The organism is Paeniglutamicibacter psychrophenolicus, assembly GCF_017876575.1.
Lineage (GTDB): Bacteria > Actinomycetota > Actinomycetes > Actinomycetales > Micrococcaceae > Paeniglutamicibacter > Paeniglutamicibacter psychrophenolicus.
The window spans coordinates 519,044-746,023 of record NZ_JAGIOE010000001.1; the positions used below are offsets into that span (position 1 = coordinate 519,044).

The window sequence follows — 226,980 nt, forward strand, 5'->3', positions numbered from 1 at the left end:
GGCGCGGAAAACGTGGAATGTCCCCCACACCTAGTGCCCAACGTTTACGGCATGGACTACCAGGGTATCTAATCCTGTTCGCTCCCCATGCTTTCGCTCCTCAGCGTCAGTTAATGCCCAGAGACCTGCCTTCGCCATCGGTGTTCCTCCTGATATCTGCGCATTTCACCGCTACACCAGGAATTCCAGTCTCCCCTACATCACTCTAGTCTGCCCGTACCCACCGCAGATCCGAGGTTGAGCCTCGGACTTTCACGATAGACGCGACAAACCGCCTACGAGCTCTTTACGCCCAATAATTCCGGATAACGCTTGCGCCCTACGTATTACCGCGGCTGCTGGCACGTAGTTAGCCGGCGCTTCTTCTGCAGGTACCGTCACTTTCGCTTCTTCCCTACTGAAAGAGGTTTACAACCCGAAGGCCGTCATCCCTCACGCGGCGTCGCTGCATCAGGCTTTCGCCCATTGTGCAATATTCCCCACTGCTGCCTCCCGTAGGAGTCTGGGCCGTGTCTCAGTCCCAGTGTGGCCGGTCACCCTCTCAGGCCGGCTACCCGTCGTCGCCTTGGTGAGCCATTACCTCACCAACAAGCTGATAGGCCGCGAGTCCATCCCTGACCAACAAGTCTTTCCACCAAGGACCATGCGGTCCACGGTGCATATCCGGTATTAGACCCAGTTTCCCAGGCTTATCCCGAAGTCAGGGGCAGGTTACTCACGTGTTACTCACCCGTTCGCCACTAATCCCCCCAGCAAGCTGGGGGTCATCGTTCGACTTGCATGTGTTAAGCACGCCGCCAGCGTTCATCCTGAGCCAGGATCAAACTCTCCGTAAAAAAATACAGACACAACCAACACGACCCTGGAAAAAGGGTTGCGGGTTGCACCAAGTAAAAAAATCCCGGCAAATTGCCCCAGGCATCCACACGGGGGTGCGGACCCTGAAACCATTCACCAATAAAATAAATAAATTGGTATCAACAAATTTGGCACACTATTGAGTTCTCAAACAACAGACGCTTCCAACTTCCACGACCCGGACTGACGTTTCCTGCCGGCGCTTCGCTCTGGAGCAACTTTTCAAGCTTAGTCCCATTCAAACCCGGAGTCAAATCGACTTCCGGAATTCATTTGGAATTCTTCGCATCCGCCTTCCGCGGCTCTCCCTTTCGGGCTAAGCTGCGGGGCTCGGTGCGAGAAACAACTCTACGCGCAACCCGCCCGAATGTCCAAACGGGCCCCTCCTGCACCGTCCAGGCACCTGGATCCGCGGAAACACGGGGGCGATTCCGGGTTTTGACTCGAGAATCCCCGCAATCCGCCAATATCGGCCTATGAGCGCTGCATCACAACAACCACGCTGCATCAGTCCTAGACTGAAAAACATGCCTGAACTTCCAGAGAACACAGCCGTCAGCATTCACCCCGCCAAGAAATTGCAGCAGGTTCTTGGTTATGCCGAACCCATCTTCAATGCCTCCATGGCCGGGGCTGCCGGCGGCGCACTGGCCGCAGCAGTGTCGGCAGCGGGTGGTTTTGGCATGTTGGGCATTGGCGGAAACACCACCAAGGAGTGGATCGACGGCGAGGCAGCAATTGCGGCTTCTTCCGGTCGCCCCTGGGGAGCCGGTCTGATGGCCTGGGTCTTGGACAAGAACCTCGATCCCTTGGAACAGGTCCTGGAACACGGTCCATCCTTCGTCTGCATCAGCTTCGGCGAACCGGGCCCTGCTGCTGCATTGGTCCATGAATCCGGAGCATTGACCGGGATGCAGGTAGGCAATGCAGCCGAACTCTCCCGCGCACTCGAAGACGACATCGATGTAGTGATCTGCCGCGGGAACGAGGGCGGGGGCCACGGCCGGAACGAAGTCTCCACGCTCCCCCTGCTGCAACTGGCCCTGGAAAAGACCAACAAGCCGGTGATCGCAGCGGGGGGACTGGCAACGTCCGCCGGGGTGGCGGCCGTCCTGGGCGCAGGGGCTTCGGCGGCCTGGATCGGCACGCGCTTTGCCGCGGCCACGGAATCGATGAGCCACCGGAACATCAAGGATGCAATCGGGGCCGCCGGCATCGATGACACCATCTATACGCGGGCCTTTGACATCGCCCAGAGAATCGACTGGCCGGTGGAATACGGCGGCAGGGCCCTGCGCAACGACTTCAGCGACAACTGGGCCGAAGACCTCGAGGCGCTCGGCGCCACGGTCGACGCAAGCGACGCGCTGACCGACTCGATCAACGAAGCCCGGGCGAAGGCAGACCCTTCTTTGGCTCCGGTCTATGCCGGTCAATCCGCAGGACTCTCCGCCGCCGGCCAAAGCGCCGCGGAGATCGTCGCGGACCTGGCCCGCTTCCGCTCGGTACTGCAGCAGGCTGCCCAACGCTGGGAATTCGCCTAGCCCGCACGTTTCCTGGTGCTCAGTAGCCCAGTGACATGTTGTCGATCAGCCGTACCTTGCCGACCTTCGCCGCAACCAGCAGCAGGCCCTCGCCGGTGAACGGGGTGTCCTGGCAGTTGAAGGCCAGCTCCTGCAAGGTGCGCGGGTCAACAAGTTCGAAGTAGTCCAGCTCCACCAGCGGTTCCATCTCGAAGAGCCCCGCGGCGTCCTCCAGGTACAGCGGTTCATGGCGGTCGGCCCGCCCCTTGACCAGGTTCAGTGCCCGGTGGATCACCAGTGCGGCCTTCGCTTGCTCCTTGGTGAGGAACTGGTTCCTGCTGGACAGCGCCAGTCCCTCTGCGCTGCGGATGATCGGCACCGAGCGGATCTCGACCGGATAGTTCAGGTCCGCCACCATGCGGTTGATCAGCACCAGCTGCTGGGCGTCCTTCTGTCCGAAGTAGGCACGGTAGGCAACGGGGACCCCCAACGAAGCCGGCGGCATACAGAAGTGAAGCAGCTTGGCAACCACCGCAAGCATCCCGTCAAAGTGCCCGGGACGCGAGGCGCCCTCGAACTTCTCGCCCAGGGCCCCGGAATCGAGCTTGACCAGCGGACGGCCGTCGGGATAGACCGTCGACACCTCGGGGGCAAAGACGATGTCGGCCCCGGCACGCGCCAGGATCTCGATGTCGGCGTCCAGGGTGCGCGGGTAGCGCTCGAAGTCGGCCCGGTCATTGAACTGCAATTCGTTGACGAAGATGCTGACCACCAGCACGTCGTTTTGCTCCCGGGCGGTGGACACCAGCGATTCGTGCCCCGAATGCAGGGCCCCCATGGTGGGCACCAGCCCGAGGGCCGCCGGGCTGTTTCCCGGCGCCAGCCCCTCGAGCGCCTGGACAATGGCCGTCGAGAGCTCGGCGGCGGTACGAACGATGCGGAGGGCGCGGCTGGCGGAATTTGCTGGTGTGCTCACCATCCCAGCTTAGCTTTGGGACGTCGCGGGAGGTGGCCGTCGGTCCTATTTTCCCAGCGCGGCCAGGATCCCTTCGAGGGTTTGGCTGCTGATCAGGCCGCGGGCGTGTGCGCGCAGCGCGGTTGCCCGGCTCATCGCCAGATAGCCCTCCCGGGTGTCCTCGGTGATCGAGGGGTCCGAGAGCGCGGCGCGGTGCGCGGCAATGGTGTGCACATCCCCGCGGGCCACCGGCCCGGTCAGGGCGCCTTCCCCGGAGGCCAACGCATTCTCCAGCGAGGCGCGCATGAGCGCAGAAAGCATCCGCTCGGGTTGCTCGACGCCGATGCCGGCCAGGATTCCAGCCGATTGCCCGGCCACGGTCACCAGGTGGTTCGAGGCGTGGGACAGGGCGGCATGGTATTTCACCCGGTCTTCCTCGGCGATCACCACCGGCTCTCCGCCCATTTCCACCACGAGCGCCTGGGCGATGGGCAGGACCATGTTCGATGCGCTGACCCCGAAGACGCAGTCGGCCAGCCGATCCAGGTCCATGCTCATCCCGGTGAAGGTCATGGCCGGGTGCACGGCAAGCCCGATGGCGCCGACCGCCGTGGCCGGGGCCAGGACCTCGGTTCCGTAGCGCCCGGCGGTGTGCAGCACCAGCTGTCCGGCCTGCCAGTGCCCGGCCGCGGCCAGCCCGGAGACCAAATCCGCCAGCGCGTCGTCGGGAACCGCCAGGATGACCAGTTCGGCACGGCGCAGGATCTCCGGGATCTGCAGCACCGGAACGCCGGGCAGCAGCATTTCGGCGCGCTCGAGCGAGGCGTCGGAGACCGCATGGACGCCAACGATCTGGTGCTCCGCTGCACGCAGCGCGGCACCGAGCACGGCGCCGACCTTCCCCGCGCCGATGACCCCAACCCCCAGCCGTCCCGGCTTGCCCGTGCTTCTCATGCGTCCCCCAACCAGTGGTTTGAATCGGTTTGCCTGCGTGCCGCCGCGGCGCGGTCGGCCTGTTCCAGGAACAATTCCCGGCCCGAGGCGACATCGAGCTGGTGCACCAGCGGCACCACGGGCCCGGCGATCGTGGCCAGGGACAGGTCCACCACCCCGAAGCGCCTGGCCAACGGGCCCTGGCTCAGCGTCAGGCCCTGGGTGCGGGCGTGCGGCACGATGGCGATGGTCCGGTGCAGCGCCCCGTTGCGCGCCACCAGCGCCGTGTCGGTCAGCGCGTAGCCCTGCCGCTTGTGCGCCAACGGCGAGAGCGGGCGGACCCGGGGCGGTGAAACGACGAATCCGCCCTCGGTGCCGGAGCCGTTGATGGCGGCGGCAAAGAAGTCGCGCGGAGCGGCAACGCCCGGGGCCGGAAGCACCACCGAGAGCACCGCCAGCACGTCCTCGTAGCTGCCCACGGGCAGCAGCACGCTGCGTTGCTCGGCGTCGTTGGCCGCTCCGCCGCCGATGCCCGCGACGTTCACCGCAACCCGGTACCAGCCCAGGGGGCGCCAGAAGAAGGGTGCGGTGACCTTGATGGCCTGGACCCGGCCCGGCGGCACCGTCTGGTGGCGGGTGTCCAGCAGCCCGTAGCTCAGCCGCAACCCGTCCGCGCTGGTGGCGGCCCTGAAGTTGTAGCCGGTGTTCAGGTTGTTCCACAGCGCGCCGGCCATGCCCAGGAAGGCCGGCAGCAGGTAGAAGGGCGCGAACCCCTCGATGGTGGACATGGCGATGCCCAGCCCGATGATGCCCAGCACCATCAAGATGGTCGAGGGACGCAAAAGGATGGAGCCGATGAGCCGGCCCGTGGGCACCACGGCGACCACGCGCTCGCTGGCGGCCAGCGAGGCGGAAGCCGAGGCGTATCCCGGTGCCGGGGCCTCGAGGGCCGCTTCCTGCGGTGCCGCGGGATCGGGGGTCTGCCCGGTAACCGGGACCGCATCCGGTTGCGCGGGAAGCGGGGGTGCCTGCGGCGCGGGCGCCTTCAGCCCGGCGGCGCGGGCCAGGATCTCGTTGCGCAGCTGGTGCGCCTCGGAGAGCTTCACGAAGGCCAGGTTCATCGCAGCGGAACCCGAGTCGGCGACATCGAAGCGCAGCTCGGCAAGCCCGAAGATCCGTGCCACCAACGGCTGGGCGATGTCGATCGACTGCACCCTGTCGATGCGGGCCTGGCGCTGCTGGCGGAAGACCATGCCGGTGTTCACGTTTACGTGGCGCTCGGTGATCTGGTACTTGGTGAACCACCAGGTGCCGAAGAAGCCCAGCAGGATCAGCAGCAGGATGCCGGCGCCGACCAGCAGCGAAACCATCAGCGGGGTCCTGGAAATGAAGTCGGGCCCGGGGTTCGGTTCCTCCTCGCCGAAGAAGGAGGACAAGGTGTTTTGGCCGTAGACGAAGGCGATGGCCACCACCGCGATCCAGCCGCGCACCAACGGGGAGACCGGGTGCACGCGGTGCCACGGCGCCTCCGGGGTGTCCTGCCCGTCGGTTTCCCCGGGACCGGGGACCGGCAAGGCGCGTCCGGGAGTCACAGCCCGGCCAATCGCGATTCCCCGCGGGCGGCAAGCTGCTCGCGCAGGCGCGTGCCCTCGGCCACCGGCAAACCGGGGATCTCCGCGGTGGCATCGGCCGCCGCGGTGTGCAGCTTGACCTTGCACAGCCCCAGCATCCGGTCGATCGGGCCCACTGCCACGTCGACGAACTGCATCCGGCCGTAGGGGACCACCAGCACCTTCTGGAACATCAACCCGTGGCGCACCAGCAGGTCGTCCTCGCGTTCGGCGTAGCCGATCGCGGCGACCTGGCGGGGGATCAGCACCAGGCGGATGACCTCGACGGCCACCACCACCGCGGGGGCGGCGATCGCCAGCCACAGCGGGAAGCCCTCCCACACCCCGGTCAGCACCAGGACCAGCGGGACACTGAGCACCAGCAGCGTGATCAACGCGCCAATGGCCCAACCCACCATGCGGACCTTCGCGTAGCTCGGGGACACGCGCGTCCATTGGATCCCGGCCGGGTCAATTGGTTCCTGCCGCATAGCCTTCCTCGTCCTTGCCCTTGGTCTTGGCCGCCGGGTCCGATGGATCTTCCGGTGGCAGCTTGCAGAACTGTTCCACAACCCATCCCACGATAACCATCACCAGCGCGCCACCGATCATCACCAAGGATGATTTCACCGCCTCCGACCCCAGTCCGGCGGCCGTGAGCAGGCCCAACAGGATCCCGGCGTGCCATCCGGCGATCGTGGACCCGGCATAGACGCTGGCCTGCGCCAACACCAGGGTCCGGGCCGCGGCAATCGGGTTCACGCGCTTCTTGCTGCGTCCGGAGGTGAACAGCTTGATGCGGATGCCCATGACCAGGGTGAGCAGGCAGGCTGCCCCCATGGTCACCAGCGAGGTCCAGTGCAACACCGGCACCGGGTAGCCCCGGGTCGTGGCAATGATCTGCAGGGCGTAGCCGGCAACCACGCCGATGACCAGCACCGTGAAGACCCACAGCGGCCGCAAGGAATTCATGGCCCTAGGCCCCCGCTTCGGCGCGAACGATGCCGGGTGTGTCGGTCGCGGCGGCGGCCAGCGATGCGACCGGGATCCCGGACAGCATTGCGTCCGGTTCCATCCAGGACCACGGCAGCAGCACGAAGCCGCGTTCCGCTGCCCGCGGGTGCGGAAGCGTCAGCACCGGATCCGAGCTGGTTTCTTCCCCGTAGGTGATCACGTCGATGTCAAGGGTGCGCGGACCCCAGCGGACCTCGCGGGTGCGGTGGTGGGCCGCCTCGATCTGCTGGCAGGCGGCCAGCAGCTGGCGCGGCGCCAGGGTGGTTTCGATGCGCAGCACCAGGTTCAGGAAGTCCGGTTGCCCCTCGGGCCCTCCCACGGGCTTGGTCACCGCGGTGTCCGAGAGGCGCACCAGCTCGATGCCCTCGGTGGCGGCCAGGGAGGTGACCGCGGCCTGCAGCGTTCCGGCACGTTCGCCCAGGTTGGAGCCCAGGGCAAGGATGCAGGAAACCATCGAGCTCACTCCCGTTCGCGGTGGATGTGGATGGTGACGTCGGAAAAGGTCACCGTGATCGGGGCCTTGGGCTTGTGCACGATGACCTCGACTCCCGAGACCGTGCCGAAGGCGGCCAGGATCGCCGCGGCGGTCTTTTCCGCCAGCGTCTCGATCAGGTCCCAGGGCCCGGCCTGGATCTGGGCGACCACCAGCTCGCCGAGCTCCCCGTAGTGGGCGGTGTCGGCGACGTTGTCGCTGGCCGCCGCCTTGCGGATGTCGGTGTGCAGGACCACGTCGAGGGTGAACGGCTGTCCGTCGCGCTTCTCGTGCTCGAAGACGCCGTGGTGCCCGATGGCGGTGATGCCCGACAGGGTGATGGTGTCAGTGCGCATGCTGCTGCCCCGCCCGTTGCCTAGAGTGCCGGGACGCGGGCCGCGGACCACGCGGTCGCGACCTTGACGGCGTCCAGGTTGCCCGGCACGTCGTGCACGCGCACTCCCCAGGCTCCGTTGGCCGCGGCCAGGGCGCTGGTTGCCGCGGTGGCGGCATCGCGGGCAGTGGGCACCGCGGGCTTGGAATCGACGGTCAGCAGTGCACCGAGGAAGCGCTTGCGGCTGGTGCCCACCAGGACGCGGTGGCCCAGGGCGGTGAAGCTGTCCAGGGCGCGCAGCAGCTCCCAGTTGTGTTCGTGGTCCTTGGCGAAGCCGAGCCCCGGATCCAGGATCAGCTGCTCGGGGGCGACCCCGGCGGCAAGGAACGTCTCGCGCAGCGCGAGCAGTTCCTCGATGACCTCGGCCACGACGTCGGTGTAGTTCGCCTCGGTGGTCATCGAGGCGGCGTCCCCGCGGCGGTGCATCAGCACGTAGGGGGCACCGGTTTCGGCGATCAGCGCGGGCATGTCGGCCTCGTGGGTCAGCCCCGAGACGTCGTTGACGATGTGCGCGCCGGCCGCCATGGCCGCGCGGGCGGTGGAGGTGTGCATGGTGTCGACCGAGATGATCGCCCCGGCCTTGGCCAGCGCCGTGATGACCGGAAGGATCCGGCCCTGTTCCACGGCCGGATCAACCGGCTCGGCGCCGGGGCGGGTGGATTCCCCGCCGACGTCGATGATGTCGGCCCCGCCGTAGTACATGCGCAGCCCGTGGCTGATGGCCTCGTCCGCGGTGGCGTACTTGCCTCCGTCGGAAAAGGAATCCTCGGTGATGTTCAGGATGCCCATGACCAGGGTGCGGTCGGTGGGCAGTTCGGCCATGGTGCGGGCCGTTGATTTCTTGATGACCGGCAGCGGGCTGGTGGCCGGACCGGTTCCGGGGATCGCTCCAAGCGACATGGGGGGTTTCCTACTTTCCGAGAATGAGGCTCATGGCCTCGGCGCGGGTGGCGGGCTCGCGAAGCTGGCCACGCACCGCGCTGGTGACGGTCTTGGCGCCCGGCTTGCGGACGCCCCGCATGGACATGCACATGTGTTCGCACTCGATGACGACCATCGCCCCGCGCGGGTTCAGGTGCTCCATGAGCGCCTCGACGATCTGGGTGGTCAACCGCTCCTGGACCTGCGGGCGCTTGGCGAAGACCTCCACCAGGCGGGCCAGCTTGCTCAGCCCCGTGACCTTGCCCTCGGGGCCGGGGATGTAGCCGACGTGGGCGGTGCCATGGAACGGCACCAGATGGTGTTCGCAGGTCGAGTAGAAGGGGATGTCCTTCACCAGCACCAATTCGTCATGCTCGATGTCGAAGGTGGTGCCCAGGTGGTCGGCCGGGTCCTGGTGCAGGCCGGCGAAAAACTCGCCGTAGGCCTTGGCCACGCGCTTGGGGGTTTCCAGCAGGCCGTCGCGGTCCGGGTCCTCGCCAATGGCGTAGAGGATTTCCCGGACTGCCTTTTCGATGCGGACCAGGTCCACGCCGCCGGCGCCCTGGGCGTTGTCGTCTTCAAGTTGATCGATCTCGTTCACGCTTCCGATCCTAGCTGGTGTGTGCGTTGGGTTACGCGCCGGCCGAAGCGCCCGAGGTGCCGTCCGCTGCTTCCGCGGCGTTGGCCACGGCCGCCTCGGAGGCGATTTCCTTGGCCGAAAGCACCGGTCCTGCAGCGTGCACCGGACGGGAGTCCTTGCTCAGCCAGACCTCGCGCTCGGGGCGCTTGACCAGGTCGTGGAAGAGCTCCTCGATTTCCTTCTGGTTCAGCGTTTCGTGCTCCAGCAGGGCCAGCGCCAGGCGGTCCAGCACGTGGCGGTTCTCGGTCAGCGCGGCGTAGGCCTCGTCGTGCGCGGTGTCGATCAGCGAACGCACTTCCTCGTCGACCACGTTGGCCATGGCGTCGGAGTAGTTGCGGCTGGCGGGCTGGCCGTACATGGCGTCCCCGGAGGAGGAACCCAGCTTCACGGCGCCGATGCGCTCGGACATGCCGTAGTCGGTGACCATGGCGCGGGCCGTCGCGGTGGCCTTTTCGATGTCGTTGGAGGCGCCGGTGGAGGGGTCGTGGAAGACGATCTCCTCGGCCACGCGCCCGCCCATGGCGTAGGCCATCTGGTCGAGCAGCTCGTTGCGGGTCACCGAGTACTTGTCGTCGTCCGGGACCACCATGGTGTAACCCAGGGCGCGGCCGCGCGGCAGGATGGTGACCTTGGTGACCGGTGCGGTCTGGCGCATGGCCGCCGCAACCAGGGCGTGGCCGCCCTCGTGGTACGCGGTGATCTTGCGCTCGTGTTCCTTCATCAACCGACTGCGCTTCTGCGGGCCGGCCATGACGCGGTCGATGGCCTCGTCCAGGGCGCGGTCGTCGATCAGCTGGGCGTTGGAGCGGGCGGTGAGCAGCGCGGCCTCGTTGAGCACGTTGGCCAAATCGGCGCCGGTGTAACCTGGCGTCTTTTTCGCCACGGCCTTGAGGTCCACGTTGGTGGCCATCGGCTTGCCCTGGGCGTGGACCCTGAGGATCTGCTCGCGGCCGATCATGTCCGGTGCCTCCACCGGGATCTGCCGGTCGAAGCGGCCCGGGCGCAGCAGCGCCGGGTCAAGCACGTCGGCGCGGTTGGTCGCGGCAATCAGGATGACATTGGTGGTGGCGTCGAAGCCGTCCATCTCGACCAGGAGCTGGTTGAGGGTCTGTTCGCGCTCGTCGTTGCCGCCGCCGATGCCGGCGCCGCGGTGGCGGCCCACCGCATCGATCTCGTCAACGAAGATGATGGCAGGGGAGTTGTTCTTGGCCTGCTCGAAGAGGTCGCGGACTCGCGAGGCGCCCACGCCGACGAACATCTCGACGAAGTCGGAACCGGAAATGGAATAGAACGGCACGCCGGCCTCGCCGGCGACGGCCTTGGCCAGCAGGGTCTTGCCGGTGCCCGGAGGGCCGTAGAGCAGCACGCCCTTGGGGATCTTGGCACCGACGGCCTGGAACTTGCCCGGTTCGCGCAGGAATTCCTTGATTTCGTGGAGTTCCTCCACGGCCTCCTCGGCGCCCGCCACGTCGACGAAGGTCACCTGGGGCATGTCCTTGGTGATCAGCTTCGCCTTGGACTTGCCGAACTGCATGACCTTGGATCCGCCGCCCTGGGAACGGGACAGGATGAACCAGAACAGGCCGACGATCAGGATCATCGGGATCATGAAGCCAAGCATCGAGGTGAACCAGTTGTTCTGCACGGGCTGGTCGGTGTAGCCGGTCAGGTTGGCTTCGTTGACCGCGTCAACGACCTGGGTTCCGCGCGGGATGGAGTAGAAGAACGAGACGTTCTTGCCCTTGTCCGCGCCGTCGATGTTCAGCGGCTGCTTCAGCGTGAGATCCACGCGCTGCTCGCCGTCGAAGATCTTCGCCTCGGAGACCTTGTCGTCCTTGAGCAATTGCATGCCCAGGGAGGTGTCGATGCGCCCGGAGTTTCCGCCCAAGAGCGTCGGCAGGAAAATCAGCAGCACCGCGGCACCCAGCAGCACCCAGACGATCCAGCTGTTAAAGATCTTTTTCGCGTTCATTGATTGGGGGTCCCTCCCCATCCCTCCTGCTTTCGGGCCCATGCCGGCCCGGGCGCCTTGGGCGACGCCGGTACTTGCTACACGTTAATAAGTAAACGCCCTCTTCGGTACCCACGGATGGGCAAGGCGATAAGTTCCCCTTTGGGCGTAAGAACGCCAATGGCCGTCCCCGGGGAACCGGAAACGGCCATGGCGCACCGCATTTTGGTGCGTGATGCGGTGGAAGGCTGGGGTGCCGTCCGCTACTGGTAGACGTGCGGGGCCAGGGTGCCAATGAAGTCCAGGTTGCGGTAGCGCTCATCGAAGTCCAGGCCGTAGCCAACGACGAATTCGTTGGGGATCTCCATGCCGACGTATTTCACGTCGATCTCCACCTTGGCGGCCTCCGGCTTGCGCAGCAGGGTGCAGATTTCCACCGAGGCCGGGCCGCGGGACTGCAGGTTGGCCAGCAGCCAGGACAGGGTCAGGCCGGAGTCGATGATGTCCTCGACGATCAGCACGTGCTTGCCCAAAAGGTCGGTGTCGAGGTCCTTGAGGATCCGCACGACGCCGGAGGACTGCGTGCCCGAACCGTAGGAGGAAACCGCCATCCAGTCCATGGTGACGTGGCTGTGCAGGGCACGGACCAGGTCGGCCATGACCATCACTGCGCCCTTGAGGACGCCTACAACCAGGATGTCCCGGCCTTCGTAGTCGGCGTCGATCCGGGCGGCAAGCTCATCGATCTTGGCCTGGATTTCTTCCTTGGTGTAGAGGACATGCGCCAAATCGGCGCTGACATCTTTCGAATCCACGAGGGCTCCTGGTTCTGGGGTCGGCAATAGACCGGTCGAGGGGGGCGTTTCTACCCACGGTCTAGAGTGCCACAGTCTGGAGCGCGGTGGGGAGTGCGGCAGCTGGGCGTTGCCGCGTCCTGGCGGCAGGCGAACCCGCGAATGTGAGGCAATTCTCACGATCCGGGGTGCGGCAGGGCCGTGGCATCCAGCCGCAGGTGCGCCCGGGCGCCGGCGGGCAGCCGGGCCCCGGCGACGCGGGTGGCGTACACCGGGCCCTCGAGCTGGACGGGGCCGGCGGAGACCGACCCGCACACCAGGGCATCAAGGGCGTTGAGGCGTTCGAAGTCGGGCACAGGTGCGCCAAGGCGTGCCACGGCCAGGCGCAGCACGCGCGAGCGCAGGGGGCCGGGCATCGCGCGCAGTCGCTCGAGGCCGAGCGTGAGCGCCATTGCGGGCCGGTCCGCGGCGACCGGCAGCACGGCATCCTCCAGCGCGGTTTCCGCCAGCCCGTCGAGGTACTGCGCATCGGCGCGCGCCAGCGCCGCGGTCCGCGCCAACGCGGCGGGAACGGAGTCGCCCAGCACGGCCCGCAGCACCGGCATCAGCTCGTGCCGCACCCGGTTGCGCAGGTAGCGGGGATCGGTGTTGGTCGGGTCTTCCCAGTAGGCGAGCGACTCGTGACGGCAGATCTCCTCGATTTCCGTCCGGGACAGGGACAGCAGCGGGCGCAGGTAGGGTCCGCGGGCCGCCGGCATCCCGGCCAGCGAGAGCGTGCCGGATCCCCTCCCCAACCCGAGCAGCACCTGTTCGGCCTGGTCGTCGAGGGTATGGCCGAGCAGCACATGGTCGGATCCGGTCTGCCGCAGGCCTTGTTCAAAGGCCTCGTAGCGGGCGGAACGGGCCGCTTGCTCGCTGCCGCCGGCCACCTGGACCTCGAGCACCAGCACCGGGTCCAGGCCCAGGGTGCGGCACTGCTCCGCGGCCCGCTGCGCCACCCGGTTGCTGCCTTCCTGCATGCCGTGGTCCACGATGAGGGCCCCGGCGCGGATCTCGCCCTTGCGGTGCAGGAACGCGGCCGCCGCGGCCAGCGCCAGCGAATCGGCACCGCCGCTGCAGGCCACCAGCACGCTTGCGCCCCGGGGCACCATGGCACGGATCGCGTTGCGGGCCTCGGCCAGCACGCGCGGCAGCTTCCCGCCCATCGACCTGCCTCTCCCCCGGTGGGGTTGTTCCTAGTTGTTGTGGGGTGTTTCGGTTCCGGCGGCTGTGCCGGCGCCTTCCATGCGCGCCACCCACTGCTCCGGGTGGTGCACCTCGTGCTCGGTGGGAAGGTTTTCCGGTCCTTCCCAGACCTTGTTGAAGCCCTCCATGCCCATGAGCTTCACGGCCCGGGTGACGAAGCGCTGCCCGTCGGCGTACTGGCGCATCTTCGCATCGAGCCCCAGCAGCTTGCGCAGCCATTTCTCCAGCGCCGAACGGTCCTTGCCGCGCGATCCGAAGCGCTGGCGGATGGTGCGCACGCTGGGCACGATGGAGGAATCCACCGCGTCCATCACGACGTTGGCGTGGCCCTCGAGCAGCGACATCACCGCGGTGATGTGCGAGAGGATCGCCTTCTGCTCCCCGGTGCGCAGGCCGGCCAGCAACCCGCCCCCGGAGGCGAAGTCGTCGGCCGTTTCTTCCTGGTCGGCCGTCTTTTCCAGCGCCTTCTTCCCGCGGATGACCTCGGACGCGGCGGCGCGCAGCCGCTCGCCCAGCGCCTCGGGCTCGGCCAGCAGCGAGGCCAGCAGCTCGGCGATCTTGGACTGCAGGTGCGCCCGCAGCCACGGGGCGGCGGCGAACTGCACGCGGTGGGTCTGCTCGTGCAGGGTGACCCAGAGCCGGAAGTCGTCGACATCGACCTTCAGTTCCCGTTCGATCGCCACGATGTTCGGCGCCACCAGCATCAGCCGCCCGCCGGCCGGCAGGTCATCGCGCAGCAGCCCCGCGAAGGGGTCGTACTGGCCCAGGACCTTGGAGGACATGAACGCCAGGATCGCGCCCATTTCCACGCCGGTCGCGGTGGCGGACAGCACCTGGGTGGCCTCGGAAATCTTTTCCCCGCGGGTCTTGGCCAGGTGCTCCATGGCCGGGGCCAGCATCGCCTCGAAGCTTTGGGTGTTCGCCTTGGCCCAGCCGGGCCGATCGACGATGAGCACCTGCGAATTGCGCAGGTCCGCGGCGGCCGCCAGGCCGGTGATCCGGTGCACGTGCCCGACCGATTCGTCGGCCTTGGCGCGCAGGTCCGCGACAACCTCGGCAATCTGTGCGGGGGTGAGGACCGGGCCGGCGCCAACCAGCTTGGCCGCGGTGGTGGCGGCGAGGTCCCAATTGATCAGCCGGAAATCGGTGGTGTCCATGCCTTCCATCCCATCACGCTTTTGGCCCGTGCGGGGGGATTGCGCGCTGGGCAAAAATCCCTGGCGCGGCGGCGGGCCGGGTTGGAGGGCTCAGCGGCAGCCGCAGCCGGTCAGCGCCGCCGCGGCCGCATCGAGCAGGCCCTTGTGCGGCGCGATGGTCCGGTCGTTGGTGTGCACGAAGAAGGAGAAGGCCAGCACCCGCCCGTCCCGGGTCACGGTGAGCCCGCTGAGGCTGGAGACCTCCATGAGCGATCCGGTCTTGGCGCGCAGCACCCCGCGGGTGCCAGGTGCACCCAGCCGCGAGGCCAGGGTGCCGGTGGCCCCGGCGACAGGCAGCCGGTAGCTGAGGTTGCGCAGCGCGGCGTGCTCGGAGGTGGCAGCGTATTCCAGGGCGCGGGCCAGGGTCAGCGGGGTGACGCGGGTGACCCCGGCCAGCCCGGAGGTGTCCACCAGGTGCATGCCGGTGGTGTCGATGCCCAGCCCGGCGATGGTTTGCTCCACGGCAGCGGCCGCGTGGGAATGGTCCCCGGGCTGTTCCTGGGCGACGGCCACCAGCCGCCCCAGCACCTCGGCGACGTAGTTGTCGGAAACCTCCAGCATGAACCGCACCTGCTCGCCGACGGTCGCCGAGGCCACGGAAGCCAGTTCGGTGCCGGGGGTTCCGGGCTCGGCGCGCACCACCTCGGCGGCAACCTGCATCCCGCCCCCGGCCGCGGCCACGGCGGCCCGAAGCTCCTTGGCAAACACCGTTGCGGCATGCATGCCCGGATCGGCCACGCGTGCCGACTTCGCATCCCGGGTGGCGCGGGCCCCGTACATGGCGATCGGGGAGATCGGGGAGATGTTGTGCGTGGTCACCAGCGAGGCGTCCCAGTCGGGGTTCAGCGCCGCACCGGCAAAGAGCGACTCGTCCAGCTCGACGCGCACCGCCTCCCCCACCTGGCCCGCGGCACGGGCCTTGCGCAGCGCGGTGGCCGTGCGTTGTGCCAGCGTTCCCAGCCCGGCCCGGCCGCTGACGGACGCCGAACCGCCCCCGGCCCCCAGCAACACATCTCCCCCGCCGACCAGCACCACGGTGTTCGGGTCCTTGAGCATCGTCTTGGTGGTGAAGCGGTGGCTCTCGCCGATGTCCTGGGTGGCCGCGATGGCCGTGAGCACCTTCAGGCTCGAGGCCGGGATGCCCGGCTGCCCGCCGGAGCGCGAATACAGTTCCTCGCCGCTGGCCACGTCGATGACGCTCGCGGTGACAGTGGTGCCGTCCCCGCCGGAGGACAGCGCGGCATCCAAGACCGATTTCAGGGCCGCCGGTTCCGGGGCCGGGGCCGCGGGGTCAAGGTGCGGCAGTGCCGTGGGGTCGGCGGCGGCCAGCAGGGCGGGTTCCTGTGGTGCCGGGGCCGGCTCCGCAGCGGTGCCGGGGAAGGCCACCGGGACCAGAAAGAATGCCACCAGGCCCAGCACCAGGCCGGCAACCAACACTGCAATACCCAGGCGCAGGAATTGGAGCGCTTGTTTCATCCGGCATCCTTAGAAATCGTCGTAGTCCCCGTGCGCCATATACCCTTAAGCGCAGTTACCTAAGACTAGACGGCAATCGGATGCGCCCGCTTCCGGACGTGCCACTGGTCACGAAAGCGAGGAGACCTTTCATGAGCCATGACGTCACCATCGAGATCCCAGCCGGATCGCGCGTGAAGTACGAGATCGACCACGAGACCCACCGCCTGCGCCTGGATCGTGTTCTCTTCACCTCCATGCAGTACCCGACCCACTACGGTTTCTTCGATGACACCCTGGGCGAAGACGGCGATCCGCTGGACGCACTGGTCTTCATTCCGGGCGTTGACCTGTTCCCGGGCGTCGTGGTGGAGTCCCGCCCGATCGCCGTGTTCAACATGACCGACGACGGCGGCGGAGATGCCAAGCTCGTGTGCGTCCCGGCCGACAAGCGCTTCGACCACATCCAGGAATTCGAGGACCTCGACGGCTGGCTCATCAAGGAAATCGAGCACTTCTTCCTGCGCTACAAGGACCTTGAGCCGGGCAAGTGGGTCAAGGCAGAGGGCTGGGAGGGCCGCGCAGCGGCCGAGGCCGAGCTCGAGCGTTCGATCGAGCGCTTCAAGGCCCAGGCCTAACCGCTCCGGGGCAATCGCCCAAAGGTTGGGTCCGAAAGTTGCGCCACCGGCGCGATTTTCGGATCCAACCTTTTTGCTTTCCCGCACATGCTGCCGGGCCCGGCATCCACAGGTCCCCGGCATTTATCCGCGCCCCGCCGGCCCCGCGGCGCACACTGGTGCCATGGAAACATGCCAGCTCATCGACGCCCTCACCACCACCGGTGGCGAGCCGGGACACCCAGTGTCGCCGGTCGATAAGCTGCGCCTGCTTGCAGCCCTGGAATGGCGGGCCGCGGCACTGGCCGCCGAACTGGCCGCAGAGACCACCTCCCCCACCCAGGCCGCGCTGCTCGCCCACACCGTCGAACGCGCCCACCAGCGAGGCGAAATCACCCAGCTTCGCGCCGCCCGCGCCGCCCAACGCACCCTCGTCCAGGACCTGGGGCCCGAGTCCCTGGACGAGGTGCGCTCCATCGCCGCCGACCCGACCGCGTTCATCGCCGGGAACCGGGAACTGCCCGCGGACCCCGCCACCGTCCCGAGGGGCATCATGCCATTCAAGGACACCGCCGGCTTCCTGGAACACGACCTGCGCATCCCCCGCACCCTCGCCCTCCACCGCCTGCACGCCGCCAACTCCCTGCTGCCGGGCACCGATGTCCACGGCAACCCCGCCGGACCCCGCTACCCCAGGCTCGCCGAGGCGCTGGAGTCCGGGGCCGCACGCCTGGGACCGGTTTCGGCCGCGGCCCGCCGGCTCGACAAGCTTGCCCACGCCATCGCACGCCAGCCTTCCCCCGGGGATCTCGCCGCCCGGATCGAGGAGAAGGTCGCCGGTTCCGTGGCCGCCGGCATCCCGAGGGACACCGGCCGGCTGCTGGCGGGCATAGGCGACGAACTGGACCAGTCCCCCGACGCCGGGCAGCCCCCGTCACCCGCCGAGATCCGCGAGCGGACCGGCATCGTCGTCACCAAGCGCACCCGGCACTACACCCACTTTTCCGCCTGCATGCTCAACGCCGATGCCGAGGTCTTCCTCTCCCACTTCGCCGCCGCCGACAACCCCCGGACCCTGGCCGGAAACCGCCAGGGGCTCGCCGCCTCGGCCACCGGCATGAACCCCACCGCCGGGAACGGGGCCGGGAACTCCGACACCAAGACCACGGAAGCAACCGGAAACGGCACGGGGAACACCGGCACCACCACGGATAGCACCAGCCAGGCACCCGGGCCCGAACCGGGCACCGCCATGGCTCCCCCGGACGGCCCGGATTGGTTCACCCGCCCCGAAAACGCCGAATCCTTCCCGGACCCGGACCCCGGCTCCCCTCCGGAGCCCGGACCGGACGGACTCACCGCGGCCCAGCGACACCTCCAGCTGCTGCTGAACCTCATGCGGGCACCGCAGGGCGCCCCGCCCCGGGGCACCACCGGGCTGCCCACCGCCCAACTGGTCATCCACTGCCGCCTCGAAACCCTGCTGGGCCTGGCCAAGGGCAACGGCTGGAGCGCCAACGGACTGCAAATCCCCATTGGGGAGATCCGCCGGCGACTGGCCACCGACGGCGCCATCCCGATCGTGCTGGGCGGGCAAAGCGAGGTCCTCGACGTCGGGCGGGAAATGCGCCTGGCCAACGACACCATCCGGCGCGCCGTCCTGGCCCGCGACGGCGGCTGCTTCTACCCCGGCTGCAGCGTCCCGCCCGAACACCTGGAGATATGCCACATCGACGGCTGGGCGGCCGGCGGGGGCACCGGCGTCGCCGGGCTGACCCCCGGATGCACCTGCCACCACCACATGGCCGACAACGGCCTGCTGCAACTGCTGATCCACAACGGGCTCCCCCATGTCCTGCTGCCCAGGCACCTGGACCCCGAGCAGATCCCCCGCCGCAACCCCTACTGGCCGCAAAACCAAACCACCCTCTTCTAGGAAAACGCGGCCCCGAAAGGCCGCCCAAGGCCCTCGATTCGGTGCCGCAGGCCACATCATGACGGGAAATTTTCCCACTCGCAGGTTGTGCGACATGCTGGATGCATGACCAAGCCAGCCCAACGTGAACTTGCCCAGCTGACCCCGCTCGCGCAGTTGAGGGCCGGACGGCTTCCGCTGCGCCTCATCCAGCTCTTTGTGGGTCTCACGTTGTTTGGCGTGGCGATGGCCGGATTCGTCCGTTCGGGTCTCGGGCTGGCCCCGTGGGACGTGCTCCACTACGGCGTCACCCTGCACACCGGGCTCAGCCTGGGCACCGTGGTGATCGTCTTCGGGTTCATCGTGCTGCTGCTCTGGATCCCGTTGCGGCAAATGCCCGGCCTGGGCACCATCGCCAACGTCATCTGGCTTGGCATTGCTGCCGACATCGGGTTGGCGATCATTCCCGAGGCCCACGGCCTGCCCGCACAGCTGGCCATGTTCATCGGCGCCCTGCTGGTGAACGGACTCGGCGGCGGGCTGTACATCGGCAGCCAGCTCGGCCCGGGCCCGCGCGACGGGTTGATGACGGGACTGCATGCGCGCACCGGTATCAGCCTGCGCGTGGCGCGCACCGGCGTCGAGGTCATCGTGCTGGCCATTGGCTGGCTTCTGGGCGGCATCGTCGGTTTCGGAACCGTCCTGTACGCCGTGGCCATCGGACCGGTCACCCAGCTCTTCCTGCGCTTCTGCATCATCAAGCTCCGCACGGATGCTCCCGCCGAGGAAGTCCCCACGGCCGCCCCGTAGCAACGGAACCGCCGGCGGCCACCTCGCGGCCGCATGGAAACCCGCGTACATCCAGACGAAAGCCGGGTTTCGCTGCATAATTGGGAATGTGTATGTCGTAACCCTGAAACAACGCGATCGACGCGCCGACGGCGACCTCGGCGATGAAATGCTGCGCACCCTCTCGCACGTCCCGACGCTTGCGCCGTTCCAGCGCTCCGGCCCTGCCGTGCTGGTGGGGGTCCCCGAGCGTGCCGAGGACGCGGTTGACGCGGTGCTGAGGGCGCTGCGCAGCCACCACTGGGTGGTCGGCCTCGGCGTGGGCAGCCTGTACGAACCGGTGCCCCGCGAGGCGCAATACCTCCAGGGCACCGCGCTGGGCTATGCGCACACGGCCGTGGAGCGCTCCGAGCACACCGGGGAGCGGATACCGCTGAGCGTCGTCGGCCCCGAGGCGGCCATCGCCGGCGAGGCCGAGGCGGTGCTGCGCCTGCTCGGGCAGATTGTCAGCACCCGCAGCGTGGCCGAATGGGCGGTGCTCGACCTGCTCACCCCGGGGGTGCGCGGACAGCAGAAGCATGTCGCCGCCGAACTGGGCATCAGCGCCCAGGCCGTTTCCAAGGCAGTGGTTCGCTCGGCATGGGTCGAGGAATGGGCGGCGCGGCCCGCAGCCGCCCGGTTGCTGCGCGGCAGCGAATTCCCCGACGCCCCGGCCGGGGCCCAAGTCCGCCAGGAATCCCCGATCCCCTAGTCAACCAGTGGTTATGGCCGTAGTATCGGCGATATTGATGACCCGTACACCGGGGACCGGTGACACGGCCCCGCACGATGGCACGAGGAGCAAACGATGGTTCCGGAAATTAATTGGATCGCAGTCATTGTGGCCACGATTTCGACCATGGTGGTCGGCAGCATCTGGTACACCCCGAAGGTGTTCGGCAACTATTGGATGCGGGTGGCCAAGGTGGCTCCCGGCAGCGGCAAGAGCGCCGTCGTCCCGATCCTGGTGACCCTCGTCGTCAGCTTCATCAGCGCCTGGGTCCTGGCCGGCGCGACGTACCTGTCCTTCGACTTCTACGGCGGTTCCTACCTCACCAACGCGTTGCTGACCGCCCTGATCCTGTGGGGCGGCTTCACCGCGGCACGCTTCATCACCCACGACGCCTTCGAGGGCCGGCCCGTGGGGCTCACCGCGTTGAACTGCCTCCACGAGCTGGTGACATTCCTCGTAATGGGCGTGGTCATCGGGCTCTTCGCCATCTGAGGTCGGCGGCGCCGGAAGGCGGCGCTACTTCGTCGCGGACGGGGAAGGCAGCGGGTCCTGCTTGAACTCGAGCCACCCGATCGTGTACTTCCCGCCGCGCTCGAACACGTCGAAGCGTTCCCCCTCCGGGTGGCTGGGCGTGCTCAGGGTCAGTTCGGACCAATTCCCCATGGTCGAATCCGGCACGGGCTTGACCGTGAAATCGGTCGCGACCCCCAGGTCCTTCAGCTGCGCCGCCAGGCGATCGAATTGCTCCCCGACGGTGTCGGTCCCCCCCGTGGTGGTCACCCGGCAGACCTCGACCTGGTCCCCGGCCAGCGTCGAGGCCACCAGGTGGTCCATGGCTTCCTCGATGCTCGGTTCCCCGGTGTTGCAGATGACGTCCGGGGAGGTGCACCCGGCCAGCAGCGCCGCGGCGCCGAGCAGGGACAGGGCGAGGATTCCGGCGCGTTTCATGGGTTTAAGCATAGCCAGTCAAATCGCCCGGGTCGGTCGGCGGCGCTGGGTTCCGGGTGACGGGCGGGCATCCCAAGCGCACGCACTGCGCGCCGGGCATCCCGGCGAACCACGTAGGATTGTCCGGTAACCGCATCAATTGGAGAAAATATCGATGTCTTCCGGCACCGCAGTTTCCGCCCGCACCAGCGTCCCCTGGCGCTTCCCCACCGGGAACTGGGCATTCCTGGCCGGCGACCGGCGCGCCTTCTGCGCCGCGGCCATTGACGCGCTCATCGTCCTGGCAGCGGGTGCGGTGCAGTACGCCATCGTCGTGAATTCGGTTTTTGGCACCCCGGCCCAGGCTGTCGCAAGCGCCATCCTGGTCGCCGTAGCAACCGCTTGGGTCTACGGCTTCATCTGCTTTTCGGGACACACCATCGGGACCCTGTTGTGCGGCACCCGCATCGTGAAGCTGCGCGACGGATCGGCACCGGGGATGCTGCGCGGGGGCTGGGTCATGTTCGTGCGCACCGTCGTCTGGGTGGCGTGCCCGATCGGCCCGCCGCTGGCGGCCCCGAACACCAACGGCAAGAACATCCCGCAGTGCCGCCGCTTCCACATCAGCATCCTCAGGAAGCACCGGCACGAGGCGCTGCTCGATGACCGGACCGGCCTGGAGGCCACCCATGGGCGCACGAACGATGCCCACAAATACGTAGCGCCGCAATCCACCCTCCCAAAGGTGTCCATGGATTCGCGCTTCGAGCTGGTCCCGTCGCAATTCCGGGACGGCAGCTGGGGCGTGCAGCCACAGGTGTGGCGGATCGTGTTGGCCTGGGCAGTGGACCTGCTGCTGGTGTTCGGCCTTGCCCTGGCCAGCGCCCCGCCCGGCGGGGCCTCCGCGGCGATCATCTTCGTGCCGGCGTTCACGCTGCTCTACGGCATGTTCTGCTTCACCGGGAACACGATCGGCACCCTGCTGGCGGGAACCCGGATCGTGCGCCTGAAAAGCGGCGCGGCCCCGGGTGTTTGGCGAGGCATCTGGGTCATGTTCTACCGGATCATGCTCGCTTGGACCGCGCCCTTGCTGTTTCTCGCCGGGCTCCTTGACGGCACCACGGGCGAACGCGACATGGGCCGGGCGTTCCATGTGAGCATCGACGTGCGCCGGACCCGGGAACTGCGGGGCCGTTAACGCGGCGGATCGCCGCTCGCGGGCGGGGAAGACCCCCGTGCGCGCGACGATCCGTCGGTGCAGCCGTTGTTGGGCCTTGTTCAGGCGCGGACGGCCTCGCCCAGGATGTCCTGCAGCACCGCGGCCAGCCCGTCGTCGTCGACACCCGCGGCAATCTCGTCGGCCACGGCCTTGACCTCGTCCGGGGCCTGGCCCATGGCCACGCCGCGGCCGGCCCAGGCGAGCATCTCGATGTCGTTGCGGCCATCGCCCACGGCAATGGTTGCCTCGATGTCGAACCCGTGCTTCTCGCGCAGCACCTCAAGGCCGCTGGCCTTGGTGACACCCTCGGCGGCGATGTCCAGCCAGGCGGTCCAGCCCACCGAGTAGGTGACACCGGACAGGCCCATGGTGCCGACGGCCTCGCCGAATTCCTCGGCCGTTGCGTCGGTGGAGAAGACCACCAGGCGCACCGCGGTGGCCGCGAGCATCACATCGAGTGTCACCGGGGTGGCGACAACGCCGAAGCTGGCATCCTGGAAGCGCTCGGTGGACAGGAATCGCCCCGCATCGTCTTCCAGCGCGTACTTGGCGGTGGGCAGTGCCTTGACCAGTGCTCGCAGTGCGGGGGCCGGGTCGAAGGTCTTGCGTTCGATCACCTCGTAGCCGTCCTCCAGGGACAAATCGATGCGGGCGGTGACGCCGCCGTTGCAGCACACCGCGTAGCCGCTCTCGATGCCGAGCATCTGGATGACCGGCAGGGTCGCCCCGAGCGAACGGCCGGTGGAGATAACGACCTCGTGGCCGGCCGCGACGATGGCGCGCGCCGCATCCTTGACCGCCTGGCTCATTTCCCCGTCGTGGTTGACCAGGGTGCCGTCGACGTCAAGGCAGATCATGTAGGTTTCGGTTGCTTCTGACCGGTCTTCGATGCCGGTTCTTGTCATAACTGTCATTCATCCAGTGAAGCATCAAATTCCGGTTCCCGACATGAGCCAACCCACAATGTGTCCTGAACGGTGGATGAACCTCCCCCGAACCCGCGGTGTCGCCGGGGCCCGAATGCGCGCCATACGCCGAAGGGGGATGCGGCATCGGCCGCATCCCCCTTCGGGTTCTTCTGGCGCACACGGCGCGGTGCCCTACAGGAGCGGAAGCACTTCCATGCCGCCCAGGTACGGGCGCAGCGCGACAGGCACGTTGACCGAGCCGTCGGCGTTCTGGTGGTGCTCCAGGATCGCGACGATCCAGCGCGTGGTGGCCAGGGTCCCGTTGAGCGTTGACACCGAACGGGTCTTGCCCGGCTTGCCGTCGACGCCGGTTTCGCGTTCGCGGATGTTCAGGCGGCGGGCCTGGAACGTGGTGCAGTTGGAGGTGGAGGTCAGCTCGCGGTACGCGTCCTGGGTCGGGACCCAGGCCTCGCAGTCGAACTTGCGCGCCGCGCTCATGCCCAGGTCCCCGGCAGCGGTGTCGATGACGCGGTAGGGCAGCTCGACCTTGGCGAGCATTTCCTCTTCCAGGGCCAGGAGCTTGGCGTGCTCGGCCTCGGATTCCTCCGCGGAGCAGTAGACGAACATCTCGAGCTTGTTGAACTGGTGCACGCGGATGATGCCGCGGGTGTCCTTGCCCGCGGAACCGGCCTCGCGGCGGTAGCAGGAGGACCAGCCGGCGTAGCGGGTCGGACCGGCCGACAGGTCAAGGATTTCGTTGGCGTGGTAGCCGGCCAGGGCCACCTCGGAGGTTCCCACCAGGTACAGGTCGTCGCGCTCGAGCTTGTAGATCTCGTCGTCGTGCTCGACGTCGAAGCCGGTGCCCTGCATGGTCTCGGGGCGGACCAGGGTCGGGGTGATCATCGGGATGAAGTCTTTTTGCAGGGCCAGGTCCAACGCCATGTTCATGAGCGCAATTTCCAGACGGGCGCCGACGCCCTTGAGGAAGTAGAAGCGGGAACCCGAAACCTTCGCGCCGCGTTCCATGTCGATGGCGCCGAGCAATTCGCCCAGCTCGAGGTGGTCGCGCGGTTCGAAGCCCTCGGCGGCGAAATCGCGCGGCGTCCCCACGTGCTTGACGACGCTGAAGTCGTCCTCGCCGCCGGAGGGCACCCCGTCCAGGATCAGGTTGGGGATGGAGCGCTGCAGCGCGCTGTAGGCCGCGGCTGCCTCGTCGGAGGCCGCCTGGGCGGCCTTCACGTTCTGCGAGAGCTCCTTGACCTCGGCGAGCAGGGCCTGCTTTTCCTCGCCCTTGGCCGCTCCGACCTTCTTGCTGAAGGCATTCTGTTGGGCACGCAGCGCCTCAAAGGATGCAATCGACTCGCGGCGCGCCGAATCGGCGGCCAAAATCGCATCAATCAGGGACTCATCCGCCCCGCGGGCGCGCTGCGAAGCGCGGAAGGTATCTGGATTTTCACTGAGTAGTTTTACGTCGATCACGCCCTAAGCCTAGCAATGCCCGTTAGTCTGGGGAGACTATGCAACGCAATCGACTCTTTGCCCTGATCAGCGCCGGTGCCGCGGGCACGGCCGCAACGATTAGCTGGCTCTCCGTGCGCAGGCTCGTTGACCGCAACCGGCCCGCATCCCTGTCGCCCGTCGTCGGCGTCGCCACCTCGGCGCGCAAGGTCGCGCTGGTGGTGAATCCGTCCAAGTCAGGCACCGATGAAGCAATTTCCGCGGTTCAGCACGTGTGCGCCGAGGCCGGCCTGGCGGCGCCGTTGGTGCTGGAGTCCACGGTGGAGGATCCGGGCCAGGGTGCCGCACGCCGGGCGCTGGAGGCCGGATGCGACGTGGTCATCGCCGCGGGCGGGGACGGAACGGTCCGCGCCGTGGCAGAGGTCCTGCGCGACACCGAGGCAACCCTCGGGCTGATCCCGCTGGGCACCGGGAACCTTCTGGCCCGCAATGTCGAGGTGCCCCTCGAGGACATCGGCACCGCGGCCTTCGGGGCCGTCCGCGGCCCGGTGCGCACCATCGACACCGGCTCTGTCACCCTGAACCACGTTGACGGGAGCAGCAGCGAACACGCGTTCCTGGTGATCGCCGGGATCGGCACGGATGCCGACGTCATGGACGACACCAACGAGGAGCTCAAGGCCAAGGTCGGCTGGCTGGCCTACTCGGAGGCCGGCTTCCGGCATCTGCCGGGCAAGCGCAAGAAGATCTCGATCGCGCTGGACGGCGGAAGCGAACAGACCCGTAGCGTGCGCTCGGTGCTCTTCGCCAACTGCGGGAAGCTACAGGGCCTGGACCTGGTTCCGGAGGCCAAGATCGACGACGGCGTGTTGGACGTGGTGGTGCTCAGCCCGCGCAGCGCGGCCGGTTGGGGCTGGATCTTCCTCAAGACGGCCTTCAGGGCCCGCGGCGCCATCCCGGTGATGGGCTTCTACCCGAGTGCCTCTTTGAAGTTGCGGTGCCACGAACCCATGAACACGCAGATCGACGGGGACGGCACGGGGCTCGTGAACGGTTTGAGCGTTTCGGTGAGGCCCGCGTCGCTGAAGATCCGACTGGCCTGACACCGCCGGCGAGTCGGTCTCGCGGCGGTGCCCGGCCACGCTCCTGCCGGCGTTAGTTGGCCAGGCGCGACTTGAGCCCGGAAACCCACTGCTGCGCCTTGGAGAACGCGTCGTCGGAGTTGTGCGCATCCACGGAAGATGACAGGCCCTGGGCCGCCGGGTAGGAACCCAGGAAGCGCAGGTCGGGGCAGACCCGGTGCAGGCCGGTCAGTGCGTCCGCCACACGTTGCTGGGCCAGATGCCCGTCGACATCCACGGAGAAGAAGTACTTGCCCATTCCTTCGCCGGTGGGACGCGACTCGATGCGGCTGAGGTTAACCCCGCGCACCACGAACTGTTCCAGGATGTCCATCAGGGCGCCCGGGCGGTCCTCTGCAAGCGGCAGGATGACGGTGCTCTTGTCCACGCCGGTCGGTGCCGGGATCGGGCCCGGGCGGGTGACCAGCACGAACCGGGTGACGGCTCCGGCGTTGTCCTCGATGCCGGTGCGCAGGATCTTCAGCCCCCGTTCCTCGGCGACCAGCGGCGAGCAGATCGCCGCGTCGTGGGTGGTCTCGTCGTCCAGCAACCCCAGTGCTCCGGCGGCGGTCGAGGACGCCGGGATGAATTCCGCTTGCGGAATGTTTGATTCGGCCCAATTGCGGCATTGCGCCCAGGCGTGCCCGTGGGTGGACACGGAGCGGATCTGCTCGATGGAATCGATGTTCTGGCGCACGGCCAGCACGAAGGTGATGGTCACCAGGGCCTCGCGCATGATTTGCAGGGCCTCGCCGGTGGCGATGGCGTCAAGCGTGGTGGTGACACCGCCCTCGACCGAATTCTCGATCGGGACCATGGCCGCGTCGGCCTCCCCGGCGCGGACCATCTCCAGTGCGGCGTTCACGTTCGCTGCCGGGATGCGCTTGGAATCCCTCGCGTCGGGAACCTGCAGCAGGGCGGCCTCGGTGAAGGTCCCCGCGGGACCCAGGTAGGTATAGATCATCGGACGTTGGGCTCCTGGCCGTTTTCGCTCTTGAGTGCCAGCCCGGCTTCCAGCCAGGCCCCGGACCCGCCCGCGATGTTGAACGCGGTGTAGCCCTGCGAGACCAGCCACGCGGCGGCCTGCGCCGAGCGTCCGCCGGTGCGGCAAATGATGTAGGTGTCTTCGTCCGGGTCAAGTTCCTCGTAGCGGACCGGAAGGTCGCCCAACGGAATGTGAATGGCCCCGGCGACATGCCCCTCGGACCATTCGTACTCTTCGCGAACATCCAGGATCAGTGCGCCGGCGGGCACCTGGTCGACTGAAACCGTTTCAAAATCACTCATGGCTCTCCTTTGGCTCGCCGGATTCCCTGTTGGCATCCAGCCTAGCGCCCGGGGGTGTTCGGCCACCGCCTCGGTGAAGCGGATGTTGCGCCCCCCGAGCGGGACGTTTCACCGGGGCAAACGGGGGCGGCCGGGCACAACGGGGCCGCAACGCCCAACCCGTACTAGTCTCAAGTCAGGCCCATGCCCGCTTCCTCCCAGGGCAATGCCCCATGGCGGGCGCCACCGGTGGCCACATCTTTGCAAAGGAGTCCATGATGACCGAGATATCCGAGCTGACAGCGCTGGAACTTCGCAATGCGCTGCGCCACGGGGAAGTGGGTGCCCGCGATGCCGCCGCACACTTCCTGGAACGCATCGAGGCACTCAACCCCGCCCTGGGATCCTTCGTCACCGTCACCGCCGAGCGGGCCATGGACGCCGCCGCGCAGGCGGACTCCGACCTTGCCGCGGGGCACGCCCCGGGCATGCTCCACGGCATGCCGCTGGCCTACAAGGACCTGCTCGATGTGGCCGGGGTGCCCACCGGCTACGGGACCGCGGCATTTGAGCCGACCCTCGCGCAGAAGGATTCCCCGCTGGTGGCGACCTTGTCGCGGGCCGGCGCAATTTCACTGGGCAAGACCCAGGTCCCGGAATTCGGGCTGAGCTGCCACTCGGAAAACGACGTGGCTCCGCCGGCCCGCAACCCGTTGGACCCGACCCGCTCCGCCGGGGGTTCCAGCGGCGGGGAGGCCGCGGCCGTGGCCGCCGGCATGCTGCCCTTCGGCCCCGGCAACGACGGCGGCGGCTCGGTGCGCATCCCGGCCTCGGCCTGCGGGCTGATCGGGCTCAAGCCCGGACTCGGCACCATCCCCAGCGACATCCTCGATGGCATCGTCGACACCTTCGGGGCTCCGCGGCTCACGGTTTCCGGGCCGCTGGCGCGCACCGCGCTGGATGCGGCCCTGCTCATGGACGCGATGGTCGACCCCGAGAAGGAAACCTACCTGGAGTCGCTGGGCGAAGGGGCAGTGGATGCCCTGCGCGGGCTGCGCATCGGGGTCAGCACCGCCAGCCCCTTCGCCTCGGCGTATGCGATCAAGCTCTCATCCGACGCCCATGCGGCACTGGATGCGGGATTCAAGTCCCTGCGCGCCCGGGGCCACCACCTCGAGGAGGCGGAAATCTTCTACGACCGCGCCTACCCCGAAACCTTTGCCACGGTGTGGACCAGCGGGCTGGCTGCGGCGCCGATCCCGCCGGGCAGCGAGGCGAAGCTGGGGACCCTGGCCCGGTCCTTCCGCGAACGCGCCACGGCGCGCGAGCACAAGACCAGCGTGGAGGCCGCCGCCCGGTTGACGGAAATCGCCGCGGACTTCCGCACCCAATGGGGCCGCTACGACGTGGTGCTCACTCCGGCGATGGCGTTCGCACCCCCGGAAATCGGCTTCTACACCTCGCAGGACGCCGACACCGACTACATGCGCCAATGCCAATACACGCCCTACACCTCGATGGTGAATGTCTCGGGGCTTCCGGCCATCACCGTTCCGACGTTCACCACCGCCGCGGGGCTGTCGATGGGCGTGCAAATGATCGGCAGGGCGGGCTCCGAGGCCATGCTGCTGGCACTGGCAGCCCAACTGACCACAATGTGAGATTGGTCTACAAAGTAGGCATGGCGCACGTCACGGGCGAAAAATTGAATGCATGTCTATATCCACCCCGCTGAAGGACCGGTCCTCGACCGGATTCTTCGGCCACCCCAAAACGCTCTCGAACCTGTTCAGCATCGAGATGTGGGAACGCTTCTCCTTCTACGGGATGCAAGCGATCCTGGCGTACTACATGTACTTCTCCGTTTCCGAGGGCGGACTCGGACTGTCCAAGGAGCTGGCGCTCTCCCTGGTCGGCGCCTACGGCGGAGCCGTCTACCTGAGCACCATCCTCGGCGCCTGGCTCGCTGACCGCCTGCTCGGTTCCGAAAAGGTCCTGCTCTCCTCGGCGTTCATCATCATGGCCGGCCACATCGCCCTGGCCGCGCTGCCCGGCGCCCTGGGACTGGCCATCGGCCTGGTCCTGGTTGCCGTGGGCTCCGGCGGGCTCAAGGCCAACGCCACGGCCCTGGTCGGCTCCCTGTACTCCAAGGAAGACACCCGCCGCGATGCCGGATTCTCGATCTTCTACATGGGCGTGAACATCGGCGGCCTGCTCGGCCCGCTGCTCACCGGCTTCCTGCACCAGCGCTGGGGCTTCCACATCGGCTTCGCCGCCGCCGCGGTCGGCATGGCCGTGGGCGTGGGCGTCTACATGATGGGCCGCAAGGACCTGCCGGCATCCGTCCACGTGGTGGCCAACCCGCTGCCGGCCGGCGCACGCAAGAAGTACGCGCTGTACCTGGTGGCCTTCATCGTCGTGGTCGTGGCGCTGTTCTCGCTGAAGATCGTCACCCCGGCAACGCTGGCCAACGCCATCGCGCTGGCCGTCATCGCGGCCTCCATCATCTACTTCGCCCTGATGCTGCGCTCCAAGCGCGTCACAACCGTGGAGCGCAAGCACGTGCTGGCCTTCATCCCGCTGTACGTCGCCTCGGCCGCGTTCTGGGCACTGTTCCAGCAGCAGTTCACGTTCATCGCCGTGTACTCGGAGGAACGCCTGGACCGCACGCTGTTCGGCTGGGAAATTCCCGCCTCCTGGGTCCAGTCGATCAACCCGGTGTTCATCATCGTGCTGGCCGGCGTCTTCGCGACCCTGTGGACCAAGCTGGGCACCCGCCAGCCGGGCACCGTGGCGAAGTTCTCCGCCGCGCTGATGATCGTCGGCACCGCGTTCCTGGTTTTCATCCCGCTTGAATCGCTGGAGAAGACCCCGCTGCTGGCGCTGGTCGGGATCCTGCTGCTGTGCACCCTGGCCGAGCTGCTGCTGAGCCCCATCGGCCAGTCGGTGACCACCAAGCTGGCCCCGGCGGCCTTCGGCACGCAGATGATCGCGCTGTTCTTCCTCTCGGTGTCCCTGGGCACCACGCTGGCCGGCATCCTGGCCGGCTTCTACACCGAGGGCAACGAGATCACCTACTTCCTGGCCCTGGGCGGCACCGCGATCGTGCTGGGCATCGCCCTGCTGGTTTCCGCGCCGGCCCTGAAGAAGCTCATGGGCGAGGTCCGCTAGGACCATCCCGCGCACCGAGCGCATGAAAACAGCGGCCGCACCCGGCATCCAAGCCCGGGTGCGGCCGCTGTTTATTAGTTCCAGGCCGTCGGTGCGGCGTCAGTACAGCCCACCCAGGGCCACCATCACGAAGAGCACCATCAATCCCAGGAACGCCAGCGAAAGATAGCCAAGGACCAGGCCGGCGATGGCCATGCCGCGGGCATGCGGCTCGCGTTTCAAGGCCATGTGCCCGCAGATGACCGCCACGATCTGCGGAACCAGGATCATGCCGGCACTGAAAAAGCCCACGAGTCCGGTCACCAGCGACACGATCGACAGGACGCTGCTCGGGGCCGCTGCCGGCATCGGGTATCCGGGCTGGGGGTAGCCCGGTGCCGGGTACTGCTGCGGATAGCCGGGCTGGCCACCCGCCTGTTGCCCGGCGTGCTGCCCGGCGAATCCGTACCCGCGGCCGTTCGGGGCCCCGGCAACCGGCGGCGCATCCAACGGCATATCCAGGTACGGGTTGCGCGGTGGTGCCGCGTGCGGGTTGCGCGACCAGCGCGGGTCGTTCGGATCGTCAAACGACGGTTCCGCCGCGGGCTCGTGCGCTCCGTCTTCGTCCTTGGCCATGGTTTCCTTCCCCCTCCAGCGACCCGGCCCACACCGCACGGAGGTTCGTGAAGTGGGGCGCGGCTTCTGGTTCCCCAGCTTAGCGACGATCCGGCACGCCGCCCATCCCCGGTTCAAGGCCAGTGCGAAGCCCGATGGAGCCAAATGGGCGTGGCGGCGGGCACCGCGGCCGCAACAACCGGGCCGGCAACGGGCAAAACGCTCAGGCGCCGGGGACGCGTCCGATGATCATGTAGCCGAAGATGATCACGATCACCCGCATACCCAGCATCATGTAGCCGATGACCAGCCCGAACACCGCAATGGGGCGGGCATGCGGCTCGCGCCGCAAGGACAGGTGCCCGCAGGCGATCGCCACGACCTGGGGAATGAGGAACATGCCAAAGGTGAAGAATCCGATGATGGCCGCCACCAGGGAAACCACGGCAAGCTTCCGGCTCCGGCTGGCCTCCTGCACGGGGTAACCGGGCTGCTGCCATCCCTGCGGCGGCTGGCCCCGGCTCCACGCCTCGTTCTGTCCCGGCCGGTTTCCCTGGCCGGCGAAACCGTACCCGCGGCCGTCCGGGCCCCCGGCAATCGGTGGTGCATCCAACGGCATCTGCTGGTAGGGGTTGCGGGGAGGCGCCGCGTGCGGGTTCTGCGACCAGCGCGGGTCCCTCGGATCGTCAAACGACGGTCCCGCATCGGGCTCGTTCGGGCCCTGCTCGTGCGTGGCCAAGGGGTTTCCCTTCCATGCCCGGGCTCGTGCGGCGGGAGGCTGTCCCGCCCGCCGCGCCCTTCGACGCGGCACCGGCCCGCCCCAAGCTTACGTTCGATCCCGGCCACAGCGTGCTCACATCGGTCGCTCAGGATCCGGTGGGAGAGTTGGCACCATGGACAAGGAAACCCAACCTCCAGCCGCAGACCCCCACCCCCGGCACCATGCGGTGCCACCGTACCTGCTGGTGTCGATGGCCGCCTGCGACGGGGCGTGGGAAGCCCCGGCGGCGATGCGCGACTTCATCGCGCAACCGCCGGCGGAAGGCGACCGGGGACTTCCGGGCGAACCTGCGGGCGCGGGCAGCGAAACCCGTCGCCGCATCGCCACCCGCGCACGCCGGACGCTGCTGCTGGACCAGGCACTGCTGCACGAGCGGGCCACCACGCACACCGACATCGCCCGGCTGCTGGACCCCGCCGGACACCTGGTGCGGGTCATTTCCGACGCCCGGGGCGCGGAGACCACCCCCGGAACCACCGTGCGCACCGAGGGCCAGGACCCGGGGCAGGACGAGAACTCAAACCGTGCCTACGACGGGCTGGGCGAGGTCTATGAGTTCCTCGCCGACATGTTCAAGCGCTCCAGCCTCGACGGCGCCGGGCTGGTGCTGCGCGGCACCGTGCACTACGGGCAGCACTACGACAACGCGTTCTGGGACGGCACCCAAATGGTCATGGGCGACGGGGACGGGGAGGTCTTCAATTCCTTCACCTCCTCGCTGTCGGTGATCGCGCACGAGCTGGGGCACGGGCTGCTGCAATACACCACCAACCTGGACTACCGGGGCCAATCCGGCGCGCTGAACGAGTCGATCGCCGATGTCTTCGGCGCCCTGGTGGAGCAGTTCGTTGCCGGCGACGACGCGGCGTCCGCCAGCTGGCTGATCGGCAAGGGGCTGTTCACCAACGCCGTCCAGGGCGTGGCGCTGCGTTCGATGGCAGCCCCGGGCACCGCCTACGACGACCCGATCCTGGGCAAGGACCCGCAACCGGCAACCATGGCCGGCTACGTGGACACGGCCGCGGACAACGGCGGAGTGCACCTGAACTCCGGCATCCCCAACCACGCCTTCTACCTCTTCGCCACCGCGCTGGGCGGCAACGCCTGGGAAACCGCCGGGTCCCTGTGGTTCAACGTGATCGCCACCCGCTCCCTGCCGCAGGACGCGGACTTCGGCACCTTCGCCGAACAGACCCTGCTCCAGGCCCGCCGCGACCACGGCGCCGGATCCGCCGTCGAGCGGGCCCTGGCCGAAGCATGGGACGCCGTCGGGGTCGAACCCGTCATCCAGGAGGCGGTCCATGGCTGAGAACCGCAACGAAGTTCTGGTCATCCGCGTGGCGCGCTCCGGCGGGGTCGCCGGGATTTCCCGCACCGGGATCCTGGAACTCCACGCGCAGCACCCCGTGCACGAACAGGAGGCCTCCTGGCTCCGCATTGCCCGCGACGCCCTGGATGAGCTGCGGTCGCTGGAGGAAGCCAAGGCTCCGTCCCTGGTGCGCGATGCGTTCACCTGGTCGCTGAGCATCGACGGGGAAGACCATTGCGTGCCCGACACGCTGCTGACCGGCCCGGCCCGGACCCTGGCCGAACACGTCATTGCGCTCCCGCGCCGCCCCTGAACACCCGGTGTCCAACGACGTGGGCGGGGCACCGCCGGAGAATCAATGAGAAACTGGTGCCATGGCCCATCCTCGCGCCGGGACCCCGGCACTGCCCCAAGACCTGATCGACCTTTCAGCGGTGCGCGACGCGTACTTCGACATCCACCCGGATCCGTCCGACCCCGCCCAGCGCGTGGCCTTCGGCACCTCCGGGCACCGCGGCACCTCCACCAACGGCTCCTTCAACGAGGACCACATCGCCGCCATCACCCAGGCAATCGTCGAATACCGGCGCGGCGCGGGCATCACCGGCCCGCTGTTTGTCGGCAAGGACACCCACGCGCTCTCGGACCCCGCGCAGGACACGGTGCTGGAGGTGCTGGCCGGCAACGACGTGGCGATCCTGGCGGACGCGCGCACCGGCTGGACCCCCACCCCCGCGCTGAGCCACGCGATCCTGAGGCACAACGCCGATCCCTCGGCCCCGCGCGCCGACGGCATCATCATCACCCCCTCGCACAACCCGCCGGCCGACGGCGGGCTGAAGTACAACCCGCCGCACGGCGGACCGGCAGACACCGATGCCACCTCCTGGATCGCCAACCGCGCCAACGGGCTGCTGGAGGCCAAGCTGGACGGGGTCAAGCGCACCTCGCTGGGCGCCGCCCGCCTGGGTGGCAAGATCGGTTCCTTCGATTTCCTCGCCTCCTACGTCGATGACCTGCCCTCGGTGCTGGACCTGGACGCGATCCGCGCCTCGGGCCTGCGCATCGGCGCGGACCCGATGGGCGGTGCCGCGGTGGACTACTGGGGCGCGATCGCCGAGCGGCACAAGCTGGATTTGACCGTGGTGAACCCCGGGGTGGACCCGCGCTTTGCGTTCATGACGCTGGACACCGACGGGAAGATCCGCATGGATTGCTCCTCGGCCCACGCGATGGCCTCGCTGGTCGCCGCGCGCAATGCCTATGACATCTCCACGGGCAACGACGCGGACGCCGACCGCCACGGCATCGTCACCCCGGATGCCGGGCTGATGAACCCCAACCACTTCCTGGCCGTGGCCATCGACTACCTCTACACCCACCGCACCGGCTGGTCCAAGGACGCCGGGATCGGCAAGACCCTGGTCTCCTCCTCGATGATCGACCGGGTGGCCGCGAAGCTTGGCCGCACCCTGGTGGAGGTCCCGGTGGGCTTCAAGTGGTTCGTGCCGGGCCTGCTGGATGGCACCGGCGCCTTCGGCGGCGAGGAATCGGCCGGCGCATCGTTCCTGCGCCGCGACGGGCGCACCTGGACCACCGACAAGGACGGGATCCTGCTGGCACTGCTGGCCAGCGAAATCACCGCGGTCACCGGCTCCACGCCGTCGAAGCACTACGCCGCACTTGCCGCCGAGCACGGGGCCCCCAGCTACGCGCGCCTGGACGCCGTCGCGGACCGGGACCAAAAGGCCCGCTTGGCCAACCTGTCCGCCACCGACGTCACCGCCGATTCGCTGGCCGGCGAGAAGATCACCGCACGGCTGACCGAGGCTCCGGGCAACGGGGCGAAGATCGGCGGACTGAAGGTCACCACCCAAAACGCCTGGTTTGCCGCGCGGCCCTCGGGCACCGAGGACAAGTACAAGATCTACGCCGAGTCGTTCCTGGGCGCGGAGCACCTGGCCCGGGTGCAGGACGAGGCCAGGACCATCGTCGACACCGTCCTGGGCTAGGTCGGGTACCGCGGGGCGGGCACGGCCATGCCGCGCCTGCCCCGCAATACCGGCAACCACCTACAGGTATGCGACCATAGGCATATCTACATCATGCGCTTGATGATCTTTGATTTCGCCCAGGTGTACGGCGGGTAGACGGCTTTGAGCGTGTCAACCACCGTGGTCTTGCCCATCACCGCGCGCATCTGCGAGAGCCGCTCGAACCCATGCCGCCCGTGGTATGCACCCATGCCGGAGGCTCCCACGCCCCCGAACGGGAGCGAGGGGACGGCCAGGTGCAGGCTCGGCGCGTTGTGCACGATGGCCCCGGCACGCACCTGGTCCCCGAAGGACGACTGCAGCCGCGGGTTCTCGGAAAACAGGTAGGCGACCAGCGGGGTGGGACGGGCGTTGATGAAGCGCACGGCGGCATCGAAGCTGTCCACCGCGATGACCGGCAGGATCGGGCCGAAGATCTCCTCGCGCAGCAGGGCCGAGTCCGGGTGCACATTGGTGATCACCGTCGGTTCGATCTGCAGCGTGTCCTCGTCGTACCCGCCGCCGACGACCACGTCCCCGTCACCCAGCATGGCCACCAGGCGCTGGAAGTGCGCGGTGTTCACGATCCGCCCGTAGTCGCGGCTGGCCAGCGGGTTCTTCCCGTAGAACCCGGTGATGGCCTTGGACAGCTGCTTTTCCAGGTGCCGGGCCGCATCCCCGACGGCCAGCACGTAGTCCGGCGCCACGCAGGTCTGCCCGGCGTTCATGAACTTCCCGAACGCCAGCCGGCGGGCCACCGCCACCGAGGACCCGTCCATGACCACGGCCGGGGACTTGCCGCCGAGTTCCAGGGTCACCGGGGTCAGGTGCTCGGCCGCCGCGCGGGCCACGATCTTCCCCACGCGTTCCCCGCCGGTGTAGAAGATGTGGTCAAAGTGTTGTTCCAGGAGGACCTTGGAGGTCGACGCGCCGCCCTGGACCACGGCGCACGCCCGCCGGTCCATGAATTGCGGGACGAGCCGGCCCAGCAGCGCGCTGGTGGCCGGGGCCAGTTCCGAGGGCTTGAGCACCGTGACGTTTCCGGCGGCAATGGAGGCGACCAGCGGGGCGAGAATCAGTTGCAGCGGATAGTTCCAGGCGCCGATGACCAGCACCACGCCCAGGGGCTGCGGCTCGATCTTGGCCGCTGCCGGGTGCAGCGCGAGCGGGATCTTGACCGCCTTGGACTCCATCCACTCGGAGAGGTGCAGCTGCGCGTGGTCGATCTCGGCGCGCACCATGTCGATCTCGGTCATCTTCGCCTCGACCCCGCTCTTGCCCAGGTCATCGGCCAACGCGTCGACGAAGTCCTGTTCGTGCGCCTCCAGCATCCGCTCCAGGGCCTTGAGCTGGGAGGCGCGGAAGCGCCGCGGGTGCGCCAGCCGGGTGGCGACCACGTCGTGCATCGAGGCGACGATCTCCACGATGTTTTCCGCTGACTCGGGCACCACCGGCGGAAGCTCGAGTTCGCTCAGTGCGCGCGACTCGCGCGGCGCGGTGGATGGATGCGGATTCTCGGTGATGCCCATGATCTAGAGCTTACGGCGTGCGACTTTGCCGCGACAGGCCGCGACGCGCGGTTGACGCCGTGCCCGTGGGGTGGGATAGGCTCGCGCCTAGTGACACGGGGTGTCGGCGCGCCAGCGATCCGACTGAGATAAGACCCGTAGAACCTGATCTAGTTCGTACTAGCGGAGGGATGTTGCTCATGGGATCCATGGCGCCTTCAGTTGTTTTTTCACCCGGCGAGCTCGCCGATGCCCTGGGCGCGCTGCGCGCCTCCACCCCCCTGGTGCAGGTGTTGACCAACACCGTGGTCACCAACTTCACCGCCAACGTGCTGCTGGCCGCCGGGGCCTCCCCCGCGATGGCCGACGTGCCCGGGGAGGCCGGTGGATTCGCGTCCGTGGCCTCCGCGGTGCTGGTGAACCTGGGCACCCCCAATTCCGAGCAGCGCGCCGCGATGGCCGAGGCGGTGGCCGCAGCCAACGCCGCCGGCACCGGCTGGGTGCTGGACCCGGTGGCCGTCGGGTCGCTGCGCGTGCGCACCGACTTCGCCCTGGGACTGCGCGACCTGACCCCCACGGTGATCCGCGGCAACGCCTCGGAGATCATGGTGCTTGCCGAGGCCGGGTCCGGCGGGCGCGGGGTGGAGGCCACCGACACCGTCGATTCCGCCGCCGCCGCGGCCCGGGCCCTGGCGCTGCGCAGCGGCGCCGTCGTGGCGGTCTCCGGGGAGGCTGACCTGGTGACCGACGGGACGCGCACCGTTTACGTTCATGGCGGCAGCAAGATGCTCACCCTGGTCACCGGCGGCGGGTGCGCGCTGGGCGCGATCTGCGCGGCATTCCTGCCCGTGGTGAAGGACCCGCTGCTGGCCGCCGTCGCGGCCCACGCGTTCTACTCCGCCGCCGCCGAACGCGCCGCGGCGGCAAGCTCGGGGCCCGGAAGCTTCGCGGTGCATTTCCTCGACGCCCTGCATGCCCTGTCCCCGGCGGACCTCGCGGCCACGGCGGTGCTGTCCTGATGGCCTCCGGCATCTACCTGGTCCTCGACTCGAATTCCACCGCCGGACGCCCGCTCGAAGACATCGCCGCCGCCGCGGTGGCCGGCGGGATCACCACGATCCAGCTGCGCTGCAAGGACATGCCCGCCGGGGAATTCACCGCCCAGGTTCTGGCCTGCGCGAGGCACACCTCCGGGAGGGCCACCCTCCTGGTCAACGACCGCATCGACGTGTACCTGGCCGCACGGGCCCGCGGCGCCGACGTGCAGGGCGTGCACATCGGCCAATCCGACATCCCCGCGGACCTGGCCCGCACACTCATCGGGCCGCACGCCGTGCTGGGGCTCTCCGCCTCCACCGCCGACGAGATCGACGCGGCCAACGAGCTCAACGCGATTGCCCCGGGCACCATCGACTACCTGGGCGTCGGCGCCGTGCATGCGACCCCGACGAAGAAGGACCACCCGGAGCCGCTGGGCTACGAGGGCCTGGCGGCCGCCGTGGCCCGCAGCAGCGCACCCGTGGTGGCCATCGGCGGGCTCGACGCCACCGATGTGCCGGCCGTTGTGGCCTCCGCGGCCGCATCGATGGCGGTGGTGCGGGCCATCTGCGCCGCCGAGGACCCGCGCACCGCAACCGCCCACCTGATCAGCCTCTGGGAAGGGGAAACGCCATGAACACCATGAATTCCACCAAGAACATCCTGTCCATTGCCGGATCCGACCCCTCCGGGGGCGCCGGGATCCAGGCCGACCTGAAGTCCATCGCCGCCGCCGGCGGCTACGGGATGGCGGCGATCAGCGCGCTGACCGCCCAAAACACCCGCGGCGTGCGTGCCGTGCACGTGCCCCCGGCAGGCTTCCTCACCGAGCAGCTGCTTGCGATCTCCGAGGACATTTCCATCGACGCGATCAAGATCGGGATGCTGGCCAACGCACAGGTCATCGACGAGCTGGGAACCTGGCTGGCGCAGATCCGCGGTGCCGCCGGCACGGCCGTGCCGGCCGTGGTCCTTGATCCGGTCATGGTGGCCACCAGCGGGGATTCGCTGCTGGATGCGGCCGCCGATGCGGCGCTGCGCCGGCTCTTTGTTCATGCCGACGTGATCACTCCCAACATCCCCGAGCTGGCGGTGCTGGCCCGCAGTCCCGAGGCCGCCGACTGGGATTCCGCGGTGTCCCAGGCACGCATGCTTGCGGCGGAATACGACGTGCTGGTGCTGGCCAAGGGCGGGCACCTGGACTCGGAGCGTTGCCGCGACGCGCTCATCGACGCCGACGGGGTGCTGCTGGAGGTCGAATCCCGGCGCCATGCCACGGGCAACACGCACGGCACCGGCTGCTCGCTCTCGGCCGCACTGGCCACGCATTACGCGCGCACCGGGAACTGGGGCACGGCGCTGCGCCACGCCAAGGACTGGCTCTCCGATGCCATTTCCCGCGCGGACGAGCTTTCCGTCGGCTCCGGGCACGGCCCGATCAACCACTTCGCCGGGCTCTGGGACGGAATCCGCCCGGCGCAGGCCCACGACCCGCTGGCACAGTGGTGGGAGCGGATCTCCCCGATCCGCGCGGGCATCGACGAGCTGGGCTTCATCCGCGCGCTGAAGGACGGCTCGCTGGCCCGGGAGGACTTCGAGGACTACCTGGGGCAGGACGCCCTGTACCTGCGCACCTATGCCCGGTGCATGTCGAGGGCCGCGGAACTGGCCCCGGACACCGAATCGCAGCGCTTCTGGGCGGCCAGCGCCAGCGGCTGCCTCGAGGAGGAGCTGAAGCTGCACCGCGGGCGGCTCGACGAGCGGGTCCCGGAGCCCTCGGCGACCACCACCGCGTACCTGAACCACCTGCTGGCCGCGTCGCACGACTATGCGGTGCTCGCCGCCGCGTTGCTGCCCTGCTTCTGGATCTACCAGGACACCGGCACCAGGTTGGCCGCGGCCAACCACGAAGCGCATCCGTACACGGACTGGCTGGCCACCTATTCCTCCCCGGAGTTCGACGCCGCCACCGCGGCGGCCATCGACCTGGTGGCCGGCGTGCACGCGGGCGCCGATGCCCGCGCCCGGGCGGCGATGTGGCGGGCGTTCGAGGCCTCAAGCGCCCACGAGCTGGCGTTCTTCGCGCAGACCGCCGCCGACGCCCCCGGGGCTGCGGCAGGACCCAAGCGCGCGGCGGGGCTCGGCCTCGCCGGGGCCGCCGGGCACGGCGAACCGGTTCCTGTCCGGTAGCCGCGCGGGGGGGCGGGAGTTGCCGGGGGCACTTGCCCGGCGCGGGGTGCGGGTAAAATGCACGAGGGGGTTTTGCACTGTGCACCGCGCGCCCCCGACGCCCGACTCCCGCCCCTTCCCGGAAGGCCCCACCCCATGAGCAACCGATTCGGCATCGGCTGGCGCCTGCACGGCGACGGCAAGTCCATTTCCCCCGGCACGGTGGTGGCCCCCGACGAGCGCCTCGCCTGGCCGCAGACCATCGGCGTTGGCGTCCAGCACGTCATGGCGATGTTCGGCGCCACGGTGCTGGTGCCGACCATCACCGGCTTCCCTGTCACCACCACGCTGCTGTTCACCGGCGTCGGCACCCTGCTGTTCCTGCTGCTCACCGCGGGCCGCGTGCCGTCCTATCTGGGCTCCTCCTTCGCGTTCATCGCACCGGTCACCGGGGCCATGGCCACGCACGGGATGGGCGGTGCACTGGGCGGCATCGTGATGGCCGGCGCCTGCCTGTTCATCGTGGGATTGGTCGTGCAGAAGGCCGGGACCGGCTGGATCCACGCACTGATGCCGCCGGTGGTCATGGGCACCATCGTCGCGCTGATCGGGCTGAACCTGGCCACCACCACCACGGACAAGATCACGGAAGTCCCGCTGACCACCTTCGCCACGGTGCTGGCCATCGTCATCACCACGGTGCTCTTCCGCGGCATGCTCGGGCGCCTGTCGATCCTGCTGGGCATCATCGTCGGCTACCTCGCCGCCTGGGCGCAGGGCCAGGTCGATTTCTCGGCCATCGGCCAGGCCGCCTGGTTCGGCCTGCCCGACTTCGCGGCCCCGGCCTTCCACCTCGAAACCCTGACCCTGTTCCTGCCGGTGGTGTTCGTGCTGATCGCCGAGAACGTGGGACACGTGAAGACCGTGGCGCTGATGACCGGGCGCGAGCTTGACGACGTGAACGGCCGGGCGCTGATGGCCGACGGCGCCGCCACCGTGATCGCCGGGTTCGGCGGCGGCTCGGGCACCACCACCTACGCGGAGAACATCGGGGTCATGGCCTCCTCGCGCGTCTACTCGACGGCCGCCTACTGGATCGCCGGCTCCGTGGCCATCGCGCTGGCGTTCTTCCCGAAGTTCGGCGTGCTGATCAACACCATCCCGGCCGGCGTCGCGGGAGGCGCGGGCATCGTGCTCTACGGCATGATCGCCATCGTCGGCGCCCGGCTCTGGGTGCAGAACAAGGTCGACTTCTCCAACCCGATCAACCTGATGACCGCAGGCACCGGGCTGATCATCGCCATCGCGCTCTTCGGGGACAACGTGCTGTCGATCGGCAACATGGACTTCGGCGGCATCGCGCTGGGCACCGCCGCCACGCTGGTGGTCTTCCACCTGATGCGCATCATCGCCAAGGTGCGCGGCACCGAGCCGACGGACATCGAGGCCATCGGCGGGGCCACGCACTCCAAGCTCGGCTAGCGGCCGGCAACCCCCACCGACACGGACCGGGCGGGCCCCCTGGGGGTCCCGCCCGGTTTTTCGTGCCCCCGGCTTTCGTGCCGCGGTATTCGTGCCGCAGCCGCGCCGGCAAGCTACCCGATGATGGTGATGGGCGGCTCGTTGGCCAGTTTCTCCTCGTGGGTCCGTTGGTGCAACCACCACTGTGCCAAACCCAAGCTGTGCATGGCCATCCACCTCACCCAGCTGTTCAAATGGGCAAGGACCCCCTGCGGAAATTCCTCGCTGGTCCAGGCGCGTGCGGATAGGCTGGCGACAAACGAGCTGCACTGGAGGACCCATGATTTTGCGCTTGCCGAGGCAAGGCCCACCAGCGTGGGCACTCGAGTGGGCAGCTGTCATCGCTGCGTTGGCACCCATCATTACCTTGCTCGTCGTTCTGGTTGCCTACCTGGCCTACTTGCAGAGAGCGAAGGCCGACAAGCGTGATCAATGGTGGAAACGCGCCCAATGGGGGATTGAAAGCGCGCTGTCCGACGACCCCGCCCGGCAGGAAGTCGGAGTGATCGTCCTGGACAACCTGGACCGCAGCGGCTTGGCCACGCGCGAGGACGCTGCACTCTTCAATGAGGTGGCCCTTTCCGTCATGGTTGACAACCTGGACGAAGAATATGATCTGGCCACTGCCGGCGATCCGGGAGATAATGAAGCAGAGGGAGGCGAAAGTGATGCCCAAAGTCAAGGCCAGGACGGCCAAGCAAGCTAGGTCGGAGCGCAACAAGGTTCTCGAGGAGCCCAGCGACGAACGCAACATCAAGGTGACGCTGGCCTCGGATGGCGGACGGGTGGTCTACGTTTCCGATCCAACGCGTGCACGGGTTCTCGAACGTGCCGACAAGTTCTTGATGCGTGAGCGGACGTACAAGAAATAGTCCATATTCCCTATCGGGAGCAGGGTTTTCCCGCAGTCTTCTGAATGTTGACCTGCTTTTCCTCCAGCCTGTCCTGTTCCGGGATATGAGCGCCCCGCCTCGTCGATGTTGCATTCGCCCAGCGGGAACACCGAGTGAATCCTACGCGTGGGGTGTCGCTCCAAGGACGATAAACGGCCACTGCCCCTCCGCGATGGAAAGACTCAAGACCTTCAGTTGTCCGCAGCCCGCCCCTACACGCACCGGGCGGGACCCCCTTGAGGGAGTCCCGCCCGGTTTTTCGTGCCCCCGGGTTTTCGTGCCGCAGCTGCGCCGGCAAGCTACCCGATGATGGTGATGGGCGGCTCGTTGGCCAGCTCCTCCTCGTGGGTCAGCTTCTTGATGCTGGAGGTCAGCGGGGAGCCGTCGTCGCGCTGCAGCGCAAAGACCGCCTCGATGGACGGTTCACCCTGAAGCACCGGGCCCTGGCCGTGCAGCTCGATGGACACCACCGAGTGTTGCGGGGACACCGCATGGGCGGCTCCGCGCACCGAGAAGTGCACCTCGTCGTCCCCGGCCCGCAGCGAGGCGGTGAGGGTGTGCGGCGTGAGCTGGAAGTGCACCGAGGAGTCGTTGCGGCGCAAATTGAATTCCAGGCCCTCCCAGTCCTCGGGCAGCCGCGGGTCAAAGAGCCAGGCCCCGGTGTCGTCGCGCAGCCCGGCAAAGCCGTAGACCAGCGCCGCCCACACCCCGCCGGTGGAGGCCACGTGCACCCCGTCGGCCGCATTGCCGTGCAGGTTCAGCAGGTCCACGTTCAGTGCGTGCTCGAAGTAGTCGTAGGCCAGATCCCGGTAGCCGACCTCCGCGGCGAGGATCGCCTGCACCGTGGCCGAGAGCGTGGAATCCCCGGTGGTCAGCGGGTCGTAGTAGTCGAAGTCGGCGCGTTTCTGCTCCGCGGTGAAGTCCGAGGAGCGCAGCCACAGCGCCAGCACCGTGTCCGCCTGCTTGAGCACCTGGAAACGGTAGATCACCAGCGGGTGGAAGTGCAGCAGCAGCGGCCGGTGCTCCGGGCCGGTGCCCGGCATGTCCCAGACCTCGCGGTTCAGGAACCCGGCGTCCTGCGGGTGGATGCCCACCGACTCGGAGAACGGGATGAACATCGCCGCGGCCGCATCGGACCAGTCCCGCATCTCGGATTCCCCGATGCCCAGTTCCTCGACGATGCGCGCGTGGTCCTCGGGGAATTCGCGCCCCAGGTAGCCCATCAGCTCGACCGCGTAGGTCAGGTTGAAGCGCGCCATCACGTTGGTGAAGGTGTTGTCGTTGACCACCGCGGTGTACTCGTCCGGGCCGGTGACCCCGTGGATGTGGAAGCTGCGTCCCTTGCTGGTCTCGCGCCAGAACCCCAGCGAGTTCCACAGCCGGGCGGTTTCCACCACGATTTCCGCGCCTCCCCCCAGCAGCAGACCGGTGTCCCCGCTGGCCCCCACGTAGCGGGCCAGCGAATACACCACGTCCGCGTTGATGTGGTACTGCGCGGTGCCGGCAGGGTAGTAGGCGCTGGCCTCCTCGCCGTTGATGGTGCGCCACGGGAAGAGGATGCCGTGCTCGTTGAGCGTCGCGGCCCGGCGCCGGGCCGCAGGGATCATCGAGACCCGCGCGCGCAGCGCGTTGCGCGCCCACTGCGGGTTGGTGTAGGTGAGGAACGGCAGCACGTAGATCTCGGTGTCCCAGAAGTAGTGCCCGGAATACCCGTTGCCCGAGACCCCCTTGGCGGAGATGCCCAGCCCGTCCGAGCGGGCCGAGGCCTGCGCCAGCGAGAACAGGTTCCAGCGGACGGCGCGCTGCAGCAGCGGATCCGCCGCGTGCACCACCACGTCGGAGTTCTCCCAGAACACCGTGAGGAACTCGCGCTGGGCCCAGAACAGCTCGTCGGCACCGCGCGGGACCAGGTGGCTCAGCGCGCGCACGCAGCGGCTGGTCATCTCCGCCGCATCGTACCGCCGCGAGGAGTGGAAGGAGGCGAACTTGTCGATGTGCAGCGCCTCGTCCTTCTCCAGGTAGGCGGAGACCGTGTGCTCGACGCGCTCGGGGGTGACGGTGGAGGTCTCGACGAAATCCGTGGTCTCCCCGGCGATGCGGGTCACGTGTGAGACCGCTGCGGCCACCGACATGTTCGAGCCGCGCACGTAGTAGCTCAGCGCGCAGATCCCGTCCTTGTCCCGGGTGCCGCCGGAAACCAGCGACTCCTCGCCGCTGCGCTCGGACTTGCGCGGGTCGAAGGGCACCTCCCCGGCATCGGACTCGGCCGGGGTGGGGATGGGCCGGGCGTTGGACTGGCCGATCAGCGCCGATTGCACGAAGACGTGGGCGGGGGCATCGAGCAGCCGCACGGTGATGCGGAACAGCGCCAGGTGGCGTTCGGAGAAGGAGACCATGGACCGGGTGCGCACCATCACCCGGTGTCCCTCGGCGGTGCGCCAGAGGGTGTCGGAGATCAGCGTGCCGTCCTTGAAATCCAGCCGCAGCTCGTCCTTGAGGATCTCGGTGCGCCCGATCTCCAGGGCCTCGTCGTTGATGTAGACCCGCACGGTGCGCGCATCGGGCGCCGCGACCATGGTCTGCCCGGCCTCGGCGAGCCCGAACGCTGATTCGGCGTGGCGGATCTTCCAGGTCTCGTGCAGCCCGTTGATGAACATCCCCTCGGTGCATTCCCCGATGCCCAGCGAGTCCCCGCGCATCCCCAAAAACCCGTTGCCCAGCGAGAAGATCGTCTGCTCCACGGCCGGGTCGATGGGACGGGGATGCTCCCGGGTGTAGGACCAGGTGTCCAGCTCCCAGTCGTCGCGGGCCCGCTGGTTGACCAGTTCGTCCAGGTCGTCGAGCACCAGGTCGGCCCCGGCGTCGCGCAGGTCCTGGTGCGGCTGGTCCCTGCCCACGCCGATCACCAGCCCGAAGCCGCCCGCAGCGGCAGCCTGGACCCCGGAGATCGCGTCCTCGATGACCACGCACTCGTTGGGCGACCATCCCAAGTCGCTGGCCGCGGCCAGGAAGGTCTCCGGGGACGGTTTGCCGGCCAGGTTGCGCGCGGCGGCCTGCAGTCCCCCGATGACCACGGAGAAATCGTCGCGCAGACCCGCGGCCTCCAGCACCTCCTCGGCGTTGCGCGAGGAGGAAACCACCGCGACCTCGAGCCCCGCGGCCTGGATCTGTCGCAGGTAGTCCAGCGACCCGGGGTACGGGTCGATGCCCGTCGAATGCAGGATCGCCCGGAACACCGTGTTCTTGCGGTTTCCCAGCGCACAGATGCTCGTGCTGCCCGGCGCGTCGGTGTCGTGGCCCCAGGGAAGCTCGATCCCGCGGTCCGCCAGCACCGCGGCGACCCCCTCGTAACGCGGGCGCCCGTCGACCAGCGCGAAGTAGTCGTCCTCGGTGTAGGGGCGGGTGACGCCGGCCTCGGCGAAGAAGCCGTTGAAAAGCTGCGCCCAGGCATCGCGGTGGACCTCGGCGGTGGGGGTCAGAACCCCGTCCAGGTCGAAGAGCACGGCCTTGAAATCACGGCGGCGGTAGGGGGCGCCGGTGGCAAGGGCTTCACGCATGGTGTTGGATTCCCATCTCTCTGGCGGCGGTCCATGTGCCGCGTAGGATGCCGGCGCAGGCATGCGCCGCCTTGCTTCCGTTCCGGCAGGCCCGGCTTGCTCCAGCCTAGCCACCGGTTCCCCCGCACGTGAAGCGCGGCGCGGGATCCCGGCCGTGTCGCCCGCGGCCACCACCGGGTGCCCGGCCGCCCCACGGTGCTGTGCGGGACCCAAAAGTTCAAGTCAATTCCCGATTGCTGGAACCGTCATGTTGGCCCAAACCCTTGAAAAACGTGTGCCGGCTCTACATGATGGGCATTAGGAGAGCTTCGGTCCCTTGCGGGCGGAGGCCCTTCGCCTTCATGGGGGAACACCACGGTGATCCAGCCAGGGAGGCTGCGTTCCCGGTGGGCCACGCCCCGTCGGGGGCCTGGCCGCCCGCGGCGCTCGCGGCCAACGGGCCACCATTTCCCCTTCCTATTACGTACCGGGTGGCCGCGGCCACCCGGTTAGACCAGGAGGAATGATGAGAACATCACGACGGGGAAAGGCATACGCCTCGCTGGCGGGCCTGGGGGTTGCTGCCATGGTGCTCACCGCTTGCGGCGGGGGACCGGGGGCACCGGAAACCAGCGCCGCCGGCACCGAATCCGGTGCGGCGACAGGCAAGGCGGAGGTCACCTTGTACGGCACCATCGCCGACGCCGAGGCCAAGCTGCTCGAGCAGTCCTGGGCCGACTGGTCCAAGGAAAACAACATCAAGATCAAGTACGAGTCCTCCAAGGAATTCGAGACGCAGATCGCCGTGCGTGCCCAGGGCGGCAACGCCCCGGACCTGGCGATCTTCCCGCAGCCCGGGCTGCTCGGGGACCTGGCCACCCGCGGGTTCCTCAAACCGGCGCCCGAGGGCGTCAAGGCCAATGTCGCCTCCGGCTGGTCCGAGGACTGGGCGAAGTACGGCACCGTCGACGGCACCCTGTACGGTGCCCCGCTGATGGCCAGCGTCAAGGGCTGGATCTGGTACTCGCCGGCCGAATTCAAGGACAAGGGCTACGAGGTCCCCACCACCTGGCAGGGGCTGCTGGATTTGACCGCGCAGATCGAGAAGGACAAGGGCAAGGCCCCCTGGTGCGCCGGCTTCGGCTCCGGGGACGCCACCGGCTGGCCGGGCACCGACTGGGTCGAGGACCTGGTGCTGCGCCAGTCCGGGAAGGACGTCTACGACCAGTGGGTCGCCAACGAGGTGAAGTTCACCGACCCGAAGATCAAGTCCGCGCTCGATGAGGTCGGCAAGATCCTGAAGAACCCGAAGTACGTCAACGCCGGCTACGGAGATGTGTCCTCCATCAACGCCACCGAGTTCGGTGCGGTGGCCGACGTCCTGGTCAAGGGCGATTGCTCGCTGCACCACCAGGCATCGTTCTTCAGCGGGTTCATCACCGAGGCCGGCGGCACCGTCGGCCCGGATGCGGACGTGTGGGGCTTCGTCACCCCGTCGATCGACGGCGCGGGCAACTCCGTGACCGGCGGCGGCGAGATCGTCGGCGCCTTCAGCGACGACCCGTCGGTCATCAAGGTGCAGGAGTACCTCTCCAGCGCCGAGTGGGCCAACTCCCGGGTGAAGCTCGGCGGGGTGCTCTCGGCCAACAAGGGCCTGGACCCGGCCAACGCGTCCGATCCGCTGCTGCAGGAAGCCGTAAAGATCCTGCAGGACCCGGCGACGACGTTCCGCTTCGACGCATCCGACCTGATGCCCGGCTCCGTCGGGGCAGGCACCTTCTGGAAGGGCATGGTCGACTGGATCAACGGCTCGGATTCCGAGACGGTGCTCAAGGCGATCGAGGCCGGCTGGCCCTCGTCCTAGCGCCTAGCGGCACCCGCGCCCGGCGGGCCCGGACCGGTCACACCGACCGCCCGGACCCGCCGGCGCACCACCCCACCTGGTTTTCCGGCCCGCGCATCGATGCCCGGGCCGCGCTCCATTTCCAGCATTGCCTCCGGATAGCGCGCAGCTGACCCCGCCACCGCGGGGCGCTGCGGGCAGCCACCTCGAAAGGCCGGCACCGACGCATCATGACAACCTTCCTGCAATGGCTCAGCACGCTGCCCACCCTGGCGCAGATCCCGATCATCATCGGGGTGTTCGGCGCCGTGGTGCTCCTGCTGCTCTTCCTCATCGAGCTGGCCCCGCGGCGCGGGCGCAAGTACACGATCATCCGCGCCGTGGCCTGCGTCCTGTTCCCGCTGTTGATGGTCGCGATCCTGGATTCCTACACCTGGGCCATCGTCGCCGCCGGCTTCCTGGGGTTGCTGCTCTTCTGGCTCGACTACCGCTCGCGGCACGGTGCGGGGTACATCTTCGCGCTGGTGGGTTTCCTGTCCCCGGCGTTGCTGCTGTTGGCTGCCGGCCTGGTCATTCCCACGATCCAGACCACGGTGCAGTCCTTCATGAATTCCCGCGGCACCGAATTCGTGGGGCTGGAGAACTTCATCTGGATCTTCACCCAGCCCGCCGGCATCCGCACGGTGCTGAACACGGTGCTCTGGGTGCTCATCGCCCCGGCGGTGTCCACGATTGCCGGGATGGCCTACGCGGTGTTCATCGACAAGTCCCGCGGGGAGAAGTTCTTCAAGATCCTGGTGTTCATGCCGATGGCGATCTCCTTCGTGGGCGCCTCGATCATCTGGCGCTTCGTCTACACCGCGCGGCCGGCGGACTCGGACCAGATCGGCCTGCTGAACCAGGTGATCGTCTGGGCCGGCGGGGAACCGGTGCAGTTCCTGCAGGAATCCCCGTGGAACACCGTGGCGTTGATCGCGGTGCTGATCTGGGTGCAGACCGGGTTCGCGATGGTGATCCTCTCCGCGGCCATCAAGGGCGTGCCGATCGAGCAGCTGGAAGCGGCCGAGCTGGACGGCGCAAGCGCCTGGCAGCGCTTCGCCAACGTCACGCTGCCGGGCATCCGCTCCTCGCTGGTCGTCGTGCTGACCACCATCTCGATCGCCTCGCTGAAGGTCTTCGACATCGTGCGCACCATGACCGCCGGCGCCAATGACACCTCGGTGATCGCCAACGAGATGTACACCCAGTTCCGCAACTTCGAGGCCGGGCGCTCCGCGGCGTTCGCCCTGATCCTCTTCCTCATGGTGATGCCCATCGTCATCTACAACGCCCGGCAGATCAAGATGCAAAGGGAGCTGCGCTGATGTCCACGCTCGCCAGAACCGAAGAAGCCACCGCGGCCCCCGAGCCCGGGACGCGGCGCGGCCGCCCGGCCGCCTCGCTGGCCAAGACCCGGCTGACCAACCGCTGGGCCACCCTTGCAGCATTGGTCATTGCCGCGCTGTGGACCGTCCCGACCATCGGGCTGCTGGTCTCCTCGTTCCGCCCGGCGCAGCAGGTGCGCACCACCGGCTGGTGGACCCTTTTCCAAAACTGGGGTTTCACCACCGACAACTACACCGCGGTGCTGCAGGCCGGAAACTCGCAGCTGACCATGGCCGGATCGTTCATCAACTCCATCGCGATCACCCTGCCGGCCACCGTGATCCCGCTGGTGCTGGCCACCCTGGCCGCCTACGCCTTCGCCTGGATGCGATTCCCGGGCAGGGACCTGATCTTCGTGCTGGTCTTCGCGCTGCAGATCGTGCCCATCCAGATGGCGCTGGTGCCGCTGCTGCGGCTCTTTGCCGCCGGGGAGCTCTTCGGGGTCCCGGTCATCGGGGCATTCGGGTCCGCCGGGTACGCGCAGGTGTGGATCGCGCACACCATCTTTGCGCTTCCGCTGGCGATCTTCCTGCTGCACAACTTCATTGCCGAGATCCCCAACGAGATCATCGAGGCCGCCCGGGTCGACGGGGCCAGCCACGGGCAGATCTTCTTCCGGATCGTGCTGCCGCTCACGGCCCCGGCGATCGCCGCGTTCTCCATTTTCCAGTTCCTCTGGGTGTGGAACGACCTGTTGGTCGCGTTGATCTTCGCCGACGGCGCGGTCGCCCCGATCACCAAGCTCCTGGCGGAGATCACCGGAAGCCGCGGGCAGGACTGGCACCTGCTCACCGCCGGGGCGTTCGTGGCCATGATCGTGCCGCTGGCCGTGTTCTTCGCGCTGCAGCGCTACTTCGTGCGCGGGCTGATGGCCGGTTCCGCCAAGGGGTAGGCGGGCCCCGCGCGACATGCGCTTCGGGTCCGCTCACAGCAAAGCCGACGATTCACTGGCTACCATGGAACACGTGGCTCAGTGGATTAAGACTTGGACGGAAGACGGCTGGCGCGCCGAGGTGCTCTCTTGGGTGGACATGGCCTGCGAGGCATATTCCATCAAGCGCATAGGCGCACCTCAAAGCGCATCTTCATCGATCCGCGCGACGCACCTGCGGGTGCCAACCGACGCCGGGCTGCTGTTCTTCAAGGCGGTGGCGCCCGGGCAGCTGTTTGAGCCCCCGGTGACCGCCGCCGCCGCGTCCCTGGTCCCGGAGAGGCTGGTCATGCCGCTGGCCATCGACCCGGACCGAGGCTGGATGCTCTCACCCGACTACGGGGCAACCCTCGACGAGCTGGCCACGACCCCGGCGCTGTGGGTCCGTGCGCTCGGTGCCCTGGGCCAGCTGCAGCGCGAGCTCGTGCCGTGCGAGGAGGCACTGTTCGACGCCGGCCTGCAGATCCTGGATCCCGCCTGGATCCCCGAGGAGTTCAACAACGCGCTCACGCTGCATGCCTCGCTGCCCGCGGAGCATCCGCTGGGCATCCCTGCCCGCGACGCAGACCACGCCTTCGCAGCGCTGAAGGACATCGAGGAGGCCTGCGCGCAGCTCATCGCCGGGCCGATCCCGCTGAGCCTGGAGCACGGGTCCTTCGACCGCCGCCGGGTTTTCGCCCCCACCGACGAGAGCACCGCGCCGCGGATCCTGAACCTCGGCGATGCGCACTGGGCACACCCCTTCGCCTCGCTGGCCCGTCCCATCGAGCGGATGCGGATCGATTTCCGGGCACAGGCCGACGACCCGCGGATCATCGCCGCCATCGGCGCGTACCTTGCGGCGTGGGGCGACTACGGGTCCCCCGACGAGCTCTATGCCCTGGTGGCCCCGGCCCTGCGGATCTCCCCGCTGCACACCCACGAAACCTGGCTGCAATTGCTGGCTGAGGCCGACGAACCGGCCCTGCTGCGCTGGGCGCCGAAGGTGCTCGAGCCGCTCGCCGAACTGGCCGCCACCACGGCCTGAGCCGCGGGTCCAACGCGGCCCTGTTTCAGCCGGCCGGGCGGTCCTGCGGCCAGATCCCGCGGACGGCCATGACCCGGGCCAGGACGTCGGCGTTGTCGCTCATGATCCCGTCCACGCCCAAATCCAGCAGCCGGTGCATGTCCGCTTCCTCGTTGACCACCCACACGTGGACCTGCAGACCGGCGGCGTGGGCATGGCGGATGAGGTTCGGGCCCACCACGCGGATGGCCCCGTGCCGCTCGGGGACCTGCAGGGCCGCGACGTTGCGGAACCAGGAACGCGGCAGCGGGGCGAGGGAACCGAGCAGCGCCGCCGCACCAACGCCCAGCACCCCGGGGCTGGCCGCCACCGGGGCCCCGGCAGCGGCCAGCATCCGCTGCACCGCCGCGCGCCGCCGCCCGTTGAACGAGGCCACCAACACCCGGTCCGCGGCCCCGTGGCGGTCGATCGCGCGGGCCAGCAATGCCGCGGAGGCCGGATCCTTCACATCGACGTTGAAGTGCGCGTGCCCGAAGGCCTCCAGCAGCTGGTCGAAGGTGGGGATCGGTTCCCCCGCCACGCGCAGCCGTGCCAGTTCGGCCGCGGTGCAGTCGGAGACCTTGCGCGTCTCCCCGGTCAGCCGGCGCAGGTCCTCGTCGTGGAACACCATCAGCACCCCGTCCCTGCTGGCGTGCACGTCGGTCTCCAGGTAGCCGAAGCCCAGCTCCACGGCGGCGTTGAATGCCTTGAGGGTGTTTTCCCCGCCGTTCGGCGCGAACCCGCGGTGGGAGAACGCCAGCGGGGATCCGGCCAGCGGGGAGCCGGCGGTGTTGCGCAGGTACGGTGCGGTCCCGACCCGTGGTGCCTCGATCATGATGCTGCTTCCCCCGTCGGTTCCGCCCGCGGGAGCGGGCCTGGTCGGTGTGTGCCTAGCGTGTTTCCGGTGTGCGGCCGGCCAGGATGTCCTCCAGGATGCGGGCCACCCCGTCGTCCTCGACGCCCGGGGCCAGGTGGGCGGCGGCCAAGAGCGCGCTCGGGTGCCCGGAGGCCATGGCATACCCGTGCCCGGCCCAGGAGAGCATCTGCAAGTCGTTGGGCATGTCCCCGAACGCGACGACCTGGCCGGCGCCGATCCCCAGCCCGGCCGCATAGGCTTCCAGCGCGACGGACTTGTTCACGTCCACGTGCGCCATTTCCAGCAGCGAGACATCGAAGGCGGAGTGCGTCACCGAGACCAGCTCCGCCAGGGAGCCTGCGACCGCTGCCATGAAGGCGTCGGAGTCCCGGGTGCGGGACTTGGCCAGGAACTTCACCACGCCCGCCTCGTGCAGGTCGGCCGCGCCCAGGTCAAGTGCGCGGATTTCCCCGAGGCGCCCGGTGTCGCCGGGTTCGGCGAATCCGGCCCCCAGGTGCAGTCCGCGGGTGGTTTCGGCCGCGAAGGTGGCCGTGGGCTCTACGCGCAGGATGATGTCCCGGACCTGGAGCAGTGCCGCGGGTTCGATGGTCGCCGCGGAGATCAGCGACTCGGATTCCAGGTCGTAGAGCACCGCGCCGTTGGAGCAGATCACGGTGCCCAGGTGGCCGAAGGCCCGGCGCACCGGATCAAGCCAGCGCATCGGGCGGCCGGTGACGAAGACGACGTGCAGCCCGGACTCGCGGGCGTGGCGGAATGCCTCGATGGTGCGCGCGGAAATGGTCCCGTCCGCGCGGATGATGGTTCCGTCCAGGTCGCTGGCGACCAGCCGCACATCCATGTCCGTTTGCCCCCCAAATGCCTCTGTGCTCAGGAAATTTCTTGCCGGGTCGGCGGGTTGGCGCCGGGCCGCGAGACGGTGATCGCCGCCGCGCGGGCGGCATAGTCCAGGATCTCGGTGAGCGTTCCGGTGTCCAGTGCGTGCAGGTGCCCGCGCCGTTCGCTGCCCAGCAGCCCGCGGGATTCCAGCGCGGAGATCATCGCGGAGATGAACGAGTCCCCGGCACCCACGGTGTCCGCGACGTCCACCACCGGTGCGGCGGTGCGCGCCGTGCCGGCCTTCACCAGTCCCCAGGGGCCGCCGGAGCCGTAGGTCGCCACGACCATCGCCGGGCCCAGGGCCAGCCAGGCGGCGGCGGTGTCCTCGACGCTGCGGTGCGGGTAGAGCCATTCGAGGTCGGAGTCCGAGGCCCGGACCACGTCGGCCAGCGCGACGAAGCGTTCGACGTTGGCCACCGCGGCGGCGTGGTCGGTGATCAGCGAGGGGCGGATGTTGGGGTCGTAGGAGATCGTGGCGTGCGGGCGGGCGGCCTCGATGAGCTTGCGCACCTTGGAGGCGCCCGGTTCCACGAGCGTGGCCAGCGAGCCGGTGTGCACGGCCCGTGCCTCGGCCAGCGCCGGGGTGTCGGCGGGCAGCTCGGGCAGGTCCCAGTGCATGTCGAAGGTGTAGCTGGCCGCACCCACGGGGTCCAGGATGCCTCGGGCGGTGGAGGTCGGGGCGTCGTCGGGGCCGCAGATGTAGCGCACGTCGTTGGCGGCCAGCGACTGCTGGATCATCACCCCGTACTCGTCCTTGCCCCAGCGTCCGATGAACGTGGTGGGGTGCCCGAGCTTGGCCAGGCCGACGGCGACGTTCAGCGGGCTGCCGCCGACGAAGGACCGTGGCGCGCTGATCCCGCCGGAAAGCACGTCGACGAGGGCCTCGCCTATGACCGTCAGCACATCGGGCTCCTCATCCTTGGTTCTGGGGGTGTCGACTTCAATATACCGGTCGGTAGCCAAGGTCGGCGCAGTGTGTGCCGCTGCTCTCCGTCCCGCCGGGCACCTCAGCCCTCTTGCGCGGGGGCGGCGCCGAGTTCCAGCAGGGCCGCCACGCTCGCTTCCCAGGCCCGGTCCCCGGGGGTGATCAGCCCGTAGTGGTCCCCGGCCAGCTCCCGGTAGGCCACCGGGGCACCTGCGGTGCGCGCGCGGGCGGCGAAGGACCGGGCCAGGGCCACCGGCACGTCCGCATCATTGCTCCCGTGCAGCATCACCAGCGGAACCACGGGCAGGGCCCGGGCCGCGGGATCCGCGTTTTTCCAGGATTCCGGGGCGGATTCCGGGGTGCCGCCCATCAATTCGGCGGCGGCGCCGTTGCTCAGGTGGAGTTCGTGGGCCAGGTGCAGGTCCAGCACCCCGGCCTGCGAGACGACGCCCTCCAGGGTCCTGTCCTCCGGCGGGCACGCCCCGGGGGCGTCCGGGGGCAGCAGGTTTCGTCCCGCGGCCCAGTACGCCAGGTGGCCTCCCGCCGAGTGCCCGATCCCGATCCGCGGCCCGTCCGGGATCCCGGCAGCGGCCAGTGCCTCATCCAGGGCCTCGAGTCCCGCCGCGACATCGTCGAAGGTCTCCGGGTAGCCGCCCTGGCCCCCGGCGGTGCGCCGGTATTCCAGGTTCCAGGACACGATGCCGCGCGCGGCCAGGTCGGCGGCCAGCGGGCGGCCCAGTTCCGCACCGTAGGCCTGCCGCCAGAACCCGCCGTGGATGATCACGGCAATGACCCGGTGCAGGCGTGTTTCGGGGAGCCGCAATTCGGCGTACTGGCTGGGGTGCGGGCCGTAGGCGTGGTGCACAGGCGGTGCCGTAAACGGCACTAGCGGCCCGGGAACTCGGGGGCGGACTTGGCCACGAAGGCCGCGCGCCCCACCACGGAATCCTCGGTCGTAAAGGCCTTCATGAAGGAACGGGCCTCGGCCTCCAGTCCGTCGACGACGTTCAGCCCGGCAATCTCGTTGATCGCGTGCTTCACGTTGGCCACCGCGGTGGGCGCCTTGGAGGCGATCTCGGCGATCGTGGCCAGGGCGGCGTCGAGCAGCGCCGCGTTGTCCTCCAGGACCCGGTTGACCAGTCCGATGCGCAGGGCCTCGGCCGATTTGATGCGCCGGCCGGTGTAGATCAGTTCGCGGGCCATGCCGATGCCCACGCGCTGCTGCAGGCGCACCGAACCGCCGAAGCCGGGCACCAGGCCGAGGTTGACCTCGGGCTGGCCGAAGCTGGCGTTTGCGGAGGCGTAGAGGAAGTCGCAGGCCATGGCCAGTTCGCAGCCGCCGCCGAGGGCGAATCCGTTGACCGCGGCGATCACGGGAACCGGGAGTGCCTCGAGTCGCAGCGTGACATCGTGCATGCGCCGGCCGTAGGCCAGGGCCGCTGCGGGGTCCATGGTGTTCATTTCCACGATGTTGGCCCCGGCGACGAAGGCCTTCTCCCCGGCCCCGGTGATGATGATCCCGCGCACCGGCCAGTTGGCGTCGGTGCCGAGGTCCGCCAACACGCCGGTGAGCGCGTGGAGGTCCTCGACCACGGCGGCGGCCAGCGCGTTCATCGACGCGGGCTGATTGATGGTCACCAGCAGCGCCTCGTCACGCTGCTCAACGAGCAATGTCTGGTAGGTCCCGAAATCCATGTGCACTCCCTTGTGATTGGCTTTGCGACCAGCGTCTCATGTTTGCCGCATCACAGGCATGTTGGCGCGCGGTGGTGAAAGCGGGCGGACGGTGCCGCCGAACGCGAAGACCCGTCCTGCTCCCCGCACGGAACGGGGGCAGGACGGGTCTTCGCGATGCGGAAAGACAAGGATCAGCGCTTGCGGCCTCGGGAAGCGGGCTTTGCGCCGCGCTTGGCCCCGGGCCGGGACCCGGCGGCGGCGGCCTTCCTCTTGGTCTTGGCCTTCTTCGCGTCCTTGGCCGCCTCGGATTGGCTGGTCTGGCGTTTCTTGCGGGCCTCGACCGCCTGCTCCTGCTGGCGTTGGGCCACCGAGGCCTGCCGGGAGGAGTGCTCCCCGCGGCCGCGCACCACCCCGATGAATTCCTCGATGACCGGGTCGGCGGGTTCGTCGCCCACCGGCGCCAGCCAGGCGATGCCGACGCTGGTGCCCGGGACGCCTTCAAGCACCTTGTGCACCACGTCCTTGCGGTGGTGCAGGCGGGCAACGCCCATCGGCAGCACCAGCAGGCCCGCACCCGAGGAGGCGACCTCCATGGCCATCGCGGTCCCGCCCACCGATTCGGGGTAGTCGGCCAGGTCCAGGAAGTTCTCGCCGGAGAGATCCGCGTACGGGATCGTCTCCTCGTAGAGCTCGATGTCGTGGTCCTTGGCCGCGCAAACGACCTGGGTCTCCTCATAGAGGGGAATCACGTGGATCGCGGGGGTCTTGGGCGAGGTTCCGGTGGCAAAGCGGACAAAAACGACGTCCGATTCCCCGGTGTCCAGGCGCGCCAGGATCGCCTCCCCGTCGTAGCGCAGGGCCTGCAGCGGGTTCTGTGGATAACGTTCGTTCCACCTGGTCAGCCATTTGCCGGGCGTGACGCCCGGTACATAGGCGATTTTTAGTCCTGTCACTACCCCAGCGTACCGGTACGCTAGTGCACATGAGCGAGAAAACCCCACAGAACATGAAGCCGGCGACTGCCGCAAAGAAATTGGGCATCTACCTGCCCGCAGCTCCGGCCGAGTTCCAGGAGGGTCCGGTCACCCGGGCCGGGCTCGACGAAATGCTGGCCAACCCGCCGGCATGGCTCGAGGAATTGCGTGCCAACGGCCCGCATCCGCGCCCGGTGGTGGCCCACAAGCTGAACGTTTCGATCGCGGGCCTGGCCCGCGCCGAAATCACCGAGGCGTTGAGCACCGAACAGATCGAGGCCTTGCTGGCCGACCGCCCGGTGTGGCTGCAGGAAGAGCGCGCCTCGCTGGCCGCCGTCCGTGCCGAGGAAAAGCGTGTGCGTGACGCTGCGGCCGCCAAGGGCGACCGCAGCTAACCACGAATCAACTGTGGTGCGGTGACTACTTGACCGTCTTGACGATGTAGACATCGCACGGGGCTGCGTGTGCCACGGAGGTGGCCACGGAGCCGAGCACGCGGCCCAGGCCCTTCATGCCGACGTTGCCGACCACGATCAGGGTGGCGTTGAGGCGCTCGGCCTCGGCAACCAGGACTTCCTGCGGCTTGCCGTGGGCTGCCGTTGCGGTGATCTTGGCGGTCGGCTCGGTGATGCGCAGGCCTGCGGCGCACTGCTCTGCAACCTTTCCGGCCTGCTCGGCGTCGTCCAGGATCCAGGTGTCGGTGCCGATCTTCACGACTTCGGTGTTGTCCGAGGTGTGGGCGGTCACGACGACCAGTTCTGCATCCATGTTGGAGGCGATGCGTGCCGCGCGTTCGGCGGCGCGCTGTGCTGTCTCGCTGCCGTCAACACCGACGATGATGGTTTCTGCCATGTTCTGACGCTCCTTTTGCTGTGGCCACCCGTTTGGCGGCCATTATTTGGGTGTAAAAAAACTGGTTAGGAAATATTCTGCCGCAGGAAGTCCACTGCCCGGCCCCACGCCACAGCCGCGGCCTCGGGGCGATAGTTGCCCGCCGGGTTCCCGTCGTTGTGGAATGCATGCGGGGCGTCGTAGTAGAAGAACGTCACCTCGGTGCCTGACTCGGCGCGGATCTGCTCTTCCTGGGCGCGTGCCTTTGCCACCGGGTAGGACGAGTCCTCGTTGGCGTAGTGTCCCTGGATCTTGGCGCGCACCCCGGCATAGCTTTGGGGCACTCCCTGGCCGACGCCGTAGAAGGGAACGGCCGCGGAAATTTTCTGTCCCTGCTGCGCCGCCAGGGCCAGCACGAACCCGCCGCCCATGCAGAACCCGATGGTTCCCACGGTTGCGCTCGTAACCGCTTCCAGGCCCAGGAGGTAGTCGACGGCGCCGGCCAGCAGCTTCGCACCGACATCCTCGGGCAGCTTGGACATCATCTTGGCCGCCTCTGCCCGGTCGTGGGCCACCGTGCCGCCAAAGAGATCCGGTGCCAGGGCGACAAAGCCTTCGGCCGCCAGCCGGTCGGCCACGTCGCGGATGTGGTCGGTCAGTCCCCACCATTCCTGGATGACAATGACGCCAGGACCATGCCCGCCCTCGGGCAACGCCAAGTAGCCGTGTGCCGCTTGCCCTTCGGAGGGAAATGAAACGTTCTGGTGCGGTGTCTGGGACGCCATGTTGCTGACTGCTCCTGTCCTACATGCTTCTTTGCCTACGGAAAAGATCGAACGACTCCCAGTCTATGCATGGGCATGTGGCCTCTTGCCCCAAATCGCCGGTGTTTGCATCACATCCGGGGCACCGGGCGCCCGGCAAAGAGGCCCGCGACACCTTTTAATGGGTTCGTGCCCATTCACCGGGGTCAAATGCACCACAAACGTATTATCGTGGGTCACTCCAAAACAGTGCAACGCTAGTGATCATGGAGCCACCCAGCATGTCCCAACCACAGAGCATGACATCGCGTCTGGCAGCCGAGTTCCTCGGCACCGGAGTCCTTGTATTCGGCGGCTGCGGAGCCGCGATCTTCTCCGCCAAGGTCATTTCCTCAAACACCGTCAACATGGGGATCGGGTTCCTCGGCGTTGCCCTGGCATTCGGCGTGACCGTCCTGGTCATGGTGTACGCCGTTGGCCACATCTCCGGCGCCCATTTCAACCCCGCCGTCACCCTTGGTGCAGCACTGGCCGGGCGCATCGAATGGAAGGCCGTTCCCGCCTACTGGATCACCCAGATCATCGGCGCCTCGGTCGCGGGCCTTGCACTCTTTGCCATTGCCACCGGCAAGCACGGCTTTGATCCCGTTGCCTCGGGCTTTGCCTCCAACGGCTATGCCGACCGCTCCCCCGACGGCTACTCGATGCTCTCGGCGCTGCTCGCGGAGATCATCCTCACGGCGATCTTCCTGTATGTCATCCTTGGCTCCACCGACGGCCGTGCACCGAGGGGCTTCGCAGGGATTTCCATCGGGCTGTCCCTGACGCTGATCCACCTGGTTGCCATCCCGATCACCAACACCTCGGTGAACCCCGCCCGCTCGTTGGGCGTGGCATGGTTTGCAGGTCCGGCGGCGCTGGGCCAGGTGTGGTTGTTTATCGTGGCGCCCTTGGTGGGAGCCGCGATCGCGGGGCTCACCTATCCCCTGTTCTTCCCGAACCCCGCGGTTTCCATGGCCGTGGAGATGGACCGAGGGCCGGGAACAGCCAGTGCCGCTTAAGCATGTGCCCACCGGTTCCTGCTGAGGCGCGGTTCGCGGGAAGCGGTGCCGGCCATCCACTGCCCGTCGTGATCGGACGAGCCCGGATAGACCCTCGATCGCATTAACGAAACAACCCCCGGTCCGAAGACCGGGGGTTGTTTCTCATATGTGCGCGAGGGGGGACTTGAACCCCCACGCCCTTGCGAGCACTGGCACCTGAAGCCAGCGCGTCTACCAATTCCGCCACTCGCGCATATTCACCGCTGTTTTCGTCATTGACTTCAACAGCGAGATCAATAATATACACAGATCGCCCCGAACAACTAATCGAGGGGTTCTTTGTGATCAGAGCCACTCTTCTGCAACCTTTGGAGACGGCCATTCGTTCCTGATCAGAGGGCCGGTTTCACCACATTCACCCCCACGGAAAATGCAAGGCAAGTAGTATCGAACAATGCGCAGGGCAACCATGCCCTGCGACGCAATGCCATTAACCGTGGAACCACACGCGTTAGAACCAGGAAGGGAGCGAAGCGATGGGTCTCATTGACAATGTTGAACGCGGACTTGAAAAGCTTGTCACCAGCGTCTTCCGCGGCTCCGGCAGTTCCGAAGTCAAGCCCGTCGAGATCGCTTCGCGCCTGCGCAACCAAATGGACGCGAAGTCGTTGACAATTTCCCAGGCCCGCACCCTCGCCCCGAACCACTTCATCATCCGCCTCGCGGACGAGGATTTCGCCCGGGCCCGGGAATGGGGCGCCCCCCTGGCCCGGGAGCTGTGCACCACGGCCCTGGAACACGCCAAGAGCCAGGGCTACACCCTGCAGGGCGCGGTCGAGGTCAATTTCCGCAAGGACCCCGAACTCAAGCCGGGAGGCTTCGAGATCGATGCCACCACTTCGGATGCCTCCACGCCCGAGGTCCACAACACCCCCGCCGCACCGCCGGCCCCGTCCGCTCCGCCTCGCGCCGCGGCCAGGATGCAGCCAGTGCTGGACATTTCCGGCCAGCGCTACGCCCTGAACCACCCCAGCATCGTCTTGGGCCGCTCGGCAGACACCGACATCCCCATCGAGGATCCGGGGGTCTCTCGCCGGCACCTGAAGATCGAGCAGCGCGGCGCCTCGACCTGGGCCGTTGACCTGGGTTCCACGAACGGTAGCTTCGTCAACGGTCAGAAGATCGTCGGTGAGACGGAGCTGCACGACGGCTCCAACATTGCCATGGGGCAGACGCGCATCATCTTCCGCCTCGTCCCCCAATCGCAAGGAGACCGTGCGTGAACGACCTAGTGTTCACCGTGCTGCGGCTCGGATTTCTCATTTTGCTGTGGCTGCTGGTCCTGAGCATCGTCGGCGCTCTTCGCCGCGACCTCGCCATCGGCAGCAAGGCCCGCGTCGGTGCACCGACCGCCCGGGAGATCCGCAAGGACCCCTCGCTGGCGCCTCCGCCCGAGGTCCCCGCCAAGCAGCAAGCCAAGACCCTGGCCATCCTCGAGGGACCGCTCAGCGGCCTCGAACACCAGCTCACTGCCAGCCCGATCCTGCTGGGCCGCGCCCAGGAGGCAACCATCGTGCTCGAGGACGACTACGCCTCGGGACGCCACGCGCGCCTGTTCCCGCAGGGCACCCGCTGGTTCATCGAAGACCTCGGTTCCACCAACGGAACCTTCCTGGGCGATGCCCAGCTCACCCGCGCCCAGCCCGTTGAACTCGGCCAGAAAATCCGGATCGGCAAGACCGTCATGGAGCTGAGGCCCTAGACATGGCGTTGATGCTGAAGTTTGCGGCGCGGAGCGATGTTGGCAAGGTCCGCTCCAAGAATGACGACTCCGCCTATGTGGGACGCTACCTGGCCGTCGTGGCCGACGGCATGGGCGGACACGTCGGCGGCGACGTCGCCAGCGCTTCCACCGTGCTGGACCTCGTCCACCTGGACGTCCCCGAGACGCCCAACGCCGAAACGGTGCTGCCCGACGAGATCCAGGCAGCGAACCTGGTCCTGAACGACCTGGTCAGCGCCAATCCGAAGCTTTCGGGCATGGGAACCACCGTCACCGCCATGCTGCTCACCGGCGATGTGCTGCAATTCGCCCACATTGGCGACTCGCGTGCCTACCGGCTGAAAAACGGCGTGTTCGAGCAGGTCAGCCACGACCACACCTTCGTCCAGCGGCTCGTCGACGAGGGCCGCCTGCGCCCCGAGGAAGCCGAACTGCACCCGCACAAGAACGTCCTGCTGCGCGTGCTCGGCGATTCGGATGCGAGCCCGGAACTCGACGTGAACCAGTACCCCGTCGAGGCGGGGGAGCGCTGGATGCTCTGCTCCGACGGATTGAACGCCGTCGTTCCCGATTCCATCACCGAACGCATCATGCGCGGCACCGCCTCCCTCGAGGAGACCGTCGAGGACCTCGTCGAAACGACGCTGGCCCACGGCTCCCCGGACAACGTGACCATCGTCGTATTCGAGGTCGTGGAGGACAACGGCGAGACCGCTCCGTCGCCGACCGAGGAATTGGTCCCCGTCGACGAGCCGGCCCCGGACACCGGGCAGCTGACGATCGCCGCCGAGGGCGACCTCGAGGCCAGTGCGGCGCTGATCCGCCACGAGATGTCCAAGCGGCCCCACCTCCTGGTGGGCGCGGCCGAGCTGGCGACCCAGTCGGGCAAGATTCCGATCGTCACCCAGCGCTCGGGCGAGAAGCGCGCCGCGGCAATCCTCACGCACAAGACCCCGGCCGCACAGGCAGCCGAGGAACAGGACGACTACGGGTCCATCTCACGGCGCCCGCGGCGCTGGCTGGTCCCGACGTTCCTGGCCTTGATGACCCTGATCCTTGCCGCCGTGTGCGGCTGGGGCTACCTGTGGACGCAGACCCAGTACTTCGTGGGCAACCAAGACGGCCACGTGGCCATCTTCAAGGGCGTCTCGCAGGACCTCGGTCCGTTGAAGCTCTCGCATGTGGACACCGTGACCGACATCCCCATGGACGCGCTACCGCAATACACGCAGCAGCGCATTGATTCCGCTCTCCCGGCACGGGACCTGGCACATGCCCAGACCATGGTCGGGGAGTTGCTGGTGACAGCCAAGCAACGCTGCCCCGTGGTCGTCCCGGAAAATCCGGGTACCGCCGGGACCTTGCCGGCCCTGCCCTCGTACTGTCAGGAGATCCAACCGTGAGCGAGCTGGAAACCGCGCCTGTCCCACGGCGCAACATGGAGTTGCTCCTGTTGCTGCTGGCCCTGGCCGTCGCCATGGGCGCCTACTACCTGGTGGGCATCAACAGCGATGAGGGATTGAGCCAGGAGTTCATTTCCCAGGGCCTCATCCTGGTCGGGCTGGCCCTGGTCTTCCACGTCGTCCTGCGCATCTGGGCCAAATATGCCGATCCGGTGATACTTCCGGTGACGGTTGCCCTCAACGGCATCGGCCTGGCCATGATCCACCGCATCGACCTGGCGAAGAACGACAACACCGCCTTCCGCCAGATTCTGTGGACCGGCGTCGCCATGGTCGTGGCCATGATCGTCCTGTGGACCATCCGCGACCACCGCGTGCTGCGCCGGTTCACCTACATCGCCCTTGCGGCCTCGGTGCTGCTGCTCCTGCTCCCTCTGATCAAGGGGCTGGGCATGGAGATCAACGGCGCGCGAATCTGGGTGCGGGTAGGGTCGTCGTTGTCGTTCCAGCCCGGCGAGCTGGCCAAGATCACCCTGGCAATATTCTTTGCCGGGTATCTATCCTCGAACCGCGAACTGATCCTGTTGGCAGGCCGGAAGGTCGGCCCGCTGCAGTTGCCCCGCTCCCGGGACCTCGGCCCCATGATCGTGGCTTGGCTTGTCAGCATCGGCGTCCTGGTCGTCCAGCGCGATCTCGGTTCCTCCATCCTCTTCTTCGGGCTGTTCATGGTGATGATCTACGTCGCCACCGCGCGCGTGAGCTGGATCGTCATCGGGACCCTGATGCTGGTCGGCGGCGGCACCTTCGCCTACCTGACCATGAGCCACGTGACCCGACGGGTCGACGGCTGGCTCAATGCCTTCGACCCCGACATCTATCACGCCATCGGCGGCAGCCGGCAAATCGTCGAGGGGCTCTTCGGGCTCGCCAACGGCGGGCTGATGGGCACCGGGCTGGGCAACGGCAGCCCCTACATGGTCCCGCTGGCCAACAGCGACATGATTGTCGCCTCCCTGGGCGAGGAACTCGGGCTCATTGGGATCTCCGCCATCGTGCTGCTGTATTTGATCCTTGTAAGCCGCGGCATGCGTGCCGCCCTCGGATCACGCGACACCTTCGGCAAGCTGCTGGCCACCGGGTTCTCCTTCACCCTGGCGCTGCAGTGCTTCGTCGTCATCGGCGGCGTCACGCGGTTGATCCCGCTGACCGGACTGACGACACCCTTCATGGCCGCCGGCGGTTCCTCCCTGCTCTCGAACTGGATCATTGTCGCCTTGCTGCTGTTGATTTCCCATAATTCACGCCGTCCCATGTTGTCCGGGGTCTCGGCCACCGCGGAGGTCGCCACGAAGGCCCCCCGACGTTCCCACGGTCTCCTTGAATCGATTAAGGAGCACAAGCGATGAACCAAGCCATCCGCAACACCTGGATCGCCGTCATGTTGCTCTTTGTGCTGAGCCTGGGCGCGCTGAGCTACGTGCAGTTCTTTGCCGCGAAGGACCTCAACGCAAATCCGTTGAACAACCGCCAGCTGTTCAAGGAATTCGACCTGCCCCGCGGGGCGATCCTGGTGGACGGCAAGCCCATTGCCGAATCCGTCCCCACCGAGGGACAGTTCAAGTACCAGCGCGTCTACACCGATCCCAATCTCTACTCCCACCTGACCGGGTTCTACTCGCTGACGAACAGCTCCACGCAGCTCGAATCGGTCATGAACGACGAGTTGACGGGAAAGAGCCAGGACCAGTTCTTCGACCGCATGATCAATCTGTTCTCCGGCAAGGAGAACGAGGGTGCCTCGGTCGAACTCACCATTGATGGCAAGCTGCAGAAATTCGTCTACGGCCTGATACCGGACGGAACCCGCGGCACCATCATCGTCTCGGAGCCGAAGACCGGAAACATCATGGCCATGGCCTCCAAGCCGAGCTACGACACCAATCTCCTGGCCGTGCACAGCTCCAAGCAGGCAGCCTCGAACATGAAGGAACTGTTGACCGTTCCGGGTCTGAGCCCGTACCGCAACCCGGCAATCGGCAACCTGATCGCACCCGGTTCCACGTTCAAGATCTTCGACATGGTGGCGGGCCTCGAATCCGGCAAGTACAAGGCCGACACCATGCTGGCGAATCCCCCGACCATCAAGCTTCCGGGAACCAACACCTCGCTGCCGAACTTCGAAGGCGGCAACTGCGCGGCCAGGCCCGAGGCGACTTTCGCGTACATCGTGGCGCAAAGCTGCAACACCCCGTTCGTGAAGATGAGCGAGGAACTGGGCAAGGAACCTTTCCAGGACGTCACCGAGCGTTTCGGCTTCGGCCAGCAGGTTGAGATCCCGATGCGCGTGGTGCCCAGTGTTTTCCCGCAGAACCCGTCCCCCGATGAATTGGGTCTGTCGGTGATTGGCCAGAAGGACGTGAAGGCCACCCCGATGCAGATGAACATGGCAGCCATGGGCATCGCCAACGACGGGGTGATCATGGAGCCGAACCTGATCAAGCAGGTCATCGCCCCGGATCTGCGGGTGCTCTCCGAGAGCAAGCCCAAGGAATTCAGCACCGCCGTCAGCAAGGACATCGCCGACAAGGTCACCGACCTGATGCGCGGTCCGATCAAGAGCGGCACCGCGGTCAGGGCGCAGGTCCCCGGGCTGGACATCGCCGCCAAGACCGGCACGTCGCAGCTCGGTGACGGTTCCGGTCTGGTGAACTCCTGGATCACCGGGTTCGCCCCGGCGGACGACCCGCAGGTGGCTGTGACAATTGTTTTTGAAAAGATTGATTTCAAGACTGGTTCCTCGTTGACCAGTCCAAACCTGAAGAAGATTCTAGAGGCGGTGTTCAACCAGTGAGGCCAATTTCCGGTATCACCCTGGGCGGTCGATACAAGCTGACCGACCGTATTGCCATAGGTGGCATGGGTGAGGTGTGGAGGGCCAGGGACCAGGTCCTTGGCCGCCTGGTGGCAATCAAGATCCTCAAGGAGGAATACACCGGGGATCCCGGGTTCCTTCAGCGGTTCCGCGTCGAGGCGCGCCACACCGCACTGCTGAACCACAACGGCATCGCCAGCGTCTTCGACTACGGGGAAGAAGAAGGCTCCGCCTACCTGGTCATGGAACTGGTTCCCGGCCAGCCGCTGTCCACCGTCATCGAACGCGAACGCGTACTCTCCCCGGACCGCACCCTGTCGATCATTTCGCAGACCGCCAAGGCGCTTGCCGCCGCACACATCCAGGGGCTGGTGCACCGCGACGTGAAGCCGGGCAACCTGTTGATGCTCCCCGACGGACGCGTGAAGATCACCGACTTCGGCATTGCCCGCATCGCCGACCAGGTCCCGCTGACCGCCACCGGCCAGGTCATGGGCACCGCCCAGTACCTCGCCCCGGAGCAGGCCACGGGCCAGCAGGCCACCGGCAGCTCCGACATCTATGCCCTGGGCGTGATCGGCTACGAACTGCTCGCCGGACGGCGCCCATTCACCGGCGAATCGCAGATCGCCATCGCCCTGGCCCAGGTCAACGACACCCCGCCGCCGCTGCCGGAAAACATTCCGGTGCCGGTCCGCTCACTGGTGATGTCGATGCTGGCCAAGGACCCCGCCGACCGGCCGGCCGACGCCGAGTCCCTCGCGGTGGCCGCCGACGCCATCCGCGCCGGAAACCCGGAGACCGCGACGCTCGCCGTGCCCGGAATGCTGCTCTTCTCGGGATCCGACGCCGCCACCCAGGCCATCAGCCGGACCCCGATCACGCAGGGCAACGAGACCGTTGCGCTGCCCCCTGTCGACCCGACGATCGCCGGGCCCGCCCCGGCCACCAATGCCCTGCCACAGGTTCCCGCACCTCAGACGCAGGACGACGGGCAGAACTTCGATTCCTTCATGGGGGCCTCCCAGCAGTGGGAGGAAGAACCCGTTGGCGGCTACGAGCCCGAGGTCGCCGACCGGCGCACCCCGGCCAAGAAGGGCCGCAGCCCCTGGACCACGCCGTTGATCGCGCTGATCGCCCTGGTTGTCCTGGCGATCCTCGGCGCCTGGCTGCTGCCCATGCTCACCGGAAACAAGACCCCGGAAAGCAGCCCGAGCATCACGACCACGGCCCCGACCACGGAATCCTCCTCACCCAGCACCGAGCCGAGCGAAACCGAAACCACGCCGACCCGGTCGAGCGCACCGACGAGCACCGCACCGTCCACCGTGACGGTGTCCCAGAACGAATTCCTGGGCAAGGACTACAAGGACGCCACCGCGACCCTGGAGGGCCTCGGCTTCACGGTGAAGTCCGTGGGCAAGGAAAGCACCGAGGCTGCCGACACCGTCATCAAGGTTTCCCCCTCCGGCGAGCTGCCCGTCGGTTCCACCATCACGCTGACCTATGCCGTCCCGGCAAAGGTCTCGGTGCCCGATTTGTACGGCAAGGACGGCGAGCAGGCCGCCGCGGCGTTGACCGCGCTGGGCCTGGTGCCCAACGAAGGGGAAGCCCAGGAAAGCCCGCTGGCCAAGGGAACCGTGATCGGCCAGAGCGTGCCCAACGGCACCAAGGTCGAGCCCGGCACCACGGTCACCTACATCCTGTCCCTGGGCCCGCCGGAGCCCACCGAGTCCACGACCGCCCCCTCAACCCCGGCCGCTGAGTCCTCGACCCCTGCCGCGGAGGCCCCCGGCAAGGGCAAGGGCAACCCCCCGGCCCCTGGCCAGTAGACGGATTAGGCGATGACGGTGTTTTCACAGTGACCGAGGAACGGATTCTCAACGGCCGCTATGTCGTGAAGGAGCTCATTGGGCGCGGCGGCATGGCCGACGTGCACCTGGGTATCGACCAGGTGCTGGGGCGCAAGGTCGCCATCAAGCTCCTGCGTGCCGAAATGGCGCGCGACCCCATGGTGCAGGCCCGCTTCCGGCGCGAGGCCAAGGCGGTGGCCGGGCTGAACCACCCCAACATCGTGTCGGTCTTCGACACCGGCGAAGAGGAACAGGTGGTTTCCGGTTCCACCGTGGAACTGCCCTTCATCGTGATGGAGTACGTCCGCGGGCGCACCCTGCGCGACCTCGTCAAGGCCGGGGAAATGACCAGCGACCTGGCCGTCAAGTACGTGCTGGGGGTGCTGGAGGCCTTGGAGCACTCCCATTCCATGGGCATCGTGCACCGCGACATCAAGCCGGCCAACATCATGGTCACCGAACGCGGCAACCTCAAGGTCATGGACTTCGGCATTGCCCGCGCCCTGGCCGATTCCGCCAGCACCATGACCCAGACGCAGACAGTCGTGGGCACCGCCCAGTACCTTTCCCCGGAGCAGGCCCGCGGCGAGGCCGTGGACGCCCGCACCGACCTGTATTCCACCGGCTGCCTGCTCTACGAGCTGTTCACCGGCCGGCCTCCCTTCACGGGGGATTCGCCGGTCTCGGTCGCCTACCAGCATGTGGGCGAGCACGCGCCGGCACCGAGCACGCTGGTGCCGGCGCTGGATCCGATCTTCGACGACGTGGTGCTCAAGGCCCTGGCCAAGGACCGCGAGGACCGCTACGACGATGCCGCGGCGTTTGCCACGGCCTTGTCCAATGCCCGCGGGGGGATTGCCCTGGCCCCGGAGGAACTCACCGCGCCGATGCCGCAGTCCCAGGCCCAGGCCGCGGAGCAGGCAACGGTTGCCGCGCTGGCTGCCCCCGGGTTTCCCTCGCCGGAGTCCCCGCCCACGGGCACCCTGGCGCCGCTGAACCACACCGGATACCTCGAACCGGTGCCCGGGGACGGGCCCTGGGACGCTCCTCCGATGTGGGAACAGAACCTGCAGCGCGAGCGCGACGAACACCGGGCGAAATCCCGGCGCACCTGGACCATCGCGATTTCGCTGGTTCTGGCCCTCGCCCTGGTGGTTTCCGGTCTCTTCTTCTACAACTGGATGCGCGCGGAGGCGGAACGCAACGCCCCCGTCGCCATCCCCAACCTCGTCGAAATGACGCAGGCCAAGGCCGAGACAGCACTGTCCGGGCTGCAGCTGGTGTCCAAGGTCGAGACGGTTTTCGACGATGACGTCAAGAGCGGGCTCGTCGTGGAAACCGACCCCGTCGCCACCAGGGAGGTCCGCAAGGGCTCCACGGTGCGCCTGATGGTTTCCAAGGGGCCCGAGTCCCGGGTCCTGCCCGCGGGCCTCGCCGGCCAGTCCGAGGCCGGGGCCCGCCAGGCCCTGCAGGACCTGGGCTTCGAGATCGGTTCGGTCTCCCGGGTCAATGATCCCTCGATCCCCACCGACTGGCTGGTGAACACCGAGCCGAAGCTGGGCAAGACCGTCAAGGTCGGCAGCACGATCGATCTGGTCCTTTCCACCGGGCTGGTGGAGGTTCCGCGGCTCATCGACATGACGGTTCCCGAGGCCACCGAGGCACTCGAGGATCCGAAGGTCGGCCTGCGCATCGAGGTCATCGAGGAGGAGAACCCTCTTGTGAAACCCGGAACGATCATCGCGCAGAAGTCCGCCACGGGTGATGTCACCACCTCCCCGCAGGGCGGCACCATCACCGTCACGGTTGCCGTGAAGCCCAAGGAACCCGAACCGACGGACACCTCATCCGAGGCTCCCCAGACCTCGGAGCAACCACCGGAAACCACGCCCACGCCAAGCGGCCAGGCCACGCCAAGCCCCACCCCGACCCCGTAGCGGGGGCGGGACGCGAAGCCAGGTTCCAGCAAGAAGGGTCCCTGCCCGTGAATGAACTTCACGGGCAGGGACCCTTCTTCTTGTGGCTGTGGATCCCGGCTCAGGCCCCGGCATCCCGGATCAACGGGCTGAGCGTTGCCGCATGCGCTGCCGCTCCGGCCAGGCCCAGGGATTCGAGCCAGTTGCCCAGCATCTGGTAGCCGCCCTCGGTGAGCACCGACTCGGGGTGGAACTGCACACCCCACAGGGGCGCGTCGCGGTGGGCCAGGCCCATGATGACGCCGTTCTCGGTCTCCGCGGTGATCTCCAGGATCTCGGGGATGCTCGATCGCACGGCGGCCAGCGAGTGGTACCGGGTGGCGGTGAAGGGGCTGGGGATGTGCGCGAAGACCGGGTGCCCGTGGTGGAAGACCGGGGAGGTCTTGCCGTGCATCAGCTCCTCGGCATGCGTGACAACCCCGCCGTAGGCCTCGGCGAGGGCCTGGTGGCCCAGGCAGACCCCGAGCATCGGCTTCCGCTGCTGCCCGCACCACTTGATCACCTCGATGCAGACACCTGCCTCGGCCGGGGTGCCGGGCCCGGGGGACACCAGGACGCCGTCGCGGGCCTGCGCCAGTTCAATGACCTCGGCCAGGGACAGGTCGTCGTTGCGGATCACCGTGGTCTCGGCGCCCAGCTCCTGCAGGTACCCCACCAGGGTGTAGACAAAGCTGTCGTAGTTGTCGATCACCAGGATCTTCGGGGCGTTCACAGCAGCATCAGGCCAATCGTTGATTCGGTCCAGGGGCTGTACTGGCTCAGCCACGGGAAGACATAGTTCATCAGCAATAGTACGACGCCGGCGACCAGCGCCAGTGCCACGATGATGCGGAACCACAGGGGACCGGGCAGGGTCCTGAAAATCCATGCGTACATGTTTCGGTGTCCTACTTTTCCATCGTCTTTGTCACCAGGTCGGCGATTTCCGCCGGGGGACCTGCGTCGGCCGGACGCCAGGATTCCAGCTCCGCGTACGCGATGATGCGCATGCGGGTGGTGAAGGGCGGGTGGCAGCTGGTCATCGTCAGCATCGAGGTCGTGGGCTTGGCACCCGGTTCGTGTGGCACCGGCAGCAGCACCTCGCCCTGCGAGGGGTGCACGATCTCGGTGTCGCGCCATTCATAGGTGTAGAAGCCCTTGCGGGTCTGCAGGTAGATCTTGTCCCCGGCCTGGAACTTGTCGATGTTCCAGAACACCTGGCCGTGGGTCTGGCGGTGGGCGGCAACGGCGAAGTTCCCGAGCCCGCCGGGCTCCTGGGTCTCGGGGTAGTGGCCGATGCCGACGTTGTTGAGCACGTCCATGCCCACGCCGTTGGTGACAGGGTGCGCGAAGTTGCTGCCGAAGCGCGGGATGTAGAAGACACCGAAGGTTTCCCCGTCGGGGATCGCGGTGATGGGGGCTGGGCCGAAATCCTTTTCCGGAGCGCCGGTTCCGTCCCCCGGACCCACCTCGAGGCCCTGGACGAATTCCGAGGTGACTTGCGTCTGCGCACGATCCGCGTCGATGTTGGTCCAGCACAATTCCCAGCCCACAAAGAGCAGCAGGATGATGCCAAGGGTGATGAGGATTTCACCGAACCCGCCCAGCAGGCGCTGGCCCACCGTGGGCCTGGTCCGCGCCCGCACTGCGGATCGAGTCATGCGAACTTCCCTCACTGCCACCTGGGACGCCGCGAAACCCGGCGGCGTCCAGTTTGAGCGGATAGTATTGGATCAAAGCGTGACGTTGGGAAGCAGTTCCCCAACGGCGCACACTTACCTAGCCTACCGTTTGGACACGTGCTCGTTGGATCGTGTCGGCGGCAGAAGACCCAAGGAGCAGCAGTGCCTGAATCCAAGACTCGTCGGAAGAACCGCAAGCCACAGGGCGGCAGCAACACGGCGGCCTACGACAAGCCGATGCCCAAGTGGTACAAGCCGGTCATGTTCGGGCTGATGATCCTGGGACTCATCTGGATCATGGTCTACTACGTTGCCCAGACCGCGTTCCCGATCCCCGGCATCGGCGGTTGGAACATCGTGATCGGCTTCGGCATTGCCATGGTTGGTTTCTTCATGACCACGGGGTGGCGCTAGCACCCGGCCCTCGGGCCCGAGATGCAGCCCGCCAACCCGGCCACCGGTCGGCTCCCGAAGTCACCGACGGCCTGCACGCCGCAGGCCATGCCGTAGGCGACCGCGATACCTGAACCGGGTTCCCGCCCAGGGGAACACCCGCTGCTCCCGCAGGAATTTCGTTCCAAGGCCCGGCAGTTCCCCCTCCGCGTGCACCGTTCACGCCAACTTCCAGAAAGGCACGCCAAACACCCATGGTTCGCCCCGATATTGCCGGAACCCCCTCGGCCACCACCTCCTCCAAGCTCTCCCCGAAGCGCCTGTACGGCTTCCTGGCCGCCGCTGAAATGGTCACCTGGGCGTTGCTGATCATCGCCATGGTCATCAAGTACGGCGTGGGACCGGAAATCTTTGTCCGCATCTTCGGCATGTTCCACGGCGTGGTGTTCATTGCCTACGGCCTGGTGACCATCTTCGTCTGGGCCAATGAGCGCTGGAGTGCCGGACGTGGCATTCTTGGCCTGGCTTCCGCGGTGATTCCCTTCGCCACACTGCCTTTCGAGCGGGCGATGTTGCGTCGCGGGCTGCTCAGCGACACCTGGCGCCTGGCCCCGGGCGGGGACGCGCCGCGGGGCCCCATCGAGAAGGTCCAGGCCCTGGCCCTGCGCAGCCCCTGGCTGGCAGCGGTGGCGGGCGTTGTCCTGGTTGCCGCCATCACCGCGGTGCTGCTGTTCATCGGTCCTCCCGGCGGAGGAAACTAGCACGACATCGATGGTGCGCCGGGTACCCGCTCAGGCAGTTTCCGGCGCCGGGACCTTGGACCGGACGTAGACTTCCTTGCGCACCGTCGCCACGATCCCGCCCGACGCGTCAAGGATGTCGACGGAGAACCACGTTGTTGCCTTTCCGTCCCGGGCCACTTCTTCCCTGAGCTGCTCCAGCTGCGCCAGGTCGAGCTGAAAGCGGCAGGTCAACGTCCCGCTTCCGGGCTTGCGGAAATCGATCTCGCCGCTCTTGTCCCACACGATGTGCCCGGGTCCGATGTTGTGCAGGACCATCATCATCCAAAACGGATCGGTCATCGCGAACAGCGAACCTCCGAAGTGGGTCCCGACGTAGTTCATGTTCCAGGGGCGTTGGCGCAAGAGCACCGTGGCACTGCGCCAGTCGGCGGAAATGTTCTTGACCTTGATGCCCGCACCCCAGAACGGTGGCCAGAGGGACATCCCGTGCCGCACCACCGTGGGGTTTCCCGCGATCCTTGGCATGGCCGTTCGCGCCCGGTTGAGGATCGAGGCCGCGGACCTGGGCCTGGCGGTGTTCCGATTGTCCATGGCCCCAGCGTAGCCGCGGTGTTTACCCGGCAGTGGCTTCTGTCCCCGGGGCGTTACCGCTCCCGGTCCAGCCCGGCGTTCCCTGACGCCTCCAGGACCAGCGCCGTGAGCAGGTCCAGGGCCTGGGAGGGGACCTTCCAACGTTGCCAATACAGCCGCACCTCGCTGGTCCACGACTCGTTGAGGCTTACCAGCGACCCGTCGGCGGGTTCCTGGATCTCGGGAATCATGCCCCAACCCAGCCCGGCCGCCACGGAGGCAACATAGACGCGGGAATCCGGGACAAAGTGCTCCACCGGCGCCACCGGGCGGGTGCCGCCAATGATTTTTCGGCGAAGCCCTCGTTGCAGGCCGTCGGTGCGGTCGAAGCTCACCATGGGTGCGGCCGCAAGTTCGGCGCGGGGGTCGGTCCCCGGCAGCCAGCGGTCCCGGAATTCGGGGGTGGCCATCGCCCGGTAGCGCATTGCTCCCAGGTGCACCGAGGAGCATCCCTGGACCGGGGTGCTTTTGGTGGTCACCACGCCCATGACCTGTCCCGAACGAAGCAGCTCCGTGGAGTGCGCCTCGTCGTGGCGCAGGATCTCGCAGGTCATCAGTTCCTGGTCCGCCAAGCCCCGGAGCACCGGGACGAACCAGCTGGCCAGGGAATCGGCGTTCACCGCAATGCTGAGTTCGGTGCGGCGGGGAGCATGGCCTGCGGCGGATTCCAGCCCGAGCGCCCGGTGCGCCTCGGTGGAAAGCATGTGGATCTCGCGCGCCAACCGGAGCAGGACGTCCCCGCTGCCGGTGGTGCCAATCGGTCGCGAGCGAATGAAAAGGACGCTGCCGGCCTGCTTTTCCAGGGCCTTGAGCCGCTGGCTCACCGCAGAGGCCGTGATGTTCAGTTCCCTTGCCGCCCGTTCCAGCGTTCCGGCTTCGACGACGGCCTTGAAGGTCTGCAGTTGTTCCGCGGGGAAGTCCATAGTTAGAAATCCTAATGGACGCTAAGAATCTTTAGCTCGACACGTCTTTGGCATGACGCCTAGGCTCGGTTGGTGACCTTCTTCCCCTTTATATCCGGCCTGGCCACGGGCCTGTCCTTGATTGTTGCCATTGGTGCACAGAACGCTTTCGTCTTGCGCCAGGGCATCCGGCGCGAACATGTTGGGACGACGGTGTTGATTTGCCTGGTCTCCGATGCGCTGCTGATTTTCGCTGGAATTGCCGGGCTTGGCGCCCTGCTGGCGGTGGCCCCGTGGTTCATTTCCGTCGCCCGGATCGGCGGGGCAGCCTTCCTGCTTGCCTATGCCTTCTTTGCGGCTCGCAGGGCCTTCAGCCCATTGGGGATGGAAGCCAGTGTCGTCCTGACACCGACCCCGCGCCGCACGGTCGCCCTCACGGCCCTTGCCCTGACGTGGCTCAATCCCCACGTGTACCTGGATACCGTGATCCTTCTCGGTTCCATCGCCTCGGCCCAGGGCGGCACCGGGCGCTGGGTCTTCGGCGCCGGCGCGGCATTGGCCAGCGTGCTGTGGTTCGCCGGGCTGGGTTTCGGTGCGCGCTACCTGCGGGGGTTCTTCGCCAACCCGAGGTCCTGGCGGGTTCTTGATGGGGTCATTGCCACCCTGATGACAGTGCTGGCCGTGTCGCTGTTGCTGCCGCTTCTGGGCTGATGGCCCAACGGGCTCCGCTTCCGAGGCACCCAGTGGCTCCTCAGCGCGCCGTGACGGTCTTTCGGTAGACCGTCCCGCTGCGGACCAGCTGGAATCCCAGCCGCTCGTAGAGCCCCAGGGCCCCCGTGGGGCTCTGGGCGTCCACCGACAGGTCCACCTTGGTGAATCCGTCCTCGAAGGCCGCAGCGACCACCGTGGAGAGCACCCATGCCGCATACCCGAGGCCCCTGGCGGCGCGGGCGGTGCCCACGCGGGAAATGTACAGCTCCCTGGCGACCCATTCGGCGCCCAGCACGTGGCTGAGGGCCCGTGCCGGCCGGTCCTCTCCGTGGCCTTCGAGCAGTACCCGGGAATAGTTGCCCCTGAACGAGCGCGCGTCTGTCATCGCCGCCCACTCATCCGCGCTCTTGGGGGCCGAGCCCCAGTGGTCGGCGAATGCCTCGTTGTCCAGGAGCCTGACGGCTTCGGCAATGCCGGGGGAGTATGGAACCAGCACGGTGTCCTCCGCGACGCTGGCCGGGTGGCGATGGGGCAGGAAATCACCCGGCGCCAGGGTCATGTCCTGGAAAAAGCGCGCCGGCTCATAGCCGCGTGCCACCGCCATCTCCCCGGCACTGTGCCCCGGGGCGTTTCCCCACACGTCGATGGTGTAGTCGACACCGGGGTGTCGTTCGGCCATTTTTTCCCCGGCCCTGGCTTCAAGCACGTCCATGACCAAGGTTCCATGGCCCCGGCGCCGGTATTCGGGGGAGATTCCGCCGCCAATGGATACCCGTCCGCGTCCGTCGCGCAGTTGCTCCCCGAGCCGAAGCTGTCCGAAACCCACCATGGTGTCGTTGTCCCACAAACCGAGGGTGTCGCGTGCCGGATCGACGCCCGGTTCATTGAGCTCCTCCAGGAGGTCTTCGGCTTCGTAGAATTCATCGGTGTCGTCGACTGCAGCCAGCCTGTTGGTCAGATCGGTCCACGCGCCTACGTGCTCAAGGTGGATCCAGTCCTGGTGCATCGCGGCTCTCCCCTGGTGTTGTGGATTCGCGCGGCCGTGCCGGCACGGCCGCTGAAATACAGCTTTCCAGCTTTCCCCCATCCTGCACAGGTGGGCGCGGCCACGGAATCGGGTGAAACTTAGGAACATGCTGTGCACGAAGGTTATCCACAGGTGGGGATAAGGCTGTGGGTTTCGCCTCGTTTGCGCCCAGATCACCGCGCTTGCGCGGCTTCGGCCATTGTGAATTACATGTGCGTAAGTTATTAACACTGTGGATAAGCAGTGTGGACAACGGGACCGAGCGGGACCGTAAACCCCTCCACTTCCGCGGAACCGCGCGGATTAGGTAATACTTTCGAAGAGTGGCCCCGGTCGGTGTTCGAACGAAGGGAAACGGCGCTGCACAGGTTGTGCACTAAGTTATCCACAGGTGTGGATGAAATTGTGCATATTCGTTGAAAACTGTCTGAAACCAGAGCGGACCGGCGTCAGCGCGGGCGCTGGAGCCGGTCCGTTGCGGGTGAATTACATGGTTGTGAGTTATTAACAGTGTGGATAACCCATGTGGACAACTTTTGTCCCACTCGTGCCGATACGGCTATCCAACTCGAACGTTGACGGCCCCGTACAAAGTCAAGGCCACCAGCAACAACGCCAGCAATGCTGTGCCTGCCCATTGCATCGCTGCCTGCCTGGGTCCCTTGGGCGCATAGGCCATGACGGCCGCCGTCGCCGCGCCCAAGACCAGCCCACCCACGTGGGCTTCCCAGGCGATTCCCGGGAAAATGAAGCCGATGGCCAGGTTGATGGCGATCAGGATGACGATCTGCATCGACTGGACACCGCGCGAACGCAACAGCACGAACATTGCCGCGAACAGCCCAAAGACCGCGCCCGAGGCACCCAGGACCGGTACCGTCGGGTCGGTGATCAGAAGCACCGCAACGGATCCGCCCAGGCCCGCCACGAGGTACAGGGCCAGGAAGCGCAGCCGCCCCAGCATCGGTTCGAGCACGCGTCCACAGATGTACAGCGCGTACATGTTGAACGCGATGTGCCCGATGAAGGAGGTGGAGTGGGCAAAGATCGAGGTGAGCATGCGCCACGGCTCTGGCTCGAAGTATCCGCTGGTGTACAGGCCCGCATAAACCAGGTGGCTGGTGAAGCCCGGGATCGTCATCTGCAGCGCGAAGACCACGGCGTTGATCGCCATCAGCACGTAGGTGACGATGGGACGGCCGTCTGTGGCCTTGCCGCCGAAGGCCGTCCGGGTGCCGGGGATCTGCTTGTTGGCTTCGCGCACGCAATCCACGCATTGGGTTCCGACCGCGGCAGTCACCTGGCATTCCGGGCATGCCGGGCGGGAGCACCGCTGGCAGGTGACATAGGAGATCCGGTCGGGGTGCCTGGGGCATACCGGGGCCTGCGCGGCCTGGTTCGGGTTGGACAGTCCATAGGACATGGAAATGATGCTCCTGTGTAAGTACGCTCATGGCCCCGATGGCACGGAGCCGGTCTTTGGTTCCCTTGGTGCCCCGCTCGGCTGGGCCTCGGCACCTGGCCGGTTGCGGGATTCACCTGCCCATTGATGCAAAACGGCCCCATCCACCCACGCCACCCACGCCATTCACTTTGCGACCGCGAGGTGAACAACAAACGGGCGGGGCGGTCGATGGGGCCGTCCACGATCAGCGGCGCACGAGGTGCGCCGGAACCACGTGCCTAGACTGCAGCGACGTCGATGCTGCTGATGACGACGTCTTCCAGCGGCTTGTCGCGGCCATCGGTCGGAACGACGTTCAGTGCGTCAACCAGCTTGCGCGAGGCCTCGTCGGTAACATCGCCGAAGATGGTGTGCTTGCCCTGCAGCCAGGTGGTCGGGATCGAGGTGATGAAGAACTGGGACCCGTTGGTGCCCTGGCCCATCTGGATGCCGGCGTTGGCCATGGCCAGCTTGTACGGTTCGCGGAAATCAAGCTCGGGGTTGATCTCGTCGTCGAAGCGGTAGCCCGGTCCGCCGGTGCCCTGGCCCAGCGGATCGCCGCCCTGGATCATGAAATCGGAGATGATGCGGTGGAAGATCGTGCCGTTGTACAACGGGGTGTTGACCTTCTCCTCGCCGCTGCGCGGGTCGGTCCAGGTCTGCTCGCCGTTGGCCAGGCCAACGAAGTTCTTCACGGTCTTGGGGGCGTGGTTACCGAACAAGTTCACGACGATGTCGCCCAAGTTGGTGTGGATGGTGGCTGTGTGCGTTGGGATTGCAGTCATGCAGTCATTCTTCCATGAGCGCTTGAACCGCCGCTGCGAATGGCTACGCGCTCAGTGAACACGGCTACACGTTTGTTTATATGCCGTGCAGGTAATGGCCGCAGGCCAAGTGGAGGTCGTAGGCTGGGACGAAGCATCCGAAACGATCAAAGGGGTTCACTGTGAAGTCAGAACGTATCGCTCGAGACTTTGGTGAAAGTGTTGCCACCGGCGCCGAACAGGCATTGGATTGGGCAGCACCAAAGGTGGACACGGCAGTGAAGTGGGCCGTTCCGCGCATAGAAAAGGGCATCGAGACGGCAACCCCGAAGATCCAAGAGGGCTTGAACTGGGCTGCCCACGAGCTGTCCGAGACCGTTGCCAAGGTCAGCCCCCTACTCCAGGAATCCCTTGAAAAGGTGGGCCCGCGGCTCTCCGCAGCCATTGACGAGGCCACCCCGCGGGTCCAGAAGGCCGTTGACCGCGCCACCCCGGCATTGAACGAGGCCATCGAGAAGGCAGCGCCTGCACTCAGCCACGCCCGCGACGTCGTGCTGAACGAATACCTGCCGACCGCCAACGAAAAAATCGGCCAGGCGGCCGAATTCACCACACGCAAGCTTGAACAGGCCAAGTCCTCCGAGGCACTGCACCAGGTAGCCGACAAGCTCACGCCCAGTGCCGAAACGGTCCAGCGTCTCAAGAACACGGCAAGTGCCGCAGCCGGGACCGTCAGCATGGAGATTGAAAAGGTGCAGAAGCCAGCGAAGAAGAAAAAGGGCTGGCTCGTCATTGCCGTCATTGCCGCAGCCGGTGCAGCCGCCGTAGCCGCCTGGCGCGCTTCCAAGCCCATCGACGATCCGTGGAAGACCCCGGCACCGGTGGAACCGACCACCGTTCGCGCCAGCGGCCCGGTGGATGTCCCGGCAAGCGTTGAAGAGGTCCGCGAGGAAGTGGCATCGTCCGCGGCGCAGGCCAAGGCCAACGTCGCCGAGGCAACCGAGGCCGCCAAGGAGACGGTGGCCGAGGCCAAGGAGAAGCTTTCCGAGAAGGCAGAGGAGCTGTCCGAGGCCGCCACCACAGCCAAGCACAAGGCCGAGGCCGCCGGTGATGCGGGCAAGGCCGCCGCTGCCGACGAGGCCGCCAACGCCGATTCCTCCCCGAAGCCGGGACCGCGCACCAAGAAATAACCCGTCCTCGTGGGATCGGCCGCCGATGCCACGAGAACAAGAACCACCCACAGGGCAGCACGTGCCCCGTGCGCGGCCTCCGGGAACCCGGGGGAGCGTCGGGTCAGGTGTTGCCCTGTTCCTTTGCCAGCGTGCCAGCGGGGGCCGCGGCACGGGCCTGGGCGCGGCCCTGCCCGCGCACCACGAAGAACAACCCCGCAAGAATGATGACCAGCCCCGCGACGGTGCCCGCCGGCAGGACCTGGCCCAGGAACAACGCTGCCAGCAGCGCGGCACCGGGGATCTCCAGCAGGATCAAGGTCGACACCGTCAGCGGCCCCAGCGAGGTCAGCAAGTGGTTCAGGGCCGTGTGCCCCAGGACCTGGGAGCACAGCGCCAACGCCAGGATGCCGATCCATCCGTTCAGGCTGAATCCCCACACCGGGGCGCCCGTCAGCAGGCACATCACCAGCAGGAGGACCGAGGTCATCCCGTAGCAGATGGTCGTGTAGGAACTGGTGCTCATCGTGGCCCGGGCCTTGGAACCGGAAAGCGTGTAGGAGGCGGCCAGCACCCCGCCAATGAGCGCCAGCCCGTCGCCGATCAGCGCCTCGGTCCCCGACCCGATGTCGAACCCGGTGATCACCACGACCCCGGCGAAGGCCAGCAGCACGCCCACTCCCACGCGCCAGCCGTACTTGGTTCCGCGCAGCGACTGGAACATGGCGATCCATGCGGCCTGCAGGCACACCAGCGCCGTGGACGCCGCCACGGTGGTCATGCGGATCGAGGTCATGAAGAAGGCAAAGTGCAGGGCCAGCGAGAGTGCCGCCAGGGCGGTCCAGCCCCATTCCTGGCGCCGCAGCCGGCCAAAGGTGCGTCGCTCGTTCACCAGCGCGGGAACGGCCATGACGGCCGTGCCCACGGCATTGCGCCACAGGGCCATCGAAAGCGCCGGGACGGCGGGAAACGCGGCTATAAGTGGTCCCGACGCGGCAACGCCCAGGACGCCCACGAGGGCCAGAAGAAAGGTCACCCAACCACTCTATGGGGTTTTGCGGGCCCCCCTTGAAGGGGGGTGTGGGCGGTCCCCCAAAAAGTGGGGGACCGAACTTAACGCGAAAAGGCCCGGAACTTTCGTTCCGGACCTTTTCCTTCGGTGGAGACTAGGGGGGTCGAACCCCTGACCTGAAGCTTGCAAAGCTACCGCTCTACCAACTGAGCTAAGTCCCCGTATGAATTCAGTTTACCTTATCGGTACCCTGACTCCAGGTGGCCTTTTCGGCCGAAGATTCCTTGTATTTCCGATAACCAATAATGCCTGCGGCTACTGCCACCAACACCAGAAACTTCCGCATGGGAATTTTCCTTTCACCTACCGGTCGGACGAGGGAATCCGTGGGCGTACCTGGACTTGAACCAGGGACCTCTTCGTTATCAGCGAAGCGCTCTAACCGCCTGAGCTATACGCCCTCTTTGTTCCCGCTGGGAACGAGATAAAACTTTACCCGAGAAATGGCCAAAGAAACAAATCGGCCCTCGAAGCACCCTTCACAAGGGGCTTCGAGGGCCGACTATTGGCGTGTTTCCGCGAATTAATCGTCGGTGAGTGTCACACCGATGCCGCCAACCAGGGTCGAGGAGAGGTTGTAGAGCACCGCCGCGAGCATCGAGAGCGCCGTGAGCAATACCACATTCACCACGGCGATGATGGTGGCGAACGAGGCGACCTGGCCGAGGGATGCGATCTTCATCAGGTCGAATCCGCCTTCGGTGCCGACGATCTCGCCGACCAGGCCGTTGATCGACGCGAAAATCCCGGTCAAATCAAGAACCGACCAGAAGACCACTGAAGCAACGACGGTCACGATGCCCAGGGCCACCGACAGCAGGAACGCCATCTTCAACACCGACCAGGGGTCGACCTTGGAAATGAGCAGGCGGGCCTTGCGGACCTTGGCCTTGGGGGCCGGGCGGACCAGCTGCTGCGGGCGCGGCGCCCCGGGGCGGGGAGCGCCTGCGGGTCGCTGCTGCGCACCTGCGGGGCGCGGTGCCGTGCCCGGTCGCGGCGCTCCTGCGGGACGCTGGGCGCCTACGGGTGCCTGTCGTGGCGGTGCGGGACGGGTGCCACCAGTGCCGCCCGCCGGGCGGGGCGTATTCGGGGTGCTCACGCGTTACCTCCGTCGTTGGTGGCCTCGTCGTCATGCCCAAGGTTTTCCTCGGTTCCCGCGGGGTTTTCATCACCCGGCAGGGCCTCGGAGGCCGTTTCTTGTGTCTTTTCCGCGTTCAACGGTACTGCATCTTCCTCGGGATTCTCTCCGAGGCCGCGTTCGGTGTTCTTCGCAACGGCGATGATGCGGTCCTTCTTGTCCGGCTTGGCAAAGATCACGCCCATGGTGTCGCGACCCTTGGCAGGAACCTGCGAAACGTCGGAACGGACGACCTTGCCGCCCTCCATGACCACCAGAACCTCGTCCTCATCATTGACAATCAGTGCGCCGACGAGGTCGCCGCGGTCCTCGGCGAGCTTGGCGACCTTGATGCCGATGCCGCCGCGGGACTGCACGCGGTATTCGTTCACGGAGGTGCGCTTGGCGTAGCCGCCCTCGGTGACGACAAACACATAGGAATCCTCGGAAACCACGTCCGCGGCGAGCAATTCGTCCTCGTTGCGGAACTTCATGCCGGTCACGCCGCTGGTCGCGCGGCCCATCGGGCGCAGTGCCTCGTCGGTGGCGGTGAAGCGCACCGACTGGCCCTTGCGCGAGACCAGCATCAGGTCGTCGGTCTCGGAGATCAGCTGCGCGGAGACGAGTTCGTCTCCCTCGCGCAGGTTGATCGCGATGACCCCGGCCGTGCGGTTGGTGTCGTAGTCGGCCAGCCGGGTCTTCTTGACCAGGCCGTTGCGGGTGGCGAGCACCAGGTACGGGGCCTGCTCGTAGTTGCGCAGGTCAAGGACCTGGGCAATGTGCTCGTCGGGCTGGAAGGCCATCACGTTGGCCACGTGCTGGCCCTTGGCGTCGCGCCCGGCCTCGGCGAGCTCGTAGCACTTGGTGCGGTACACACGGCCGTGGTTGGTGAAGAACAGCAGCCAGTTGTGCGTGGTGGTGACGAAGAAGTGCTCAACCACGTCGTCGCCGCGCAGCTGTGCGCCCTTGATGCCCTTGCCGCCGCGGTGCTGCGAGCGGTAGTTGTCGCTCCGGGTGCGCTTGACGTAGCCGCCGCGGGTGATGGTGACGACCATTTCCTCTTCGGGGATCAGGTCCTCGACGCTCATGTCGCCGTCGTAACCCATCAGCACCTTGGTGCGGCGGTCATCGCCGTGCTTTTCGACGATCTCGGCGAGTTCCTCGGAGATGATGGTGCGCTGGCGCTGCGGATCGGCAAGGATCGCCTTGTATTCGGCGATTTCCAGCTCGAGCTCGGAGTGCCGGTCCTGGATCTTCTGGCGTTCCAGGGCGGCCAGGCGGCGCAGCTGCATGTCCAGGATGGCCCGGGCCTGCAGCTCGTCGATGGACAGCAGCTCCATCAGCCCGTCGCGCGCGGCCTCGGTGGTGTTGGAGCGGCGGATCAGCGCGATGACCTCGTCCAGCGCGTCCAGGGCCTTGAGCAGGCCGCGCAGGATGTGCGCTTCCTCCTCGGCCTTGCGCAGCCGGTAGGCGGTGCGTCGGGCGATGACTTCCATCTGGTGGTTGACCCAGTGGCGGATGAATGCGTCGATGGACAGCGTGCGCGGCACCCCGTCGACGATCGCGAGCATGTTCGCGGAGAAGTTGGACTGCAGTTCGGTGTGCTTGTAGAGGTTGTTGAGCACGACCTTGGCCACGGCATCGCGCTTGAGCACGATGACCAGGCGCTGGCCGGTGCGGCCCGAAGTCTCGTCGCGCAGGTCGGCGATGCCGGCAACCTTGCCGTCCTTGACCAGCTCGGCGATCTTCACGGCCAGGTTGTCCGGGTTGGCCTGGTAGGTCAGTTCGGTGACGACCAGGCAGGTGCGTCCCTGCAGTTCCTCGACGGAAACCACCGCGCGCATGGTGATCGAGCCGCGGCCGGTGCGGTAGGCATCGGAGATGCCCTTGGTGCCCAGGATCATCGCGCCGGTGGGGAAGTCCGGGCCCTTGATGCGCAGCATCAGGGCCTCGAGCAGTTCCTCGCGGGACGCCTCGGGGTTTTCCAGGTACCACTGGACGCCGGAGGCGACCTCGCGCAGGTTGTGCGGCGGGATGTTGGTGGCCATGCCCACCGCGATCCCGGCCGAGCCGTTGACCAACAGGTTCGGGAAGCGCGCCGGCAGGATCGTGGGTTCCTGGTTCTTGCCGTCGTAGTTGTCCTGGAAGTCGACGGTGTCTTCGTTGATGTCCCGGACCATTTCCATGGCCAGCTGGGACATCTTGGTTTCGGTGTAACGCGGGGCGGCGGCGCCGTCGTTGCCGGGGGAGCCGAAGTTGCCCTGTCCCAGGGCCAGCGGGTAGCGCATGGTCCAATCCTGGATCAAGCGCACCAATGCATCGTAGATCGAGGTGTCGCCGTGCGGGTGGTACTGGCCCATGACCTCGCCGACGACGCGGGCGCACTTGTTGTACGAGCGGTCGGGGCGGTAGCCGCCGTCGTACATCGCGTAGATCACGCGGCGGTGCACGGGCTTGAGCCCGTCGCGCACGTCCGGCAGCGCGCGTCCCACGATGACCGCCATGGCGTAGTCAAGGTAGGAGCGCTGCATCTCGGTCTGCAGGTCGATCTGGTCGATCTTGTCGTGGCCGGTGGCAACCACGACGGCATCGTCGATCACCGCGCCCTCGATGGGTTCGCCGGTGCCTGCGGTGTTGTCCTGCGGGTTTTCGGGAGTCTGATCGCTCATCGATTTCTTCCTCTAGTCAAAAGTCTGTGTCTGAAACGCGTGTCGGCGGCGGGGCTGGACTAGATGTCCAGGAAGCGCACGTCCTTGGCGTTTTGCTGGATGAAGTTTCGACGTGACTCGACGTCCTCGCCCATCAGCACGGAGAAGATCTGGTCCGCCGCGGCGGCGTCGTCCATCGTGATCTGGCGCAGCGTGCGGTGCTCGGGATCCATGGTGGTGTCCCAGAGTTCCGAGTAGTCCATCTCGCCCAGGCCCTTGTAGCGCTGGATGCCGTTGTCCTTGGGCAGGCGCTTGGACTTCGCGGCGCCGGTGACCAGCGCGTCGTCGCGTTCCTTGTCCGAGTACACGTACTCGTGCGGGGAGTTGGACCACTTGATGCGGTACAGCGGCGGCATCGCCAGGTACACGTAGCCGTTTTCGATCAGCGGGCGCATGAAGCGGAAGAGCAGGGTCAGCAGCAGCGTGGTGATGTGCTGGCCGTCGACGTCGGCATCTGCCATCAGCACGATCTTGTGGTACCGCAGCTTGGCCATGTCGAATTCCTCGCCGATGCCCGTGCCGAACGCGGTGATCATGGCCTGGACCTCGGCATTGCCCAGCGCGCGGTCCAGCCGTGCGCGCTCGACGTTCAGGATCTTGCCGCGCAGCGGCAGGATGGCCTGGGTGTGCGGGTTGCGTCCGCGCTTGGCCGAGCCGCCTGCGGAGTCGCCCTCCACGATGAAGACCTCGCACTCTGCGGGGTTTTTCGAGGAGCAGTCCGAGAGCTTGCCGGGCATGCCGAAGGACTCCAACGGGGACTTGCGTCGGGCGTTGTCGCGGGCCTTGCGTGCGGCCATGCGGGCCTGCGAGGCCAGCAGTGCCTTGCGGATGATGTCGCGGGCGGTGTTCGGGTTGCGCTCGAGCCAGTCGCCGAGCTCGTCGTTGACCACGCCCTGGACGAAGCCCTTGGCCATCGAGTTGCCCAGCTTGGTCTTGGTCTGGCCCTCGAACTGCGGTTCGGCAAGCTTGACGGAAATGACGGCGGTGAGGCCCTCGCGGATGTCGTCGCCCGTGAGGTTGTCGTCCTTTTCGCGCAGGATCGTCTTCTCGCGCGCATAGCGGTTGATCAGCGAGGTCATTGCGGCGCGGAAGCCCTCTTCGTGGGTGCCGCCCTCGTGGGTGTTGATGGTGTTGGCATAGGTGTGCACCGACTCGGAGTACGAGTTGGTCCACTGCATCGCCACCTCGACGCTGATGCCCTTGGACGTGTCCTCTGATTCGAAGGCGATGACGTCCTCGTGGACGAGCTCGACCTTCTTGGCGGAGTTCAGGTGCTTGACGTAGTCCAGCAGACCGTCCTTGTAGAGGTAGTCCACGACTCGGTGCTTCGGGGCGGCGTCGTTGGCCTCGTCGGTGTCCGTCGCGATCTCGTCGCCGTCGTCGGCCAGCACCCGCTCGTCGGTGAGGGTGATCCGCAGGCCCTTGTTCAGGAATGCCATCTGCTGGAAGCGGGCCCGCAGGGTCTCGAAGTCGAAGTCGATCGAATCGAAGATCGATGCGTCCGGGTAGAACGTCTGGATGGTGCCGGTGTCCTCGGATTCCTCGCCCTTGACGAGGGTGCCCTGGGGCTTGCCGCCGTCCGCGAAGGACATGCGCCAGACATGGCCCTGGCGGCGGATCTCGGTGTCCACGCGCGAGGAGAGCGCGTTGACGACGGAGATGCCCACGCCGTGCAGGCCGCCGGAGACCGCGTAGCCGCCGCCGCCGAACTTGCCGCCGGCGTGCAGGATCGTCATGACGACCTCGACGGTGGGCTTGCCCTCGGTGGGGTGGATGTCCACGGGGATGCCGCGGCCGTTGTCTTCCACGCGGACGCCGCCGTCTTCGCGCAGGGCGATCTTGATGTGGTCGCAGTGCCCGGCCAGGGCCTCGTCGACCGAGTTGTCCACGACTTCGTAGACCAGGTGGTGCAGGCCGCGCGCCGAGGTGGAACCGATATACATGCCGGGGCGCTTGCGCACCGCTTCGAGGCCCTCAAGAACCGTGATGTCCTGGGCGCCGTAGGTGTGTTCCACCCTCCCGTTGACATGCTCTTCCGCCGGCGGGGCAGCGGGGGATTCGTCGGCCTGGACGGAATCGATTGGTTCCTGGGGTGTGGTGTTATCGGTAGACACAGGTGCTACAGACTCCTCAAACAGTGGAAGGCCGAACACCGAAGGTGTCCGATCATGAACCAGCGTCTTGTCGCACTGACAAAACGCCTGTACCAATTCTACCGCGTATCGCCAAAATAATCGGACATTGACCGGCGGCAACATGCCGCCAATGGCCGCCAAGCATACTTAGGAGCGATTGGTTCGGCCTCAAGTGGGGGGCTATGTGCTTTGTGCGCTGTGAGCGCGCCAGTGGGCCAGCTACGCGTTTTGGTTTTCCTAGCCGTAGGTGTCGCGCGGACCGCGGCCCTTGACCGAGCGTCCGCCATGCCGCCAGGTGGGTGCCGCCGGGCCCAGGACCCGGATCACGGTGATCACGCCGTGGCCCAGTTCCTTGTCGAAATGCTTGAGCAGTTCGTGCGAGAGCAGGCGCATCTGGGTGGCCCAGGTCGTGGAGTCGCAGCGCACCACCACGGTGGAATCCTCGAAGGACTCTGGGTTGCAGTGCGCGGCAATCTGCGGGCCCACCAGTTCTGCCCAGCGCGAGAGCACCGAACCCACGGCCACCGGAGCGCTCCAGCCGCGGTCCCGGACGATCTTGCCAAAGAGGTTGCCTATTTCCTGGGGGTCGCGCCCGTCGGTGTATTTCGCCGGTGCGGCGCTGGCCCGCCGCTTGGCCTTGCGTGCAGCGGCGTTTTCCTCGAATTTTGCGGCCTTGGCCGCATCTATCCGGGCTTCGCCGCGGCTGAGGGCGGATTCGCGCATGCGGTTGAGGATGGCGCGGGATGCATCCAGCGCCTCGGGGGCATGCGGGTCCTTCTCCTCGCTCACGAGCTCACGACTCCCGGGCTGACCTTCAGGAAGATGCCGCCGAGCTCCTCGGGCACGTCCGAGGCGACCGCGGCGGTGACGATCACCTGGTCGGCGCCGGCCACGATGGAGGCCAGCCGGGTGCGCCTGGTGGCATCGAGTTCGGCAAAGACGTCGTCCAGGATCAGGATCGGTCCGGCGCCGGGGCGCGGGTCGTCCTCGCCCATGACCTTGTAGGCGGCAAGCCGCAGGGCCAGGGCCAGCGACCAGGTCTCTCCGTGGCTGGCGTATCCCTTGGCCGGGGCGCTGCCCAGGGTCAGCAGGACATCGTCGCGGTGCGGCCCGACCAGGGTGATGCCGCGCTCGAGTTCCTTGGCACGGGTGTTCAACAGCGCCGCGAGGAACATTTCCTCCAGTTCCTCAATGGTGGCGTCCAGCAGCGCGGCCGGGGCCACCCTGGAGGTGCCGTCCTCGCCGGACGGGGCCTCGGCGGGGGAGTCCTCGGCATCGAAATCGGCCATCACCGTGCATTGGTAGTAGGCACGGGCTTCCTTGTTGGCATCGGCCAGTGAAGCGTATGCGGCACCCATGTACGGGGACAGCAGGCTGAGGATCTGGAGCCGCCCGCGCAGCACCCGGGCTCCGGCCCGTGCCAGGTGGGTGTCCCAGACGTCGAGCGTGGATTCGTGTGCGGTGGAAAGCTTGCCGCCGGCGCGTGCGGATTTCAGCAGGGCGTTGCGCTGCTTCAGGACGCGTTCGTAGTCCCCTCGGGTGGCTGCCTCGCCCGGACGCAGCGTGACCAGCAATTCATCCAGGAACCGGCGCCGGTTCGATGGATCGCCCTTGACCAGGGCCAGGTCCTCCGGCGCAAAGAGCACGGTCCGCACGATGCCGAGGATGTCGCGGGCACGCACGGGGTTGGCCCGGTTGATCCTGGCCCGGTTTGCCTTGCCGGCGGTGATTTCCACCTCGAGCGTGGTCACCAGCTTGGCGCGCTGAACCCTTGCCCGGACCAGTGCCCGGTCGGTGCCGAAACGCAGCAGCGGTGCGTCATTGGTGACCCGGTGGGACGAAAGTGTTGCGAGATAGCCAATGGCTTCAACAATGTTGGTCTTGCCGACGCCATTGGAACCTACAAGTACGTTGGTGCCAGGTCCCAGCTCGACATCGGCTTGCGCATAGGAGCGGAAGTCGGTGAGAGAGACATGTGAGATATACACCTAAACGTCCTGCGATGGGATCGGGCGGGATGCCGTCGATCGGATGACAAAGGCTTGGTGGAAACCGCCAAGAAAAGTTGTGTTCGGCCGCTCCGTTTGGAGCGAACGTGGAGCGGCCGAACACGAGATTGCGACGGGAAGGAAAACCGTGTTTTCCCCCGCAGGCAACCTAATTGGGCAAGTTTGGTAGGCGCACCGGCATGACCAGGTAGCGGTACTGGTCGCTGTCCTGTCCGTCCAGGGAAGACTGGGCAGTCATCATGGCCGGCTTGGGGGCGCTGGTGAAGGAGAAACGCACGAATTCGCTGTCGAAGGCGTTCAGTCCCTCGCTCAGGTAGGCGGGGTTGAAAGCGACGGTGATTTCCTCGCCGTCGATCTGCGCCTCGATGGATTCCTCAGCCTGGGCGTCTTCGCCGGTACCGGCATCAAGCGAGAGCTGGCCGCCGGTGAAGGAGAGCCGCACCGGGGTGTTGCGTTCGGCAACAACCGCTACTCGACGGACCGCTTCCATGAGATCGGAGGTCCGCACCGTGGCATGGATTGGCGTGTTCTCGGGGAACAGCGAACGGATCTTGGGGTAGTCACCGTCAACAAGCAACGAGGTGGTGCGGCGGTTTCCACTTTCGAAACCGATGAGTTCGTTGCCTTCGCCCAGCGCGATCTTCAATTCGCCGGCCGAGCCCAGGGTCTTGGCGACCTCGTTCAGGGTCTTGGCCTTGACCAGTGCGGAAGTTGAAATCCCTGACTTCGACGGCTTCCAGTGGACCTCGCGCATGGCCAGGCGGTAACGGTCCGTGGCGAGGAAGGTGATCAAGTCGTCTTCGATTTCCATCTTGACGCCGGTCAGGATCGGCAAGGTGTCGTCCTTGGAGGCAGCAACGATGACCTGGTTGATTGCGTGGGCAAAGGCCTCGCCATCGACAACGCCCGTCACCTCCGGAAGCACTGGAAGTTCCGGGTATTCGGCCACCGGCATCGTGGCCAGGTGGAATCGGCTACGGCCGCAAGTTAGCGTGACCTTCGTGCCGTCGGTTTCGATGACCGCGGTCGCGTTAGGGAGGCTGCGGCAAATTTCGGCCAGCAACTTGCCGGATACCAAGATGGTTCCCTCTGCAGCGACATCCGCCGCAATTTCGAGGTGGGCGGAGATTTCGTAGTCGAACCCGGCCAGGGAAACGGTGCCGGCCGTTGCAGTGATCAGGATGCCTGAAAGCACTGGGGAAGGCGGCCGTTGGGAAAGGGAACGGGCGGTCCAGGATACGGCTTCGGCCAATACATCCTTTTCAACGCTGAACTTCACGAAGTGTTCCGCCTTTCACGACGAAGTCGACAGTACATGACTTGAAGCAAGCTTAGCGTCCTGAAAATCGAGACCAGAACTGTTTCTGGGCACGAGGTGAGTTTGCAAGCTTGCTTGGTGAACCGACTGCGTTGGTTGGCAGAACTACGGCACAGCCTTCGAGCATACCGGTTTTTGGTGATCAACGAGCAAGCACCCCGGCGGTCGTTCCCGGGCAGCATCGTGGGACCACAAAAATCCGAAGACTGCGCATGGCCAAGGACCGATCTTGGAAGTGAACGCTCCCAATCCAGAGTCAAGGTCTTTTTAGGACCGGCGAGCAAGATGCGGTGTTTCAACAAAATTGGGGGCTCGTTGTTTTCAACTGCGACGCAGTGGGCTTGGGAATGCGGGCTCTGTCGGAGTAGCGGACCGGCAGAGGGCATTCGACGATCGATGAGACGGGCACAGACCTGGAAACGGCAAACGAGTCATTCCCGGAAGTTCAATTCCTGGACGCGTGCCGGAAAGCCCGGGCAGAGAAGGCCGGAAGGAGGCCCCTGCCCTCGAAAGTGAAAAGCATCAGGGGCCGAGGGGACCGGCATCGAACCAAGAGATTCGTTCGTGCGTGAATCTTTCAGTTGGAAACGGGCTTGGTCCTGGCGAAGAACTCTCCAACGACTACGACCCAAATCTGGGTCATTTGGCCGATTTTGGTCGTTCGGGGCAAAAGGGGACTTGTTATCTGGGTGAATAAGAAGAAAGGGGTTAGTAGTGTTAATAACCCCTGTGGATACTGTGGATAACCGTCCATGGCCGCGGGAACGCACCGATTATGCATGTGCACAACATGTGATTGGGCGTGACACTCAGTGTCACGCCCCCGTGGACAACTTTCCGCGTGAATTAAGGGATCCACAGGAGACCATGGAGTTATCCGCAGAAGATCGAGGTAGTCCACTTAATCATCCACAGGTTTATCCACACCTGTGGTTATCGGATTCCTGGAGGTCTTAGCCTTCGCGCTGCCGTTGCTTGATTCGGTTGGTCAGCTCGGTGACCTGGTTGAAAATGGCCCGACGTTCCGCCATGAGTTCGCGAATCTTGCGATCGGCGTGAATCACGGTGGTGTGGTCGCGACCGCCAAGTTCCTGGCCGATCTTTGGCAGCGACATATCGGTCAGCTCACGCAGGAGATACATGGCGATTTGCCGTGCGGTCACCAAGGTCCGGGTTCTGGACTTGCTGGTGAGCTCTTCAATCGTGAGATTAAAGTACTCGGCAGTCTGGGCAACGATGGTCGCCGGCGTGATTTCCTGGGCACCTTCGTCGGTGATCAAGTCCTTCAGGACCGTTTCGGCCAAGCTCATGTCCACGGTTTGGTTGTTGAGCGAGGCAAATGCAGTCACCCGGATCAACGCGCCCTCGAGCTCGCGGATATTCGTGGAGATCTTTGAAGCGATGTATTCCATGACCTCGTCGGGTGCGGACAGATTCTCCGCTGTGGCCTTCTTGCGCAGAATGGCAATGCGGGTTTCAAGCTCCGGAGGCTGGATATCCGTGAGCAGGCCCCATTCAAAACGGGAGCGCATGCGGTCTTCGAACCCGGACAGCTGCTTGGGCGGGAGGTCCGAGGTGATGACAACCTGCTTGTTGTGGTTATGCAGGGCGTTGAAGGTGTGGAAGAACTCTTCCTGGGTGGCATCCTTGTTGGCCAAGAACTGGATGTCGTCAATGAGCAGGATGTCCACGTTCCGATAGGTCTGCTTGAAGCTCGCGCCTTCGTCGTCACGAATGGAGTTGATGAAGTCGTTCGTGAATTCCTCGGAATTTACGTAGCGGACCCGGATCCCGTTATACAGGTGGCGGGCGTAGTGGCCAATGGCATGCAGCAGGTGGGTCTTGCCCAAGCCGGAATCGCCATAGATGAACAACGGGTTGTAGGCCTTGGCCGGGGCCTCTGCGACTGCCACCGCTGCGGCGTGGGCGAAACGGTTGGAAGAGCCGATCACGAAGGTATCGAAAATGTACTTGGGGTTCAGGCGGCCGAATTCCTGGGAATTCGACGGTGGCGACGGCTGCGGGAGGACATCGCTGATGCGTGCCTTGGGAACCGGGGGCAATTCAACAGGGGGAGCCGGCGCTTCTTCCGGGAGCAAATCGGAGTCGATGCTGAACGCACACCGGATATCCGATTGGAAGACGAGCTTCAACGACTGTTCAAGGGGATCCTTGAGCTGGGTTTGAAGAACATCACGGGTCAACTCGTTGGGGACCGCCAGCAAGAGCGTCGTTCCGATGAGCCCCTGGGGCTGCGCCAGGGCAGCGAAGGCACGCTGCATGGGCGTTACACGGTCGTCTTGTTCGATATGTCGAACTACCTGGCGCCAGGCACTGCCGACACTGTTGGTCTCGTCCGTGCTCACAATTAGGCCCCTTCGTTCTGTTACATCGACCAAACGGGCGACGAATGGGGTCCTCAACTGCCGAACCCCAACCAGATGATTCTAGCGGTCATCCACAGCGTTATGCACAGCCGGTGGATAACTTGAGGTGGATATCTCTTGAGGGCTTGCAAAACAGCGTGGTTGCAAGTAAAAATTGAGATCCAGGACAAGGGCGTCAGAGCCAGTATTCGGGTATTTTGCACGCTTATCCACCGCGGTATCCACAATTAAGATCACATAGTGCACAGGGCGTGGGTGGGATGTGAATGGGCTCAATTTGACGTACCTTCACTTCCACCCCTATCGTTGTGTAGTCCTATGTGTGCACTTTTGGCACTGTGAGGTGCCTTTGAAAGTCTTCGGATTGTCGAATGCGCGGAGCAGTCCACAAGGGCCACCTGAATACGAGCGTCGGCCTGTTCTTCCCTACTTATTAGCAACGGGCAAGGCGCATCACATGATCGTCTTGGAGTTACTACCGTGAGCAAGCGGACTTTTCAGCCGAATAACCGTCGTCGTGCCAAGAAGCACGGTTTCCGACTTCGTATGCGTACCCGTGCAGGCCGTGCCATTTTGGCAACCCGCCGTGCCAAGGGTCGCGTCGAACTTTCTGCATAACCATTAAGCACTACTGTCCTGAAATAGCGCAGGTTTTCGTGGGTTCTTTGTTTTTCAGACTCGACGCGTGACGTCGTGTTGCCAAAGAATCAACGACTGCGCCTTTCGCAGGACTTTACAGCCACTGTACGTTCCGGCGCCCGCACTGGGCGCCGGAACGTAGTGCTATATGCACGGGTTCGTTCTGAAGAACCCCAGGGCAATAACCGTTTTGGTTTTATCGTTTCCAAGGCCGTTGGCAATGCCGTGCAGCGCAATCTCGTTAGGCGACGAATGCGTGCACTGGCCGCGCAGTTCACTGCGGATGCCACCGGCCTCGATGTCGTGCTCCGGGCATTGCCTGGTTCCGCGGACATCGATTGGGACGAGCTTAGCCAGCAAGTCCGTTCCGGGCTTGGTTCGGTTGTTCCTAAGGCAGGTGCGAAGCGTGAAAAAGGATTCTAGGCCCAGAACAGGGATCCTCTGGTTCCTGATTGATATCCCCAGAAACCTCATCATCGGTTTCCTCATGGTTTATCGCAGGATCATTTCGCCGATCTACGGCGATGTTTGTCGCTATTTTCCCAGCTGCTCGGCTTACGGCCTTGAAGCGGTTACGGTTCATGGAGCCGTCAAAGGCATCGGACTAACCATCTGGCGTGTCTTACGATGTAATCCGTTTAGCCATGGCGGGATCGATTACGTTCCCGAAGGCCGGCGGATTTGGCCAGAAGGCAAGACCCCCAAGATCATGGTGTTGAATCATCCTCCGATTCCCGCCGACGAAGACGCCGCAGACGCGGCCTGAGGAGCATGACCGGTAATGAACTTCCTTGACCTGATACTGACCCCGTTTCGGTACGTAGTCTCGTGGATCCTTTGGGCCTTCCACGAACTGTTCACTTTCATTGGCATGGATCCCAGCTCCGGTTGGACATGGACGCTGTCCATCATCTTCCTGGTGTTGTTGATTCGTACCGCACTGATCCCTGTGTTCGTGAAGCAGATCAAGGCCCAGCGCGCCATGCAGGCGCTTCAGCCTGACCTGCGCAAGCTCCAGGCCAAGTACAAGGGCAAGAAGGACCAGCTTTCGCAGCAGGCGATGATCGCCGAGCAGCGTGCCCTGTTCAAGAAGCACAAGACCAACCCGCTGTCTTCATGCCTGCCGATGCTCGTCCAGATGCCGTTCTTCTTCGCGCTCTTCCGCGTTCTGAACAGCGCCTCCCAGGCCAGCGCCGCCGGCGAAAGCGTCGGCAAGCTGTCGGCCGCTGACATTCACAGTTTCGACAATTCCTCGATCTTCGGCGCCCGACTCTCCGAAACCTTCCTTGGGACCATCAACTCCGATGGACCGATCAATGGCGCGGTCATTGTCGTGGCCATCGTGATGATTCTGGCGATGACCGCCTCGCAGTTCATTACGCAGAAGCAGATCATGTCCAAGAACATGACGAAGGAAGCCCTCGAAGGCCCCTTCATGCAGCAGCAGAAGATCATGTTGTACATCCTTCCGTTGGTCTTCGGCATCGGTGGCATCAACTTCCCGATCGGTGTTCTGATCTACTGGACGGCCACCAACGTGTGGACCTTGGCCCAGCAGTACTACGTCATTCGCAACAACCCGACTCCGGGTTCACAGGCTGAGCGCGAACTCAATGAGCGCCGCGCCGCCAAGGGCCTTCCCCCGATGGGGCAGAAGAAGGCCGACGCGGATGCCGCGGAAGCGATTGTCGAAGAACCAAAGGTGCAGCGCGTCCAGCCACAGCGCAAGAACAGGAAGAAGAAGTAGCCATGAGCAATGTTGAGCAGAGCGACGCTATCGAGACCGCAATTCCGGCGGAGGAAACCGATGTTCTCGATGCTGCCAGCAGCATCGAGGAAGAAGGCGACATCGCCGCGGACTACCTCGAGGAACTGCTGGACATCGCCGATCTCGACGGCGACATCGACATTGAAGTCCGTGGTGGACGAACCTATATCTCAATCGCAGGTGAGCCCGAAGACGAGGCATCCCTGCGTCGTCTGATCGGCTCCAAGGGCGAGGTCCTGGATTCCCTGCAGGAGCTCACGCGACTGGCCGTCCTGACAGCGACGGGCAACCGCTCGCGCCTTGTCTTGGACATCACCGGGTACCGCCAGGGACGTGCCGGCGAGCTCAAGCGCATTGCCGAGGAAGCCGTGGCGAAGGTCGAATCGACCGGCGACGATGTGGCCCTTGAGCCCATGAGCGCCTACGAACGCAAGCTCGTTCACGATTGCGTGGGGTCGCTGGGCATGCACAGCGAGTCCGAGGGCGAAGGCCCTCGCCGCCACATTGTCGTTTCACGCGCCGACTCCTAAGCACGGAACCAAGGAACAACACGCTATGAGCAACGAAGTAGAACTTACCGCCGAAGAGAGCCAGGCCGCCCGGACCGTGTTCGGTGACCGCCTGGAGCTTGCAGAGCGCTACGTTCAGCACCTGGCCACCTCCGGCATGGAACGGGGCCTGCTGGGCCCTCGTGAAGTCCCACGGCTGTGGTCGCGGCATGTCTTGAACTGCGCCGTCGTTGCCAATTTGATCGATGAGGGTGCCCACGTTGCCGACGTCGGCAGCGGTGCGGGGCTTCCGGGGTTGACCTTCGCCCTGGCCCGCGCCGACCTCGAGCTGACCTTGATCGAGCCGTTGGAACGCCGTTGCATCTGGTTGCACGAAGTTGTTGAGGATCTCGGGCTTGAGAACGTTACCGTGATGCGCGGCCGTGCCGAACAGGTCGTGGATCATGTGAATGCGGACTTCGCCACTGCTCGCGCGGTTTCGGCCCTGACGAACCTTGCCGGGCTCACCATCCCGCTGCTCCACGGCAAGGGCACTGTCTTGGCCATCAAGGGGCGCTCCGCGGCCGAGGAAGTGGACAAGGCAGCCAAGGTGATTCGCCGCCTGGGCGGAACCAAGACCGAGGTCGTGACGGTGGGAGAAGACATTCTCAGCGAACCGACGACCGTGGTGCGTATCAACGTAGGCTAGCGCAATCGCGATAGGCTGTATCAGGTGGCTCCAAGCCACCTGTTGAGTTAGTAGAGAGAACCGTTTTGAAGCGTAGCGTTAACAAGATTCCACCGTTTGCAGCGCTTTTCGCTAGCTTTGGTTCATCAAACATTCAAGAACAACCTAAAGCGATTGATTCAATTGAGGTTGAAACTGTTTCACGTGAAACAATTTTTACCGCGGCGCCGATTCTCGATGAGAGCGAAGCCGTGGAGTTAACGGATTCCGATGGGGAGGACATAGTGGTGGCGAAGGAACCTGCGACAGTGCGAAATGTTTTCGATACCACCGACGATAGTTCTCCATTGGCCAGCCAGCTTGCCAGCGAGCACAAGCGTCGCGAAAAGCTGAGCGGGCGGAAACTGCCGAAGCCAGACACCACCCGGTACATGACGGTCAGCAACCAGAAGGGTGGCGTCGGCAAGACGACCACCACGGTGAACATCGCTGCCGCCTTGGCCATAGCAGGACTCAACGTCCTGGTGATCGATATCGATCCGCAGGGAAACGCCTCGACCGCGCTGGGTATCGAACACCACGCGGACGTAGACAGCATCTACGACGTGCTCATCAACGACATGCCCTTGTCTGATGTCGTTGCCATTTGCCCGAACATCGACAACCTTACGGTTGCGCCAGCAACGATCCACCTCGCCGGCGCCGAAATTGAGCTGGTGTCCCTGGTTGCTCGCGAGCAACGGCTTCGTCGCGCACTGGAGCAGTATGCCCAGTACCGGGACGCAAACGGCATGGATCGATTGGACTATGTCTTCATTGACTGCCCGCCAAGCCTGGGACTCCTGACGGTCAATGCGTTCGTGGCAGCCCGCGAAGTCTTGATTCCTATCCAGTGTGAGTACTACGCGTTGGAAGGCCTGAGCCAGCTGCTGAAGAACATTGAGATGATCCAGAAGCACTTGAACTCGGACCTCACCGTTTCGACGATCCTTCTGACCATGTACGACGGACGGACGAACCTCGCCGCACAGGTTGCCAGCGAGGTACGCGAACACTTCCCCAATCAGGTGCTCCAAGCGCTGATTCCACGAAGCGTTCGGATCTCGGAGGCTCCCAGCTACCAGCAGACCGTCATTACGTACGATTCGAGTTCCACCGGTGCCCTTTCGTACTTGGAAGCCGCCGCGGAAATTGCGGAGCGAGGAAACAACTAGCTTTCCCGGACCGAACAGCCCAAATTGTTCGACCGGTGGTTGGTGTTGTGATCTTCACCCAGTGTTTATTCCGAATGTTCTCTGAATAAGTTGTTTAAGCGAATCCGTGTCCTGAAACGGGTTCTAGCACGACTTACCCCTTGACCTGGGGGATGGTAGGGGTAGAACCATCGCTTTTCAGGGGCGACCGAGCCACACCCGTGAGCCGCGTCCTTAACAATCAATGGCCAGCCAGTAGAATTGCCTTGGGTCAAGGTAGTAACGGTGTCGAAAGGGAGTAACATCCAATGTCGGAAAAACGACGTGGTTTAGGACGAGGTCTAGGTGCGTTGATTTCGAGCAGCCCTGTCGTGGAGACTGAGGACGAAACTTCTAAGAATGTTTCACGTGAAACATCCAAGACGAAAACCGCGAACTCGACGAAGACCGCGGAGCTGATCGCACCAAAGCGCAAGACATCTGGAGCTGCCTCGAGCGCCAAGAAGGCTCGCCCCGTTGACATGTTCTTTGTCCCCGGAAAAACCGAGGAAGAAGTCGCGGCCGAGAAATCTGCCTCGGCGACCTCGCCGTCCGCTGCGGCAAAGAAGCGTCGGGCTCAGATGCCCGGCCTCATTGCATCCTCCGGTCGCGCGGGGGAGGTCGACGTGGTTGAACCTGCTGCTAGCGATCTCGTTGACGTACCTGGTGCCAGCTTCGCTGAAATCGCCGTGGACATGATCCACCCAAACCGCAAACAGCCCCGCTCCTACTTCGACGAAGAGCACATGGACGAATTGGTCCATTCCATTCGCGAAGTCGGGCTGCTTCAGCCAATCGTCGTGCGTCCGTCGCGAGAGAACGACAAAGAACCCTATGAGATTGTCATGGGCGAGCGCCGCTGGAGGGCCACCCAGGCAGCCGGCCTGACCACGATTCCAGCAATCGTCCGGGAAACCCAGGACGATGATCTTCTCCGCGACGCGTTGTTGGAAAACCTGCACCGATCACAGCTCAACCCCCTCGAAGAAGCCGCCGCCTACCAGCAGCTGCTGAGCGAGTTTTCCTGCACCCAGGAAGTCCTGTCTGAGCGCATTGGTCGCTCTCGGTCCCAAATCTCCAATACCATTCGACTCATGAAGCTACCCGCGCTTGTACAGCGCAGGGTTGCGGTCGGAGTTATCTCTGCAGGTCACGCGCGTGCTCTGCTGGGGCTCGCCGACGTGGTTGAGATTGAAAAGTTGGCTCAGCGAATCGTCAACGAGGGTATGTCGGTGCGCGCCACGGAGGAAGCTGTCGCCATGAGCGATGGTCAACAGAAACCGCGGAAGACGGCCGCGCCAAAGCAGACGCAGCGCCACGAGCGCCTCGACTTCTTGGCAACCTCGCTTTCCGATCGGCTGGATACAAACGTCAAGATCTCGCTCGGGGCCCGGAAGGGTCGCGTTAGCATTGAGTTCGCCAGCGTTGATGACCTCAACCGCATCATGGGCGTCCTGTCGCCGGAAGCGGAAGCCAAGTAGCCGCGACTCTTGAACAAGACTGCAGTGTTTCACGTGAAACACTGCAGTCTTGCTTTAATTGGGCACGGACCGATTCGGCCATGACTGGATCGATTTCGCATCCCTGACGGCCAGCTGTCACGTACCCGCGGTGTTTGCGTGATTGTGTCCGAGCCACCTCCCGCCAACAGGATCGTCAACCCTGCCCGTGCGGGCCCAGGAAGGCGCCTGCCGAAGCCAAGGCGCCGCGCCCGCCCATAGGGCATTCAGCAGCGCCCTGGGCCCCTGAGGCCCCGTACGGGGGGCAAGGGTGAACATTTGCTGCTGCGGGAACCATCGGTATTCCGTGCGGTGACCATCCCGGGAAAAGATGGATGTTCTCCTTGGGAGCCACCGGTGGCGCTGCCGGGATCCATTTTCCGTCAACGGGTGTTCGGCTCTGCGCCGTGAGCAGGCGGTCCTGGCCGCGAGGCGACCCGTTGCACGGGGAGAGGCGATGGGCAAGATTCAGTTCCGGTAGAACAGGGCGGCCAATCTTGCCGACGATGGATGGGCTGTTGCCGGGGCCCGCCGCCGGGAAGTGTCTCTGTATGCTGTCCGAGCACATGGTGCGCGTCTGCGGCTCGATGGCGGACTGCACGCATTGCCTGAGAAGGGACTGTAGCCAGCGGCTCGGCCCCGGCACCCACGCCGACCCGGTCATGGACCGGATCATCCACAACACCATTTGGAGCGCGACCGGAAACTACCACGTGGGCAAGGGAATCGGCGCCGTTCAGCAGGTGCGGATCCGTTGGAAGTCAGCGGCTCCGACCCAAGCAGTCAGCGGCCGCCAACTGCAATAGTGGGTGTCCCCAAAACGCAGGATACTCAGGTTGAAACTCTTAACGTCGCATCCAGGCTGTCGCGTGGCTGAATCCACTCAAGGACGTGTGATTGGGATTCCGGAATCTCTTCGCTGATACCTGTCCTAACGCCGAATCTGCGTGGACAACGTTATGAATGCCGAGAGGCAGTGGCGTTCCGCGGGAACCAACAAGCTCTCATTGATCGGCAGCAAGGTGGGACGCCCGGCTCTTCCCAGTAGAATCGCTTTGCCTCGGTACCGTTCTGGCCTTCCCACCCATTCGTTGGCAAGCCTGCCACGCGCAAGTCCCGGAGACGCCGTCAGTATTGGTGGCCTCCGAGAACGCCACTCGTACAGCTCGGCGCAATGTTCCAGCTTGTCCTGGGTGGAAACATTGGCCAAAATTCCTCGGTATCTCCCGTCGGTCACGATCATGCGGAGATGCTGAATGATGACCTACCTTCAGGTGATCGTGCGTTGAATCGTGCTGTACACGGTACCGTTCGGGCAAGTTTTATGCCTCAGCCGCGGCCTTCTTCCCTTCCTTGACCGCTGTAGGGCGCCTGGGCCATAATCGGGCTGGAAGTCAGAAGGGTTCGCAGGGTGGCATCGACGGATGGTGTTGCCTGAGCAGAGGAGTGACCGAATGACGAAGTACCTGATCTCGTTCCCCGGTGAAGCCATGGTGTTCCCCGAGGAGGACTTCGACACGGTGGTCCACGATGCGCATGCCGTCATAGACGACGCCAAATCTGCAGGCGTGTATGTCTTCAGTGGCGGGATCGATGAGAACGTGGAGCCGGTCCGTGTTGCCGGCGACGGCACCGTCACCGAGGGAACACACCCGGGCCACAAGGTGCCCAACGGCGGCTACACCGTTCTCGAGCTGCCGTCGCGCGAATCCGCACTTGAATGGGCCGCCAAGATCGCCGTCGCATGCCGCTGCGCCCAAGAAGTCCGGCAGTTCCAATATGACCCGGCCAGCTGACCAGGGGAACCTCTGCCAGTGCCGGCCGTGTGCCGGGTACCAACAATGGACGATGTGCGACCTACTTAGGGAGGATGGTCCCGGCCGACGGCGCATCGCTGATCTACGTATCGATTGGAGTCGGTCCGATTTGCCAGATGTCACCCGCTGGCTCAACCATCTTCAGCTGAGTTTGGGTCTCTCGAAGGAGAACGCCGTTCCGGGGAGCCTGGTCGACGTCTGCCGGTCCGTACGGTGCGACGGAACCCGCAATGGGTTCCCCTTTGACCGGCGGGTGTGACCCACACGGGCGATTGCGCACAGCCGGAAAACCTGAGGGAACATTGGTTCCAGGACGTTGAATTTCCCTCCCACGCATCAGTACATCCCACTCGGAGTGGGGGCGGCTTGCCCACAGCATCGGAAGCGGGGATGGAATTGCGTGGAGGTACGTAGGGTCCCGGGATCAAATGTTTCACGTGAAACGCGTCCGCGTGGACGGAGTAGTTGGCATGGATCCTATTGCTGATTGTTGGCGACCACTTGGGACTGAATGAAACCGTCAATGTTCGAACCGTGCGCAGCGGTACATTCCTGGCAGGTCACCAACCCATGGCAACCGAACCATTCGATCCCACTGATGGGGGAGTGCAATCAAGAGTTGCGGCTCCAAGCATGTGGTTTGGTTCGTGCACCACCAATGAGGGGATTCCGTTTGTGTCGGTTCGGTGCAGATCGGCACGGCGGACCGACAACGGCACTCTGGAAGGAGTGCACCGATTCAATACCAGTCGGCTGAATGGACGCCTTGTTCCCTCCACGAGAGAAGATCCCTCAACCGTCGATGGGCCGCCGTCCTACAAGATCCTTCATCCCGATCACGGCTTGGTCCTCCGTGACTATGTCCTAATCCTCATGCCCGCCGGATGACATCTCGCCGACGGAAGGTGTGCCATTGGCAAGGAGGTATCGGTGCATCACCGCGCCCTTGGGCGAAGCGACGACCGGTTCGATGAGTTTGAGGTTCGTCGGTACTACTCCGTTGGCGAAGAGCTTCTTTCCACTTCCGAGGAGGATGGGATACACCCAAAGTGTCAGCCGGTCGAAAAGTTGCTTGGCGAAGAGGGTCTGCACGAAATCGATGCTGTCGATGACGTGGATGTTCTCGTGCCGGTCGCGCAGTTCATGCAAGGCTTCGACGACATCTGGACCGAGCAGGGTGGAGTTGTGCCACCCGAGAATCGGTGCCTGGCGTGAGGCCACGTACTTCGGTACACGGTTGAGCAATTGCGCGGTGTTCCCGTCCTGGTGAGGCCAGTATGAGGCGAAAATATCGTAGGTCCGACGCCCAAGCAGCAGGGCATCCATTTCCGTCAACCCGGAACCGACTTGATCGTCGACGACCTCGTCCCAGAGCGGGGCCTGCCAACCGCCGAAAGCGAAACCGTCTTCGGTATCCTCCTCCGGACCGCCTGGTGCCTGCGCAACTCCGTCAAGGCTGACGAACATGTCGATATGGATGAATCCCATGCCGTGCTCCTTCTCAGTCGCCCGTCGTCGCTCCGTCGGCGGAACCACTTCGAGGGTGGCTCAGGAATTCGTGCGATGCAACGGGTTTCGACGGAGGGAGGCGATCGCACCCACCGTAGCCAGAAATTGTTTCGGGCAGTCCGCGACTCCATCCGTTCCCGATCAGCAGATGAGGGATCGGAAATCGTTCGTTAGGTTCGGTGTGGGCACAGATGCGGATTTGGTAGTCGGTAGGGCGTTCAGGAGCCGCAGCGTGCCCCCAGCGAAAGGTAGATGATCCGAGTTGCTGTGCGTTCATCAAATGGAGGTGTGCGGTGGGCAAACGTACGGTTCCTTTCGATAGAAAGGTTCGGTCGATCAGGACAACGTTGATACCGGGGAACACTGAAAGACGAACATGAGAATTCGGTAGCTGGGGAGCACCCTATATTTTCCTTGGGGACCGCCCATATTGTCGCGAGTGCCAGTAGCTCCCGTTGAGGGACCTATGGGCCGCCATCGGTTCCCATTCTGAAGGGATCTGCTATCGAGCCGTTTTGTTCCGTGGATGGGCGGGGCCATGAACGCGTCGACACGGTCGCCAACGTGTAGTCGCTGTATGCAGTCCTTCTACGCATACCGACTGCAGAACATCGACGAGGCCGATCTGTGGATCCTTCTCCTGGCTTCCGGCTGCAAGTGATGGCAATGTCCGATGGGAAGGCACTCAGGGCCCATCCCCGGCACGCCCCGCACCTCATGCCGGAAAGAGGCAGGGTGGGTTCCATCCGGGGCCTTACAGGCAGCTCCCAAGGACAATATTGCTGCCACCCAAGGACTATAGGCAGGCAGGCAAGCGCATTGTTGGGCGAGGGAGCGATCGCGTCCAAGCGCTGCCAACGGCAAGCGACGAAGACCACTGACGAGACGAGATTGGCGGAGACGAGGAGCTGACGGCCATGCTTCCGGAAAGCTGGTGCAGGGTATGTGGTTCCCGGACGACAGCGTGCCGGACGGGACTTGAGCCGGCAAGCCGCGTCGCGATGAACACCGGCGGGTTCACGAAGCGGGGCAAAGGCCTTCTTCCCCCGGGTGCGTTCAGCATAGAGTCACCGGCAGTACCACTAAGACCGCGCCCACCTGGAATATCGGCCGAGGCAACGGGGCTGGCCTCGGCCTCGGCCTTGAAAAGCGCTCTGATGGTCAGACTCCAGAGGAATGTCTTCCTGCGGGCCATTGGAGCCACTGGCTGCAATGTTGGGGGAGCGGACTTCAACGGGACTTGAGCGGATGACGTCCCGAACGTGAGCCAATATATGGGCCTAGCTTTCCAAGCCGTCCAAGGACCAAAAGCTCGTCCGTGCAGTGCTACGTACGAAACACGCAAGATGGGAATGGAGCATGAATCGATGTCAGGCTTCCGGACGCAACGAAGAACGTCTCTTGATGCGGGACCCATCCGGACGGGGGAGGGAACATCCGCCCGAGATCGCGCACCTCATGCACTGTCTCCGCGCAGGGATAACATGCACCGATGCCGGTTCCCCGGGACTGGATTCTTGGGTGCAGAAATTGAATGTCATCCTGCCACGGTGTTCAGCTGGGTTCCAGCGATTCGAGATCTTGCGCCCGGCCCGCGAGCACAAGAGGGAAGTCGAGCGCTTCGGCTCTCCATTCAGTTAATCAGGGACTACGGAGGGAACCCTTTGCACCCCGCATCTCGACGCAAAGGAATAGAGGATTTTCGCTTGGTCCAGTCCTCTTCGTGACCGGATCGGAGGTAGCTCGTGGCTGCAGAATTTCGAAGGAGCTGAACCGGAATCTGTGCGCTCTGGGCTTCCACTCACCGCGCCTCCGATTCCGCAAGGAAGCCGACGACGCTGGTTCTTCCCACAAGGGAAACGTTGGAATCGGAGGTGCGGCAGTGGGTACCTCAGCTCAGGAAGTCTCCCCACAGTGACCACCGACGGTTCGATTCGACTTCAGGCAATATTCATCGGGCGTGAATCAGCGTTCGAAATTTCGCCTGGGAATGTTTCACGTGAAACGCGGGGGATGCCGAACCGGCCTCCCCTTGCCCTACGGCGACTGCCGCGGGGATCTCGAACGGGGGCCCGAAAGTGTTTCACGTGAAACAAGGAGGAGGCAGGGACCGGTGACCCGCGCGAGAGCGCTCACCTTTACTCAAGCTGCGGGGCGTTTGTTTCACGTGAAACAACACGGAGTTTTCAAGGTCGTCGGCCTGAGCCGACCCCGATAGTCTCGGGGATCCTGGTCGGATCGTGCCATGGGCCTATCTCGACATTATCGAGGCTCAGGCAGGTCCATGCAGGCGGGCAGTGCGGCGGCAATGATGTGCAAGCAGGCGAGTGCCTGTGCCGAATCGGCTGATAGCTCCGGGTAGTTGCCTTGCACCCGCCGACACACCTCCGCAAGCGCAGGTCACTCTTGATGCCGCGGAAGCACAGACCTGCCCGCCTGCTGCGCCGGATTGGCGTGATGGTCAACGGGGACAGCCGTGCCAGGTCTGAGTGGAGCTGGGTGCACGTCTACGACTGCACACATACGAGGCACAAGGGCGCCTTGTGGCGTCACGGGGAGACGGAGCATGAAGAGCGAGTCAGGAAATTGCGAAGTCTCGCGGCTGTTGATGGCCCCGCAAACACGTCCCTCGAGAGCCGGAGAGTTCCCCACCGAACCTGGCGGCGCCGGACCAAATACGCGGTGTCTCGAACAGGCGGCGGAGCGACCACGTCACCAGTGGCCGCCCCTGCCGGCGGAGGCCGTAATCATCGGGATTGCATGCCCTCGCTCTGGTGGTGGAGATCGATTGCGCACTCTCAACCGGGCGGAGAACAGGGAACCAAGGGAGTCTGCTCAGTGGAATGGTTAAGAAGTTCACTGCCAGATCGGTCAGTCGGGGCCATGGGACAGGGAGCCTCGCCCAGCACCCATGGGCACAGGCAGGGCGAAGTCTGGATGCTGGAGCGGGCGCGGATCGGCAGTGGCCGCATTTCGGGCAAGTGCTCGCTGGTTTTCGTTGGGAACCACTGTTGTCTGGCGCGTGATCCAGGTCTGGCACTGAGCAAGCAGGGACGACGCCGAGAATGACGGTGCCCCCACAACTCCCAGACGAGTATTTGATCGGCCAGGGATCCGTAAAGGGCAAGAGGGAGAGCATCCCTGGAAGGGCGCAAATGACCCCTGGCGCAGCAGTAAAGGTACGAGGCGGCCACAGCTACTGTAGGCATCCGACGAATCCGTGACGTGCATGCACCTGGCGTGGAAGAGAAGCATCCGCCAGCCCAGGCCCGTCCCTGGATGCCACGAAATTGTTGGCCGGGGGTGGAGAGCACTTTTCACTTGCCCGAGGCGTGGTTGCTGAGTGGACCCGCCAGGAAGCTGTTCCTCATGACTTTGAAACCCAAGGAACGTCGTTGCCGATCCGCCCCGATGCTTCATTGCTAAGCGATATCAGCCGAAGGGCTGGGCCCTACGATGGGACGGCAGTGGTCATTCCCACGCGAAGATCATGGATCGGCTCCTCCGCAACAAGTCGTGGATTGAACCAAGAACCTTCACCATGGGCGAGAAGGCCTGCCCGGACTTCTGTCGGATGGCTGGAACCCGGACGGGTCAACAGTTCCCTGCAGCTGAATATTTGCTGCTGTGGGGCCAGCAATATTGCCAGTGGTGACCATCCCGGGAAAACGCGAATATTCTCCATGGGAGCCACCAATGGCATGGCCGGGAGCCGCCTTGCCGTCGAGAGGTGGCCGCTGCCATGCCATGAGTCGGTCGGACCGGGGGCGGAACGATTGCCCGGGACAATCCGATCGGCGTTGCAAGGCCCCGGACCGGCATGGCCGGTTCAATCCTGCCGGCGCGGCGCCGCCGTTGCCGGGACCCGCCACCGGAATGTGCCTGCGCACGCTGCGTGGGCACATGTCACGCCGTCGCGGCCGGACGGTGTTCCGCCCGCAGCGCCCTCAGGCGGGCCGGTGCCCACGGTCCGGCCCCGGCGTCCACGACGACGCGGTCATGGGCCGGATCATCCACAACGCCCTCCGGATCGAGGCTGGAGGCTGCAACGTGCGTGTGAAGTTCGGCAGCGTTCAACATTGGTGGATCCGCCGGGGGCGGGTGGCTCCCATCCGGGCAGTTGCTGGCCCCCAACGGCAATATCGCTGGCTCCCAGGCACAATAATGGGTGGCCCCCAAAGCGTCGAATACTCACAGCGGAGGTTCCTGCTTCCAGCGGCAATGTCCCCAAGGGGAAGCGCCATCAATACCCGCGAATATTCACTTAAGGAGACTCGACCTTTTCGAGTTCGGCCCCGCGACCAAGTGGGTGGCGACCGTCGCTCCATGAGCGAACCTGGACACAAATCATCCAGGTGCTTCGAGAACCTCGGATCATGTGGCAGCGGCCGATGATGGAAGTGCCTCTCGTGGCCGAGCCGTTCCAGTGATCCTGTAGCGGGACCCAGAAACCGGCAGCACCCGTGGTTGCTGTATGCCTCCGGCACCGCGCCGGCGTTGGTGAGCTTCCCGGAGATGATCTGCGGACCCGAAAACGTCGATTTTTGGCGACATGGGAGGCATGGAACAATCTGGGTGGTGATGGTCAGGGAGCCCACATTGGCACCGAGACCGTGGACCAGGCTTTGCCCTGGAAGGCGAAAGCAGCTGGCGAGGCAAGAGTGGGCCAGCCGCTCCCGGGGCCGACGCCTTGTCGGCTCTGGGGCATTCGACTCTGGGCGGGACAGATGTTCGCGGAGGATGATTCCGTGAATCTCACTTGCAGCGGGTCGTCGACGGAAGCCGCGGACGTTGGCAAATCTGTTCCGAACCTCGTTTGGGAACGAAGTGGAGCCAGCACGGCTGCAAGCGCAAACAGGTCCTTCGATTCGGTGCCCGCCCAAGTGGGCGTATCGAATACTCCAGATGCCGACCGTTTTCCCTTGTTCGGTGGATCCTCTGAAACCTTCCAACTGCAGAAGGGTCAACATCGTTCGGGGTCATAACTGCCCGGATCGTAGGTGAGAACAGGGAGAAACTGGAATTTTTCGAAAGATCAATGATAAACAAGTGATATAGTTTGTTTTCAATTGTAGCTTGTCCCAGTGTCCATCGTTGGCTGCAACTGTCTCACCCTGGTGGGAGGTAGGGCCTTAAAAAGCTCGGTGCAGCCATCCCGAGGGAGTGGCTGCACCGAGTGGACAGAAAAGTCGCGGGCCTTACAGGTAAGCTGCGAATTCCTTTTCAAGGACCGGCTTCGGCTTGGCGCCGATCGAGGTGGCAACGTGCTCGCCGCCCTGGAAGACGTAGACGGCCGGGATGCTGGTGATGCCGTACTTGGCGGCGATCGCCGGGTTGTCGTCGACGTTGATCTTGACGACGTCGATCTTCTCGGCGTGCTCTGCGGCGATCTGCTCGAGGATCGGGGTCAGCTGGCGGCACGGTCCGCACCACTCTGCCCAGAAATCGACGATAACTGGCTTGGTGGCCTCGAGGACCTCGGCCTGGAAAGTTGCGTCGGTGACGTCTTTGGTCTGGCTCATGGCCTGCACCTTTCGTTAAGGATCTCTTCCCCGTTCTGGGGAAAGAAAATTAGTTGGAGACTGAAACTGCGTTTGCGGTTGCTGCGGCTTCGACATCGGCAAGGTAGTGCTCGACGTCAAGGGCGGCGGCGCAGCCCGAACCGGCGGCCGTGATGGCCTGGCGGTAGGAGGCATCGATGACATCGCCCGCGGCGAAGACGCCCGGCAGGCTGGTCTTCGAGGTGCGGCCCTCGACGGCGATGGTGCCCTCGGCGGTCAGGTCCAGGACGTCCTTGACGAGGTCGGTGCGTGGGTCGTTGCCGATGGCCACGAACATTCCGGTGACCGGAACGTCCTGGCGGGCATCGGTCTTGAGGTTGCGCAGGGTCATGCCGGTGACCTTCTGCTCGCCGGTGATGCCGACGACCTCGGAGTCCCAGATGAATTCGATCTTCGGGTGTGCCAGGGCGCGGTCGGCCATGATCTTGGAGGCGCGCAGGGTGTCGCGGCGGTGCACCACGGTGACCTTGGAGGCGAACTTGGTCAGGAAGAGGGCTTCCTCCATGGCGGAGTCGCCACCGCCGATGACGGCGATTTCCTGGTCGCGGAAGAAGAAGCCGTCGCAGGTCGCGCACCAGGAGACGCCGTGGCCGGCCAGGCGCTTCTCGTCGGGCAGGCCGATCTCGCGGTAGGCGGAGCCGGTGGAAAGGATCACGGCGTGGGCACGGTAAACGGTGCCGTCGCCCAGGGTGACGACCTTGACGTCCCCGGCCAGTTCGACGGCGGTGACGTCGTCAAAGAGTATCTCGGCGCCGAAGCGCTCGGCCTGCTTCTGCATGTTGTCCATCAGGTCCGGGCCCATGATGCCCTCGGGGAAGCCCGGGAAGTTTTCCACGTCGGTGGTGTTCATGAGCTCGCCGCCGGCGGTCACCGAACCGGCGATGACCAAGGGCTTCATGTTGGCACGTGCCGTGTAGACGGCAGCGGTGTAGCCCGCGGGGCCGGACCCGATGATGATGACGTTGCGGATGGCGTCTTGTGCTTCTGTGGCCACGGGTGCGTGAACCTTTCATGAGTGCGGTCTTGTTTCAAACACACCGCGGGGAAGAGGGGCTATGCGGCATAACAGCGAATGCCTTGGTGGTATTCCCGGCCCTGTCCGGCTAGGAGACGCGGAACTCGCCGATCTGCAGTCCGTACGGGCGTGAGGCGTTGGCCCCCGACGCGCGGCGCGGCAGCTCGGTGACGTTCAGGAACACGTATTGCCCCTGGGCGCTGGCGTCATCTTCGCCGCTGACCGGTACGGTGACCGTCGGACCCGTGAAGGAACCGCTGGAAACCATCTTGGCATCGGAAAGGTTGTTGGTCTTGCCCACGCGGATCTCGAAGGAACCGCCGGAGCCGTTGAGGCCCTCGAGCTGGATCTCGGAGATGTCGGACTGCTTCTTCAGCTCCACGATGAACACCATGTTGGAGGCCAGGCCGCCGAACTGCGGGGACGTGTAGGAGTAGGACTTGTACAGGCTCGCCGGGTTGCCGTCGATGGCCTTGGCCAGCGTGTTGTCGGTGTCCGAGTTGAGGTCCTGGTTTCCGGGGACCAGGCGCGTGATGTCCGCGATCTTCGGCTTGACCGCCTCGGCGCTGGGGGACTGCGAGGTCTCCCCGCTGGCGCTGCCTGATTCGGTTGCGCTCTGCGTGGGGGTGCCGGTGGCCACGGGGGAGGGCTTGCCTCCGCCGAGGGTGTTGTAGGCGAAGACGACGGCCAGCACCAGGACGGCGCAGAGCAGGGCGCCGACCAGCAGGCGCGTGGTCTTCTTGCCGCCCTCGCCGGCTTCCTCGTCCTCGTATTCGTCGGCAAGCGGCTCCGAATAGGACTGGGCCGCCACCGGGAAGCTGGAGGGCACTCGCTGGCCCGATTCGTCGACGGTGATGCCGCGGGACTTCTGTGCCGCGGCCAGGGCGGCCGCCGAGGTCACCACGGGCTCCTCGGCGTGGTCCGGCTGCTCCATCCGGGTGACCTTGGGTGCGGGCTTGACGACGGGCGGAGCCGGGGGAGTGACGGGCGCTGCCATGGTGGCCGCGGGGGCCTCGGGGGAGGGGACAACCGGGGCCGCGGGCGACGGTGCCGAGGATGCGGGCACCGCGGGTGCCTGTTCGGTGCTCGAGCCCACCGTGGCGGGCGGCGCGACGGGCGCTGCCGCCGGGGGGACCTGCCTGCCGCGGGTGAAACGGCCCTTGATGTTGTTCAGCTTCTCGTTGAGGCTGATCTCCGGAAGCCTGTCCAGCATGGCCGGACGCTGCTCTTCCTGGGCGCGCTGGTCCTCGTAGTACTCGGCGTCGTCCTCGTAGCTCGCTGGCTCCGAGGAGCGGGACACGCCAAAGATCTCGGTGCCCAGGGTGTCGGTGTAGAACGGCTCGACGTACGTCGAGTCGGCCTGGACCACCAGGTCAAGGAGGTCGGCCGGCTCCGCGAGGTTTGTCACCAGATAGGTGTTGCCCTCGGAAATGCCGAGGTCAAGGACCTGCACCGCGGCGTAACGTTCACCGGTGGCGATTTCGCGCGCGCTCGTGGCCAGCTGCGAGGCATTGGCCGTTGAACCGACGAGTATGCTCACCGGACGGTTGAGCACCTGGTCGATGCCACTGAGTACCTGGTCTCCGTCTGCCGAGGTCAAGACCGATTCGGTCACCTGGTAGCGGCCGCCAAGCACGGCGCCAGCGTCGATGGGCTGCGACACGATTCCCTCCCGGGATTACTTTGCGTTGCCGGCACCCTCATGGGTGCCCCGTTCCATGTTACCGGGCCGGGGATGGGAATTCGTGAAGAGCAAGCCCGATGTCGCCGGTGCGGCGGGCACGCGAAGCCCGCTTGCGAAGGCACCTAGCGCCGCAGCACAGGGATCCGGCGGGCCAGCGGGCCGAGGAAATTATCCAGCTCCTCGGAGCGGATCAGCCGCAGCAAGACGATGTAGACCACGGCCATGACGGAACCGACGACGGCAATCGAAATGATGGCCGAACCGATGGAACTCCATGCGAATCCCCAGCTGTATCCGCCCAGCAGCCACAGCACCCCGGCGCCCGCCATGCCCGAAAGGGCGGCCATCACACCGATCCGCACATAGCTGTCGATCACCTGGGCGACGCCGTAGTCCCCGTAGCGGCGGACGACCAGAACGTGCGCGATCACCGCGGAGAGCACGTTGGTCGCCCCGTAGATCAGGGCCACGGCCCGGGCGATCTCCGTCGCAGGCAGGACCTGCACCGCACCGAAGGCCAGCACGACGCACAGCACGGCGATGACCGTTTGGATCAACATGGGCGTCTTGGTGTCCTCCTCGGCGAAGAAGACCCGGATCATGAAGAAGTGGATCGACTTGAACGGCAGCCCCAGCGTGGTGAGCAGCAGCAGCTGGCCGATGGCGGCGCCCTGCAGCATCGCGGTGGAGGAACTGCCGGCAAACAGCCGGCCCAGCGGCCCGGCGAGCACGATGAAGGCCACCGTGGCAAAGACGATCGGCACGGCGGTTGTACGCAATCCGCGGGAGAGCAACGGTGCGATGTCCCCGCGGCGCTTCTCGTGGAAGGCCTTGGTGAATTCGTTGAAGAGCATCGTGGCCAGGGTGAGGGCAAAGATCGAGTGCGGCAGCACCGTGATCAGCTGGGAGGTGTTCAGCGCCTGCTCGCCGGGAATGTTGGCGCCGCCGAAGGGCATGCCCTCACGGGCATTGGTGGCGGCGGAGACGAACTTCGAGTTCACCAGCGAGGCGATGTTGCCGACCATCATCGAGCCCAGGGTCCACGCGGCAAGCTTGCCCACGTGGCGCAGGCCCATGCCGCGCCAGGAAAAGTCCGGGCGCAGGTTCAGCCCGATGCGGCGCAGCGGCAGGAACAGGGCCAGGGCCTGGACGACGATGCCCAGGGTGGCTCCACCGGCCAGCAGGACCGTTTGGGAGCTCGTCCAGCCATCCAACTGGTCGTTCCCGCCGCCGTAGGAGCCAAAGAGGACGATGAACGTGCCGATGGTGAGGATCTGCACCACGTTGTTGGCCACCGGTGACCACATGTAGGCGGTGAAGCGGTTGTGGGCGTTGAGCACCTGGCCGATGACCGCATAGACGCCGTAGAAGAAGATCTGCGGCAGGCACCAGTAGGCGAACGTGGTTCCCATGGCGATCATGGGTTCGGTCCAGTTGAGGGTCAGCACCTTGATCAGCGGCCCGGCCATGGAAACGAGCAGCACCGTGGCCAGGCCCATCACCACGATGGTGAGGGTCACCAGCTTGGAGGTGTACGCCGAACCGCGGTCGGAGGCCTTCGAGGCCTTGATGAGCTGGGGGACCAGCACCACGTTGAAGATGCCGCCGGCCAGCAGCATGAAGATGATCGTCGGGATGACATTCGCCTTCTCGAAGATGTCGGCCATCGTGGTGCTCGAGCCGATGGCAACGGCCAGCAGCGCGGTGCGGATGAATCCGAGAATGCGCGAGACCATGGTGCCCGAGGCCATCAGGGCATAGGCCTTGGACTGGCGTTGGGCCTGTTGCTCTGCCGGCGCGTGCGGGATCTTGGGTGGCGTGCCTGGGCGCGCGGGGTGCTTAGATACCTGGGACATAGTTGGGGAGTACTTCGCGCGCAAGATCGGCGATGCGCCGCTCATTGGGGAAGGACAGGCGTTTGCCTAGATCGAGCAGGGGAACCCAGGCCACGTCCACGGCTTCGTGGTCGGGGTCGTTTTCAATGGTCAGTTCGCCGCCCGTGGCACGCAGCAGGAAATGGTGCACGGTCTTGTGGACGCGGTAGTTGGTGACGGTGAACCAGTAGTCGACAGAGCCAAGCGGTGCCAGGATGTCCCCGGCGATCCCGGTTTCTTCCTCGATCTCGCGCACCGCGGCCTCTTCGTTGGTTTCCACGCCCTCGGGGTGTCCCTTGGGCAGGCACCATTCGAGCCGTCCGCCGCGGTTGTAGCGGGCAATGATGGCCACCGGAAGGCTGGGAAGTGACGTGTCGATGACGACGCCGCCGGCCGAAACCTCTTCCACGGTGGGTAGCGGGTGGTGCCCGGGGCTCACCTGCGCCTGCGCATGCGCCATTGACGCAGTCAACGGCGTGCGCTTCGGGGCGCTGGGAACTGGATGAGCCATGGCAACCACTCTATCGGTTCCGCGGCGCTTAGTGGCTTGCCCCGCCCGGCCTCCGCGTGTTATTCGTGTCTTCGTTACGGGGCGGTGATGTTGGCGGCGTGTGGAAGCTAACGCCGAATTGAAGTGGCCGGGATCATGGCACTATCCAGAAAGTCTGGCACCCTTAAAGAACTATGCAGCAACTACCGTCCCCCCAGGTTCTCACCGAACTATTGCCCCCCGTCATCTTTGAGCTGGGACAGCGATTCGTCGACTCCGGTTTTGAACTCTCCCTGGTGGGAGGCCCGGTGCGGGACCTCTTTCTCGGCAGGGTGTCCCCGGACCTGGACTTCACCACCAGCGCCTCCCCCGATGAAACCCTGGCCGTGGTGGCCGGGTGGGCGGATGCCACCTGGGAAGTGGGACGCGCCTTCGGCACCATCGCCCTGCGCAAGGACCAGCACACCATCGAGGTGACGACCTACCGGGCCGACGCGTACGACCCGTCCTCGCGCAAGCCCATCGTGGCCTTCGGGGACAAGCTCGAAGACGATTTGTACCGCCGCGACTTCACCATGAACGCCATGGCCCTGCGCCTGCCGGACCTGGAACTGGTGGACCCCTACAACGGGGCCGTCGACCTGGCCGCCGGCGAGGTGCGCACGCCCGGGGCACCCTCGATGTCCTTCTCCGACGACCCGCTGCGCATGATGCGCGCGGCGCGTTTTGCCTCCCAGCTGGGGATCGATGTGGCTGCCGACGTGCGGGCCGCCATGTCGGAAATGGCCGAACGCATCAAGATCATCTCGGCCGAGCGGGTCAGGGACGAACTGGTCAAGCTCATCAACGGCGCTCACCCGCGCGCGGGCATCGACCTGCTGGTGGACACCGGGCTGGCCGACATCGTGCTCCCGGAGGTCTCCGCCCTGCGCCTGGAGATCGACGAGCACCACCGCCACAAGGACGTCTACCAGCATTCCCTGACGGTGCTCGAACAGGCCATGGAACTGGAAAGCGATGCCGACGGGCCGGTGCCCGGACCCGACTTCGTGCTGCGCTTCGCGGCCCTGATGCATGACATTGGCAAGCCGGCCACCCGCAAGTTCGAGCCCAACGGGGCCGTCAGCTTCCGCCACCACGACGTGGTCGGCGCCAAGCAGGTCAAGGCGCGCATGCGCGCCCTGCGCTTCGACAACGACTCCATCAAGGCCGTTGCCCGGCTGGTGGAGCTGCACATGCGCTTCTACGGATACGGCGATGCCGGGTGGAGCGATTCGGCGGTGCGCCGCTACGTCCACGATGCCGGGGACCTGCTGGAGCGCCTGCACCGGTTGACCCGTTCCGATGTCACCACCCGCAACCGCAAGAAGGCCGACCGACTCAGCTTCGCCTACGACGATCTTGAGGCCCGCATCGTCGAGATCAGCGAGCAGGAGGAGATGGCGGCCGTTCGCCCGGACCTCAACGGTCAGCAGATCATGGAGCTGTTGGAGATCAAGCCCGGCCCGGTGGTGGGACGCGCCTACAACTTCCTGCTCGAACGCCGCCTGGACAACGGCCCGATCGACCGGGACGAAGCGGTATCCGTGCTTCGCGAGTGGTGGGCGCAGCAGCCGGAGTCAACCGAGCAGTAGTCCAGGCAGGTCTTCGAAGGGCTTCGTATCGGCGTGTCGAAAGCAACACGCCGATATGGGGCCCTTTCCTTAAAGTTTTCCCAAATTGATGTGGCGCAATGTCGCATCGTTGTGTATCGTGGAACCTGTGATTGAGAAGTCTCAATGAGACATCGAGATCGAGTAGACAATATTGGCGCCAGATGTTTCTGGCATGTTCTTCCAGAAAAGGAGGTGGGAATGATGATTAATTCAATGAATTTCGGCGGCTTCTATGTGCCCCGTCATGGCTTCGGCGGCTTTACCGCTCGAGCAACTTCCCCTGCCTCCGGAATGGCGCCCTGCTAGTACTTCCCTAGCTTTTCAAAGTTCCCGAGGCTGATGAGTCATTAATCGACCAAATCCTTGAGGAACTTTCATCATGTCTACCCAGATCTCTTCGATCACCACCCAGGCTGCTCGCTCCGCCGAACTCATATTCGCCGGACCTGAAGCGCTGCATGCCCGCACCACTCGGCCGGCCGAACAGGCCGCCTTCCGCACCTCCAACAAGGTCGAGGGGAGGTAGCCACCGTGGCTGCAAAAAACCGAAAGCCAAAGAACAAGGCTTGGCTTCAGACGCAGTTCAACCCGGACAACCGGGATCGTGAACTACGTAACCACCTTCCGATGGACATGGTCTTTCGCGTGCGGTGAGTGAATTAGGATCGGGCATCCACAGCCGATCCGGAATTCAGCTCATTCACCGACACAGGAGCAAGACCCATGGAAACAACTGAAACCCACAGTGCAAAGCCCGCCGGCTTCACCGGCGGGCTTTGCCGCTTAAACTGACGCTTCGCTTAGCTCCGTCGAGTTGATGACCATGCCCGGGTCCAGTTGCGCACGCCAGTGGCGCAGGAACGCCAGCCCTGCATGGTCGTGGATGACCTCGTCGCCCAGGCCAAGATCCCCGGCCGTGAGCACAGGGTATGGTTTCCCGGCGGGAATGCCATCACCCGGGCGTACATCCACGTGGCTGACCTCGTGTCCGTGAGCAGCCAGCCAATCGGCCATGGCATAGTCCGTGCGCGAATCGCCGACGGTGAACCACGCTCCGGGCACAATCCCGTCGGCGGACAAGAGATTCAGCGCCCGCCTGGCACCGAGGTCCTTGCCCAGTGCCACCGACTCGATGTCCGTGGAGATGATGGTTGGATCCACCCGGTATTCGATCCCGCTGTTGGCGTCCGGCAGGCTGACCTCGAGGCGCTCCACGCCAAGACCCAGGCGAATCATAGCTTCCAGGGCGGCCGCGTCGAAGTCCGCCTGGACGCGCCGGTACTCGGTGTTGTCGGCATCGATGTTTTGCTCGACGGAGACCATGGCGCGCTTGGTCTCGTCAAAGAACATGTGCGAGGCGAAGGAGGAAGCCACCAACTCCCGAATCTCATCCGAGTAGTGCCCTGGAACAGCGAGATCGTGGTCCACCTGCACCTCGCCGGCGCCTGTCGAATCGAAGGTGAACCAGGTGGCACCCTTTTCGCAGATCGCGTGGATCTTCAACGTCGATGGCATTCCCGCCGCGATCATGGGCGCCATCACCTGCTGCTTGATGAAATCATCCGATCGTCCCGTGTTGAAGACAACGGGAATTCCGGAGACTGCAAGATCCAGCAGCAGCCCAATGATTTCCGGGGCGACGTCGCGGGTCACTGGAGAGGCAATCGGTCCGTCGACATCGAGAAGCAAGGCAAATGGAGATGTTGTGGGCATGTGCCCCATTCTCCCACTGCCTTCTCCGGCCGCAGAATCCGGTCTTCTGACAACCGTCCCACGACGCTGGGAGGAGTTGTCCACAGATATTCTTTTCCTCACTTTTGGGCTTCAGGACTTTCTAGGATGGGGTCATGGCAAAGATCAAACGGAGAATATCCGTGGCACTAGGAATATGCTGCGCAGGACTGTTTATTGCCTCCTGCACCCAGGGCGGGGATATCGAGAACCCCGGACAAGAAACCATTTCGGGGGCCGGGCTCCCGGTCGAGTCAGAGCCGGTGACGAGCTCCGGTATGCGAAGGACCCAGATCGTTGATCCGGTGTGGAGCATCAAGATCAAGGCCTTGGCCCAGCCGCAAACGGCCAATGGTGTTGTGGTCGTTCTGGCCCAGGGCAAGGATTCACCTGAACTGGTGGGACTAACCGAATCCACGGGCAAACGTCTGTGGAATGCCCCGGCGGCGCGCGGAATGATCCCCACAGGCATGTCGATGGGGGTGGATCTTAGCAAGACCTCGAACGGCAAGGACGTGGTGTTGCTGCTCAAGAAGTCCAAGCCCCGGGACGGTTGGGGCGGCACTGTCTGGGCCAAGCCGGTGGCCCTTGACATACAAACGGGGAAGTCCGTGTATGAGGGACCGGCGCAGGTGATCGAGTCGTTCCCCAGCCAATGCCCCGACGAAAAAGACATGTGTTACACATCGATCAACCCGTACACCAACGGTTCCCAACGGATGCGCGTCGACCTCTCCAAGGGGATCCAACGAACACTCATCCCGCACCATGAAGTCAAGGACACGATCTTCCCGATTTCCGGCGGGGAGCTGTATGGACATTACCGAGGGAAGACGGCCCACCTCCTGAAGCTTGATGGGGACAACAAGTCGTGGGAGGTGCCACTGGCAAAAGCCATGGGAAAGAAATACTCCACTTCACGAGGATGGGACATCGACTACTCATCGGCATTAGGTGTCTACTCGGGGTCGATCGGGCAAAAGTTCACAACGAAGAAGGACAAGAACGGCAAGGTCGTCGCCCGGGACTGGGACTTTACCCAGGACAAGATGATCGGGCTCGACGCGGAGAACGGAAAGGTGCTGTGGAGCGCAACCGGCGCAAACAGGGCCTGTCTCGCGCCCATGGAAACGCACAACACGGTCCTTGAAAACGGGCGATCGTATCCTGTGCGATGTATCTATGAATCGGGGGCTGTGCACTTTGGCGCAGCAGACACCGGAAAGCTCGAGAACGAGCGAGTGCGGCTGGAAGGTTTTGATCCTGTCACAGGGAAGGTCATCTGGAAGACCCAGACCTACTCGCCAAAGCCAGAGGAGGACATCGAATTGGCCCAGGCTCCGGCCGACGGAGGTTCCACTCTGCTACTTAGCGTGGAAAAGAAGCCGACCATTCTCGATACCCGCACCGGGGAGACCATGGAGGCGGGCCCAGACGAACGTTTCCTGTGTTCCAAGTCGGCGCACTATGAGGAGCCGGAGGAGGCAAATGCCGGTACCCTGCTCTTTCCCTGTACGGCCAGTGGAAAGAAAGCCGTCGGAACCAGTGCAGGAGCCCTTGAAATGCTCAATCGCCAAGGGAAATATGCCGTGGTGGGATACGCCGATGCTGTCGCTGCCTACCCGGTGGAGCGACCAGCCGGAAGGTGAGGCACTCCGGTGGCGGGGGTGGGTTCGGCAAGCCGTGCCAGCGCCCGCCGCTCCCGCGGTGGTAGCTTGAAGGTGAATCAAGGAAAACCAAACGCCTTGGTCTTCCTCATCCCCCGAACACCGGGAATCCAGATAGGGGACACACGATGACAGCGACGCCAGAAACCGACATGAGTGATCTTGCGATTGCCTCGCGGGCGGTGCTCAAGCCAATTTCCGAGATAGCCGAGTCGGCGGGGATTCCGGAAGAAGCGGTTGAGGCCTATGGCCGGTACAAGGCCAAGATTGATCCGGCACTCTTGACGGCACGCGGCGTGAAGCCAGGAAAAGTGGTCTTGGTCAGCGGCATTTCCCCGACCCCTGCCGGTGAAGGGAAATCCACCATGGTGGTGGGCCTGGGGGATGCGCTGGCCGCCAGCGGAACCAAGACCATGATTGCCCTGCGTGAACCGTCCCTGGGACCGATCTTCGGCATGAAGGGCGGAGCCACCGGCGGAGGCTATTCCCAGGTCCTGCCCATGGATGAAATCAACATGCATTTCACCGGGGACTTCCACGCCATCACCAGCGCCAACAACCTGTTGATGGCGTTGCTCGACAACCACCTGCACCAAGGCAATGCATTGGGCATTGACCCGCGACGCATCACGTTCAAGCGGGTCCTGGACATGAACGACCGCGCCCTGCGCAACATCGTCATCGGCCTTGGCGGCCCCACCGAGGGCGTCCCGCGCGAAACGGGATTCGAGATCACCGTGGCCTCGGAGGTCATGGCGGTCTTCTGCCTGGCCAACGGCCTCGAGGACCTGCGCGACCGCCTCGGACGCATGACCATCGGCTACACCTATGGCAAGGCCCCGGTCACGGTCGATGACCTCGGCGCCGCCGGAGCCATGGCCATGCTGCTCAAGGACGCGATCAAGCCCAACCTTGTCCAGACCATGGCTGGCACTCCCGCCTTCATCCACGGAGGCCCGTTCGCCAACATCGCGCACGGCTGCAACTCCGTAATAGCCACCAACACCGCACGCTCGCTGGCAGACATCGTAGTCACCGAGGCCGGCTTCGGCGCAGACCTTGGCGCCGAGAAGTTCATGGACATCAAGGCCCGCTATGCGGGCTGCAACCCCGACGCGGTCGTCCTGGTGGCCACCATCCGGGCGTTGAAGATGCACGGGGGAGTGGCTAAGGACGGCCTCAAGGAAGAAAACGTCGAAGCCGTGCGCCTGGGCATGGCAAACCTCGCCCGGCACGCCTCGAACATCAAGAAGTTCGGGATCCAGCCGGTCATCGGCCTGAACAAGTTTGCCACCGACACCGACGGTGAACTCGCGGTTGTCACCGAGTGGGCCGCCGCGAACGGCATCGAATGCGCCGTGGCCGATGTCTGGGGCCAAGGCGGTGCGGGGGCCGAGGACCTGGCCGCCGCCGTCCTGCGCGCCATCGAGGCACCGAACAACTTTGCCCCGCTCTACGACCTGGATCAGCCTGTCGAAAACAAGATCCTGACCGTGGTCCGCGAGATCTACGGAGGAGACGGCGTCGAGTACTCGGCCGGGGCCAAGCGGATGCTTGAGCAAATCCACGCCAACGGGTGGGACAACCTGCCGGTGTGCATGGCCAAGACCCAATACTCGTTCTCCGACGACCCCAAGCTCCTGGGCGCCCCCGAGGGATTCACGCTGCAGGTCCGGGACCTCATCCCCAAGACAGGTGCCGGCTTCATCGTGGCAATCACCGGTGCGATCATGACCATGCCGGGCCTTCCCAAAATCCCGGCCGCCATGCGCATGGACGTCGATGAAAACGGAAACGCAGTGGGCCTGTCATAGGGCGCCTGCAGCACAGGTACTGCGACGTGCCCCGAAACCGGCAAAAACGAGCTTAAATGCCGAAGCCACCACATACGTGGTGGCTTCGGCATTTGGCCCCCGGGAGCGCGGGGCGTGAAGTGCCTAGCGTTCGATGTCGCCGCGGATGAAGGCCTCGACCTTTTCCTTGGCGATGTCGTCGTTGAACTGCTCCGGCGGGGACTTCATGAAGTATGACGACGCCGAGACCAGCGGTCCGCCGATTCCGCGGTCAAGGGCGATCTTGGCGGCACGCACGGCGTCGATGATGACACCGGCGGAGTTCGGGGAATCCCACACCTCGAGCTTGTACTCCAGGGACACCGGGGCGTCGCCGAAGTTGCGGCCCTCAAGGCGGACGAAGGCCCACTTGCGGTCATCGAGCCAGGCGACGTAGTCGGACGGGCCGATGTGCACGTCGTCCGCTTCCAGCTTGGCCGAGGTGTTGGAGGTGACGGCCTGGGTCTTGGAGATCTTCTTGGATTCCAGGCGGTCGCGCTCAAGCATGTTCTTGAAGTCCATGTTGCCGCCGACGTTCAGCTGGTAGGTGCGGTCCAGGACCACGCCGCGGTCCTCGAACAGCTTGGCCATCACCCGGTGGGTGATGGTGGCGCCGATCTGGGACTTGATGTCGTCGCCCACGATCGGGACACCCGCAGCGGTGAACTTGTCGGCCCATTCCTTGGTTCCGGCAATGAACACCGGCAGGGCGTTGACAAAGCCCACGCCGGCGTCGATGCATGCCTGGGCGTAGAACTTGGCCGCCGCGTCGGATCCGACAGGCAGGTAGCAAACCAGCACGTCGACCTTGGCGTCCTTCAGGGCCGCAACCACGTCCACCGGCTCGGCGGAGGATTCGGTGATGGTCTCGCGGTAGTACTTGCCCAGGCCGTCAAGGGTGTGGCCGCGCTGCACGGTGATGCCCGTGGTGGCAACGTCAGCGATCTTGATGGTGTTGTTCTCGGAAGCGAGGATGGCGTCGGCCAGATCCAGTCCGACCTTCTTCTCGTCCACATCGAAGGCCGCAACGAACTGCACGTCGTTGACGTGGTACTTGCCGAACTGGACATGCATCAGTCCGGGAACGGCGGCCTGCGGGTCCGCGTCACGGTAGTACTGGACACCCTGGACCAACGAGGTGGCGCAGTTGCCCACGCCAACGATTGCAACCCGAATCGGATTTTCCGACACCTTTGTCTCCTCAAAATCTAAAACTTCCAGGCAGGGGAAGACCCGCCGCCCGGCACACTTTCAATGCTAAGTGAGAAGCCGTGCCGGTTATTCCCCAGGGGGTTCCACGAGGGTGGGGAGGGGCCCCCGATCAGGTCCGAGAGCCCCGTTCGCTCAGCCACCAACGCCGGATCCGCAACAGCATTGCCAATGCCGGACGGGGCAAGGTGGTGCGGACCCGCTGCCGGAAGGCGACCTCCTTCACCATTGCCAATTGCGCCTCTGACGTGGCCAATGTCTGGTTCGTGGCGCGCTGCGCGTAATGGGCCAGGGCCGAGGCGAACTCCGGGCCGCGGCGGTGGAAGTAGTTCTCGCGCAACCACGCACGATTCGGGAAAGAAAAGTGCAACGAAGCCGCGTCATCTAGGGTTCCGAGCAGGCCCGAACCACGGAAAACCGAGTTGAGCATCGCATCATTGAGCCCGAAGTCGGTCAGGACCAGCACCGGCAACCCGCGGTCCACCGCCTCCAGGGCCGCGGTTGAGGAGACCGTCAGCAACGCGGAACCGGGAGCCAGCGATTTCTCCATGGGGCCCGTCACGAACTCCACATGCCCGTTCCCGATCTTCCCGGCGGCGACCAGCTCCTCCCACAGGCTGTCGTAGGGGTGGGCCTCGAGGTGGGTCTGGGGTTCCCCGGCCCGGGCACGGAGCTTGACCACGACCCGGACCGCCGGGTTCAGCCTCGCCACCTTCTCCAGGGCCAGCAGGATCTCCTGGCGCTCGGCACGCTGCACCGGGACCTTGGCCTGGGCCGCGAACACCACGGTGTCGATGGGGGATGGAGCCGGCTGCGGGAACCCCGCGGTCTTCAGGAACGGCAGCTTGGAGACCAAGACGTCGGGGCGGTGCCCGGTTTCCGCCTCCGCCAGTTGCAGGAACTCGCGGGCCTCGGCATGGGAATGCACGATGAACGCATCTCCGCTGCGCCGGTAGGCCCATCCCTTGGCGGTGGCCGGGTAGGCGACTCCGGGCAACGCCGAGATCAGTGCGGAGGGGCGCACCGCATTGGCCCTCGAGCGCAGGAGCTTGGTGAAAAGCTCGCTGACCACCGGTCCGGTGGCCGCGGCAAAGATGATGTGCGCATCCAGCGAGCGGTAATCCAGGGCTGCACGCGGCAGCACCGGGATCTGCACGTCCTGGAAGCAGGTGCCCGAGGTGGCGGCGGCAACCTGTTCGGGCGTCGGCGCGATGGGGGTGCGCACCAGCACCACGCGTCGGTCCCATTCCGGTCCCAGGGCATCGAGCGTGGTGCAGGCGAGCTTGAGGTAGGAATCCGAGTCGGCCACCGCAACGATGCTTGGCCTGGCAACGGGTGTGTTCATGTGGGCAGCAGCTCCAGGGACGAGGACAAGTGGGAACGAAGTTCTTCCGTGGCGGCGGGCGTCCACCAGGCACCGGGAACCTGCTTGCCGATGATCCGCACGCCCGATCCGCCCAGCAGCAGCCGCAACGAGGGCAGTGCGGTGGAGGGCAGGGCGCGGACCAATTGGCCGCGGCGCAGGGCGCGCAGGCGCATCTCGATCGGGATGGTGTGCTCGCGCACCGCGATCTTCTGGTGCGTGGCCAGCAGGCCCAGGAATTCCGGGGATTCGCGGCGGTGCGGGAAGTAGGCGACCGGCCCGTCGAGGGTCAGCGAATGCAGCCAGCGGAAGTACGGGTCCGGGTGGATCAGCCCGTCGGCGGCCATCGCGGAGCCGACCACCACGGTGGGTTCGGCGATCCGCTCGGCCACCGGCTGGGTGTTCAGCCACTCGAAGCGGTGCGATTCCAGGTGCCCGCCAAGCTCGCGGAACCTGCGCGCCACCTCCGGCTCCACCGGCAAGGCGGTGAAGACCAGAAGCCGAGAGGCCCGGGCCAGGGCGCGCAGCCGGTACCAGCTGGCAATCCCCAGCGCGCGGCGCGCCGCGTTGGGGTTGGAGCGCGGGCGCACCAGCGCTGTCGGTTCGCTGGCCACCAGCGCCCGGATGAGCCCGAGCGTGGCCAGCCCGTCGTCGATGACCACGATTTCCTGCACCGCGATGTGGCCCAGCAGTGCGCGCTGGACCCGGCCCGAGTACGCGTCCCCGGTCACCCAGCGCCGCGCGCCGGCCGATCCCGGGGCCGGGGGCACCTGTGTGGGGGGCGCGAACTCCACGCCCGCCGGTGCCCGGGCCATCAGCGTGGCCAGCGTGGCATCCAGCGTCGTGGTGCCCCCGCGCGGGTGGATGCGGCTGGAAGTGCCCAGCAGCCCGGCGCCGTGCGCCTCGATCGCGGAAAGCAGCTGCAGCGGGGACTCGACCCAGACCTCGGCGTGGCCGAAGCGGGGTCGGGCCACGCCGGAATCCGCCCGGTACTCAGCGGGAGGCACGGGAGGCCCCCTCCTGCAGCGTGCGTGCCAGGCGCTGCAGCGAGCGGGTCCCGACGCGCAGCGCGCGGCGCTGCAGCCGGCGGCCCCAGTGGCGGCGGCGCCGCGGGTGCGCCCAGTGCGGGGGAAGATCCAGTGCGGCCAGCCGCCGACGCTTGAAGTGGGCGCCGAAGCGCGAGTAGTTCGCCTCCAGGAACGCCGCGGCCTCCCCGCGCAGTCCGGGCAGGTTCTCGTATTGCATGCAGTAGGCGACCGCGCGCAACAGGGGCGTGAGCTCGTCGTTCGGCCCCGCTTCCGCGGGCGTTTGGAGCTTCTGGACGAGCAGGGCATCGACGATCGAGACCGGGATGCGGTTGGAGTTCTGGTAGGGGCCCAGTTCCTGCAGCAGCTCCGCGGTGCCCACGGCGATCACCGGGGTGCCGAGCATGTACCTGGCGCTGAGCAGGGCGGTGGAGAAGCAGGAGATGACCACCAGCGGCTTCATGAGCGTGATGACGGTTTCGGCCAGCAGGTCGGTGTCCAGGATCTCGAAGCCCAGGCCCAGGGATTCGGCGCGGGCCCGCAGCTGCAGCGCTGCCGTGGGCCCCGAGCTCGGGTGCGGCTTGAACACCACGGACGAGGCCCCGGCGTCGCGGGCGGCCAGCAGCATCCGGTGGTGCAGCTCGAGTTCGGCGGCGGCATCGAGGATTCCCAGCGAGCCGAGGTACTGGCCCACCACCAGGGCGGCGCCGGGGGGCAGGTCCAGCTCGGCAGGATCCAGGCCCGCTGCAAGTTCGGCAAAGACGGCGGCCAGCGACTCGAGGCCCAGGACCTTGCGTTGCACCGGGGCCTCGAGCAGCAGCATGGGCTCGAGGCCCGGGACCAGGTCGATGTGGATGGTCTCGCGCAGGCGCTGGAGCATCTGCATCGACTGCTTGTTGCGGGTGGGGCCGTAGGACATCAGTCCGTCCGAGTGCACCGAGATCGGGGCGTCGAAGAAGATCCGGGCCATTGCCTGGGCTGGGTTCACCTGGATGGATTCGAGCACCAGGGACACCCGCTCCTCGCCGAGGTTCCAGCGGTGGCGCAACAACTTCTCGAAGAGCGGCAGCTCCTCGTTCCGGGGGTTGAATTGCCCGGGGCGGCGCGGCCACAGCAGCTCGCCGAGGTCCACCACGTCGTCGAAGCGCGCGGCCAGCGCATCGAACCCCGGGTTCTCGCGCAGCGGGGTGGTGATTTCTGGCATCTGGCTGCCGTTGGCCAGCACCAGGACGCGGCGGTCGGCGTCCGGGAGCAGGCCCGCATCGACCATCGCTGCCAGCGAAACGACCTGGAAGTAGGCGGAGGCCTGGATAAGTTGGATCATTTGCTTCTCCCCTTGGCCGCGGCCGAAGGCAGCAGGCCGGTCAATGTCTTGCGGCGCTTGGCGTCGATTTGGGCCAACCCGTCATCCAGCAGCGGCGCGGGTATGACTGCGAGCCGCTCCGCAATGCCCTCGCGCAGAGACCGGCGCAGGGCGGGAGGGAACTGGGCAGACCGCCCCAGGTGGTGGCAGGAAATGGCGATGAACTGGCGCAACGCCTTGGGCCCGTGGGCCTCGTGCGCCGGGTCGCCCAGCACCATGTCCAGGATTCCGGCGAAGGCGTCAAGGAAGTCCAGCTGGCGGTCGTCGAAGACCTGTGTGAGCGAGCCGGGCAGCCCGCGGCGGTAGAAGATCCCGTGGGCGTTGAGCACCGCGTAGCTTTTCGCCTTCAGGGCGAGCTCCCAGAACCAGGGCCGGTCCTCGCAGGTGCGCAGCTCCTCGTTGAACCGTGGCGCGGCGGAGCTCAGCATCTCGGCGCGGTACATGCCCGCCCAGACCAGCGGATAGTCGATCATGGTCGCGGTGTGGATGGGCGAGATGTCGTCGGTCGGGTCCAACACGACGTTTCGGTTCGCCTGCGGGGCCCGGTACAGGGTCCGGTTCCCGCCGGTCACGCGCACGTGGTCGCAGCGCACGTAGTCCACGTCCAGTTCCTCAAGCCCGTCGGCCAGCTGGGCCAGGTGGTTGGGGGCAAACCAGTCATCGGGATCCAGGAACACCACGAATTCGCCGCTGGCGTTTTCCAGCCCGGTGTTGCGGGCCGCGGAGACTCCGCGGTTTGCCGGGTGGGTGATGATCCGCAGCCCCGGAAGCCCGGAGGCGAACTGGCCGGCGATTGCCGCGGTGGCATCGGTGGAGGCGTCATCGATGACCAGGACCTCGAGCTCCCGGGCGCCCAGCCGTTGGCGGGCCAGCGAGGCCAGGGTGTCGCCAATGAAGTCCTGTTGGTTCATGGCCGGGACGATGACGCTGATGCGTCCGGGGATGCGGGCCTTGGCGGAGGGACGTTCGGATGTGGAAGGCATGGGGATCTCGGGGTGGTCCTTAAGTCTGGAAAAGCTGGTTGGCGGCGCGGGGGCCACCTAGCCCCGTGGGGTGCCCGCCCCAAAGGCGGACACCCCACGGGGCTGATGCTATGCGGAAAGGCTGCGGATCAGGCGTCGACGCGGCGCAGGCGGGACAGCGGTGCCAGCTCGCCCGGGAAGACCTTCTTGACGCCGTCGCCCATGGCTTCCTCGAGGATGTGGATGTCGCGGATCAGTGCCTCGAAGCCCTTGGGCTCCAGTGAGGAGGCCTGGTCCGAGCCCCACATGGTGCGGTCCAGGGTGATGTGGCGCTCGACGGTGACGGCGCCAAGGGCGACGGCGGCCAGCGAGATCTGCAGGCCGCGCTCGTGGCCCGAGTAGCCGACCGGCACCTGGTAGCGCTCCTGCAGCGTGGTGATCATGCGCAGGTTGGCCTCTTCGGGAGGCAGCGGGTAGGTGGAGGTTGCGTGCATCATGACCAGGTTGGAAGTGCCGAGGGTTTCCACGGCCTTGTCGATCTGTTCGATGGTGGACATGCCGGTGGAGAGGATGATCGGCTTGCCGGTCTGTGCCAGGGCCTGCAGCAGCTCGATGTCGGTGACCGAGGCGGAGGCGACCTTGTGGGTCACCGCGCCCTGCTCTTCCATGAACTCGACCGAGGGGACGTCCCACGGGGAGGCGAAGGCGTGCAGGCCCTGCGCGGCGGCGTAGCGGATCAGTTCCTTGTACTGGGCTGCATCGAACTCGACGCGGTAGCGGTAGTCCATGTAGGTCATGTCGCCCCACGGGGTGGAGCGGATCTTGTCGCGCATGTCCATCGGGGTGGAGATCTCCGGGGTGCGCTTCTGGAACTTCACGGCGTTGGCGCCGGCCTTGGCGGAGACGTCGATGAGCTGCTTGGCGATTTCCATGTCGCCGTTGTGGTTGATGCCGATCTCGCCGATGACGTAGACCTGCTGGCCGGTGCCCAGCAGCTGCTCGCCGATGGCGACGGGTGCGGTTTCAGTGGTGGTGATAGTCATGGGGACATGCCTTTCATGTGTTGCCGGACCGTTCGGGGAATCGATGGGTGAAGGTCTCGGTGAGGATTGGTGGAAAACTGTGGGGGCCTAGTGGGCCAGGGATGGTTCCAGTGGCCCGGAGGTCGGGGCGGATGCCGCCACGGTGCTTGGGACGGTGATTCCGGCCAGGATGAGGTCGGCTGCTTCGCGGACCGCGCCGTGTCCGCCGTTGGTGGAAAGCCGGTGCCGGGCCGCTGCATGGACCGAGTCGCGGGCGTCGGCCACGGTCAGCGGCCAGCCGACCTGGCTCATGGCGTCAAGGTCGTTCACGTCGTTGCCCAGGTAGGCGACGCGTGCCGGGTCCAGGCCGTGCCCGGCGATCCATTGGTTCAGCACGGTGGCCTTGTCCGCCACGGCCTGGGCGACGTCCACGCCGAGCTTGGCGGCCCGGGCGGTGACCACGGGGTTGGTTTCGGTGGAAAGGATCAGCAGGTGGATTCCTGCCTTCTTCAGCAGCGAGATGCCCATGCCGTCGGAACGGGAGACCCGCACCGCCTCGGTGCCGTCCTCGCTGAGGTAGGCGGTGTCTTCGGTGTGGACGCCGTCGAAGTCGGTGACCAGTGCGTCCACGTCGATCCCGGCGGCGGGCGTGTTGCCTGAAAGCCGCCAGCGGGCCAATTCCAGGTCCGCCTCGGTGTCGATGTCGATGCCGTGCTCCTCGGGGACCCGGGCCAGGGCCAAGGACCCGAAGAAGCGATGCTCCGCCTCCAGGAACCCGGCGGTGTCCATGACGTAGAACGCCCCGGTTTCGCGGAAGCGCGGCTCGCGGTCCTGTCGGCGCGGACGCCGGGCGGCGTCGTGGCCGCTGGCATGGGCGGCGCCGGTCTCGTCGCAGCTCCAGTGGAACCCGTGGTCCGGGACCACCGCGAAGCTCACGTCCGCCGCTCCGCTGGCGACCGTGGTGATGGCCTCCTGCAGGTCCGCCGGGTCGATGACCGGCGAGGTGCATTGGATGAAGACGGTGATTTGGGGGAGTACGTCCAGGGTGCCCAGGGCGTGCAACAACACCGATTCGCTGCTTGCGGTATCACCGGCGATATCTGCCGGGCGGTCGATGACTGTTGCACCGTGGGCCAGGGCCTCGGCCTTGATCTCCGGGTGGTCCGTGCTGACCACGACGTCGAGAACTGACGGCGTGGCAAATGCGGATTCAATGGCCCGTGCCAACAAGGTTTGGCCGCCGATCCTGCGCAGGTTTTTTAGCTTGATCCCCTTCGATCCTCCACGTGCCGGGATGATGACCAGGGTCTTTGCTTCACTGTTCGTGCTCACAACCAAAGACGCTATCGGCGCGAATCAACCAGCTGGCCGCATTTAGGTTAACGGCAGGCGACAACTGCAAGGCCAGTGGGCGGCAGGCGAACCGAGCTGTGCCGATACATGTAAGGGGGGTACGCGAGACGGCGCAGCGGGTAAGGCCCTTTGCTCTAAAGGCCCAAGGTGGTCGCGCCCTGGAAGACCCCCGTGTTGCGGTCAAAAGATTCATGAACGGAATGTTGGGTGACTCTCCCGACTGACGGAAATCAGTGATCCGGATTCCGGTGATGGTTCGAGGGCTGGTCTATGGGTTGCCCCGCAAGGTATAGTTTTAGACATAAGACACCGCCCTCCTCTGACTTTTGTCACGGGGGCGGTTTTCATTTGGGGGACCGGTTGGCGGAGTACGACAAGAAGTTTTTGGATTTTGGTGAGCTGATTGCCAACATGAAGAAATTCGGCCTGGCTACCGGTACCGACGAGGAGGCGCTGGAGTTTCTTCGCACCCACGGCTACTTTCGTTCTGGCGGCTATCGGTATGTTTTTCGGGAGATGCTGCCACTCACCGAGCAAGTGAGTGAGCTGCGGCAGTTTAGGTCGGACAGCTACATGGACGGCTCGAACTTGAAAGACGTCGCCAAGCTCCTTGACTACGAGGTGAAGCTCCGTGAAGTAATGCTCAAGGGCCTGTTGGATTTTGAAGTCCGGCTACGAGGTGCCATGGCGCATGTCCTTGCCAAGCGAGATGTTTTTGGGCACCTATCCGAAGCTAGTTTGAACGAGGCAGTCTGCAACCAGCAGGCAAACATGAGCAGTCAGGCTACTAAATTCGAACTTTGGGTCGAGACTTGTAACAAAGCGATTGAGCAGGCGAAATCGGAAGACTACATCCACCATCATTTAATGAAGTACGGTCCTCCGATTCCGGTTTGGGCGCTGCTTGAAGTACTGAGTTTTGGCAATTTGCCCTACCTGTTCGACCTTTTGAAACGTGACGATCAGCTTGCCGTAGCGCGGCTCTTTGGTGTGAAACAAGCACACCCATTCTCTGCCTGGATACGGTCCCTAATTGACTTGCGCAATTTGTGTGCGCATGGAGGCCGTGTATTCAATAGAGCTATGAAACGAAAGGTTGCCTTCAACCAATCGGCAATCGAGCCCTTGCTATTGGGCCACCTCAGTAATCAGGCTGCGGATGCTCAATGGCTGGCCCTTCATTCGAACAAGTTGTATCCACTCGCTGCCGTTCTTGCATATATGTTGCGTTGCCACCCCGGAAAAGCGCAGTGGCCGCTTACGTTCAGAACCCAGTCCAAGAAATTGCCTGGCTTCGTCCTCTCGCCGGACGCGAAACCATTGCTCACTCTGGAGCACAACATGGGATTTCCTCCAGGGTGGTCGGACTTGCCGTTATGGAGTGCTTAGCAGCGGGAACAAGGCTCGTCGACCCAACGAGGCTGTGACTCCAGAAGCTGTCATGGAATAGCGTGGTGGTGAATCGCGTAATTGTTATGTGCGCAGGCTTGGGATCCCGCGCCGTACCTATGATGGAAGAACCGAATGATCGTCGACAGCAAGGAAAAACGTGAGCGACAAAGTGCTGGCAGACCCTCTGGCCTTGGAGAACCAGGTCTGTTTTGCCCTGTCGCTGGCCTCGCGCAGCGTGATTGCTGCCTACCGGCCGGTCCTTGAACCGCTGGGCCTGACCCACCCGCAGTACCTGGTCATGCTGACCCTGTGGGAACACGAACCGCTGTCGATCAAGGAGCTGAGCGCACTGCTCCACCTGGACCCCGGGACACTTTCGCCGCTGGTCAAGCGGATCGAGACGCTGGGATACGTGAAACGCAGCCGCAGCGCCGCGGACGAGCGGATCCTGCAGGTCATCCTGACCGAGAAGGGCAGGGCCGCGCGCGAGCTGGCCCTCGAGATCCCCAAGGAGATGATGCAGCGCCTGGACATCGACCTCGAGGAACTCAATGCGCTCCACGGAACCATGAAGAAGCTCATTGACGCCGCCACGAGGTCCCAGCACTAGGCCCCTTGTTTTGCCAGGGCCGGGACCCGGCCAATTAGTTGGTGCACCAATCATTCGAATACAATTGAAGGTGACAGCCGCACGTCCGCGGAGAATCCGTCACGCAGCAGCAGACCGGATCCCCACAGAAAGAGACTGAAAACCATGAGCGACAAGAGACTGCCCATCGTCAAGGACACCACCGGGCTGAGCCTCGTCTACCGCGCCTTGTGGCGCCTGCAGTTCGTGGGGTTCTTCTTCTTCGGTCCGGCCGAGCTTCCCCCGCACCGCGACCCGAAGGAAAAGCTGAAGCGCGAGCGTGCCCGGAAGGTCCTTGCTGCGCACGAAGCTGCCGGAACCCAGGCGCCCGACGAGGTCATCGCCACCGCCAACCGCTGATCCGCTACAACGCACGGTGGATCCCGCCGGGCGGCCCCTTGATGTCCTCCCCGGGAGCCGGGGAAACAGCACCCAAGCTACGCGCCGATGTAGGCGGCCAGGTGCTTTCCGGTCAACGTGGAGCGATCCGCCACCAAATCGGCCGGGGTCCCCTCAAAGACGATGGTGCCGCCGTCGTGGCCGGCACCCGGGCCCAGGTCGATGATCCAGTCCGCGTGGGCCATGACCGCCTGGTGGTGCTCGATCACGATGACCGACTTGCCCGATTCGACCAAGCGGTCCAGCAGGCCCAGCAGCTGCTGGACGTCGGCCAGGTGCAGGCCCGTGGTCGGCTCGTCCAGGACGTAGATCCCGCCCTTCTCTCCCATGTGCGTGGCCAGCTTCAGGCGCTGGCGCTCGCCACCGGAGAGCGTGGTCAGTGGCTGGCCCAGGCTCAGGTAGCCCAGGCCCACCTCGACCAGCCGGGTGATGATCTTGTGCGCGGCCGGAAGCTTCGCCTCACCCTGCGCGAAGAACTCCTGCGCCTGGGACGCCGACATCGCCAGCACCTCGGAGATGTCCTTGCCGCCCAGGTGGTACTCGAGCACCATCGAATCGAAGCGCTTGCCCTCGCACTCCTCGCAGGTGCTCGAGACCCCGGCCATCATGCCCAGGTCGGTGTAGATGACCCCGGCGCCGTTGCAGGTGGGGCAGGCGCCCTCGGAGTTCGCGGAGAACAATGCCGGCTTCACACCGTTGGCCTTCGCGAACGCCTTGCGGATCGGCTCCAGCAACCCGGTGTAGGTGGCCGGGTTCGAACGGCGCGAGCCCTTGATCGCGCCCTGGTCCACCGTGATGACCCCCTCGCGGCCGGACACCGAGCCGCGGATCAGCGAGCTCTTTCCCGACCCGGCGACCCCGGTCAGCACCGTGAGCACGCCCAGCGGGATGTCCACGTCCACGTTCTTGAGGTTGTTGGTGTTCGCCCCGCGGACCTCGAGCGCTTCGGTGGAGGCCCGGACGTTCTCTTTCAGCGTCGCGCGGTCATCCAGATGGCGCCCGGTGATGGTGTCGGAGGCGCGCAGGCCGGCAACGGTGCCCTCATACATGAGCTGCCCGCCGGCGGATCCGGCCTTCGGGCCCAGGTCCACCACGTGGTCGGCGATGGCGATGGCCTCGGGCTTGTGCTCGACGACCAGCACGGTGTTGCCCTTGTCGCGCAGGGCCAGCAGCAGCTCGTTCATCTTGTCGATGTCGTGCGGGTGCAGCCCGATGGTCGGCTCGTCAAAGACGTAGGTGACATCGGTGAGCGAGGAGCCCAGGTGGCGGATCATCTTGGTGCGCTGCGCCTCGCCGCCCGAGAGCGTGCCCGAGGGACGTTCCAGGGAGAGGTAGCCCAGCCCGATGTCGACGAAGGAGTCAAGGGTGTCCCCGAGCGCGTCCAGCAGCGGGGCGACCGAGGGTTCGTTGAGCCCGCGCACCCAGGCGGCCAGGTCGCTGATCTGCATGGCGCAGGCATCGGCGATGGATTTGTTGTCGATCTTCGAGGTGCGGGCGTGCTCGGCCAGGCGCGTGCCGCCGCAGGCGGGGCAGGCGGTGAAGGTGACGGCGCGTTCCACGAAGGCGCGGATGTGCGGCTGCATGGCCTCGAGGTCCTTGGCCAGGTGCGACTTCTGCAGTTTCGGGATCACTCCCTCGTAGGTGAGGTTGATTCCCTCGACCTTGATCTTGGTGGGCTCGCGGTAGAGCAGGTCGTCGAGCTCCTGCTTGGTGAACTTGCCCAGCTTCTTGTCCATGTCGAAGAACCCGGAACCGGCAAAGATGCGCCCGTACCAGCCGTCCATGGAGTACCCCGGGACGGTCAGGGCGCCCTCGGCCAGGGACTTGGTGTCGTCGAAGAGCGCGGCGAGGTTGAAGCCATTGACCTTGCCGCGCCCCTCGCACTCGGGGCACATGCCGCCGGTGATGGAGAAGGAACGCCGTTCCTTGATCTTCTTCCCGCTCTTTTCGATGGTGACGGCACCGGCGCCGGAGACCGAGGGGACGTTGAAGGAGTAGGCCTGTGGGGAGCCGATGTGTGGCTGGGCGAGCCGGGAGTAGACGATGCGCAGCATCGCGTTGGCATCGGTGACGGTGCCGACCGTGGAACGCGGGTTGGCGCCCAGGCGTTCCTGGTCCACCAGGATCGCGGTGGTCAGCCCCTCGAGCGTGTCGACCTCGGGGCGGGCCAGGGTGGGCATGAAGCCCTGCACGAACGCGGAGTAGGTTTCGTTGATCATGCGCTGGGACTCGGCGGCGATGGTGCCGAAGACCAGCGAGGACTTCCCTGAGCCGGAGACACCGGTGAACACCGTCAGGCGGCGCTTGGGGATCTCGACGCTGATGTCCTTGAGGTTGTTCACCCGTGCCCCGCGCACGCGGATCACCTCGTGGCTGTCCGCCGCATGCACGGCCGCCGCCGCACTGGTCTTGGTATCGCTACTCATCATTTCTCCATTTGCCGCCGGTTCCGCATCGCCGGAACCCCCGGAGCCTACATTAGTGCCCCGGGTGCTGGAGGGCTTCTTGGAAACCGCTCGGTTTCCCATTCCCTTGCATGGCGTCATTTTCCTCTAATTGCGATTGCACTGACTGTCAGAGGGCGTCTGCACTGCGCTGGTGCGCCCGTAAGGGGAACCTTCAGTGGGACACCCTTGGTCCGGCCGAACTTGACACTCGGTGTGCGAGCGGTCTCGTGCCCACATGGAGTATTGAAATCAGCTGCAGCGATGATCCAAAAAAGAACACACGTCGTCATTCCTTGAAAACGCAGTTTCCGCGAAATCCAGCGTCTACAAGCCCGTCACGGAATAGCTTCGCTTGATACCTGCCGTCGCGCGTCTCCACTCGCTAGCATTTACTCGCGTTTGGTGGAGCGCGAAGGAATCAGCATTCTGAAAACACTCGGCGACGTCCCATACCTGTGGATTGTCAGTCTGGTTCACCTCGAAAGAAATGCAACCAGGTTCGGCACGCGTCAATTCAATATGCCGAGGTAGAAACTCTGTAACGACTGCGATCTCTTCGTCATTTTGGCATATCAATTGCCCGGTCAGATTGATGCTGTTCATAATGAGGATCGTGCCACAGGCAGGTATGGAGCCGTAATGAAGACAGCGCCCGCAAGCCGAACCCCCAACGGAACTGTCGCTGACGGCCCATAGGCGAAACAAACAACCACCTCAGATCCCGTGGTGGATACTGGGTGCCGTCCCTTGCCTAGCGCTCAGGCAGGTTGGAGGCAAAAGGAGTAAGCGAAACGACTGATGCTCTGGTTATGGCTTGGGCAAAACTTCTTCGTAGACCATCTCATAGAGTCCAGGAGTGCCCTTGAAATCGACCATGGGAGCCAATTCGGCCCGGAAGGCGTCCGAAGTGACAGCCCGGCGCCAGGCGTCTTCATCACGCCATTCGGCACTATTAATGAACGCAAACGTGCCGACGTTGCCGGTCTGGCGGAAAAGCTGGGTGCCGTAGTAGCCGTCTGCTTCTTGCAGGACGGCAGTCAGTTTGTGCCAACCTGCGAGGAATTCGTCTTCTCGTCCCTGTGGAATCTCGAAGCAGTGAATCAATTTCATGGGATTTCCTTTCCTGGACAACATTGACTGCAACGTGAAGGCGCTGGGTGTGTATTCCCAAGTATTGGTTCTCCAACGCCGAGAACTCCTCGCAGGCCAGAAATCAAGCACCGCCAGGAATTCCCGTAAGCCGGTCGTTCACCCGAACATGCGCGGGGGCTAAACGCTACACGTAAATCCATGACCGGGCTCCTGACCGGGTACGTGCGCGTATCCACCGATGGCCGGGACGTGACTTCGCAGACGAACGTCTTTCGCTCCCTTGGGTGCCACCGGAGAAGGCTTTCGCCGACCAGGGCCTCAGCGGTGCAAGCAGGGGGAGGGCCGTTCCACCGTCCACAGGGCCGAAAAGCGCACGGGAGAGATTGCCGGTTGGGCCCGCGTTCAATTTTCTTGGCGCAATAATGCAGTCGGGCTCTGACATTCAGTACAGCCGCATTCGGAAAACGACGCCCGGTGTCCGCGGTACTTCGGCCCCGACTCAAATGCGCACCCGGGGCCGAAGTACCCTTGTGGGCCGCTGCGGGCGCGACTAGGTTCGGAATATGTCCGGTTCCGCAAACCACCGCGTGGCCAAGTCCCGGCCCAGGAGGGGTGGCGTGAACATGCTGCTGCGCCTGCTGCGTGTCCACCTGGCGCCCTACCGGAACCTGCTCATTGCCGTGGGCCTGTTCCAGGCCGCGCAGTCCATCGCCTCGCTCTACCTGCCCAGCCTGGTGGCGGACATCATCGACAACGGCGTGGCCGTGGGCAATGTGCAGCACATCCTGTCCACCGGCATGATCATGCTGGGGATCACGCTGGTGCAGGTGGCCTGCGCGATCGCCGCCGTCTACTTCGGGGCCAGGACAGCGATGTCGCTGGGCCGGGACCTGCGCGGGGCAATCTTCCACAAGGTCTCCGGGTTCTCCGAGCGAGAGGTCTCGAATTTCGGGGCACCGTCGCTGATCACCCGCACCACCAACGACGTGCAGCAGGTCCAGATGGTCGTGCTGATGACCTGCACGCTCTTCGTCGCCGCCCCGATCCTCGCCGTGGGCGGGGTCGTCATGGCCATGCAGCAGGACCTGGGCCTGTCGTGGCTGATGGCGGTTTCCGTGCCGGTGCTGCTGGTTGCCGTCGGGCTGGTCATCTCCCGCATGGTCCCGCTGTTCCGGCTCATGCAAAAACGCATCGATGTGGTGAACCGGGTGCTGCGCGAGCAACTGACCGGCATCCGGGTGATCCGCGCCTTCGTGCGCGAGGAGGACGAAAAAGCCCGCTTTGCGGCGGCCAACCGGGAACTGACCGACGTGTCGCTGGGGGCCGGGCGGCTGCTGGCGCTGATGTTCCCCATCGTGATGATGGTGCTGAACGTTTCCAGCGTCGCGGTGATCTGGTTCGGCGGGCTGCGCGTGGCCTCGGGCGAGATGCAGGTCGGGGCGCTGGTCGCCTACCTCAGCTACCTGCTGCAGATCCTGATGGCCGTCATGATGGCCACCTTCATGGGGATGATGCTGCCGCGTGCCGCGGTCAGCGCGGACCGGATCGGCGAGGTGCTTGAGACCGAGTCCTCGGTCAAGGCCGCCGATCCGGCCGTGGGCACGCTGCGGGAAACCGGGACAGTGGAATTTTCCGGGGTGTCCTTCTCCTACCCGGGCGCCGAGCAGCCGGTGCTGCACGACCTCGAATTCTCGGCGGTCCGCGGCCGGGTCACCGCCATCATCGGTTCCACGGGCTCGGGCAAGAGCACCCTGGTGAACCTGGTGCCGCGGCTCTTCGACGCCACCGCGGGAAGGGTGTTGGTGGACGGGGTCAACGTCAGGGACCTGGAACCCGACCTGCTCTGGAGTAGGATCGGGCTCATCCCGCAAAAGCCCTACCTCTTTGCCGGCACGGTCGCCTCCAACCTGCGCTACGGCAAGCCCGATGCCACCGACGAGGAACTGTGGGAGGCCCTGGACATCGCCCAGGGGCGCGACTTCGTCGCGGCCATGGAAGGCGGCCTGGAAGCGGCGATCGCCCAGGGTGGCACCAACGTCTCCGGCGGCCAGCGCCAGCGCCTGGCCATCGCCCGCGCGCTGGTGAAGGACCCGGAAATATACATCTTCGACGACTCGTTCTCCGCCCTGGATTCCTCCACCGACGCCCGGCTGCGCCTGGCGCTGAAGAAGCACAGGTCGCGGGCGACGATGCTCATCGTGGCGCAGCGCGTGGCCACCATCCGGGACGCCGCGGCGATCATCGTGCTGGAGGGCGGGCACGTCGTGGGCCACGGCACCCACGCGGAACTGCTGGAAATTTGCCCGACCTACGTGGAAATCGTTGAGTCGCAACTCACCGCGCAGGAGGCATCATGAGCGAGTCGACGGGCAAGAAGGCCACCGCCGAACGCATGCCCGGCCCGCCACCGGGCCGCGGACCGCGCTTCGGCCCGTCCATGCCAGCGGAAAAGGCCATGAACTTCCTCCCCTCGGCGAAGAAGCTGCTGCGCCGGCTGGCACCCCACCGCCTGGGCTTGGCCGCGGTGCTTGTCCTGGGTGTGCTCAGCGTCGGTTTCAGCGTGCTGGGGCCCAAGCTTTTGGGCCAGGGCACCAACCTGATCTTCGAGGGCGTGATCTCCGCAAAGCTTCCGGCGTCTCTCACCCAGGACCAGGTCATCGAGGGGTTGCGTGCCAGGGGGGACAACTCGCAGGCCGACCTGCTCTCCGGGATGCACCTGACCCCGGGTGTTGGCGTGGACCTGCATGCGCTGGGGCTGGTGCTGCTCGGGGTGCTGGCGCTCTATGTCTTCTCCTCGTTGCTGGCCTGGCTGCAGGCCTACGTGCTCAACGAGGTGGTGCAGGGGACGATGTACCGGCTGCGCCAGGACGTGGAGGAGAAGATCAACCGGCTGCCGCTGGGCTACTACGACAAGATGCAGCGCGGGGAGCTGCTCTCCCGGGTCACCAACGACATCGACAACGTCGCCCAGTCGCTGCAGCAGACCTTCAGCCAGATGGTGACCTCGCTGCTGACCGTCGTCGGCGTGCTGGTGATGATGCTGCTGGTCTCGCCGATCCTGACGGTGGTCGCCGCGGTGACCATCCCGCTGACCATCGTGATCACCGCGCAGGTGGCCAAGCGCTCGCAAAAGATGTTCGTCGCCCAGTGGAAGCACACCGGCGAACTGAATGCCGACATCGAGGAGAACTACACCGGCCACGCGCTGGTGAAGGTCTTTGGCCGGCAGCGCGAGACCAACGCGGTCTTCGACGCGAAGAACGACCAGCTCTACAAGGCCAGCTTCGGCGCCCAGTTCGTCTCCGGGATCATCCAGCCCTCGATGATGTTCGTCGGGAACCTGATATACGTGGCCATCGCCGTGATCGGCGGGATGTTCGTGGCATCGGGCTCGATGAGGCTGGGGGACGTGCAGGCGTTCCTGCAGTACTCGCGCCAGTTCACCCAGCCGCTGACGCAGCTGGGCAGCATGGCCAACCTGGTCCAGTCGGGCATCGCCTCGGCCGAGCGCGTCTTCGACCTGCTTGAGGCGAAGGAGCAGTCCGCGGACCTGGTGCCCGCCCAAAGCCCGGGTCCGGGCGCCGGGAAGCTGGTCTTCGAGGACGTGTCCTTCAGCTACAGTCCCGAGGTCCCGCTCATCGAACGCGTCTCGCTGGTTGCCGAGCCGGGCCACACCATCGCCATCGTCGGGCACACCGGGGCCGGGAAGACCACGCTGGTGAACCTGATCATGCGCTTCTACGAGCTGGATTCCGGGCGCATCACCCTGGACGGGACGGACATCGCGAACATGACCCGCGATGACCTGCGCCGGCGCATGGGCATGGTGCTGCAGGACACCTGGCTCTTTGGCGGCACGATCCGCGAGAACATCGCCTACGGCAGGCCCTCGGCCACCGAGGAAGAGATCATCGACGCGGCCACCGCGACCTACGTGGACAGGTTCGTGCGCTCGCTGCCCGATGGCTACGACACGGTGCTCGCCGACGAGGCCGAGAACGTCAGCGCGGGGGAGCGGCAGCTGATCACCATCGCCCGCGCGTTCCTTGCCGCCCCCAGCGTGCTGATCCTGGACGAGGCCACCAGTTCGGTGGACACCCGCACCGAGGTGCTGGTGCAGCAGGCCATGGCCGTGCTGCGCAGCGACCGGACCAGCTTCGTGATCGCCCACCGGCTTTCCACGATCCGCGACGCGGACCTGATCCTGGTGATGGACGCCGGGCGGATCGTCGAACAGGGTTCCCACGCCGAGTTGCTGGCGGCCGGCGGTGCCTACTTCGAGCTCTACAACGCGCAATTCGCGCTGCCCGTCGACGAGGGGATCTAGGTTCCGGCCGCGAAGACCCGCGGGAGTTCTCAATTGTCCAGACGGCGTCTGGACAATTGAGAACGCAGCCCCGCTCTCCGACACCGATTGTCCAAAAATTCATGCCAGCTAGTCGAAAGTCAGGGTCTATCAGGAAGTAGCTCATGTCCGCTGTGCCCATTGCGACCCGAGGGCCGGCTCCCTCGGCGGGGTGACGGATACGGTTTTATTTGCGGGCCTGTTGGATTGACTGCGTTGAATTTGTGCGAGCAGTCAGATGCATATACCAAGACGCACATGGCGCACCCTGACAAGAAAGCCCGGTGGGATTTGAATCCCGGCTGGCCCCCGGGTGGCACTGTTCCTTGCGTGGAGGCGTTCGTGCCGGAGCATGTGACTCATCCGCGCGAGAGCTCTCAAGGCCCTTTGCGGTAGGCGACACCCAATTCTCGGCACGCCGCGATCAGACGTTTGTCGCGTGTCCAAAGTTGGGACCCGCCAACCAACGAAACGGAACCAAGCAAGTGGCAGTCAACCGCGCTGAGGCCGCGGCCCCAGAGGTGTTGAGCGTTAATGAGCGTCATCACTTCAGTATGATCAAGCACCGGGAACTGGTGCAGGCCCTGCAGTAATTCCAGCACTACAGCGCGTTGCTTGATCGACCCGAGCCCCAGCTCTTCGATCACATACGGATGGCATCCGACCTCGTCGTCAGCGAGCAACGCGGCGAGGTCATGCTCAAGTGAATGCAGGTGATCGATCCAAATCGAAGTGTCGACCAGGATCACGCTGCGTCTTCTCGCCGCCGCGGGGCCGCAGTCGCGGAGCTGTCGGTGCCACCAAGCTTTGCGAGACGTCTGGCGCTCTCGACGCGAATCAATGTCGTTAGACCATTCCGCAACAGAGTTGACCTCTCGGTAACACCTGTCAGTTCGCTCGCTCGTGCCAGAAGCCCGTCATCGATGTTGACTGTAGTTCTCATCAGAACCTCCTCGAGACATCAATTTTAGCATCAAAGGATGTCGAATTGTGGGTCTGGAGCCGTCGGTTAATCTAGAAAAGCGACGAGGAGAAGTCGAAATTTCGTGAGATTCGGTTCCACGCCAATCGGGGCGGGCAGCGTGCACGGCGGCCCGGGTGCTCGCGATCTCGGTACGTGTCAAACGCATGCCGTCAGCCAGACGCGCGCTCCCGTGACCGTGTGCGTCAGCTTGCGGAGACGAGTGGAAGAGCGTGGAATCCTTCCCGATTGCGGACGGGGTCACCGATGCGCGGGTGGACGTGAAGGGGCAATGGCCCGAGACCCGGGTGAGGGTCTCTTTCCGGCATCCCTACTATCCAGGTGGCCGGCTTCGGCGCTCGCTGAGGGTGTTCGACAGGCGGGCCGCATCACGATCCACGAGTGCGCCGGCATTCACCTGATGGAGGACCTGGACACCAACGACCTTCCAGACATTGGAGAGGTGCACGGAGGCATGCTGGAGATCTGGGGCGCAGAAACGTCTTTGCTGCCGGTGGGCCTGACCGCCAGCGCCAGGAAACCAAAGCCGTCCTGCCGGGCCTGTTCCCACTCCAGCTCAACGTCTTGTCCCGGTTTCAGCGACGCGAATCCGGGCGTATCGACGGCACTGTAATGCACCCAGCACCCGCCGGGGGTTTGCGCCGAGTCGACAACACCCCATCCCTCTTCGTCGGACCAGTTGCGGACCCTTCCCGGTGTTCCCATGCACTTGATGCTATGGCATGGGCCCGGGAGGGCAACGGATCGGCAAGGGGCAACGGGAGTTTGCTGGGTCCGACTCCCAGGCCCCCGGGAGTCCTGGGGGAGCCTGTCGAACTTCTTGGTGGCATTTCCGGCACGGCGATATGGTTGTGGGGCTTCATCCTTGGCCGCCGATGCGCCCACAGCAGCAACAATGAGGACACCATGACCAGCCCTGATTCGACAAGATCGAACGAAACCACTCTTCACCAGCGGATTTCCGAGGGGATCACTCGGCACCGGGAGCGCGTGCTGGCCTTGGCGCAGGACATCCACGCCAACCCGGAACTGTCCTTCGAAGAACACCGGGCATCCGCATCCATTGCCGAGCTATTGGCAGAAGTCGGGTTCGAGGTCGAGCGCGGGACCAGCGGCCTGCCGACCGCCTTCAGCGCGAGCATCGGCAGCGGCGACCTGACGGTGGCCCTCTGCGTGGAATACGATGCCCTGCCCGGCGTCGGACATGCCTGCGGCCACAACCTGATCGCCGGTGCATCGGTCGCCGCTGCCCTGGCCCTGGCCCCGCTGGCCGACGAGCTGGGCGTCACGCTCAAGGCCATCGGCACCCCGGCCGAGGAACACGGTGGAGGCAAGGCGCTGATGCTTCAACGCGGTGCCTTCGACGGCGTGGGCGTGGCCCTGATGGTGCACCCGGTGCAGGACGGCACTTCCTACAACCCCGCCGGCACCTCCGCCCAGGCGGTGGGCCGCTACCGGGCGATCTTCACCGGTAAGGCCTCGCATGCCGCGGCCGCCCCGCACCTGGGGATCAACGCCGGGGATGCCGCGACCCTCGCGCAGGTCGCGATGGGGCTGCTGCGCCAGCAGATCCCCACCGACCACCGCATGGCCTCCTTCATCGCCGAGGGCGGGGTGGCCACCAACATCATCCCCGAACGCACCGTGGTCGAATTCGAGTGCCGCGCCTTCACGCTGCCGGAATACGAGGCGCTGCTGGTGCGGGTGCGCAACTGCTTCGAGGGGGCCGCGCTGGCCACCGGAACGCAGCTGGAATTCGAGGAAACCGAGCCGCTGTACGAGCCGCTGCTGCAGGACGACGCGTTGGCCGCGCACTGGACCGCGGCCATGGAGTCCCTCGGCAAGGACGTCACCCCGGCGGCAGGGTTGGCCGGCGGGTCCACTGACATGGGCAACATCTCCCAGGTCATCCCGTCGCTGCACCCGTGGCTCTCGATCCCCGGCGCCGATTTCTCCATCCACTCGCACGCCTTCACCGCGCTGGCCGACACCGAGCAGGCCTACTCGGTGATGTTCGAGGCGGCCGTCGCGCTGGCCCGGACCGTGGCCGGTGCCGCGACCACTGCGGATGAGCGCGAGCGTTTCCGCGCGGCCGCCTACCGCCGCTAGATCCCGCCGGATTCGCCCCGGGGCTACGTCGTGGTGTCGATCAAATCCTGCGGTTGCCCTCGTGTTGGCCGTTTCAGCCCAGTGTGGGCAGGTGCGAGAGCAACTCCTGCGCCGCGGCGGCGGGGTCGTCCGCCTCGGTGATGGCGCGGACCACCACGATGCGCGAGGCCCCGGCAGCAACGACCTGTTCCACGTTGCCCAAATCGATCCCGCCGATGGCGAACCACGGCTTGTCCGTGCCCAGGGACGCGGCGTGCTCCACCATTTCCAGGCCGACCGCCGCACGCCCGGGCTTGGTCGGGGTGGCCCACAGCGGGCCGACGCAGAAGTAGTCGGTGTTTGCATCGGAGGCCGCCGCGGAAATCTGGACCGGATCGTGGCTGGAGAGCCCGACGATGACCGACGGGCCCACCAGGGACCTTGCGGCGGGCAGCGGCAGGTCCTTCTGGCCCACGTGGAACACCGGTGCGCCGGAGAGCAGCGCCAAATCCGCACGGTCGTTGACCGAGAAAAGCTTCCCGGCATCCGTCGCAACCTCGCGCAGCACACCAAGCAATTCCAGCTCCTGCGCGGCATCCAGGGACTTGTCCCGCAGCTGGATGACGTCCACCCCGCCGGCATAGGCGGCGGCCAGGAAATCGGCGAAATCCCCGCGTTCCTTCCGTGCATCCGTGCACAGGTACAGGCGGGCGGTTCCGATGCCCGGGGCGGTTAAGACGGATGCGGTGTCATCTGTGGCGGTGATGTGGCTCATATCCCCTAGACTAGCTTCTGTACCGCGGGAGCCAGGAATGCTGGCTGAGAGGGCGCCGATTGCGCCGACCGACAGACGCCACCCGAACACCAGGGGGGCGTGGAACCTGATCCGGCTAATACCGGCGTAGGGAAGGAGACCTCGATGTCGTGCACCGTGCCCGACCCCCTGAATGCCCACGACTTGTCCGCCGACGTTGCCGTCATCGGCGGTGGAATCATCGGACTGGGCATCGCCCTGGAAGCCCAGCGTGCCGGGCATCGTGTCACGCTCATCGACCCGGCCCCCGGAATCGGTGCGACCTTCGCCGCCGCGGGCATGCTGGCCCCGGTCAGCGAGCTGCACTACCAGGAAGAAAACCTGCTTCCGTTGACCCTGGCCTCCGCGGCGCTCTGGCCCGGCTTCATCCAGGCACTGGCCGACGACGGGTACCCGGAGACCGGGTTCCGCTCCACTCCCACGCTGGCCCTGGGCGCGGATGCCGCGGACCGCACGGCGCTTGCCGACCTGCGCGAGGCCCAAACCCGCCAGGGGCTCGACGTGGCGCCACTGACCATCCGCGAGGCCCGGAAACGCGAACCGCTGCTCTCCCCGAACCTCGGCGCCGCCCACCTGATCACCCATGACCACCAGGTCGACCCCAGGGCCGTGGCAGCGTCCATCGAAGCCCGCCTGGTCGCCGCCGCCGGGGCGGAGGGCCGGGGCCGGGACCACACCGTGGTGCGCGTCCGGGCCACCGCGCTGCTGCATGAGGACCCGGCCGACACCCGGTCGCGGATCTGCGGGGTGCTGCTGGATGACGGGCGGAGCGTCCGCGCCCGCGAGGTCGTCATCGCCAACGGATTGGGTGCCGCAGGCCTTGGCGCCCTGCCCGAGGGGCTGGTGCTGCCGCTGCGCCCGGTGCATGGGGACATCCTGCGGTTGCGCGTCCCCGAGCACCTGCGACCCCTGTGCACCGCCACGCTGCGCGGGGTGGTCCGCGGGCTGCCGGTCTACGTGGTTCCGCGCAACGACGGCACCGTGGTCATCGGCGCCAGCTCCCGCGAGGACGGCTCGGCCGGGGTCAATGCCGGATCGGTGCACCAGCTGCTGCGCGACGCCCAGGTGCTGCTGCCCGCTGTCGCCGAACTCGAACTCATCGAAACCACCGCCCGCGCCCGCCCCGGGACCCCGGACAACGCGCCGCTGCTGGGCCGCGTTGCGGCAAGCGACGGAACCGGGATACCCGGGCTGCTCATCGCCACCGGCTTCTTCCGCCACGGCGTGCTGCTGGCCCCCATAGCCGCCCGCATCACCACCCAATTGCTGGCAGGTGTGCACGATCCCGCCTGGGACCGCTTCCGCCCCGACCGCTTCTCGCCCGCACTGCAACCCCAGGAGATTCCATGAGCACCATCCAACTCAACGGCGCCACCCACCCGCTGGCCGCCGGCACCACACTGTCCCAGCTGGTCGCCACGGTCACCGGCCGCGAGCTGCTTCCCACCGGCAAACCCGCGGACGGCGGACGCCTCGGCGTGGCCGTGGCCCGCAACGCCGGGATCGTCCCGCGCAGCCAATGGTCGGCCACCGAACTTGAACTCGATGACGACATCGAGATCGTCACCGCCGTCCAGGGCGGCTGACCACCGCAACTCCGCCCCACCACTTTGGAAGAAAGAGAAGCACCATGACCCAAACACTGCTTGAAACCGACCCGCTGGTCATCGACGGCATCCCCCTGGGCTCCCGGCTCATCATGGGCACCGGAGGGGCGCCGAGCCTGGACGGGCTGGGCGCCGCACTCGTGGCCTCCGGCACCGAGCTGACCACGGTGGCCATGCGCCGCTACAGCGCACCGGGCGCCGGTTCCACCGGCGGCACCAACCTCTTTGAACTGCTGCTGGAAAACAACATCCGCGTGCTGCCCAACACCGCCGGCTGCTTCACCGCCCGCGAGGCGCTGATGACCGCCGAGCTGGGGCGCGAGGCCCTGGAAACCGACTGGGTCAAGCTTGAGGTGATCGCCGACGAGCACACGCTGCTGCCCGACGCCGTCGAACTCGTCGAGGCCACCGAGGCACTGGTGGCGCGCGGATTCAAGGTCTTCGCCTACACCAACGACGACCCGGTGCTCGCGTTGCGCCTCGAGCAGCTCGGGGCCGCGGCGGTCATGCCGCTGGGCGCCCCGATCGGCACCGGGCTGGGGATCCTGAACCCGCACAACATCGAATTGATCGTCTCGCGGGCCTCGGTTCCGGTCATCCTGGACGCCGGGATCGGCACGGCCTCCGATGCCGCGCTGGCCATGGAGCTGGGCTGCGACGCGGTGCTGCTCGCCTCGGCGGTGACCCGCGCCCAAGACCCGATCCGCATGGCGGAAGCCTTTAGACATGCGGTCATTGGTGGAAGACTGGCGGCACAAGCAGGGCGCATCCCGAGGCGCACGCACGCCTTGGCATCCTCCGCCATGGAGGGACGCCCGGATCTGTAAGAACCGGAACTCGAAGGAGCACACCATGCCCGCAAAAGACGTTCTGACCACGGAACAAGTCCACGCCAACCTCACCGCGCTGCCGCAGTGGCGCTACGGCATGGGCGCGCTGCGCACCGCGCTGAAGTGCGAGTCCTCGGCCTCGGCGCTGGCGTTGTTCGCCACCATCGGGGCCCTGGCACAGGAAGCCAACCACCACCCCGACGTCGACTGGCGATACAATACGTTGTTCATCACGCTGACCTCGCACGACGCCGGCAGCAAGGTGACCGCGCGCGACGCGGCACTGGCCCGTTCGATTTCGGCCGAGGCGACCAGCGCGGGTGCCATCGCGAAGCCCGAGCTCCTGCACACCGTGGAAATCGCCATCGACACCGACGATGTGGATGCCATTTCGGAGTCCTGGCGCCTGGCCCTGGGCTACAAGCGGCAGGAAGACGGCAGCATCACCGATCCCTTCGGGCGCGGGCCGGGCATCTGGTTCCAGGAGACCGCCACGCCCAATGCCAACCGCCTACACCTGGACATCACGGTGCCCTTCAGCGAAAGCGCGTCGATCCTCGACGGGCTGGAAGCCACCGGGGCGAGCCTCGACCATGGGGCGGCACCCAGGTTCGTGGTGGCCACCGATGCCCAAGGAAACCGCTTCTGCGTCTGCACGGAAAAGGGCCGCGAAGCCTACTGACGGCTGCATTGCCGTTTCGGACAGAGCTGGTTATCCATTGATGTCCACCAAATTGGTCATTGGCAACGATGGTCGATACCTTTCCGTGCCCAAATGAAAATACAATTCACATCGCTAACAATGTCCAGCAAGGTAGGTCCCATTGACACAAGCTCTTGTCGAAAACAGCATTTTTCCGTTGCCGCCGTTGGTGGAACCGGGACCGGCGCTTACCAACGAGGAGCTGGAACGTTACTCCCGCCATGCCCTCATGCCCCAGATCGGGCTGGAGGGACAGCGCCGGCTGCGCAACGCGAGGGTGCTGGTCATCGGTGCCGGCGGACTGGGATCGCCCGCGTTGCTGTACCTGGCGGCAGCCGGCGTGGGAACGCTGGGAGTCATCGACGACGACACGGTGGAACTGAGCAACCTCCAGCGGCAGGTCATCCACGGGGTCAAAGACATTGGACGCACCAAGCTGGACTCGGCCCGCGACTCGATTACCGAGCTCAACCCGGGGGTGGACGTCGTGCTGCACCCGGTGCGCCTGGACTCCACCAACGCACTGGAGATCTTCGCCGGCTACGACGTGATCCTGGACGGCGCGGACAATTTCGCCACGCGCTACCTCGTCAACGACGCCGCGGCACTGCTGGGCAAACCCTATGTGTGGGGATCCATCCTGCGCTTTGACGGGCAGGTGAGCGTCTTTTGGGCCAAGCACGGCCCGAACTACCGCGACCTCTACCCGGAACCGCCGGCCGCGGGCACGGTTCCGTCCTGCGCCGAGGGCGGGGTCTTCGGAATGCTGTGCGCCTCGATCGGGGCAATCATGGTCACCGAGGCAGTCAAGCTCATCACCGGGGTCGGTGAAACGTTGCTGGGCAGGCTGTTGGTCTTCGACGCGCTAACTTCGCGCTGGCGCGAGCTGGGCATCACCAAGGACCCGGAGGCGGAGCCGATCACCGAACTGGTCGACTACGAGATCTTCTGCGGGCTCGGCGCAAGCGAAGCCGAAGCGGCCACGGACAATGCCCTGGTCTCCGTTGACGGACTGGCCGAACGACTGGGCAGACGGGATTCGGGGGAGGAGGACTTCGTGCTGCTCGACGTGCGCGAGCCTGTCGAGTTCGAGATCGCGCGCATCGAAGGGTCCGTGTTGGTTCCGCTGGCCGGCATCAAGGACGGGACCGCGCTGGATCGGATCCCGCGGAATGTGCCACTGGTGGTGCACTGCAAGTCAGGCGTGCGTTCGGGGCAGGCGCTCGAAGCCTTGGCCGCGGCGGGCTATACCGACGTGGTGCACCTGGATGGCGGGATCGATGCCTGGCTGAAGGCTGAAACCCGGGTGCGAAGCTAGGCCGATTCCAGCTCGGCGCGCAGCACCGCAATGTGGTCGGTGATCTTGCGTTGTTCGCCCTGCGCCCACCGCCGGGCCTGCATATCAAGCACGGCACGGGCCTCCATCTCCCCGACGCCCAGGAGCTTCTCCACCGCGGCGCATGCTTCTTCGTGGGTTTCGGCTGGTGCAATGGCGGCGAACACCTCCTCGCGCCTGTCGAAGGCTTGCACGATGGCTTCAAGGATCTGCAGCTCGGCGCGGGTCTTGTCGTGCGGGTCCGGTTCCATGTCGCCATCATGCCATGGGCCTGGCGCACCCACGTTCCCCTGGTGCCGCGCTGCGGGTGGCACCAGGGGGCGTCGGGAAGGCCGGCTATCCGCGCGTGGCGCGGTTCAGGCCAGCGTTGCCGCGTCGATGACGAAGCGGTAGTGGACATCCGAGGCGAGAACGCGCTCGTAGGCCTTGTTGATGTCCTCGGCCGCGATGACCTCCACCTCGGCGGCGATCCGGTGCTCGGCGCAGAAGTCAAGCATCTCCTGGGTCTCGCGGATGCCGCCGATCATCGACCCGGCAAACGAGCGTCGGCCCATGATCAGCGAAAACACGTTGACCGGCAGCGGCTCGGCCGGGGCACCGACGTTGACCAGGGTGCCGTCAAGAGTCAGCAGCTGCAGGAAGGCGCTGATGTCGATGCCGGCGCTGACGGTATTGACGATCAGGTCGAAGGATCCGGCGAGCACCTCGAACGTTTCGGGGTTTTCCGTGGCGAAGTAGTTCACGGCCCCGAGCTTCAGGCCGTCTTCCTGCTTCTTGAGCGTCCGCGACAGCACGGTGACCTCCGCGCCCATGGCGTGGGCGATCTTGACCGCCATGTGCCCCAGCCCGCCGAGCCCGACCACCGCGACCTTCTTGCCCGGGCCCGCACCCCAGTGGCGCAGCGGGGAGTATGTGGTGATCCCGGCGCACAGCAGCGGCGCGGCGACGTCGAGGTCGAGGGCCGCGGGGATGTTCACCACGAAGTCCTCGTTCACCACCACGGTCGTGGCGTAGCCGCCCTGGGTGATGGTTCCGTCGACGTCCGTGGCGCCATAGGTGCCGATGTTGCCCCTCAGGCAGTACTGCTCCTCGCCGGCCATGCAGTGGACGCACTCGCGGCAGGAATTGACCATGCAGCCAACGCCCACGCGGTCGCCCACGGCGTGACGGGTGACCGAGGAGCCGACCTCGGTGACGATCCCGGCGATCTCGTGCCCCGGAACCAGCGGGTACTGCTGTGGGCCCCATTCCCCGCGCACGGTATGGATGTCCGAATGGCAGATCCCTGAGAACTTGATACTGATCAGCACATCGTGCTCCCCGACCTCGCGGCGGTCGATGCGGGTGGGGACGAGGTCTTCCGTGGCGGACGGTGCGGCGTAGGCATTGACTTGAAGCATGGTTCTCCGTATTGCGATAGGAAGTTTTTCACTGCGGGACGGATCCGGTGCGGGCCCGTGCGTACCTGCCGCGTGGCGGCGATGGCGGCACGGTCCCCCGTGGGCACCGCGTGGTGCGTCGAAGCGTCCCAGTCAATCAAACCACCACGGGGACGGCCGAGGGAGGCCCTGTTGATACATGTACCGACAGGGCATCCCTGGGTGCTCCAGCGATGCCGGTCGTTGTTGCCATCTGCAACAACGACGCGGGAGAAACCAGGCGACGCAGGCCCCGCGGGCGGGCCGGGGAAAGTGGGTATCGAGACCCGAGGCAAGGTGATTGGACGCGCCCGGTCCGATGGTCTAGCGTCAAATTCATGTCGAAGGCCGAAGCATCAACGAAAAACCAGAACCCGCTGCTCGTGCTGGGCAAGATCAGCGCAATCCTTGATTCATTCTCGCTTCGCCAGCCGGTCCTTACGCTCTCGGACATTCGGGAAACCACCGGGATGCCCACCTCCACGGTGCAACGCCTGGTGGCGAACCTGGTCGGGCAGGGATTCCTGGACCGGGACGGCGATGCCTTCCGCATCGGCATGAAAATGGCCTACTGGGCCGCCCCGGCCACGCGCGGCAAGGAAATCCTTGACGTGATCAACCCGCTGCTGGCGGACCTCCGGGACACCACGGGCGAAACCGCCTGCCTGTTCCGCGCCGAGCAACAGTTCCGGGTCTGCGTGGGAATGGCCGAAACCAGGCATGCGCTGCGCCGTGAAATGCACCTCGGAAAGCTTGCGCCGCTTCATGCCGGATCCGCCGGGCGGGTGCTCCTGGCGTGGAACCCCGACCTGCTGGGCACGGTGCTTGATGCCCCGCTGGAGCACTTCACCGACGCGACCATCACCAGCACCGAGGATCTTCGCGACGCGATTTCCCGCACGCGCGCCGACGGTTTTGCGATCACCACCGGGGAACGGGAAAGCGGCGCCTCGGGCCTCTCCGCCCCGGTGTTCGACGCGGCGGCGGGGCTCGTCGCGGCGGTGACCATCAGCGGCCCGACGATGCGCATGCCCCGCTCCGTGTGCGAGGGGTGGATCGAGCCGCTGCTGGAGACCGCGGAGCGCATGACCCGGCTCATCGGCGGACGATTCCCCGGGGAAGCCGTGGCCTCGCGCAGCTAGATGGGCGGCTGCGGCAGCGCGGCCTGGACCTGAAAACCGGCCCTGGCCATGTCCTCCGGCGCGGAGGCCACCAGCACATCGGCAAAGAGATCACGGGCCGCACCCAGGTCCTCGCCGAGCGATCCCACCACGGCAAAGACCGGCAGGTGGGGTGCAAGCGCAGCCACGCGCTTCAGGATCACCGAGATGATCTTCCCGCCCATGCTTTGCCCGTCGAGCCGGCCCTCGCCCACCACCACGGCGGTGGCCCGGGCCAGATGCGTGTCGAAATCCACCGCGTCGAGGACGAACTCCGCCCCGGAGACGAGCTCGGCGCCGTAGTGCGCCCACATCCCTCCGGCAAAGCCGCCCGCAGCCCCGGTCCCCGGCGTCCCCGACGGGTCGCGGGGGAAGGAGCTCGCCTGCTGCCTCAGTCTTTCGGCCAGCAGCTCCACGATGGCCGGGCCCGCGCCCTTTTGCGGGCCGAAGATCCGCGCGGCATCCAGGAACCCGGTGGTGACATCCGAGAGCACGGTGATTTCCGCGCCGCGCAGGCCACCGGAATCCTCGATGGCGCGTACGGCGCCGGTCCCGCCGTCGGTCGTGGCCGATCCGCCTGCCGCCACCAGGATGCGCCGGGCGCCGCGGGCCACGGCCTCGGCGACCAGTTGGCCGGTGCCGTAGGTGTCGGCTGTGAACGGGTCGCGGTTCCCACCGTGGGGGACATGAAGCCCGGAGGCCTGCGCCAGCTCGACCACGGCGGTGGACCCGGCCAGGCCCAGGGTTGCGGTGACCGGTTCTCCCCAGGGGTTGCGGACCCGGACCTGGACCGGCATCGTGTCGAGTCCCGCGCACAGCGCGTCGAAGGTTCCCTCGCCGCCGTCGGCCACCGGGATTTCCAGCGCCGTCCCGCCGGCTCGCCGCACGCCGGCGGCGATGTGCCCGGCCACCTCAGACGCGCTGAAGGTTCCCTTGAAGCTGTCCGGGACGATGAGCACGCTCATGCGTAGACCTCCGGGTTCACCGGGTGCGCGGGAACCTGGCCGGAGGCCATGGCGATGGCGTTCAGGGCGCTCAGCCGGGCCATTTCGGCGCGCACCGGAACCGTCGCGCTGCCCACGTGCGGCAACAGCACGGTGTTGGGCAGCTGCGCCAGTCCGGCGGCCAGCAGCGGCTCGTTCTCAAACACGTCCAGTCCGGCCCCGGCGATCCGGCCCGTGGACAGGGCCGCCACCAGCGCCTCCTCATCGACGATGGGGCCGCGGGCCGTGTTGATGAGGATGGCCGAGGGCTTCATCCGCCCCAGCACGTCCGCGTCCACCAGGTGGTGCGTGTCGGCGTTCAGCGGAACATGCAGGGACAGGTAGTCGCTGGAGGCCACCAGCTCGGACCAGGGAACCTGGCGCACCTTGCCGGCGAACTCGCCCAGCTCTTCCCGGCCGACAACCCGGTCCCCGGGTGGGCGCGGGGCAAAGAGGATTTCCATGCCGAATCCCAGCGCCCGCCGGGCCGTGGCCCGGGCAATGCGCCCAAACCCGGCCAGTCCCAGGGTCTTTCCGGAGACGTCGGAGCCGAGCATCAGCTCCGGTTCCCAGCCGGTGAAGCGTCCCTCGCGGACCAGCCGGTCCGCCTCGATTACGCGCCGCGCGGTGCCCAGCACCAGCAGCATGGCGATGTCGGCGGTGGCGTCGGTGAGCACCCCGGGGGTGTTGGCCACCGCAATCCCGTGCTTGGTGGCCGCCGAAACGTCAATGTTGTTGTAGCCGACCGCGTAGTTGGAGATTCCCTTGACCCGGGCCCGGGCCAGCAGCGGCCCGTCGATCCTGTCGCGCAGCTGGGTGAGCACCACGTCAAAGTCCCCGCTCGCGCACAGTGCGTCGAGTTCCTCGTAGCCGGGAGGTGCCGCAAGCACGGTGATTTCCCCGGCGGCGGCCAGCAGTTCCCGTGCGGGATGCGGGAGGTCGGTGGTGAGCAGGATCCGTGCCCCCACTACAACGCCTCCTCGCACGAGGGGACCCGGTCCGAGGCGATGACCCAGTCGAATGCGGCGGCCTTGGACCGCGCGCCCTGGGCCGACTTCGAGCGGTTGGGTTCGCCAAGTTCCTCCAGGAGGTCCTCGGAGAGTTCCACCAGCCCGGCGAAGGCGCGCGGGTCCAGCCATGCGGGGCGGGTGGCGAAGAGGATGTCCTCGCTGGAGGTGTTTCCGCTGGCCCCGGGGGCGAACGGGCAGCCGCCCAGCCCGCCCAGGGCCCCGTCCACGACCCCGGCTCCGGCGCCGATGGCGGCGAGCGTATTGGCCACGCCCAGGCCCCAGGTGTCGTGGCCGTGGTAGACGATGCGCCTCTCCGGGGTTTCGTCGCGCACGCGGGAGATCAGGCTTGCCACCTGCGCGGGGACGGCCTGGCCCAGGGTGTCGCAGATGACGATGTCGCAGGTGCCCTCGGCGCGCGGGTCGTTGGCGATGTCCAGGACCCGCTGCTCGGGCACCTGCCCGTCGAACGGGCAGGTGAAGGACGTGGCGATGCACAGCTGGATGCGGCCGTCCACGGCCCGCGCGTACTCGATGGCCTGCGGCAGGGCGGCGAGGCTGGCCTCGGTGCTGCGCCCGATGTTCGCCTGGTTGTGGGCATCGGAGGCCGAGAGGCAGTACTGGAAGTTGCGGATGCCTGCCGCCGCGGCCTTCGCGACGTGTCCGGGGGTAGCCACCCAGATCCAGCACCTGGCCAGTTCCTCGGCCGTGAGCTGAGCGGCGACCTCCAGGGTGTTGGCCATGGTGGGGACCAGATCCGCTCGCGCCATGGAGCCCAGCTCGATCTCCGGCACGCCCAAGCGGATCAGCTCGCGCACCGTGGCGACCTTGCGTTCGGTGGACAGCAGCTTGCCGGTCAGCTGCAGGCCGTCGCGCAGGGTCACGTCGCGCAGCACGGCGCGGGGTTCAAGGGTGTGGTTCATGCCGGGGTCCTCTCGGGGTTTGATGCCTTGGCGATTTCGTCAGCGTCCATGCCCAGCAGGCCGCCGAGCACTTCACGGGTGTGTTCGCCGAGGTCAGGGCCGAGGGTTCGGATCGGCAGCGAGGTGCCGCCGATGACCGGGACGATGCCGGGGAACCCGACGCCCTGAAGGATCTCCTCGCCCGTGGAGACGTCGAAGGACTGGATCATGTTGCGGGCGGCATATTGCGGTTCGTTGACGATGTCCTCGGCGGTGTAGATGGGCCCGGCCGGGACGCCGGCGGCGTCGAGCAATTCGAGGGCCTGCTGCGAGGGCAGCGTCGCGGTCCACACGCCGATTGCAGCGTCGAGTTCGATGCGCCGTTCCCAGCGCTCGGCGTTGGACTGCAGGGTCGGGTCGTTGCCCAGGTCCGGGCGTCCGATGGTCTCCATGTAACGGCGGAAGATCGCATCCCCGTTGCCGGCAACCACAATGCTGGCACCGTCCTTGCAGACGTAGGCGTTGGACGGGGCGATCCCTTCCATGCGGCCGCCCACGCGGCTGCGCTTGTCTCCGTAGGCCCCGAGGTCGGGGATGAGCGATTCCATCATGGAGAACATGGCTTCGTGCAGGGCCACATCGATGACGCGTTCGCCCAGCGGCACCTTCGCGGCGGTGCCGCGGCGGGTTTCGCGCTGGAACAGTGCCATGACCGAGCCAAAGGCGGCGTACAGCCCGGCGATGGAGTCGCCGATCGATACGCCGACGCGGACCGGGGCGCGGTCGGGGTCCCCGACGAGGTTGCGGAATCCGCTGAAGGCCTCGGCGACGGCCGCGAATCCGGGGCGTTCGGAGAGCGGCCCGGTCTGCCCGAAGGCGGAGATCCGGGTGATCACCAGGTCGGGGTTCGCTTCGTTGAGGACCTCGGGTCCAAGACCCCACTTCTCCAGGGTTCCGGGGCGGAAGTTTTCCAGCAGGATGTCGCACTGCTTGACCAGTTCCAGGACGGCCGCACGCCCGGCGTCGCTGCGCAAATCGAGCACCACCGACTTCTTGTTGCGGTTGATCGTGCGGTACAGCATCGAGACGCTGCCCTTCTTCAGCCGCCAGTTGCGCAGCTCGTCGCCGGTTCCAGGGCGCTCGATCTTGATGACCTCGGCGCCGAAATCGGCGAGCAGGCGGCCTGCGGTCGGGGCGGCAATGTAGTTGCCGAGTTCCAGGACGCGTACTCCTGCCAGGGGGGCAATAACTTTTTCAGGCAATGGGGGACTTCCTTGGGTTTGCGGAGGCTAGATGAAGATGGACAGGACCAGGACAACCAGCATGGCCACGACCGAGGCTACGGAGACCCCGAAGGTGACCGTCTTCAGTGCACCGCGGACGGTTTGGCCCAGCAGGGACTGCAGGAGCCAGAAGGTGTTGGAGGTGACATGGACCATGAATAGCGAGCCGGCTCCGGCGGCCAGCGCGATGAGCACCGGGTCGATTCCCAGGGCCGGTGCGATCGGTGCGAGCAGGCCCGCCGCGGTGATGGCGGACAGGGTCACCGAACCGACGGCGATGTGAAGGATGGCGGCGATGCCCCAGACCACAAGCAACGGAGCCACGGGGCTGGCGGTGAAGAATTTGCCCAGGATATCGCCCAGGCCCGCGGCTGCGACGGTTGCGGCGAGGGATCCGCCCACACCGGTGAGCAACAGGATTTGGCCGCTTTCCTTGAATCCAGAGGCAATGGCGTTCTCCACGCTCTTCTGCCCCACTGTGTAGCGGCCCACCAGCGTGGTTCCGATCAAGCCGATCAGCAGCGCAACGACCGGATCGCCCACGAGCTTCAGGGGCGCGATCTCAAGGCCAAGGATTTCGACCACGGCACCGGTGGCAATGAGCGCCAGGGACAGCAGCAAGGGGGTGAAAAGCAGCAGCAGCGGTGCTTCGCGGCCCTCGGGCTCGGCGACGGCCACGGATCCGGGCGCCACCTGCGGCAGTGTGCCGCCGGATGCCGTTTCCACAGCAGTGGAAGAAACGCCGTAGGCTGCCGGTCCATGGGCATCGCTGGAGCTGGCCTGCGGAAAGTCTTCTTCTTCGAAGAGGTTTTGCTCATCGCGGTCGGATTTCCAGAATCCACGCTTGAACAGGAACGTCATGATGGCAATGGAAATAATGATCGTGGGCACGACGACAAGGAACCCGAAGATCAGCATTTTTCCAAGGGGGACCCCGAGCAGGCCGGCCAGGGCCAGAGAAGCTACGCCGGGAACCATGAAGACGATGCCGCACTCCAGCGCGATGGCCATGGCCGCGGCCATGCGGGCCGTGCCGAGCTTGCCGATTTTCGGAGCCATGCGTCGGGCCAGCGGCGCGGAGATGACCAGCAGCACGTCAAGGAAGATCGACTGCAGCGCAGTGCCGATGGCCAGGGCCATGGTGTAGGGAAGGGCCTTGGGGCCGAATACGCGAAGAAGGTGCTCCACGAGGCGTCTGATGGCTCCCGTCTCATTCAGGATCGAGCCCATCAGGACACCGAATGCGATCAGTAGTCCGACCTCGACCATGATCTCGCCGAAGCCGCCGGTGATGGTTTCGATGGTCTTGGTGATGCCCAGTCCCGTCGATAGGCCCAGGTACAGGGAACCGAGAACCAGGGCGATGACGGGATTGACCTTGAATCTAACGATCAGCAGCACGGTGGCCAGGACGGCCACCGCGGTGTTGATCAGAATCGCAGTTTCTGACATGAGTTGATCCGATCGTAAAGGAGGGAGGAATCTGCCTTGATGGTGAGCTGCACCACTTCGCTCAACTCATAGTATGGGTTGAAGCTCACTATGTAAACAAATGAAATTGAATTGATCGCAGGACCGGACAAGGTGAAGACGGTTCTGGGGCCGAGCCGCCGCTTGATTCGTGCCGCCAGCAATCCGTGGACCCGGGACCCGTATGTTGGTGTGGGCCGCTGCATGCGGGCGGCGTTCCCATGTTCCTTGCCTCATCGGTGATAGCCAATGCGTCACAGACAACTGTCGGGCCGCCCGTCTAGAATGTCTTAGGCGCCGGGACATACCCTGCATGAATCCGGCGCAACGAGGCAGGCACTCAAGGAAGATTGCCGGCCCCTGCGCTACCCCCTCCAGGAGATCCCCCATGCAGCGAACCATGTTCAAGTCCAAGATCCACCGTGCCACGGTCACCCATGCGGACCTGCACTACGTCGGCTCCATCACCATCGACGCGGACCTGCTCGACGCCGCGGACATCCTGCCCGGCGAGCTGGTCTCGATCGTCGATGTCACCAACGGTGCCCGGCTGGAAACCTACACGATCGCCGGCGAACGCGGATCGGGAGTCATCGGCATCAACGGCGCCGCGGCCCACCTGGTCGACGTGGGAGACCTGGTCATCATCATCACCTATGCCTCCATGACCAACGCCGAGGCCCGCGCCTACAAGCCGGCCGTGGTGCACGTGGACGAGAACAACGCCATCCGCGCGCTGGGAACCAACCCGGCCGAAGCGCTTGCCGACGGCCTGGAAACCCCGCCGTTCGCCATCTTCGCCGACGCCTGAGAAGCGCCCCGGTCGTTCCCGTGACGTGAATGGCGGCATGATGGAACCATGGAGAATACTGCCGCGCACCCCTGGACCAAGAACTACCAGCCGGGGGTCCCGGCCGAGATCGAGCTGCCCACCGAATCGCTGAGCGCGATGTTCGAGCGCTCGGTCGCCGAGGCAGGGGACAGCCCCGCCACCGAATTCTTCGGCCGGCGCACCAGCTACCGCGAACTCGGCGAGCAGGTGGAACGCGCCGCCGAGGGCCTGCGCAAGCTTGGGGTTCGCGTCGGAGACAGGGTCGCGCTGATCCTGCCCAACTGCCCGCAGCACGTCATTGCGTTCTACGCGGTGCTGCGCCTGGGCGCGGTGGTCGTTGAACACAACCCGTTGTATACCTCCCGCGAATTGCGCCACCAATTCGAGGACCATCAGGCCCGCATCGTCATCGCCTGGGACAAGGCAGCCGATTCCGTGCGCCAGTTCCCGAAGGACGTGCGCATCGACACCGTCATCTCGGTAAACCTGCTCGAGGCGTTGCCGACCGTGAAGCGCCTGGCCCTGAACCTGCCAGTGAAAAAGCTGCGCGCATCCAAGGCCGCATTGACCGCGGCGGCACCGGGGACCATGCCCTGGAAGGATCTGCTCAAGGCCGAGCGGCTCGATGCCGCCCACCCGCGCCCGGGCGTGGAGGACCTGGCGGTCATCCAATACACCTCCGGAACCACGGGCAATCCCAAGGGCGCCATGCTCACCCACTACAACCTGTACGCCAACGCGCTGCAGGGCGAGGCCTGGATGGCCGGGGCCCGGGAACGCAAGGAAATCCTCTACGCGATCCTCCCGATGTTCCACGCCTTCGGCATGACCCTGTACCTGACCTTCGGGGTGAAGAAGCAGGGCCTGCTGGTGCTCTTCCCGAAGTTCGACCCGGACCTGGTGCTGGAGGCCATGAAGAAGTCCCCGGCCACCGTGTACTGCGCGGTGCCACCGATCTACGAGCGCACCGCCATGGCCGCCAAGGAGAAGGGCGTCTCGCTGCGCTCGGCCAAGTACTGCATCTCCGGGGCCATGAACCTGCCCGATTCCGTGGTCGAGCTCTGGGAATCGGTGTCCGGCGGGCTGCTGGTCGAGGGCTACGGGATGACCGAATCCTCCCCGGTGGCCCTGGGCAACCCGTTCCATCCGACCCGGCGCACCGGCACCATCGGGGTGCCGTTCCCCTCGACGTTGATGAAGGTCGTTGACCTGGATGATCCGTCTCTCGAGGTGGCCCAGGGCGAACCCGGCGAGCTGCTGCTCAAGGGCCCGCAGGTGTTCTCCGGGTACTGGAACAACCCGGAGGAAACCGCCAAGACGCTCACCACGGACGGATGGCTGCGCACCGGGGACGTGGTGACGGTCGATGCCGACGGCTTCGCCACGATCGTGGACCGCGCCAAGGAACTGATCATCACCGGCGGCTTCAACGTCTCGCCCACCGAGGTCGAATCCGTGCTGCGCGCCCACCCGGATGTGAAGGACGCCGCGGTGTTCGGCAACGCGCTGGAACGCGGCGGGGAGATGGTGGTGGCCGCGGTGGAGCTGGAGCCCGGCACTGCGCTGGACGAGGACGCGCTGCGCGAGCACTGCCGCTCCCAGCTGGCCGGCTACAAGGTGCCCAAGCGGATCGTGGCCATTGAGGACCTGCCCCGCTCGATGCTCGGCAAGATCCTGCGCAAGCAGGTCCGGGAGCAGGTCAACCCGGACCTGTAGGACCCCGCGCGAAAACCCCGGAGGGATGCGGCCGGTGCCGCAACCCTCCCGGGCTTCGTTTGTTTGAAGGCCTACTTGGTGGCGGTGCCGTCGGCGCCGACCGAGATGCCCACGACGTCGTCGTAGACGCGGCGTTCGGTATTCACCAACTTGTAGTCCTTGTCCAGCACCGGGAAGAGGTAGACCGGGCTGAGCGTGATCTCGGCCCCCGAACCCTTCCGGGCGATGTCGATCTGCAGGTGCCCGTAGTGCAGGCCCCCGTCAACCAGCTGCGGGGTGCCGGTCCCGTCGGTGGCCCAGGTCTCGGGCTGGTTTGCCGCGGCGGACCACTTCGAGTGGGTGTTGAAGCGCAGCGGCTCGTACTTGCCTTCGGCGTTCTTCACCAGCTGCTCGCCGCGCAGCCCGTCGGAGGCGGCGCCGACGTCATAGGAGTGGAAGCCCTGTCCGTCTCCGTCCCCGTCGACCCAGGAGCGCTCGAACATCTCGTCGTGTCCCGAGATCACCGCGGCAACCCCGTGCTTCTCAAAGAGCGGCGAGTATGCGCGCATCGCCGTGCCGGACTGGTTGTCGGCGTATTCATGGTTCGGCGGGGTGCCGTGCACGCCCGAGGAGTAAGCGGCATGGTGGAACTGCACGATGACGATCTGTCCCTGCTCGCGGGCCTCGGCCAACTGCTTTTCCGCCCACTTCCACTGCTTGCCGCCGACGGTCATGTTCGGCAGATCCGAATCCTTGGCGGTGGTGCCCTCGAAGAGAGCGGTGTAGGCCTTGTCGTAGTCCGCGTCGGTGAACTCGCCCTGGGTGTCGGTGGAGAGGTTCTGAGCGGTGAGGTTGCTGTCGTCTCCGGAGAAGGGTTCTCCTGACAGCGTCCCGGTCGTGGTGTTCTCGTCCGGTTCACCGTTGGTCGAATCCAGGGTCAGCACGGTGACGGGACCGTGGTCGACGCGGTAGTAAGAGCCCTGGGTGGCAGGGTTGGCGGCGTCACCGTCGTTGTCGAAGTAGGAGAGGTATTTGTTCCGCGAGATGACCGCGGGGGACTGGTCCGCCGGCGTGCCGTAACCGCCGTTGATCGCCGCATAGGTCTCCCAGTTGCCCAGCGCCGTGACCAACGGGACGTTCGAGGCCAGGTCGCCGTGCTCGCCGGCGAAGTAGCCGAAGAATTCGTCCCAGGCTGGCTGGTATCCGGCGCCCTGGACCAGGTCCCCGGCGATGAGCATCAAATCCGGGTCGGCGGCCTCGATGGCCGCCATGTTTTGGCGCATCGCGGTGTCCTGGCTGAGCGGGTAGCGCAGCGTGAAATCGCCGTAGCGGGTGGTGGAGCCGAACTTCTGTGCCCAGGCCGAACCGGCTCCGGGGCGCTGCTCGGAATCTTCCGTGTATCCGTTGGCCGTGTTCAGGTCCCATTCGCGATGCTCGGTGCGGCCCATGGGCTCGGTCTCGGAATCGGAGAACGCGATCAGCCGCAGGTCCTCCCACTAATCGGCATCCGGGGCGGTGGAGAAGCTGGCTTCGTGGAGTTTGCCGCCCTGGTTGACGGTGTAGTTGTAGTCCTTGCTGGCCTTCAGCCCCGTGACGGTGAGCGTGTGCTTGTAGTTGGAGTTTGCCTTGAGCCAGGAGCCCTTCACCAATCCGGCGATGGACTGGTCAAGTTCCTTCTGCGTGTATTCCATCAGTGGCAGGTACTCGGGAACGGAAACCAGCTTGAGCTGGTTTCCGGATCCGCGGCCCTTGCCGTTGCCGATGCCCGGACCGGTGACGGTCAGGGTTCCCGGGTCGGCGGTTTCGCTGATCCAGCTGATGGTCATGGTGTCCGACTTGGGGTTTTGCAGGTACGGCAGAACGCGGAAACCGGGCTGGGCGTCACGGGCGCCGATTGCGGTGCTCGCTGGCGCGGGAGCGGCGCCGGCGGGTGCGGCCAGCAACGGTCCGGCCAGAACGGCAAGGGCCAGGGCAGCGGACAGGGACTTCTTCATGTGGTGCCTCACGGTGCGGTGGTGGGATGGCGCTGCCGGGAGAGCGGCACGCGCCCTTATCTTCCACGACGGGAGCCAACCGCTGGTGGCCCACAGGTGTACGGAAGGTTGCCGGGCGGTGCCGCCCACGAAGCATCCGGAGGGTTCCCGTGGCGTTGTGCACCCCTTGCGGAGCAGCCTGTGCGGACATAGGTTTGGAGAAGTCATGGCCATTTTCTTGGGGGAGAAGCTTTGGATCACTATGAGTTCTTGGGGATTGGGCGTTCCGCATCGCCCAATCAGATCAACGCTGCCGCAAGGTTGGCGATCTGGCGCAATCGAAGCGACGCCCAGCTGACCGAACGGATCATGGGTGCCTGGTACATCGTGGGGGATCCGGACAGGCGCTTCGATTACGACTTCTGGTTGCTGACCAACCCGTCGCCGGGCGAATCGTACCCGCCGGTCGAACGGGGTGCTGCCACCCGAGACGTTCCCGAACCCGAGGTGCCGCCTGCAGTACCCGAGGTACCTGCGGCAGCTACGGCTGCACCGCCGCGCCGGGTGACGGGCCCGTTGCCGCCCGAACGGGTGGCAGGCAATCCGGCCCGGCAGCTGCGCGAGGCCGAACCCGAGCCGCCAGCAACGCCCGGGCCCACGGACGGCGGGTCGGTCCCGCCGCGAGTGGCACCGGCCGCACCGGCGCCGCGATTCGACCCGGAACGGTTGTCCTGGTGGGAAGAAACCCTGGGCAGCGAGGAAAGGATCGGGCGGGGCCACAACCTGCTGCGCCTGCTCGTGGTCCTGGGGCTCGTGGCCGGGGTGCTGGGATCCATGCTTGTGCTGGTTGCCGCCCCGGCTCCCATCGCGTTGGTGCCCATCGGGCTGTGCGGGGCCGGACTGGTGGCGGTCAGTCGCTTCTGGCCTTACGCGGCGACGCGGCGTGCGGTCGACCAACACGTGTTTGGCGTGGGCGGCGGGGCGCTGTCCAACGGCTGGAGCCGGTTCAGGAAGGAAAACATTGCCAAGGGCGTGATCGGGGAGCGGCGCACCGCGCTGGCGCTTGAATCGCTGTTGCGCATCCCGGGAACCCGGATCTTCCACGGGCTCCGCTTTCCGGGCAGCAGCGTCGCCGACATCGACCATGCGGTGGTCAACGGGGACCGGGTGCTGTTCATTGACTCAAAGTTCTGGAAGCCCGGGGAGTACCGGTGGCTGGAAGCCGACAAGCTCGGATACGTACGTGGACGACGAGTCGACCGGCGGGACATCCACATGGACCACGTGCAGCGCCACCCCATGACGGCCAACGCCGCGGCAGAGGTCGGCTGCCACGTGCTGATCCACTCCAATGACGAGGGCGCGATAACGTTCACCGCCGGGGCGCACATTTCCCCGACGGGGATCCCGGCAACCGGAGTCCAGGACGGGATCGAGATGATCGGGCGCTGGCTGTTGCAGGGGCAAAAATGCGGGTTGGTCGACCGCTACGTGATGGCCCGGATGATCGCACTGCTGAAGTAGATGTTAAAGCGGTTCGGGCCGGATGCCGCAGTGCGGCATCCGGCCCGAACGAAGGTGGCTACTATGCCGCAGCGTGCGTCAGGACCTGGACCTGGTCGGCAAAGCTGACGGACAGTGCCGACTCTCCTCCGGTGACGGTGGTGTCCTGGCTGCCTTCGACGAACGACCACGGGCCATTGGGGCAGGATCCCAGCTTCGGCCCGTCGGACTCGGTCACGGAACTCGATCCCTCGGCAAGACCGGTGAGCAGGAATCTGGTGACCTTGTTTTGCGGGTTGGTGCGGGCCTCGTAGAGCAGCTCGCCGGTGGTGTCGGCCAGGACGACATGTTCGCGGTCCTGGAACTTCCCGTTCTTCGAGTTGAAGCACGACCAGGTCGTGGTCGACGTGGTTTTCGCGGTCAAGGCGAATGACACGCCCTCGTGGTTGGCCTGCAGGTCGTGGTCGTTCCAGCCGAACGCGTCCTGCACGTCGCCCTTGCCGACGAATCCGACGCCGGTGGACGGATCCACCGTCCAGTCGGCCGATGCCGGGGCAGCGACAAACAAGGCCGCTGCAGTGAATCCGGACATGGCAAATAGAGCCATGGATTTCTTCATGGTTTCCCCCAAGATTAAGTTGTTTCCCCAGTAACGCGACCAAAAATGGCCGCTGAGTTGGACATTAGCAGAGAGGCTTCGAGCATGTAAAGGGACGGCTTCCTTGGGCGGGAAAGTGGCCGCACTGGTTCCCTGCGCGGGACAGACAGCTGCGACGAACGCGGCCAGGCTTGGCCGCAAACACCGACACTTCGACGCGCGATGCGCAGCGGGAGGACCACGGAAACGGGCTACACGCAGCATCACCGTTTCGCTGGCATGGAAGGAAGCTGTGGCCAAAACGAAGGATGCCTTGGGTCGACAGGGTTTCGGGGCGTTGACCGAGATTGACGTGCATGCGGTCTTGGGGGCGAACATCTGCCCGGAATCGGCCGACAGGATCGGTCGCTACCTGGTTTTGGGTGCATGGAATCCGCATCTTGCCAATCGGGGGCTCCTGACCGAACCCATGTTCGGGGCACGGTTGCCCTTGAACGGCGTCATCCGTCGGGCAGCGGACTCGACCGAAACCACCACCGAGACCATCGACGCGCAGCTGCTGGCCCGGATCAGTGGCAACCCGGCCATCCGCGAGGTCGCGACCGACGCGGACACCCGCTTGAAGGCGGCGCTGGAGCGGCTGCGCGGCACCTGACGGGTTATGTTGCGCAGGAGGGTTTCGGCCATTGAACGCGGGCCCTCCGGGCCCTACCCTGTAGGTGTCACGCGTGAGGGGAGTACACCATGAAGCGCTCGTTGGCCGTGCTTGCGGTCTTGGCATTGGTGCCGCTGGGGGTCGGTCCGGCGACTGCGGCGCCGAACATCTACCATGTGATTTCCTCCACGCATGGGGGTGCGTATGTGGCCGTGGAGGACGGCTGTGAACTGACGGAGGTATTTCTCTCCTCGAGCACCGGCATGTTTGCCTCGCAGCCGGGACCTGTCAACAAGCAAGGCCTGACAGATGTCGCCGTGCGCATCTCCGACACCTGCGCAGAACCGGCAGCAGCCGCCGGCGGCGGCGGGGGAATCATGTTCGAGGCCAGGAGCATGGCCGAACTGGTGGCAGACCCGAGGCTGCGCAACGCCTCGGTGTCAACCACCATGGAGGGCACGGACTCCGACGGCAATCCGGTCACCATGAAACTGGACGCTGCCTGGATCGGGACCGGCGAGCTGGAGCACACCGTCATCAGCAACCCGGACCACTTCCCGGAGGGCAACGTCGTCGCGGTCGACAACAACCTGCGCCGCGATGCGGTCGCCGACATCAGCGTCAAGGTCGCTGGACGCTCGGTGTCGGGAACCGATCCGGCTGCCAGCCTGGAACTGGTCAAGGCGAACTGCGTGGAGGTGGCCCGGCCGGGCGTCGAGGGCTTCTTCCCCTGCTTCGGTTTCCCCGGCTGACCTTGATGCGCGGCTGCTACAGCTGCGGCACGCAGGCCCCGGTGCCCAGCAGAGCCAGCCCGGCACGGTCCCCGTCAGCCAGCGTCGTCAGGTTGTTTCCGTCGCCGTACATCAGCTGGCTCGGGTCCTCCACGTGTGCCAGCCCCACCACATGGCCGAGCTCGTGCATGATGACCGCGCGGACCAAGGTGGCGCCGCCGGGGTATGCGAGGAACCGGGACATGTCTGGTGCATCCAGCATCACCTGGCCGGCCACGTAGACCACCGGATGCCCGGGGGTGTGGGCGTAGTCGCTGCCGCCCAGCCCGCCCACGTCCCCGGCGAGGCGGGGTGTTTCGGCAGGGTTCGACCACACGATCAGAAGCGGTGCCCAACGCTTGCCGTAGCGCTGGGGCTGGTACCGTTCGCGTTCCCCGCTTGGCCCTTCGGTGGTGGGCCCGTCGTAGATGAAGCGCAACCCGGTGGCGGCGGAAATCTCGCCGACCGCCTGGTGGATCAGGGTCTCGCCGCCAACGGGGGAGTCCTCCGCGCGGATGACGTAGCGTATGGGTCGGCAGGGATCGTAGGCGACGAAGGTCTGGCCGGGGTCCGGGGACTCCTGCAGCCGGAATGACCCGGACCCGGTTCCGGCTGGCGGCGTGCCCAAAGGCGCGGCAGCCGCATCGACGCCGCGCGGCGGCACGGTGGATGAGGGAACCATCGGGATCAGCGCAGGCATGACGTAGCGCTCGAGCAATACCGGGCTGTAGTAGAGGCCCACCAGCAGGGCAATGACCACGCCCAGGTTCCAGCCGCGGCGTGGAAGCCGTCGGCGCCGGCGGAACGAGCTGCGTGCGGTCCTTCGCAGCGGAACGACCCGGGTCACGGGTTCCCGCGCCTCCGCCCGGTGTGCAGCCTCGTCAAGCGCCCATTGCGGAACCCGGCCGCTGGGTGCGCGCAGCGGTTGCCCGCCCCGGTTCCCGAATTCGGGTTCCTGGCTCCATGGTTTTTGATGCGGCATTCTTCCCCCAAAGATTGTGCCAGTGCGGGTCCCCAATCCCACATGGCCCAGCTTAGGCCAGGGCGCAACAAAGGGGGCGGAAAAGCAGTGCTTTTCCGCCCCTCAGGGGTTTTGCTACGCCGCGAGCGCCGCGTCCCGATAGGCCGAGACCCGCAGGCCCGACTCGACCGCGGTCACCACCACTGTCCCGCCGGTTGCCAGCTCGTCGGTGACCAGCAGGTCTGCGACCCTGTCGTCGAGCTCGCGGGAGATCACCCGGCGCAGCGGCCTGGCACCGAACTCCGGCTCGTGGCCGGCCTCGGCGATCCAGGCCACCGCCGCCTCGTCGACGTCAAGCCCGATGCCGTGGGCGGCGAGCCGGGCCTCGGTGCGGCGCAGCTGCAGCCGCACGATCGAACGCAGCTGCTCGGCCTCGAGTTTGCGGAACAGCACCGTCTCGTCGATCCGGTTCAGGAATTCCGGACGCATGGTCTCGCGCAGCCGGCCCATCACCTTGGCGCGCAGCTCGCGCTCGGACCCTGCCCCGGAGTCGGACCCGAAGCCCAGCGGAGCACCGCGGCTGGCCAGGAACTCCGAGCCCAGGTTGGAGGTCATGATGATGACAGTGTTGCGGAAGTCCACGGTGCGGCCCTGCCCGTCGGTGAGCCGGCCGTCGTCGAGCACCTGCAGCAGCAGGTTGAATACGTCCGGGTGCGCCTTCTCCACCTCGTCCAGCAGCACCACCGAGTATGGGCGCCGGCGCACGCGCTCGGTCAGCTGCCCGGCCTCGTCGTAGCCGACGTATCCCGGAGGGGCACCAACGAGCCGGGAGACCGTGTGGCGCTCGCCGAACTCGCTCATGTCGAACCTGACCATGGCCGACTCGTCGCCGAAGAGCGATTCGGCCAGGGCCTTGGCCAGCTCGGTCTTGCCCACGCCGGTGGGGCCCAGGAACAGGAAGCTGCCCACCGGCTTGCCCTCGTCGCCCAGCCCGGTGCGGGAACGCCGCACCGCCTTGGCGACGGCCGCCACGGCATCATCCTGCCCGACGACCCGCTCGTGCAGCTCTTCCTCGAGGCGGGCCAGGCGTCCCTTCTCGTCCTTGGTCAGCCGCGCGGCGGGAATGCCCGTGGCACGGGCGATGACCTCGGCGATCTGGGTCTCGTTGACCACCGCCGACGGGGTGCCCGCGGCACCCTCCCGTGCCTCGGCCAGGCGGGCGCCCAGCTCCTCGGCCTCGTCGCGCAGCCTCGAGGCGTCCTCGTAGCGCTCCTCGGCCACAGCCCGGTCCTTGTCGGCGCCCAGCTCGGCGATCCGCGACGCCAGCGCCTGGGTGTCCACACCGGCGGGGCGCTTCAGGCCCAGCCTGGCCCCGGCCGTGTCGATCAGGTCGATGGCCTTGTCCGGCAGGAACCGATCGGTCACGTAGCGTGCCGACATTTCGACCGCGGCGCGGATCGCTTCGTCGGTGTAGGTCACCTGGTGGTGCCGGGCGTAGCGGTCCTTGAGCCCGTGCAGGATTGCCACGGCGTCCTCGATCGAGGGCTCGCCGATGGTCACCGGCTGGAAGCGGCGTTCCAGGGCCGGGTCCTTTTCCACCTTCCGGTACTCGGCCAGCGTGGTGGCGCCGATCAGGTGCAGCTCGCCGCGGGCCAGTCGCGGCTTGAGGATGTTGCCGGCGTCCATGGACCCCTCGCCCCCGCCGCCTCCGGCGCCGACCACGGTGTGCAGCTCGTCGATGAAGACGATCACCTCGCCGTCCTGGGCGGCGATCTCGTCCAGGGTCTGGGTCAGGCGTTCCTCGAAGTCGCCGCGGTAGCGGGTGCCGGCGACCATGGCGGGCAGGTCGAGGGAGACCACGCGCTTGCCCGCCAGCTGGGCCGGGACTTCGCCTGCGACGATGGCTCGGGCCAGTCCCTCGACGACGGCGGTCTTGCCGACGCCGGCCTCGCCGATCAGCACCGGGTTGTTCTTGGTGCGGCGGGCCAGGATCTCGATGGCCTGCTCAATCTCCTTTTCGCGGCCGATCACCGGGTCCAGTCCGTCCTCGGCGGCACGGGCGGTCAGGTCCATGCCGAACTTCTCCAGCATCGGGGTCTGTCCCTTGGTGGCCGGCCCGTTATTGGTGGGGGAGTGGGGTTCCGGTGCGGTGCCGTGGCCCGGCTGTTCGGTGCCCTCGGCGGCTGCCTGCAGGGATTGCGGGGTGACCCCGGCGGCGGAGAGGACCTGCCCGGCGGGGGATTCGGTGTTCAGCACGAAGGCCAGGAACAGGTGCTCGGGATCGATGTAGGTCGAGCCGAAGGCGCGGGCCACCTGGTAGGCATCCAGCAGCGCACGCTGGGCCGATGGGGTCAGTGCGGGAGTGGAACCGGAGCGCTTCGGCCCGGATTCGGGCAGGCGCTGCTCGGCGTCGCGGGCAATCGCCGCGGCGTCCGCGCCCGAGCGGCGCAGCGCCTCGCCGACGGGTTCGGTTTCGAGCATCACGCGCAGCAGGTGCAGCGCGTCGATGTCGCTGTGGCCGTGTTCGACGGCGAATTGCGCGGCACGGGTCAGCACCTCGTGCGTGTGGCGGCTGAGCAGCCGGGTGATGTCGACGGGACGCCCGAAGCGGCTGGTGCGCTGGCCTTGCAGGTAGCGCGCCAGGAAGTCCTCGAAAGAGCCGTTGCCGGCGTCGGACGGGCCAAAGAATGCTGGCATGTTTCCTCCTATGGATACTTGAGTGTCATTGACTCAAGTTAACGCTGTTGCCAACAGGTTATTCCCGAGCACCTTCCCTCTCGGGTCGTGTTCGCCGACGGCGAGATGGAGCGACGGCCCGCGGGGTGTGGCGCTATTCACTGCCGGATCGGGAATCGCGGCAGACCGGAGCCAGTTGTTTTGGGTGACGCTTGAATAGCAGGCCAAGAAACAGGAGACCCCCATGGCAACCACAGTCCTCACCCTCGTCGGTTCATTGCGCAACGGATCGACGAACCGCCAGCTGGCCGAAGCCACGGCCCTGAACGCCCCCGCCGGTGTCGAGGTCAACGTCTTCTCGGGACTGGAGAACATCCCGTTCTACAACGAGGACCAGGACATCGAGGGCCAGGTTCCCGCCGCGGCACTTGAATTGCGCGCCGCTGCCGCCGAGGCCGACGCCTTGCTGCTGGTCTCCCCGGAATACAACGGCACCATGCCCGCCGTCCTGAAGAATGCCATCGACTGGCTCTCGCGCCCGTTCGGCAACAGCGTTGCCAAGGACATGCCCGCAGCTGTCATCGGCACCGCCTTTGGCCAGTACGGCGGGGTCTGGGCCCAGGACGAGGCCCGCAAGGCGCTGGCCATCGCCGGCGCCAACGTCCTTGAGGACGTCAAGCTGTCGATCCCGAACTCGGTGGTCCGCTTCGCCGACCTGCACCCGAAGGACGACGTGGAGGTCGCCGGCCAGGTCGCAGCGGTACTCGAGGGCATCCGCGCGGTGGCCGAAAGCAACTGATTCCAGATTGACCGTGTTGGTCCCGCAAGGGGTCGATGCGCCGCGCGTGGCGGGCACCATTTCCCAAGGTGCCCGCCACGCGCGCGTTAACGGGAGCGTCTGCGGGGGAAGGGATCGGCACTGCTGGCGTCCGGCCAGGCGGGAATGCTAGCCGCGCGGGAAAATGCTTGAGTAGGACGCCTCGAAGAGCCTGACGCAAACCCGGACCAGCATCCCGGGATCCGGGCGTCCCTCGCGGGCCAGCGAGTCGGCCAGCACGTGGTTCACTGCACCGACCAATGCAGTGGCCATCATGCCGAGCTCCTCCGGCGGCAGCGTGGCGGCGGCGGGGTCGCCTTCAGGCGGAGTAAGGAAGGCACCCAGGATAACCTGGGCAAATCGGTGCATCACTGCATTTCGGCTGTCCTCCACGACGGGGGAGACCCCGACGACCTCGATCAACACCACCCGTGCCCTGCGGGCGTCTTCCAGCAGGAAGCGGATGAAGGCCTCGAGTCCCAGGCGTGCGCGCACCAGGCGGTCGTCTCCGGCGGTTTCCATGGCCGCAATGGTCAACGTGAAGACCCGTTCGACCAGGCCCGAATAGACGTCGAGCAACAGGTCCTCGCGGCGCGGAAAGGATTCGTAGAAGTATCGTTCGGTCAATTCCGCCTGGGTGCAAAGGTCCTTGACGGACGTGGCCAGATAGCCTTGGGTGCCAAAGAGCTCGAGGGCGGCATCGAGCAGACTGGCACGCCGGCGCAAGATCCGGTCTGCGGCATCCATGCCCGAATAACGTCTACCCTCGGTCCTCTTCCCATGCTGGTCCATTCGTGCAATGCTAGGGCAAATATCTGACATGACGGTATGTCAGATTGACCGTGAAGCGTTGCCCGGGAGGAAAACCAATGGCAAGGACGCAGGTTGAAGGCAAAGTCGTCGCCGTGACGGGGGCCGCCCGGGGGATCGGGCGCGAAATCGCCCGCGCGCTCGCCGAGGCCGGAGCCAAGGTGTCGCTCGGCGACCTGGACCACGAAGAAGTTCTCCAGGCTGCGGCACTGTTGCCCGGAGCCCTGGGGCTTGGGCTCGATGTCACCAGCACCGCGTCGTTCCGGGAGTTTCTGGAGCAGACGGAACTGGCGCTGGGCCCGATCGACGTGCTGGTCAACAATGCCGGGGTGATGTGGGTGGGCCCGTTCGACGAGGAACCCGAAGCCGCGATCCACCGGCAGTTCGAAGTCAATGTGCACGGGGTGATGCGAGGGGTCCGGCTGGCGGCCGGACCGATGCGCCGCAGGGGCTCGGGGCACATCCTCACGGTGGCCTCGGCTTCCTCGAAGCTGGCGCCGGCAGGCGAGGCAAGCTATGCGGCCGGCAAGCATGCCGTGCTTGGCTATCTCAAGGCGGTCAACAGCGAACTTCACGGCAGCGGGGTGCACCTGAGCGTCGTGATGCCCGCGGTCGTCGACACCCGGTTGGCGGCCGGAACCTCAAGCGGCTCGGTTGCGTTGCTCAGCCCGCGGGCCGTGGCCGACGCCGTGGTGAAAACCGTGCAGAAACCTCGCTTCGAGGTGACCGTCCCGTCATGGATCGGACCGCTGTACCGGGTGGTGGAGCTGCTGCCGGAACGTCCGCGGCATGCGGTGTTGCGCGCCATGGTCCCGGACCAGATCGCCCTGGCGAACCCCGCGGCCAGGGAACGTTACGAATCAACCCTGGTACGCGCCGGAAACGAAGACAAGGAAACACCATGAACACATCCAACAGCGGGGAAGCGACTCCCCGGAGGATCTGCGTGATCGGCGCCGGCGCCAGCGGGATCGCCATGATCAAGGTGCTGAACGAACGCGGCCTGGACTTCGACTGCTTCGAGCTCTCGGACCGGGTGGGTGGCAACTGGGTGTGGGGCAACAACAACGGGGTCTCCGCCGCCTACAACACCCTGCACATCAACACGTCGCGCAAGCGCATGGCGTTCTCCGATTTCCCGATGCCCGAGGACCTCCCCGACTTCGTGCGGCACGATCATGTGGCAGCCTACTTCGACAGCTATGTGGAGCACTTCGGGCTCAAGGACCTGATCACCTTCAACACGGGGGTGGCCCACGTGGAGCGGCTTCCAGAGGGAACCTTCGCGGTCAGGCTCAGCACCGGGGAGATCCGCCGCTACACCGACGTCTGCGTTGCCAACGGGCACCACTGGGATCCGCGGATGCCCGACCCCGGTTTCCCCGGTGCGGACGAATTCGAGGGGGAGCAGATCCACTCGCATGCCTACCACAGCGACGCGCAGCTGGACGGAAAGCGCGTCGTGGTCCTGGGCATGGGCAACTCGGCCGTGGACATCGCGGTCGACGCCTCCTACCGCGCCAAGTCAACGGTGCTTGCCGCACGCAGCGGCGTACACATCATCCCCAAGTACGTCTTTGGCCGGCCCTACGACCAGGCCGCCGCCTCCGAGCTGTTGCCCGGCTGGCTGCGCTGGCCGCTGGCCAGGCCGCTGATGCGGCTGAACACCGGGAAGATGTCCCGCTACGGGCTGGCGGAACCCACCCACAAGTTCGCCCAGTCCCACCCCACCATCTCCAGCCGTGTGCTGGACCGGCTGGCCCACGGGGCCATCACGCCCAAGCCGAACATCGCCTCGCTCGGGAAGGACCGGGTGAACTTCACCGACGGCACCTCGGTCGAGGCGGACCTGGTCGTCTACTGCACCGGATACCGGATCAACTTCCCGTTCCTCGACGCCGGCTTCCTGGACCCCGGTGCCGACAACCGGATCGAGCTGTACCGGCGCATCTTCCACCCGCAATGTCCCGGACTGTATTTCATCGGGTTGGTGCAACCGCTTGGCGCCGTGATGCCGATTGCCGAACGCCAGTCCCAGCTGGTGGCCGACCACCTGCAGGGCCGTTACGAGCTGCCGTCGGTTGCTGCCCAACAGCGCGAGATCGAACGCTACCGGGCCAGGCTGGCCAGGCGCTACGTGGCCTCGACGCGCCACACCATCCAGGTCGACTTCGACGACTACATGCTCGAGCTGCGCCTTGAGCGGATCCGGGGCCAGCACCGGGTAGCCGCCGAAGGCGGTCCGGGGTCCCCGGCACCCTGAGGTTGCAGCCGCCGGCCGGTCCCGCCCCACCAGGGAAGAGGCTCAAAGCGTCGGGGGAGGAACCCGGACCGCGGCCGCGGCACGTCACCGTGGGGGCCGGCACCGGGGCCGCTGGTTAGGATGTACCCCATGAACGATGTGATGACGCTGCGCTTCCTGGCTGCCCCGACGGACGTTTCCGAGGACGGTGCCACGGTCCAGGCCGGTCGCGTGCTCGAATGGATCGACAAGGCCGCATACGCCTGCGCCGTGGGCTATTCCGGCGGGTACTGCGTCACCGCCTACGTCGGGAACGTGCACTTCACCAGGCCCATCGAGAACGGCGACCTGATCGAGGTCACCGCCCGGATCGTGCACACCGGGCGCAGCAGCATGCAGGTGGTCGTCACCGTCGACGCCGCGGACGTGCGCGAGCGGATCTTCCGCCCGGCCATGGACTGCATCCTGGTCTTCGTGGCCATGGACGAACAACGGCGGCCCAAGAACGTCCCGCAGTGGACGCCCGCCGACGCCGAATCGGAACAGCTGGCCGCCGGGGCCGCGGCACGCATCGAGGCGCGCGCGGACATCCGCGACGCCATGAACGCCCAGGACTACACGGATGCCGGCACCACGCCGCGGGAGACCTTCAGGTTCCTGGCCGCGCCGACCGACGTGAACTGGGGCGGCAACGCCCACGGCGGGATCGTGATGCGCTGGATCGACGAGGTCGCCCGGGCCTGCGCCATGGCGTGGTGCAAGCAGGACGCCGTGGCCGTGTACTCCGGCGGCATCCACTTCCTGAACCCGATCCACATCGGGGACATCGTCGAACTCGAGGCCCGGCTGATCCACACCGGCCCGCACTCCATGCACATCGCGGTGCACGTCAGGGCCAAGGACCCTCGCGAAAGCAGCTGGCGCGACACGACCCGGTGCATGACCATCTTCGTGACCCGCGACGGGTCGGGGCACGCGTCCGGGGTGCCGCAGCTGGTGCTCACCAGCGACGAGGACAGGCGCCTGGACGCCCACGCCGTGGACCTGGTGCGGCGGCGTGCCGCGCTGCCCCCGATGCGCTTCGCCGAGGCCCGGGTGTACTGAGGCAACTGCCCATCGCCACGCGCCGGGGAACCGCGCCCCGCACCGCCGACCGGCAGGCAGCCCGGGGGTGTGGTCACCTCGGTCCGGACGGGTCCTCCCGATGCATATCGTCCCGGCGGGTCCCGAGGGATGCGACGGCGACGGTGTCCAGCCCGGGGTTCGCCGGGTCCCCGTCCCGAGCCACCCCGGTGAGCCAGCTCAGTGCCAGCCCGTCGCCGGTGTCCTCCAGGATGGCCAGATTGTTGTCGAACCAGGGGCCCTTGATGAGGCTCCAGCCAAACGGCGGGTTTGGCACGTGCGCCCTGCGCGCTATCCAGGCCCCGAACGGGACCGCAGGCCCAAAGGCCAGGGCCGCGGCAAAGTAGCGCAGGAACCGGGGAAGCGGGTTGCGGATCGGCGAACAGACCGCCTGCAGGATCCTGCTGCCGCCCTCGCGTTCGACCTCGGAGACGTAGGAGAAGTGCACGTCCCCGGAGAGGAACGTGACGGTCTGCGGGGCGGATCCGCGCTTGCCGTCGGCGACCTCGGTGGCGATGCGGGCCACCTCCTGGAAGCTGCGCTGGAACGCGGCCCAATGCTCAAGGTCGAAACGCCGGCGCAGCCGCTCGCCCAGCCACGCCCCAAGTCGCCTGCGGCTCCCGCTGGCGATGGCCTCGTCCCAGGACTCCACGTGGTGCAGGCCCATGGGCAGCAGGAAGGGCAGCGAGGTGCCGATGAGAAGGTGGCGGAATCCGCCGCGCATGCGCTCGTCGAGCCAGGCAAGTTCCGCCGGGTCGAGCAGGGCGCGCCGCTCGGGTTCGAGCTTGCGGGCCGCCCGGGAGTCCACCACGATCAGGCGCACCGCATCCCAGTCGCGGCAGTAGCTCCAGCTGTAGCTTTCCGGCACGGCATCGACGCGCTCGGCAAACTCGTCCAGGTCCGCGGTCAGGTCCAGCTCGCCGGGACCAGTGTGGGTCACGATGCGCTGCCACAGCGGATCGGCCGCACGCTGGTCGGGCGAGAGGTTACCGAGATGCTGGTAGATCCAGTACGAGCCGAGCCCGGAAACAATGCGCTCGTGCCACCAGCCGGTCTGCTGCATCTTTTGTTTCCAGCCCAACGAGGAGTTCCAGTCGTCGCGGATGTCGTGGTCGTCGAAGATCATGGCGCTGGGCAGTGTCGACAGAAGCCAGCGGTTGGCCGGGTCCGACCAGGCCAACCGGTACAGATGGGCGTATTCCTCGAAGTCCTTCAGCTCCGCCCCGGGCGCTTCCTTGATGTTGCGCCGCCTGCGGATGAATTCCTGCATCTGCCCGCTGGTGGAATCCGCATAGACCTGGTCGCCGAGGAACAAAGCCAAGTCGGGCCAGCGGCCGTGCCCGGGTGCGGCCATGGCCAGGGCATAGGCGCGCATCGCGTCGATCCCGTGCGTGCGATTGCCGGATTCGTCGTGCGAAACACTGGTCCGGCAGGACCCGAAGGCCAGGCGGGGTTCCTTGGCCGGGTCCAGGGTGGAGATCATGGAGTCGGGAAACCCGTCCTGGACGGGCCAGGCAAGGTGCCCGTCCAGGTGCACCGTGTAGGGACGTACGCTGCCCGCCTCCAGCCCCGAGACCTCGATGAGGGCATAGTGGTGGCCGTGCGCCGCAAAGGTCTCAGCCTGCCAGGCGTCCGCGCCGCAACGGACCTCGACGGTGCAGGCCGCGGCGGTTTCCACCCAAATGCTGGCGGAGGCATCATCCACGTGGCGGAGCATCGGGCCGAGCACCAGGCCCCGATCGGGCCGGGGGCCGGAGCCGGCCGGCGTGCTTCCAATGCTCATCATTCTCTCCTGATGGTGCCGGTAACCCCAGAATGGCACACCTGAATCGTTGGGGATAGACCAACAGGCGCACCGATGCCCGCGCGCAAAAGCCGTCCGGTCACCGGGACCGGGGCGGACAACGCATAGCATGGGCTGATGAGCCCCTCCGCATACCTGCAGACCCGCGAACGATTCATCGCCGCAGCCCCGCACGAGGTCTTCGAGCTGCTGGCGAATCCGGCGATGCACCCGGTCATCGATGGATCCGGAACGGTGCGGGCCCCAAGCGGCCAGGCACAAAGGCTCGCCCTCGGGAGCGAGTTCGGCATGCAGATGCGCCTGGGCGTGCCCTATCGGATCAGCAATACCGTGGTCGAATTCGAGCAAGACCGGCTGATTGCATGGAGGCACTTCAGCGGGCACCGCTGGCGCTACGAACTGGAACCCGACGGGTCCGGGACGACGGTGCGCGAAACCTGGGATGCCAGCCGGTTGCGGCACAAATGGTTGCTGCGGCTCCTGGGCTTCACCCGGACCACCGGCCCGAACATGGAAAGGACGCTCGAGCGGCTTGCCGCGCAGTTCCCCGAAGGCGAGCGGTAGGGGAGAGAGGTGGGTGCATCCTCCCTGTCGCCGTCGCGCCGCGGGTCCGGAGCCAGGGCTTTGGCCGCTTGACCTACTAGGCTGATTTCATGAGCCAGCCACCGAACCAAGGTCCGCCGAAGCCGCGGCTTGCCCCGATGCGCATCACGGTTCCGAGCCGCAGCGACGCGTTCCTGCGCAAGTTCACCGAGGTCATCGGCGGCCCGCTGGGCCGGCACAGCAGCCCGGGGCGAATCAACCCCGGTTTCTTCACCGTCGAACGCGTGCTGGTCATCCTCACCGTCATCGCGGCGCTGCTCGCGGTGGTCTCGAAGAACGCTTGCCGGCTCAACGGCTGGGGCGGGACCAACTCGTATGCCTGGGCCTGCTATTCGGACTGGACCGCGCTCTTCCACGCCCGCGGATTTGCGGAGAACGCCTTTGCGCCCTTCGCCTCCGGCGCCCAGTTCGAGTACCCGGTGCTGATGTCGGTCGTCGCCTCGCTGACCGCTGCGCTCATCCCGAAAGGTGAATTCGACCGGGCCCTGGCCTTCTTCGACCTGAACTTCTTCCTGGTGGCCGGGCTGTGGCTGCTGGTGGTCATAGCCACCGCACGCACCGCCGGGCGCCGGCCCTGGGATGCGGCAATGGTGGCAGTGGCCCCGGGTCTCATCCTGGCCTCCACCATCAACTGGGACATGTGGGCCGTGGCCTTCCTGGCCCTGGCCATGCTGGCCTGGTCGCGGCAGGCCATCTTCCTGGCCGGGGTGCTCATCGGACTGGGCACGGCGATGAAGGTCTTCCCGCTGCTTTTCTTCGGGGCCGTGATCGTGCTGGCCATCCGCACCGGGCGCTACAAGCCGCTGTGGGTTTCCCTGGCCGGGGCCGGCATGTCGTGGCTGGTGGTGAACCTGCCGCTGGCGGTGATGAACTTCGACGCGTGGAGGCACTTCTTTTCCTTCACCGAGGACCGCGGGGCCGGACTGTCCTCCTTCTGGCACATCTGGAACGTCACCGCCGGCGTGGTGCCGGGGATGCCGCCCCTGGGCGCTTCAGCCATCAACGCCCTGGCCCTGGGGCTCTTTGTGGCCAGCTGCGCGGGGATCGCCTACCTGGGGCTGCGCGCGCCCGTGGCCCCGCGGTTGGGCCAGCTGGTGTTCCTCATCGTCGCCTCCTTCATCCTGTTCAACAAGGTCTACTCGCCGCAATTCGTGGTGTGGCTGATCCCGCTGGCGGCACTTGCCTGGCCCAAGTGGAAGGACTTCCTGATCTGGCAGCTCTTCGAGGTGCTGCACTTCTGGGCCATTTGGATGTACCTCTACGCCACCACCGCCGACATCAAGGCCTCCAACACGTTCCCCACCGCCTTCTACGTGTACGCGGTGCTGGGGCACATGATCGCCACCGGGTATTTGATGTACCGGGTGAGCCAGTCGATGTTCGACCCGGACCTGGACCCGGTGCGCCGGGTGGGACAGGAAGACCCGCAGGCCGGCGCGTTCGCCGGGGCGGAAGACAAGTTCGTGTTGGGAGCAAGACATGGCGCATGACGCCGCAGTGATCGGGGCAGGACCCAACGGGTTGGCCGCCGCAGTGACGCTGGCCCGCGCCGGGCTCTCGGTGCGGCTCATCGAGCGCAACGCCACCGTCGGCGGGGCCGCGCGCACCCAGGAGCTCGGCTACCCCGGCGCCATCCACGACCTGGGCTCGGCGGTGCACCCGATGGCCCTGGTATCCCCGTTCTTCAGGCAGATCGGACTGCGCGAGCATGTCGACTTCGTGGTTCCCGAGATCTCCTTCGCGCACCCCCTGGCCGACGGTCGGGCCGGCATTGCCTGGCGGGACCTGGAACGGACCGTAGCGGGTCTGGCCAGCGAGGGGCCCGGCTACGGGAAGGTGTTCGGACCGGTCGTGCGCCGCATGGGCCAGACCTCCGACATGCTGATGCACCCGCTGCTGCGCATCCCCAGGCACCCGGCGGCGTTGGCGATCTTCGGGTTGCGTGCCGCCCAATTGATGGTGCCAGGGCTGGGCACCGGTCCGATGGCCGCGGCGATGATCGCCGGTTGCGGCGCCCACACCGCCGGCGGCGGGCGCGGCCCGGCAGCCACCGGGGCCGGGCTCTTCCTCGGGGCCGCGGCGCACTCGGGAGGCTGGCCGATCCCGATCGGCGGTTCGCAGGCGATCTCCGACGCGCTGGCGGGCATGCTCGTCTCGGCAGGCGGCAGCATCGAGCTGGACACCGAGGTCACCGACCTGGCCCAGCTCCCCGAAAAGACCGTCTTGTTCGACACCTCGCCCGAGGCCATGGCCTCCATCGCCGGCAGCGTCCTGCCGCAGAAGTACACCAAGGTCCTCACCGGGACGCGCCGGCCCCCGGGATCCTGCCTCATCCACTACGTGCTCAATGCGCCGGTGCCGTGGCGCAACCCGGAGCTTGCCGATGCCGGAACCATCCACCTGGGCGGCACCGCAGCGCAGATCGGGCGGGAGGAACGCCGGGTGCGCACCGATGTCTCGTCCGTGCCCTACGCGATCGTGTCCCAACCCAGCCGCTTCGATGCAAGCCGGGCCCCGGAGGGCAAGCACGTGCTCTGGGCCTATTGCCACGTGCCCAACGGAAACCCGGCGGACCTAACAACCGTGATGAACCGCCAGCTCGAGGCAGTGGCCCCGGGCTTCACCGACACCATCGAATATTCCCAGGCGGTCACCGCCCCGGGATTGGCCGCACAGAACCCCAATCTGGTCGGCGGGGACCTCTCGGGCGGGGCGACGGACATGCGCGGCATGCTGATCCGCCCCACGCTGTCCACCGATCCGTGGCGGACCCCGGCCAAGGGAATCTACCTGGCCTCCAGCTCGACCCCGCCGGGGCCCTCCGTGCACGGAATGTCTGGCCACCTGGCGGCCAAGAGCGCGCTGCGCCACGAGTTCGGGATCCAGCGCTAGGCAGCGAGATTCCGCGAAGAAAATGCCCAAGGAAAAACCTGGACTCCCTCATGCATCCATGGACCTTGCTGGATTCGGCCTTGAACCGGTGAAGCCCCGGCCGTTCCAGGGAGAATGCTGGCCCTTGGACTCAACCATTCGGTGGAGCCGGCCCGCGGGTGGGCGGCGCTACGCTGGGTGATGTGACCATTCCCGCCGCGCAACCGAGACCAGGTGCCGAACCGCGTTCCCTTGAGACCCAAGCGGGCTCGGCCGGCGAGATGGTGCTGCGCGTCCTGCGCGTGGGGCTGCACGTTGGTTTCGCCGCGCTGCTGGGCGTCGGACTCATCCGAGTGCTGCTCTCCGAACCGAGCATGGCCCGGCGGATCACGGCGATCGCCTTGACCGCTCTGCTTGCCGGCCTCTACCTGGCCGGAACCATCCAGGAGAAGCGGCATTCCGCCGGACGTGCACCGAGCACCGTGCGCTGGGCCAAGTGGTGGCTGGCCGGGGTCGTGGTGCTGTGGCTGGTGCTGCTCTACCTGCACGCCGACTATTCCTGGTTGGCGTTCCCGCTCTTCTTCCTGCACCTGCACATCCTGGGACACCGGCACTCGCTCTTTGCCGTCGCGATGCTGACGGCCGCGGTCGTTGCCGCCGGCTGGTACCACTCCGGATCGCTCGCGCTGCCCCAGGTCCTGGGCCCGGTGGTCGGGGCGATCTTCGCGGTCATCATGGGCATGGCCTACCGGGCGCTGTACACCGAGGGCGTTAACCAGCGACTGGCCCTGGACGAACTGCGCGCCACCCGGGCGGCGCTCGCCGAGGAACAGCACCGTGCCGGGACCCTGGCCGAGCGCACCCGGCTGGCCCGCGAAATCCACGACACCCTGGCCCAGGGGCTCTCCAGCATCGTCTTGGTCTCCCGCTCCGCCTCCGCGGCCCTGGCCGCGGGGGACACGCAGGCAGCGGCCGAACGGCTCGAGACCATCGGGGCCACGGCCTCCGAGAACCTGGCCGAGGCGCGCGATTTCGTCGCCGACCTGTCCTCGGCCGGAGACGGAGCACGCTCCCTGGCCGGGCGGTTGCGCAGGCTCTGCGCCTCCACCGAACGCACCGCTATGGCCGCCGGCCGCGGATTCGACGTGGTCTTCCGGCAGGACGGAACCGCGACCCCGTTGCCGGCGGAGGTTGCCGCCGCGCTCTGGCGTGCGGCCCAGTCCGGTTTGGCCAACGTCGCCGCCCACGCCCACGCCTCCCGCGCGGTCTTGAGCCTGGGCTACCTGCCCGACGCCGTCACCCTGGACATCTTCGACGACGGGGACGGCATGGACACCGGAGAGATCCCGGCCAAGCCGCGCGCCGACGGCACCGGGTACGGCCTGGCCGGCCTGCGAGAGCGCCTGGGCCTGCTCGGCGGATCCCTGGAGATCGAATCCGCACCCGGGGAGGGGACGGTATTGGCCGTCCGCATCCCGCTGACCACCGCAGAAAGCAGCTTGTGATGCCCAACCTGAAGATCATGCTCGTCGATGACCACCCCGTGGTGCGCGCGGGCCTGCGCGCGGTCCTCACCGAGCAGGGCGGGTTGTCGGTGCTGGCCGAGGCCGGTGACGGAGCTGCCGCCCTGGCACAGCTCGAACGACTGAAGACCCTTGGCCAGCACGTGGATGTGGTGCTCATGGACCTGCAGATGGACGGCATGGACGGGGTCACGGCCACCGCGAAGATCCGCGCCCAAGGGGGGCCGCCGGTGTTGATCCTGACCACCTACGACTCGGACGCGGACATCCGGGCGGCGCTGGATGCCGGGGCTGCGGGTTACCTGCTCAAGGATGCCCCGCTGCCCGACGTGCTGGCGGCGGTCGAAGCAGCGGCGGCCGGGGAACAGGTCCTCTCGGCGGACATTGCCGCGCGCATCACCCCCGAAGCACGTGCCAACTCCACCGACCTGAGCCCGCGCGAACTCGAGCTGCTGCAGCTGCTGGCCCGCGGGCAAAGCAACAAGGAGATCGCCGGCGAACTGTTCATCTCCCAATCCACGGTCAAGACGCACCTGATCCACATCTACGACAAGCTCGGGGTCGACAACCGCACCGCTGCCATCGACAGGGCCCGGGGCAGCCGCCTGATCCGCTAGCTTTCCGCGGCCGACTTCGCGCGCAGCGCCTCCAGCATGAGCGGCTCCATCTTGTCCCGCAGGTGGTGGTTTCCCGCCACCGAGGGATGCAGTCCGTCCGGTCCCACGAACCGGTCGAGGTCCTCGACGAGCCAGCCCTCGGCGATGGGATCGACGAAACGGGCCCCGACTGCATGCGCAGCCCGCTCGAGAACGTCCCGCAGGGCCAGGCGCCTGGTCTCGGGGCGGGCGCTGTAGGCCGGCGGCCCGACCACCAGGAAGGTGGCATGCGGGGCCTGCTGCCGGGCGGAGGCGTAGATTTCGGCGATGACCGGAGCCAGGTCCGCCGGATCGTGGCGCAGGTCGTTGACCGAGCCGAAGAACATCACGAGGTCGGCCTTCGGCGTCACCGCCTGCTCCACCTGCCATGCGAAGGTGGTGCCGGTGAGGCCGAGGTTCAGGTAGCCGCTTCCGTTTTGTGCGGCATTGTGGATCTCCAGCGGCACAGCGCCGTCCCGGGGCGAGGTGGCGATGAGGTTCGGCCACGCGTGCTGCGGGCCGGTGCCAAAGCCGGTGCTCAGCGAATCTCCAATGACCACCACGTTGCGCACGGGTGACGGCAAGGCCGAGGGGCTTGCAGGGGACGGTGCGGCGGGACCGACCGCCTGGCAGCCGGTGATGACCAACGTCGCGCACAGGGACAGCAGGACAAGGACTGCCGTGCCTTGCCGGTTCTTTCGCCGGGCCATGATCTTTTCCTTTGCTTGGCCAACGGATTTCCGGGTATTTCCGCCCACGATGAGCCGTTTCAGGCTTTCGGGCAGAATTCTTCCCGGGCCAAGGCCGCCGGGGAACCATCCGGCTCCTCGGGGGCCAGGGTGCAGTCGATGATGCCGAACTCGGTGTTGTTCCAGGTGCGGAGCGTACCGCGGGCTTCGTTGTTCCCGCACGACAAGGTGAACGGCAAGCTCGCCTCCTCGACGGCACTGAAACTCACAATCCTGCCGTTTTCGGGGGCCTCTTCGACGGCCATTTCCACCCTATCGACCCCTTCCAGGAACCCGTCCGCGGGAAAACCGGTGTCCTCGCTGATCTTCTGGGTGAAGCGCGTCAGATCCGGGGGTCCATCGCCATCGAAGGTGATGACCGGGAGGTAGTCGCCGTCCAGGACAAGGTGGCCGGAGTGCCCATTGGCGTCCGTTACCACCTCCATGGCAGCGAAGACCTTCCAGCCCCCGATCAGTAGCTCACCTGCCGTGGCGACAGGATCCTGGCAGTACTCCCAGGCGCCGGGAATGGCGGAGGCCGACTGGGCCGGTGCGGCGACCGGGGGATCTTGCAAGGGCCCGGGGTCGTCCAACGGGACACACCCGGCAAGCAGCAAGACCGCTGCCGCCAGCGATGGGACGACCAGGGCACGCCTTGCCGCGCCGCGAACAGTTGCCTTCACCGATTTCCCCCTGATGTTGCTCTTTGGCCCCAACCTATACCGTGGCGGCGGTCGAACTCCGCAAGGTGCCTCAGTGCGCCGGCGGTGCGTCCCACGGCCCGGGCTGCGCCCAGGGTCCGGGGGAAGCGGGTGCGGGTGTTGGCGCCGGCGGAACGGACCGGCGCTGGATGTTGCGCCTGTTCGCCAGCTTCACGATGACCAGGACGAACACCGAGGTGGTGATGATCGAGGCGATCAGGCTTGGCAGGTCGCTTTCGGTGGCGCTGACATCGACCAGCCCGATGGCACCCAAGCCGAAGATCACGGAGTTGTTCACCACGTGCAGCGCGATGGCCGCCTCCAGCCCGCCGGTGCGCCAGGCCAGCCAGCCCGCGGCCAGGGCAAAGAAGCCAACATCCAGCTGCCCGTAGATGTCGTACATGTGCCCGGCCATGAACAACGGGATGGGCAGCAGGATCGCGAAGGCGGGGTGGCGCAGCCAGCCGCCGATCAGCTGCATCAGGTAGCCGCGGAACACGTACTCCTCGGCCGTGGCCTGGAACGGAACCAGGAGCAAGGTCAGGGCCAGCATCATCCACATGTCCGGTGCGTTGAAGTCCGGTGCGAAGCCGTGCCCCGCCACGGCATCCAGTGCGAAGGAGAGCCCGAAGCTCAGTGCCAGGACCGCCAGGGCCACGACCATGCATTGGCCCAGCCAGCCCCAGCGCATGCGCCCGGTGACCGAGGTCAGCGAGCCGACCTTCTGCACGTTCATCATCCGGGTGGCCAACAGGATCACCGGCAGCATCACGATCAGGGTGGCCATGGAGAGCATGAAGACGGCCGGGTCGGACATGTCGATGTTGGTCGTGTCCATGACGACCGCATCCATGGAGGCCTCCAGCTCCGGATTGCCGAGCGCGACGAAAACGAAAACGATCCCCGCCAGCAGCATGAGGCCCACGTACAGGCCCAGGGCGATGAGCCCCACCATGAGCGGCTTCCACCAGCGATAGGCGCCATAGGTGCGGGCCAGCCGGTGGTACTCCAGCGGTTCGGCCGGGATGGGTGCCGGGGCCGGGACCACCGGACCCCAGTAGGCGGGGTGGGCTCCGGGCTGCGGGCCGTGCGCCGGCGGCGGGTACGGCGGTGGAATGGTGTTCATGCCACCATTCTGTATCAGTTGGCGCCTTGTTTGCCTCGACAATTCGGACGATCTTTTCGCTTCCGCCGGGGTAGGGGAATGTGGTCCTTTCGGCCGATTCCCGTGCGTTCGCGCCGCCGGTAACGTTAAGCCAATGACCACAGTGAATGCAGCTCCAGCCAAGGCATCGATGCTGCGCGCAATCCTCGCGCATTCGTGGCGGCTGGCTCTGGGGCTGCTGTTGGGGTTCCTGGGTTTCGGGATGGTCTACGAGGGGTATTCCCCCGACAACCCCGCGGACGTGGACGCGGTGGGGCTCGTGATCGGGTTGGACATCCTCTGCGGGCTGGCGGCATTCGTGCTGTACCCGTTCCGCCACCGATTCCCCGTGCCCGTGGTGGCGGCCCTCGTGCTCCTTTCCATCCCCTCCGCATTCGCCGCCGGCATCACCATGATGGGGGTGGTGTCCCTGGCCACCCGGCGCAAGCCGTGGGAAATTGCGGGGATCTGCGCATTGTTTGTCGGTTCGATGCTGGTCGGCGAACGCCTGGCCGCAACGTTGCTGATTCCGGTGGGCGAGGCCCTGGCCTGGTGGGAAACCGTCCTCGCAGCCCTGGTGCTGATCACCGTCATGGTGCTCAGCGGCATGTACATCGGGGGACGGCGGCAACTGGCGGCTTCGCAGCGCGAGCAGCTGCACAGTGCCCAGCGGGAGCGGGAGGCGCAGATCCACGCGGCCAAGGCCGACGAGCGCACCCGCATTGCCCGGGAGATGCATGACGTCCTGGCGCACCGGCTCTCGCTGGTTGCCCTGCATTCCGGGGCCCTGGAATACCGCAGCGACCTCACGCCGGAGGAAACCCGGCAAACCGCAGGCGTCATCCGCGAGAACTCGCACCTGGCCCTGGGCGAGCTGCGCGAGGTGCTGGGCATGTTGCGCGACCCCAACACGCTGCGCGAGGACGAATCGGCCAGGCCGCAACCCACGCTGGACCAGCTGGAACAGATCCTGGCCGACAGCCGGGCAGCCGGCACCGCAGTCAACCTCGAGCTGGAGCCCGAAACCCGCCAACGGCTGGGAACCCTGCCGCAGAGCACCGGACGCCACCTGTACCGGATCATCCAGGAGGTGCTGACCAACGCCCGCCGCCACGCGCCCCGGGAAGAGATCAGGCTTCAGATCGGCGGCGGAGAGAGGCTGTACCTGCGGACATCCAACAGGCTGGCCGTCGGGCAGCGGGACGCTTCCGGGACGGGGAACCTGCCCGGATCGGGCATGGGGTTGACCGGCCTGGCCGAGCGGGTCCGGCTGGCCGGCGGGGAATTGTTGATCGAGCCGGAAAACCAGGGTGAATTCGTTTTGAAGGTGTGGTTGCCGTGGGGAACGTAGTCGAAGTGATCCGGATCGTGCTGGTCGATGACGAGAACCTGGTCCGTGCCGGGCTGCGCATGATCCTGGAGTCAGATCCGCGCATCGAGGTCGTTGGAGAATGCGCCGACGGCCGGGCGGCGGTGTCCCTGGTGGCCTCGCTGGCGCCGGACCTGGTCCTGATGGACATCCGGATGCCCGTCATGGACGGGCTGAGCGCCAGCGAGGCGATCCTGCGGGCCAGTCCCGGCCAAAAGATCCTGGTCCTGACCACGTTCAACACCGATGAGATGGTCCTGACCGCGCTGAAGATGGGTGCCAGCGGATTCCTGCTCAAGGACACCCCGCCGGCCGACCTCATGAACGCCATCAACCAGGTGGCCGCCGGGCGGACCATGCTCTCCGAATCGGTCACCAAGCAGCTGATCTCGGTGGCCGGTTCGCGCCCGGAGAGCTCGCGGCGCAACCTGGCCCTGGAGAAACTGGGCGTGCTCACCGGGCGGGAACGGGAGATCGCGGTGGCGATGGCCCGCGGCCACTCCAACCAGGAGATCGCGCAGAAGCTGTTCATCTCGCTGGCGACCGTGAAAACCCACATTGGCCGGGTGCTGGAGAAGCTGGGCATGGACAACCGCGTCCAGGTGGCGCTGTGCGTCTTCGAATCAGAAGTCCGCTAACGGCCTGCGGGCTGCGGGCCGGCCGCAGGCGTGCTCCCGGGCAGGCCTTCCTGAATCGAGGGGAGTCCGTAGTGGTCGGCTATCAGCTCCACGGTCCGGGACTGGGCGCGGCGTGAATGGCCGCCGACCACGAGCATCACCTCGTTGACACCTGTCTGCCGGTGGATCGATTCCAGGCCGTCGGCGACCCGGGCGGCGTTGCCGTGCAGCGTGCGGTCGGTCCATTCGTCGAGGATTGCGCGCTCGTGCGTGTCGGCCGGGTAGGCGGCGACCTCGTCCGGGGGCAGCATGGCAAAGGGCTTGCGCTGGAACATGCGCATCATCGCCATCGCCGTGGACGTCGACTGGCGGTGTGCCTCGGCCGGGTCGTTGTCGGCGATCGCGCCCACGCTGACCAGGCTGTAGGGCTGGTCCAGCAGCTCCGAGGGCCGGAAGTTCTCGCGGTACAGCCGCATGGCAGTGGCGACGTCGGCGCTGCCGAACTGCAGGGCGAAGGCGTAGGGGCGGCCCAGCTGGCCCGCCAGCTGCGCCGAGTACGGGGAGGAGCCCAGGATCCAGACCTCGGGATTCGTCTCGGGCCGGGGGACCCGGTTCTGCTCCGCGAGCCAGGGACCGGGCACGGCGTGGACGTCGTGGTACGGGTGGCCCTGCGGGAAGTCGTCGTTGATGAACCCGAGCAGTTCCAGCACCTGCTGGGGAAAGTCGTCGTTCGCGTTGTGGCGCCGCCGCAGCGCTGCTGCCGTCTGCCCATCGGTTCCCGGAGCGCGGCCGAGCCCAAGGTCGATGCGCCCCGGGGCGAGCGACTCGAGCATGCCGAACTGTTCGGCGATCACCAGCGGCGCGTGGTTGGGCAGCATCACGCCGCCGGCACCGAGGCGGATGCGCCTGGTCTCGCCGGTCAGGCGCGCCACCATCAGCTGGGGCGAAGACGTAATGGCACCGGGCATGGCGTGGTGCTCGGACATCCAGAAGCGTTCAAAGCCCCGTTTCTCCGCTAATTGAGCCAGCGAGATGATCTCCGCGAACGTTTGCTGTGCCGTCTGCCCCACTCCGGTGAGGGCGTTGTCGAGCACCGAAAGAGCGAAGGGTGCATTGCCCGAAGGACGTGCCTGGGTCATGGATGGCATCTCGTTTCTCATGGAAGAATCGTAAATTAAACGTGACTCTCAGGCTAGCGTCTTATCATGGAAAAATACAGCTGATACCATGAGATCTATGTCAAGGATTCCGTTTCCCACCGCTCCCGGCGCCGACGACCACCCGAGCCTCGCCCTGGTCAATAGCGCTGTGACCCTCCCCGGCGGGCATGAGGCGGACGAGCTGGGAAGCCCGGCCGAGGCCACCGCATGGCTCGTTGGCCACCGCCTGGTTCCTGCCGAAACCACCCTGCTCGCCTATTGCCAGGGCCAGCTCACGACACTGCGCGGCAATTTGCGCGCCATCTTCACTGCCCGGGTGGCCGGCACCGCTCCCGAGCCGGAGGCCGTGGAAGGCGTGAATCGGGCGCTGGTGAAGGTCCCCAGTGCACTGCTGCTGCACTTCGACGACGACAGCGGACTGCACCGGGTCCCGCGGCACCCGGTGACCCAGCTGGTCGAACACGCCATGGCCCAGATCGCGGAGGATGCGGCCGCATTGCTGACCGGAGGCCAGGCCGGCATGGTCGCGCAGTGCGAATCCGAGCCCTGCGACCGGTTCTTCCTGCGAACGCACGCCCGTCGATGCTGGTGCTCCACCCGCTGCGGCGACCGTGTGCGGGCGGCCCGGGCCTACGCCCGCAAGTTGGAACGGGCCCAGGCCGGCTGATTCCGGGCCCCGTGGGGAAACCCCGTACGCCGAAAGATTGACTGGATCGATGGCAAAGATCATCCACTTGGGCGGCGACGCACCGTGGGAAACTCCGTACCGTTGGAGACATGATCACAGCAGAGGCACTGACCAAGAACTACGGCACCAAGCGTGCGGTTGACGGGGTTACCTTTACCGTCCAGCCGGGCAAGGTCACAGGCTTCCTCGGCCCGAACGGCGCGGGAAAATCCACGACAATGCGCATGATCGTCGGCCTTGACCGGCCATCGTTCGGCAACGTGACGGTCAACGGCCGCAGGTACGCCGAACACGCTGCACCGTTGCGCGAGGTCGGCGCCCTGCTGGAAGCCAAATCAGTGCACCGCTCGCGCAGCGCACGCACCCACCTGCGGGCCCTGGCGGCTACCCACTCGATCCCCAACACCAGGGTCGACGAGGTCATCGAACTCACCGGACTGGGTGCCGTCGCGACCAAGAAGGTCGGCGGCTTCTCCTTGGGCATGGGCCAGCGCCTGGGCATCGCGGTCGCACTGCTGGGGGACCCGCAAACCCTGATCCTCGACGAACCGGTCAACGGCCTGGACCCCGAGGGCGTGCTGTGGGTCCGCAACCTCGCCCGCCACCAGGCATCCCAGGGCAAGACGGTGTTCATCTCCTCGCACCTGATGAGCGAAATGGCCCTGACCGCCGACCACCTGATCGTCATCGGGCGCGGGCGCATCATTGCCGACGCCCCCATCGACGCGGTCATCGGCGGGAGCAACGTGCCCACCTGCATGGTCAAGACCGACTCGGCCGAAGACCTGATGAACGCGCTGGCCGCCGAAAACGTGCAATTGACCCGGATGGATGCGCAAACCATCCAGGTCGCCGGCCTCGATGGCCGCGCGATTGCGGCCCGCGCCCTGGACAGGCAGATCCTGCTCTACGAGCTGACACCCGTGAAGCAGTCCCTCGAAGAGGCCTACATGGCACTGACCCAGGACGAGGTCGAATACCGCTCCCACGCCGGCGCCGACATGGATGCCGCGATTTCCGGAAAGCAGGCCCAGCGATGAGCACCGAAACCATGAAACGGCCTCGTGCTGCAGCACCCGGGGCCGCCGGGGCCGGAAGGCTCAGCTTCCCCGGAGTGCTGCGCAGCGAATTCATCAAGTTCTTCTCGCTGCCCTCCACCATGATCCTGATCCTGTCCACCTTCGTGGTCATGGTGGGGATCGCCGCGCTCGGCGTCTGGGGCGTCGGCGCCTCCCTGCAGGCGATGGCTGCCCAGCCGGAGATGGCCGCCGAGATGGGGGACATCACCGTGCTCGCCGCCTCGCTGCCGGGCAGCGGAATGATCGTTGCCCAGTTGATCATCGGCGCCCTGGCCGTGATGGTGATGAGCTCCGAATTCGCGACGGGCTCGGCGCGCTCCACCTTCGTGGCCACGCCCACCCGGCAGCCGGTGCTCTGGGCCAAGACCCTGATGGTCGCCGTCGTTTCGGCGCTCGTTGCCCTCGCCTCGCTCCTGGCGGCGTTCCTGGTGTCCAGGCCGATCGCCGAGAACTACGACCTGCCGCTGGACTTCGCCTCCGAGGTGTATCAGCGCAACCTCTGGTTCGGGGTGCTCTATGTGGTGATGGTGTCGTTGATCGGCCTGGCCCTGGGGACGCTGCTGAAGAACTCGGCCGGCGGCATCGTGGTGCTCGCTGCGCTGTTCTTCGTGCTTCCCATCGTCGTGGACGGGCTGTCGGGCTTCGTGTCCTGGCTGGCCGACGCCGCCCGCTTCCTGCCGGACCATGCCGGAAGCGCGCTGATGCAAATGCCGGGTGCCGAGGGCGCACTGGAGCCTTGGGCCTCCGGACTCGTGGTTGGCGCCTGGATCATCGTCCCGCTGGTCGCCGCCGCCCTGTTGCTGCAACGCCGCGACATCTAGAACACGCCGTTGCTCGGTAGGCTCAGGGACATGAGTGAAAACACGGCGCCGCTCGCCTCCGGGGACCCGGAGGCGAGCTTTGCCGAGATCTCGGCACAACGCATCGGCCCGCTGCGCGCCCTCATGCGCCGCCGCCCGGTGCTGGTCGACACCTCGGTGGTGCTGCTGTACTTCCTGCTGACCATCGTGAGCCTGGTCGAATCGGTGCTCTCGGAGCATTGGGCCACCACCGGCCTGTTGACGATCACCGGAGCCTGGCTGTACTTCCGGCGCCGCTGGCCGATGTTCGTGCTGATCATGGTGGTGCTCTTCGACTCGGCCGCAACGCTGCTGGATTCCTCGTATTTCGGCGGTAGCGCCGGGTTGTGGATCGCGCTCTATGCCGCCTCCACCAAATATGCCGCTAGGCGCATGTTCGCGTTGACTGCCCTGATCACCGCGCTGCAGGGGCTGATCTTCGTGATCATCGGCCTGCCGGCGATGTTCACGGATTCCGCAGAGGACCAGGCCGCGCTGGCGGAAATCGGCGGGCGGAACCTGACCATCACGCTTTCCCTGGCCTTCCTGCTGGGGTCCAATGCCGCGGCCGTGGCGATCGGTGCGGCGGTGCGCAACCACCGGCTGCACGAGGCCGAGCTGGACAACTGGGCCAAGCGTGTCCAGACCCTGGCCCAGGTGCGCGAACGCACCCGCATCGCCCGCGAGATGCACGACGTGGTCGCGCACTCGCTCTCGGTGATGATCGCACTGTCCGACGGGGCGGCGGTGGTGCTCAAGCGCGATCCCGTCCGTGCCGCGGAGGTGCTGGCGGAACTCTCCGGCACCGGGCGGCGCGCGCTGGGGGACATGCGACGGGTCATCGGGGTGCTGCGCACCGGGGACGGGGCGTCCCTGGAACCGCAACCCGCCGGAGGGTCGCTGGAGGAAATGCTCGCCGGGTTCAGGGTGGCCGGTCTGCCGCTGCGCTATTCCACCTCGGGCCCGGCGCTGCCGGACGACGCCACCTTCCAGCTGACCGTCCACCGCATCATCCAGGAATCGCTGACCAACGTGCTGCGCTACGGACGCAACGTCACCGCGGTCGAGGTGTCGGTGGCACGGGTGCAGCAGGACGTCACGGTGCGCATCCACGACGACGGCACGCACCAGGAGGCACGCCGCGAACTGGTCGGATCCGCCCAGGGCATCCGCGGCATGAAGGAACGCGCCGCGCTCTTCGACGGCACGCTGTACGCCGGGCCCGCCCCCGCCGGCGGCTGGAGCGTGCTGGCCAAACTCAAGCTGCCGCACCCGACCCGCTGCCCCGAAAAAACGCCCGGGGGCACCGGCACCCAAACCGAACCCAAGACCCAACACCAAGGATCGTGAGCAAAACCATGCCCGAAACCACCGACCAAACCACCGCGCGCATCGGGGTGCTGCTGGTCGACGACCAGCCGCTGCTGCGCATGGGATTCCGCCTCATCCTCGAGGGCGAGGAGGACCTGGCGGTCCTCGGCGAAGCCTCCGACGGGGCCGAGGGGGTGGCCCTGGCCGCCGCGCTGAAGCCCGACGTGGTGCTCATGGACGTGCGCATGCCGGTCATGGACGGCATCGAGGCCACCGGACGCATCGTGCGCGAACACCCGGAGGCGAAGGTCATCATCCTGACCACCTTCGACCTGGACGAGTACGCCTTCGCCGGGCTGCAGGCCGGGGCCAGCGCCTTCCTGCTCAAGGACGTCGCGCCCGAGGAACTTGTCAATGCGGTGCGTCTGGTGGCCTCCGGGGATGCGGTCGTCGCCCCGCGGGTGACGGCCAGGCTGCTGGAGACCTATGTGCGCAACGGCGGGGCCGGGAAGGCCGCGGCACCTACCCCCGAACGCGACCCGCTGCTGGGGGATTTGACCCCGCGCGAGCTCGAGGTGCTCGGGGCCATGGCCGAGGGGCTGTCCAACGCGGAAATCGCGCACCGCTTCTTCCTCTCCGAGGCCACCGTGAAGACCCACGTGCGCCGGATCCTGACCAAGCTGCACCTGCGCGACCGCGTGCAGGCAGTGGTCTACGCGTACGAAACCGGGTTGGTCGTCCCCAGCCAGGGGCTGGACTACTAAGGAAGCATGCCCATGAACCCCGAATTCCTGCGCAGCCCCTGGCTGCTGCTGGCCGTGGTGCTGGGGGTGCTCGGCACCTTCCTGATCACGCTCTTCGCGCTGCCCATCCCCGGTTGGGCTAGCATCGTGCTGGGGGTCGGCGCCCTCGTGGTGGCCCTGGTCCGCACCCGCTACTAGGGCCCGGATCCCCGGTCCCACACACCTTTTTCGGCACCACACCGCCGGAGCCCCCGCCCGCCACCTACGTCAAGGGAACTCAATGTCCAGCGCAGCCATCGAGCACATCAACGACCTCTCCGCCTTCGTCGCGGCCTCGCCCTCCTCCTTCCACGCCGCCGCGGAGGCCGCCCGCCGGCTGGACGCGGCCGGGTTCACGGCCCTTTCCGAGGCCGACGCCTGGGAGCCTGTCCCCGGAGGGCACTACGTCATCCGCGACGGGGCGATCATCGCCTGGGTCCGGCCCGCATCCGCCGGCGCCACCACCGGCTTCCACATCCTGGGCTCGCACACCGATTCACCCTCCTTCAAACTCAAGCCAAAGCCCACCACCGGCGCGCACGGCTGGCTGCAGGCAGGCGTCGAGGTCTACGGCGGCCCGCTGCTGAACTCCTGGCTGGACCGCGAGCTGGTGCTCGCCGGGCGCCTGGTGCTGCGTGACGGCACCGAAGTGCTGGCGCGCACCGCCCCGATGCTGCGCTTCCCGCAGCTGGCCATCCACCTGGACCGCGCGGTGAACGAGGGCCTGGCCCTGGACAAGCAGCAGCACATGAACCCGGTGTGGGGGATCGGGGACCCGGCCGAATCCGACGTGCTGGCCGTGCTGGCCGCATCCGCCGGAGTGGATGCGGCCGACATCGGCGGCTACGACGTGGTGGTGGCCGACGCGCAGGAAGGGCAGGTCTTCGGCGGAGCCAACGAATTCTTCGCCTGCGGCCGGCTGGACAACCTCTCCTCGATGCACGCCTCGCTTCTCGCGCTTATCGCCCACGCGGCCACCGGCGGCGGGGAGCACATCGCGGTGCTGGCCGCCTTCGACCACGAGGAGATCGGCTCGGCCTCCCGCTCCGGGGCCTGCGGCCCCCTGCTGCAGGACGTGCTCGAGCGCATCGGGCACACCCTGGGCGCCACGGGCGAGGACCGCAACCGCGCCTACGCGGATTCGTTCTGCCTCTCCGCGGACGCCGGGCACTCGGTGCACCCCAACTATCCCGGGCGCCACGACCCGGCCAACCGCCCGCTGCTGGGAGCCGGCCCGCTGCTGAAGATCAACGCCAACCAGCGCTATGCCACCGACGCGGTGGGCGCGGCGCTCTTTGCCCGGCTCTGCGCGCAGGCGGATGTCCCGTACCAGGAGTTCGTCTCCAACAACCAGATGCCTTGCGGTTCGACCATCGGCCCGCTGACCGCCACCCGGCTGGGCATCCGCACCGTGGACGTGGGCATCCCGCTGCTTTCCATGCACTCGGCCCGCGAGCTGTGCGGCGTGGAAGACCCGCTGCGCCTGGCCAAGATCTCCGCCGCGTTCTTCGCCGCCTGATCGGCTTCGGGAGCTGCGGAGGATGGGCGGGGAGGCGGAGAACCACGGGGATGAGCGCCGGGAGGGACTTGGAACCAAGCCCGTCCTGGTGGGGGAGCGGGTCATCCTGCGCCCCTTCACCGAGGCGGACATCGTGGCCATGGGCCCGATCCTTGCCGACCCCGAGGTCTTGAAGCTGACCGGGTCGGTGCATTCGACCCGGGACGCCGAGTCGGCCGACCCGCGCCTCGACGCCGCCACCAGAACATGGTACGAGGGGCTCGCCGCGCGCAACGACAGGCTCGACCTGGCCGTGGTGGACGCCGCCGGCGGGCACTGCGTGGGCGAGGTGGTGCTCAACAACCTGGATGCGGAAAACCGCTCGTGCGGCTTCCGGATCCTGCTCGGGCCCGCCGGCCGGAACCGGTCACTGGGCTCGGAGGCGACCGCGCTGCTGCTGGAGCATGCCTTCAGCAATACGACGCTGCACCGCATTGCCCTGGAGGTCTACGACTTCAACCCGCGCGCCCGGCACGTCTACGAGCGCGCCGGATTCAGCCTGGAGGGCACGGCGCGGGCAGCGCTGCTCTTTGACGGGCAGTTCATCGATGCACACGTGTTCTCCATCCTGGCCACGGACCCCCGCCCGGGCCCCGCTGCCCGTTCCTGAGCCCCGTGGCCTGCCGGCCACCCGCGCGTCACCCGGTGTTCACCCGCCCGTGCTTTGCTCGCGGACATGATCGCCGAGCAAAGCACGCCACGCCGTTTCCTGCCCGAGGTCCAATCCCTGCGCGCCGTGGCGGTGCTGCTGGTTCTCGCCTACCACCTCGAGCCGCGGCTGGTGCCCGGCGGGTTCATCGGGGTCGACGTGTTCTTCGCGATCTCCGGCTTCCTGATCACCGGGCACCTGCTGCGCGAGGTGCGCCGCACCGGGCGCATCGACCTGCCCGGGTTCTGGGCCGCACGGGTGCGGCGGATCCTGCCCGCCGCGTTCGCGGTGATCCTGGCGGTGCTGGCCGCCACGCTGGTGCTGCTGCCGGCCACGGCGTGGAAGGACGTGGGCGCCGCGGCGCTGGCCTCGGCGTTCTCGGTGGAGAACTGGCTGCTGGCAGCAAGCTCAGTGGACTACCTGGCCGCCGAGGAGGCACCCACCGCGCTGCAGCACTTCTGGTCCCTGGGGGTCGAGGAGCAGTTCTACCTCTTCTGGCCGCTGCTGGTGCTGCTGGCCGTGTGGCTCGGAAACCGGTGGGTGAAGGGAGGATTGCGCCGCCCGGTGGGCAGGAGGGAAGCGGCCGCCGGGTTGCCCCGCACCGCGCTGCTGCTGGTCCTCGGGACCGTCGTCTTCGCTTCCCTGGCCTACTCGATGGTGCTGGTTGCCGCGGGGAACCCCGCGGCCTACTTCGTGACCGGCGCCCGGGTCTGGGAACTTGCCGCGGGAGGGTTGCTGGCGCTGGTCCTCGCCCCGCCCGGGCCCGGAACCCAGCCACCGCGCGCCCGCTGGTTCGAGGCCCGCCGGGCCCGCACCGCGCTGGCCTGGGCCGGATTCGGGACCATCGGGATCGCGGCCTTCGGCTACGGGGCTGCCACCGCGTTCCCGGGAGTTTCCGCGGTCCTGCCGGTGGCTGGAACCCTTGCCGTGATCCTGGCCGGTGAAACCCGCGGCGCCCTGGCCCCGCAGAAACTTCTCGAGGCCCGGCCCGTGCAATGGGTCGGTGACATTTCCTATTCGCTGTACCTGTGGCACTGGCCGGCGCTCACCTTCTTCCTCCACCTGGCCGGACGGGAGCCCGGACCCGCCCAGAGCATCGGGCTGCTGGTGCTCTCGCTGCTGCTCGCCGCGGCCTCCCACCGCTGGATCGAAACCCCGGCACGCACCCTGGCCCCGCTTGCCGCCTCGAAATGGCGGGCGCTGGGTGCCGGAGCGGTCGCGGTCGCGCTGGTCGCCGCGCTGGCCCTGGCACCCGGGACCCTGGCCGACCGCCAGATCGCCGCACAGGAGCGTGCGGCCGCCACGTTGCTTGCAGCCCCGCCTCCGGGCTTCGGCGCCGCGTCGATTGCCTCCGGCGCGCCCGCCTACCTGCAGGGCGTGAAGCAGATCGTTCCGGTGCCCGCCGAGGCCGAGCTCGACCTGCCCGACCTGGGCGATTGCGTCCAGAAACCGCAGTCGCCGAGCACCCGGGAATGCTCCAGGGGAGCGAAAGACGGTGCCCTGACCATTGCCCTGGTCGGCGACTCGCACGCCACGCACTGGTACCGGGCCCTGGAGGCCACCGCCAAGCGGCACGGGTGGACACTGCTGACCTACCTGAAAAACTCCTGCCCGTTTTCCGCCACCAAGCGCGTCGCCGAGACCGACGGCAGCATCTCCTGCCACCGGGCCAACGAGGACACGCTGGAGCGCATCCTGGAACGCGGGGATGTGGACGCGGTGGTGACCAGCCACTGGGCTGGTTCCGCCTTCGAAAAGGGGGCAGCCGAGGGCTTCGCCAAATACTGGGGCAAGCTCGAGGACGCCGGCATCAAGGTCTACCCGATCATCGACACCCCGCGCCCCGGGACCAGGAACTATGCGCGGGATTGCGTGGCGGAGCACCCGGCGGACCTGGTGTCCTGCGGGGCGCCTGCGGCCAGGGCCTTTGAGACCGGCGACACCACCCGAACCGCTGCAGCACTCGAGCAACGCGTCGACGTGCTGGATTTCTCCGACCAGTTCTGCACGGATGGATTCTGCCCGGCGGTGATCGGCAACGTGCTGGTATATCGGGACAAGCACCACGTCTCGGACACCTACATGCGCACGCTCGCCCCGGTCTTCGACGCCCGGCTCGGCGCGTTGATGCGTGCGGATGGATTTGGCTGAGGGCCCCGCGAGGGGCGTGATGCACCGCACCGGACACGGTCGGGAGAATCGATGGTTTTCCGCTAGAATGGTTGAGGCTGTTTCTGCCGCGCCCGGCAATCGGGTTGTGGCGACAGCAAATGCAAAGAACCTCCTGTTGCGGAAATGCCGTGACCGTTTAGCCCAAAGGAGGTGGGTTCACATGCGTGCTTATGAATTGATGGTGCTGATCGACCCCGAGGTCGACGAGCGAACCGTTGAACCAACCCTCGGTAAGTTCCTGGACGTTGTCCGTAACGATGGTGGAACCATCGAGAACGTTGACATCTGGGGCCGTCGCCGCCTGGCCTACGACATTCAGAAGAAGAATGAGGCCATTTACGCGGTAGTTAACTTCACCGCTACCCCCGCTACTTCCGCAGAGCTTGACCGCCAGCTGAGCCTCAATGAGACCATCATGCGCACCAAGATCACCCGCCCGGAAGAGGCAAAGGTCGTTGCAGAGTAATTCTGCTCTTCGATCTTCGTAGAACAACACTTTAGGAGGCTCCAATGGCAGGCGAGACAGTCATTACGGTTATTGGTAATTTGACCGCTGACCCGGAACTGCGTTTCACCCCGTCAGGATCGGCCGTGGCGAACTTCACCATTGCATCGACCCCGCGAACCTTCGACCGCCAGACCAATGAATGGAAGGACGGCGACACGCTGTTCCTCCGTGCGTCGGTGTGGCGTGAGGCAGCCGAAAACGTCGCTGAGACGTTGACCAAGGGCATGCGCGTCATCGCCCAGGGCCGCCTCAAGTCGCGTTCCTACGAAACCAAGGAAGGCGAAAAGCGTAACGTCACCGAGCTTGAGGTCGATGAAATCGGCCCGTCGCTGCGTTACGCCTCCGCAAAGGTCACCCGTACCCAGCGCTCCGGCGGTGGCGGTGGCGGCTTTGGTGGTCAACAGCAGAACGCCGGCGCAAATGCCGGTGGATTCGGCGGCGGCAACCCAGGCGGCGGCGGTGGATTCGGTGGCGGCAACGCCGGCGGAAACACCGGTGGCGGCTGGAATGCACCCGCGGCCGATCCTTGGGGAGCTCCTGCCGGAGGAAACAACGGCGGATGGGGCAACCCGGGTTCCGACGAACCACCTTTCTAAACAAATTTATTCACCATCCCGCAGAAAATTCTGCGGGCTCCACCTGAATTAAGGAGCTCCACGATGGCTAAGGCTGAACTCCGTAAGCCCAAACCAAAGTCCAACCCCTTGAAGGCCGCTGACATCACTGTCATCGACTACAAGGACGTAGCATTGCTGCGCAAGTTCATTTCCGATCGCGGAAAGATCCGTGCCCGTCGCGTTACCGGTGTTTCCGTACAGGAACAGCGCAAGATCGCACAGGCCATCAAGAACGCGCGTGAAGTGGCATTGCTGCCTTACTCCGGCGCTGGCCGCGGCTAAGGAAGGTATACCAACATGGCAAAGCTCATTCTGACCCACGAAGTTACCGGCCTTGGTGCCGCAGGCGACATCGTTGAGGTGAAGACCGGTTACGCACGTAACTACCTTCTCCCGCGCGCCTTCGCCATCACCTGGAGCAAGGGCGGTGAGAAGCAGGTTGAGTCGATCAAGGCCGCCCGTGCTGCTCGCGCTGTTGCTTCCCTGGAAGAAGCACAGGCACTTGCCGCTTCGATCTCGGCCAAGCCGGTCAAGCTGACCGTCAAGGCCGGCGCTACCGGTCGCCTCTTCGGCACCGTGAAGACCGAGGACATTGCCAAGGCTGTTGCAGCCGCTGGCTTGGGCTCGATCGACAAGCGCAACATCGAAATCAACGATCACATCAAGTCGACGGGTAACTACTCGGCGACCGTGCGTCTGCACACCGATGTCTCCGCGACCGTTGCACTGCAGGTTGTTGCCGCCAAGAAGTAATTTCTTGCGCATTCGCCGTCTTGGCTGACGGCAAACCACTGTGGACCCCGCCAATGGCGGGGTCCACAGTGGTTTAACGCCCAAAACGTGCCTTCATCCCGCGGATCGGCCGGCCGGGGGCTGGCGCATGATGCCGGTGTCCAGTAGTTTTGCGGCAGGAAGCCGCTGCCGTTCGGTTATGGAGGCCGACCCGGGCCACGGACGCTGCAGGGCGCTGCAACAGGAAGGCGCGAGCATGAAGCTGACACTGACCGAATTCGTGAGCCTGGACGGGGTCTGCCAGGGCCCCGGGTCCGCGGAGGAAGACACCACCGATGGATTCACGCAGGGTGGCTGGTTCGTTCCGCACATGGATGCGGGGTTCATCGACCAGGCCGCGCAATGGCTGGCGCAAGCCGACGGGCTGCTGCTGGGCCGCCGCACCTACGAGGCCTTCGCGCGGGACTGGCCGCAGATCACCGACCCGGATGACCCCTTCACGGCCCTGATGAACTCGCTGCCGAAGTACGTTGCCTCGCAGACGCTGGCCGAGGGCTCCTGGAACCCGACCACGGTCCTCTCCGGCGACGTTGCCGCCCGGGTTGCGCAGCTCAAGGCCCGACCCGGCAGGGAACTGCAGATCCACGGCAGCGCCCGGCTTGCCGGGTCGATGCTCGCCGCGGGGTTGATCGACGAGCTCCGGCTCGTGGTGGCTCCCGTCGTCCTTGGACACGGGCGGCGGCTCTTTCCCGAAGGCGGCTCACCGGCGGGATTGCGGTTGACCGGCAGCAAGTCCACCGGCGGGGGACTGGCCATCCTGCTCTATGAAAACACCGGAACCCCGAGCTATGCGACCTACACGGGCGCCTCGGACGTGGGTTGAGCGCCCGGCGGCCATCATCATCGCTCCATGCTGGCCATATCGTGGCATTGGGTCGCAGGATCTTCGATTCTTACGCTTCGTGACCTAATGTGTCGAAACAATCTTTGACGGAGTCGCAATATTTCTCCTAACGTTAGTGGTGAATCAAGAGTGTCAACTTACAAGCCCTGGCTTGTTGACCGGCAACCCTCTCACGGTGGTGGGGTGCTCCAGGTGATGATTCGGCCTTCCGGAACCCCGGGGGCAAGTACCGCACACCTCGCTGTTCTGCGCGTGCATTTCACGCAGTGGCGAAGGTGGGCCGAAGCCGAAGGATTGAGCACCATGACACTCACCTCTGACCTCACACCCGATACCCTGCGCAACGTCTTTGCCCAGCACCCATCCGGCATCGCCGCACTCTGCTCCATCGTCGACGGACAGCCGCAGGGAATTGTGGCCTCGTCCTTCACAGTCGGTGTGTCCATGGATCCGCCGCTGGTGATGTTCGCGGTCCAGAACACTTCCAAGACCTGGCCGTTGGTACGCACCAGCGGGCGCATCGGTGTTTCGGTGCTCAGCGAAAAGAACGAGGGCGTGTGCCGACAGATCGCATCCAAGTCCGGGGACCGCTTTGCCGGGCTTCGCCTGGACTCGACCGACGAGGGCGCGCTGTTCCTGCATGACGCCACCTTGTGGCTCGACTGCTCGATCGAGCAGGAGATCCCGGCCGGGGACCACCACGTGGTGCTCCTGCGCGTGCACGGCCACCAGACGCACGACGAGACCAATCCTCCGCTCGTGTTCCACGGCTCCGCCTTCCGCCGCCTGGAGGCAGAGCAGCTGGTCTCCTGAGGTCCACTGGAACGCGAGGGCTCCCCGCCCGCCACCCCGAACACATGATTCGGCGCGGCAGGCGGGGAGCCTTCTTCGTTGATGCGGTGTTCAGCCCTGCGGCTGGACGTGGACCGCGTCCATCATGTGCCGGTACCCGTCACGGGCAAGCTGGGCCAGGATCTCGACATCGACGTCGGCGAGCTTGTTCACGTACAGGCAGCCCGCGCCGCGCTTGTGCTTGCCCAGTTTCGCCAGGAGTGCGGGGGCCGTCGGGGCAATGGTCAGCCCGTAGAGTGCCAGGTTCGCGGAGCGCGGTGAAAAGCCAATGGCGACAGCATCTCCCTCGCGGCCGGACTCGTACTTGTAGTGGTAGGTGCCGAAGCCGACGATCGTGGGCCCCCACATGGTGGCGGGCTGGCCGCTGGCCACTTCCATCATCTCCATCAGGAGCTCGGCGTCCGCGCGCCGCGTCGGGTGTGGCACCGCTGCAATGAACTCGTGTGGGTCAACGGGGGTCGGTGCGGTCTTGTTGGCGGTCATGCGGCCCAGTATCTCAGGGCTTGGTGATGTGCATCAATGCCCGCAATCCCCAGATCCTTGGCAAGCCTCGGCGTGTCTGTGGATAGCTTGTGGGTAACCGTGGAAACGGGGGTGGATTAACCGCGGAATCTCGGGGTTTTTGTATGTATAACCCACTTTTACGCCTGTGGAGGATGTGGATAACTAGTTTGTATCCACAGGGGGTGAATTACATAAGGCCTAGTCAAACGGATGTAATTGTCAAATACTTCCTGTAATCCACAACGTTCTCCCCAGACTGTGCACACAACACGCCGCGAGGTTCACAGGTTATCCACACGCCCTGTGGATAACCGTGTTGGGTTTGGCGGAAATCAGGTCTATGGTGACAGTGTTCCCCACCTATTTCCACAGGTTCGTGGTGCCTTACGGCACGTGTGAGCTTGGACCTAACGAATCGTCCGTGCTCCTTGAGACACTGGAAGGGTAATGAAGCGGAAAACTTGGGAACCCGCGCAGCTTGAAGGGAAAAGCCCGTGTCGCTAGCCAGCACCGAAACCAACTCCGATTCACAGGGATCGGACTATGGACGCACTCCACCACAGGACCTTGTAGCAGAGCAGAGCGTCTTGGGCGGCATGATGCTTTCCAAGGACGCCATCGCTGACTGCGTCGAGGTGCTGCGAGGCCTCGATTTCTATCGCCCGGCACACGAGGCAATTTACGAAGCCATCATCGACCTCTACGGCCGCGGCGAGCCCGCCGACGCCGTCACCGTCTCGGACCTGCTGACCAAGCGCGGCGAGATCACCCGCATTGGCGGCCCGGCTTACCTCCACACGCTCATCCAATCGGTGCCCACCGCCGCCAACGCCGGCTTCTATGCCGAAATCGTTCGCGAACGCGCGGTGCTGCGCCGGCTCGTTGACGCCGGCACCAAGATCGTGCAGCTCGGCTACTCGCAGGACGGCGAGGTCGACGCCATCGTCAACGAGGCCCAGGCCGAGGTCTACAAGGTCGCCGAACGACGCACCGCCGAAGACTACGTGCCGCTGCGCGACATCATCGAGGGCACCGTCGATGAGATCGAATCGGCCGGCAGCCGAGGCGAGGGCGTGATCGGTGTCCCCACCGGAATCTTCGAACTCGACGAGCTGACCCAAGGCCTGCACGGCGGCCAGATGATCGTTATCGCCGCCAGACCGGCCGTTGGCAAAAGTACGTTCGCATTGGATTTTGCCAGGTCAGCGTCCATTAAGAACAACCTGACCTCCGTTTTCTTCTCCCTGGAAATGGGGCGCAACGAAATCGCCATGCGCCTGCTGTCGGCCGAGGCGAGCATTGCGCTGCAGAACCTGCGTAAGGGCACGATCCAGGACGAAGAATGGTCGAAGATCGCCACCACGATGGGCAGGCTCAACGATGCCCCGCTGTTCATCGATGATTCGCCGAACATGTCGCTGATGGAAATCCGCGCCAAGTGCCGACGGCTCAAGCAGAAGCACGACCTCAAGCTAGTGGTCCTCGACTACCTTCAGTTGATGAGCTCCGGCAAGAAGGTCGAATCCCGCCAGCAGGAAGTCTCCGAGTTCTCTCGTGCGCTGAAGCTGCTGGCCAAGGAACTCGACGTTCCGGTCATCGCCCTGTCGCAGCTGAACCGTGGTTCGGAGCAGCGTACCGACAAGAAGCCGATGATCTCCGACCTTCGCGAATCCGGATCCATTGAGCAGGATGCTGACATGGTCATCCTCCTGCACCGTGAAGACATCTACGACAAGGAATCGGCACGTGCCGGCGAGGCCGACGTGATCGTGGCCAAGCACCGTAACGGTCCCACCAAGACCATCGTTGTCGCGTTCCAGGGCCACTACTCGCGCTTCAACAACATGGCGCAGGATGGCATGGGATAGTTCCCTGCGGATCGTCGTATCCGGGCGGTTGTGCCCCCTGCAGGGGGAGCGCAACCGCCCGAACCGATTTCCGGCCTTTCCCGGGCCGAGGTCTGGCGACCTAGGCGCGGGCCTCGGCGAACTCCTTGAAGGCCGTCATCATCTTGAGGCTCTGCTTCTTGAACATGGGGCCGAACAGCAACGCGACGACCCGCATGAAGCCGGTGAACTCAAAGACATTGTGGGCCACCCAGCGCGTGGCGCTCCCGTCGAGGTCATGGAATTCGTTCCGGCAAACATTGTGCACGCCCTTGGCGTCGTAGGTGCCGTCGAAAGCCTCGGGCAGGTCGCGCCTGGTCACGGTCTCAATCATCTCCATGGTGCCGCGCCCCTGCCGGTACGTCAGACGCGAGGTCGCGCCGGGCTCCCCGGGCGTGCCGGTGACGCCTTCGAAGGAGATCAGGCCCTTCTGCCACTCCTTGAGGTTTTCCGGATCATCGAAGAGCTCGATGAAGCGCTGGCGAGGCAGGCTGACGGTGAGTTCCTGGGTGAATTCCATGCCCGAAGCATATCGGTGCACACCACCGGTTCGGTCCCTGTGGTGGAGCCATGCGCCAGACCTTACGCTCGAGGTATGTCGAGCCAGCCAAACGCATCCGCCAGCGGGTCCCAGGCGGGCCTTTTTTCCCCGCAATACCGGTGGGTCACCGCCGGGATGTTCGCGCTGGTCTTCCTGGTGGCGTTCGAGTCCCTGGCCGTCACCACCGTGATGCCGCTGGTCAGCAAGGAACTGGATGGCGCGTCGCTGTATGCCCTGGCCTTTGCCGCGCCCATGGCCAGCGGGGTGATCGGCATGGTGGCCGCGGGGAGCTACTCCGACCGCCACGGGCCCTCCGTCCCGCTGTACGCGTCAGCGGCGCTCTTCGTGCTGGGGCTGCTGGTGTGCGGCGTGGCCCCGGGCATGGAGGTGCTGGTGGCGGGGCGGCTGGTGCAGGGGCTGGGTGGCGGGGGCATCACAGTGGCCCTGTATGTGGTGGTGGCCCGGGTCTTTGTCCCGCGCCTGCACCCGCAGATCTTTGCGGCCTTCGCCGCCGCCTGGGTGGTTCCCTCGCTTGTCGGCCCGTTCGCCGCCGGGCTCGTGGCGCAAACCATCGGTTGGCGCTGGGTGTTCCTCGGGGTCGTGGGCCTGGTGGTTCTGGCGATGGCCGCGGTCATGCCTTCGGTTCACGCGATGGGCGGTGGTGAGACTCCCGCGGCGGACTTCAGCTGGAGGGCGCTGGGCTGGGCCGGATTGGCGGCCGCAGCCGTGCTTGGCATGAACCTGCTGGCCCGGGTTCCGGCGCTGGGCCTGGTGCTCATGGGCATCGCGGTGCTGGTGGTGCTGGTTGCGGTGCGGCCGCTGGTGCCTGACCGGACGCTGCTGGCCGGGCGCGGGCTGCCGGCCACGATCCTGGTGCGTGGCCTGGCCGCCGCAGCGTTCTTCGGCACCGAGGTCTATCTTCCATATCTCTTGATGGACCGCTTCGACCTTTCCCCGGCGGTTGCCGGCCTCTCCCTGACCGGCGGTGCCGTCTGCTGGTCCGTGGGCTCGGCGATCCAGGGGCGCATGGGGGAGTCGTTGGACAACGCCCGGGCCATGTTCATCGGCTCGGCGCTCGGAGTGGGCGCGATCCTGCTGGTGCTGGGCACCGCGGCGTTCCACCTGCCGGCGATTGTCGCGATCCTCGCGTGGGCCATGGGCGGCGGAGGCATGGGGCTGGTGTATCCGCGGCAAAACGTGCACATGATCGCGCTGTCCACCACCGCGAACCAGGGCTTCAACTCCTCGGCGCTGGCCGTATCCGACTCGCTGGGCTCCGCCATGGCATTGGCAGCCGGCGGGCTGGTCTTCGGGGCCTTCAGCGGCAACGACTCCTTCGTGGCGGTCTTCTTGTTCACCGCCGCCATCGGCGTCGCACTGCTGGTGCTCACCCCACGGGTGCGCAGCGGCACCGAGGCTTCCCCCCGCCTGGAATCCATCGCTACGCTGGAGCCATGAGCGCCCACCCGCTGCCGAAGATCTCCGCACCCGCCTCCCGCGCCCTGGCCGGAGCCGGGATCACGACCCTGGAACAGGCCGCCGCGTACGGCCAGGCAGCGCTGCTCCAACTCCATGGCTTCGGGCCCCAGGGCATCGGGATCCTGCGCGAGGCCCTGGCCGGGCTGGGGCTGGAATTGGCGGACTGATCCGCCATGCAGGCTATTCCTGCGGCAGGATCCGCAGGTGCTCGCTGGTCGGTTTCACCAGGTCGGCGTCGAACTCGTGGTGCTTGAGCAGCCAGGCCTTGATGTAGGGGCAGACGGCCACGATCTTGTGCCCCTGGCCAACGGTGTCCTTCAGTGCCTCGGCGGCCAGCCTGGAGGCCAAGCCCTGGCCGGCGTAGGACTCGTCGACGAGCGTGTGGAAGAAGACCCGATGGATGCCGCCGGTGGTTTCCAGCTCGCGGTAGTGGGCCGCCCCGATGGTCTTCCCGCCGTCCAGCAGCGCATAGCGCAGGCGTTCCGGGCGGTGTTCGATGCGGATCTCGCTCATGCCGTGCTTCCTTGCGGGTTGGTGGTTTTCAGGGGGTACCGAAGAGCCGGCCGAAGAAGCCCTTGGGCTCGCTGCCTTCGGCGTCGATGAACACGGCCCCGAACCCGTCGTAGGTTCCGCCGTGTTTTTCGGTGATGGCGTACACGCCGCGCAACGCTTGTTCGGCGCTCTCGACGTCCATCGGTTGTTCCCGGTAGACCCGCAACAGGTACCGGGAGTTGGCGTCCTGGCCGCCGGACCGGTCGACGTCCCAGCCGGAGCGCTCCAGGTGCGCGGCGGCCTCGGTGACCTCCCGCAGCGAGCGGAAGGAAACGAAATGCTCCATCTCGCGCTTTGCATCGAGCTGGTCGCCCAACGCGGCGCGTTCGGCCAGGGCCCGGCGCAGCTTGGCCAGTTCCTCGATCAATGACATCCGGGTTTCCCTCCTTTCATTTCTCCTTATGGGGCCGTCGGTGTGAGCCCGCGGCCCGCTGCATTGCGGGGGTTCCGCTCAGTCGCGGGGCCGCAGCCTCACCATGGGCAGAACCGGTGCCGGCAAGGGATCGGGTTCGCCCTCCGGGAAGTCCCCGAAGCGCCTGGAAATAATGTCCCCGGGCTCCGCACCGATCTCCGCCTGCCACTGCCTGCGGTACTCGACGACTTCCTCGTGGGTGCGGCCCACGAAGTTCCACCACATCAGGATCTGCTCGTTGAGCGGTTCCCCGCCAATGAGCAGGGCGCGCACGGGTTGGGCTCCGGCGCTCAGGGTGATTTCCTGGGAGCCGGGCGGCAGATAGGCCAGGTGGTCCACGGGCAGCTCGTCGACCCCGACGCTCAGGGTCCCGGAGTCCAGCAGCACCCCGTGCTCGTGGTGTGCCTTCACATCCAGCCGGATGGAGGTGCCGGGCTGCAGCAGGATCTCGGCACCCACCAGCTCGGTGTGCGTGGCCACCGGGGAATGCGAGTGCAGGTCCGCGCCGCGCGGGTTCAGCACGGTCAGGCCGCCGAGGAACACGCTGACGCTGAAACCGTCACCGACCAGCGGCTCGGGCCGGTAGTGCGCGAAGGTCGGTGGCATGTGCCGCGCCGAATCGGGCAGCGCGACCCACAGCTGGGCGCCGTGCAGCACCGTGGTGTCGGGGGTTGAGAACTCGGAGTGGCTGATCCCGCGGCCGGCAGTCATCAGGTTCACCTCGCCGGGGCGCACCATGGCGTGGAAACCGGCCGAATCGCGGTGCTCGATCTCCCCGGTGAACAGCCAGGACACGGTCTGCAACCCGGTGTGCGGGTGGCGCGGGACCTTAATCCCGCCGGATTCGCCCACCGGGTCGGGACCGTAGTGGTCAAGGAAGCACCAGGCGCCGATGAGGCTGCGCTGTTTTTGCGGCAGGGTGCGGCGCACATCCATGGCGCGCGGCCCTCCAAGCGGGACGTTGCGCGGAACCAACAGTTCGATCCCGGCATGGGTCTTGTCTGCCCCGCAAACCATCTCGTCGGGGGCGGCCTCGAGGTTGCTCATGTCCCCAGCGTAGTGCCGGGGCAGGCTTTAGGCATCCCCCGCGCCGCGGTGGCGGGCCGGGGCGGCGGGCAGGTACTCGGTGACGGGCATCGAGCGGGCCACCACGGCGCGCAGGTCCCCCAGGGTGCCCGGAACCTCGCCGGCGGCCCGGGCCTGGACCAGGACGTTGCCCAGTGCGGTGGCCTCGACCGGGCCGGCGAACACCGGCAGCCCGGTGGCGTTGGCGGTGAGCTGGCACAGCAACGAATTCTGCGATCCGCCTCCCACCACGTGGATGCGCTCCGGGACGCATCCGGTCAGCTCGGTGGCGGTGCGCAGGGCGCGTGCGTAGGCCTGGGCCAGGGATTCAAGGATGCAGCGCACCACTGCGGCCGGTTCCGCGCCAGGGTCCAGATGGACCCAGGCACCGTCCGGGCCCCGCCGGCCGGCGGCGGCACGGATGCGGTCGGCCATGGACCCGGGGGCCAGGAACTCTTGCGAATCCGCATCGATGCGCGCTCCGTTGTCCTCCCAGGCCGTGGCGGCCTTCAACAGTCCCGGCAGGGAATCGGCCCCCAGCTGCCATTGGCGCAGGGATTCTTGCAGCAGCCACAGCCCCCCGACGTTGCGCAGGAAGCGGATGGTGGAATCCACGCCGCGCTCATTGGTGAAATTCGCTTCCCGGGCGGCATCGCCAAGCACCGGTGCGTCGAGTTCCAGGCCCACCAGCGACCAGGTCCCCGAGGAAATGTAGGCGAAATCGGTGCCGGGTTCCGCCGGGACGGCAAGCACCGCCGAGGCGGTGTCGTGGGATCCCACGGCCACCACGGGGGTGCCGGGCCCCAGCCCGGTGCCGGCGGCGATCCCCGGCAGCAGCTGGCCGTACACCTGCCCGGGGGCAATCAGCTCGCCAAAGAGCCCGGGGTCCAGGCCCAGGGCGGCGGCGAGCTGCCCGGAGAACCTGCCGGTGGCGGCATCGAGCAGCCCGGTGGTGCTGGCGTTGGTCTCCTCGGTGCGCATGGCGCCGGTGAGCAGGTAGGCCAGCAGGTCCGGGACCAACAGCGCGCGCAGGCCGCGCAGCTCGGGCTCGCAGGCCAGCTGGTAGATGGTGTTGAAGGGCAGGAACTGCAGCCCGTTGATCCGGTACAGCTGTTCGCGGGAAACCAGCCGGTGCACGGACTCGATGACGTTCTCGGTGCGTGGATCGCGGTAGGCGAAGGGGTCCCCGAGCAGTTCGCCGTCGCGCAGCAGCCCGTAGTCCACCGCCCAGGTGTCGATGCCGATGCTGGCGATCTCCACGCCCAGGTCCCGGGCCCGGGCCGCGGCCAGGCCAAGCCCGGTGAGCATCTGCGCGTGCAGGAACCCGATGTCCCAGTGCAGCGAGCCGCCTTGTGGCACCACGGCGTTGGGGAAGCGGTGCAGGACCTCTAGTTCCACGCGCCCGGCGGCCAGCTGCCCGAGGATGACCCGGCCGGAGGAGGCCCCGATGTCGATGGCGATGTAGGCGTGCCGCGCCGGGTTGCCCGCCTTGCCTGGGTTCTCCATGGTGCTCAGCGCAGGAACGCCGCGGGGACCCCGGCGTCAACCGGGATGTGCAGGCCGGTGGTGTGCGAGAGGTCGGCGGAACACAGGGCAAAGACCGCGTTGGCCACGTTCTCGGGCAGCACCTCGCGCTTGAGCAGCGTGCGCTGGGCATAGAACTTGCCCAGGTCCTCCTCCGGGACCCCGTAGACCGCGGCGCGCTTGGCGCCCCAGCCGCCGGCGAAGATGCCCGAGCCGCGCACCACCCCGTCGGGGTTGATGCCGTTGACCTTCACCCCGTGCTCGCCCAGTTCCGCCGCCAGCAGCCGCACCTGGTGGGCCTGGTCGGCCTTGGTGGCCGAATAGGCGATGTTGTTGGGTCCGGCGAACACCGAGTTCTTGGAGGAGATGTAGATGATGTCCCCGCCCAGCTTCTGCTCGATGAGCACCCTGGCGGCGGCGCGGGAGACCAGGAAGGAGCCCTTGGCCATCACGTCGTGCTGCAGCTCCCAGTCCTTCACCGTGGTTTCCAGCAGCGACTTGGACAGCGAGAGCCCGGCGTTGTTCACCACCAGGTCCAGCCCGCCGAAGGCCAGCAGTGCGGCCTCGACGCCGGCTGCGACCTCGTCCTCGCTGGTGACATCCACGCGCACCCCGATGGCCACGTCGGTGCCGCCGATGGAGGCGGCCACGTCCCGGGCCTTGTCCGCATCCAGGTCGGCGATGACGACGCAGGCGCCCTCGGCGGCGAGGCGTTCGGCGATGGCCCGTCCGATGCCCGAGGCGGCCCCGGTGACCAGGGCGATGCGGGTGGCCAGGGCCTTGGGCTTGGGCATCCGGGTGAGCTTGGCTTCCTCGAGCGCCCAGTATTCGATGCCGAATTTCTCGGATTCGTCGATGGGGGCGTAGCTGGAGAGGGCTTCGGCCCCGCGCATCACGTTGATGGCGTTGCGGTAGAACTCCCCGGCGACCCGTGCGGTCTGCTTGTTGGCCCCGTAGCTGAACATCCCCACTCCGGGGACCAGCACGATCGCCGGGTCGGCCCCGCGCATGGCCGGGGAATCGTCGGTGGCGTGCCGCCGGTAGTAGGCGCCGTAGTCGGCGCGGTAGGCGGCATGCAGTTCGGCCAGCCGCGCGGTGCAGGCCTCGATGCCGGCATCGGCATCGAGGTCCAGGACCAGCGGCTTGATCTTGGTGCGCAGGAAGTGGTCCGGGCAGCTGGTGCCCAGGGCCGCCAGTTCCTCCAGGCGTGCCGAGCCTAGGAACTCGAGGACCTCCGGTGCATCGCTGAAGTGCCCGACCACTGGCTTGTCTTCGCTGGCGATGGCGCGGATGGCCGGGGCCAGGGCCGCTGCCTTGGCACGGCGTTGGGCCTCGGGCAGTGCGGCACGCTGTGGCAGCTTGGCCCCGAAGGGTTCCGGGCGCCCGTGCCCGGCGATGTGGTTTTCGGCGGTGTGGATGATCCACAGCGAGTTGGCCTGTGATTCCTCGCTGGTGTTCCCCCAGGCGGTGATGCCGTGTCCGCCGAGGATGCACCCGATGGCCTGCGGGTTTTCTTCCTTGAGCCGTGCGATGTCCAGGCCCAGCTGGAAGCCGGGGCGGCGCCACGGAACCCACACGACCTTCTGCCCGAAGATCTTCCCGGTCAGCTCCCGGCCGTCGGCGGCGGTGGCGATCGCGATGCCCGAATCCGGGTGCAGGTGGTCCACGTGCGCGGCGTCGATGAGCCCGTGCATGGCGGTGTCGATCGACGGGACTGCCCCGCCGGTGCCGTGCAGGCAGTAGTCGAAGGCCGCGACCATCTCATCCTCGTGCTCGAGGCCCGGGTAGCTGCCGACCAGCGCCCGCAGGCGGTCCAGGCGCAGGGCCGAGAGCCCCGATTCCCTCAGCGTGCCCAGGTCCCCGCCGGAGCCCTTGACCCAGAGCAGCTCCACGTCCGTCCCGGTGACCGGGTCGGTGGCGGTGCCCTTGGCGGAGGTGTTGCCTCCTGCGTAGTTGGTGTTGCGCGGATCGCTGCCCAGGGCGTTGGACCTGGCGATGAGTGCGGCGACGACGGGGTTGCTCATGTGGATCTCTCTTGGTTTCTACGAGGGGGTAAGGGGTGGCCGCGAACGGCGGGGGGGGGGGTGGGTCAGGCGCCCCAGCTGGACTGGGTTCCGCCCAGGCGTGCGGCGTTGATCTTTTCCTGGTGGCCCGAGTCCCGGTAGGCGGCCAGCGGCTCCGCGGGCAGCCCGCGCGATTCGCGCCAGGTGGCCAGGGCGGGGCGCACATCGGTGTAGAAGGCATCCATCATGATCGCGTTGGCTCCCAGCACGTCCCCGGATTCCTGGGCGGCAAGCAGTGCGGTCCGGTCCACCAGCAGGGCGCGGGCCGTCATCTCCTGCACGTTGAGCACGCTGCGGATCTGCCCGGGGATCTTCTCCTCGATGTTGTGGCACTGGTCGAGCATGAACACGACCCCGGTGGCCGCATCCAGCCCGCCGCCGCGCACCACCTCGTACATGATCCGGAAGAGCTGGAACGGGTCCGCGGCCCCCACGATCAGGTCGTCGTCGGCGTAGAAGCGGGAATTGAAGTCGAAGGACCCGAGCTTTCCCAGGCGCAGCAGCTGGGCAACGATGAACTCGATGTTGGTGCCCGGTGCGTGGTGCCCGGTGTCCAGGCAGACGCTGGCCTTGGGCCCCAGCGCCAGGGTCTGGGCGTACGAGGTGCCCCAGTCCGGGACGTCGGTGTGGTAGAAAGCCGGCTCGAAGAACTTGTACTCCAGCACCAGGCGCTGGTCCGGGCCCAGCTGCGCATAGATGGCGGCCAGCGAGTCGGCCAACCGGTCCTGCCGGGAGCGGATGTCTCCCTGCCCGGGGTAGTTGGTGCCGTCGGCCAGCCAGATCTTCAGGTCCCGGGAGCCGGTCCGGTCCATGACCTCGATGCAGCCCAGGTGGTGGTCGATGGCCTTTTGCCGGATCGCGGCGTCGGTGTGGGTCAGCGAGCCGAACTTGTAGGCGTCGTCCTGGAAGGTGTTGGAGTTGATGGTGCCGAGCCCCACCCCCAGGTCCTCGGCGTAGGTGCGCAGCGCGGAGTAGTCATCCACGGTGTCCCAGGGAATGTGCAGGGCGACGCGCGGGGCCAGGCCGGTGTGCAGGTGCACCTGGGCGGCGTCGGCGATCTTTTCCTGGACGGTGCGCGGGGTGCCGGGGGTGGAGAACACCTTGAAGCGGGTGCCGGAGTTCCCGTACGCCCAGGACGGGACCTCGATCTCCTGGGAAGCCAATTGCCCCTGGACCGCCTCGGGAAGCGTGCTGGTCATGGTGTTTCTCCTGTCTGTTCGCGGGCTTCAAGGCCGTCGAGCTGGTCCTCGAGGTTGAACACCTCGGTGAGTTGAAGGAATTCCGCATCGGGCGGGAGATCCAGGTCTTCGAAGAAGCCGGCCATCTCCGCCTGCCAGCGGGCGTTGACCTCGGTGGCGTTCATGGCGGCCTGCGCCGCGGTCAGGTCCTCGGTCTCGAAGTAGCCGATGAGCAGCCCGTCCGCGCGGAGGAACAGCGAGTAGTTGTGCCAGCCGCTTTCCTTCAGCGCGGCGAGCATCCCGGGCCACACCGCTGTATGCCGGCGGGTGTATTCGGCGATGAGCGCGGGCTTGATGCGCAGCTGGAAGCACACGCGTTTCACGATCGGGCCCCCACGGTGCGGTGTTCGATGCCCAGCAGGGACGCGGCGGCGGCTAGCTGCGCCGAGCGGTGCCCGGTGCACAGCGCCCAGTGGTGCCCGACCCCGGTGGCGGACCAGTCATCGACCCAGAGCCCGGGGTCGGTGCCGAAGTCCACCCGGGAGGTGGTGTTGCCGATGCCCAGCAGCGGGCCGGCGGTCACGGTGCCCTCGGAGGTGATGAAGCTGTAGGACCCGTCCCGGTCCTCGCCGATCCCGAAGCAGGTCACCGCTCCGTGGCGGACGTCGAACTCGACCGAGACGCCCCAGCCGCGCTTGCCGTGGTAGACGCCCAGCCCGCGCAGCAGCGGCTGCCCGGAGGAGATGCGCAGGTGCGCGGGGCCGTCGTGGCCCATCTCCACCACGTTGGCATCGAAGTCCAGGGCCTGGATCTCGGTGAAGGAGCCGCCGGCGCCCAGGGTATCGGCGGCGAGCATCGCCAGGGAGGTGCGCAGCTCGTATTCCCCGGCCATCGGGATCCCGCGGGCCGTGAGCAGCGAGGCGCCCAGGATCATCCCGGCGCCGAGGCGCTCGTGGATTTCCCCGGCCAGCCCGCGGTGGTAGTAGGCCAGCGAGTCCAGGCCGAAGTCGGAGACCAGGGCGTCCAGGCCCACCGAGACCTTCGCGGCCCAGGAAAGGTCGGCCGCGTTCACCGAGGCGTCGAGGCGGAACACGGTCTTGGCCAGCTCGACGCGTGCTGCGACCTGGGCGTCGGTGACGGCGGCGACCCGCTCGCGCAGGTCGTCGAATTCGAGGATTTCCACGTGCGAGCCGAAGCGGGCGGATATGTTCAGCGGGTCGGTGGAGACATCGAGCATCCCCGGGTACAGGTGGCCCATCAGCCCGTGCCTGGCGGTGCGCAGGCGCCCGCGCACCGCGGCGGCGGCAACCCAGTTCCCGATGCGCTCCCATGCGGTGTCCTGGCGCAGGTGCCCGGAAACCGAGCGGAAATCGATGCCGGCGCGGCGGAAGACGTTGGCGATCTCGGGGATCGGGCATTGCCCGCAGTAGGCCAGCCAGTCCCCGGTGGTGAAAGTGGGGTGGTCCATGGAGGCGGTGGGCTGCAGGTCGATGACCAGCACCGGGGCCCCGGCGCGCTGGGCGATGGGCAGCACCATGGAGGCGGTGAGGTAGGTGGCGGCGAAGACGACCAGTAGGTCGCAGTCCGCCGCCCGCAGCACCTGGGCCGCGGCGTTGGCCCCGGGGGCGTCGGAGACGAAGCCGGCGTCGATCAGTTCGACATCCGGTTCCGCCAGGCGCGTGGCCACGTAGGCTGCCGATTCCCTGAGCCGGGGCAACAGGTCCGGGAACTGGTCCCAGTAGGCGCCCAGGCCCCCGGAGACCAGCCCGATGCGGGTCTTGGGCCTGGTGCGGGGCTCCAAGAGCGCGGCAAGGGGGCTTGTTTCGGGCATGGCGAACTCCTTCGTGGTCTGCGGGGCAAGAAGTGTGTGGGTGGTGTGCGGGCGTGCGGTCCGGATGTTCCGGGCCGCACGCCCGCACACCGCGGGGAAGAATCGGGCGACTAGAAGTCGTAGTCGTCGATGTTGTCCTTGTTGAACACCGTCGGCGGGCCGACGATCACGATGCCGCCGTCCTCGATGGTGCGCTCGCCGAGGTCGCCGGCGGTGAACTTGTCGCCGACCGCCCCGGTGATGGTGCCGTCGACCAGGGCCTTGGCCGCGTAGGCGGCGACCTCGCCGAGCTGTGCCGGGTCCCAGAGCGCGAACTCGCTCACGGTCCCGTCCTTGACGAAGGAGCGCATCTCATTGGGCAGTCCCAGCCCGGTCAGCGCGACCTTGCCCTTGTACTGGCTGGTGGACAGGTAGCGGGCCGTGGCCGCGATGCCCACGGTGGTGGGGGAGATGATGCCCTTGAGGTTCGGGTGGGCCTGCATCAGGCCCTGGGCCTCCTGGAAGGACTTGGCATCGTCGTCGTCGCCGTAGACCTTGGCGACCAGCTTGATGTCCTTGTAGTCGGGGTTGGACTTCAGCTCCTCCTCCATGAACTTGATCCACTCGTTCTGGTTGGTGGCGTTTGCCGTGGCCGAGAGGATCGCGATCTCGCCCGCCCCGCCGATCTGCTCGGAGATCAGCTTGGTCTGGATCAGCGCCACGTCCTTGGCCACGACCTGGGAGATGAACACGTCGCGGCACTCGGGGTTGGTGTCCGAGTCGAAGGCGACGATCTTGGCCCCGGCGGTGCGGGCCTCGTCCAGGGCCGAGCAGACGGCGTCGGGGTCGTTGGCGGCGATCACGATCGCGTTGGTGCCGGCCTGGGTCTCGGCGTTGATGAAGGTGACCTGGGAGGAGGCCGAGGCCTCCAGCGGGCCCACGACGTTGGCGGTGGCGAAGCCGGCCGCCGTGGCAGCGGTCTTGCCGCCGCCCAGGACCACGTCGGTGTAGGGGTTGTTCAGCTGCTTGGGGATGAAGGTGATGGTGGCGTCGGCCTTGGCCGACCCGCTTGCCCCCTCGGATCCCGCCGGGGCGGCGCCGCCCCCGGCGCAGGCACTCAGGGCCAGGGCCGCGGCGGCGAGCGTCGCGGTGAGGGCGCCGACTCGTTTGGTGTGTGTGGTGCGTGGGATGGACATTGCGGGTTTTCCTTCCTCGGTGGCGGGTGGCCCGCCGGGTATGGGATGGTGTGGTGTTCCGGTGCGGTTCGGTGCGCGGGTGTTTAGCCGGGCTCGGCCCCCTGGTCCTGGGCCAGGTGCCGGCGCAGCCTCTGGCTGTGCCGCCAGCGGCCCACGGCCGCGGAGATCGACGGGGCGATGACCGAGGCGATGAGCAGCAGCCCGGTCACCGTCACCAGCACGACGTCCGAGACGCGGCCCAGGCGCAGCGCGTAGTTCAGCGAGCCGATCAGCAGCACCCCGGCCAGCACCCCGGGGACCGAGCCCTTGCCGCCGAAGATCGAGACCCCGCCCAGCAGCACCGCGGCGATCACCGTCAGCTCCAGGCCCGAGGCGTTGTCGCTGCGGGCGCTGGTGTAGCGCAGCGTCCAGAAGACCCCGGCCGCGGCGGAGACCAGCCCGGAGGCCACGTAGAGCCAGAACTTGGAATTGCCCACGTTGATGCCCACGAAGTGTGCGGCGTCCTTGGAGTAGCCCATGGCGTAGAGCCCGCGGCCGAAGGCGGTGTGGTGCAGCACCAGCCCGAAGACGAGTACGACGGCTGCCACCGGCAGGATCACCAGCGGGATGCCGCTGGTGCCCAGCTTGGCCGAGGCCAGCGCGGTGATCTCCTTGGGGAAGTTGGCCACCGCGTTGTCGCCGATGACCACCAGGGCCAGCCCGCGGAAGAGCGCCAGGGTGCCGATGGTGACAGCGAGCGAGGGCAGCCCCACGTAGGCGATGAGCACCCCGTTGAAGATCCCGGCCAGCAGCCCGACGCCGAGGGCCAGCCCGATGGACACCCAGATCCCGGCGCCCGAGGCCCAGGCGACGCCGAGCACCGCGGAGGACAGCCCCGCGATGCTGGCCACGGACAGATCGATCTCCCCGGTGACGATGATCAGCGTCATCGGCATGGCGATCAGCAGCGTCGGGACCACGTCCAGCAGCAGGAACCCGGTGGTGACCGGGGAGGCGAAGCGCGGGATCGACAGTGCCGCGTAGGCCAGGAAGGCCAACAGGATGTAGATCATGGTGGCGTCGCGCCCGGCGTACCAGCGCGGCCCGCGCACGGGTGCCACGTCGGCGAGCGAGGCGGTGGTGTCCACGGCCACGGTGGCGTGCTCAGACATTGCGGCCCTCCCTTTCACGCAGGTGCTTGGCGTGGCGCAGCGAGGCCAGCCGGTCGATGAGGATGGCGGTGATGATCAGCACGCCGACGATGGCCTGCTGCCAGAACTTGTCCACGCGCAGCGCGGTGAGCGAGCTGGTGATGGTGTTGAGCAGGATCGCGCCGATGGCGGCACCGATCACGGTGCCCGATCCGCCGAAGATCGCCACGCCGCCGACCACCGCGGCGGCGACCACGTCCAGCTCCAGGCCGCTGCCGGTGGTCGCGCCCACCGCGTTGAAGCGGCTGGCGTAGAGCACCCCGGCCAACCCGGCCAGCGCCCCGTTGACGAGGAACGCGGTGAAGACCCGGGTGGAGGTGTTGATGCCGAAGAGCTTGGCGGCCTCGGGGTCCGAGCCGATCGCGTAGAGGTCGCGCCCGGAGCGGGCCCCGGCCAGGTACACGGCCAGCACGATCACGACGGCCAGCGCCAGCACGGTGATGATCGGCACGCCCAGCAGCGTGTCCACCGAGAGGTTCCCGAAGGCCTCGGGCCTGTCCCCGGCGAAGAATTGCCGCGGCCCGGCCCAGCCGTTGTTCACGCCGCGGAAGACGTAGAGCGTGCCCAGGGTGATCACCAGCGAGGGGACCTTCGCCCACACCGTCAGCAGCCCGTTGAGCGAGCCGAGCAGCGCGCCGAACCCGACGCCGACCAGCAGCACCAGCCAGATGGGCATGGTGGGGGCGGCGGCGAAGATGCTGCCGGTGCCAAAGGCCACCAGGCCCAGGATGGACCCGACGGACAAATCGATGTTGCGGGTGACGATGACCATGGTCTGCCCGGCGGCCAGCAGCATCATGATGGTGGCGTTGAGCATCAGGTCCTTCATCCCCTGCGGGGAGAGGAACAGCGGGTTGACCGCAGCGGTGACGATGACCAGGGCCACCAGGGCGACGGTGACAGGTAGTTCGCGCAGCCGCAGCAGCGCGCCCAGGCGCGAGGTGGCCCCGGCTTCGGCGGGGCCGGGGCGGGTTTGCGTGGCTTGGGTGCTCATGCGGCTGCCTCGTTCGATCCGGTGGCGGCGTGCATGACGGATTCGGGGGTGGCCTCGGCGCGCTCGAGCGCCGCGGAGATGAGCCCCTCGTGCATGACCAGCACCCTGTCGGCCATGCCCAGGACCTCGGGCAGCTCGGAGGAGATCATCAGGATCGCCATGCCGTGCCCGGCCAGTTCGGCGACCAACCGGTGCACCTCGGCCTTGGTGCCCACGTCGATGCCGCGGGTGGGCTCGTCGATGATCAGCACCTTCGGCTCGGTGGCCAGCCACTTGGCCAGCACGACCTTTTGCTGGTTCCCGCCCGAGAGGGTGGAGACGGCCTGGTCCATGGAGGAGGTCTTGACCTGCAGGGTGCGGGCCCAGGTGGCGGCGGTGCGCTTTTCGGCGCGGAAGTCGATGAGCCCGAAGCGGGAGAAGCGGCGGCGCAGCGTCAGTGCGGTGTTCCGGGCCACCGACAGGTCCATGACCAGGCCCTGCTTGCGCCGGTCCTCGGGGACGAAGCCGATGCCCGCGGCGATGGCGGCCTGCGGGTTCCCCGGGGCAAGTTCATGTCCGTTGACGCTCACGGTCCCGGAGGTGGATTTGTCGATCCCGAAGATGGCGCGGGCGACCTCGGTGCGCCCGGCTCCCACCAGCCCGGCCAGCGCCACGATCTCGCCGGCACGCACACAGAAGTCGATGTCCCGGAACACGCCCTTGCGCCCCAGGCCCGAGACCTGCAGGACGACCGGGCCGGGTTCGGTGTTGCGGGCGGGGAACAGGGCGTCCACGTCGCGTCCGACCATCTCGTGCACGATGGCCTCAACGGTGGTCTCGGTGGTGGGGTGGGTGGAGATGTAGCGGCCGTCGCGCATCACGGTGATGCGGTCGGCCAGGGCGAAGACCTCGTCGAAGCGGTGGGAGATGAACAGGATCGCCGCTCCGGCATCGCGCAGGGCGCGGGCCACCTTGAACAGCCTCTCGACCTCCGCCCCGGAGAGTGCCGCGGTGGGTTCGTCCATGACCAGCACCTTGGCGTCCAGCGAGATGGCCTTGGCGATCTCGATGAGCTGCTGGTCGGCGATGGACAGGCCCTCGGCGCGGCGGCCCGGGTTCATGGGCACCCCGAGCCGGGTGAAGAGCGAGGCCGCATCGCGGCGCATCTGCGCGTGGTCGATGAGCCCGAGCCGGTTCTTGGGTTGGCGCCCGATGAAGATGTTCTCCGCCACGCTCAAGTCGGGGAAGAGCGTGGGCTCCTGGTAGATGACCGAGATCCCGGTGGCCTTGGAATCGGCCACCGACCTGAATGCGCAGGGGGCGCCGTCCATGGTGAAGGTTCCGGCGTCCGGGGCGTGGACCCCGGCAAGGATCTTGACCAGGGTGGACTTTCCGGCACCGTTTTCCCCGCAGAGCGCGAGGATCTCCCCGGCACGCAACTCGATGGTGCCATCGGCCAGGGCCACCACGGGCCCGAAGGTCTTCAGGGCCCCGTGCAAGGCCAGGAGCACTGGGCCCTGGGCTGCGGCGGATGCTTCCATGTTCTGGTTCACCTTTGCGGTAGGTTCGAGGACGGACCCGAACAAAATGAATCGTTTCAATCCGGGTGTGGTCTAGATCATAAGCAGCGGTATCGATGCGCGTCAACCAGTAAATGAAGAATTTGACAAAGTTTTTGATTCGTTTCAATTTCGCGACTAGAGTGGCACCTGTCAACGCAACGAAGTTCAACGGGAAGGCCCAGCGATGACTGTCAGCGTCAAGGACGTCGCCCAATTGGCCGGGGTTTCGGTCGGCACCGTCTCCAACGTGCTCAACCGCCCCGACCGGGTCACCCCGGGAACACTGCGGCGGGTCAACGAGGCGATCGCCAAGCTGGGCTTCGTGCGCAACGCCGCGGCCAGCCAGTTGCGTGCCGGGCTCAGCCGCAGCGTCGGGCTGGTCGTGCTGGATTCGGCCAACCCGTTCTTCACCGACCTGGCCCGCGGGGCCGAGGACCACGCCGCCTCCCTGGGCATCAGCGTGCTGGTGGGCAACAGCGGCGAGGACCCGGCGCGCGAAGCGACCTACCTTGACCTCTTCGAGGAACAGCGCGTGCGCGGGGTGATGCTCTCGCCGGTGGGGGACATCACCGCCCGGCTCGAGCGACTGCGCGGCCGCGGGATCGCCGCGGTGCTCGTGGACCGGCACACCCGCAACGCCGCCTTCTCCTCGGTGTCGGTCGACGACGTGGTCGGCGGGCACCTGGCGGCCGGGCACCTGGCGTCCCTGGGCCGGAAGGACATCGCGTTCGTGGGCGGACCCATGCACATCCGCCAGGTCGCCGACCGGCTCGAGGGGGCCCGGATGGCGCTGGCCGAGGCCGGGTTGCCTGGACCGCGCGTGATCGAGGTGCCCTCGATGACGCTGCTTTCCGGGCGCGAGGTGGGCCGGGAGCTGGCCCGGGCGCCGGAATCCGAGCGGCCCGATGCGATCTTTGCCGCCAACGACATGCTCGGCCTGGGGCTGATGCAGGGGTTGTTGATGGGCTCGGGCCTGCGGATCCCCGAGGACATCGCGCTGATCGGCTACGACGACATCGCCTTTGCCGAATCGGCCATGGTCCCGATGAGCTCGATCCGGCAGGACGCGGCGGACCTGGGGCGCCGGGCCATGGAGCTGCTGCTCGAGGAGGCCGCCTCCGGCGACGGGTACGAACACCGCCAGGTGGTCACCGAGCCGACGCTGGTGGTGCGCGCCTCGACCCGTCCGGCGTAGCTACGCCGCGGGGGCCGGATGCTTCCCGGCGCGCAGCCAGCGCACCAGGGACGCGAGCATCAACACCGTGGTGCCGGCCCAGGCCGCCGCCGCGACCCACACCCCGACCTCGCCGACGCCGACCATCACCGCGACGGATTCGCCGCGGCCAAAGGCAATGGACGCGGCAGACATCATGCCCAGCGGGAAGACGATGGCCCACAGCCCGGTCTCGTAGCGCACCGGGTAGCGGCGCATCCCGTGCCGCCAGATCCCGAAGACCACCAGCAGCGGGATCCACCACATGCCCAGCGCCCACAGCATGTAGCTGGCGCCGGCGACGAACACCGCGGTGCGCACCATCACCGGCAGGTCGGCGGGCATGGCCAGCACCTTCGCCCCGGCCAGCACCGTGATCGCGGTGGCCCCCATGAAGATCCAGTAGGTCGGACTCAGGTTCTCCGGGCGGTTGGGCAGGGTCAGCAGCCGCAGGGTCACCAGGGTGCCCACCAGCAGGTACAGCACCAACCCGACGCCCCAGGCGGCGACGGCCGCGGCCCCGGCCAACTCGTTGTGGGTGTTGCGGGCGATGACCGCCAGGGCGTTGGCCATGGACTGGGTGGCTACCACCCAGAGGAACCAGCTGCCGTTGGCGTCCTGCAGGATCGGGGTGGAGCGGTCGCGCAGCAGCATCGAGGACGGGATCCCGTAGTTCAATCCCACCCAGAACACCCCGGCCACGATGGCCAGGGCCACCGCCGCGGAGGGGGTCCCGACCATGTCGAAGCCCAGGCCCAGCACGTTGGCCCCGGCCACGATGGTGAAGAACCCGAAGGTCTTGGCCGGGTCGTCGAGGTCCTTGAACAGGGGGCCGGGGTGGGCGATCGCGCGCCACGCCAGCGCCGCGGAGAGCAGCGCCCCGGCGGCCACGGCAATCCACAGCAGCACCGAGGCGGAGGTTTCGCGGCCCACCAGGGCCAGTGCGGTGGACAGGATGCCGGTGGCCATGACGAAGGAGAATGCGGCCGGCGGGAAGTCCTTGACGACCGCATCCAGCCGCCGGTGCGCGCGCCGCAGGTGCCCGTCCGGTGCGGCGGCGGGAGTGGGTGGGTTCATGGGCGGCACGTGGGCTCCTTCGGACAAGACACCCTGCCAGATTATCCCGGACGCGCGCCCCTCAGGCGGCTACCCGCCGGCGACCGACTGCATGATCAACACATCCTGCCCCGGAGATACGGTCGAATCCAGGCCCTGGAGCCTGCGGATGTTGTCCGGGCCGACGAAGATGTTCACGTAGCGGCGCACCTGGCCGCGCTCGTCACGCACCCGGCGGGCAAAGAGCGGGTAGCGCTCGCCGAGCGCATCCAGGATCGAACCCACGGTCCCGTCCTCGGGGAGCGGGACCTGCAGGCTTCGCTGGCCCTCCAGTGCGTTGGCCAGCACCGAGGGCACCTCGACCGTCACCATCGTCATTGCGCGGCCCCGGCGAATTGCGCGGCGCGGACGCTGAGCACGTCGGGCAGGCGCGTCGCGACGGTGGCAAAGTGCGCGCCCTCGTCGTTGCTGGCGAAGACCTCCCCGCCCCGGGTGCCGAAGTAGACGCCCACGGAGCCGGGATGCTCGTCCACCGCGGCCGCGTCGCGCAGCACGACGTTGTAGTCGGCGTCGGGCAGCCCGTCGTGCTGCTCGCTCCAGCTGTTCCCGGCATCGGTGGAACGGTAGACCGACAGGCGCCCGCCCACCGGGATGCGCTCGCCCTCGCCCTGCAGCGGGATGGTCCACACGGTGCCGCCGGTGCGCGGGTGGGACAGGAAGACGAAGCCGAAGTCGGCGGGCAGCCCCTCGGCAATGCTGATCCATTCGTCGCCCGAGTCATCGGTGCGGTACACCCCGCCGTGGTTCTGGGCGTAGAGCCGGTTCGGGTCCTGCGCGTCCGCGGTGATGTGGTGGACGCATTGGCCGAATTCCGGATACGGATCGGGGTCGAATCCCACCCGGATGCCCTTGTTCCGCGGCTCCCAGGAGGTCCCGCCGTCGGTGGTGCGGTACACCCCGCCGGTGCTCATGGCCGCGTGGATGGTGTTCTCGTCCGCCGCGTTGGGGACGATGCTGTGCACCGCGGCGCCGCCGAAGCCGGCGCCCCACTGGCTGCGGTGCGGGTGGCCCCACAGCCCGCGGTTGAGCTCAAAGCTTTCCCCGGAGTCGGTGGACCTGAAGACGGAGATCGGTTCGCAGCCGGCCCACACCACCCCGGGGCGTTCGGCGGTGTCCGGGCGCAGGTGCCAGATCCGGGCCAGCGCGGTGTCGGTGTCGGCGGGGAACTTGATGGCGCCCTGCTCGGGTTCGGACCAGGTGGCGCCCGCGTCGTCGCTGTAGACGACGGTCGGTCCCCAGTGCCAGTCGTTGACCCCGGCCAGGATGCGGGTCCGGCCTTCCCGGGTGTCGATGGCGACGGAGGGGACCTCGAGGTTCAGGAAGTGGGGTCCGTTCAGCGTCCAGGCTTCGCGGTCGGTGCTTTCGGCGAGCCAAAGGCCCTTCTTGGTGCCGATGGCCATGATGGTTCGTTGGTCGTTGTCCATGGCAAACAGTGCAACACCGCAGCGGGCTTGATTCAAGGCCTGGAGCCCACTGCTTTTGCACAAGATGCCTCGTTGTTTGTTACACGGTGATGCGGTTCCGCCCGTCACGGAAGTGACACATTGGGGTCGTTTTCAGGGGCCCGAGCATCATGGGAGGGCATCGGAGGACCGAGGGATCATCGATCCGCACCGGGAAGAAGGGTCTCGGCGGGCGTGGGATCGCTGTGGTGGGTGCGGAAAATCGGCCATGCCGCTTGCGCCCTGGATTTTGACGGATGTAAATTCCACCAATATTCCGCTGTGTGAAAACTAAATACTCCCTTGTGAAAGAATGTGATCCGGGTTACGTTGCTTGGGAGCTTCCCGCCGTGGGGATTCTTGAGGAATGGATGAAACCGTGAAAACAACGTCAGGTGCCACAGGGGCACGATCGGATGTTCGGCCCAAAAGGGCGCCGATCTACAAGTCGCTCTTTTTCCAGCTTGCACTTGCCGTTGTAGCGGGGGTGCTCATCGGGCACTTCTGGCCCACGTTGGGTTCGGCCCTGCGGCCGCTTGGCGACGGCTTCATCATGCTGATCAAGATGATCATTGCCCCGCTGATCTTCCTGGTGATCGTCACCGGCATCGCCGCTGTCGGCGACGTCAAGGCCGTGGGCCGCGTCGGGGTCAAGGCGCTGATCTACTTCACCGGCGCAACGCTCTTCGCCCTGGTCTTCGGGCTGATCATCGGCAATATCGTCCAGCCGGGTGTCGGGCTCAACATCGACCCCGCCACCCTGGACGGCGGGGCCCTGGCGGAAAAGACCGGCGAGGCCAAGGACGCTGCCAGCTTCATCCTGGGTATCATCCCGGTCAGCGTCATCGGCGCCTTCGCCGACAACATCCTGCTCCAGGTCCTTTTCTTCTCCGTGTTCTTCGGCGCCGCCATCGTGGTCGTCGGCCAGGAACGCTGCGCACCGGTGCTGAGCCTGTTCGAGATCATCCTCGAACTCATCTTCAAGATCATGAGCTGGATCATGCGGGTCGCCCCGCTGGGCGCACTGGGGGCCATGGGCTTCATCATCGGCCAGTACGGCATCGAAACCCTGGGCACCTACGCCAAGCTCATCGTCGCCTGCTACGTCGCCGCCCTGCTGTTCATCGGCATTCTGTTCATCATTGCCTGGACCGTGGCACGGGTTCCGCTGTGGCAGTTCATCCGCTACACCCGCGAGGAATTCCTCTTGGCCCTGGGCACGGCCTCGACCGAGGCGGTCATGCCGCGCATCATGACGAAGCTGACCAACGCCGGTTGCTCGCGTGCAACCACCGGCCTGGTTGTCCCCACCGGCTACTCCTTCAACCTCGACGGCGCGGCAATCTACCTCTCCATCTCGCTGCTCTTCCTGGCCCAGGCCTTCGGACACGACCTGACCTTCGGCCAGCAGCTCGGCGCGCTCGGTGTCCTGCTGCTGACCTCCAAGGGCATGGCCGGGGTTCCCGGCTCGTCCTTCCTTGCCCTCTCGGCCACGGCCGCCGCACTGGGGATCTTCCCGGTTGCGGGTGTCGCCCTGCTGCTCGGCGCCGACCGCATCATGGACTCCATGCGCGTGGCAGTGAACCTGCTGGGCAACTGCGTGGCAACCTTCGTTGTCGCCAAGTGGGAAGGCCAGTTCGACCGCGAGGCCATGGTCCGTGCCTTCGCCGGGGAAATCACCAACGAGGACAGTGCCATCATGCTTGGCGAAGAAGACGAATTCCACGTCGAAGAAGAGCTGCGCCTGGCCGAGGGCGGGGAGCCGTCGCCGAAGTTCGCCGGCGGACCGACCCGGGGCTCGGCTCCAAGCATCCAGATGTCCCACGCAGAACGCCTTCTGGCGGCCAACGGGGTGCCGGAACGCACGGAGTAACGCCGGCTCTTTGCAGCAAAAGCTATCCATGCAGTGGACCGAGGTATTAGTGTCCGCTGCATGGATAGCTTTCTTAACGACGGCCCGGGCCTGGTTCTTGGCGCCTACTCCGCCGCGGTGAATGGCAAGAACCTCATGGACTTCACGGACCTTTATGCCCAAGATGTCCATGTCTACGATGCGTGGGGAAAATTTGAATACGTGGGTGCCGAGGCCTGGCAGGCGATGGCGGCCGACTGGTTCGGATCCCTGGGCAACGAAACGGTCCGGGTGGATTTCGCCGGTGTCCGGGTGCTTGCAGGGGAGAACGTGGCGATGCTTTCTGCAGCGGCTTCGTTTTCGGCTTTCTCTGCGGACGGCAGGAAGCTGCGCTCGTTGACCAACAGGATGACCATGGGACTGGAGCTGCGCGATTCGAAGTGGCTGATCGTCCACGAGCATTCGTCCCTGCCGGTCGACATGGAAACCGGCCGGGGGATCTTCGGGTCATAGGACCCCTGTCGCACGTGGCGACCTGTTGCCAGGGAAAAGGACTGCCTGGCCCCTCGGGGAGCCTTTTCAGGGGCCCTTGTTTTCGGGGTCTTGCGTTGTTTCCCCTGCGGCGTGGGTGCGGTGCGGCGGATGGGGCACCGGTATGGAAAGCTGGATCAATGATGCCGCAGAACCCGGACAATGCCCGACGGCGGTTTGCCACCGCAGCCATGGCCGGTGTCGCCGTCTACGTCCTGGTCGACGTGGTGCTCCAGTTCCTGCCCCCGCACTACAGCGTGGTCAGTGACGCCGAAAGCAACCTGGCGGTGGGTCCGTTCGGGTGGATCATGAACCTGAATTTCCTCGGCCGGGCCGTCACCACCCTGTGTGCCATCGTTGCCATCAATCGGATCGATCCAGCCTCCGGGCTTCGACGGACCGGGGCGCTCCTGATGGCCGCCGGGGGCCTGTGCTCGGCGGCGCTGGCCTTTTTCCCGACCGACGTTGATGCCGGGTCCGGCCTGCATGCGGTGACGACGGCGGGCACCGTGCATCTCTACGTGGCCGGCGGCGGATTCCTGGCCGCGCTGGCCGGCATTCTCGTGCTGACCCGCTGGATGCGCTCCGCCCAGGAGCTGGAAAAGGCCTACCCTGCGGCGTTGATTCTTGCGGCGGTTACTGCCGGCGGGCTCGCATCGCTGGGACTGGCCGCCGCCGTTGGGCCGGATCTGCTGGGGCTCGCCGAGCGGGTCTGTCTCGCCGGACTGCTCGGCTGGGTACTGGTGGTGTGCGGGGCCATCAGGCGGTTGCCCCTGAGGACCTGGCCGGCACCCACGGTTCTTCCCGGAGGGGATCCCCTGTCTGCGGGGACGGTCGATCCCGGCCGGGGGATCTTCGGTTCCTAGGCCCCGCGCGGGCCGTACATGATCAATCCGACCCCGGCCAGGGCGATGGCGGCCCCGGCGATATCCCAACGGTCCGGTCGGAAACCATCCAGGAGCACCGCCCAGAGCAGGGACCCGGCAATGAAGACCCCGCCGTAGGCCGCCAGGATGCGGCCGAAGTTTGCATCGGGCTGGAACGTGGCGACGATTCCATACAGCCCCAGGGCAATGGCCCCGCCGCCGATCCAGAGCCAGCCGCGGTGCTCGCGGATTCCCTGCCACACCAGCCAGGCGCCGCCGATTTCCAGCAGCGCGGCAACGCCGAAGAGCACAATTGATTTCAACACGGTCATGCCCGCAATCCTTTCATCTTCTTCCAAGGGGTGTTTGCCCCCACAGAAGGGGCCCGTTATTCGGCTCACGGCCCGAATCGAGGTAACCTCGTGCGCATGGATATGGGCGAACTGGTTATTGAACGTGAATTTTCCGCACCCCGCAGTGCGGTGTGGGCGGCATTTACCGAGCCGGAAATCCTTGCCGAATGGTTTGGCCCCGAGGGCTGGGGCGTGCATGTGGATACCGTGACCATCGAGCCGCGCGTGGGTGGCGTCCAGAGGTTCGTGATGCACCTGCTGGAGGACCCGACCAAGACCTCGCCGGTGCACGCGACGTTCACCGAGGTCCGTGAGCACGAGCTGCTGGTCGGGGAGGACGGGCCGCACGAGATGACCCTGAACCTGGTCATTGAAATGCGCGTCGAGTTCGCCGACTGCCCCACGGGGACTGCGCTGCGGATCACCCAGGGCCCGCTCCCGGCCGAAGTCCTGGAACCGGCACGTGCCGGTTGGCAATCCTCGTTCACCAAGCTTGACCGCCTGTTCGCCCTGCACCTTTAGCGGGCGCGGCTCCTAGCCGCGACCGACAAACGGCATTCCGGCCGCGGTGATCGTGACCTGGTTGACGGACACCTCGGCGGGGGCGGAGGCCATGAACTCAATGGCTGCCGAGGCCTGGTCCATGTCGAAAGTGGGCTCCACCTTGCGGCTGCCGTCGGCCTGCAGAGCGCCCGAGGTTGCGCCGACATCTCTCATCATGTCCGAGGCGGCGTTGCCGATGTCGATCTGCGAGCAGGTGATGCCGTAGGGGCGGCCATCCAACTCAATGGACTTGGTCAGACCCGTGATTGCGTGCTTGGTCACCGCATAGGCGACGGATGCCGGGCGAGGCACCTGGGCGCTGATTGAACCGTTGTTGATGACGCGTCCGCCGCCGGTCTCCTGCATGTGCCTGAACGCAGCTCCGGCGCAGTACATGGCGCCGCTGAGGTTGACGGCGCAGACCTCTTGCCACTGCTGCGCGGTGAGCTCGCCGATGGTTGCGGACGGCCCAAAGATCCCGGCATTGTTGAAAAGCACATCGATCTTGCCAAAGCGTTCGATTCCCGCGTTGAAAAGCTTCTCGACGGCGGCCGGGTCGGTGATGTCGGAGGACACCGCGAGGGCATTGGGATGCCCGGCGGCACTTTGCTCCAGCTGGAGGTTGCGGCGACCGGCCAGGACGACATTCCATCCCGCTTTGAGCATCCGCCCGGTGACGGCCTTGCCGATTCCGGAACCGGCCCCGGTGACCAAGATGGTTCGAGCGGCGGGTGTGGCAAGTTCCTTGGGTGCGGTCAACGGGATCATCCTTTGGAAATAAAGCTGTCGTTTTGGGTGGTTGCGGGCAGGGATCTGCCCGTGGGAGGACTTTGGTTCCCAGACTACCGAAGCCGCAGCCGAGGTGGCTGGATGGTGGAAACCATGCGCAACGGTGTCGGCTCTTCGGGGTATTTCGGGGACATGCCAACGGTGGGATTCCGTGGCTGTGCCTGGAATCCCACCGTGGTGTTCATGCTGCCTGGAGGTCGCGCGTCGGCGCTCGCGGGGACCGGAGCGACCGCTCGGACTGCCTCGGCCGGGGCCGGCGGCTAGCTGCGTGCGGTGCGGAAGCGCGACCAGAAACCGATGCGCGCCTTGGAGCCTCGCGGACCGCGGCTCATGTCGGGGTCGAGTCCACCGATGGGGTGGAACATTCCTGTACTTAGCGCCGTCGAGAGCTCCGGAACGACGTGCGGGATTTTCTCGCTGATTGCTTCAACGATGGGCTGGGTGATTTTCATGCGTTCCTCCTCTAAGCGGCGAGATTCCAAGATATGGAATCTTAATATTGCTTGGTGAAATTAAGTATGTAGGTGATTCGGTGGAATGGCAAGGGGTCGACGTAATTTATTTCACATCCGGATTGGCGCCGAGACCGCGGGGTGAACCGAAAGATTTTCGGCAGGCCCCCCTTGACGGAACGGCTGTGATGCGGGTTACATGGTGTGAGCACGAAGTTCCACCATCCAGAAACATCGAGTCGAATCCGGTTTCCAAAATCGGTTGTAAGGGTGTTCAGCCCTGGATGGTGCAAGCAACTCAAGCAGGATGAAAGAGCTGACCACCCCATGAACATTTCCAGTTTCAATGCACTCGACTCGAATGCCGCTGCCGCAGTCCTTCAACCATGTGCCGACATCGATCGCTGGGTTGAAGCCATTGTTGCTGCCCGCCCGTTCGCTTCGGCCAACGAACTGCTGGAAACCGCAGCAACCGCTGCATCCCCCTTCACCGAAGCGGAAATCGACGCAGCCCTGGCCCACCACCCCCGCATCGGGGAACGCGCCGCCGGCTCCTCGGCGGAAGCCACGCTCAGCCACCTCGAACAATCCGGCCTGGACATCGACGAGCGGATAGCAGCAGACCTCCTGGTTGGAAACCGCGCCTACGAAGAGCGGTTCTCCCGCGTCTTCCTCATCCGGGCAGCGGGACGAACCAGCGAAGAAATCCTTGCCGAACTGCACCGGCGCCTCGCCAACGACCCCGCCACCGAGATGGCGGAAGTCGGCGAACAGCTGCGCGCCATCGCGCTGTTGCGCCTCACCTCGGCCTTCGACGCCGTGCCCGCGCAATAGAACGCGCCCCCGGACCTTTTCACTTCCACTCATCGAACCCCAAAGGAGTCTCTTGATGAGCGCCACCCAGACTGAACGCAGTCACATCACCACCCATGTACTCGACACCGGGACCGGGAGGCCTTCCTCCGGTGTCAAGGCCACGCTGGAAGCCAAGGCGGCATCCGGCTGGCAAGAAATCGGAACCGGGGTGACCGACCGCGACGGGCGGATCGCGAACCTCGGCCCGACACAGGTAGAAGCAGGGCACTACCGCATCACCTTCGATACGGGTGCCTACTTTGGAAAGACGGGCACGGAAACCTTCTTTCCCGAGGTGGTGATCGGCTTCAGTATCACGGACACGGCCGATCACTACCACGTACCTCTTCTTCTCAGCCCGTTTGCATTTTCCACGTACCGAGGGAGCTAAGCACCATGACTACATTTGCATCCGAATCAGCGACCGGAGCCGAGACCGGCAACAAGATCGTCTTGGGCTCGAACCAATACGGCAAGGCCGAGGTCCGCCTGGTCAAGATCACCCGCGACACCAAACGCCATGAGATCGAGGACCTGAACGTCACCTCGCAGCTGCATGGAGACTTCCTTGCGGCCCACATCGACGGGGACAACGGCCACGTCGTGGCCACCGACACCCAGAAGAACACCGTCTACGCCTTCGCCCGCGACGGCGTGGGCTCGCCCGAGGAATTCCTGGCCCGCCTGGGCAAGCACTTCACCAGCGAATTCGACTGGGTCACCGGCGGCCGCTGGGCGGCCGAGCAGTACTTCTGGGACCGCATCCAGGACCACGACCACGCCTTCTCGCGCAACAAGTCCGAGATCCGCACCGCGGTGCTGGAAATCCGCGACGGCGAGACCTCGGTGCTGGCCGGCATCCGGGACCTCACGGTGCTGAAGTCCACGGCCAGCGAGTTCCGCGGCTTCCCGCGCGACAAGTACACGACGCTTCAGGAAACCGATGACCGGATCCTGGCCACCGACGTGACCGCGCGCTGGCGATACAACAGCAAGACCGCCGCCTCCGGCGGCATCGACTTCAACGCGGTCTACGCCTCGGTGCGCGAGCTGCTGCTTGCGGGGTTTGCCGCCACGCACTCCTACGCGCTGCAGCAGACGATGTTCGAGATGGGCAAGGCCGTCCTCGAGGCGCATCCGGAAATCGAGGAAATCAGGTTCTCGCTGCCCAACAAGCACCACTTCCTGGTTGACCTCTCGCCGTTCGGCCAGGACAACCCCAACGAGGTCTTCTTCGCGGCGGATCGCCCGTACGGCCTGATCGAGGCGACGATCACCCGCGAGGGCGTTCCCGCCAACCACACCATCTGGGAAAACACGCCCGGATTCTGCTAGTCGATGAGGTTTCGGGGGTCCCGGCGCTGCCACGCGGGCACCCCCGATTCATCGCAACCATCAAGGAGTTCAGAGATGAAGGCTGCGCAAGTCAAAAGTACTACACTCCGTCCCGAGGACGAGCGGTTGCCCCTGGGCAAAACCATCGCCTACGGACTCCAACACGTACTGACCATGTACGGCGGAATCATCGCCCCGCCGTTGATCATCGGAGGTGCCGCCGGGCTCACCCCCGAGCAGATCGGCGTGCTTGTCGCCAGCTGCCTCTTTGTCGGCGGGCTGGCCACGATCCTGCAAACCGTCGGCATCCCGTTCTTCGGGGCCCAGCTTCCGCTGGTCCAGGGGACCTCCTTCGCCTCGGTCTCCACCATGGTGGCCATCGTCAACGGCGACGGCGGCCTGCAATCGGTATTCGGCGCCGTGCTTGCCGCCTCCCTGATCGGTTTCCTGGTCGCGCCCTTCTTCGCCAAGATCGTGCGGTTCTTCCCGCCGGTAGTCACCGGCGTGGTGATCACCATGATCGGGCTTTCGCTGACTCCCGTGGCGGCAAACTGGGCCATGGGAGGCAACGCCAAGGCCGATGACTACGGCTCGCTGGCCAACATCGGGCTTGCCGGAATGACGATGCTCATCGTCCTGCTGCTCTCCAAGGTCGGCAAGGCCGCGATCTCGCGCCTGTCGATCCTGCTGGCCATGGTCATCGGCACCGTCATCGCCGTGTGCCTGGGCATGGCCGACTTCTCCGCGGTGCCCCACGGGTCGATCTTCGCCTTCCCGCAGCCCTTCGCCTTCGGCTGGCCGGTCTTCGAGGTCGGCGCGATCGTCTCGATGACCATCGTTGTCATCGTGATCCTCACCGAAACCACCGCCGACATCCTCGCGGTGGGCGAGATCGCCAAGACGCGCGTCGACTCCAAGCGCATCGCCGACGGGTTGCGCGCCGACATGGCCTCAAGCATCCTGGCGCCGGTCTTCAACACGTTCACCCAGAGCGCGTTCGCGCAAAACGTCGGACTGGTTGCCATCACCGGGGTCAAGTCCCGCTTCGTGGTCACCGCCGGCGGCGGCATCCTGGTGGTGCTGGGCCTGCTGCCGGTCCTCGGCCGCGTGGTCGCAGCGATCCCCACCCCGGTGCTGGGCGGGGCGGGCATCGTGCTCTTCGGCACCGTTGCAGCCTCGGGCATCCGGACCCTGGCCAGCGTGAAGTACGAGAACAACCTGAACATGATCATCGTGGCCACCTCCATCGCCTTCGGCGCGCTGCCGATCGTGAAGACCGATTTCTACGACCAGTTCCCGACCTGGTTCGCCACCATCTTCCACTCGGGCATCAGCTCGGCGGCGGTCATGGCCGTGGCGCTGAACCTGTTGTTCAACGAGCTGACGTTCGGCAACCCGAAGAAGGGCGCCTCGGCCTTTGTCGCGGCACCGCCGCGCATGCTCATTGCCGAGCAGATCCCGCGCATCGTCAAGGCCGAGGAGGTCCGCGGGCTGCTCGAGGGGGACCGCTTCAAGTCCGGGAGGCTCATTGATGCCGCCGGCGAGGAAATCCCCGTTGTGGACGACAACGAATTCAAGGGCATCGTCGAGGACTACCGCAGGAAATGCGAGGAGGCAGGGGTGCCGTGTCCGGACGAGTCCGAGTTCGTTCGGTCGGGACCGGCTTCGCCGCCGCACCACTGAGGCAAGGGAACGGCCATCGCGTTAAGCACCAAGGCGGTCCGGCCGGAAGCAGGGAACCAGGTTCCCCGCTTCCGGCCGGACCGCCTTGCGGTGCTTGTGCCGGCCTTAGCCCGTGGTGACGGCCAGGGCCGCGGACAGCTGGGCCGTGGCGGCGCGCAGGTGAGGTATCGCCCGGGAAGCGAATTCGTCGGTGACGCGGGTGACAGGCCCGGAGATGGAGATGGCCATCGGGGTGGGTGCCCCGGGCACCGACATGGCCAGGCAGCGGACGCCCAGTTCCTGCTCTTCCTCGTCGATGGCGTACCCGCGGGCACGGACCTCGTTGAGTTCGTCGAAAAGCTGGTGCATGGTGCTGATGGTCTTGGGGGTGTGGGCCGGCATCCCGGCCT

At 66.3% G+C, this 226,980-nt stretch carries 213 protein-coding genes, 3 tRNA genes, 1 rRNA gene and 2 riboswitches (2 of these 219 only partly in view); of the genes, 105 read left to right on the forward strand and 112 right to left on the reverse strand.

Features of this window, described 5'->3' with window-relative positions; genetic code table 11:
- Positions 1-836 (reverse strand): 16S ribosomal RNA (locus tag JOF46_RS02185); it reaches 690 nt to the left of the window's first position.
- Between the two features lie 549 nt (positions 837-1,385).
- Between JOF46_RS02185 and JOF46_RS02190 the strand changes: the two genes are divergently transcribed.
- On the forward strand, positions 1,386-2,402 hold the full coding sequence (locus JOF46_RS02190) for an NAD(P)H-dependent flavin oxidoreductase (RefSeq protein ID WP_209905822.1): 1,017 nt from the start codon (positions 1,386-1,388) through the stop codon (positions 2,400-2,402).
- Between the two features lie 19 nt (positions 2,403-2,421).
- Here JOF46_RS02190 and panC read toward each other — a convergent pair whose 3' ends face one another.
- The 14 genes from panC to dacB form a co-directional block, all read right to left on the reverse strand.
- Complete coding sequence (panC, locus tag JOF46_RS02195; protein WP_342592336.1) at positions 2,422-3,357, reverse strand: pantoate--beta-alanine ligase; 936 nt, start codon at positions 3,355-3,357, stop codon at positions 2,422-2,424.
- 45 nt (positions 3,358-3,402) lie between these two features.
- Positions 3,403-4,290 carry a Rossmann-like and DUF2520 domain-containing protein gene (locus JOF46_RS02200; RefSeq protein WP_209905824.1) on the reverse strand — a complete coding sequence of 296 codons (888 nt, stop codon included), beginning with the start codon at positions 4,288-4,290 and terminating at the stop codon, positions 3,403-3,405.
- Complete coding sequence (locus tag JOF46_RS02205) at positions 4,287-5,861, reverse strand: PH domain-containing protein (RefSeq protein ID WP_209905825.1); 1,575 nt, start codon at positions 5,859-5,861, stop codon at positions 4,287-4,289. Before JOF46_RS02205 ends, JOF46_RS02200 begins: the two co-directional genes overlap by 4 nt.
- Positions 5,858-6,370, reverse strand: coding sequence for a PH domain-containing protein (locus JOF46_RS02210; protein WP_209905826.1), 513 nt, complete (start codon positions 6,368-6,370; stop codon positions 5,858-5,860). Before JOF46_RS02210 ends, JOF46_RS02205 begins: the two co-directional genes overlap by 4 nt.
- Positions 6,351-6,851, reverse strand: a complete 501-nt coding sequence (locus JOF46_RS02215; protein ID WP_209905827.1) for a DUF3180 domain-containing protein — start codon at positions 6,849-6,851, stop codon at positions 6,351-6,353. Before JOF46_RS02215 ends, JOF46_RS02210 begins: the two co-directional genes overlap by 20 nt.
- 4 nt (positions 6,852-6,855) lie before the next feature.
- Positions 6,856-7,347 (reverse strand): 2-amino-4-hydroxy-6-hydroxymethyldihydropteridine diphosphokinase, encoded by a 492-nt coding sequence (folK, locus tag JOF46_RS02220; RefSeq protein WP_209905828.1) that lies wholly within the window; start codon positions 7,345-7,347, stop codon positions 6,856-6,858.
- Between the two features lie 5 nt (positions 7,348-7,352).
- Positions 7,353-7,721 carry a dihydroneopterin aldolase gene (folB, locus tag JOF46_RS02225; RefSeq protein WP_209905829.1) on the reverse strand — a complete coding sequence of 123 codons (369 nt, stop codon included), beginning with the start codon at positions 7,719-7,721 and terminating at the stop codon, positions 7,353-7,355.
- Positions 7,722-7,741: 20 nt separating this feature from the next.
- Positions 7,742-8,659 (reverse strand): dihydropteroate synthase, encoded by a 918-nt coding sequence (gene folP, locus JOF46_RS02230; RefSeq protein WP_209905830.1) that lies wholly within the window; start codon positions 8,657-8,659, stop codon positions 7,742-7,744.
- A 10-nt stretch (positions 8,660-8,669) separates the two neighbouring features.
- Positions 8,670-9,281, reverse strand: a complete 612-nt coding sequence (gene folE / locus JOF46_RS02235) for a GTP cyclohydrolase I FolE (protein WP_113765028.1) — start codon at positions 9,279-9,281, stop codon at positions 8,670-8,672.
- Positions 9,282-9,312: 31 nt separating this feature from the next.
- Positions 9,313-11,292, reverse strand: coding sequence for an ATP-dependent zinc metalloprotease FtsH (gene ftsH, locus JOF46_RS02240; protein WP_209905831.1), 1,980 nt, complete (start codon positions 11,290-11,292; stop codon positions 9,313-9,315).
- Between the two features lie 242 nt (positions 11,293-11,534).
- Entirely contained in the window at positions 11,535-12,086 is a 552-nt protein-coding gene (hpt, locus tag JOF46_RS02245; protein WP_113765026.1) for a hypoxanthine phosphoribosyltransferase, read from the reverse strand.
- Between the two features lie 155 nt (positions 12,087-12,241).
- Positions 12,242-13,270 (reverse strand): tRNA lysidine(34) synthetase TilS, encoded by a 1,029-nt coding sequence (tilS, locus tag JOF46_RS02250; RefSeq protein WP_209905832.1) that lies wholly within the window; start codon positions 13,268-13,270, stop codon positions 12,242-12,244.
- A 30-nt stretch (positions 13,271-13,300) separates the two neighbouring features.
- The gene (locus JOF46_RS02255; protein ID WP_209905833.1) at positions 13,301-14,467 is read right to left on the reverse strand and encodes a zinc-dependent metalloprotease; all 1,167 of its coding nucleotides are present in this window, start codon (positions 14,465-14,467) and stop codon (positions 13,301-13,303) included.
- Positions 14,468-14,557: 90 nt separating this feature from the next.
- Positions 14,558-15,982, reverse strand: coding sequence for a D-alanyl-D-alanine carboxypeptidase/D-alanyl-D-alanine endopeptidase (dacB, locus tag JOF46_RS02260; protein WP_209905834.1), 1,425 nt, complete (start codon positions 15,980-15,982; stop codon positions 14,558-14,560).
- 131 nt (positions 15,983-16,113) lie between these two features.
- Here dacB and JOF46_RS02265 point away from each other — a divergent pair, with 131 nt between their 5' ends.
- From JOF46_RS02265 to JOF46_RS02285, 5 genes are all read left to right on the forward strand, one after another.
- Complete coding sequence (locus JOF46_RS02265; protein ID WP_071216265.1) at positions 16,114-16,599, forward strand: inorganic diphosphatase; 486 nt, start codon at positions 16,114-16,116, stop codon at positions 16,597-16,599.
- 163 nt (positions 16,600-16,762) lie between these two features.
- Positions 16,763-18,514, forward strand: a complete 1,752-nt coding sequence (locus JOF46_RS02270) for an HNH endonuclease signature motif containing protein (protein ID WP_209905835.1) — start codon at positions 16,763-16,765, stop codon at positions 18,512-18,514.
- A gap of 105 nt (positions 18,515-18,619) precedes the next feature.
- Positions 18,620-19,303 carry a membrane protein YczE gene (gene yczE / locus JOF46_RS02275; protein WP_209905836.1) on the forward strand — a complete coding sequence of 228 codons (684 nt, stop codon included), beginning with the start codon at positions 18,620-18,622 and terminating at the stop codon, positions 19,301-19,303.
- 88 nt (positions 19,304-19,391) lie between these two features.
- The gene (locus JOF46_RS02280; RefSeq protein WP_209905837.1) at positions 19,392-20,033 is read left to right on the forward strand and encodes a hypothetical protein; all 642 of its coding nucleotides are present in this window, start codon (positions 19,392-19,394) and stop codon (positions 20,031-20,033) included.
- A 96-nt stretch (positions 20,034-20,129) separates the two neighbouring features.
- Positions 20,130-20,546, forward strand: a complete 417-nt coding sequence (locus tag JOF46_RS02285) for a DUF1761 domain-containing protein (protein ID WP_209905838.1) — start codon at positions 20,130-20,132, stop codon at positions 20,544-20,546.
- Between the two features lie 24 nt (positions 20,547-20,570).
- Here the strand turns inward: JOF46_RS02285 and JOF46_RS02290 are convergent, their stop codons facing one another.
- The gene (locus JOF46_RS02290) at positions 20,571-21,002 is read right to left on the reverse strand and encodes a hypothetical protein (RefSeq protein ID WP_209905839.1); all 432 of its coding nucleotides are present in this window, start codon (positions 21,000-21,002) and stop codon (positions 20,571-20,573) included.
- Positions 21,003-21,156: 154 nt separating this feature from the next.
- Here JOF46_RS02290 and JOF46_RS02295 point away from each other — a divergent pair, with 154 nt between their 5' ends.
- Positions 21,157-22,179 (forward strand): RDD family protein, encoded by a 1,023-nt coding sequence (locus JOF46_RS02295; RefSeq protein ID WP_209905840.1) that lies wholly within the window; start codon positions 21,157-21,159, stop codon positions 22,177-22,179.
- An 80-nt stretch (positions 22,180-22,259) separates the two neighbouring features.
- Here JOF46_RS02295 and JOF46_RS02300 read toward each other — a convergent pair whose 3' ends face one another.
- Together JOF46_RS02300 and serS are read right to left on the reverse strand one after the other, a co-directional pair.
- Positions 22,260-23,114, reverse strand: a complete 855-nt coding sequence (locus JOF46_RS02300) for an HAD family hydrolase (RefSeq protein WP_209905841.1) — start codon at positions 23,112-23,114, stop codon at positions 22,260-22,262.
- Positions 23,115-23,300: 186 nt separating this feature from the next.
- Complete coding sequence (gene serS, locus JOF46_RS02305; protein WP_209905842.1) at positions 23,301-24,587, reverse strand: serine--tRNA ligase; 1,287 nt, start codon at positions 24,585-24,587, stop codon at positions 23,301-23,303.
- A gap of 38 nt (positions 24,588-24,625) precedes the next feature.
- On the opposite strand from serS, the gene JOF46_RS02310 reads away from it, so the two are divergent.
- Positions 24,626-25,669, forward strand: a complete 1,044-nt coding sequence (locus JOF46_RS02310) for a diacylglycerol/lipid kinase family protein (protein WP_209905843.1) — start codon at positions 24,626-24,628, stop codon at positions 25,667-25,669.
- Between the two features lie 52 nt (positions 25,670-25,721).
- Here JOF46_RS02310 and pheA read toward each other — a convergent pair whose 3' ends face one another.
- Positions 25,722-26,651 carry a prephenate dehydratase gene (gene pheA / locus JOF46_RS02315; RefSeq protein WP_209905844.1) on the reverse strand — a complete coding sequence of 310 codons (930 nt, stop codon included), beginning with the start codon at positions 26,649-26,651 and terminating at the stop codon, positions 25,722-25,724.
- The gene (locus JOF46_RS02320) at positions 26,648-26,974 is read right to left on the reverse strand and encodes a rhodanese-like domain-containing protein (RefSeq protein ID WP_209905845.1); all 327 of its coding nucleotides are present in this window, start codon (positions 26,972-26,974) and stop codon (positions 26,648-26,650) included. Before JOF46_RS02320 ends, pheA begins: the two co-directional genes overlap by 4 nt.
- Positions 26,975-27,231: 257 nt before the next feature.
- Between JOF46_RS02320 and JOF46_RS02325 the strand changes: the two genes are divergently transcribed.
- The gene (locus JOF46_RS02325; RefSeq protein WP_209905846.1) at positions 27,232-28,614 is read left to right on the forward strand and encodes an amidase; all 1,383 of its coding nucleotides are present in this window, start codon (positions 27,232-27,234) and stop codon (positions 28,612-28,614) included.
- 52 nt (positions 28,615-28,666) lie between these two features.
- A complete protein-coding gene (locus JOF46_RS02330) occupies positions 28,667-30,124 on the forward strand; it encodes a peptide MFS transporter (RefSeq protein ID WP_209905847.1) in 1,458 nt (485 codons plus the stop codon).
- Between the two features lie 99 nt (positions 30,125-30,223).
- Here the strand turns inward: JOF46_RS02330 and JOF46_RS02335 are convergent, their stop codons facing one another.
- Both JOF46_RS02335 and JOF46_RS02340 read right to left on the reverse strand, forming a co-directional pair.
- Positions 30,224-30,739, reverse strand: coding sequence for a DUF4190 domain-containing protein (locus JOF46_RS02335; RefSeq protein WP_209905848.1), 516 nt, complete (start codon positions 30,737-30,739; stop codon positions 30,224-30,226).
- A 202-nt stretch (positions 30,740-30,941) separates the two neighbouring features.
- A complete protein-coding gene (locus tag JOF46_RS02340; RefSeq protein ID WP_209905849.1) occupies positions 30,942-31,457 on the reverse strand; it encodes a DUF4190 domain-containing protein in 516 nt (171 codons plus the stop codon).
- 154 nt (positions 31,458-31,611) lie between these two features.
- Between JOF46_RS02340 and JOF46_RS02345 the strand changes: the two genes are divergently transcribed.
- The 3 genes from JOF46_RS02345 (at position 31,612) to pgm (ending at position 34,820) form a co-directional block, all read left to right on the forward strand.
- The gene (locus JOF46_RS02345; RefSeq protein ID WP_209905850.1) at positions 31,612-32,808 is read left to right on the forward strand and encodes a M4 family metallopeptidase; all 1,197 of its coding nucleotides are present in this window, start codon (positions 31,612-31,614) and stop codon (positions 32,806-32,808) included.
- Positions 32,801-33,121 (forward strand): protealysin inhibitor emfourin, encoded by a 321-nt coding sequence (locus tag JOF46_RS02350; protein WP_209905851.1) that lies wholly within the window; start codon positions 32,801-32,803, stop codon positions 33,119-33,121. Before JOF46_RS02345 ends, JOF46_RS02350 begins: the two co-directional genes overlap by 8 nt.
- A 61-nt stretch (positions 33,122-33,182) precedes the next feature.
- Positions 33,183-34,820 carry a phosphoglucomutase (alpha-D-glucose-1,6-bisphosphate-dependent) gene (gene pgm, locus JOF46_RS02355; RefSeq protein ID WP_209905852.1) on the forward strand — a complete coding sequence of 546 codons (1,638 nt, stop codon included), beginning with the start codon at positions 33,183-33,185 and terminating at the stop codon, positions 34,818-34,820.
- Positions 34,821-34,906: 86 nt separating this feature from the next.
- On the opposite strand, the gene JOF46_RS02360 is transcribed toward pgm, so the two are convergent.
- A complete protein-coding gene (locus JOF46_RS02360; protein ID WP_209905853.1) occupies positions 34,907-36,370 on the reverse strand; it encodes an aldehyde dehydrogenase family protein in 1,464 nt (487 codons plus the stop codon).
- An 86-nt stretch (positions 36,371-36,456) separates the two neighbouring features.
- Positions 36,457-36,558: riboswitch (TPP riboswitch) on the forward strand.
- Between JOF46_RS02360 and thiM the strand changes: the two genes are divergently transcribed.
- The 6 genes from thiM (at position 36,550) to JOF46_RS02390 (ending at position 41,949) form a co-directional block, all read left to right on the forward strand.
- Positions 36,550-37,368, forward strand: a complete 819-nt coding sequence (thiM, locus tag JOF46_RS02365; RefSeq protein ID WP_209905854.1) for a hydroxyethylthiazole kinase — start codon at positions 36,550-36,552, stop codon at positions 37,366-37,368. (Overlaps the previous riboswitch by 9 nt.)
- Positions 37,368-38,024, forward strand: a complete 657-nt coding sequence (thiE, locus tag JOF46_RS02370) for a thiamine phosphate synthase (protein ID WP_209905855.1) — start codon at positions 37,368-37,370, stop codon at positions 38,022-38,024. Before thiM ends, thiE (JOF46_RS02370) begins: the two co-directional genes overlap by 1 nt.
- Positions 38,021-39,577, forward strand: coding sequence for a bifunctional hydroxymethylpyrimidine kinase/phosphomethylpyrimidine kinase (thiD, locus tag JOF46_RS02375; protein ID WP_209905856.1), 1,557 nt, complete (start codon positions 38,021-38,023; stop codon positions 39,575-39,577). The genes thiE (JOF46_RS02370) and thiD overlap by 4 nt, the downstream gene beginning before the upstream one ends.
- Before the next feature lie 135 nt (positions 39,578-39,712).
- Positions 39,713-41,038, forward strand: coding sequence for a uracil-xanthine permease family protein (locus JOF46_RS02380; protein WP_209905857.1), 1,326 nt, complete (start codon positions 39,713-39,715; stop codon positions 41,036-41,038).
- A gap of 388 nt (positions 41,039-41,426) precedes the next feature.
- Entirely contained in the window at positions 41,427-41,783 is a 357-nt protein-coding gene (locus JOF46_RS02385; RefSeq protein WP_209905858.1) for a hypothetical protein, read from the forward strand.
- A complete protein-coding gene (locus tag JOF46_RS02390) occupies positions 41,746-41,949 on the forward strand; it encodes a hypothetical protein (RefSeq protein ID WP_209905859.1) in 204 nt (67 codons plus the stop codon). Before JOF46_RS02385 ends, JOF46_RS02390 begins: the two co-directional genes overlap by 38 nt.
- Positions 41,950-42,269: 320 nt before the next feature.
- Here JOF46_RS02390 and JOF46_RS02395 read toward each other — a convergent pair whose 3' ends face one another.
- Positions 42,270-45,527, reverse strand: a complete 3,258-nt coding sequence (locus JOF46_RS02395) for an HAD-IA family hydrolase (RefSeq protein WP_209905860.1) — start codon at positions 45,525-45,527, stop codon at positions 42,270-42,272.
- Positions 45,528-46,032: 505 nt separating this feature from the next.
- On the opposite strand from JOF46_RS02395, the gene JOF46_RS02400 reads away from it, so the two are divergent.
- The 4 genes from JOF46_RS02400 to JOF46_RS02415 all read left to right on the forward strand — a co-directional run bounded on the left by JOF46_RS02400 (position 46,033) and on the right by JOF46_RS02415 (position 50,732).
- Positions 46,033-47,370, forward strand: coding sequence for an ABC transporter substrate-binding protein (locus tag JOF46_RS02400; protein WP_209905861.1), 1,338 nt, complete (start codon positions 46,033-46,035; stop codon positions 47,368-47,370).
- Positions 47,371-47,579: 209 nt separating this feature from the next.
- Entirely contained in the window at positions 47,580-48,713 is a 1,134-nt protein-coding gene (locus JOF46_RS02405; RefSeq protein ID WP_209905862.1) for a carbohydrate ABC transporter permease, read from the forward strand.
- Entirely contained in the window at positions 48,713-49,666 is a 954-nt protein-coding gene (locus JOF46_RS02410; protein WP_209905863.1) for a carbohydrate ABC transporter permease, read from the forward strand. Before JOF46_RS02405 ends, JOF46_RS02410 begins: the two co-directional genes overlap by 1 nt.
- A gap of 73 nt (positions 49,667-49,739) precedes the next feature.
- The gene (locus JOF46_RS02415) at positions 49,740-50,732 is read left to right on the forward strand and encodes a hypothetical protein (RefSeq protein WP_209905864.1); all 993 of its coding nucleotides are present in this window, start codon (positions 49,740-49,742) and stop codon (positions 50,730-50,732) included.
- A 25-nt stretch (positions 50,733-50,757) separates the two neighbouring features.
- Here JOF46_RS02415 and JOF46_RS02420 read toward each other — a convergent pair whose 3' ends face one another.
- The 6 genes from JOF46_RS02420 to JOF46_RS02445 form a co-directional block, all read right to left on the reverse strand.
- Positions 50,758-51,585, reverse strand: coding sequence for a glycerophosphodiester phosphodiesterase family protein (locus tag JOF46_RS02420; RefSeq protein ID WP_209905865.1), 828 nt, complete (start codon positions 51,583-51,585; stop codon positions 50,758-50,760).
- 55 nt (positions 51,586-51,640) lie between these two features.
- Positions 51,641-52,465 carry an HAD family hydrolase gene (locus tag JOF46_RS02425; RefSeq protein ID WP_209905866.1) on the reverse strand — a complete coding sequence of 275 codons (825 nt, stop codon included), beginning with the start codon at positions 52,463-52,465 and terminating at the stop codon, positions 51,641-51,643.
- A gap of 29 nt (positions 52,466-52,494) precedes the next feature.
- Entirely contained in the window at positions 52,495-53,406 is a 912-nt protein-coding gene (locus tag JOF46_RS02430; RefSeq protein WP_209905867.1) for a carbohydrate kinase family protein, read from the reverse strand.
- A gap of 104 nt (positions 53,407-53,510) precedes the next feature.
- Entirely contained in the window at positions 53,511-54,293 is a 783-nt protein-coding gene (locus JOF46_RS02435) for an alpha/beta hydrolase family protein (protein ID WP_209905868.1), read from the reverse strand.
- A 20-nt stretch (positions 54,294-54,313) separates the two neighbouring features.
- Positions 54,314-55,123, reverse strand: a complete 810-nt coding sequence (locus JOF46_RS02440; RefSeq protein ID WP_209905869.1) for an enoyl-CoA hydratase/isomerase family protein — start codon at positions 55,121-55,123, stop codon at positions 54,314-54,316.
- A gap of 173 nt (positions 55,124-55,296) precedes the next feature.
- Positions 55,297-56,058, reverse strand: coding sequence for a substrate-binding domain-containing protein (locus JOF46_RS02445; RefSeq protein ID WP_209905870.1), 762 nt, complete (start codon positions 56,056-56,058; stop codon positions 55,297-55,299).
- Between the two features lie 29 nt (positions 56,059-56,087).
- Between JOF46_RS02445 and JOF46_RS02450 the strand changes: the two genes are divergently transcribed.
- Positions 56,088-56,474: a DUF5997 family protein gene (locus tag JOF46_RS02450; RefSeq protein ID WP_245347972.1), complete on the forward strand. Its 387-nt coding sequence runs from the start codon at positions 56,088-56,090 to the stop codon at positions 56,472-56,474.
- Between the two features lie 25 nt (positions 56,475-56,499).
- Here the strand turns inward: JOF46_RS02450 and JOF46_RS02455 are convergent, their stop codons facing one another.
- Positions 56,500-56,931, reverse strand: coding sequence for a universal stress protein (locus tag JOF46_RS02455; RefSeq protein ID WP_071216235.1), 432 nt, complete (start codon positions 56,929-56,931; stop codon positions 56,500-56,502).
- 65 nt (positions 56,932-56,996) lie between these two features.
- On the reverse strand, positions 56,997-57,695 hold the full coding sequence (locus JOF46_RS02460) for a dienelactone hydrolase family protein (RefSeq protein ID WP_209905871.1): 699 nt from the start codon (positions 57,693-57,695) through the stop codon (positions 56,997-56,999).
- Positions 57,696-57,955: 260 nt separating this feature from the next.
- Here JOF46_RS02460 and aqpZ point away from each other — a divergent pair, with 260 nt between their 5' ends.
- Complete coding sequence (aqpZ, locus tag JOF46_RS02465; protein ID WP_209905872.1) at positions 57,956-58,735, forward strand: aquaporin Z; 780 nt, start codon at positions 57,956-57,958, stop codon at positions 58,733-58,735.
- A 151-nt stretch (positions 58,736-58,886) separates the two neighbouring features.
- On the opposite strand, the gene JOF46_RS02470 is transcribed toward aqpZ, so the two are convergent.
- Positions 58,887-58,970 (reverse strand) — tRNA-Leu (locus JOF46_RS02470).
- A 283-nt stretch (positions 58,971-59,253) separates the two neighbouring features.
- On the opposite strand from JOF46_RS02470, the gene JOF46_RS02475 reads away from it, so the two are divergent.
- The 7 genes from JOF46_RS02475 to pknB are packed head-to-tail and all read left to right on the forward strand — an operon-like array spanning position 59,254 to position 68,565.
- The gene (locus JOF46_RS02475; protein WP_209905873.1) at positions 59,254-60,000 is read left to right on the forward strand and encodes an FHA domain-containing protein; all 747 of its coding nucleotides are present in this window, start codon (positions 59,254-59,256) and stop codon (positions 59,998-60,000) included.
- Complete coding sequence (locus JOF46_RS02480) at positions 59,997-60,479, forward strand: FHA domain-containing protein FhaB/FipA (RefSeq protein ID WP_209905874.1); 483 nt, start codon at positions 59,997-59,999, stop codon at positions 60,477-60,479. The genes JOF46_RS02475 and JOF46_RS02480 overlap by 4 nt, the downstream gene beginning before the upstream one ends.
- 2 nt (positions 60,480-60,481) lie before the next feature.
- Positions 60,482-61,903, forward strand: a complete 1,422-nt coding sequence (locus JOF46_RS02485) for a PP2C family protein-serine/threonine phosphatase (protein WP_209905875.1) — start codon at positions 60,482-60,484, stop codon at positions 61,901-61,903.
- The gene (locus JOF46_RS02490; RefSeq protein WP_209905876.1) at positions 61,900-63,309 is read left to right on the forward strand and encodes an FtsW/RodA/SpoVE family cell cycle protein; all 1,410 of its coding nucleotides are present in this window, start codon (positions 61,900-61,902) and stop codon (positions 63,307-63,309) included. The genes JOF46_RS02485 and JOF46_RS02490 overlap by 4 nt, the downstream gene beginning before the upstream one ends.
- Complete coding sequence (locus JOF46_RS02495) at positions 63,306-64,754, forward strand: penicillin-binding transpeptidase domain-containing protein (RefSeq protein ID WP_209905877.1); 1,449 nt, start codon at positions 63,306-63,308, stop codon at positions 64,752-64,754. Before JOF46_RS02490 ends, JOF46_RS02495 begins: the two co-directional genes overlap by 4 nt.
- Complete coding sequence (locus JOF46_RS02500; RefSeq protein WP_209905878.1) at positions 64,751-66,607, forward strand: protein kinase domain-containing protein; 1,857 nt, start codon at positions 64,751-64,753, stop codon at positions 66,605-66,607. The genes JOF46_RS02495 and JOF46_RS02500 overlap by 4 nt, the downstream gene beginning before the upstream one ends.
- A 29-nt stretch (positions 66,608-66,636) precedes the next feature.
- Positions 66,637-68,565, forward strand: a complete 1,929-nt coding sequence (gene pknB / locus JOF46_RS02505; protein ID WP_209905879.1) for a Stk1 family PASTA domain-containing Ser/Thr kinase — start codon at positions 66,637-66,639, stop codon at positions 68,563-68,565.
- A 100-nt stretch (positions 68,566-68,665) separates the two neighbouring features.
- On the opposite strand, the gene JOF46_RS02510 is transcribed toward pknB, so the two are convergent.
- From JOF46_RS02510 to JOF46_RS02520, 3 genes are read right to left on the reverse strand one after another with little or no spacing between them, the layout of a single operon-like run.
- Complete coding sequence (locus JOF46_RS02510; RefSeq protein ID WP_209905880.1) at positions 68,666-69,316, reverse strand: anthranilate synthase component II; 651 nt, start codon at positions 69,314-69,316, stop codon at positions 68,666-68,668.
- The gene (locus tag JOF46_RS02515) at positions 69,313-69,480 is read right to left on the reverse strand and encodes a hypothetical protein (protein ID WP_181578423.1); all 168 of its coding nucleotides are present in this window, start codon (positions 69,478-69,480) and stop codon (positions 69,313-69,315) included. Before JOF46_RS02515 ends, JOF46_RS02510 begins: the two co-directional genes overlap by 4 nt.
- 11 nt (positions 69,481-69,491) lie before the next feature.
- Entirely contained in the window at positions 69,492-70,244 is a 753-nt protein-coding gene (locus JOF46_RS02520) for a class E sortase (protein WP_209905881.1), read from the reverse strand.
- Positions 70,245-70,427: 183 nt separating this feature from the next.
- Between JOF46_RS02520 and JOF46_RS02525 the strand changes: the two genes are divergently transcribed.
- Together JOF46_RS02525 and JOF46_RS02530 are read left to right on the forward strand one after the other, a co-directional pair.
- On the forward strand, positions 70,428-70,679 hold the full coding sequence (locus tag JOF46_RS02525; RefSeq protein WP_113763715.1) for a cell division protein CrgA: 252 nt from the start codon (positions 70,428-70,430) through the stop codon (positions 70,677-70,679).
- Positions 70,680-70,912: 233 nt separating this feature from the next.
- Positions 70,913-71,419, forward strand: a complete 507-nt coding sequence (locus tag JOF46_RS02530; RefSeq protein ID WP_209905882.1) for a DUF3817 domain-containing protein — start codon at positions 70,913-70,915, stop codon at positions 71,417-71,419.
- A 30-nt stretch (positions 71,420-71,449) separates the two neighbouring features.
- Here JOF46_RS02530 and JOF46_RS02535 read toward each other — a convergent pair whose 3' ends face one another.
- Positions 71,450-71,992: a DUF4442 domain-containing protein gene (locus tag JOF46_RS02535; RefSeq protein ID WP_209905883.1), complete on the reverse strand. Its 543-nt coding sequence runs from the start codon at positions 71,990-71,992 to the stop codon at positions 71,450-71,452.
- Between the two features lie 53 nt (positions 71,993-72,045).
- Positions 72,046-72,954, reverse strand: a complete 909-nt coding sequence (locus JOF46_RS02540) for an ArgP/LysG family DNA-binding transcriptional regulator (protein WP_209905884.1) — start codon at positions 72,952-72,954, stop codon at positions 72,046-72,048.
- 72 nt (positions 72,955-73,026) lie between these two features.
- On the opposite strand from JOF46_RS02540, the gene JOF46_RS02545 reads away from it, so the two are divergent.
- Positions 73,027-73,644 (forward strand): LysE/ArgO family amino acid transporter, encoded by a 618-nt coding sequence (locus tag JOF46_RS02545; RefSeq protein WP_342592337.1) that lies wholly within the window; start codon positions 73,027-73,029, stop codon positions 73,642-73,644.
- Between the two features lie 40 nt (positions 73,645-73,684).
- Here JOF46_RS02545 and JOF46_RS02550 read toward each other — a convergent pair whose 3' ends face one another.
- The 3 genes from JOF46_RS02550 to JOF46_RS02560 form a co-directional block, all read right to left on the reverse strand.
- Entirely contained in the window at positions 73,685-74,650 is a 966-nt protein-coding gene (locus JOF46_RS02550; RefSeq protein ID WP_209905886.1) for a GNAT family N-acetyltransferase, read from the reverse strand.
- A gap of 580 nt (positions 74,651-75,230) precedes the next feature.
- Positions 75,231-76,094 carry a rhomboid family intramembrane serine protease gene (locus JOF46_RS02555; protein WP_209905887.1) on the reverse strand — a complete coding sequence of 288 codons (864 nt, stop codon included), beginning with the start codon at positions 76,092-76,094 and terminating at the stop codon, positions 75,231-75,233.
- A 260-nt stretch (positions 76,095-76,354) separates the two neighbouring features.
- Positions 76,355-76,900 (reverse strand): peptidylprolyl isomerase, encoded by a 546-nt coding sequence (locus tag JOF46_RS02560; protein WP_209905888.1) that lies wholly within the window; start codon positions 76,898-76,900, stop codon positions 76,355-76,357.
- A gap of 257 nt (positions 76,901-77,157) precedes the next feature.
- Between JOF46_RS02560 and JOF46_RS02565 the strand changes: the two genes are divergently transcribed.
- Positions 77,158-78,069: a YtxH domain-containing protein gene (locus tag JOF46_RS02565; protein ID WP_209905889.1), complete on the forward strand. Its 912-nt coding sequence runs from the start codon at positions 77,158-77,160 to the stop codon at positions 78,067-78,069.
- 103 nt (positions 78,070-78,172) lie between these two features.
- Here JOF46_RS02565 and JOF46_RS02570 read toward each other — a convergent pair whose 3' ends face one another.
- The 11 genes from JOF46_RS02570 to dnaA form a co-directional block, all read right to left on the reverse strand.
- Positions 78,173-79,084: a DMT family transporter gene (locus tag JOF46_RS02570; protein ID WP_209905890.1), complete on the reverse strand. Its 912-nt coding sequence runs from the start codon at positions 79,082-79,084 to the stop codon at positions 78,173-78,175.
- 124 nt (positions 79,085-79,208) lie between these two features.
- A tRNA-Ala gene (locus JOF46_RS02575) sits at positions 79,209-79,281 on the reverse strand.
- 8 nt (positions 79,282-79,289) lie between these two features.
- The gene (locus tag JOF46_RS02580) at positions 79,290-79,406 is read right to left on the reverse strand and encodes a DLW-39 family protein (protein ID WP_209905891.1); all 117 of its coding nucleotides are present in this window, start codon (positions 79,404-79,406) and stop codon (positions 79,290-79,292) included.
- A gap of 41 nt (positions 79,407-79,447) precedes the next feature.
- A tRNA-Ile gene (locus tag JOF46_RS02585) sits at positions 79,448-79,521 on the reverse strand.
- 122 nt (positions 79,522-79,643) lie between these two features.
- Positions 79,644-80,219, reverse strand: coding sequence for a DUF3566 domain-containing protein (locus JOF46_RS02590; protein WP_071216214.1), 576 nt, complete (start codon positions 80,217-80,219; stop codon positions 79,644-79,646).
- Entirely contained in the window at positions 80,216-82,906 is a 2,691-nt protein-coding gene (gyrA, locus tag JOF46_RS02595; RefSeq protein ID WP_209905892.1) for a DNA gyrase subunit A, read from the reverse strand. The genes JOF46_RS02590 and gyrA overlap by 4 nt, the downstream gene beginning before the upstream one ends.
- A 59-nt stretch (positions 82,907-82,965) precedes the next feature.
- Positions 82,966-85,059 (reverse strand): DNA topoisomerase (ATP-hydrolyzing) subunit B, encoded by a 2,094-nt coding sequence (gyrB, locus tag JOF46_RS02600; protein ID WP_342592338.1) that lies wholly within the window; start codon positions 85,057-85,059, stop codon positions 82,966-82,968.
- Positions 85,060-85,317: 258 nt separating this feature from the next.
- The gene (locus tag JOF46_RS02605; RefSeq protein ID WP_209905893.1) at positions 85,318-85,869 is read right to left on the reverse strand and encodes a DciA family protein; all 552 of its coding nucleotides are present in this window, start codon (positions 85,867-85,869) and stop codon (positions 85,318-85,320) included.
- Positions 85,866-87,068: a DNA replication/repair protein RecF gene (gene recF, locus JOF46_RS02610; RefSeq protein ID WP_209905894.1), complete on the reverse strand. Its 1,203-nt coding sequence runs from the start codon at positions 87,066-87,068 to the stop codon at positions 85,866-85,868. The genes JOF46_RS02605 and recF overlap by 4 nt, the downstream gene beginning before the upstream one ends.
- Before the next feature lie 169 nt (positions 87,069-87,237).
- The gene (gene dnaN / locus JOF46_RS02615; protein ID WP_209905895.1) at positions 87,238-88,368 is read right to left on the reverse strand and encodes a DNA polymerase III subunit beta; all 1,131 of its coding nucleotides are present in this window, start codon (positions 88,366-88,368) and stop codon (positions 87,238-87,240) included.
- Positions 88,369-89,360: 992 nt separating this feature from the next.
- A complete protein-coding gene (dnaA, locus tag JOF46_RS02620) occupies positions 89,361-90,773 on the reverse strand; it encodes a chromosomal replication initiator protein DnaA (protein ID WP_071216208.1) in 1,413 nt (470 codons plus the stop codon).
- Between the two features lie 501 nt (positions 90,774-91,274).
- Here dnaA and rpmH point away from each other — a divergent pair.
- The 10 genes from rpmH (at position 91,275) to JOF46_RS02670 (ending at position 98,904) form a co-directional block, all read left to right on the forward strand.
- Entirely contained in the window at positions 91,275-91,412 is a 138-nt protein-coding gene (gene rpmH / locus JOF46_RS02625) for a 50S ribosomal protein L34 (protein ID WP_083411456.1), read from the forward strand.
- A gap of 75 nt (positions 91,413-91,487) precedes the next feature.
- A complete protein-coding gene (gene rnpA, locus JOF46_RS02630; RefSeq protein WP_209905896.1) occupies positions 91,488-91,856 on the forward strand; it encodes a ribonuclease P protein component in 369 nt (122 codons plus the stop codon).
- A complete protein-coding gene (gene yidD, locus JOF46_RS02635) occupies positions 91,840-92,199 on the forward strand; it encodes a membrane protein insertion efficiency factor YidD (RefSeq protein WP_209912130.1) in 360 nt (119 codons plus the stop codon). Before rnpA ends, yidD begins: the two co-directional genes overlap by 17 nt.
- A gap of 15 nt (positions 92,200-92,214) precedes the next feature.
- Positions 92,215-93,180, forward strand: a complete 966-nt coding sequence (gene yidC, locus JOF46_RS02640) for a membrane protein insertase YidC (RefSeq protein ID WP_209905897.1) — start codon at positions 92,215-92,217, stop codon at positions 93,178-93,180.
- 2 nt (positions 93,181-93,182) lie between these two features.
- On the forward strand, positions 93,183-93,731 hold the full coding sequence (locus JOF46_RS02645; RefSeq protein ID WP_209905898.1) for a Jag family protein: 549 nt from the start codon (positions 93,183-93,185) through the stop codon (positions 93,729-93,731).
- 25 nt (positions 93,732-93,756) lie between these two features.
- Positions 93,757-94,398 carry a 16S rRNA (guanine(527)-N(7))-methyltransferase RsmG gene (gene rsmG / locus JOF46_RS02650; RefSeq protein ID WP_113763755.1) on the forward strand — a complete coding sequence of 214 codons (642 nt, stop codon included), beginning with the start codon at positions 93,757-93,759 and terminating at the stop codon, positions 94,396-94,398.
- Between the two features lie 266 nt (positions 94,399-94,664).
- Positions 94,665-95,591: a ParA family protein gene (locus tag JOF46_RS02655; RefSeq protein WP_425355075.1), complete on the forward strand. Its 927-nt coding sequence runs from the start codon at positions 94,665-94,667 to the stop codon at positions 95,589-95,591.
- Between the two features lie 287 nt (positions 95,592-95,878).
- Positions 95,879-97,090: a ParB/RepB/Spo0J family partition protein gene (locus JOF46_RS02660; RefSeq protein WP_209905899.1), complete on the forward strand. Its 1,212-nt coding sequence runs from the start codon at positions 95,879-95,881 to the stop codon at positions 97,088-97,090.
- Positions 97,091-97,659: 569 nt separating this feature from the next.
- On the forward strand, positions 97,660-97,914 hold the full coding sequence (locus JOF46_RS02665; RefSeq protein ID WP_209905900.1) for a hypothetical protein: 255 nt from the start codon (positions 97,660-97,662) through the stop codon (positions 97,912-97,914).
- Between the two features lie 648 nt (positions 97,915-98,562).
- Positions 98,563-98,904 (forward strand): YciI family protein, encoded by a 342-nt coding sequence (locus JOF46_RS02670; protein ID WP_209905901.1) that lies wholly within the window; start codon positions 98,563-98,565, stop codon positions 98,902-98,904.
- 885 nt (positions 98,905-99,789) lie between these two features.
- Here JOF46_RS02670 and JOF46_RS02675 read toward each other — a convergent pair.
- From JOF46_RS02675 to JOF46_RS02705, 7 genes are all read right to left on the reverse strand, one after another.
- Entirely contained in the window at positions 99,790-100,413 is a 624-nt protein-coding gene (locus JOF46_RS02675) for a dihydrofolate reductase family protein (RefSeq protein ID WP_209905902.1), read from the reverse strand.
- 3,927 nt (positions 100,414-104,340) lie between these two features.
- Entirely contained in the window at positions 104,341-104,514 is a 174-nt protein-coding gene (locus JOF46_RS02680) for a hypothetical protein (protein ID WP_209905903.1), read from the reverse strand.
- A gap of 1,118 nt (positions 104,515-105,632) precedes the next feature.
- The gene (trxA, locus tag JOF46_RS02685) at positions 105,633-105,956 is read right to left on the reverse strand and encodes a thioredoxin (protein ID WP_209905904.1); all 324 of its coding nucleotides are present in this window, start codon (positions 105,954-105,956) and stop codon (positions 105,633-105,635) included.
- 49 nt (positions 105,957-106,005) lie between these two features.
- On the reverse strand, positions 106,006-106,989 hold the full coding sequence (trxB, locus tag JOF46_RS02690) for a thioredoxin-disulfide reductase (RefSeq protein ID WP_209905905.1): 984 nt from the start codon (positions 106,987-106,989) through the stop codon (positions 106,006-106,008).
- 109 nt (positions 106,990-107,098) lie between these two features.
- Complete coding sequence (locus tag JOF46_RS02695; RefSeq protein ID WP_209905906.1) at positions 107,099-108,673, reverse strand: hypothetical protein; 1,575 nt, start codon at positions 108,671-108,673, stop codon at positions 107,099-107,101.
- Positions 108,674-108,816: 143 nt separating this feature from the next.
- Positions 108,817-110,550, reverse strand: coding sequence for a murein biosynthesis integral membrane protein MurJ (gene murJ / locus JOF46_RS02700; protein WP_245347975.1), 1,734 nt, complete (start codon positions 110,548-110,550; stop codon positions 108,817-108,819).
- The gene (locus JOF46_RS02705) at positions 110,534-111,079 is read right to left on the reverse strand and encodes an NUDIX hydrolase (RefSeq protein ID WP_175475393.1); all 546 of its coding nucleotides are present in this window, start codon (positions 111,077-111,079) and stop codon (positions 110,534-110,536) included. Before JOF46_RS02705 ends, murJ begins: the two co-directional genes overlap by 17 nt.
- 173 nt (positions 111,080-111,252) lie before the next feature.
- Here JOF46_RS02705 and JOF46_RS02710 point away from each other — a divergent pair, with 173 nt between their 5' ends.
- Both JOF46_RS02710 and JOF46_RS02715 read left to right on the forward strand, forming a co-directional pair.
- On the forward strand, positions 111,253-112,692 hold the full coding sequence (locus JOF46_RS02710) for a CCA tRNA nucleotidyltransferase (protein ID WP_209905908.1): 1,440 nt from the start codon (positions 111,253-111,255) through the stop codon (positions 112,690-112,692).
- A gap of 400 nt (positions 112,693-113,092) precedes the next feature.
- Complete coding sequence (locus JOF46_RS02715) at positions 113,093-113,239, forward strand: hypothetical protein (protein WP_175475394.1); 147 nt, start codon at positions 113,093-113,095, stop codon at positions 113,237-113,239.
- A 257-nt stretch (positions 113,240-113,496) separates the two neighbouring features.
- On the opposite strand, the gene JOF46_RS02720 is transcribed toward JOF46_RS02715, so the two are convergent.
- The gene (locus JOF46_RS02720) at positions 113,497-114,426 is read right to left on the reverse strand and encodes a Cof-type HAD-IIB family hydrolase (protein WP_245347976.1); all 930 of its coding nucleotides are present in this window, start codon (positions 114,424-114,426) and stop codon (positions 113,497-113,499) included.
- 134 nt (positions 114,427-114,560) lie between these two features.
- Between JOF46_RS02720 and JOF46_RS02725 the strand changes: the two genes are divergently transcribed.
- Both JOF46_RS02725 and JOF46_RS02730 read left to right on the forward strand, forming a co-directional pair.
- A complete protein-coding gene (locus JOF46_RS02725) occupies positions 114,561-116,093 on the forward strand; it encodes an outer membrane protein assembly factor BamB family protein (RefSeq protein WP_209905910.1) in 1,533 nt (510 codons plus the stop codon).
- 146 nt (positions 116,094-116,239) lie between these two features.
- Complete coding sequence (locus JOF46_RS02730) at positions 116,240-117,925, forward strand: formate--tetrahydrofolate ligase (RefSeq protein ID WP_209905911.1); 1,686 nt, start codon at positions 116,240-116,242, stop codon at positions 117,923-117,925.
- Between the two features lie 123 nt (positions 117,926-118,048).
- On the opposite strand, the gene JOF46_RS02735 is transcribed toward JOF46_RS02730, so the two are convergent.
- From JOF46_RS02735 to JOF46_RS02765, 7 genes are all read right to left on the reverse strand, one after another.
- A complete protein-coding gene (locus JOF46_RS02735) occupies positions 118,049-119,134 on the reverse strand; it encodes an inositol-3-phosphate synthase (protein ID WP_209905912.1) in 1,086 nt (361 codons plus the stop codon).
- Positions 119,135-119,264: 130 nt separating this feature from the next.
- The gene (locus tag JOF46_RS02740; protein ID WP_209905913.1) at positions 119,265-120,497 is read right to left on the reverse strand and encodes a DUF6716 putative glycosyltransferase; all 1,233 of its coding nucleotides are present in this window, start codon (positions 120,495-120,497) and stop codon (positions 119,265-119,267) included.
- Positions 120,494-121,522, reverse strand: a complete 1,029-nt coding sequence (locus JOF46_RS02745; protein WP_209905914.1) for a hypothetical protein — start codon at positions 121,520-121,522, stop codon at positions 120,494-120,496. The genes JOF46_RS02740 and JOF46_RS02745 overlap by 4 nt, the downstream gene beginning before the upstream one ends.
- The gene (locus tag JOF46_RS02750; RefSeq protein ID WP_209905915.1) at positions 121,509-122,864 is read right to left on the reverse strand and encodes a polysialyltransferase family glycosyltransferase; all 1,356 of its coding nucleotides are present in this window, start codon (positions 122,862-122,864) and stop codon (positions 121,509-121,511) included. The genes JOF46_RS02745 and JOF46_RS02750 overlap by 14 nt, the downstream gene beginning before the upstream one ends.
- Complete coding sequence (locus JOF46_RS02755; RefSeq protein WP_209905916.1) at positions 122,861-123,886, reverse strand: glycosyltransferase family 2 protein; 1,026 nt, start codon at positions 123,884-123,886, stop codon at positions 122,861-122,863. The genes JOF46_RS02750 and JOF46_RS02755 overlap by 4 nt, the downstream gene beginning before the upstream one ends.
- A gap of 128 nt (positions 123,887-124,014) precedes the next feature.
- Positions 124,015-124,908, reverse strand: coding sequence for an N-acetylneuraminate synthase family protein (locus JOF46_RS02760; protein WP_209905917.1), 894 nt, complete (start codon positions 124,906-124,908; stop codon positions 124,015-124,017).
- A gap of 87 nt (positions 124,909-124,995) precedes the next feature.
- Positions 124,996-126,219, reverse strand: a complete 1,224-nt coding sequence (locus JOF46_RS02765) for a cytidylyltransferase domain-containing protein (RefSeq protein ID WP_209905918.1) — start codon at positions 126,217-126,219, stop codon at positions 124,996-124,998.
- Between the two features lie 381 nt (positions 126,220-126,600).
- Between JOF46_RS02765 and JOF46_RS02770 the strand changes: the two genes are divergently transcribed.
- The 3 genes from JOF46_RS02770 to JOF46_RS02780 all read left to right on the forward strand — a co-directional run bounded on the left by JOF46_RS02770 (position 126,601) and on the right by JOF46_RS02780 (position 128,620).
- Positions 126,601-127,629 carry an Abi family protein gene (locus tag JOF46_RS02770; protein ID WP_209905919.1) on the forward strand — a complete coding sequence of 343 codons (1,029 nt, stop codon included), beginning with the start codon at positions 126,601-126,603 and terminating at the stop codon, positions 127,627-127,629.
- 160 nt (positions 127,630-127,789) lie between these two features.
- The gene (locus JOF46_RS02775) at positions 127,790-128,242 is read left to right on the forward strand and encodes a MarR family winged helix-turn-helix transcriptional regulator (RefSeq protein ID WP_209905920.1); all 453 of its coding nucleotides are present in this window, start codon (positions 127,790-127,792) and stop codon (positions 128,240-128,242) included.
- A gap of 144 nt (positions 128,243-128,386) precedes the next feature.
- Positions 128,387-128,620, forward strand: coding sequence for a hypothetical protein (locus tag JOF46_RS02780; RefSeq protein WP_071213631.1), 234 nt, complete (start codon positions 128,387-128,389; stop codon positions 128,618-128,620).
- 77 nt (positions 128,621-128,697) lie between these two features.
- Here JOF46_RS02780 and JOF46_RS02785 read toward each other — a convergent pair whose 3' ends face one another.
- The 3 genes from JOF46_RS02785 to JOF46_RS02795 form a co-directional block, all read right to left on the reverse strand.
- Positions 128,698-131,085, reverse strand: a complete 2,388-nt coding sequence (locus JOF46_RS02785) for an ATP-binding cassette domain-containing protein (protein ID WP_209905921.1) — start codon at positions 131,083-131,085, stop codon at positions 128,698-128,700.
- Between the two features lie 345 nt (positions 131,086-131,430).
- Complete coding sequence (locus JOF46_RS02790) at positions 131,431-131,709, reverse strand: putative quinol monooxygenase (RefSeq protein WP_209905922.1); 279 nt, start codon at positions 131,707-131,709, stop codon at positions 131,431-131,433.
- A 204-nt stretch (positions 131,710-131,913) separates the two neighbouring features.
- Positions 131,914-132,216 carry an antibiotic biosynthesis monooxygenase family protein gene (locus tag JOF46_RS02795; protein ID WP_209905923.1) on the reverse strand — a complete coding sequence of 101 codons (303 nt, stop codon included), beginning with the start codon at positions 132,214-132,216 and terminating at the stop codon, positions 131,914-131,916.
- Between the two features lie 605 nt (positions 132,217-132,821).
- Here JOF46_RS02795 and JOF46_RS02800 point away from each other — a divergent pair.
- Together JOF46_RS02800 and JOF46_RS02805 are read left to right on the forward strand one after the other, a co-directional pair.
- Entirely contained in the window at positions 132,822-134,555 is a 1,734-nt protein-coding gene (locus tag JOF46_RS02800) for an ABC transporter ATP-binding protein (protein ID WP_209911461.1), read from the forward strand.
- A complete protein-coding gene (locus JOF46_RS02805; RefSeq protein ID WP_425355029.1) occupies positions 134,552-136,525 on the forward strand; it encodes an ABC transporter ATP-binding protein in 1,974 nt (657 codons plus the stop codon). The genes JOF46_RS02800 and JOF46_RS02805 overlap by 4 nt, the downstream gene beginning before the upstream one ends.
- Positions 136,526-136,920: 395 nt before the next feature.
- Here JOF46_RS02805 and JOF46_RS02810 read toward each other — a convergent pair whose 3' ends face one another.
- Both JOF46_RS02810 and JOF46_RS02815 read right to left on the reverse strand, forming a co-directional pair.
- A complete protein-coding gene (locus JOF46_RS02810) occupies positions 136,921-137,292 on the reverse strand; it encodes a type II toxin-antitoxin system VapC family toxin (RefSeq protein ID WP_209905924.1) in 372 nt (123 codons plus the stop codon).
- Entirely contained in the window at positions 137,289-137,486 is a 198-nt protein-coding gene (locus JOF46_RS02815; RefSeq protein ID WP_209905925.1) for a type II toxin-antitoxin system VapB family antitoxin, read from the reverse strand. Before JOF46_RS02815 ends, JOF46_RS02810 begins: the two co-directional genes overlap by 4 nt.
- 945 nt (positions 137,487-138,431) lie before the next feature.
- Here JOF46_RS02815 and JOF46_RS02825 point away from each other — a divergent pair.
- The gene (locus JOF46_RS02825; protein ID WP_209905927.1) at positions 138,432-139,634 is read left to right on the forward strand and encodes a M20 family metallopeptidase; all 1,203 of its coding nucleotides are present in this window, start codon (positions 138,432-138,434) and stop codon (positions 139,632-139,634) included.
- Positions 139,635-139,707: 73 nt separating this feature from the next.
- Here the strand turns inward: JOF46_RS02825 and thiE (JOF46_RS02830) are convergent, their stop codons facing one another.
- Complete coding sequence (gene thiE / locus JOF46_RS02830; RefSeq protein WP_209905928.1) at positions 139,708-140,388, reverse strand: thiamine phosphate synthase; 681 nt, start codon at positions 140,386-140,388, stop codon at positions 139,708-139,710.
- Positions 140,389-140,532: 144 nt separating this feature from the next.
- Here thiE (JOF46_RS02830) and thiO point away from each other — a divergent pair, with 144 nt between their 5' ends.
- The 5 genes from thiO (at position 140,533) to moeB (ending at position 144,885) form a co-directional block, all read left to right on the forward strand.
- Positions 140,533-141,777 (forward strand): glycine oxidase ThiO, encoded by a 1,245-nt coding sequence (gene thiO, locus JOF46_RS02835; RefSeq protein ID WP_209905929.1) that lies wholly within the window; start codon positions 140,533-140,535, stop codon positions 141,775-141,777.
- On the forward strand, positions 141,774-142,013 hold the full coding sequence (gene thiS, locus JOF46_RS02840; protein ID WP_209905930.1) for a sulfur carrier protein ThiS: 240 nt from the start codon (positions 141,774-141,776) through the stop codon (positions 142,011-142,013). Before thiO ends, thiS begins: the two co-directional genes overlap by 4 nt.
- Positions 142,014-142,057: 44 nt before the next feature.
- Positions 142,058-142,861 (forward strand): thiazole synthase, encoded by an 804-nt coding sequence (locus tag JOF46_RS02845; protein ID WP_209905931.1) that lies wholly within the window; start codon positions 142,058-142,060, stop codon positions 142,859-142,861.
- A 25-nt stretch (positions 142,862-142,886) separates the two neighbouring features.
- Entirely contained in the window at positions 142,887-143,546 is a 660-nt protein-coding gene (locus JOF46_RS02850; protein ID WP_209905932.1) for a 4a-hydroxytetrahydrobiopterin dehydratase, read from the forward strand.
- Between the two features lie 142 nt (positions 143,547-143,688).
- Positions 143,689-144,885 (forward strand): molybdopterin-synthase adenylyltransferase MoeB, encoded by a 1,197-nt coding sequence (gene moeB / locus JOF46_RS02855; RefSeq protein WP_245347977.1) that lies wholly within the window; start codon positions 143,689-143,691, stop codon positions 144,883-144,885.
- Here the strand turns inward: moeB and JOF46_RS02860 are convergent.
- Together JOF46_RS02860 and JOF46_RS02865 are read right to left on the reverse strand one after the other, a co-directional pair.
- Positions 144,882-145,154, reverse strand: a complete 273-nt coding sequence (locus JOF46_RS02860) for a DNA gyrase subunit A (RefSeq protein ID WP_209905933.1) — start codon at positions 145,152-145,154, stop codon at positions 144,882-144,884. The genes moeB and JOF46_RS02860 overlap by 4 nt on opposite strands.
- Positions 145,155-145,259: 105 nt before the next feature.
- The gene (locus tag JOF46_RS02865) at positions 145,260-146,303 is read right to left on the reverse strand and encodes an NAD(P)-dependent alcohol dehydrogenase (protein ID WP_209905934.1); all 1,044 of its coding nucleotides are present in this window, start codon (positions 146,301-146,303) and stop codon (positions 145,260-145,262) included.
- A gap of 356 nt (positions 146,304-146,659) precedes the next feature.
- On the opposite strand from JOF46_RS02865, the gene JOF46_RS02870 reads away from it, so the two are divergent.
- Entirely contained in the window at positions 146,660-147,463 is an 804-nt protein-coding gene (locus JOF46_RS02870; RefSeq protein ID WP_209905935.1) for an IclR family transcriptional regulator, read from the forward strand.
- Here the strand turns inward: JOF46_RS02870 and JOF46_RS02875 are convergent.
- Genes JOF46_RS02875 through JOF46_RS02895 form a run of 5 tightly spaced genes read right to left on the reverse strand, consistent with a single transcriptional unit; the run spans position 147,460 to position 153,108 of the window.
- Positions 147,460-148,446, reverse strand: coding sequence for a glycerate kinase family protein (locus tag JOF46_RS02875; RefSeq protein ID WP_209905936.1), 987 nt, complete (start codon positions 148,444-148,446; stop codon positions 147,460-147,462). The two genes, JOF46_RS02870 and JOF46_RS02875, sit on opposite strands and share 4 nt — an antisense overlap.
- The gene (locus JOF46_RS02880; protein ID WP_209905937.1) at positions 148,443-149,432 is read right to left on the reverse strand and encodes a 2-hydroxyacid dehydrogenase; all 990 of its coding nucleotides are present in this window, start codon (positions 149,430-149,432) and stop codon (positions 148,443-148,445) included. The genes JOF46_RS02875 and JOF46_RS02880 overlap by 4 nt, the downstream gene beginning before the upstream one ends.
- The gene (locus JOF46_RS02885) at positions 149,432-150,394 is read right to left on the reverse strand and encodes a beta/alpha barrel domain-containing protein (RefSeq protein WP_209905938.1); all 963 of its coding nucleotides are present in this window, start codon (positions 150,392-150,394) and stop codon (positions 149,432-149,434) included. The genes JOF46_RS02880 and JOF46_RS02885 overlap by 1 nt, the downstream gene beginning before the upstream one ends.
- Positions 150,391-151,635, reverse strand: coding sequence for a CaiB/BaiF CoA transferase family protein (locus JOF46_RS02890; RefSeq protein ID WP_209905939.1), 1,245 nt, complete (start codon positions 151,633-151,635; stop codon positions 150,391-150,393). Before JOF46_RS02890 ends, JOF46_RS02885 begins: the two co-directional genes overlap by 4 nt.
- A 27-nt stretch (positions 151,636-151,662) precedes the next feature.
- Positions 151,663-153,108 carry a GntP family permease gene (locus JOF46_RS02895; RefSeq protein ID WP_209905940.1) on the reverse strand — a complete coding sequence of 482 codons (1,446 nt, stop codon included), beginning with the start codon at positions 153,106-153,108 and terminating at the stop codon, positions 151,663-151,665.
- 406 nt (positions 153,109-153,514) lie between these two features.
- Between JOF46_RS02895 and panD the strand changes: the two genes are divergently transcribed.
- Together panD and JOF46_RS02905 are read left to right on the forward strand one after the other, a co-directional pair.
- Positions 153,515-153,937 (forward strand): aspartate 1-decarboxylase, encoded by a 423-nt coding sequence (gene panD / locus JOF46_RS02900; RefSeq protein WP_209905941.1) that lies wholly within the window; start codon positions 153,515-153,517, stop codon positions 153,935-153,937.
- Positions 153,938-153,985: 48 nt separating this feature from the next.
- The gene (locus tag JOF46_RS02905) at positions 153,986-155,674 is read left to right on the forward strand and encodes a long-chain-fatty-acid--CoA ligase (protein ID WP_209905942.1); all 1,689 of its coding nucleotides are present in this window, start codon (positions 153,986-153,988) and stop codon (positions 155,672-155,674) included.
- A gap of 71 nt (positions 155,675-155,745) precedes the next feature.
- Here the strand turns inward: JOF46_RS02905 and JOF46_RS02910 are convergent, their stop codons facing one another.
- On the reverse strand, positions 155,746-157,101 hold the full coding sequence (locus tag JOF46_RS02910; RefSeq protein WP_245347978.1) for a metallophosphoesterase family protein: 1,356 nt from the start codon (positions 157,099-157,101) through the stop codon (positions 155,746-155,748).
- 48 nt (positions 157,102-157,149) lie between these two features.
- Positions 157,150-157,647 (reverse strand): hypothetical protein, encoded by a 498-nt coding sequence (locus tag JOF46_RS22100; RefSeq protein WP_245347979.1) that lies wholly within the window; start codon positions 157,645-157,647, stop codon positions 157,150-157,152.
- A 300-nt stretch (positions 157,648-157,947) separates the two neighbouring features.
- Here JOF46_RS22100 and JOF46_RS02915 point away from each other — a divergent pair, with 300 nt between their 5' ends.
- Positions 157,948-159,150, forward strand: a complete 1,203-nt coding sequence (locus JOF46_RS02915; RefSeq protein WP_209905943.1) for a nuclease-related domain-containing protein — start codon at positions 157,948-157,950, stop codon at positions 159,148-159,150.
- A gap of 61 nt (positions 159,151-159,211) precedes the next feature.
- Here the strand turns inward: JOF46_RS02915 and JOF46_RS02920 are convergent, their stop codons facing one another.
- The gene (locus JOF46_RS02920; RefSeq protein ID WP_209905944.1) at positions 159,212-159,748 is read right to left on the reverse strand and encodes a hypothetical protein; all 537 of its coding nucleotides are present in this window, start codon (positions 159,746-159,748) and stop codon (positions 159,212-159,214) included.
- A 271-nt stretch (positions 159,749-160,019) separates the two neighbouring features.
- Here JOF46_RS02920 and JOF46_RS02925 point away from each other — a divergent pair, with 271 nt between their 5' ends.
- A complete protein-coding gene (locus JOF46_RS02925) occupies positions 160,020-160,382 on the forward strand; it encodes a DUF302 domain-containing protein (protein ID WP_342592340.1) in 363 nt (120 codons plus the stop codon).
- Positions 160,383-160,471: 89 nt separating this feature from the next.
- Positions 160,472-161,134: a hypothetical protein gene (locus tag JOF46_RS02930; protein WP_209905945.1), complete on the forward strand. Its 663-nt coding sequence runs from the start codon at positions 160,472-160,474 to the stop codon at positions 161,132-161,134.
- A gap of 16 nt (positions 161,135-161,150) precedes the next feature.
- Here the strand turns inward: JOF46_RS02930 and JOF46_RS02935 are convergent, their stop codons facing one another.
- Both JOF46_RS02935 and JOF46_RS02940 read right to left on the reverse strand, forming a co-directional pair.
- Positions 161,151-162,134, reverse strand: coding sequence for a matrixin family metalloprotease (locus tag JOF46_RS02935; protein ID WP_209905946.1), 984 nt, complete (start codon positions 162,132-162,134; stop codon positions 161,151-161,153).
- Positions 162,135-162,248: 114 nt separating this feature from the next.
- Positions 162,249-164,810 carry an ATP-dependent Clp protease ATP-binding subunit gene (locus JOF46_RS02940; RefSeq protein ID WP_209905947.1) on the reverse strand — a complete coding sequence of 854 codons (2,562 nt, stop codon included), beginning with the start codon at positions 164,808-164,810 and terminating at the stop codon, positions 162,249-162,251.
- Positions 164,811-165,033: 223 nt separating this feature from the next.
- Between JOF46_RS02940 and JOF46_RS02945 the strand changes: the two genes are divergently transcribed.
- Positions 165,034-165,588, forward strand: coding sequence for an NAD(P)H-dependent oxidoreductase (locus JOF46_RS02945; RefSeq protein WP_209905948.1), 555 nt, complete (start codon positions 165,034-165,036; stop codon positions 165,586-165,588).
- Between the two features lie 147 nt (positions 165,589-165,735).
- On the opposite strand, the gene JOF46_RS02950 is transcribed toward JOF46_RS02945, so the two are convergent.
- Positions 165,736-166,353 (reverse strand): TetR/AcrR family transcriptional regulator, encoded by a 618-nt coding sequence (locus JOF46_RS02950; RefSeq protein ID WP_209905949.1) that lies wholly within the window; start codon positions 166,351-166,353, stop codon positions 165,736-165,738.
- Positions 166,354-166,475: 122 nt separating this feature from the next.
- Between JOF46_RS02950 and JOF46_RS02955 the strand changes: the two genes are divergently transcribed.
- The 3 genes from JOF46_RS02955 (at position 166,476) to JOF46_RS02965 (ending at position 169,762) form a co-directional block, all read left to right on the forward strand.
- Complete coding sequence (locus tag JOF46_RS02955) at positions 166,476-167,321, forward strand: SDR family oxidoreductase (protein WP_209905950.1); 846 nt, start codon at positions 166,476-166,478, stop codon at positions 167,319-167,321.
- The gene (locus JOF46_RS02960) at positions 167,318-168,679 is read left to right on the forward strand and encodes a flavin-containing monooxygenase (RefSeq protein WP_209905951.1); all 1,362 of its coding nucleotides are present in this window, start codon (positions 167,318-167,320) and stop codon (positions 168,677-168,679) included. The genes JOF46_RS02955 and JOF46_RS02960 overlap by 4 nt, the downstream gene beginning before the upstream one ends.
- A gap of 129 nt (positions 168,680-168,808) precedes the next feature.
- Complete coding sequence (locus tag JOF46_RS02965) at positions 168,809-169,762, forward strand: acyl-CoA thioesterase (protein ID WP_209905952.1); 954 nt, start codon at positions 168,809-168,811, stop codon at positions 169,760-169,762.
- Between the two features lie 73 nt (positions 169,763-169,835).
- Here the strand turns inward: JOF46_RS02965 and JOF46_RS02970 are convergent, their stop codons facing one another.
- Positions 169,836-171,563 carry an alkaline phosphatase D family protein gene (locus tag JOF46_RS02970; RefSeq protein ID WP_209905953.1) on the reverse strand — a complete coding sequence of 576 codons (1,728 nt, stop codon included), beginning with the start codon at positions 171,561-171,563 and terminating at the stop codon, positions 169,836-169,838.
- Positions 171,564-171,701: 138 nt separating this feature from the next.
- Between JOF46_RS02970 and JOF46_RS02975 the strand changes: the two genes are divergently transcribed.
- From JOF46_RS02975 to JOF46_RS02995, 5 genes are all read left to right on the forward strand, one after another.
- The gene (locus JOF46_RS02975) at positions 171,702-172,148 is read left to right on the forward strand and encodes an SRPBCC family protein (RefSeq protein WP_209905954.1); all 447 of its coding nucleotides are present in this window, start codon (positions 171,702-171,704) and stop codon (positions 172,146-172,148) included.
- Between the two features lie 89 nt (positions 172,149-172,237).
- Complete coding sequence (locus tag JOF46_RS02980) at positions 172,238-173,677, forward strand: glycosyltransferase family 87 protein (protein ID WP_209905955.1); 1,440 nt, start codon at positions 172,238-172,240, stop codon at positions 173,675-173,677.
- Complete coding sequence (locus JOF46_RS02985; RefSeq protein ID WP_209905956.1) at positions 173,667-175,079, forward strand: phytoene desaturase family protein; 1,413 nt, start codon at positions 173,667-173,669, stop codon at positions 175,077-175,079. Before JOF46_RS02980 ends, JOF46_RS02985 begins: the two co-directional genes overlap by 11 nt.
- Positions 175,080-175,339: 260 nt before the next feature.
- Positions 175,340-176,563, forward strand: a complete 1,224-nt coding sequence (locus JOF46_RS02990; RefSeq protein WP_209911472.1) for a sensor histidine kinase — start codon at positions 175,340-175,342, stop codon at positions 176,561-176,563.
- Positions 176,563-177,198, forward strand: coding sequence for a response regulator (locus JOF46_RS02995; RefSeq protein ID WP_071213666.1), 636 nt, complete (start codon positions 176,563-176,565; stop codon positions 177,196-177,198). The genes JOF46_RS02990 and JOF46_RS02995 overlap by 1 nt, the downstream gene beginning before the upstream one ends.
- Here JOF46_RS02995 and JOF46_RS03000 read toward each other — a convergent pair.
- From JOF46_RS03000 to JOF46_RS03010, 3 genes are all read right to left on the reverse strand, one after another.
- Positions 177,195-177,926, reverse strand: coding sequence for an SGNH/GDSL hydrolase family protein (locus tag JOF46_RS03000; protein WP_209905957.1), 732 nt, complete (start codon positions 177,924-177,926; stop codon positions 177,195-177,197). The two genes, JOF46_RS02995 and JOF46_RS03000, sit on opposite strands and share 4 nt — an antisense overlap.
- A 59-nt stretch (positions 177,927-177,985) precedes the next feature.
- Positions 177,986-178,627, reverse strand: a complete 642-nt coding sequence (locus JOF46_RS03005) for a hypothetical protein (protein ID WP_209905958.1) — start codon at positions 178,625-178,627, stop codon at positions 177,986-177,988.
- A gap of 70 nt (positions 178,628-178,697) precedes the next feature.
- Positions 178,698-179,771 carry a CPBP family intramembrane glutamic endopeptidase gene (locus tag JOF46_RS03010; RefSeq protein WP_209905959.1) on the reverse strand — a complete coding sequence of 358 codons (1,074 nt, stop codon included), beginning with the start codon at positions 179,769-179,771 and terminating at the stop codon, positions 178,698-178,700.
- Between the two features lie 133 nt (positions 179,772-179,904).
- On the opposite strand from JOF46_RS03010, the gene JOF46_RS03015 reads away from it, so the two are divergent.
- Complete coding sequence (locus JOF46_RS03015) at positions 179,905-181,140, forward strand: sensor histidine kinase (RefSeq protein ID WP_209905960.1); 1,236 nt, start codon at positions 179,905-179,907, stop codon at positions 181,138-181,140.
- Complete coding sequence (locus JOF46_RS03020; protein WP_209905961.1) at positions 181,128-181,796, forward strand: response regulator; 669 nt, start codon at positions 181,128-181,130, stop codon at positions 181,794-181,796. Before JOF46_RS03015 ends, JOF46_RS03020 begins: the two co-directional genes overlap by 13 nt.
- On the opposite strand, the gene JOF46_RS03025 is transcribed toward JOF46_RS03020, so the two are convergent.
- Complete coding sequence (locus JOF46_RS03025; protein ID WP_245347980.1) at positions 181,793-182,935, reverse strand: LLM class flavin-dependent oxidoreductase; 1,143 nt, start codon at positions 182,933-182,935, stop codon at positions 181,793-181,795. The genes JOF46_RS03020 and JOF46_RS03025 overlap by 4 nt on opposite strands.
- Before the next feature lie 67 nt (positions 182,936-183,002).
- Between JOF46_RS03025 and JOF46_RS03030 the strand changes: the two genes are divergently transcribed.
- The 15 genes from JOF46_RS03030 to JOF46_RS03100 all read left to right on the forward strand — a co-directional run bounded on the left by JOF46_RS03030 (position 183,003) and on the right by JOF46_RS03100 (position 195,587).
- Entirely contained in the window at positions 183,003-183,602 is a 600-nt protein-coding gene (locus JOF46_RS03030; protein WP_209905962.1) for a CGNR zinc finger domain-containing protein, read from the forward strand.
- A 110-nt stretch (positions 183,603-183,712) separates the two neighbouring features.
- Positions 183,713-184,663 carry an ABC transporter ATP-binding protein gene (locus JOF46_RS03035; RefSeq protein WP_209905963.1) on the forward strand — a complete coding sequence of 317 codons (951 nt, stop codon included), beginning with the start codon at positions 183,713-183,715 and terminating at the stop codon, positions 184,661-184,663.
- An 11-nt stretch (positions 184,664-184,674) separates the two neighbouring features.
- Positions 184,675-185,523: an ABC transporter permease gene (locus tag JOF46_RS03040; RefSeq protein ID WP_209905964.1), complete on the forward strand. Its 849-nt coding sequence runs from the start codon at positions 184,675-184,677 to the stop codon at positions 185,521-185,523.
- Between the two features lie 30 nt (positions 185,524-185,553).
- Positions 185,554-186,891: a sensor histidine kinase gene (locus JOF46_RS03045; protein ID WP_209905965.1), complete on the forward strand. Its 1,338-nt coding sequence runs from the start codon at positions 185,554-185,556 to the stop codon at positions 186,889-186,891.
- A gap of 8 nt (positions 186,892-186,899) precedes the next feature.
- Positions 186,900-187,616 (forward strand): response regulator, encoded by a 717-nt coding sequence (locus JOF46_RS03050; protein ID WP_209911478.1) that lies wholly within the window; start codon positions 186,900-186,902, stop codon positions 187,614-187,616.
- Between the two features lie 12 nt (positions 187,617-187,628).
- Positions 187,629-187,793: a hypothetical protein gene (locus tag JOF46_RS03055; RefSeq protein ID WP_209905966.1), complete on the forward strand. Its 165-nt coding sequence runs from the start codon at positions 187,629-187,631 to the stop codon at positions 187,791-187,793.
- 82 nt (positions 187,794-187,875) lie between these two features.
- Positions 187,876-189,153, forward strand: a complete 1,278-nt coding sequence (locus tag JOF46_RS03060; RefSeq protein WP_209905967.1) for a M18 family aminopeptidase — start codon at positions 187,876-187,878, stop codon at positions 189,151-189,153.
- Between the two features lie 22 nt (positions 189,154-189,175).
- Positions 189,176-189,802, forward strand: a complete 627-nt coding sequence (locus JOF46_RS03065; RefSeq protein WP_209905968.1) for a GNAT family N-acetyltransferase — start codon at positions 189,176-189,178, stop codon at positions 189,800-189,802.
- 66 nt (positions 189,803-189,868) lie between these two features.
- Positions 189,869-191,992, forward strand: a complete 2,124-nt coding sequence (locus JOF46_RS03070; RefSeq protein ID WP_209905969.1) for an acyltransferase family protein — start codon at positions 189,869-189,871, stop codon at positions 191,990-191,992.
- 181 nt (positions 191,993-192,173) lie between these two features.
- Positions 192,174-192,479 carry a 30S ribosomal protein S6 gene (gene rpsF, locus JOF46_RS03075; RefSeq protein ID WP_209905970.1) on the forward strand — a complete coding sequence of 102 codons (306 nt, stop codon included), beginning with the start codon at positions 192,174-192,176 and terminating at the stop codon, positions 192,477-192,479.
- A 44-nt stretch (positions 192,480-192,523) separates the two neighbouring features.
- A complete protein-coding gene (locus JOF46_RS03080; RefSeq protein ID WP_209905971.1) occupies positions 192,524-193,117 on the forward strand; it encodes a single-stranded DNA-binding protein in 594 nt (197 codons plus the stop codon).
- A gap of 63 nt (positions 193,118-193,180) precedes the next feature.
- Positions 193,181-193,420 carry a 30S ribosomal protein S18 gene (gene rpsR / locus JOF46_RS03085; RefSeq protein ID WP_007269381.1) on the forward strand — a complete coding sequence of 80 codons (240 nt, stop codon included), beginning with the start codon at positions 193,181-193,183 and terminating at the stop codon, positions 193,418-193,420.
- A gap of 15 nt (positions 193,421-193,435) precedes the next feature.
- Positions 193,436-193,891, forward strand: a complete 456-nt coding sequence (rplI, locus tag JOF46_RS03090) for a 50S ribosomal protein L9 (protein ID WP_113763847.1) — start codon at positions 193,436-193,438, stop codon at positions 193,889-193,891.
- Between the two features lie 235 nt (positions 193,892-194,126).
- Positions 194,127-194,753, forward strand: coding sequence for a dihydrofolate reductase family protein (locus JOF46_RS03095; protein ID WP_209905972.1), 627 nt, complete (start codon positions 194,127-194,129; stop codon positions 194,751-194,753).
- Between the two features lie 142 nt (positions 194,754-194,895).
- Positions 194,896-195,009, forward strand: a riboswitch (SAM riboswitch).
- Positions 195,010-195,077: 68 nt separating this feature from the next.
- Complete coding sequence (locus tag JOF46_RS03100) at positions 195,078-195,587, forward strand: flavin reductase family protein (protein ID WP_113763918.1); 510 nt, start codon at positions 195,078-195,080, stop codon at positions 195,585-195,587.
- 90 nt (positions 195,588-195,677) lie between these two features.
- On the opposite strand, the gene JOF46_RS03105 is transcribed toward JOF46_RS03100, so the two are convergent.
- On the reverse strand, positions 195,678-196,109 hold the full coding sequence (locus JOF46_RS03105; RefSeq protein ID WP_209905973.1) for a DUF1801 domain-containing protein: 432 nt from the start codon (positions 196,107-196,109) through the stop codon (positions 195,678-195,680).
- Positions 196,110-196,624: 515 nt separating this feature from the next.
- On the opposite strand from JOF46_RS03105, the gene dnaB reads away from it, so the two are divergent.
- The gene (gene dnaB, locus JOF46_RS03110; RefSeq protein ID WP_209905974.1) at positions 196,625-197,998 is read left to right on the forward strand and encodes a replicative DNA helicase; all 1,374 of its coding nucleotides are present in this window, start codon (positions 196,625-196,627) and stop codon (positions 197,996-197,998) included.
- Positions 197,999-198,098: 100 nt separating this feature from the next.
- Here the strand turns inward: dnaB and JOF46_RS03115 are convergent, their stop codons facing one another.
- Positions 198,099-198,536 carry an SRPBCC family protein gene (locus JOF46_RS03115; protein WP_209905975.1) on the reverse strand — a complete coding sequence of 146 codons (438 nt, stop codon included), beginning with the start codon at positions 198,534-198,536 and terminating at the stop codon, positions 198,099-198,101.
- Positions 198,537-198,611: 75 nt separating this feature from the next.
- On the opposite strand from JOF46_RS03115, the gene JOF46_RS03120 reads away from it, so the two are divergent.
- Positions 198,612-200,015 carry an MFS transporter gene (locus JOF46_RS03120; protein ID WP_209905976.1) on the forward strand — a complete coding sequence of 468 codons (1,404 nt, stop codon included), beginning with the start codon at positions 198,612-198,614 and terminating at the stop codon, positions 200,013-200,015.
- On the forward strand, positions 200,012-200,203 hold the full coding sequence (locus JOF46_RS03125) for a helix-hairpin-helix domain-containing protein (RefSeq protein ID WP_209905977.1): 192 nt from the start codon (positions 200,012-200,014) through the stop codon (positions 200,201-200,203). Before JOF46_RS03120 ends, JOF46_RS03125 begins: the two co-directional genes overlap by 4 nt.
- Positions 200,204-200,216: 13 nt before the next feature.
- Here JOF46_RS03125 and JOF46_RS03130 read toward each other — a convergent pair whose 3' ends face one another.
- From JOF46_RS03130 to JOF46_RS03185, 12 genes are all read right to left on the reverse strand, one after another.
- A complete protein-coding gene (locus JOF46_RS03130) occupies positions 200,217-200,549 on the reverse strand; it encodes a GNAT family N-acetyltransferase (RefSeq protein WP_209905978.1) in 333 nt (110 codons plus the stop codon).
- Positions 200,550-200,577: 28 nt separating this feature from the next.
- On the reverse strand, positions 200,578-200,961 hold the full coding sequence (locus JOF46_RS03135) for a ribonuclease E inhibitor RraB (protein WP_209905979.1): 384 nt from the start codon (positions 200,959-200,961) through the stop codon (positions 200,578-200,580).
- Positions 200,962-201,039: 78 nt separating this feature from the next.
- Positions 201,040-202,047, reverse strand: coding sequence for a pirin family protein (locus tag JOF46_RS03140; protein WP_209905980.1), 1,008 nt, complete (start codon positions 202,045-202,047; stop codon positions 201,040-201,042).
- A gap of 27 nt (positions 202,048-202,074) precedes the next feature.
- On the reverse strand, positions 202,075-203,571 hold the full coding sequence (locus JOF46_RS03145) for a rhamnulokinase (RefSeq protein ID WP_209905981.1): 1,497 nt from the start codon (positions 203,569-203,571) through the stop codon (positions 202,075-202,077).
- Positions 203,572-203,576: 5 nt separating this feature from the next.
- Positions 203,577-205,613, reverse strand: coding sequence for a bifunctional aldolase/short-chain dehydrogenase (locus JOF46_RS03150; RefSeq protein WP_209905982.1), 2,037 nt, complete (start codon positions 205,611-205,613; stop codon positions 203,577-203,579).
- A gap of 65 nt (positions 205,614-205,678) precedes the next feature.
- Positions 205,679-206,851 (reverse strand): L-rhamnose isomerase, encoded by a 1,173-nt coding sequence (gene rhaI, locus JOF46_RS03155; RefSeq protein ID WP_209905983.1) that lies wholly within the window; start codon positions 206,849-206,851, stop codon positions 205,679-205,681.
- On the reverse strand, positions 206,848-207,213 hold the full coding sequence (locus JOF46_RS03160; protein ID WP_209905984.1) for an L-rhamnose mutarotase: 366 nt from the start codon (positions 207,211-207,213) through the stop codon (positions 206,848-206,850). Before JOF46_RS03160 ends, rhaI begins: the two co-directional genes overlap by 4 nt.
- On the reverse strand, positions 207,210-208,661 hold the full coding sequence (locus JOF46_RS03165) for an L-fucose/L-arabinose isomerase family protein (RefSeq protein ID WP_209905985.1): 1,452 nt from the start codon (positions 208,659-208,661) through the stop codon (positions 207,210-207,212). Before JOF46_RS03165 ends, JOF46_RS03160 begins: the two co-directional genes overlap by 4 nt.
- Positions 208,662-208,771: 110 nt before the next feature.
- Positions 208,772-209,836, reverse strand: a complete 1,065-nt coding sequence (gene rhaS, locus JOF46_RS03170; RefSeq protein WP_209905986.1) for a rhamnose ABC transporter substrate-binding protein — start codon at positions 209,834-209,836, stop codon at positions 208,772-208,774.
- 83 nt (positions 209,837-209,919) lie between these two features.
- Positions 209,920-210,987 (reverse strand): ABC transporter permease, encoded by a 1,068-nt coding sequence (locus JOF46_RS03175; protein ID WP_209905987.1) that lies wholly within the window; start codon positions 210,985-210,987, stop codon positions 209,920-209,922.
- Positions 210,980-212,020 (reverse strand): ABC transporter permease, encoded by a 1,041-nt coding sequence (locus JOF46_RS03180; protein WP_209905988.1) that lies wholly within the window; start codon positions 212,018-212,020, stop codon positions 210,980-210,982. Before JOF46_RS03180 ends, JOF46_RS03175 begins: the two co-directional genes overlap by 8 nt.
- Positions 212,017-213,540, reverse strand: a complete 1,524-nt coding sequence (locus tag JOF46_RS03185) for a sugar ABC transporter ATP-binding protein (protein ID WP_209905989.1) — start codon at positions 213,538-213,540, stop codon at positions 212,017-212,019. The genes JOF46_RS03180 and JOF46_RS03185 overlap by 4 nt, the downstream gene beginning before the upstream one ends.
- 205 nt (positions 213,541-213,745) lie before the next feature.
- On the opposite strand from JOF46_RS03185, the gene JOF46_RS03190 reads away from it, so the two are divergent.
- Positions 213,746-214,756 carry a LacI family DNA-binding transcriptional regulator gene (locus tag JOF46_RS03190; RefSeq protein ID WP_209905990.1) on the forward strand — a complete coding sequence of 337 codons (1,011 nt, stop codon included), beginning with the start codon at positions 213,746-213,748 and terminating at the stop codon, positions 214,754-214,756.
- On the opposite strand, the gene JOF46_RS03195 is transcribed toward JOF46_RS03190, so the two are convergent.
- From JOF46_RS03195 to JOF46_RS03205, 3 genes are all read right to left on the reverse strand, one after another.
- A complete protein-coding gene (locus JOF46_RS03195; RefSeq protein ID WP_209905991.1) occupies positions 214,757-215,851 on the reverse strand; it encodes a tellurite resistance/C4-dicarboxylate transporter family protein in 1,095 nt (364 codons plus the stop codon).
- A gap of 69 nt (positions 215,852-215,920) precedes the next feature.
- Positions 215,921-216,208 (reverse strand): MoaD/ThiS family protein, encoded by a 288-nt coding sequence (locus tag JOF46_RS03200; protein ID WP_209905992.1) that lies wholly within the window; start codon positions 216,206-216,208, stop codon positions 215,921-215,923.
- On the reverse strand, positions 216,205-217,314 hold the full coding sequence (locus tag JOF46_RS03205) for a WD40/YVTN/BNR-like repeat-containing protein (RefSeq protein WP_209905993.1): 1,110 nt from the start codon (positions 217,312-217,314) through the stop codon (positions 216,205-216,207). Before JOF46_RS03205 ends, JOF46_RS03200 begins: the two co-directional genes overlap by 4 nt.
- Before the next feature lie 457 nt (positions 217,315-217,771).
- Between JOF46_RS03205 and JOF46_RS03210 the strand changes: the two genes are divergently transcribed.
- The 3 genes from JOF46_RS03210 (at position 217,772) to JOF46_RS03220 (ending at position 220,581) form a co-directional block, all read left to right on the forward strand.
- Entirely contained in the window at positions 217,772-219,205 is a 1,434-nt protein-coding gene (locus JOF46_RS03210) for a cation:dicarboxylate symporter family transporter (RefSeq protein WP_425355076.1), read from the forward strand.
- A 60-nt stretch (positions 219,206-219,265) separates the two neighbouring features.
- A complete protein-coding gene (locus tag JOF46_RS03215) occupies positions 219,266-219,697 on the forward strand; it encodes a YybH family protein (RefSeq protein WP_209905995.1) in 432 nt (143 codons plus the stop codon).
- Positions 219,698-219,855: 158 nt separating this feature from the next.
- The gene (locus tag JOF46_RS03220) at positions 219,856-220,581 is read left to right on the forward strand and encodes a DUF998 domain-containing protein (protein ID WP_209905996.1); all 726 of its coding nucleotides are present in this window, start codon (positions 219,856-219,858) and stop codon (positions 220,579-220,581) included.
- On the opposite strand, the gene JOF46_RS03225 is transcribed toward JOF46_RS03220, so the two are convergent.
- Entirely contained in the window at positions 220,578-220,913 is a 336-nt protein-coding gene (locus JOF46_RS03225) for a YnfA family protein (protein WP_209905997.1), read from the reverse strand. The two genes, JOF46_RS03220 and JOF46_RS03225, sit on opposite strands and share 4 nt — an antisense overlap.
- Positions 220,914-221,009: 96 nt before the next feature.
- On the opposite strand from JOF46_RS03225, the gene JOF46_RS03230 reads away from it, so the two are divergent.
- Entirely contained in the window at positions 221,010-221,456 is a 447-nt protein-coding gene (locus tag JOF46_RS03230; RefSeq protein ID WP_209905998.1) for an SRPBCC family protein, read from the forward strand.
- Between the two features lie 12 nt (positions 221,457-221,468).
- Here the strand turns inward: JOF46_RS03230 and JOF46_RS03235 are convergent, their stop codons facing one another.
- Positions 221,469-222,236 carry an SDR family oxidoreductase gene (locus JOF46_RS03235; protein WP_245347981.1) on the reverse strand — a complete coding sequence of 256 codons (768 nt, stop codon included), beginning with the start codon at positions 222,234-222,236 and terminating at the stop codon, positions 221,469-221,471.
- 290 nt (positions 222,237-222,526) lie between these two features.
- Positions 222,527-222,718: a hypothetical protein gene (locus JOF46_RS03240; protein ID WP_209906000.1), complete on the reverse strand. Its 192-nt coding sequence runs from the start codon at positions 222,716-222,718 to the stop codon at positions 222,527-222,529.
- Between the two features lie 327 nt (positions 222,719-223,045).
- On the opposite strand from JOF46_RS03240, the gene uraD reads away from it, so the two are divergent.
- From uraD to JOF46_RS03260, 4 genes are all read left to right on the forward strand, one after another.
- On the forward strand, positions 223,046-223,552 hold the full coding sequence (gene uraD / locus JOF46_RS03245) for a 2-oxo-4-hydroxy-4-carboxy-5-ureidoimidazoline decarboxylase (RefSeq protein ID WP_209906001.1): 507 nt from the start codon (positions 223,046-223,048) through the stop codon (positions 223,550-223,552).
- A 55-nt stretch (positions 223,553-223,607) separates the two neighbouring features.
- Positions 223,608-223,964 (forward strand): hydroxyisourate hydrolase, encoded by a 357-nt coding sequence (gene uraH, locus JOF46_RS03250; RefSeq protein ID WP_209906002.1) that lies wholly within the window; start codon positions 223,608-223,610, stop codon positions 223,962-223,964.
- A 5-nt stretch (positions 223,965-223,969) separates the two neighbouring features.
- On the forward strand, positions 223,970-224,908 hold the full coding sequence (gene pucL, locus JOF46_RS03255; RefSeq protein WP_209906003.1) for a factor-independent urate hydroxylase: 939 nt from the start codon (positions 223,970-223,972) through the stop codon (positions 224,906-224,908).
- A gap of 75 nt (positions 224,909-224,983) precedes the next feature.
- Positions 224,984-226,591 (forward strand): nucleobase:cation symporter-2 family protein, encoded by a 1,608-nt coding sequence (locus tag JOF46_RS03260; protein WP_209906004.1) that lies wholly within the window; start codon positions 224,984-224,986, stop codon positions 226,589-226,591.
- Positions 226,592-226,696: 105 nt separating this feature from the next.
- Here JOF46_RS03260 and JOF46_RS03265 read toward each other — a convergent pair whose 3' ends face one another.
- A protein-coding gene (locus JOF46_RS03265; protein ID WP_209906005.1) for an IclR family transcriptional regulator crosses the window boundary here: on the reverse strand, positions 226,697-226,980 show its final stretch. It continues 481 nt past the right edge of the window; 284 of the gene's 765 nt are visible here — the last part of the coding sequence; the start codon falls outside the window, past its right edge; it ends in the stop codon at positions 226,697-226,699.

What these genes read in the sequence shown, in the direction of transcription:
- JOF46_RS02190 (WP_209905822.1), top strand. Translation starts at nt 1,386, where the DNA reads ATGCCTGAACTTCCAGAGAACACAGCCGTCAGCATTCACCCCGCCAAG.
- JOF46_RS02200 (WP_209905824.1), bottom strand. Translation starts at nt 4,290, where the DNA reads ATGAGAAGCACGGGCAAGCCGGGACGGCTGGGGGTTGGGGTCATCGGC.
- JOF46_RS02210 (WP_209905826.1), bottom strand. Translation starts at nt 6,370, where the DNA reads ATGCGGCAGGAACCAATTGACCCGGCCGGGATCCAATGGACGCGCGTG.
- JOF46_RS02215 (WP_209905827.1), bottom strand. Translation starts at nt 6,851, where the DNA reads ATGAATTCCTTGCGGCCGCTGTGGGTCTTCACGGTGCTGGTCATCGGC.
- folK (WP_209905828.1), bottom strand. Translation starts at nt 7,347, where the DNA reads ATGGTTTCCTGCATCCTTGCCCTGGGCTCCAACCTGGGCGAACGTGCC.
- folB (WP_209905829.1), bottom strand. Translation starts at nt 7,721, where the DNA reads ATGCGCACTGACACCATCACCCTGTCGGGCATCACCGCCATCGGGCAC.
- folP (WP_209905830.1), bottom strand. Translation starts at nt 8,659, where the DNA reads ATGTCGCTTGGAGCGATCCCCGGAACCGGTCCGGCCACCAGCCCGCTG.
- ftsH (WP_209905831.1), bottom strand. Translation starts at nt 11,292, where the DNA reads ATGAACGCGAAAAAGATCTTTAACAGCTGGATCGTCTGGGTGCTGCTG.
- tilS (WP_209905832.1), bottom strand. Translation starts at nt 13,270, where the DNA reads ATGGGCGGGAAGCTGCCGCGCGTGCTGGCCGAGGCCCGCAACGCGATC.
- JOF46_RS02255 (WP_209905833.1), bottom strand. Translation starts at nt 14,467, where the DNA reads ATGGACACCACCGATTTCCGGCTGATCAATTGGGACCTCGCCGCCACC.
- dacB (WP_209905834.1), bottom strand. Translation starts at nt 15,982, where the DNA reads ATGAAACAAGCGCTCCAATTCCTGCGCCTGGGTATTGCAGTGTTGGTT.
- JOF46_RS02265 (WP_071216265.1), top strand. Translation starts at nt 16,114, where the DNA reads ATGAGCCATGACGTCACCATCGAGATCCCAGCCGGATCGCGCGTGAAG.
- JOF46_RS02270 (WP_209905835.1), top strand. Translation starts at nt 16,763, where the DNA reads ATGGAAACATGCCAGCTCATCGACGCCCTCACCACCACCGGTGGCGAG.
- yczE (WP_209905836.1), top strand. Translation starts at nt 18,620, where the DNA reads ATGACCAAGCCAGCCCAACGTGAACTTGCCCAGCTGACCCCGCTCGCG.
- JOF46_RS02285 (WP_209905838.1), top strand. Translation starts at nt 20,130, where the DNA reads ATGGTTCCGGAAATTAATTGGATCGCAGTCATTGTGGCCACGATTTCG.
- JOF46_RS02290 (WP_209905839.1), bottom strand. Translation starts at nt 21,002, where the DNA reads ATGAAACGCGCCGGAATCCTCGCCCTGTCCCTGCTCGGCGCCGCGGCG.
- JOF46_RS02295 (WP_209905840.1), top strand. Translation starts at nt 21,157, where the DNA reads ATGTCTTCCGGCACCGCAGTTTCCGCCCGCACCAGCGTCCCCTGGCGC.
- JOF46_RS02300 (WP_209905841.1), bottom strand. Translation starts at nt 23,114, where the DNA reads ATGACAGTTATGACAAGAACCGGCATCGAAGACCGGTCAGAAGCAACC.
- JOF46_RS02310 (WP_209905843.1), top strand. Translation starts at nt 24,626, where the DNA reads ATGCAACGCAATCGACTCTTTGCCCTGATCAGCGCCGGTGCCGCGGGC.
- pheA (WP_209905844.1), bottom strand. Translation starts at nt 26,651, where the DNA reads ATGATCTATACCTACCTGGGTCCCGCGGGGACCTTCACCGAGGCCGCC.
- JOF46_RS02320 (WP_209905845.1), bottom strand. Translation starts at nt 26,974, where the DNA reads ATGAGTGATTTTGAAACGGTTTCAGTCGACCAGGTGCCCGCCGGCGCA.
- JOF46_RS02325 (WP_209905846.1), top strand. Translation starts at nt 27,232, where the DNA reads ATGACCGAGATATCCGAGCTGACAGCGCTGGAACTTCGCAATGCGCTG.
- JOF46_RS02330 (WP_209905847.1), top strand. Translation starts at nt 28,667, where the DNA reads ATGTCTATATCCACCCCGCTGAAGGACCGGTCCTCGACCGGATTCTTC.
- JOF46_RS02335 (WP_209905848.1), bottom strand. Translation starts at nt 30,739, where the DNA reads ATGGCCAAGGACGAAGACGGAGCGCACGAGCCCGCGGCGGAACCGTCG.
- JOF46_RS02345 (WP_209905850.1), top strand. Translation starts at nt 31,612, where the DNA reads ATGGACAAGGAAACCCAACCTCCAGCCGCAGACCCCCACCCCCGGCAC.
- JOF46_RS02350 (WP_209905851.1), top strand. Translation starts at nt 32,801, where the DNA reads ATGGCTGAGAACCGCAACGAAGTTCTGGTCATCCGCGTGGCGCGCTCC.
- pgm (WP_209905852.1), top strand. Translation starts at nt 33,183, where the DNA reads ATGGCCCATCCTCGCGCCGGGACCCCGGCACTGCCCCAAGACCTGATC.
- JOF46_RS02360 (WP_209905853.1), bottom strand. Translation starts at nt 36,370, where the DNA reads ATGGGCATCACCGAGAATCCGCATCCATCCACCGCGCCGCGCGAGTCG.
- thiM (WP_209905854.1), top strand. Translation starts at nt 36,550, where the DNA reads ATGGGATCCATGGCGCCTTCAGTTGTTTTTTCACCCGGCGAGCTCGCC.
- thiE (WP_209905855.1), top strand. Translation starts at nt 37,368, where the DNA reads ATGGCCTCCGGCATCTACCTGGTCCTCGACTCGAATTCCACCGCCGGA.
- thiD (WP_209905856.1), top strand. Translation starts at nt 38,021, where the DNA reads ATGAACACCATGAATTCCACCAAGAACATCCTGTCCATTGCCGGATCC.
- JOF46_RS02380 (WP_209905857.1), top strand. Translation starts at nt 39,713, where the DNA reads ATGAGCAACCGATTCGGCATCGGCTGGCGCCTGCACGGCGACGGCAAG.
- JOF46_RS02390 (WP_209905859.1), top strand. Translation starts at nt 41,746, where the DNA reads ATGCCCAAAGTCAAGGCCAGGACGGCCAAGCAAGCTAGGTCGGAGCGC.
- JOF46_RS02395 (WP_209905860.1), bottom strand. Translation starts at nt 45,527, where the DNA reads ATGCGTGAAGCCCTTGCCACCGGCGCCCCCTACCGCCGCCGTGATTTC.
- JOF46_RS02400 (WP_209905861.1), top strand. Translation starts at nt 46,033, where the DNA reads ATGAGAACATCACGACGGGGAAAGGCATACGCCTCGCTGGCGGGCCTG.
- JOF46_RS02405 (WP_209905862.1), top strand. Translation starts at nt 47,580, where the DNA reads ATGACAACCTTCCTGCAATGGCTCAGCACGCTGCCCACCCTGGCGCAG.
- JOF46_RS02410 (WP_209905863.1), top strand. Translation starts at nt 48,713, where the DNA reads ATGTCCACGCTCGCCAGAACCGAAGAAGCCACCGCGGCCCCCGAGCCC.
- JOF46_RS02420 (WP_209905865.1), bottom strand. Translation starts at nt 51,585, where the DNA reads ATGATCGAGGCACCACGGGTCGGGACCGCACCGTACCTGCGCAACACC.
- JOF46_RS02425 (WP_209905866.1), bottom strand. Translation starts at nt 52,465, where the DNA reads ATGGATGTGCGGCTGGTCGCCAGCGACCTGGACGGAACCATCATCCGC.
- JOF46_RS02440 (WP_209905869.1), bottom strand. Translation starts at nt 55,123, where the DNA reads ATGGATTTCGGGACCTACCAGACATTGCTCGTTGAGCAGCGTGACGAG.
- JOF46_RS02450 (WP_245347972.1), top strand. Translation starts at nt 56,088, where the DNA reads ATGAGCGAGAAAACCCCACAGAACATGAAGCCGGCGACTGCCGCAAAG.
- JOF46_RS02455 (WP_071216235.1), bottom strand. Translation starts at nt 56,931, where the DNA reads ATGGCAGAAACCATCATCGTCGGTGTTGACGGCAGCGAGACAGCACAG.
- JOF46_RS02460 (WP_209905871.1), bottom strand. Translation starts at nt 57,695, where the DNA reads ATGGCGTCCCAGACACCGCACCAGAACGTTTCATTTCCCTCCGAAGGG.
- aqpZ (WP_209905872.1), top strand. Translation starts at nt 57,956, where the DNA reads ATGTCCCAACCACAGAGCATGACATCGCGTCTGGCAGCCGAGTTCCTC.
- JOF46_RS02475 (WP_209905873.1), top strand. Translation starts at nt 59,254, where the DNA reads ATGGGTCTCATTGACAATGTTGAACGCGGACTTGAAAAGCTTGTCACC.
- JOF46_RS02485 (WP_209905875.1), top strand. Translation starts at nt 60,482, where the DNA reads ATGGCGTTGATGCTGAAGTTTGCGGCGCGGAGCGATGTTGGCAAGGTC.
- JOF46_RS02495 (WP_209905877.1), top strand. Translation starts at nt 63,306, where the DNA reads ATGAACCAAGCCATCCGCAACACCTGGATCGCCGTCATGTTGCTCTTT.
- JOF46_RS02515 (WP_181578423.1), bottom strand. Translation starts at nt 69,480, where the DNA reads ATGTACGCATGGATTTTCAGGACCCTGCCCGGTCCCCTGTGGTTCCGC.
- JOF46_RS02520 (WP_209905881.1), bottom strand. Translation starts at nt 70,244, where the DNA reads ATGACTCGATCCGCAGTGCGGGCGCGGACCAGGCCCACGGTGGGCCAG.
- JOF46_RS02530 (WP_209905882.1), top strand. Translation starts at nt 70,913, where the DNA reads ATGGTTCGCCCCGATATTGCCGGAACCCCCTCGGCCACCACCTCCTCC.
- JOF46_RS02535 (WP_209905883.1), bottom strand. Translation starts at nt 71,992, where the DNA reads ATGGACAATCGGAACACCGCCAGGCCCAGGTCCGCGGCCTCGATCCTC.
- JOF46_RS02540 (WP_209905884.1), bottom strand. Translation starts at nt 72,954, where the DNA reads ATGGACTTCCCCGCGGAACAACTGCAGACCTTCAAGGCCGTCGTCGAA.
- JOF46_RS02550 (WP_209905886.1), bottom strand. Translation starts at nt 74,650, where the DNA reads ATGCACCAGGACTGGATCCACCTTGAGCACGTAGGCGCGTGGACCGAT.
- JOF46_RS02555 (WP_209905887.1), bottom strand. Translation starts at nt 76,094, where the DNA reads ATGTCCTATGGACTGTCCAACCCGAACCAGGCCGCGCAGGCCCCGGTA.
- JOF46_RS02560 (WP_209905888.1), bottom strand. Translation starts at nt 76,900, where the DNA reads ATGACTGCAATCCCAACGCACACAGCCACCATCCACACCAACTTGGGC.
- JOF46_RS02580 (WP_209905891.1), bottom strand. Translation starts at nt 79,406, where the DNA reads ATGCGGAAGTTTCTGGTGTTGGTGGCAGTAGCCGCAGGCATTATTGGT.
- gyrA (WP_209905892.1), bottom strand. Translation starts at nt 82,906, where the DNA reads ATGAGCGATCAGACTCCCGAAAACCCGCAGGACAACACCGCAGGCACC.
- yidC (WP_209905897.1), top strand. Translation starts at nt 92,215, where the DNA reads ATGAACTTCCTTGACCTGATACTGACCCCGTTTCGGTACGTAGTCTCG.
- JOF46_RS02645 (WP_209905898.1), top strand. Translation starts at nt 93,183, where the DNA reads ATGAGCAATGTTGAGCAGAGCGACGCTATCGAGACCGCAATTCCGGCG.
- rsmG (WP_113763755.1), top strand. Translation starts at nt 93,757, where the DNA reads ATGAGCAACGAAGTAGAACTTACCGCCGAAGAGAGCCAGGCCGCCCGG.
- JOF46_RS02660 (WP_209905899.1), top strand. Translation starts at nt 95,879, where the DNA reads ATGTCGGAAAAACGACGTGGTTTAGGACGAGGTCTAGGTGCGTTGATT.
- JOF46_RS02665 (WP_209905900.1), top strand. Translation starts at nt 97,660, where the DNA reads ATGCTGTCCGAGCACATGGTGCGCGTCTGCGGCTCGATGGCGGACTGC.
- JOF46_RS02670 (WP_209905901.1), top strand. Translation starts at nt 98,563, where the DNA reads ATGACGAAGTACCTGATCTCGTTCCCCGGTGAAGCCATGGTGTTCCCC.
- JOF46_RS02675 (WP_209905902.1), bottom strand. Translation starts at nt 100,413, where the DNA reads ATGGGATTCATCCATATCGACATGTTCGTCAGCCTTGACGGAGTTGCG.
- JOF46_RS02680 (WP_209905903.1), bottom strand. Translation starts at nt 104,514, where the DNA reads ATGTTGAACGCTGCCGAACTTCACACGCACGTTGCAGCCTCCAGCCTC.
- trxA (WP_209905904.1), bottom strand. Translation starts at nt 105,956, where the DNA reads ATGAGCCAGACCAAAGACGTCACCGACGCAACTTTCCAGGCCGAGGTC.
- murJ (WP_245347975.1), bottom strand. Translation starts at nt 110,550, where the DNA reads ATGTCCCAGGTATCTAAGCACCCCGCGCGCCCAGGCACGCCACCCAAG.
- JOF46_RS02705 (WP_175475393.1), bottom strand. Translation starts at nt 111,079, where the DNA reads ATGGCTCATCCAGTTCCCAGCGCCCCGAAGCGCACGCCGTTGACTGCG.
- JOF46_RS02710 (WP_209905908.1), top strand. Translation starts at nt 111,253, where the DNA reads ATGCAGCAACTACCGTCCCCCCAGGTTCTCACCGAACTATTGCCCCCC.
- JOF46_RS02715 (WP_175475394.1), top strand. Translation starts at nt 113,093, where the DNA reads ATGTCTACCCAGATCTCTTCGATCACCACCCAGGCTGCTCGCTCCGCC.
- JOF46_RS02720 (WP_245347976.1), bottom strand. Translation starts at nt 114,426, where the DNA reads ATGCCCACAACATCTCCATTTGCCTTGCTTCTCGATGTCGACGGACCG.
- JOF46_RS02725 (WP_209905910.1), top strand. Translation starts at nt 114,561, where the DNA reads ATGGCAAAGATCAAACGGAGAATATCCGTGGCACTAGGAATATGCTGC.
- JOF46_RS02730 (WP_209905911.1), top strand. Translation starts at nt 116,240, where the DNA reads ATGACAGCGACGCCAGAAACCGACATGAGTGATCTTGCGATTGCCTCG.
- JOF46_RS02740 (WP_209905913.1), bottom strand. Translation starts at nt 120,497, where the DNA reads ATGAACACACCCGTTGCCAGGCCAAGCATCGTTGCGGTGGCCGACTCG.
- JOF46_RS02750 (WP_209905915.1), bottom strand. Translation starts at nt 122,864, where the DNA reads ATGATCCAACTTATCCAGGCCTCCGCCTACTTCCAGGTCGTTTCGCTG.
- JOF46_RS02755 (WP_209905916.1), bottom strand. Translation starts at nt 123,886, where the DNA reads ATGCCTTCCACATCCGAACGTCCCTCCGCCAAGGCCCGCATCCCCGGA.
- JOF46_RS02760 (WP_209905917.1), bottom strand. Translation starts at nt 124,908, where the DNA reads ATGACTATCACCACCACTGAAACCGCACCCGTCGCCATCGGCGAGCAG.
- JOF46_RS02780 (WP_071213631.1), top strand. Translation starts at nt 128,387, where the DNA reads ATGAGCGACAAGAGACTGCCCATCGTCAAGGACACCACCGGGCTGAGC.
- JOF46_RS02785 (WP_209905921.1), bottom strand. Translation starts at nt 131,085, where the DNA reads ATGAGTAGCGATACCAAGACCAGTGCGGCGGCGGCCGTGCATGCGGCG.
- JOF46_RS02790 (WP_209905922.1), bottom strand. Translation starts at nt 131,709, where the DNA reads ATGAACAGCATCAATCTGACCGGGCAATTGATATGCCAAAATGACGAA.
- JOF46_RS02795 (WP_209905923.1), bottom strand. Translation starts at nt 132,216, where the DNA reads ATGAAATTGATTCACTGCTTCGAGATTCCACAGGGACGAGAAGACGAA.
- JOF46_RS02800 (WP_209911461.1), top strand. Translation starts at nt 132,822, where the DNA reads ATGCTGCTGCGCCTGCTGCGTGTCCACCTGGCGCCCTACCGGAACCTG.
- JOF46_RS02805 (WP_425355029.1), top strand. Translation starts at nt 134,552, where the DNA reads ATGAGCGAGTCGACGGGCAAGAAGGCCACCGCCGAACGCATGCCCGGC.
- JOF46_RS02815 (WP_209905925.1), bottom strand. Translation starts at nt 137,486, where the DNA reads ATGAGAACTACAGTCAACATCGATGACGGGCTTCTGGCACGAGCGAGC.
- JOF46_RS02825 (WP_209905927.1), top strand. Translation starts at nt 138,432, where the DNA reads ATGACCAGCCCTGATTCGACAAGATCGAACGAAACCACTCTTCACCAG.
- thiE (WP_209905928.1), bottom strand. Translation starts at nt 140,388, where the DNA reads ATGAGCCACATCACCGCCACAGATGACACCGCATCCGTCTTAACCGCC.
- thiO (WP_209905929.1), top strand. Translation starts at nt 140,533, where the DNA reads ATGTCGTGCACCGTGCCCGACCCCCTGAATGCCCACGACTTGTCCGCC.
- thiS (WP_209905930.1), top strand. Translation starts at nt 141,774, where the DNA reads ATGAGCACCATCCAACTCAACGGCGCCACCCACCCGCTGGCCGCCGGC.
- JOF46_RS02845 (WP_209905931.1), top strand. Translation starts at nt 142,058, where the DNA reads ATGACCCAAACACTGCTTGAAACCGACCCGCTGGTCATCGACGGCATC.
- JOF46_RS02850 (WP_209905932.1), top strand. Translation starts at nt 142,887, where the DNA reads ATGCCCGCAAAAGACGTTCTGACCACGGAACAAGTCCACGCCAACCTC.
- JOF46_RS02860 (WP_209905933.1), bottom strand. Translation starts at nt 145,154, where the DNA reads ATGGAACCGGACCCGCACGACAAGACCCGCGCCGAGCTGCAGATCCTT.
- JOF46_RS02865 (WP_209905934.1), bottom strand. Translation starts at nt 146,303, where the DNA reads ATGCTTCAAGTCAATGCCTACGCCGCACCGTCCGCCACGGAAGACCTC.
- JOF46_RS02870 (WP_209905935.1), top strand. Translation starts at nt 146,660, where the DNA reads ATGTCGAAGGCCGAAGCATCAACGAAAAACCAGAACCCGCTGCTCGTG.
- JOF46_RS02875 (WP_209905936.1), bottom strand. Translation starts at nt 148,446, where the DNA reads ATGAGCGTGCTCATCGTCCCGGACAGCTTCAAGGGAACCTTCAGCGCG.
- JOF46_RS02885 (WP_209905938.1), bottom strand. Translation starts at nt 150,394, where the DNA reads ATGAACCACACCCTTGAACCCCGCGCCGTGCTGCGCGACGTGACCCTG.
- JOF46_RS02895 (WP_209905940.1), bottom strand. Translation starts at nt 153,108, where the DNA reads ATGTCAGAAACTGCGATTCTGATCAACACCGCGGTGGCCGTCCTGGCC.
- panD (WP_209905941.1), top strand. Translation starts at nt 153,515, where the DNA reads ATGCAGCGAACCATGTTCAAGTCCAAGATCCACCGTGCCACGGTCACC.
- JOF46_RS02905 (WP_209905942.1), top strand. Translation starts at nt 153,986, where the DNA reads ATGGAGAATACTGCCGCGCACCCCTGGACCAAGAACTACCAGCCGGGG.
- JOF46_RS02910 (WP_245347978.1), bottom strand. Translation starts at nt 157,101, where the DNA reads ATGGGCCGCACCGAGCATCGCGAATGGGACCTGAACACGGCCAACGGA.
- JOF46_RS22100 (WP_245347979.1), bottom strand. Translation starts at nt 157,647, where the DNA reads ATGAAGAAGTCCCTGTCCGCTGCCCTGGCCCTTGCCGTTCTGGCCGGA.
- JOF46_RS02920 (WP_209905944.1), bottom strand. Translation starts at nt 159,748, where the DNA reads ATGAAGAAATCCATGGCTCTATTTGCCATGTCCGGATTCACTGCAGCG.
- JOF46_RS02930 (WP_209905945.1), top strand. Translation starts at nt 160,472, where the DNA reads ATGAAGCGCTCGTTGGCCGTGCTTGCGGTCTTGGCATTGGTGCCGCTG.
- JOF46_RS02935 (WP_209905946.1), bottom strand. Translation starts at nt 162,134, where the DNA reads ATGCCGCATCAAAAACCATGGAGCCAGGAACCCGAATTCGGGAACCGG.
- JOF46_RS02940 (WP_209905947.1), bottom strand. Translation starts at nt 164,810, where the DNA reads ATGCCAGCATTCTTTGGCCCGTCCGACGCCGGCAACGGCTCTTTCGAG.
- JOF46_RS02945 (WP_209905948.1), top strand. Translation starts at nt 165,034, where the DNA reads ATGGCAACCACAGTCCTCACCCTCGTCGGTTCATTGCGCAACGGATCG.
- JOF46_RS02950 (WP_209905949.1), bottom strand. Translation starts at nt 166,353, where the DNA reads ATGGATGCCGCAGACCGGATCTTGCGCCGGCGTGCCAGTCTGCTCGAT.
- JOF46_RS02955 (WP_209905950.1), top strand. Translation starts at nt 166,476, where the DNA reads ATGGCAAGGACGCAGGTTGAAGGCAAAGTCGTCGCCGTGACGGGGGCC.
- JOF46_RS02960 (WP_209905951.1), top strand. Translation starts at nt 167,318, where the DNA reads ATGAACACATCCAACAGCGGGGAAGCGACTCCCCGGAGGATCTGCGTG.
- JOF46_RS02965 (WP_209905952.1), top strand. Translation starts at nt 168,809, where the DNA reads ATGAACGATGTGATGACGCTGCGCTTCCTGGCTGCCCCGACGGACGTT.
- JOF46_RS02970 (WP_209905953.1), bottom strand. Translation starts at nt 171,563, where the DNA reads ATGAGCATTGGAAGCACGCCGGCCGGCTCCGGCCCCCGGCCCGATCGG.
- JOF46_RS02975 (WP_209905954.1), top strand. Translation starts at nt 171,702, where the DNA reads ATGAGCCCCTCCGCATACCTGCAGACCCGCGAACGATTCATCGCCGCA.
- JOF46_RS02980 (WP_209905955.1), top strand. Translation starts at nt 172,238, where the DNA reads ATGAGCCAGCCACCGAACCAAGGTCCGCCGAAGCCGCGGCTTGCCCCG.
- JOF46_RS02985 (WP_209905956.1), top strand. Translation starts at nt 173,667, where the DNA reads ATGGCGCATGACGCCGCAGTGATCGGGGCAGGACCCAACGGGTTGGCC.
- JOF46_RS02990 (WP_209911472.1), top strand. Translation starts at nt 175,340, where the DNA reads ATGGTGCTGCGCGTCCTGCGCGTGGGGCTGCACGTTGGTTTCGCCGCG.
- JOF46_RS02995 (WP_071213666.1), top strand. Translation starts at nt 176,563, where the DNA reads ATGCCCAACCTGAAGATCATGCTCGTCGATGACCACCCCGTGGTGCGC.
- JOF46_RS03000 (WP_209905957.1), bottom strand. Translation starts at nt 177,926, where the DNA reads ATGGCCCGGCGAAAGAACCGGCAAGGCACGGCAGTCCTTGTCCTGCTG.
- JOF46_RS03010 (WP_209905959.1), bottom strand. Translation starts at nt 179,771, where the DNA reads ATGAACACCATTCCACCGCCGTACCCGCCGCCGGCGCACGGCCCGCAG.
- JOF46_RS03015 (WP_209905960.1), top strand. Translation starts at nt 179,905, where the DNA reads ATGACCACAGTGAATGCAGCTCCAGCCAAGGCATCGATGCTGCGCGCA.
- JOF46_RS03025 (WP_245347980.1), bottom strand. Translation starts at nt 182,935, where the DNA reads ATGAGAAACGAGATGCCATCCATGACCCAGGCACGTCCTTCGGGCAAT.
- JOF46_RS03030 (WP_209905962.1), top strand. Translation starts at nt 183,003, where the DNA reads ATGAGATCTATGTCAAGGATTCCGTTTCCCACCGCTCCCGGCGCCGAC.
- JOF46_RS03035 (WP_209905963.1), top strand. Translation starts at nt 183,713, where the DNA reads ATGATCACAGCAGAGGCACTGACCAAGAACTACGGCACCAAGCGTGCG.
- JOF46_RS03040 (WP_209905964.1), top strand. Translation starts at nt 184,675, where the DNA reads ATGAAACGGCCTCGTGCTGCAGCACCCGGGGCCGCCGGGGCCGGAAGG.
- JOF46_RS03045 (WP_209905965.1), top strand. Translation starts at nt 185,554, where the DNA reads ATGAGTGAAAACACGGCGCCGCTCGCCTCCGGGGACCCGGAGGCGAGC.
- JOF46_RS03050 (WP_209911478.1), top strand. Translation starts at nt 186,900, where the DNA reads ATGCCCGAAACCACCGACCAAACCACCGCGCGCATCGGGGTGCTGCTG.
- JOF46_RS03055 (WP_209905966.1), top strand. Translation starts at nt 187,629, where the DNA reads ATGAACCCCGAATTCCTGCGCAGCCCCTGGCTGCTGCTGGCCGTGGTG.
- JOF46_RS03060 (WP_209905967.1), top strand. Translation starts at nt 187,876, where the DNA reads ATGTCCAGCGCAGCCATCGAGCACATCAACGACCTCTCCGCCTTCGTC.
- JOF46_RS03065 (WP_209905968.1), top strand. Translation starts at nt 189,176, where the DNA reads ATGGGCGGGGAGGCGGAGAACCACGGGGATGAGCGCCGGGAGGGACTT.
- JOF46_RS03070 (WP_209905969.1), top strand. Translation starts at nt 189,869, where the DNA reads ATGATCGCCGAGCAAAGCACGCCACGCCGTTTCCTGCCCGAGGTCCAA.
- rpsF (WP_209905970.1), top strand. Translation starts at nt 192,174, where the DNA reads ATGCGTGCTTATGAATTGATGGTGCTGATCGACCCCGAGGTCGACGAG.
- JOF46_RS03080 (WP_209905971.1), top strand. Translation starts at nt 192,524, where the DNA reads ATGGCAGGCGAGACAGTCATTACGGTTATTGGTAATTTGACCGCTGAC.
- rpsR (WP_007269381.1), top strand. Translation starts at nt 193,181, where the DNA reads ATGGCTAAGGCTGAACTCCGTAAGCCCAAACCAAAGTCCAACCCCTTG.
- rplI (WP_113763847.1), top strand. Translation starts at nt 193,436, where the DNA reads ATGGCAAAGCTCATTCTGACCCACGAAGTTACCGGCCTTGGTGCCGCA.
- JOF46_RS03095 (WP_209905972.1), top strand. Translation starts at nt 194,127, where the DNA reads ATGAAGCTGACACTGACCGAATTCGTGAGCCTGGACGGGGTCTGCCAG.
- JOF46_RS03100 (WP_113763918.1), top strand. Translation starts at nt 195,078, where the DNA reads ATGACACTCACCTCTGACCTCACACCCGATACCCTGCGCAACGTCTTT.
- JOF46_RS03105 (WP_209905973.1), bottom strand. Translation starts at nt 196,109, where the DNA reads ATGACCGCCAACAAGACCGCACCGACCCCCGTTGACCCACACGAGTTC.
- JOF46_RS03115 (WP_209905975.1), bottom strand. Translation starts at nt 198,536, where the DNA reads ATGGAATTCACCCAGGAACTCACCGTCAGCCTGCCTCGCCAGCGCTTC.
- JOF46_RS03120 (WP_209905976.1), top strand. Translation starts at nt 198,612, where the DNA reads ATGTCGAGCCAGCCAAACGCATCCGCCAGCGGGTCCCAGGCGGGCCTT.
- JOF46_RS03125 (WP_209905977.1), top strand. Translation starts at nt 200,012, where the DNA reads ATGAGCGCCCACCCGCTGCCGAAGATCTCCGCACCCGCCTCCCGCGCC.
- JOF46_RS03130 (WP_209905978.1), bottom strand. Translation starts at nt 200,549, where the DNA reads ATGAGCGAGATCCGCATCGAACACCGCCCGGAACGCCTGCGCTATGCG.
- JOF46_RS03135 (WP_209905979.1), bottom strand. Translation starts at nt 200,961, where the DNA reads ATGTCATTGATCGAGGAACTGGCCAAGCTGCGCCGGGCCCTGGCCGAA.
- JOF46_RS03140 (WP_209905980.1), bottom strand. Translation starts at nt 202,047, where the DNA reads ATGAGCAACCTCGAGGCCGCCCCCGACGAGATGGTTTGCGGGGCAGAC.
- JOF46_RS03145 (WP_209905981.1), bottom strand. Translation starts at nt 203,571, where the DNA reads ATGGAGAACCCAGGCAAGGCGGGCAACCCGGCGCGGCACGCCTACATC.
- JOF46_RS03150 (WP_209905982.1), bottom strand. Translation starts at nt 205,613, where the DNA reads ATGAGCAACCCCGTCGTCGCCGCACTCATCGCCAGGTCCAACGCCCTG.
- rhaI (WP_209905983.1), bottom strand. Translation starts at nt 206,851, where the DNA reads ATGACCAGCACGCTTCCCGAGGCGGTCCAGGGGCAATTGGCTTCCCAG.
- JOF46_RS03165 (WP_209905985.1), bottom strand. Translation starts at nt 208,661, where the DNA reads ATGCCCGAAACAAGCCCCCTTGCCGCGCTCTTGGAGCCCCGCACCAGG.
- rhaS (WP_209905986.1), bottom strand. Translation starts at nt 209,836, where the DNA reads ATGTCCATCCCACGCACCACACACACCAAACGAGTCGGCGCCCTCACC.
- JOF46_RS03175 (WP_209905987.1), bottom strand. Translation starts at nt 210,987, where the DNA reads ATGTCTGAGCACGCCACCGTGGCCGTGGACACCACCGCCTCGCTCGCC.
- JOF46_RS03180 (WP_209905988.1), bottom strand. Translation starts at nt 212,020, where the DNA reads ATGAGCACCCAAGCCACGCAAACCCGCCCCGGCCCCGCCGAAGCCGGG.
- JOF46_RS03185 (WP_209905989.1), bottom strand. Translation starts at nt 213,540, where the DNA reads ATGGAAGCATCCGCCGCAGCCCAGGGCCCAGTGCTCCTGGCCTTGCAC.
- JOF46_RS03190 (WP_209905990.1), top strand. Translation starts at nt 213,746, where the DNA reads ATGACTGTCAGCGTCAAGGACGTCGCCCAATTGGCCGGGGTTTCGGTC.
- JOF46_RS03195 (WP_209905991.1), bottom strand. Translation starts at nt 215,851, where the DNA reads ATGAACCCACCCACTCCCGCCGCCGCACCGGACGGGCACCTGCGGCGC.
- JOF46_RS03200 (WP_209905992.1), bottom strand. Translation starts at nt 216,208, where the DNA reads ATGACGATGGTGACGGTCGAGGTGCCCTCGGTGCTGGCCAACGCACTG.
- JOF46_RS03205 (WP_209905993.1), bottom strand. Translation starts at nt 217,314, where the DNA reads ATGGACAACGACCAACGAACCATCATGGCCATCGGCACCAAGAAGGGC.
- JOF46_RS03215 (WP_209905995.1), top strand. Translation starts at nt 219,266, where the DNA reads ATGGATAGCTTTCTTAACGACGGCCCGGGCCTGGTTCTTGGCGCCTAC.
- JOF46_RS03220 (WP_209905996.1), top strand. Translation starts at nt 219,856, where the DNA reads ATGATGCCGCAGAACCCGGACAATGCCCGACGGCGGTTTGCCACCGCA.
- JOF46_RS03225 (WP_209905997.1), bottom strand. Translation starts at nt 220,913, where the DNA reads ATGACCGTGTTGAAATCAATTGTGCTCTTCGGCGTTGCCGCGCTGCTG.
- JOF46_RS03230 (WP_209905998.1), top strand. Translation starts at nt 221,010, where the DNA reads ATGGATATGGGCGAACTGGTTATTGAACGTGAATTTTCCGCACCCCGC.
- JOF46_RS03240 (WP_209906000.1), bottom strand. Translation starts at nt 222,718, where the DNA reads ATGAAAATCACCCAGCCCATCGTTGAAGCAATCAGCGAGAAAATCCCG.
- uraD (WP_209906001.1), top strand. Translation starts at nt 223,046, where the DNA reads ATGAACATTTCCAGTTTCAATGCACTCGACTCGAATGCCGCTGCCGCA.
- uraH (WP_209906002.1), top strand. Translation starts at nt 223,608, where the DNA reads ATGAGCGCCACCCAGACTGAACGCAGTCACATCACCACCCATGTACTC.
- pucL (WP_209906003.1), top strand. Translation starts at nt 223,970, where the DNA reads ATGACTACATTTGCATCCGAATCAGCGACCGGAGCCGAGACCGGCAAC.
- JOF46_RS03260 (WP_209906004.1), top strand. Translation starts at nt 224,984, where the DNA reads ATGAAGGCTGCGCAAGTCAAAAGTACTACACTCCGTCCCGAGGACGAG.